General features: G+C 71.3%; 159 protein-coding genes, 3 tRNA genes and 1 pseudogene (1 of these 163 cut by a window edge). 79 read left to right on the top strand and 84 right to left on the bottom strand.

The features are described from left to right. Positions 1-48: 48 nt before the first annotated feature. A complete protein-coding gene (locus N1031_RS10660) occupies positions 49-369 on the bottom strand; it encodes an MmyB family transcriptional regulator (RefSeq protein WP_259479609.1) in 321 nt (106 codons plus the stop codon). Positions 370-532: 163 nt separating this feature from the next. Further along, on the bottom strand, positions 533-991 hold the full coding sequence (locus N1031_RS10655) for a hypothetical protein (protein WP_259479608.1): 459 nt from the start codon (positions 989-991) through the stop codon (positions 533-535). Between the two features lie 24 nt (positions 992-1,015). Between N1031_RS10655 and N1031_RS10650 the strand changes: the two genes are divergently transcribed. Then, positions 1,016-1,582 (top strand): helix-turn-helix domain-containing protein, encoded by a 567-nt coding sequence (locus tag N1031_RS10650; protein ID WP_259479607.1) that lies wholly within the window; start codon positions 1,016-1,018, stop codon positions 1,580-1,582. Between the two features lie 193 nt (positions 1,583-1,775). Further along, positions 1,776-2,759, top strand: a complete 984-nt coding sequence (locus tag N1031_RS10645) for a site-specific integrase (RefSeq protein WP_259479606.1) — start codon at positions 1,776-1,778, stop codon at positions 2,757-2,759. An 84-nt stretch (positions 2,760-2,843) separates the two neighbouring features. Here N1031_RS10645 and N1031_RS10640 read toward each other — a convergent pair. After that, a tRNA-Met gene (locus tag N1031_RS10640) sits at positions 2,844-2,917 on the bottom strand. Positions 2,918-2,973: 56 nt separating this feature from the next. Continuing rightward, positions 2,974-3,045, bottom strand: a tRNA-Thr gene (locus tag N1031_RS10635). A gap of 93 nt (positions 3,046-3,138) precedes the next feature. On the opposite strand from N1031_RS10635, the gene N1031_RS10630 reads away from it, so the two are divergent. Continuing rightward, on the top strand, positions 3,139-4,866 hold the full coding sequence (locus tag N1031_RS10630) for a glycoside hydrolase family 13 protein (RefSeq protein WP_259479605.1): 1,728 nt from the start codon (positions 3,139-3,141) through the stop codon (positions 4,864-4,866). A 60-nt stretch (positions 4,867-4,926) separates the two neighbouring features. On the opposite strand, the gene N1031_RS10625 is transcribed toward N1031_RS10630, so the two are convergent. Next, positions 4,927-6,426 carry a peptidoglycan DD-metalloendopeptidase family protein gene (locus N1031_RS10625; protein ID WP_259479604.1) on the bottom strand — a complete coding sequence of 500 codons (1,500 nt, stop codon included), beginning with the start codon at positions 6,424-6,426 and terminating at the stop codon, positions 4,927-4,929. A 240-nt stretch (positions 6,427-6,666) separates the two neighbouring features. Then, positions 6,667-7,494, bottom strand: coding sequence for an inositol monophosphatase family protein (locus N1031_RS10620; protein WP_259479603.1), 828 nt, complete (start codon positions 7,492-7,494; stop codon positions 6,667-6,669). A 103-nt stretch (positions 7,495-7,597) separates the two neighbouring features. On the opposite strand from N1031_RS10620, the gene N1031_RS10615 reads away from it, so the two are divergent. Next, the gene (locus N1031_RS10615) at positions 7,598-8,782 is read left to right on the top strand and encodes an IS481 family transposase (protein ID WP_259479602.1); all 1,185 of its coding nucleotides are present in this window, start codon (positions 7,598-7,600) and stop codon (positions 8,780-8,782) included. 50 nt (positions 8,783-8,832) lie between these two features. Here the strand turns inward: N1031_RS10615 and N1031_RS10610 are convergent. The 4 genes from N1031_RS10610 to N1031_RS10595 form a co-directional block, all read right to left on the bottom strand. Then, positions 8,833-8,917 (bottom strand) — tRNA-Tyr (locus N1031_RS10610). 85 nt (positions 8,918-9,002) lie between these two features. Further along, a complete protein-coding gene (locus N1031_RS10605) occupies positions 9,003-9,818 on the bottom strand; it encodes a lytic transglycosylase domain-containing protein (protein WP_310795681.1) in 816 nt (271 codons plus the stop codon). Positions 9,819-9,884: 66 nt separating this feature from the next. Beyond that, complete coding sequence (locus N1031_RS10600) at positions 9,885-10,268, bottom strand: type II toxin-antitoxin system VapC family toxin (RefSeq protein WP_259479601.1); 384 nt, start codon at positions 10,266-10,268, stop codon at positions 9,885-9,887. Further along, positions 10,265-10,531 (bottom strand): type II toxin-antitoxin system Phd/YefM family antitoxin, encoded by a 267-nt coding sequence (locus N1031_RS10595; protein ID WP_259479600.1) that lies wholly within the window; start codon positions 10,529-10,531, stop codon positions 10,265-10,267. Before N1031_RS10595 ends, N1031_RS10600 begins: the two co-directional genes overlap by 4 nt. A gap of 82 nt (positions 10,532-10,613) precedes the next feature. Between N1031_RS10595 and N1031_RS10590 the strand changes: the two genes are divergently transcribed. Together N1031_RS10590 and N1031_RS10585 are read left to right on the top strand one after the other, a co-directional pair. After that, positions 10,614-11,102 (top strand): YajQ family cyclic di-GMP-binding protein, encoded by a 489-nt coding sequence (locus tag N1031_RS10590; RefSeq protein WP_259479599.1) that lies wholly within the window; start codon positions 10,614-10,616, stop codon positions 11,100-11,102. After that, on the top strand, positions 11,099-11,770 hold the full coding sequence (locus tag N1031_RS10585; protein ID WP_259479598.1) for an NUDIX domain-containing protein: 672 nt from the start codon (positions 11,099-11,101) through the stop codon (positions 11,768-11,770). The genes N1031_RS10590 and N1031_RS10585 overlap by 4 nt, the downstream gene beginning before the upstream one ends. Before the next feature lie 41 nt (positions 11,771-11,811). On the opposite strand, the gene N1031_RS10580 is transcribed toward N1031_RS10585, so the two are convergent. Both N1031_RS10580 and N1031_RS10575 read right to left on the bottom strand, forming a co-directional pair. After that, positions 11,812-13,182 carry an FAD-binding oxidoreductase gene (locus N1031_RS10580; RefSeq protein ID WP_259479597.1) on the bottom strand — a complete coding sequence of 457 codons (1,371 nt, stop codon included), beginning with the start codon at positions 13,180-13,182 and terminating at the stop codon, positions 11,812-11,814. Between the two features lie 52 nt (positions 13,183-13,234). Next, the gene (locus N1031_RS10575) at positions 13,235-14,671 is read right to left on the bottom strand and encodes an aminotransferase-like domain-containing protein (RefSeq protein WP_259479596.1); all 1,437 of its coding nucleotides are present in this window, start codon (positions 14,669-14,671) and stop codon (positions 13,235-13,237) included. Between N1031_RS10575 and N1031_RS10570 the strand changes: the two genes are divergently transcribed. Beyond that, positions 14,670-15,620 carry a DMT family transporter gene (locus N1031_RS10570; protein ID WP_259479595.1) on the top strand — a complete coding sequence of 317 codons (951 nt, stop codon included), beginning with the start codon at positions 14,670-14,672 and terminating at the stop codon, positions 15,618-15,620. The two genes, N1031_RS10575 and N1031_RS10570, sit on opposite strands and share 2 nt — an antisense overlap. Before the next feature lie 105 nt (positions 15,621-15,725). Here N1031_RS10570 and N1031_RS10565 read toward each other — a convergent pair whose 3' ends face one another. The 3 genes from N1031_RS10565 to N1031_RS10555 form a co-directional block, all read right to left on the bottom strand. Then, positions 15,726-17,084 carry an FAD-dependent oxidoreductase gene (locus tag N1031_RS10565; protein WP_259479594.1) on the bottom strand — a complete coding sequence of 453 codons (1,359 nt, stop codon included), beginning with the start codon at positions 17,082-17,084 and terminating at the stop codon, positions 15,726-15,728. A gap of 120 nt (positions 17,085-17,204) precedes the next feature. Continuing rightward, positions 17,205-18,266: a polyprenyl synthetase family protein gene (locus tag N1031_RS10560; protein WP_259479593.1), complete on the bottom strand. Its 1,062-nt coding sequence runs from the start codon at positions 18,264-18,266 to the stop codon at positions 17,205-17,207. Between the two features lie 4 nt (positions 18,267-18,270). Then, the gene (locus N1031_RS10555; protein ID WP_259479592.1) at positions 18,271-19,035 is read right to left on the bottom strand and encodes a class I SAM-dependent methyltransferase; all 765 of its coding nucleotides are present in this window, start codon (positions 19,033-19,035) and stop codon (positions 18,271-18,273) included. Positions 19,036-19,131: 96 nt separating this feature from the next. On the opposite strand from N1031_RS10555, the gene N1031_RS10550 reads away from it, so the two are divergent. Genes N1031_RS10550 through N1031_RS10540 form a run of 3 tightly spaced genes read left to right on the top strand, consistent with a single transcriptional unit; the run spans position 19,132 to position 21,187 of the window. Continuing rightward, the gene (locus N1031_RS10550) at positions 19,132-20,424 is read left to right on the top strand and encodes an isochorismate synthase (protein WP_259479591.1); all 1,293 of its coding nucleotides are present in this window, start codon (positions 19,132-19,134) and stop codon (positions 20,422-20,424) included. Between the two features lie 47 nt (positions 20,425-20,471). Beyond that, positions 20,472-20,891, top strand: a complete 420-nt coding sequence (locus N1031_RS10545; RefSeq protein ID WP_259479590.1) for a YidH family protein — start codon at positions 20,472-20,474, stop codon at positions 20,889-20,891. Next, positions 20,888-21,187: a DUF202 domain-containing protein gene (locus tag N1031_RS10540; RefSeq protein WP_259479589.1), complete on the top strand. Its 300-nt coding sequence runs from the start codon at positions 20,888-20,890 to the stop codon at positions 21,185-21,187. The genes N1031_RS10545 and N1031_RS10540 overlap by 4 nt, the downstream gene beginning before the upstream one ends. Positions 21,188-21,221: 34 nt before the next feature. On the opposite strand, the gene N1031_RS10535 is transcribed toward N1031_RS10540, so the two are convergent. Next, on the bottom strand, positions 21,222-21,740 hold the full coding sequence (locus N1031_RS10535; protein WP_259479588.1) for a DUF6609 family protein: 519 nt from the start codon (positions 21,738-21,740) through the stop codon (positions 21,222-21,224). 75 nt (positions 21,741-21,815) lie between these two features. Between N1031_RS10535 and N1031_RS10530 the strand changes: the two genes are divergently transcribed. Continuing rightward, positions 21,816-22,358 carry an ECF transporter S component gene (locus N1031_RS10530; protein ID WP_259479587.1) on the top strand — a complete coding sequence of 181 codons (543 nt, stop codon included), beginning with the start codon at positions 21,816-21,818 and terminating at the stop codon, positions 22,356-22,358. Between the two features lie 28 nt (positions 22,359-22,386). Here N1031_RS10530 and N1031_RS10525 read toward each other — a convergent pair whose 3' ends face one another. Continuing rightward, a complete protein-coding gene (locus tag N1031_RS10525) occupies positions 22,387-24,168 on the bottom strand; it encodes a hypothetical protein (protein WP_259479586.1) in 1,782 nt (593 codons plus the stop codon). A 172-nt stretch (positions 24,169-24,340) separates the two neighbouring features. Here N1031_RS10525 and N1031_RS10520 point away from each other — a divergent pair, with 172 nt between their 5' ends. Further along, entirely contained in the window at positions 24,341-26,095 is a 1,755-nt protein-coding gene (locus tag N1031_RS10520) for an ABC transporter ATP-binding protein (protein WP_259479585.1), read from the top strand. After that, positions 26,092-26,919: an energy-coupling factor transporter transmembrane component T family protein gene (locus N1031_RS10515; protein WP_259479584.1), complete on the top strand. Its 828-nt coding sequence runs from the start codon at positions 26,092-26,094 to the stop codon at positions 26,917-26,919. The genes N1031_RS10520 and N1031_RS10515 overlap by 4 nt, the downstream gene beginning before the upstream one ends. Before the next feature lie 38 nt (positions 26,920-26,957). Here the strand turns inward: N1031_RS10515 and N1031_RS10510 are convergent, their stop codons facing one another. The 8 genes from N1031_RS10510 to N1031_RS10475 all read right to left on the bottom strand — a co-directional run bounded on the left by N1031_RS10510 (position 26,958) and on the right by N1031_RS10475 (position 39,023). Continuing rightward, positions 26,958-27,950 carry a DMT family transporter gene (locus N1031_RS10510; RefSeq protein ID WP_259479583.1) on the bottom strand — a complete coding sequence of 331 codons (993 nt, stop codon included), beginning with the start codon at positions 27,948-27,950 and terminating at the stop codon, positions 26,958-26,960. Between the two features lie 12 nt (positions 27,951-27,962). Beyond that, a complete protein-coding gene (locus tag N1031_RS10505; RefSeq protein WP_259479582.1) occupies positions 27,963-30,383 on the bottom strand; it encodes a DEAD/DEAH box helicase in 2,421 nt (806 codons plus the stop codon). Between the two features lie 145 nt (positions 30,384-30,528). Further along, entirely contained in the window at positions 30,529-30,840 is a 312-nt protein-coding gene (locus N1031_RS10500; protein WP_259479581.1) for a putative quinol monooxygenase, read from the bottom strand. A 5-nt stretch (positions 30,841-30,845) separates the two neighbouring features. After that, positions 30,846-31,772, bottom strand: a complete 927-nt coding sequence (locus tag N1031_RS10495; protein WP_259479580.1) for an LLM class F420-dependent oxidoreductase — start codon at positions 31,770-31,772, stop codon at positions 30,846-30,848. A 58-nt stretch (positions 31,773-31,830) separates the two neighbouring features. Beyond that, positions 31,831-33,069: an MFS transporter gene (locus N1031_RS10490; RefSeq protein ID WP_259479579.1), complete on the bottom strand. Its 1,239-nt coding sequence runs from the start codon at positions 33,067-33,069 to the stop codon at positions 31,831-31,833. Beyond that, on the bottom strand, positions 33,066-35,363 hold the full coding sequence (locus N1031_RS10485; protein ID WP_259479578.1) for a YhgE/Pip domain-containing protein: 2,298 nt from the start codon (positions 35,361-35,363) through the stop codon (positions 33,066-33,068). The genes N1031_RS10490 and N1031_RS10485 overlap by 4 nt, the downstream gene beginning before the upstream one ends. Further along, positions 35,360-38,410, bottom strand: coding sequence for an MMPL family transporter (locus N1031_RS10480; RefSeq protein ID WP_259479577.1), 3,051 nt, complete (start codon positions 38,408-38,410; stop codon positions 35,360-35,362). Before N1031_RS10480 ends, N1031_RS10485 begins: the two co-directional genes overlap by 4 nt. A gap of 34 nt (positions 38,411-38,444) precedes the next feature. After that, positions 38,445-39,023: a TetR/AcrR family transcriptional regulator gene (locus N1031_RS10475; protein WP_259479576.1), complete on the bottom strand. Its 579-nt coding sequence runs from the start codon at positions 39,021-39,023 to the stop codon at positions 38,445-38,447. A 127-nt stretch (positions 39,024-39,150) separates the two neighbouring features. Between N1031_RS10475 and N1031_RS10470 the strand changes: the two genes are divergently transcribed. Further along, positions 39,151-40,752, top strand: coding sequence for an amino acid permease (locus N1031_RS10470; protein ID WP_259479575.1), 1,602 nt, complete (start codon positions 39,151-39,153; stop codon positions 40,750-40,752). On the opposite strand, the gene N1031_RS10465 is transcribed toward N1031_RS10470, so the two are convergent. Continuing rightward, positions 40,743-41,600: an NAD-dependent epimerase/dehydratase family protein gene (locus tag N1031_RS10465; RefSeq protein WP_259479574.1), complete on the bottom strand. Its 858-nt coding sequence runs from the start codon at positions 41,598-41,600 to the stop codon at positions 40,743-40,745. The genes N1031_RS10470 and N1031_RS10465 overlap by 10 nt on opposite strands. A 103-nt stretch (positions 41,601-41,703) precedes the next feature. Between N1031_RS10465 and N1031_RS10460 the strand changes: the two genes are divergently transcribed. Then, positions 41,704-42,105, top strand: coding sequence for a DUF1304 domain-containing protein (locus tag N1031_RS10460; RefSeq protein ID WP_259479573.1), 402 nt, complete (start codon positions 41,704-41,706; stop codon positions 42,103-42,105). A gap of 435 nt (positions 42,106-42,540) precedes the next feature. On the opposite strand, the gene N1031_RS10455 is transcribed toward N1031_RS10460, so the two are convergent. After that, positions 42,541-45,963, bottom strand: a complete 3,423-nt coding sequence (locus N1031_RS10455) for a S8 family serine peptidase (protein WP_259479572.1) — start codon at positions 45,961-45,963, stop codon at positions 42,541-42,543. A gap of 108 nt (positions 45,964-46,071) precedes the next feature. Next, on the bottom strand, positions 46,072-49,404 hold the full coding sequence (locus tag N1031_RS10450; protein WP_259479571.1) for an efflux RND transporter permease subunit: 3,333 nt from the start codon (positions 49,402-49,404) through the stop codon (positions 46,072-46,074). A gap of 133 nt (positions 49,405-49,537) precedes the next feature. On the opposite strand from N1031_RS10450, the gene N1031_RS10445 reads away from it, so the two are divergent. Further along, the gene (locus tag N1031_RS10445) at positions 49,538-50,686 is read left to right on the top strand and encodes an AI-2E family transporter (RefSeq protein WP_259479570.1); all 1,149 of its coding nucleotides are present in this window, start codon (positions 49,538-49,540) and stop codon (positions 50,684-50,686) included. A 119-nt stretch (positions 50,687-50,805) separates the two neighbouring features. Beyond that, positions 50,806-51,291 carry a pyridoxamine 5'-phosphate oxidase family protein gene (locus N1031_RS10440; protein ID WP_259479569.1) on the top strand — a complete coding sequence of 162 codons (486 nt, stop codon included), beginning with the start codon at positions 50,806-50,808 and terminating at the stop codon, positions 51,289-51,291. Between the two features lie 19 nt (positions 51,292-51,310). On the opposite strand, the gene N1031_RS10435 is transcribed toward N1031_RS10440, so the two are convergent. Next, complete coding sequence (locus N1031_RS10435; RefSeq protein WP_259479568.1) at positions 51,311-52,333, bottom strand: LacI family DNA-binding transcriptional regulator; 1,023 nt, start codon at positions 52,331-52,333, stop codon at positions 51,311-51,313. A 176-nt stretch (positions 52,334-52,509) separates the two neighbouring features. On the opposite strand from N1031_RS10435, the gene N1031_RS10430 reads away from it, so the two are divergent. From N1031_RS10430 to N1031_RS10415, 4 genes are all read left to right on the top strand, one after another. Beyond that, on the top strand, positions 52,510-54,591 hold the full coding sequence (locus N1031_RS10430; protein WP_259479567.1) for a beta-galactosidase: 2,082 nt from the start codon (positions 52,510-52,512) through the stop codon (positions 54,589-54,591). 68 nt (positions 54,592-54,659) lie between these two features. Further along, complete coding sequence (locus tag N1031_RS10425) at positions 54,660-55,535, top strand: carbohydrate ABC transporter permease (RefSeq protein WP_259479618.1); 876 nt, start codon at positions 54,660-54,662, stop codon at positions 55,533-55,535. After that, positions 55,532-56,470 carry a carbohydrate ABC transporter permease gene (locus N1031_RS10420; RefSeq protein WP_259479566.1) on the top strand — a complete coding sequence of 313 codons (939 nt, stop codon included), beginning with the start codon at positions 55,532-55,534 and terminating at the stop codon, positions 56,468-56,470. The genes N1031_RS10425 and N1031_RS10420 overlap by 4 nt, the downstream gene beginning before the upstream one ends. Positions 56,471-56,550: 80 nt before the next feature. Then, on the top strand, positions 56,551-57,876 hold the full coding sequence (locus N1031_RS10415; RefSeq protein ID WP_259479565.1) for an ABC transporter substrate-binding protein: 1,326 nt from the start codon (positions 56,551-56,553) through the stop codon (positions 57,874-57,876). A gap of 99 nt (positions 57,877-57,975) precedes the next feature. Here N1031_RS10415 and N1031_RS10410 read toward each other — a convergent pair whose 3' ends face one another. Next, on the bottom strand, positions 57,976-58,506 hold the full coding sequence (locus N1031_RS10410) for a PaaI family thioesterase (RefSeq protein WP_259479564.1): 531 nt from the start codon (positions 58,504-58,506) through the stop codon (positions 57,976-57,978). A gap of 73 nt (positions 58,507-58,579) precedes the next feature. Between N1031_RS10410 and glsA the strand changes: the two genes are divergently transcribed. Both glsA and N1031_RS10400 read left to right on the top strand, forming a co-directional pair. Next, a complete protein-coding gene (gene glsA, locus N1031_RS10405) occupies positions 58,580-59,599 on the top strand; it encodes a glutaminase A (protein ID WP_375163630.1) in 1,020 nt (339 codons plus the stop codon). After that, positions 59,596-61,242, top strand: coding sequence for an MFS transporter (locus N1031_RS10400; RefSeq protein WP_259479563.1), 1,647 nt, complete (start codon positions 59,596-59,598; stop codon positions 61,240-61,242). The genes glsA and N1031_RS10400 overlap by 4 nt, the downstream gene beginning before the upstream one ends. Here the strand turns inward: N1031_RS10400 and yczR are convergent. Then, on the bottom strand, positions 61,224-62,693 hold the full coding sequence (gene yczR / locus N1031_RS10395; RefSeq protein ID WP_259479562.1) for a MocR-like transcription factor YczR: 1,470 nt from the start codon (positions 62,691-62,693) through the stop codon (positions 61,224-61,226). The genes N1031_RS10400 and yczR overlap by 19 nt on opposite strands. Positions 62,694-62,754: 61 nt before the next feature. Here yczR and yczE point away from each other — a divergent pair. Next, positions 62,755-63,351 (top strand): annotated as a pseudogene (yczE, locus tag N1031_RS20520) (membrane protein YczE); the annotation flags it as partial. A 29-nt stretch (positions 63,352-63,380) separates the two neighbouring features. Here yczE and N1031_RS10385 read toward each other — a convergent pair. Both N1031_RS10385 and N1031_RS10380 read right to left on the bottom strand, forming a co-directional pair. Continuing rightward, positions 63,381-63,968, bottom strand: a complete 588-nt coding sequence (locus N1031_RS10385; protein WP_259479561.1) for an HhH-GPD-type base excision DNA repair protein — start codon at positions 63,966-63,968, stop codon at positions 63,381-63,383. Continuing rightward, positions 63,965-64,792 carry an MBL fold metallo-hydrolase gene (locus N1031_RS10380; protein ID WP_259479560.1) on the bottom strand — a complete coding sequence of 276 codons (828 nt, stop codon included), beginning with the start codon at positions 64,790-64,792 and terminating at the stop codon, positions 63,965-63,967. The genes N1031_RS10385 and N1031_RS10380 overlap by 4 nt, the downstream gene beginning before the upstream one ends. A gap of 41 nt (positions 64,793-64,833) precedes the next feature. On the opposite strand from N1031_RS10380, the gene N1031_RS10375 reads away from it, so the two are divergent. Then, on the top strand, positions 64,834-65,463 hold the full coding sequence (locus N1031_RS10375) for a ribonuclease H family protein (RefSeq protein WP_259479559.1): 630 nt from the start codon (positions 64,834-64,836) through the stop codon (positions 65,461-65,463). 335 nt (positions 65,464-65,798) lie between these two features. Here the strand turns inward: N1031_RS10375 and N1031_RS10370 are convergent, their stop codons facing one another. The 3 genes from N1031_RS10370 to N1031_RS10360 all read right to left on the bottom strand — a co-directional run bounded on the left by N1031_RS10370 (position 65,799) and on the right by N1031_RS10360 (position 68,732). Continuing rightward, complete coding sequence (locus N1031_RS10370; protein ID WP_259479558.1) at positions 65,799-66,200, bottom strand: (R)-mandelonitrile lyase; 402 nt, start codon at positions 66,198-66,200, stop codon at positions 65,799-65,801. Beyond that, positions 66,197-66,523 (bottom strand): carboxymuconolactone decarboxylase family protein, encoded by a 327-nt coding sequence (locus N1031_RS10365; RefSeq protein WP_259479557.1) that lies wholly within the window; start codon positions 66,521-66,523, stop codon positions 66,197-66,199. The genes N1031_RS10370 and N1031_RS10365 overlap by 4 nt, the downstream gene beginning before the upstream one ends. Before the next feature lie 73 nt (positions 66,524-66,596). Further along, entirely contained in the window at positions 66,597-68,732 is a 2,136-nt protein-coding gene (locus N1031_RS10360) for a right-handed parallel beta-helix repeat-containing protein (RefSeq protein WP_259479556.1), read from the bottom strand. A gap of 159 nt (positions 68,733-68,891) precedes the next feature. On the opposite strand from N1031_RS10360, the gene N1031_RS10355 reads away from it, so the two are divergent. The 6 genes from N1031_RS10355 to N1031_RS10330 all read left to right on the top strand — a co-directional run bounded on the left by N1031_RS10355 (position 68,892) and on the right by N1031_RS10330 (position 75,646). Continuing rightward, positions 68,892-70,106: a LacI family DNA-binding transcriptional regulator gene (locus tag N1031_RS10355; protein WP_259479555.1), complete on the top strand. Its 1,215-nt coding sequence runs from the start codon at positions 68,892-68,894 to the stop codon at positions 70,104-70,106. 59 nt (positions 70,107-70,165) lie between these two features. Continuing rightward, positions 70,166-71,530 carry an ABC transporter substrate-binding protein gene (locus N1031_RS10350; protein ID WP_259479554.1) on the top strand — a complete coding sequence of 455 codons (1,365 nt, stop codon included), beginning with the start codon at positions 70,166-70,168 and terminating at the stop codon, positions 71,528-71,530. Between the two features lie 14 nt (positions 71,531-71,544). Beyond that, positions 71,545-72,528, top strand: coding sequence for a carbohydrate ABC transporter permease (locus N1031_RS10345; protein ID WP_259479553.1), 984 nt, complete (start codon positions 71,545-71,547; stop codon positions 72,526-72,528). Further along, positions 72,525-73,442 carry a carbohydrate ABC transporter permease gene (locus N1031_RS10340; protein ID WP_259479552.1) on the top strand — a complete coding sequence of 306 codons (918 nt, stop codon included), beginning with the start codon at positions 72,525-72,527 and terminating at the stop codon, positions 73,440-73,442. Before N1031_RS10345 ends, N1031_RS10340 begins: the two co-directional genes overlap by 4 nt. Before the next feature lie 106 nt (positions 73,443-73,548). Beyond that, positions 73,549-75,252, top strand: coding sequence for an FAD-dependent oxidoreductase (locus tag N1031_RS10335; RefSeq protein ID WP_259479551.1), 1,704 nt, complete (start codon positions 73,549-73,551; stop codon positions 75,250-75,252). A gap of 121 nt (positions 75,253-75,373) precedes the next feature. Continuing rightward, a complete protein-coding gene (locus tag N1031_RS10330) occupies positions 75,374-75,646 on the top strand; it encodes a hypothetical protein (RefSeq protein ID WP_259479550.1) in 273 nt (90 codons plus the stop codon). Between the two features lie 34 nt (positions 75,647-75,680). Here N1031_RS10330 and N1031_RS10325 read toward each other — a convergent pair whose 3' ends face one another. Next, positions 75,681-76,871 carry a Fic family protein gene (locus tag N1031_RS10325; RefSeq protein ID WP_259479549.1) on the bottom strand — a complete coding sequence of 397 codons (1,191 nt, stop codon included), beginning with the start codon at positions 76,869-76,871 and terminating at the stop codon, positions 75,681-75,683. A gap of 203 nt (positions 76,872-77,074) precedes the next feature. Here N1031_RS10325 and N1031_RS10320 point away from each other — a divergent pair, with 203 nt between their 5' ends. After that, positions 77,075-78,232 carry an NYN domain-containing protein gene (locus tag N1031_RS10320; protein ID WP_259479548.1) on the top strand — a complete coding sequence of 386 codons (1,158 nt, stop codon included), beginning with the start codon at positions 77,075-77,077 and terminating at the stop codon, positions 78,230-78,232. Between the two features lie 145 nt (positions 78,233-78,377). On the opposite strand, the gene N1031_RS10315 is transcribed toward N1031_RS10320, so the two are convergent. After that, entirely contained in the window at positions 78,378-79,019 is a 642-nt protein-coding gene (locus tag N1031_RS10315) for a TetR/AcrR family transcriptional regulator (protein WP_259479547.1), read from the bottom strand. Between the two features lie 87 nt (positions 79,020-79,106). Here N1031_RS10315 and N1031_RS10310 point away from each other — a divergent pair, with 87 nt between their 5' ends. From N1031_RS10310 to N1031_RS10270, 9 genes are all read left to right on the top strand, one after another. Continuing rightward, on the top strand, positions 79,107-79,808 hold the full coding sequence (locus N1031_RS10310) for a DUF998 domain-containing protein (RefSeq protein ID WP_259479546.1): 702 nt from the start codon (positions 79,107-79,109) through the stop codon (positions 79,806-79,808). Positions 79,809-79,871: 63 nt separating this feature from the next. Further along, positions 79,872-80,318, top strand: coding sequence for a nitroreductase family deazaflavin-dependent oxidoreductase (locus N1031_RS10305; RefSeq protein ID WP_259479545.1), 447 nt, complete (start codon positions 79,872-79,874; stop codon positions 80,316-80,318). An 11-nt stretch (positions 80,319-80,329) separates the two neighbouring features. Next, the gene (locus N1031_RS10300; RefSeq protein WP_259479544.1) at positions 80,330-80,683 is read left to right on the top strand and encodes a nuclear transport factor 2 family protein; all 354 of its coding nucleotides are present in this window, start codon (positions 80,330-80,332) and stop codon (positions 80,681-80,683) included. A gap of 24 nt (positions 80,684-80,707) precedes the next feature. Next, positions 80,708-80,959, top strand: a complete 252-nt coding sequence (locus N1031_RS10295; RefSeq protein WP_259479543.1) for a hypothetical protein — start codon at positions 80,708-80,710, stop codon at positions 80,957-80,959. 13 nt (positions 80,960-80,972) lie between these two features. Then, a complete protein-coding gene (locus N1031_RS10290) occupies positions 80,973-82,277 on the top strand; it encodes a wax ester/triacylglycerol synthase domain-containing protein (protein ID WP_259479542.1) in 1,305 nt (434 codons plus the stop codon). Between the two features lie 135 nt (positions 82,278-82,412). Then, the gene (locus N1031_RS10285; RefSeq protein ID WP_259479541.1) at positions 82,413-83,372 is read left to right on the top strand and encodes a CPBP family intramembrane glutamic endopeptidase; all 960 of its coding nucleotides are present in this window, start codon (positions 82,413-82,415) and stop codon (positions 83,370-83,372) included. Further along, positions 83,369-83,959 carry a hypothetical protein gene (locus N1031_RS10280; RefSeq protein WP_259479540.1) on the top strand — a complete coding sequence of 197 codons (591 nt, stop codon included), beginning with the start codon at positions 83,369-83,371 and terminating at the stop codon, positions 83,957-83,959. Before N1031_RS10285 ends, N1031_RS10280 begins: the two co-directional genes overlap by 4 nt. Then, a complete protein-coding gene (locus N1031_RS10275) occupies positions 83,956-84,897 on the top strand; it encodes a PrsW family glutamic-type intramembrane protease (RefSeq protein ID WP_259479539.1) in 942 nt (313 codons plus the stop codon). Before N1031_RS10280 ends, N1031_RS10275 begins: the two co-directional genes overlap by 4 nt. Before the next feature lie 49 nt (positions 84,898-84,946). Next, the gene (locus N1031_RS10270) at positions 84,947-85,867 is read left to right on the top strand and encodes an alpha/beta hydrolase fold domain-containing protein (RefSeq protein WP_259479538.1); all 921 of its coding nucleotides are present in this window, start codon (positions 84,947-84,949) and stop codon (positions 85,865-85,867) included. A 45-nt stretch (positions 85,868-85,912) separates the two neighbouring features. On the opposite strand, the gene N1031_RS10265 is transcribed toward N1031_RS10270, so the two are convergent. Further along, positions 85,913-86,527, bottom strand: a complete 615-nt coding sequence (locus N1031_RS10265) for a uracil-DNA glycosylase family protein (protein ID WP_259479537.1) — start codon at positions 86,525-86,527, stop codon at positions 85,913-85,915. Next, positions 86,524-87,378 (bottom strand): SDR family NAD(P)-dependent oxidoreductase, encoded by an 855-nt coding sequence (locus tag N1031_RS10260; RefSeq protein ID WP_259479536.1) that lies wholly within the window; start codon positions 87,376-87,378, stop codon positions 86,524-86,526. The genes N1031_RS10265 and N1031_RS10260 overlap by 4 nt, the downstream gene beginning before the upstream one ends. 67 nt (positions 87,379-87,445) lie before the next feature. Here N1031_RS10260 and N1031_RS10255 point away from each other — a divergent pair, with 67 nt between their 5' ends. Then, entirely contained in the window at positions 87,446-88,153 is a 708-nt protein-coding gene (locus N1031_RS10255) for a TIGR00266 family protein (protein ID WP_259479535.1), read from the top strand. Here N1031_RS10255 and N1031_RS10250 read toward each other — a convergent pair. Next, the gene (locus tag N1031_RS10250) at positions 88,120-88,986 is read right to left on the bottom strand and encodes an MBL fold metallo-hydrolase (RefSeq protein WP_259479534.1); all 867 of its coding nucleotides are present in this window, start codon (positions 88,984-88,986) and stop codon (positions 88,120-88,122) included. The two genes, N1031_RS10255 and N1031_RS10250, sit on opposite strands and share 34 nt — an antisense overlap. 54 nt (positions 88,987-89,040) lie before the next feature. Between N1031_RS10250 and N1031_RS10245 the strand changes: the two genes are divergently transcribed. Genes N1031_RS10245 through N1031_RS10230 form a run of 4 tightly spaced genes read left to right on the top strand, consistent with a single transcriptional unit; the run spans position 89,041 to position 91,943 of the window. Continuing rightward, positions 89,041-89,724: a Pr6Pr family membrane protein gene (locus N1031_RS10245; protein ID WP_259479533.1), complete on the top strand. Its 684-nt coding sequence runs from the start codon at positions 89,041-89,043 to the stop codon at positions 89,722-89,724. A 45-nt stretch (positions 89,725-89,769) separates the two neighbouring features. After that, positions 89,770-90,495, top strand: a complete 726-nt coding sequence (locus N1031_RS10240; protein WP_259479532.1) for a histidine phosphatase family protein — start codon at positions 89,770-89,772, stop codon at positions 90,493-90,495. Between the two features lie 9 nt (positions 90,496-90,504). Then, positions 90,505-91,158, top strand: a complete 654-nt coding sequence (locus N1031_RS10235) for an Rv2134c family protein (protein ID WP_259479531.1) — start codon at positions 90,505-90,507, stop codon at positions 91,156-91,158. Then, positions 91,155-91,943, top strand: a complete 789-nt coding sequence (locus N1031_RS10230; protein ID WP_259479530.1) for an Rv2133c family protein — start codon at positions 91,155-91,157, stop codon at positions 91,941-91,943. Before N1031_RS10235 ends, N1031_RS10230 begins: the two co-directional genes overlap by 4 nt. Before the next feature lie 27 nt (positions 91,944-91,970). On the opposite strand, the gene N1031_RS10225 is transcribed toward N1031_RS10230, so the two are convergent. Both N1031_RS10225 and N1031_RS10220 read right to left on the bottom strand, forming a co-directional pair. Next, the gene (locus N1031_RS10225) at positions 91,971-93,041 is read right to left on the bottom strand and encodes a 2,3-butanediol dehydrogenase (RefSeq protein ID WP_259479529.1); all 1,071 of its coding nucleotides are present in this window, start codon (positions 93,039-93,041) and stop codon (positions 91,971-91,973) included. Between the two features lie 47 nt (positions 93,042-93,088). Continuing rightward, positions 93,089-94,261 carry an ROK family transcriptional regulator gene (locus N1031_RS10220; protein WP_259479528.1) on the bottom strand — a complete coding sequence of 391 codons (1,173 nt, stop codon included), beginning with the start codon at positions 94,259-94,261 and terminating at the stop codon, positions 93,089-93,091. A 179-nt stretch (positions 94,262-94,440) separates the two neighbouring features. Between N1031_RS10220 and N1031_RS10215 the strand changes: the two genes are divergently transcribed. The 7 genes from N1031_RS10215 to N1031_RS10185 all read left to right on the top strand — a co-directional run bounded on the left by N1031_RS10215 (position 94,441) and on the right by N1031_RS10185 (position 101,750). Further along, positions 94,441-95,478: a substrate-binding domain-containing protein gene (locus tag N1031_RS10215; RefSeq protein WP_259479527.1), complete on the top strand. Its 1,038-nt coding sequence runs from the start codon at positions 94,441-94,443 to the stop codon at positions 95,476-95,478. A 95-nt stretch (positions 95,479-95,573) separates the two neighbouring features. Then, on the top strand, positions 95,574-96,554 hold the full coding sequence (locus N1031_RS10210; RefSeq protein WP_259479526.1) for an ABC transporter permease: 981 nt from the start codon (positions 95,574-95,576) through the stop codon (positions 96,552-96,554). Continuing rightward, positions 96,551-97,354, top strand: coding sequence for an ATP-binding cassette domain-containing protein (locus tag N1031_RS10205; protein WP_259479525.1), 804 nt, complete (start codon positions 96,551-96,553; stop codon positions 97,352-97,354). The genes N1031_RS10210 and N1031_RS10205 overlap by 4 nt, the downstream gene beginning before the upstream one ends. A 2-nt stretch (positions 97,355-97,356) precedes the next feature. Continuing rightward, the gene (locus tag N1031_RS10200; protein WP_259479524.1) at positions 97,357-98,307 is read left to right on the top strand and encodes a sugar phosphate isomerase/epimerase family protein; all 951 of its coding nucleotides are present in this window, start codon (positions 97,357-97,359) and stop codon (positions 98,305-98,307) included. Positions 98,308-98,350: 43 nt separating this feature from the next. Then, on the top strand, positions 98,351-99,220 hold the full coding sequence (locus N1031_RS10195; RefSeq protein ID WP_259479523.1) for a sugar phosphate isomerase/epimerase family protein: 870 nt from the start codon (positions 98,351-98,353) through the stop codon (positions 99,218-99,220). Between the two features lie 22 nt (positions 99,221-99,242). Next, positions 99,243-99,962: a nucleoside/nucleotide kinase family protein gene (locus N1031_RS10190; protein ID WP_259479522.1), complete on the top strand. Its 720-nt coding sequence runs from the start codon at positions 99,243-99,245 to the stop codon at positions 99,960-99,962. A 156-nt stretch (positions 99,963-100,118) separates the two neighbouring features. After that, positions 100,119-101,750 (top strand): amidohydrolase, encoded by a 1,632-nt coding sequence (locus N1031_RS10185; RefSeq protein WP_310795680.1) that lies wholly within the window; start codon positions 100,119-100,121, stop codon positions 101,748-101,750. A 299-nt stretch (positions 101,751-102,049) separates the two neighbouring features. On the opposite strand, the gene N1031_RS10180 is transcribed toward N1031_RS10185, so the two are convergent. Together N1031_RS10180 and N1031_RS10175 are read right to left on the bottom strand one after the other, a co-directional pair. Beyond that, on the bottom strand, positions 102,050-103,963 hold the full coding sequence (locus N1031_RS10180) for an alkaline phosphatase family protein (protein WP_259479521.1): 1,914 nt from the start codon (positions 103,961-103,963) through the stop codon (positions 102,050-102,052). Next, positions 103,960-104,916 (bottom strand): aldo/keto reductase, encoded by a 957-nt coding sequence (locus N1031_RS10175; protein WP_259479520.1) that lies wholly within the window; start codon positions 104,914-104,916, stop codon positions 103,960-103,962. The genes N1031_RS10180 and N1031_RS10175 overlap by 4 nt, the downstream gene beginning before the upstream one ends. 73 nt (positions 104,917-104,989) lie before the next feature. Here N1031_RS10175 and N1031_RS10170 point away from each other — a divergent pair, with 73 nt between their 5' ends. Further along, the gene (locus N1031_RS10170) at positions 104,990-105,766 is read left to right on the top strand and encodes a MerR family transcriptional regulator (RefSeq protein WP_259479519.1); all 777 of its coding nucleotides are present in this window, start codon (positions 104,990-104,992) and stop codon (positions 105,764-105,766) included. 21 nt (positions 105,767-105,787) lie between these two features. Here N1031_RS10170 and N1031_RS10165 read toward each other — a convergent pair whose 3' ends face one another. Next, positions 105,788-106,714: a DMT family transporter gene (locus N1031_RS10165; protein WP_259479518.1), complete on the bottom strand. Its 927-nt coding sequence runs from the start codon at positions 106,712-106,714 to the stop codon at positions 105,788-105,790. 16 nt (positions 106,715-106,730) lie between these two features. Then, positions 106,731-107,246, bottom strand: coding sequence for a GNAT family N-acetyltransferase (locus N1031_RS10160; protein ID WP_259479517.1), 516 nt, complete (start codon positions 107,244-107,246; stop codon positions 106,731-106,733). Positions 107,247-107,349: 103 nt separating this feature from the next. Here N1031_RS10160 and N1031_RS10155 point away from each other — a divergent pair, with 103 nt between their 5' ends. From N1031_RS10155 to N1031_RS10145, 3 genes are read left to right on the top strand one after another with little or no spacing between them, the layout of a single operon-like run. After that, a complete protein-coding gene (locus N1031_RS10155; RefSeq protein ID WP_259479516.1) occupies positions 107,350-108,417 on the top strand; it encodes a permuted SH3 domain-containing protein in 1,068 nt (355 codons plus the stop codon). Then, on the top strand, positions 108,414-109,277 hold the full coding sequence (locus tag N1031_RS10150) for an ABC transporter ATP-binding protein (protein WP_259479515.1): 864 nt from the start codon (positions 108,414-108,416) through the stop codon (positions 109,275-109,277). Before N1031_RS10155 ends, N1031_RS10150 begins: the two co-directional genes overlap by 4 nt. Further along, positions 109,274-110,515 carry an ABC transporter permease gene (locus N1031_RS10145; RefSeq protein WP_259479514.1) on the top strand — a complete coding sequence of 414 codons (1,242 nt, stop codon included), beginning with the start codon at positions 109,274-109,276 and terminating at the stop codon, positions 110,513-110,515. The genes N1031_RS10150 and N1031_RS10145 overlap by 4 nt, the downstream gene beginning before the upstream one ends. Positions 110,516-110,612: 97 nt before the next feature. Here N1031_RS10145 and N1031_RS10140 read toward each other — a convergent pair whose 3' ends face one another. Continuing rightward, positions 110,613-111,362 carry an SDR family oxidoreductase gene (locus N1031_RS10140; protein WP_259479513.1) on the bottom strand — a complete coding sequence of 250 codons (750 nt, stop codon included), beginning with the start codon at positions 111,360-111,362 and terminating at the stop codon, positions 110,613-110,615. A 101-nt stretch (positions 111,363-111,463) separates the two neighbouring features. On the opposite strand from N1031_RS10140, the gene N1031_RS10135 reads away from it, so the two are divergent. Further along, positions 111,464-112,336: a helix-turn-helix transcriptional regulator gene (locus tag N1031_RS10135; RefSeq protein WP_259479512.1), complete on the top strand. Its 873-nt coding sequence runs from the start codon at positions 111,464-111,466 to the stop codon at positions 112,334-112,336. Here N1031_RS10135 and N1031_RS10130 read toward each other — a convergent pair. Continuing rightward, the gene (locus N1031_RS10130) at positions 112,306-113,688 is read right to left on the bottom strand and encodes a glycine--tRNA ligase (RefSeq protein ID WP_259479511.1); all 1,383 of its coding nucleotides are present in this window, start codon (positions 113,686-113,688) and stop codon (positions 112,306-112,308) included. The genes N1031_RS10135 and N1031_RS10130 overlap by 31 nt on opposite strands. Positions 113,689-113,771: 83 nt before the next feature. Here N1031_RS10130 and N1031_RS10125 point away from each other — a divergent pair, with 83 nt between their 5' ends. The 5 genes from N1031_RS10125 (at position 113,772) to N1031_RS10105 (ending at position 119,625) form a co-directional block, all read left to right on the top strand. After that, positions 113,772-115,097 carry an alpha/beta hydrolase gene (locus tag N1031_RS10125; RefSeq protein ID WP_259479510.1) on the top strand — a complete coding sequence of 442 codons (1,326 nt, stop codon included), beginning with the start codon at positions 113,772-113,774 and terminating at the stop codon, positions 115,095-115,097. A gap of 76 nt (positions 115,098-115,173) precedes the next feature. Then, the gene (locus N1031_RS10120; RefSeq protein ID WP_259479509.1) at positions 115,174-116,556 is read left to right on the top strand and encodes a hypothetical protein; all 1,383 of its coding nucleotides are present in this window, start codon (positions 115,174-115,176) and stop codon (positions 116,554-116,556) included. 176 nt (positions 116,557-116,732) lie between these two features. Further along, a complete protein-coding gene (locus N1031_RS10115; RefSeq protein ID WP_259479508.1) occupies positions 116,733-118,565 on the top strand; it encodes a TIGR03767 family metallophosphoesterase in 1,833 nt (610 codons plus the stop codon). Positions 118,566-118,678: 113 nt separating this feature from the next. After that, positions 118,679-119,056, top strand: a complete 378-nt coding sequence (locus N1031_RS10110) for a hypothetical protein (RefSeq protein ID WP_259479507.1) — start codon at positions 118,679-118,681, stop codon at positions 119,054-119,056. Beyond that, on the top strand, positions 119,053-119,625 hold the full coding sequence (locus tag N1031_RS10105; protein WP_259479506.1) for a hypothetical protein: 573 nt from the start codon (positions 119,053-119,055) through the stop codon (positions 119,623-119,625). The genes N1031_RS10110 and N1031_RS10105 overlap by 4 nt, the downstream gene beginning before the upstream one ends. Positions 119,626-119,650: 25 nt before the next feature. On the opposite strand, the gene ku is transcribed toward N1031_RS10105, so the two are convergent. Then, positions 119,651-120,538 (bottom strand): non-homologous end joining protein Ku, encoded by an 888-nt coding sequence (gene ku / locus N1031_RS10100; protein WP_259479505.1) that lies wholly within the window; start codon positions 120,536-120,538, stop codon positions 119,651-119,653. Between the two features lie 37 nt (positions 120,539-120,575). On the opposite strand from ku, the gene N1031_RS10095 reads away from it, so the two are divergent. The 4 genes from N1031_RS10095 (at position 120,576) to N1031_RS10080 (ending at position 127,825) form a co-directional block, all read left to right on the top strand. After that, on the top strand, positions 120,576-123,161 hold the full coding sequence (locus N1031_RS10095; protein WP_259479504.1) for an ATP-dependent DNA ligase: 2,586 nt from the start codon (positions 120,576-120,578) through the stop codon (positions 123,159-123,161). Positions 123,162-123,426: 265 nt separating this feature from the next. After that, positions 123,427-125,439, top strand: a complete 2,013-nt coding sequence (locus N1031_RS10090) for a cell wall-binding repeat-containing protein (RefSeq protein WP_259479503.1) — start codon at positions 123,427-123,429, stop codon at positions 125,437-125,439. Positions 125,440-125,504: 65 nt separating this feature from the next. Further along, complete coding sequence (locus N1031_RS10085; protein WP_259479502.1) at positions 125,505-127,532, top strand: APC family permease; 2,028 nt, start codon at positions 125,505-125,507, stop codon at positions 127,530-127,532. Between the two features lie 95 nt (positions 127,533-127,627). Further along, positions 127,628-127,825 carry a DUF3073 domain-containing protein gene (locus N1031_RS10080; RefSeq protein ID WP_259479501.1) on the top strand — a complete coding sequence of 66 codons (198 nt, stop codon included), beginning with the start codon at positions 127,628-127,630 and terminating at the stop codon, positions 127,823-127,825. A gap of 58 nt (positions 127,826-127,883) precedes the next feature. Here the strand turns inward: N1031_RS10080 and N1031_RS10075 are convergent, their stop codons facing one another. Genes N1031_RS10075 through N1031_RS10060 form a run of 4 tightly spaced genes read right to left on the bottom strand, consistent with a single transcriptional unit; the run spans position 127,884 to position 130,698 of the window. After that, positions 127,884-128,231: a hypothetical protein gene (locus tag N1031_RS10075; RefSeq protein ID WP_259479500.1), complete on the bottom strand. Its 348-nt coding sequence runs from the start codon at positions 128,229-128,231 to the stop codon at positions 127,884-127,886. A gap of 39 nt (positions 128,232-128,270) precedes the next feature. Next, the gene (locus N1031_RS10070) at positions 128,271-129,341 is read right to left on the bottom strand and encodes a PucR family transcriptional regulator (RefSeq protein ID WP_259479499.1); all 1,071 of its coding nucleotides are present in this window, start codon (positions 129,339-129,341) and stop codon (positions 128,271-128,273) included. A gap of 4 nt (positions 129,342-129,345) precedes the next feature. Continuing rightward, positions 129,346-130,251 carry a helix-turn-helix domain-containing protein gene (locus tag N1031_RS10065; protein ID WP_259479498.1) on the bottom strand — a complete coding sequence of 302 codons (906 nt, stop codon included), beginning with the start codon at positions 130,249-130,251 and terminating at the stop codon, positions 129,346-129,348. Positions 130,252-130,311: 60 nt separating this feature from the next. Continuing rightward, positions 130,312-130,698 carry a sterol carrier family protein gene (locus tag N1031_RS10060; protein WP_259479497.1) on the bottom strand — a complete coding sequence of 129 codons (387 nt, stop codon included), beginning with the start codon at positions 130,696-130,698 and terminating at the stop codon, positions 130,312-130,314. 49 nt (positions 130,699-130,747) lie between these two features. Here N1031_RS10060 and purD point away from each other — a divergent pair, with 49 nt between their 5' ends. The 5 genes from purD to N1031_RS10035 all read left to right on the top strand — a co-directional run bounded on the left by purD (position 130,748) and on the right by N1031_RS10035 (position 136,329). Beyond that, positions 130,748-132,019, top strand: coding sequence for a phosphoribosylamine--glycine ligase (gene purD, locus N1031_RS10055; RefSeq protein ID WP_259479496.1), 1,272 nt, complete (start codon positions 130,748-130,750; stop codon positions 132,017-132,019). After that, on the top strand, positions 132,016-132,909 hold the full coding sequence (locus N1031_RS10050; protein WP_259479495.1) for a phosphoribosylaminoimidazolesuccinocarboxamide synthase: 894 nt from the start codon (positions 132,016-132,018) through the stop codon (positions 132,907-132,909). The genes purD and N1031_RS10050 overlap by 4 nt, the downstream gene beginning before the upstream one ends. A 55-nt stretch (positions 132,910-132,964) precedes the next feature. Further along, positions 132,965-133,693, top strand: a complete 729-nt coding sequence (locus N1031_RS10045) for an alpha/beta fold hydrolase (protein WP_259479494.1) — start codon at positions 132,965-132,967, stop codon at positions 133,691-133,693. 115 nt (positions 133,694-133,808) lie between these two features. After that, entirely contained in the window at positions 133,809-134,972 is a 1,164-nt protein-coding gene (locus N1031_RS10040) for a substrate-binding domain-containing protein (protein ID WP_259479493.1), read from the top strand. 55 nt (positions 134,973-135,027) lie between these two features. Beyond that, positions 135,028-136,329, top strand: coding sequence for an FAD-binding oxidoreductase (locus tag N1031_RS10035; RefSeq protein ID WP_259479492.1), 1,302 nt, complete (start codon positions 135,028-135,030; stop codon positions 136,327-136,329). Positions 136,330-136,354: 25 nt separating this feature from the next. Here N1031_RS10035 and N1031_RS10030 read toward each other — a convergent pair whose 3' ends face one another. The 15 genes from N1031_RS10030 to N1031_RS09960 all read right to left on the bottom strand — a co-directional run bounded on the left by N1031_RS10030 (position 136,355) and on the right by N1031_RS09960 (position 152,958). Beyond that, positions 136,355-137,371: a BMP family ABC transporter substrate-binding protein gene (locus N1031_RS10030; RefSeq protein ID WP_259479491.1), complete on the bottom strand. Its 1,017-nt coding sequence runs from the start codon at positions 137,369-137,371 to the stop codon at positions 136,355-136,357. An 8-nt stretch (positions 137,372-137,379) separates the two neighbouring features. After that, the gene (locus N1031_RS10025) at positions 137,380-138,213 is read right to left on the bottom strand and encodes an LLM class flavin-dependent oxidoreductase (protein ID WP_259479490.1); all 834 of its coding nucleotides are present in this window, start codon (positions 138,211-138,213) and stop codon (positions 137,380-137,382) included. Positions 138,214-138,217: 4 nt separating this feature from the next. Further along, the gene (locus N1031_RS10020; protein WP_259479489.1) at positions 138,218-138,715 is read right to left on the bottom strand and encodes an ureidoglycolate lyase; all 498 of its coding nucleotides are present in this window, start codon (positions 138,713-138,715) and stop codon (positions 138,218-138,220) included. Beyond that, entirely contained in the window at positions 138,715-139,746 is a 1,032-nt protein-coding gene (locus N1031_RS10015; RefSeq protein ID WP_259479488.1) for an LLM class flavin-dependent oxidoreductase, read from the bottom strand. Before N1031_RS10015 ends, N1031_RS10020 begins: the two co-directional genes overlap by 1 nt. A 69-nt stretch (positions 139,747-139,815) precedes the next feature. Next, positions 139,816-140,559 (bottom strand): GntR family transcriptional regulator, encoded by a 744-nt coding sequence (locus N1031_RS10010; protein ID WP_259479487.1) that lies wholly within the window; start codon positions 140,557-140,559, stop codon positions 139,816-139,818. A 10-nt stretch (positions 140,560-140,569) separates the two neighbouring features. Then, complete coding sequence (locus N1031_RS10005; RefSeq protein WP_259479486.1) at positions 140,570-141,619, bottom strand: tartrate dehydrogenase; 1,050 nt, start codon at positions 141,617-141,619, stop codon at positions 140,570-140,572. Between the two features lie 34 nt (positions 141,620-141,653). Further along, positions 141,654-143,252 (bottom strand): amidohydrolase family protein, encoded by a 1,599-nt coding sequence (locus tag N1031_RS10000; RefSeq protein WP_259479485.1) that lies wholly within the window; start codon positions 143,250-143,252, stop codon positions 141,654-141,656. A gap of 13 nt (positions 143,253-143,265) precedes the next feature. After that, positions 143,266-144,165, bottom strand: a complete 900-nt coding sequence (locus N1031_RS09995; RefSeq protein ID WP_259479484.1) for a polysaccharide deacetylase family protein — start codon at positions 144,163-144,165, stop codon at positions 143,266-143,268. Positions 144,166-144,205: 40 nt separating this feature from the next. After that, on the bottom strand, positions 144,206-145,714 hold the full coding sequence (locus tag N1031_RS09990) for an FAD/NAD(P)-binding protein (protein WP_259479483.1): 1,509 nt from the start codon (positions 145,712-145,714) through the stop codon (positions 144,206-144,208). Further along, positions 145,711-147,147: an MmgE/PrpD family protein gene (locus N1031_RS09985; RefSeq protein ID WP_259479482.1), complete on the bottom strand. Its 1,437-nt coding sequence runs from the start codon at positions 147,145-147,147 to the stop codon at positions 145,711-145,713. The genes N1031_RS09990 and N1031_RS09985 overlap by 4 nt, the downstream gene beginning before the upstream one ends. Beyond that, positions 147,144-148,577 carry an amidase gene (locus N1031_RS09980; protein ID WP_259479481.1) on the bottom strand — a complete coding sequence of 478 codons (1,434 nt, stop codon included), beginning with the start codon at positions 148,575-148,577 and terminating at the stop codon, positions 147,144-147,146. The genes N1031_RS09985 and N1031_RS09980 overlap by 4 nt, the downstream gene beginning before the upstream one ends. Then, positions 148,574-149,554: a polysaccharide deacetylase family protein gene (locus N1031_RS09975; protein WP_259479480.1), complete on the bottom strand. Its 981-nt coding sequence runs from the start codon at positions 149,552-149,554 to the stop codon at positions 148,574-148,576. Before N1031_RS09975 ends, N1031_RS09980 begins: the two co-directional genes overlap by 4 nt. After that, complete coding sequence (locus N1031_RS09970; RefSeq protein ID WP_259479479.1) at positions 149,551-150,777, bottom strand: amidase; 1,227 nt, start codon at positions 150,775-150,777, stop codon at positions 149,551-149,553. Before N1031_RS09970 ends, N1031_RS09975 begins: the two co-directional genes overlap by 4 nt. Continuing rightward, the gene (locus tag N1031_RS09965) at positions 150,774-151,460 is read right to left on the bottom strand and encodes a GntR family transcriptional regulator (RefSeq protein WP_259479478.1); all 687 of its coding nucleotides are present in this window, start codon (positions 151,458-151,460) and stop codon (positions 150,774-150,776) included. Before N1031_RS09965 ends, N1031_RS09970 begins: the two co-directional genes overlap by 4 nt. After that, positions 151,453-152,958 (bottom strand): 4-hydroxyphenylacetate 3-hydroxylase family protein, encoded by a 1,506-nt coding sequence (locus N1031_RS09960; protein ID WP_259479477.1) that lies wholly within the window; start codon positions 152,956-152,958, stop codon positions 151,453-151,455. The genes N1031_RS09965 and N1031_RS09960 overlap by 8 nt, the downstream gene beginning before the upstream one ends. Before the next feature lie 143 nt (positions 152,959-153,101). On the opposite strand from N1031_RS09960, the gene N1031_RS09955 reads away from it, so the two are divergent. The 4 genes from N1031_RS09955 to N1031_RS09940 all read left to right on the top strand — a co-directional run bounded on the left by N1031_RS09955 (position 153,102) and on the right by N1031_RS09940 (position 155,684). After that, positions 153,102-154,271 carry a histone deacetylase-like amidohydrolase gene (locus N1031_RS09955; RefSeq protein ID WP_259479476.1) on the top strand — a complete coding sequence of 390 codons (1,170 nt, stop codon included), beginning with the start codon at positions 153,102-153,104 and terminating at the stop codon, positions 154,269-154,271. 62 nt (positions 154,272-154,333) lie between these two features. After that, positions 154,334-154,633: an SHOCT domain-containing protein gene (locus tag N1031_RS09950; RefSeq protein ID WP_259479475.1), complete on the top strand. Its 300-nt coding sequence runs from the start codon at positions 154,334-154,336 to the stop codon at positions 154,631-154,633. Further along, complete coding sequence (locus N1031_RS09945) at positions 154,633-154,902, top strand: hypothetical protein (RefSeq protein WP_259479474.1); 270 nt, start codon at positions 154,633-154,635, stop codon at positions 154,900-154,902. Before N1031_RS09950 ends, N1031_RS09945 begins: the two co-directional genes overlap by 1 nt. Then, on the top strand, positions 154,899-155,684 hold the full coding sequence (locus N1031_RS09940) for a cyclodeaminase/cyclohydrolase family protein (RefSeq protein WP_259479473.1): 786 nt from the start codon (positions 154,899-154,901) through the stop codon (positions 155,682-155,684). Before N1031_RS09945 ends, N1031_RS09940 begins: the two co-directional genes overlap by 4 nt. A gap of 83 nt (positions 155,685-155,767) precedes the next feature. On the opposite strand, the gene xylA is transcribed toward N1031_RS09940, so the two are convergent. Further along, positions 155,768-156,958, bottom strand: coding sequence for a xylose isomerase (gene xylA / locus N1031_RS09935; RefSeq protein WP_259479472.1), 1,191 nt, complete (start codon positions 156,956-156,958; stop codon positions 155,768-155,770). A 140-nt stretch (positions 156,959-157,098) separates the two neighbouring features. Here xylA and N1031_RS09930 point away from each other — a divergent pair, with 140 nt between their 5' ends. Then, a complete protein-coding gene (locus tag N1031_RS09930) occupies positions 157,099-158,409 on the top strand; it encodes an ROK family transcriptional regulator (RefSeq protein ID WP_259479471.1) in 1,311 nt (436 codons plus the stop codon). On the opposite strand, the gene N1031_RS09925 is transcribed toward N1031_RS09930, so the two are convergent. From N1031_RS09925 to N1031_RS09860, 14 genes are all read right to left on the bottom strand, one after another. Beyond that, positions 158,319-159,326, bottom strand: coding sequence for a type 2 periplasmic-binding domain-containing protein (locus N1031_RS09925; RefSeq protein WP_259479470.1), 1,008 nt, complete (start codon positions 159,324-159,326; stop codon positions 158,319-158,321). The genes N1031_RS09930 and N1031_RS09925 overlap by 91 nt on opposite strands. Next, positions 159,323-160,303: a GntR family transcriptional regulator gene (locus tag N1031_RS09920; protein ID WP_259479469.1), complete on the bottom strand. Its 981-nt coding sequence runs from the start codon at positions 160,301-160,303 to the stop codon at positions 159,323-159,325. The genes N1031_RS09925 and N1031_RS09920 overlap by 4 nt, the downstream gene beginning before the upstream one ends. Beyond that, entirely contained in the window at positions 160,300-161,400 is a 1,101-nt protein-coding gene (locus tag N1031_RS09915) for a methyltransferase (RefSeq protein ID WP_259479468.1), read from the bottom strand. The genes N1031_RS09920 and N1031_RS09915 overlap by 4 nt, the downstream gene beginning before the upstream one ends. Next, positions 161,397-163,091 carry a phytoene desaturase family protein gene (locus N1031_RS09910; protein WP_259479467.1) on the bottom strand — a complete coding sequence of 565 codons (1,695 nt, stop codon included), beginning with the start codon at positions 163,089-163,091 and terminating at the stop codon, positions 161,397-161,399. The genes N1031_RS09915 and N1031_RS09910 overlap by 4 nt, the downstream gene beginning before the upstream one ends. Then, complete coding sequence (locus tag N1031_RS09905; protein WP_259479466.1) at positions 163,088-164,572, bottom strand: amidohydrolase family protein; 1,485 nt, start codon at positions 164,570-164,572, stop codon at positions 163,088-163,090. Before N1031_RS09905 ends, N1031_RS09910 begins: the two co-directional genes overlap by 4 nt. A 22-nt stretch (positions 164,573-164,594) precedes the next feature. Beyond that, positions 164,595-165,833, bottom strand: a complete 1,239-nt coding sequence (locus N1031_RS09900; RefSeq protein WP_259479465.1) for an aspartate aminotransferase family protein — start codon at positions 165,831-165,833, stop codon at positions 164,595-164,597. Beyond that, positions 165,830-167,278 (bottom strand): aldehyde dehydrogenase family protein, encoded by a 1,449-nt coding sequence (locus N1031_RS09895; RefSeq protein ID WP_259479464.1) that lies wholly within the window; start codon positions 167,276-167,278, stop codon positions 165,830-165,832. The genes N1031_RS09900 and N1031_RS09895 overlap by 4 nt, the downstream gene beginning before the upstream one ends. A gap of 52 nt (positions 167,279-167,330) precedes the next feature. Further along, on the bottom strand, positions 167,331-168,464 hold the full coding sequence (locus N1031_RS09890) for a hypothetical protein (protein WP_259479463.1): 1,134 nt from the start codon (positions 168,462-168,464) through the stop codon (positions 167,331-167,333). 112 nt (positions 168,465-168,576) lie between these two features. After that, positions 168,577-170,019, bottom strand: a complete 1,443-nt coding sequence (locus tag N1031_RS09885) for an amidohydrolase family protein (RefSeq protein ID WP_259479462.1) — start codon at positions 170,017-170,019, stop codon at positions 168,577-168,579. A 5-nt stretch (positions 170,020-170,024) separates the two neighbouring features. Then, entirely contained in the window at positions 170,025-170,873 is an 849-nt protein-coding gene (locus N1031_RS09880; protein WP_259479461.1) for a carbon-nitrogen hydrolase family protein, read from the bottom strand. Between the two features lie 280 nt (positions 170,874-171,153). Continuing rightward, positions 171,154-172,314, bottom strand: a complete 1,161-nt coding sequence (locus N1031_RS09875; RefSeq protein WP_259479460.1) for a hypothetical protein — start codon at positions 172,312-172,314, stop codon at positions 171,154-171,156. A gap of 137 nt (positions 172,315-172,451) precedes the next feature. Then, the gene (locus N1031_RS09870; protein ID WP_259479615.1) at positions 172,452-173,306 is read right to left on the bottom strand and encodes an ABC transporter permease; all 855 of its coding nucleotides are present in this window, start codon (positions 173,304-173,306) and stop codon (positions 172,452-172,454) included. After that, positions 173,306-174,055, bottom strand: a complete 750-nt coding sequence (locus N1031_RS09865; RefSeq protein WP_259479459.1) for an ABC transporter ATP-binding protein — start codon at positions 174,053-174,055, stop codon at positions 173,306-173,308. Before N1031_RS09865 ends, N1031_RS09870 begins: the two co-directional genes overlap by 1 nt. Before the next feature lie 247 nt (positions 174,056-174,302). Continuing rightward, positions 174,303-175,115: an alpha/beta fold hydrolase gene (locus tag N1031_RS09860; RefSeq protein WP_259479458.1), complete on the bottom strand. Its 813-nt coding sequence runs from the start codon at positions 175,113-175,115 to the stop codon at positions 174,303-174,305. A gap of 100 nt (positions 175,116-175,215) precedes the next feature. On the opposite strand from N1031_RS09860, the gene N1031_RS09855 reads away from it, so the two are divergent. Together N1031_RS09855 and N1031_RS09850 are read left to right on the top strand one after the other, a co-directional pair. Next, the gene (locus tag N1031_RS09855) at positions 175,216-176,349 is read left to right on the top strand and encodes an NAD(P)-dependent alcohol dehydrogenase (RefSeq protein WP_259479457.1); all 1,134 of its coding nucleotides are present in this window, start codon (positions 175,216-175,218) and stop codon (positions 176,347-176,349) included. A gap of 46 nt (positions 176,350-176,395) precedes the next feature. Then, a protein-coding gene (locus N1031_RS09850) for an AI-2E family transporter (RefSeq protein WP_259479456.1) crosses the window boundary here: on the top strand, positions 176,396-176,483 show its start. The gene runs 1,058 nt beyond the window's last position; the window shows 88 of its 1,146 coding nt (coding positions 1-88); the start codon lies at positions 176,396-176,398; its stop codon lies beyond the right edge, outside the window.

Genomic DNA, 176,483 nt, shown 5'->3' with positions numbered 1-176,483 from the left:
CGCGCTGCGGTCGTCCTCAACGCCGTCATCGCCTGGACTCGAACTTTGTCAGACACGCGCTAGCTCCCCAATAAGGTCTAGGTAGCGCCCGTCTTCAGCATTCCGCAGCAGTGACTTCCTCAGGAGCGCCACAAGCTGGGCGCGCCCGATCGCAAGATCTTCAGGGCTCGCATGGGCAGCAGCTGAGAAAAACGCAGTCCTCACGAGATTGCTGCCCGCCGTGAAGCCTGCTGCCACCTCCCTGGCCAACTGATTGGACTCAACCACATTCATGTGCTTGTCGTAGACAAAAGCGGGATGAGAAGTCAGGGACTCCACGAGCGATTTCAGCTCACTTCGTCGGCTCTCATCGTGCTGAAAGGTGCTCACTGTGCAGACGCTACGGTCACGCGCGAGAGGCGGCGTGCTCCTCACAGGACCACCCAACGCGGCAGGTGCTGGCTACTGTCGTAACGAGGCTGGCGGCAATGCTGGTCATAAGCGAGCTGAGCGGTGCCTGCGACGAACAACGGCGCTCTGCTTCTGGATCTGGTCATCGGGCGGAGAGTTGGCCGTCGGTGAATCCGACGTCGATGTGGAGGTGGTTGCAGGTGTCGTCGAATTGGGTGAAGTGGCTGGTGCTGATCGTGATTCCGGCTTCGGCACGACAGGCGACTTGGCCGACGCGGGCACCTGCGGGCATGACGGGGTCGAGGGCGGTGATGAGTCGGATGGAGTTTCCGTCGGCGCCGGTGACGCCTTGTCCGTTGAGGCGGTAGAAGTCGACGGCGAGCCCACCGCCGTTGAAGTAGTGGGAGGAGGCGGTGCCAGCGCCTTCGATCTGGCCGGTGCATTTCCTGTTGATGTCGGACACCCCGACTTGGTCGAAGACCTGCAGGGCGAGGACAAGCACCTGGAGGATGCGGACATCGACGCCGCAGTCGGGCACGGCCTGGCCTTGGGCGATCCACCGGATCTCAATGACAGTAACTATTAGCAGTCGTTTTGACAACCTCGAATGCGATAGTCTGTCGAAATGACAGACACTTCGCCGATGTCTTCGCTTGGAGAACGGATCAGGGCGCTTCGGCGAGAGCGTGGCTTTCGGACTCAGAGGGATCTCGCTGAAGCCATCCCGGGCGGCAACGTCTCATTGGCAACGATCGAGAACATCGAATCCGGCCGAAAGACGAACGTTGATGTCAGCCAGCTGCTCAATATCGCGAGGGCATTGCGGGTGCCCCCGATCTATCTACTAGCCCCCATCCGCACTCCAAGCGCGGAAATTGATCTGCCTAACCTCAGCGAGTCCTTCGAAGGCATGACCGCGGTCGAGTTTGATGCCTGGCTGAGTGGAATCGAAGCCGGCGCTTACCACTCTCTGTCGATCGAGGAACGCAACGCAACCGCCGAACTACAGGCGCTTCGTACCTTGCATGCACTGCGCTCCGAGATCACGAGGTATGAAGCAATGCTCGAACTGCAAGGTGATGATGATGAACGATTCGCGCGTTCTACTCATGCACGACTTGAGGAGGCTCGACGCGAGGCCAAGCGGATAGAGACCCTGCTTGGATCCGCCCAATGGACACTTGGGACGTGAGTCGAGCACAACGCGGAAGTTTGTTCGGATGGGAAGGTGAGTGATGGTTCGCCCGCGGATACCAATTGGCAGTAGCGGCGTATTTTCATACGCACAGGTTCGTCCGGGCCTGTGGCGTGCACGAACGCGATACCGATTCGAAGATGGGCAGCTGCGACAGATCGAGCGATTCGCGCCATCGAGGCCCAAGGCCATGACGGCCCTCAAGCTTGCACTGGTATCCGCGCAAGTCGCCACGACAACCTCTGTGAGCCGCGAGACGAGACTCAGCGAACTGGCAGACCGATTCCTTGCATCGAAGGCGAATCGAGCACCACGCACGATCGACACTTATCGTCAGACCATCGCGCACCACATCAAGCCGAAAATTGGGTCTCTGTCGGTCACCGATGCGACCACCGAGCGCCTCGACCAGTTCGTTCGATCGGTGTCTGTGAAGAACGGCCCGGGTGCAGCCAAGGCTTGCCGAGCAGTGCTTTCGGGCATGATGGGTATGGCCGCTCGGGCCGATGCAGTTCGGGTGAATCCAGTTCGCGAGATCGGGAACATCGAGCGTCACCGAAAGGGTGCCGAAGCGATTCCCATTGACGATCTTGCTGGCTTGCTCTCCGCGGTACGTGGCGACCAGCGTCTCGCGGAACTCGACGAGATCGACGTCATTGAGTTTCTCGCTGCGACCGGATGCCGACTAGGTGAGGTGCTCGCCGTAAAATGGTCGGCGATCGACTTCAGCGCAGGAACTGTAACGATCAGCGCCAACGTCGTCAGAGCGAATGGGCACGGCGTCCTGATTCAGGATCACGTTAAGACACGAGCGGGGATGCGAACCATCAGCATCCCAGAGTCGCTCGTCGACCGTCTTCGAGACCGGCGAGTCAATTTCAAGATCCATAACGAATTCGACTTGGTGTTCCCCACGATCCGAGGAAACATTCGCGACCCTCGGAACACATCAAGAGACTGGAGGGATGCCCGCGAACGACTTGGGTATCCGACGGTCACAACACACAGCTTCCGGAAGACGGTCGCAACTGCACTCGATAGCGCGGGCCTCTCCGCCCGCGAGATCGCTGAGTACCTCGGGCACGCCAATCCGTCCCTGACACAGGACGTTTATATGGCGAAGAACACAGGCGGAGTTCGTGCAGCGCGCGCCTTGGAATCGATCGTCAAGTGATTTCAAAGTGCGGGGTTAATGCGGGGTACGGCGAAATTGCCCCACGCAAAAACCCCCGAGATGGCGAGATCTCGGGGGTTTTCGTAGCGGGAGCGGGACTTGAACCCGCGACCCCACGATTATGAGCCGTGTGCTCTAACCAACTGAGCTATCCCGCCACGTGCCCCTGCTAGGGGCGCAGGCTCCGGGTGGAGCAGAGCTCCTCCGGAGTCGGAGCCCCCTGTGGGAATCGGACCCACTACCTCTTCCTTACCAAGGAAGTGCTCTACCAATGAGCTAAGGGGGCGCGTTCGGCCGCTGGGCGGCTTTTGGCACCAGTCGAGGATAGCACCCTCCGGGGGCGAGATTCGCCACCCCTGTGTTCGTTAGAGTTCTCGTCATGACTATCGAGACCCAGCCCGCCGAGACGCTCGTCGCCACCGGCGGCGAGTGGTGGCGTTCCGCCGTCATCTACCAGATCTACCCGCGCTCCTTCTCCGACTCGAACGGCGACGGCATCGGCGACCTGCCGGGCATCACCGCTCGCCTCGAGTCGCTGTCCGAACTCGGCGTCGACGCCATCTGGCTGTCGCCCTTCATGACGAGCCCGCAGCATGACGCCGGCTACGACGTGGCCGACTACTGCGACGTCGATCCGCTGTTCGGCACCCTCGCCGACTTCGACGCGATGCTCGACAAGTCCCACGCCCTCGGCATCCGCGTGATCGTCGACCTGGTTCCGAACCACACCAGCTGGGACCACGTCTGGTTCAAGGAGGCCCTCGCCGCCGCCCCCGGCAGCCCCGAGCGCGCCCGCTACATCTTCCGCGACGGCAAGGGCCCGAACGGTGACGAGGCGCCCAACAACTGGGAGTCGGTGTTCGGCGGCCCCGCCTGGGAGCGCGTCACGAACCCCGACGGCACCCCCGGCCAGTGGTACCTGCACCTTTTCGACCGCAGCCAGCCCGATCTCGATTGGGAGAACCCGTGGGTGCGCGAGCAGTTCATCGGCGTGCTGCGCTTCTGGCTCGACCGTGGCGTCGACGGGTTCCGCGTGGATGTGGCCCACGGCCTCATCAAGGAGGCCGGGCTACCCGACTACACGCCTCCGGAGGGCTCCGGCAGCATGGGCGGCGGCGTGGTGGGCCTCGAGCCCGAGATCGACGCCGACGCGAGCGCCGACCCGCCCACTCCTCCCTACTGGGCGCAGGACGGCGTGCACGAGATCTACCGCAGCTGGCACGAGGTGCTCGAGCAGTACGAGGGCGACCGCGTGCTCTGCGCCGAGGCCTGGGTGGAGCCGCTCACGAAGCTCGCCCGCTGGGTGCGCCCCGACGAGATGCAGCAGGCCTTCAACTTCACCTACCTCTCGGCGGGCTGGCACGCCGGCGAGCTGCGCACCGTGATCGACACCTCGATCGCCGCGTTCGCGACGGTCGGTGCGCCCTCCACCTGGGTGCTCTCCAACCACGACGTGGTGCGGCACGCCTCGCGCCTGGCGCTCACGGCCGAGAACCTGCAGGGCGACGGCATCGGCCCGAAGTCGCCCGGACTGCCCGACCCGGTGGTGGGGCTGCGGCGCGCCCGCGCGGCGACCGCCGTCATGCTCGCCCTTCCCGGCGGCGCCTACATCTACCAGGGCGAGGAGCTCGGCCTGCCCGAGGCCATCGACCTGCCCGACTCCGCCCGGCAAGACCCGACCTGGTTCCGCACCAACGGCGAGCGCTACGGGCGTGACGGCTGCCGCGTGCCCATCCCGTGGGAGCCCGGCGTGAGCACCTACGGGTTCGGCCCCGTCGGCTCGACCGCCTCGTGGCTGCCGCAGCCCGCCGATTGGGACGGCTACGCCCGCGCCTCGCAGGAGGGCGACGCCGACTCGACGCTCGAGCTCTACAAGCGCGCGCTCGCCCTGCGCGCCGGCCACTCGCTCGGCACCGGCGAGCTCGAGTGGCTGCCGGGATACGGCGACGACGTCATCGCGTTCCGCACCAACGGCGTCACCGTCATCGCGAACCTCGGTTCGACCCCCGTGGAACTGCCGGCCGAAGGCCCGGGCGAGGTGTTGCTCACCTCGGCGCCCCTGCACGAGGCCGCCCTCCCCGCCGACACCGCCATCTGGCTGGCGTGACGGCTGCGGGATGCGCGCGGTGCGCATCCCGCAGCCCCACCGCTGCCGTGTGAGCGGGTGTCAGACCGCGTTCGCCTGGAGCCAGGCGTAGGGGTCGACGGGGGTGCCGTCGAGGTGGATCTCGAGGTGCAGGTGCGCACCCGTCGAGGTTCCCGTGTTGCCGACCCGGCCGAGGGTCTGGGCGACCTTCACGACCTGACCGACCTCGACCTCGATCGAGCCCGTGAGCATGTGGCCGTAGACGCTCGTGACCGGCTGCCCGTTCACCACGTGGTCGACCGTCACGTAGACGCCGAGTCCGCCGTTGTCGGAGCGCTGCACGAGGCTCACGACGCCGTCGGCGACCGCCTGGATGGGCGTGCCCTGACCCGGGGTGAAGTCGACCCCCTTGTGGTCGGTGCTGCCGATGCCGCCGGGCGACTCGCGGGCGCCGAAGTAGTCGCTGATCGGCACACCCACCGGGAAGGGCCACTGGATGGCCCCGTTCGGGTTGTTGGTGAAGGTGTCGGCGATGCGGTAGCCGGCGGCGCGCAGTGCGGCCACGTCGCGCACGCCGTAGCCGTCGCGCACGACGCTCGAGGTCGCGGAGTCGGCGCTTGTGGTGAGCTCCTGGCCGGTGCCGGGGGCGTCGACGGTGGTGACCTCGGAGGCGAGGCTCACGCTCGAGGCGGCGCTCGCCGCGTGGAACGCCGTCGCCGGCATGGTGGTGGCGACCGCGATACCGGTGGCGAAGAGCATGGCCACGACGCTGAACGCGCCCTTGGCGATGTCGCCGCGGCGCGAACGGCGCCCCGACGAGGCGCTGCGGGTCGGCGCGTCGGCCGAGGCGGCGGGGTCACTGGTGCGGGTCGCGGCGGCGCGGGCGGATGCGCGAGTCGCGGCGCGAGTGGTGGCGGGCGCGGAGCTGTGAGCCGCGGACGACGTCGGCTCGGCAACGTCGACCATCGGATCGAGCGCGGCGCGGAGGGTGCGCCGGGAGACCGGCTTCTCGGGGGCGGTGGGGGGCACCGGTACGGAGGTGATCGCGACCGAGGCGATCTCGACCGGGGTCATCGCGACCGGGGACGTGCTTTCGGAGCGCGCCACACGCCCCGCCGACTCACGGGGCGTGTCGTCGTTGCCGGCAGCCGCACCGCGCCGCGGAGAACGCTGCGCGTGCGGGCGCGGTGCCACGACCGAGCTCGCGGCCACGACGGTGGCGGGGCGGCTCGGCGCAGACGCCTCCACGGCAGCGGCGGTCGCGCCCTCCACCACGGCAGACCTGCGCCCAGGACGCTTTGCGGGCGCCTCGGCCACCACGACGGTCTCCGGCTCGGCCGCACCCGCCCGGCGGCCGCTCCGCACCGGCTCGGGCGCGCCGGCACGCCTCCCCCGCTGAACGGGAGCGGGCTTGCCCTCGGCGATCGGGGCGCCCTCCGCGACAGGGGCTTCGGCGGATTCAGCGACCCCTGCACGACGACCGCGCTTCGGCGGCATGACCGCCTCAGGCGGCGTGACCGGCGCATCCGCGGCTGCACCCGCATCCGCACCCCGCACATCCGGGCTCGCCTGCGAGGTCACGCGCAGGCTGCGCCGGGAAGGCAGTGTGGAGGGATCGTGGTGCGTCGTCGAACCAGCGACCTCGCGGGGGGATGACTCGTCATCCGGGCGTGGGGTCGTTCGTGCCAAGTGTTCGGGTGTCTCCGTGCGTCGGGTTGACTCGGGGTAAGCGAGTCGGCGGCTCCGTCAAGGGTACCGACGGCCTCATCCAAAAGCCACCCGACGCAACAATCCTGCGCGAGCGCGGAGTGTCGCGAGAGATCAGAGCGGGAGGCCCGCCTCGCGGTGGAGGGCCCACACGAGCGGTGCGAGCTCGGCCGCGAGCGACGGATGCGCGGCGAAGGTGAGCGTAAGCCCCTCCGCGCCGCCGTCGAGACCGCCGACCTGCGCGCCCGCCTCCCTGGCGATGAGGGCGCCGGCCGCGTGGTCCCACGGGTTGAGGCCCCGCTCGGCGTAGGCGTCGAGCCGGCCCGCGGCGACGGAGCACAGGTCGAGCGCCGCAGAGCCCGCCCGCCGGATGTCGCGGACCTTCTCCACCAGACCGGTGACGAACCGGCCCTGCTTCACGCGCAGCTCGGCGCTGTAGGCGAAGCCGGTGCCGACCAGGGCCGAGGCCAGCGGCACGTCTGCATTCACGGCCAGCTTGCGCTCGCCGAGGAACGCGCCGCCGCCGAGGCTCGCCGTGAACACCTCGCCGAGCACGGGGTTGACCACGACGCCGGCGAGCGTGGTCCAGCGCTCGGGGTCGGGGTCGCCCTGCACGGCGGCGATGCTGACCGCATAAGCGGGGATGTTGTAGAGGTAGTTGACCGTGCCGTCGATGGGGTCGACAACCCAGGTGATGCCGGTGCTGCTCGGCGTTATGCCCGCGGACTCCTCGCCGAGGAAGCCGTCGCCGTGCCGCAACTCGGCCAGGCGGGCGCGGATGAAGTCCTCCGACTCGCGGTCGGCGAAGGTCACGACGTCTTCGGGCGAGGACTTCGACGCCGCGACGGTCACGCCCTCGGCGCGACGGCGGGCGATGAGCTCACCGGCTTCGACGGCGATCGTGCGGGCGATGGCGAGCAGGTCGGCCGGGGCGTCGGTCATGAGCGGGGATCCGTTCTCTGGTGGCGGGTGAGGTGTCTGGGTTCAGGACATAGGCGACAGGTGATAGGCGTCACCTGAGTCGGGTCATAGGCGACAGTGGTGCATGTCGTCGAAGCACAAAGTCGTGGTGTTGAAGATCGTAGCCGGGGAACTCTCCGTGACCGCGGCAGCAGCCGAGCACGGGATCAGCCGCCAATACCTCCACAAACTCCTCGCCCGCTACCGCGACGAGGGCCTCGACGCACTCGACCCCCGCTCCAGAGCCCCACACACCAGCCCCCACAAGGTCACCGACCGGATCCGCGACCGCATCGTGCACCTACGCCGCACCCTGACCGCCGCGGGCGCGGATGCCGGACCAGTCACCATCGCCTGGCACCTCCGTGACGAGGGACTCACCCCACCATCGACATCCACGATCCGCCGCATCCTCCACCACGCCGGGCTGATCACCCCCGAACCCCGGAAACGACCCCGGAGCTCCTACGTCCGGTTCGAAGCCGCTCAACCCAACGAGACCTGGCAGTCCGACTTCACCCACTGGCGACTCGCAGACGGCTCCGACGTCGAGATCCTGAACTGGCTCGACGATCACTCCCGATTCCTGTTGTCCTGCACCGCCCACCAACCGGTGACCGGCCGCCACGTCGTCACCACCTTCCTCGCCTGCATCGACACGTTCGGGGCGCCCGCGTCGACACTCACCGATAACGGCCGCGTCTATACCGCCCGCCACTCAGGCGCCCGGAACGAATTCGAATACGTCCTCGCCGCACGAGGCATCCACCAGAAGAACGGCGCCCCCAACCACCCCCAGACCCAAGGAAAAATCGAACGATTCCACCAAACCCTGAAACAGTGGCTCAACGCCCACCCCCGAGCAGAAACCCTCACCGAGCTGCAACACCAACTCGACACATTCCACGACTACTACAACACCCGCCGACCACACCGCGCCCGAGGAACCACACCCGCCACCGCCTACACCAAAACACCCAAAGCATCACCCGCCGGCACCGAACCCGACACCACCCACTACCGCATCCGCTACGACCACGTCGGCACCAACGGCAAGATCAGCTTCCGCCGCGCCGGCCGCATGCACCACCTCGGCGTCGGCGCCGCCCACCACGGCGCACCCGTCCTCCTGATCGCCGACAACACCACCATCACCGTCATCCACCAACACACCGGCGAGATCATCGCCACCAACCAGATCGACCCCCACAAGACCTACTGGCGCAACACACAAAAAGAGCCCGGCCGATGGCCGGGCTCCTTCTCCTGAAGTCGCCTATCACGCGACTCACATGTCGCCTATGACGCGACTCAAGACACTGGTGGCGGGTGAGGGATTCGAACCCCCGAATGCGAAGCAGTCTGATTTACAGTCAGATCCCTTTGGCCACTTGGGTAACCCGCCGAGGCGCACCCGACCACGTTCGACAACACAACCGAAGGCGCTGGACAAGGATACCCGCGCGAGCCCGCTCCGCGAAATCGCCTCGTCAGCCCGCCGCGGGCGTGGGATCGGCCGAGGCGGCGGCGGACTCCTCGGCGTAGCGGTTCGCATACTCGAGCACCTCGTCGAGGTAGGCGGGCGATTCGTTGTAGGCCGCGATCGCGGCCCGCCAGCCGGCCTCCGTGCCGAGTCCGCCGTCGTCGCGACCCGAGTAGCAGAGGTACTCGGCCGCCGACAGCGAGGCGTCGTCGATGTTGTGGATGTCGGGCACACCGTCGCCGTTGCCCTCCGTCGCCCACGCGGCCCAGGTGGCGGGCACGAACTGCATCGGACCCACGGCGCGGTCCCACTCGGTGTCGCCGTCGACGGCTCCCCCGTCGGTGTCGGCGATCTCCTGGAAGCCCTGGCCGTCGAGCGCCACCCCTATGATGAGGTCGCTGGTCCGGCCGTCGGGCTGGATGCTGCCGCCGAAGATCGTGCCGTGGTGCGACTCCACCCAGCCGATGCCGGCGAGCGTGTTCCAGCCCACGCGGCAGTCCGGCTGCTGCTCGGCGAGCACCAGGGCAGCCCCCGCGTAGCCCTGCAGCGCGCGGCGCGGGATGCCGGTGGCCTCGGCGGTGCGGTCGAGCCAGCCGGGGTCGGCGAGCGCCGCCAGGGGTGCGCTGCCCCCAGGTTCGTCGCCGTCGAAGGCGCCTTCCGCGACTCCGGATGCGCGGGGCGCCTCTGCGAAGACCGCGAACGTGGCGTCGGGCCCGCCGTCTTCACCACCCGGCCCCGTGCATCCGCTCAGCCCTGCCGCCAGAGCGACGACACCCGCCCCCGCGGCGAGCGCCGCACCCCGCCGGTGCCGCTTCCCGGCCATCGCTCCCATGCCCCCAGCCAACCACGCGCCCCTGACAGCCCGCCCGGCGGTGCCTCCCGCCGACCGTCAGAGCGTCTCGATCGCCATCCCCCCTGCGGCGGCGCGTAATCGGTCGTCATGCGTCCAGAACGCGTCGCACACGTGGTGCTGCGCGGTGGCGAGATGGATCGCGTCGAGGGTCGACAGCCGGTGATGCGCTCGCAGGCGGGTCGCTTGTTCGAAGGCCTCCGCCGGAATGTCGAGCATGTGGAGCCCTTCGATCAGCCGCTCGTAACGGCGCACGAGCAGGTCGTCGCCACGGCGGAGCGGCAGGATCTTGCACTCGAGCTCCACGAGCGGACTCACGGCCACGTCTGCCGACCACTCCGCGAAGCGGCGTCGCACCGCATCGCCCGTGGGCGTGAAGTTCTCGACGAGGTAGACGAGCGTGTTCGTGTCGGCGTAGATCACCGCTCCTCCTCGCGGAGGTCACGGAGATCGCGCAGCATGGCGTCGAATTCTTCGGGCGTCTTGCGCAGATGGGGCGGGATGGGATGGGCCTCGAGCCACTCGAGCGCCTCCTTCGCTGTCCACTTCTTCTCGGGTTCAGGAATGGGGCCGAGCCGCGCGATGGGCTTGCCCCGCCGCGTGATCTCGATGGTCTCGCCGGCCTCGGCCCGGGCGAGCAGCTTCGACAGGTGGTTGCGCGTGTACAGCACGTCGTATCTCTCCATAGCGTTTCTCCCCCGCGATCTAGCCAGCATGATAGCCATCATGAGCCCGCCTCACCAGTGGGTGAACGGGTACTGTGGAGGGATGGCAGATTCATCGTTTGACGTGGTCAGCAAGGTCGACAAGATGGAGGCCGACAACGCCCTCAACCAGGCCCAGAAAGAGGTCGCGCAGCGCTACGACTTCAAGAACGTCGGCGCCTCCATCGAGTGGAGCGGCGAGAAGGTCCTCATGAAGGCCTCCTCCGAGGAGCGCGTGAAGGCCATCCTCGAGGTGTTCGAGTCGAAGCTCATCAAGCGCGGCATCTCACTGCGGTCGCTGGATGCGGGCGAGCCGTTCCCGAGCGGCAAGGAGTTCCGCATCGAGGCGTCGATGAAGAACGGCATCGCGCAGGACGACGCGAAGAAGATCAACAAGCTCATCCGCGACGAGGCGCCCAAGAGCGTGAAGTCGCAGATCCAGGGCGACGAGCTGCGGGTGTCGTCGAAGAGCCGCGACGACCTGCAGTCCACCATGGCGCTGCTCAAGGGCGCCGACCTCGACGTGGCACTGCAGTTCATCAACTTCCGGTGAGCGACGCCCCCGAAGGCCGCCCGGGCGCGGAGGTGCCCGACCGCCGCGGCCGCACGGGCCTCCACCGCACCGGCCTCGACCTTGCCGGCAACCCCCGGGTGCTCATCACCGAGGTGCAGCTGCTGTCGTCGAGCTGGTACGTCAACCGGCGCACCGTGTTCGAGTTCCAGCACAGCGACGGCCACTGGTCGACCGAGGAGCGCGAGACCCACGACCGCGGCAACGGCGCCACCGTGCTGCTCTACGACCCGGCCCGGCGCACCGTGCTGCTCATCCGCCAGTTCCGCTACCCCGCCTACGTCAACGAGCATCCCGACGGCATGCTGCTCGAGGTGCCGGGCGGCCTGCTCGACGACGACGCCCCCGAGGCCGCCATCCGTCGCGAGGCCCACGAGGAGACCGGGTACGAGGTGGGTGAGGTGCAGCACCTCTTCGACGCCTACATGAGCCCCGGATCGGTCACCGAGAAGCTCTACTTCTATGCCGCGCCCTACGACGGAGGCACCGGCGTCTCCGCGCGCGCCGGTCTCGCTCACGAGGGTGAGGACACCGAGGTGGTGGAGCTCGGCATCGACGACGCGATCGCCCGCATCGGCGACGACATCATCGACGCGAAGACCATCATGCTGCTGCAGTGGGCGGTGCTGCGGGGCCCGTTCGCGCGATAGTCCACGGTGCTCGGGCCCCTCGCCGCACAGCCGCTCGCCGCTCAGCGGGCCGGCGGATACGGGAAGAGCACCGCCGGGTCGTACTGGCGACGGATGCGCGCCAGACGCTCGAACACCTCCGCTGGCCAGGCGGCTTCGAACGAGCCGGGCACGGAGAGGTCGCCTGCGAAGTTGATGGTGGTGGACGGCGAGACCCAGGGGGCCAGACGGGCGGTGATGCCGTCGGCCACGTGCGGGAGCACCGTGGTGAACAGCGAGGGGTCGGGGGCACCGATCATCACCAGGGTGAAGGCGCCGTCGCGCCCGCCGACGGCGCTGCCCTCGGGCACATCGCGGGAGGTGGCGCCGCCCAGGTGGCGGAGCTCCGCCGCCACGAACGGCACCTCGCGGTCGGCACCGAACACGTCGAGGAACGTGTCGACGAACGCGGAGTCGATCGACGAAAGCAGCATCCCTCGATCCCAGATGGGGCCGGGGCCGGTCGGGTCGCTGTGCACCAGGGCGATGTCGGCGGCCGGCATCACGCCGACCCGGCCGAGCAACGCGGGCGCAGCGGCGCGCAGAGGCGCGAACACCCGTTCGCCCTCCTCCGGGTCGCCGACGTAGGCGAAGCGCAGCGACACGACCGTCTTGCCGCGCAGGGGCTCGGGGATGAACTCGAACGGCGGAAACCGCAGCACGGCCACCGAGCTCGTGGCCTCCTCCGGCGCATCCGTCGTGAATGCCGCCCAGGCGCGCAGCACCGACTCGATGTGCTCGGCGTCGAAGAACAGCGAGCCCCCGAAGAAGGTCTCGAGCGGCACGAGCTCGAGCTCGACGGAGGTCACCACGCCGAACCCCGCCTTGCCCCCGCGCAGCGCCCAGAACAGCTCGGGATGCGATGACGCGCTCGCGGTCACGGCCTCGCCCGAGGCGGTCACCACCCGCAGCGAACGCACGAAGTCGGACGAGAACCCGAAGGTGCGCGCGAGCGGGCCCAGCCCACCGCCGGTGAGGTAGCCCACCACGCCCACGCTGTCGCTGGACCCCGTGATGGGCGCCAGGCCGTGCTCGGCAGCAGCCGCCACCACGGGCTTCCAGCGGAGGCCGGCGCCGACCCGGGCGACGCGGGCCGCCGGATCGAGCTCGAGGGTGTCGAGCCGCCGCGTCGTGACGAGCAGTCCGTCGGTCACCGGCGCGAAGGAGCCGTGGCCGGTGGCGAGCACCCGCACCGGCAGCCCGGCCGCGGCTGCGAAGCGCACCGCGGCCTCGACGTCGGCCTCGGAGGCGGCACCGACCGCGATCTCGGGGTCGTGGGCCACGGCGGTGTTGTGCGCCGCCACCTCGGCGACCAGTCCGGCGTCGCCGCGCACGAAGACGGGGCCCTCGACCGCGGCGGCGAGGGAGCGGAGGGTGTCATCGGAGAAGGTCATGCCTGGAACAGTAGCGAGGGCCTCCGACGGCCGGAAGAGAGCGGCGCGGCCGTCAATCTTCGCGCAATCCCGCCGTGCCGCGGGCGGCGAGCACGGCCGCCATCGTCGCGACCGCCTCGCCAAAGCGCGAGGGGTCGGGGCCCGAGTAGTTGAGGCGCACGTGCGGGGCGGGCGGCTCCGCCGGGAACCACTCCGCGCCGGGCGACACCATCACGCCGGCCCGGGCGCACGCGGCGGTGTACTCCTCCGCATCCGTCGCCGCGGGCAGCCGCAGCCACAGGTTCAAGCCACCGCGTGGCAGCGCCGTGAGGGTGCCGGGCGGCAGCAGCTCGTCGACGAACCCGGCCAGCGCGTCGCGTCGCGCGCGTAACTGCTCCTGCATGCGCCGCAGGTGCACCGTCCAGGCCGGCGCCGACACCACGTCGAGCGCGGCCGCCTGCAGCACCCCGCTCACGTAGAGGCCCTCCAGCACCCGATCGGTCGCGATGCGCTCCCGCGCGGGCCCTCGCGCAATCACGCCGGCGATGCGCACGGCCGGCGACACGCTCTTGGTGAGCGATCGCACCGAGACCACGTGGCCGTCCACGTCGCGGGCGACGACCGGATGCACGGGGGCGTCTAGCGCGAAGTCGTGCGCCCAGTCGTCCTCCACCAGGAAGGCCCCGTGGAGCCTCACCACCTCGAGCAATTCGGCGGCCACGGCCGGCGACCAGCTCGTGCCCGTGGGGTTGGCGAAGTGCGGCATGGCGTAGAACAGGCGCGCCCGCGAGCGCTCGAGGGCCTCGGAGAGCACGAGCGGGTCGACCGCACCGTCGACGCGGGGCACCGGCACCACGACGAGCCCCGCCTGGCGGGCGGCGGCGATCGCACCCCAGTAGCCGGGAGACTCCATCACGACGGCCTCGCCGGGCCAGGCCAGCGCGCGGAACACCGACGACAGGGCGCTCTGGCCACCCGGCATGATCGTGACGTCGGCGGCGGTGGGGGCGACTCCGCCGGCCGGGGCGAGACCCGCCGCCTCCTCGGCGAACCACGATCGCAGCTCGGGCAGCCCGGCGGCGGGCGGGCGATCGAGGGCGGCCCGGGTGCGGGCGGCCCTCGCGAGCGCCGACTGCACCTGGCGCACGGGCAGCAGGTCGTCGACGGGATAGCCGCTGTGCAACGCGATGGCGTCGGCCGGGGGCGTCTGCAGGGTCGATCCCACCTCGCCGCCGCCCGGCCGGCGAGGGCCGAGGGCCGCGGTCTGCCAGCCGTAGTCGACGCGTGGGGCCGGGCGGGCGGGGCGCACGAAGGTGCCCGCCCCGGGTCGTGACTCCACCAGGCCCTCGCGCACGAGCATCCGGAGCGCCTGCTGCACGGTGACGGGGCTCGCCGAGAAGCGTTCGACGAGGGCGCGCGTGGGCGCGAGGCGTGCTCCGCCACGCAGACCGGCGATGTCGGCGCGCAGGGCTTCCACGATGCGATGAGCCGAACTGCTACTATCGGTCATGAGAGACAACGATAGCGCTACTGCGATCTCCGTGCCTGCGCTACCCGGTTCGCAGCTTGGCGAGAGAGCAGCGTCGCCACGCAGACTCGACGGAGCTCTCTGGGGCTTTCTCGGGGTGCTGGCCTTCTCGTTCACCCTCCCCTTCACGCGTATCGCGGTCACCGGCATCGACCCGCTCGTGGTCGGCGCGGGCCGTGCCGTGGTCGCCGCCGCGCTGGGCGCCGTCGTTCTCGCGGTGACGCGCAGCCGCATCCCGTCACGGCGCCTCTGGCTGCGACTGCTCGTGGTGGCGGCCGGTGTGGTGGTCGGGTTCCCGTTCCTCACCTCGTTCGCGCTGCAGACCGCGCCAGCCTCGCACGGAGCCGTGGTCATCGGCCTGCTCCCCGCGGCCACCGCCGTCGTGGCGGTGCTGCGCGGGCGCGAGCGGCCGGGCCTGCTGTTCTGGGTGGCCTCGGCGGCGGGCGCCGCCGCGGTGATCGGCTTCACCGTCGTGACCTCGGGAGGGTTCGGCGGCGTGCACCTCTCCGACCTGCTGCTGCTCGGCGCCGTGGTCGCCGCCGCGGTCGGCTACGCGGAGGGCGCGCTGCTCGCTCGCGAGATCGGCTCCTGGCAGGTGATCTGCTGGGCGCTCGTGGCGGCCTCGCCGCTCATGCTGGCGCTCACCGCGGTGGGAGTCGCCGCGCATCCGCCGACCGCCGGGGTGGACGGCTGGCTCGCGTTCGCCTATCTCGCCGGCGTGAGCATGTTCCTCGGCTTCTTCGCCTGGTACCGGGGCCTCGCCATCGGGCCGATCGCCTCGATCAGCCAGATCCAGCTCGTGCAGCCCGTGCTGAGCATCCTGTGGGCCGCCCTGCTGCTCGGCGAGCAGCTCACCCCAGCCACCCTCGTGGGCGCCCTCGCCGTCGTCGCCTGCGCCACCCTCGCCGTGCGCGCCCGCGTGCGCCGCTGACCCTGCCCCCGTCTCGCACGAGTGGGCGCAATCAGTCGCTTCCAGCGCAGGAAGCGACTAATTGCGCCTACTCGACGCCCGGTGGTGAAGGGACGCGGCTCAGGGTCAGGCGCGGGAGATGGCGATCATCTCGTCGCGGGGCACGACCTTCACGCGGGTGCGGGGGTGCGCATCCGCCTCGCCGAGGGCGAGCTCGTGGGCGTCGAGCTTGTGCCAGCCCTCGATGTCGGTGAACTGCACGCCGCGCGAGTCGAGCAGCGCCGGCACCGACTCCTCGGCGGGCTCGGCGGGGCTCCACCAGCTCGCCTGGTCGCGCACCAGGTGCGAGATGGTCTCCATGGCGTCGGACTTGGTGTGCCCGATGAGGCCGACAGGGCCGCGCTTGATCCAGCCCGTGGCGTACACGCCGGGGATGACCTCGTTGTGGTCGTCGAGCGCCTGCCCCTCGTGGTTCGGGATGACGCCGTGCCGCTCGTCGAACGGAATGCCGTCCAGCGGCGACCCGAAGTACCCGATGGCGCGGTAGAGCGCCTGCACGGGAACCGAGCGGATCTCACCCGTGCCCACCACGCCGCCCGCGCCATCGGGCCGCGTGCGCTCCCAGCGGAACTCGGAGACGTGACCCGACTCATCCGCCACCAGCTCGAGCGGCTTGGCGTAGAAGTGCAGGTGCAACCTCCGCGACGCCGCCCCCACCTCCCGCTCGCGCCACTGGTTGAGCACCTTATTGATGACGAACACCTGCTTGTTCGACTCGATCGCGGACTTCGAGGCCTCGTCGAGCTCGAAGTCCTCGTCGTAGACGATCATGTCGACGTCGTTCATCTCGCCGAGCTCGCGCAGCTCGAGCGGGGTGAACTTCACCTGCGCGGGCCCGCGGCGGCCGAACACGTGCACGTCGGTGACCGGCGAGGCCTTGAGCCCCTCGTAGACGTTCTGTGGGATCTCGGTGACCAGCAGGTCGTCGGCGTGCTTGGCCAGGATGCGCGAGATGTCGAGCGCCACGTTGCCGTTGCCGATCACGGCCACCGACTCGGCCTCGAGCGGCCAGGTGCGCGGCACGTCGGGGTGGCCGTCGAACCAGCTCACGAAGTCGGCCGCGCCATACGAGCCCTCCGCGTCGATGCCGGGGATATCGAGCGAGGCGTCGCCGATGGCGCCGGTGGCGAAGATGACGGCGTTGTAGTGCTTCTTGAGGTCGTCGAGCGTGATGTCGACGCCGTAGCGCACGTTGCCGAAGAAGCGGATGACGCCCGAGTCGAGCACCTCGCGGAGCGCCGTGATGATGCCCTTGATGCGCGGGTGGTCGGGGGCCACGCCGTAGCGCACGAGTCCGTAGGGGGCGGGCAGCTGCTCGAACAGGTCGATCGACACGTCGAAGTGGCGTTCGGCCTTCACGAGCAGGTCTGCGGCGTAGATGCCGGCGGGGCCGGCTCCGACGATGGCCAGGCGGAGCTTGGTCACGGTGTGGTTCCTTCGGATGGGGGTGGCCGGTCGAGCGCGGCCGGGCGGTCAGGGGCGGGCGGGATGCAGGCGGTGGGAATGCGGGCGGTGGCAGGCGAGGATGCGGGTGGCAGCGCGCCGTCAGTTCGTGCGGTCGACCACCGTCTCGGCGAAGCGGACAAGGGTCTTCTTCACGGTGCCCGACGGCAGCGGGTCGAGAGCGGCGATCGCCTCACGCGCGTAGCGGCGGGCCTCGTCGTTCGTGCGCCGGGTCACGGCGTGCTCGCGGAGCAGCCGGATCGTCTCGTTCGACCCCTCCTCCCCCGCGGCGGCGAGCGCCTCGGGGGTGAGGCGGGCGAGCAGCGACGCGGCCTCCGCATCCGTCTCGGCCTCGGTGCGCAGGTAGAGCACGGGCAGCGTGGCCACGCCGGCGCGGATGTCGGTGCCGGGCGTCTTGCCCGAGTCGTCGTCGCTCGGCGCGATATCGATCACGTCGTCGACGAGCTGGAAGGCGATGCCCACCTTCTCGCCGAACTCGCGCACCGGCTGCTCGTAGCGGCTGTCGGCTCCCGAGAAGATTACTCCGAGCTGGGCCGAGGCGGCGATGAGCGAGCCGGTCTTGTCGGAGAGCACGCGCAGGTAGTGCTCCACCTGATCGTCGTCGGGGCCGGGGCCGATGGTCTCCTGCAGCTGGCCGAGGCAGAGGCGCTCGAAGGTGTCGGCCTGCAGGCGGATGGCCCGCTCCCCGAGCTGCGCGAGCAGGGCGCTGGCCCGCGCGAAGAGCAGGTCGCCGGTGAGGATGGCCACCGAGTTGCCCCATTTGTACTGGGCGCTCGGCACGCCGCGGCGCTGGTCGGCGTCGTCCATCACGTCGTCGTGGTAGAGCGAGGCGAGGTGGGTGAGCTCGATCGACGCGGCCGCGGTGACCACCTCGTCGGTGATGCCCTGGCCGAGCTGCGCGGTGAGGAAGGCGAGGATGGGGCGCACCCGCTTGCCGCCCGCGTCGAGCAGGTAGCGGGCGACGGCATCGACGAGTCCGGCGGAGAAGCGGGTCTCCACCACGAGCCGGGCCTCGAGTCCGTCGATGGCGTCTTCGATGAGCCGCGCGGTGCGGCGGTCGTCGCCGGTGGAGAACAGCCTGTCGGCGAGCGAGAGCGGCGCCTTGCGCACGGAGGCGCGGCGAACGGGGGTGGGCACGGTCATCAGACTACTTTTTCTCGGCCGTCGGAGTCACGGCGGGCTCGGCTGCGGCGGACTCGGCCACGGCCGGAGCGGCAGGCTTCGTGCCCCGGTGCAGCGCCACGATGCCGGCGGTCAGGTCGCGGTACCCCACGTTCACGAACCCGGCCTCACGCAGCCAGCCCGCGAGCGTGCGCTGATCGGGCCAGGAGTCGATCGACTCGAACAGGTAGTCGTAGGCCGCGTCGTTCGACGACACCGCCTTCGCGAGCGCGGGCATCACCGAGCGCAGGTACCAGCGGTAGGCGGCGCGCAGCGGCTTCACCGGGGTGGAGAACTCACAGATGACGATGCGGCCGCCCGGCTTCGTGACCCGCAGCAGCTCACGCAGGGCCACCTTGGGGTCGCTGATGTTGCGCAGGCCGAACGAGATGGTGACCGCGTCGAACGACTCGTCGTCGAAGGGCAGGTTCATGCCGTCGGCCACGACGAACTCGATGTTCGGCACGCCCGCGCGCTGGCGCCGCCCCACCTCGATCATGCCGGGCGAGAAGTCGGCCGCCACCACGTGGGCGCCGCTGGCCGCGAGCGAGGCGCTCGAGGTGCCGGTGCCGGCCGCGAGGTCGAGGATGCGCTGGCCGGGCCGCGGATCGACCGCGCGGGTGGTGGCCACCCGCCAGAGCGCGGCGTTGCCCACCGAGAGCACGGCGTTGGTGCGGTCGTATCCGGCCGCCACCTGGTCGAACATGGCAGACACCTGCTCGGGCCGTTTGGTGAGGTCTGCCTTAGTCACCCCGATAGTTTACGTTCAGATCCCTGTGATCGCGCGCTGAGAGCACTCTTCGAAGGACCAGGCCGAGGCCACCGGGCGGAGGCGTAGGCTTGCCGGGTGAACGCCGCACCGCATCCGGCCGCCCGGCTCCAGGTGGAGACGACGCCGGTCGACGATCTGAAGCTGCTGCTCCCGCTGCTCGACCCGCAGCATCCGCTGGTCTGGATCAGGAAGGGACAGGGCATCGCCGGCATCGGCGAGGCACTGCGACTGGAGTTCTCGGGCCCCACCCGCATCGCCGACGCGTGCGAGGCCTGGCGGGCCGTCGTGACCGGTGCGACCGTGACCGACCCGGTCGCCCTCCCCGGCTCGGGTCTGGTGGCGTTCGGCAGCTTCGCTTTCGCCGACGAGTCCGCCGCGAAGAGCGTGCTCATCGTTCCGCAGCTCGTCATCGGCAAGCGCGATGGCCGCTACTGGGTGACGCGGGTGACGGATGCGGCGGCCGCGTCGCCGGAGCAGGGACAGAGGCAGGGGCAGAGCCAGGCCACGGGCGCCGGCCCCGCGCTCCCGTCGCCGCGCCCTCTCGGCCCCGAGTTCCGCATCACCCTCTTCCCCGGTTCCCTCACGCCCGAGGCCTTCCGCGACGCCGTCGGCACCGCCGTCGAGCGCATCGCGGCGCAGCAGCTCAGCAAGGTCGTGCTCGCCCGCGACCTCGTGGGGCACCTCCCGGCCGGCTCCGACCTGCGCCGCCCCCTCATGGACCTCGCGCTCGGCTACCCCGACTGCTGGACCTACGCCGTCGACGGCTTCGTGGGCTCGAGCCCGGAGACCCTGGTGAGCGTCTCGCACGGCACGGTGCGCGCACGGGTGCTGGCCGGCACCGCCTCGAGGGGTCCGGATGCGGAGAGCGACCACGACCGCGCCGTCGCCCTCGCCACCTCGCCCAAAGACCTCGACGAACACGGTTACGCGGTCACCAGCGTCGTCACCGCGCTCGCCCCGCACAGCCGGAACCTCGTCGCGAGCGATCTGCCCTTCACCCTCAAGCTTCCGAACCTCTGGCACCTCGCCAGCGACGTGGTCGGCACCCTCTCCGACGGGTCGACGTCGCTCGACCTCATCGGAGCGCTGCATCCGACCGCCGCCGTCGCGGGCACACCCACCCCTGAGGCCCTCGCCCTCATCGCCGAACTCGAGCCGTTCGACCGCGGCCGCTACGCCGGGCCCGTGGGCTGGGTGGGCGCCGACGGCGACGGCGAGTGGGCCGTGGCGCTGCGCTCCGCCCAGGTCGACGACGAGGGCGACATCACCGCCTACGCCGGCTGCGGGATCGTGGCCGACTCGGATGCGGAGCGCGAGTACCTGGAGACGAAGATGAAGTTCCGGCCGATCGTCGAGGCCTTCGGCTGAGCCCCGCCCGCATCCGCCGGCCCTTCGCCTGCGGCTAGAGTGCGGGTATGACCGACTCGCGTGACGGCGGCGACGACCAGGCGGATGCCGACGCGCGGCGCCCGCGCTCGGTGTACGGCGTCGGCACCGATCCCGACGTGCGATTCAGCCTCGCCAACGAGCGCACCGCACTCGCGTGGGTGCGCACCGGGCTGTCGCTCGTGGCGGGCGGAGTCGCACTCACGACCCTCGCGGCGATCGCCGACCTGCCGTGGCTGCTCGACGTCATCGCGGTCGTCGCCTGCCTCTCCGGGGGCGCGCTCGCCGCATCCGCCCTGTACTCCTGGCGGCGTGCCGAGCGGGCGCTGAGGGAGAACCGCCCGCTGCCGGCCCCCGCCGCCCTGCCGTGGGTGGTGGGCGGAGTCGTGGTGCTGGGGCTCGTGCTGGCCTCGTACGCGGTGTTCGAGCTCGTGGGCGACCTGCGGTGAGGCGCGACCCGGGGCTGCAGCCCGAACGCACGGCGCTCGCCTGGCAGCGCACCGCACTCTCGACCGCGCTCATCGCACTGCTGCTCGCGTTCGCGTGCCTGCGCGGCGGGTTCCTCATCGGCACCGCGATCGCCGGGCTGGTCGCGGTCGGTGCGGGGGCATCGCTCTTCGCCGTGCGCCGCCGCGCGGCCCGCGGCCAGAAGGTGCCGCCGTGGACGCCGCTCACCCGCATGGCCGTGCTGCTCATCGTCACCGCGGTCGTGGGCGCCACCCTCGCCCTGCTCTTCCTGTTCTGAGCCGGGCACGCGCATCCCGCTCGCGCCGGGTCGCTCAGGCGTAACTGAGCACGATCATCCCGCTGCCCGCGGCCACCTTCAGGGCACCGTCGACGCCCCAGAACACCCGGAGATCTGCCCTCGACCGGAAGCCGATGACCGCGTTCACCATGCAGGCGACCGCCAGCACGCCGCACACGGGTCCATGCGACGGGGTGAGCAGGAGGAAGTGGGCGCCCACGATGAACAGGATGCCCATCCAGAATTGCCGCGACTCCACATCGGGGTACCGGCGCACCACCACGCTCACCAGCCAGAACTCCACGGCGAAGGCGATCCCGAGCACGACCCACTGCCACACCGGCGGGTAGGGCAGGCCCGCGAAGATGAGCTTCGTCGCCCCTCCCACCGCCATCGCCGCCACGCCGAGCCCGGCCCCCACGATCAGGCACACCGTGCGCCAGCGACGCCCGCCGAAGGCGCCCACCACGATGCCGAGCCCGATGAGCACGAGGAACGCCCCGCCACCACGCATGAGGGGGAACAGCACGTGGAGGTCGGTGAGCCAGGCCATGCCACCGACCCTACGGGGAACCCGCGACGATCCGTGACCCCCGATCGGCGCGCGTAGACTGGGGCCGGAGGGCTGATGAAGAACACGAGCACTCGGCTACTGCTCAGCTGCGCGGCGATCGGGGTGGCCGGAGGGCTGCTGTTCATCGTGAATTCCTACGTCGGGGGCACGGTGAACGCGGTGGTGCCGATGCTCTACGGGCTCACCCTCGGGGTGTACTTCGTGCCGGGGGTCATCGCGCAGGCGCTGTTCCGGCGCGGTGGGGTGGCGTTGCTCGTGGCGGTGCTGTCGGGGCTCGTGTCGGCGGCGTTCCAGCCGCTCGGGTTCGGGGCCGCCCTCATCGCGGCCGCGATCGGTGCGGTGCAGGAGATCCCGTTCCTCATCGCGCGCTACCGGGTGTGGCGCACGTGGTTGTTCCTCGTGGGGGCCGCGGTGTCGGGCGTGATCCTCGCCTTCGGCATGTACCGGCTCGTGGGGTCGCACGACCTCGACGTGATGGGGGCGGTGATCCTACTGGCGGGGTCGTTCGTGTCGCCGATCGTGTTCACGCTGCTCGGTCTCGCGCTCGCCCGGGCGCTGGCGGCCGCGGGGGTCGGGCGGGGGCTCGCGCGGCGCTGACGGGGGCCGGATGCGCGGGCTGCGGTGACTACTGCGAGCTGAGCAGTGACGAGTCGGCGAGCAGCAGGGGCGCATCCGTCACCGGCACGTCGACGTGCATGTGGGTGCAGCTATCGTCGAACTCGGTCCAGTTGGTGAGCTGCACCGAGACGCCGGCCGAGGCGCGGCAGCCCGCCTGACCCACTCGGGAGCCCACCGGCATGACCGGGTCGAGCAGGCTGATGAGCTTGAGCGTGCCGGAGTCGTAGCCGTTGAGGCTCTTGTTGTCGAGCAGGTAGAAGTCGACCGCGTGGCCGCCGCCGTCGATGTAGTGCGACGAGCTCGTGCCGGCACCCTCGAGCTGCCCGGTGCATTTGCGGTTGATGTCACTCACGCCCACCTGGTCGAAGTTGCGCACGGCGATCGCGATGATCTCGAGGATGCGGTAGTCGACACCGCAGTCGGGCACGGTGACGCCCTCGGCGATCCAGCGGATCTCCTTCATGTGGTCGGGCTGCGACCCGACCAGCTTGCCGGCGTCCATCGCGTTCACGAGCTCCTGGGCGAGCGAGCGGCCAACGAGCAGCTGGGCGGTGGAGTAGCCGGCCGCCTGCAGCTCGCCCACGTCGGCGACCGCGTAGCCGTCGCGGTCGATGGCGGTGCTGGCCGCGGCGTCGGAGGTGATGAGCTGCTGCGTGTCGCCGCCGGCGTTGGCCGTGAGGCTGAGGTTCACCAGGTTCGAGTCCATCGGGCTCGCCGAGACCGTGCTGGGCAGGGCCGTGACGGCGGTGATGCCGAGCACGAAGGCCATCGCCACGGCGCTCACGCCGGCCTTCGCCCAGCCGCGGCGGGTGCCGCCTTTGCCGCCGTTCTCGGCGGATCCCCGTGCGGAATCGGGACCGGTCGACGCGGGCCCGCGCGCCACGAGACCGCGCCAGCCCCGGCGTGCCGGCGAACGACGAACCGAGGTGCGGCTGCGGCGGCTGGGGACTGCGGTGGCGTCGCGCACGACGACGTCGGCGGCCGAGGCGCGGGAATCGACGACCACGTCGGTTGCAGAGGATGCGGGTGCGGAGGTGGACGCGATGGCTGCGGGTGCGGAGGGGGGCGCGATGGCCGCGGCCGCCTGGGTGGAGGGGGCGACGGCCGGCGAGAGGCCGATCGAGAAGCCCGCGGCAGCGGCGAGATCGGCGCGGATGACCTCGGCTTCGGCCTCGGCTCGGGGCGGCACCTCGTGCTCCGCGACCGTGCGCTCGGCGCCGGTCGGGGCTTGGGGGGCTCGCCGCGCGCGACGTCCACCTGCAGCAGCAGAGTCGGTACCGGCATCCCGGCGCGAGGCGACCGTCTCGGTCTCCGTCGCAAGTGACGGGGAGACGGTGGCACCGGCCTCGACCTCGACGACGGCCTCGCCCACAGTGTCAGGGGCGGGCGCCGCGCGGAGGGTGCGGCGCGAGGGGAGCACCTGGAGCGGAGGAGGCGGGGCGAGCGGGTCGGAGGCGGGCTCCGCCTCGATCAGCGGGAGCTCGAGCTGCGGTTCGAGGGCGGCTGAGTCGAGGGGCGCGATCTCGAGAGTCGCGATCTCCTCGGCGCGCAGCTCGAGTTCGCGGCGCAGCTGCTGTTCGCGGAGCTCGCGGCGGGTGAGCGGTCGCGCATCCGGAGCCGGCGACTGCGCCTGCGACACCGGTTCTCCACCCGCGGCTCCTGCCTGGGCCAGCAGTTCGGCGGCCGCGCGCTCGTCGCGGAGACGCCGGCGGGTGACGGGAGCCGGAGCGCCTTCGCGATTCGCCGGGGTCGACGACGAGGCGTCGGAGGGCGAGTCGGGGTGAGTCAAGCGTTCGGGCTTCCGGGTCGAGCTGGACGGCGGCCCCTAGGGTCGGGCGAACCGTTTCAATCACAAAACCATAACAAGCGGCACCTGGGAGATGCCAGTGCCGTGTCGACATCTCCATGAGAGTGCATGATCCGCGGAGCGATGCATGGCGAGCCTTACCTAAGCTGGTGCCATGACCGACTCGCCGCTGCTGCAGCTGGAGTCGGTGCGCATCCGCCACGAGGGCGCGACGGCGTTCACCCCGGATGAGGTGGGCTTCGCGGTGCACTCGGGCGAGGTCGTGCTCGTGCTCGGCCCGTCGGGCAGCGGCAAATCGACTCTCGCACTGGCACTGAACGGCCTGGTGCCGCACGCGGTGCCCGCCGAGCTGGAGGGCACCGTGAGGGTCGACGGCATCGCCACGACCGACACCACCGTGGCGCGACTCAGCGAGAGCGTGTCGATGGTGTTCCAAGACCCCGACGCGCAGATCGTGACGGGCACCGTCCTCGACGAGGTGTGCTTCGGCCCCGAGAACCTGGGGCTCCCCGTGGCCGAGGTGCTCGCCCGCGCCGAGGCGGCCCTCACGCAGGTCGGCCTGTGGCAGCGCCGCGACGAGAACCCCGATCGCCTCTCGGGCGGGGGCCGCCAGCGACTCGCGCTGGCCTGCGCGCTGGCCCTGCGCACTCCGCTCATCGTGCTCGACGAGCCCACCGCCAACCTCGACCCGCGCGGCATCGACGAGGTGTACACCACTCTCGCCGACCTGGTGGCACGCGGTGGGCACGCGCTCGTGCTGATCGAGCACAACCTCGACGCCGCGATGACCCTGGTCGACCGCGTCGTCGTGCTCGACCGCTCCGGGCGCCTCCGCTTCGACGGCCCCGCCCGCACCGTCCTGCGCGACCACGTGGGCGAGCTGCTCGCCCTCGGGGTGTGGCTGCCCGCCGCCACCCTGGCAGGGCTCCGGATGCGCGACGCCGGCCACCCCGTCGCCGAACTGCCGCTCACCCCGGTCGAGCTCACCGCCCTCGTCGACTCCCTCCCCGCGCCCACCGCCCCGGTGCCGGCGCCCGAGGGCACCGTCCGCTCCGGCGCATCGACCACCCCACCTCAGTTCGCACCGGGGCACGAGCTCGCCGTGCGCGTGCGCGACCTCACCGTGCACCGTGGGCGCACCGAGGTGCTCCACGGCGTCGACCTCGATGTTCCGCGCGGGGCGTTCGTCGCCCTGGTCGGCACTAACGGAGCGGGGAAGACGACGCTGCTGCAGTCGATCGCGGGAGTGATCGCACCGCCGCGCGGCCGCGTCGACCTCCTCGGTCTCGACCCCGCACGCGCCGACGTGGGCACCCTCGCCCGCGCAGTCGGGTTCGTCTTCCAGAACCCCGAGCACCAGTTCGTGCGGGGCACCGTCGCCGACGAGCTGGCGCAGAGTCTCGAGCGGCAGCGACTCTCCCCCGACGAGGTGGCCGACCGGGTCGACCGGATGCTCGAACGCTTCGGCCTCGAGGCCGCGCGCGACGTGCATCCGTTCCTCCTCTCGGGCGGACAGAAGCGGCGGCTCTCGGTGGGTACCGCACTCATCGCGGGCGCACCGGTGCTCGCCCTCGACGAACCCACCTTCGGGCAGGACAGGGAGCGTGCCGCCGAGCTGCTCGATATCCTCAGCGGCTTGCACTCCGAAGGCACGACGGTGCTCGTGGTGACGCACGACCTGCAGCTCGTGGCCGACCACGCGACCCACGTGGCCGTGCTCGACGGCGGCCGCATCGCGGCCTTCGGGGAGACGGCTGCGGTGCTCGCGTCTGACGCGCTCGTCGCCTCGGGGTTGCAGCCGCCGCCGCTCGCGCGCGCCTTCCGGGCCGCCGCGCACCCGGCCTGGCACGGCGTGACCCGCCTCGGCGACATCCCCACCGCACTACGCGCATCCGGAGCGGGATCGTGAGCCTCGCGGCGCGGGCGGCCCGAGTCGACCCGTATGCGGATCGTGTCGACCACGGGGCCCTCCGCTTCCTGCACCGCCTCAACCCGCTCGCGAAGATCGCCGCGCCGCTGCCCGCGATGATCGCGCTTGTCTTCACCCGCGATCTCGCGGTGCCGCTCGCGTTCATCGCGCTCGCCTATCTGCTGCTGCTCGTCGGTGCAAAGCTGAGCGGGCGGGCGGCGCTCGGCCTGTTCGTGGTGCTGCCGGCGCTCTCGGCAGTGCTCGCCTTCAGCATCGGTCTCTGGACCGCGCCCTCCCGAACAGAGGGCACGCCCGTGCTGTTCGCGATCGGCTCTTTCGACTACACGCTCGGGGCACTCACGGCCGGGGCGGCGACCGCTCTGCGGCTGGGGGGCATCCTCGTGCTCTCGCTGCTCGCGGGGCTCACGTCGACGGGCCCCGATCTCGTGCGGGCGATGGTGCAGCAGCTGCGGGTGCCCTACCGGCTCGGGTACACGGCGCTCGCCGCGTACCGTTTCGTGCCGCGGTTCGGGCACGAGCTCGATGTCATCCGGCAGGCGCACCGGGTGCGCGGCGTGTCGACGGGCCGCGGACCTGTCGCGGCCGTGCGACGCTGGCTGGGCTATGTGGTGCCGCTGCTCGCGGGCGCGCTCCGGCACGCCGAACGGGTGGCGCTCGCGATGGACTCCCGCGCCTTCGGGGCGCATCCGACGCGCACCGAGCGGCACCTCGTGCCGTTCCGGGCACGCGACTGGGTGTTCATGCTCGCGTTCTGGGCCGCGACGGCGGCGATCCTCGTCGCGGGGGCCGTCCTCCCCCGCTGAGCGTCATCCCGCCGGGAGCGCCTCGGTTCGACGCGGGCTCAGCGCCGCCGGCGCGCGGGGAGCGACACCACGAGCACCGCGATCACGACGAGCGCGGCGGCGATCGGGGTCGTCCAGTCGACGGTGTGGCCCGAGCCCGGCGCCACGAGGTCGATCGCGATCGAGCCGAGCAGCTGCCCCGTGATGGAGCACAGCCCGAGCAGCAGCACCCCCGTCACCCGCACGGCGGTCGCGAGCCCGAAGATGAACGCCACCCCGAGCGGCCCGCCGAGATACAACCACCACTCCCCTGTGAGCGACGGCAGCGACGCCGGGAATCCGCCCGTGACGCCCGCGTGCACGAGCGCCACCACCACGAGCGCCGCCGATCCCGCGATGAAGTTGAAGAACGTCGAACTGACCGCCGACCCGGCCGCTGCGGCCACCCGCCCGTTGGCGGCCTGCTGCACCGCCTGAGCGACGCCCGCGATCACGGGGAGCAGCAGCAACCACAGCGGGATGCCCGGGTCGAGGTGCGACGACACCGACCACACCACGGTGCCGAACGCGATCAGCGCCCCCAGCACCCGCCGCGGCGTGAGGTACCGCCGCCCGCCCGGACCGATCCCGATGCGGTCGACCACGAGCCCCGACACCGTCTGCCCGCCGATGAACGCCACCGTGAACAGCGACACCCCCACGAGCGCCGAGGCGAGCCCCTGCGAGAGCACGAAGATCGCGCCGCCGAACCCGGCGAACAGCATCCACGCCGGCAGGCCGCCCGCGCGCACCGCCCGCAGCGCCGTGCGCGCCCCGTGCCGCGCGGTCGGCATGATCGCCACGATCACGCTCACGATCGCGAGCCCCACCACGAAGCTGATCGCCGCCGCGGTGAACCCGTCGTCGATGCGCCGCCCGAACTCCCCGTTCACGCGCGACTGCGTGGCCATGAGCACGCCGCAGCCCACCGCGATCACAATCCCCGCCCACAGCGGCAACCGAGCGGATGCGCTGGTCACGTGCGGCGGATGCGCGGGAGGGAGGACGGTCACCGGTGGCTGCACCTACTCCGCAGCGGAAGCGTCGGAAGCGGAAGCGTCGGAGCCGGCGGAAGCGTCGACGGAGACGGAAGCGTCGGAAGCAGCAGCATCCGCGGCGCCCACGCCCGCCGCCGCGGCCGCCGCCAGCTCGCTCACGAACGGGTCGCCCGGCACCACCTGCACGAACTCCGCCTCGATCTCGGCCCGGTCGAGCAGCTCCTCCATGCGCCGACGCCGCGAGCGCGGCACGATCGTCACCACGGTGCCCTGCTTGCCCGCGCGCCCTGTGCGGCCGGCCCGGTGCAGGTACGTCTTGTACTCATCCGGAGCGTCGGCCTGGATGACGAGGTCGATGTCGTCGACGTGGATGCCGCGCGCCGCCACGTCGGTCGCCACCAGGATGTCGACCCGCCCGCTCGTGAGCTGCTGCAGGTTGCGCGTGCGCCGCGCCTGATTGAGGTCGCCGTGGAGACTCGTGGAGGCGAGACCGGCCTCGTCGAGCTGGTCGGCGAGGCGCTCGGCGTAGGCGCGAGTGCGGGTGAACACGAGGGTCTTGCCGTGGCGGTCGGCGAGCTGCTCGATGACGGCGTCCTTGTCGCGGTGGTCGACGACGAGCACGTGGTGGTCGATGGTCGACGACGCCTGGTCTTCGCCCGCCACTTCGTGCACGACGGGGTCGACGAGGAACTCGTCGACGAGTGTCGCCACACCCTTGTCGAGGGTGGCCGAGAACAGCAGCTTCTGCCCCTTCGGCGCGGTGCGACGCAGGATGCGCTGCACCGGCTCGAGGAACCCGAGGTCGCACATGTGGTCGGCCTCGTCGAGCACGGTGACGGTGACCTCGGAGAGGTCGAGCCTGCGCTGCTCGATGAGGTCTTCGATGCGGCCCGGCGTGCCGATCACGATGTCGACACCGCGCTGCAGGGCGCCCACCTGACGGTGCTGCGAGACACCGCCGTAGATCTGCGTGGTGAACAGCCCCACCGAGCGCGCGATCGGCTGCACCGTGCGGTCGATCTGCAGGGCGAGCTCTCGGGTCGGGGCAAGGATGAGGGCACGGGGCTTGCGGCCCGGCTTGCGGTTCTTGCCGCCGCCGTTCTCCATGAGGCGCTCCACGAGGGGGGCGCCGAAGGCGATCGTCTTGCCCGAACCTGTGCGGCCGCGGCCGAGCACGTCCTTCGCGGCGAGCACCTCGGGGATCGTCGCGGCCTGGATGGGGAACGGCTGCTCCGCACCCAGTTCGGCGAGCGCCTTCACGATGTTGCCGCCGAGCCCGAGGTCGGCGAAGGTCACGCCCTCCACGTCGGCCGCGAGCGTGGCCGTGGCCTCGAGACGCTCGAGCACCACGTCGTCGACCTCGTAGCCGCGTGGCTTCTCACGCCCCTCCGGGCGCCCGCGGTCGAACCCGCCCCGCTCGAACCCGCGGTCGCCCCGGCGGTCGTCGCGCTGGCCACGGGCGGCGGCGCGGTCGTCGCGACCGTACCCGCCGGATGCGCGCCCGCCGTCGCGGTCCCAGCCGCTGCGGCTCCCGCGATCTGCGCGCTCGGCGTACCCACCGCGGTCGGCGCGGTCGCCGTAGTCGCCGCGACCGGCCGATCCGGCACGTCCACCACGGTCGTCGTCCGACCGACCCCCGAAGCCGCCACGGCTCGCGCGGTCGCCGCGGTCACCGTAGCCACCGCGGTCGGTGCGATCGGCCGATCCGGCACGCCCACCACGATCGTCGCGGCCACCACGGGTGTCGCGGTCGCCGTAGCCGCCGCGCCCGACACCGCCGCGATCGTAGCCACTGCGGTCGCCCGCGCCGCGATCGTCACGTGCAGGACGATCGTCGCGATCGAAGCCGTCGCGGTCACGGGTGCGTCCCGCTCCGGGGCCGCTGCGGTTGAAGCCGTTCTCGCGGCTCGGCCGCTCGTAACCCCCACGCGAGCCGCGGTCATCGCGACCATACCCGCCGGTCGAGCCGCCCTGCGATCCACGGTCATCACGACCGTAACCACCGGCAGAGCCCCCACGCGATCCACGGTCATCACGACCGTAACCACCGGCAGAGCCCCCACGCGATCCACGGGCATCGCGACCGTACCCACCGGCAGAGCCGCCACGCGCATCACGCTCACCCGAGCCGGAACCGTAGCGGCCACCGCCGCCCGCGCGCTCACCTCGCGCATCCCGCTCGCCGCCCCTGCGCGAGTCACCTCGCGCGTCGTCGTCGCGGCGAGCGCCGCCCCGGCGCACAGGGTCGCCCCCGCGGGCGGCGCGGTCGTCGGCGTTCCAGCGCTGCTTGCGCGGAGCCTCCTGCTCCTCCTCGGGGCGGAACCCGCGGTGCTTCGGGCTGCGGCTGCCGGGCTTGGCGGCGCCACCCTTCGCTCCGCCCTTGCCGGGGGTGCGGGGTTCGTAGTTCTTGACGGGCTTGTACCCGCCCGACTTGGGCGATTTGGGCATGACTGTCTCCAAGACGGTGAGGTTAGCGACGTTCGCCAGTGACCAGCGCTTCTGCGCACTGACTGGGAAACCGGCCCACCAGACCTACGAGTTCAGCCGCGCAGAATGCCGCGGTGTCCAGAGCCGACCGACCAACGTTACACGATCAGAGCTGCTCGCGCACCCACGCCCGGGTGAGCGACGGCGGCCCGGCGAGGATCGGGCGCAGCGGCGACACCCCCTCGGGCGACTGCCGCCAGGCGCGGTACGCGTCGTCGGCGGCCAGCGACTCCCAGCGCTCGGCGACCACGTAGTGCGCGGGGTCGTCGACGTCGACCGTCACCTCCACGCCCAGGCACCCCGGACGCGACCGCGTGGCCTTGAGGGTCTCCCGCACGATCGCCGGGGCCGACTCGACCGCATCCGCCGACACCCGGAACTCGAACACCGACAGCACCTCGTCGCCCACGGTCGCCACCGCGCTCACTCCCCCAGCTGCGGCACGACCTCGCGCGCCACCAGGTCGAGGTGATCGAGGTCGTGCAGATCGAGCACCTGCAGGTACACCCGCTCCACACCCTGCTCGCGCAGCGCCCCCAGCTTGTCGACCACCTCGGACACCGTGCCCGCCAGCCCGTTGACCCGCAGCTCGGCGGGCTCGCGCCCGATGGCCGCCGCCCGCTTCACGAACGACGCCTCGTCACTGCCCACCGCCAGCACCTGCGCCGCCGAGTACACGATCTCGTCGGGGTCGCGCCCGAACTCCACACAGGCCCGCCGCACGTTCTCGAACAGCCCGGGGATGGTGCCCGGGTCGGGGAACGGGGCGTTGAACTCGGTCGCGAACCGCGCCGCGAGAGCTGGCGTGCGCGAGGCGCCCTTGCCGCCGACGAGCACGGGGATGGGCGACTGCACGGGCTTCGGCAGCGCCGGCGAGTTCTCGAGCGTGTAGTGCTCGCCCGAGAACGAGTAGGTCTCCCCACGCTCCGTGCTCCACAGCCCGGTGACGATCTCGAGCTGCTCCTCGAGCAGCCCGAACCGCTTCGGCGGGAACGGGATGCCGTACGCCTTGTGCTCGGCCTCGAACCAGCCGGTGCCGAGCCCGAGCTCCACACGTCCGCCCGACATCGCGTCGACCTGCGCCACCTGGATCGCCAGGATGCCCGGGTACCGGTACGTGACCGACGACACGAGGGTGCCCAGCCGGATGCGCGAGGTGTCGCGAGCGAGCCCGGCCAGCGTCGTCCACGCATCCGTCGGCCCGTAACCCGGGTCGCCGTCGCCCATGCGCAGGTAGTGGTCGGAGCGGAAGAACGCGTCGAACCCCAGGTCTTCGGTGGCCTTCGCCACGGCCAACAACTCGTCGTAACTGGCGCCCTGCTGGGGCTCGGTGAAGATCCTGAAGTCCATGCTCCGAGCCTATCCCCGGCCACCGACAGCACGCGCGCCGTGCGAGGGTGAAGCAGGGTCAGAAGGTTCTCCGCGTGGCGCGGAGCGCGCCCGCGAGGCCGGCGACGGCGAACACGAGCGTGGCGATGAGCACCACGCCGATGGAGAGGGTCCAGGATGCGGTGGCGTCGTGCACGGCGCCGACCAGCGTGGGAGCGGTCGCCCCGAGCGCGTACCCGACGCCCTGCACCATCGCCGAGAGCCGCCTGGCGTGGGTTCCGGTGAGCGAGAGCTGCACCACCAGCATGAACACCACGGTGATGCCGCCGCCCTGGGCGACCCCGCCGAGGAATCCCCAGGCCAGCCAGCCGCCGGGGGCGAGCATCATGCCGAGCGGGAACGTGATCCAGAGCAGGGCCACGATGAGGAAGGTGCGCGGGATGCCGATGCGCTGCGACAGAAGCGGCACCCCCAGTGCCCCCACCACCGCGGCGATCTGGAAGATCGACGAGCTCGTGCCCGCATCCGTCGCCGAGTAGCCCAGCTCGTCTTCGAGCACCGTCGGGAACCAGGCGGTGAGCCCGTAGTACGAGAAGGCCTGACCCGCGAACGCGAAGGCGAGCAGCACCGCGGAGAGGTTGCGCCAGGTGCGCGGCTCGGGGGCGGCGAGCGGGATGCCGCGGGTGTCGATGGCGATGGTGTCGACGGCGCCGGTCTCGAGCGCGGGCCGCACGGGACCCCAGTGGAACGCGCGCCGCCCCACCGCCACGAACCACGCGACGATCGCGAGCAGCACGAACCCGAGCCACGCCGCGAGCGCGCCGCGCCAGCCGAACACCGCCGCGAGCGGCACGGTGGCGAGCGAGGTGATCATGGAGCTCACGTTCATGGCCGCCGTGTAGGCGCCCGTGACGATGCCCACCCGCTGCTCGGGCACGTCGCGCCGGATGATGACCGGGATCACCACGTTTCCGATGGTGATGAAGGCGCCCATGATGATGGTGCCGACGAAGGTGGCCTCCACGCCGCCGGCCGACCGCACGATGGAGCCGATGCCCACGCCCACGATCGCGATCGTGGTGGCGAGGTTGGCCCCGGCCTTGCCGATGAACAGCGACGCGAACGGCGTCATGACGGCGAAGCAGAGCACCGGCAGGCTCGTGAGGAGGCCCGCCTGAGCGGCCGTCAGCCCCAGGTCACCGCTGATCTCGCCGGTGACCGGGGCGACGGCCACGATGGGGCCGCGCAGGATGAAGCCGATGAAGACGATGCCCACGACGAGGGTCCACGGGAACCCGGATCGCAGGCTCCGACTCATGCCTCCATCGTACGCGCCGGCACGAGCCACCCGATCTCGGCGGGTCGCCGTCGGCGTGCTAGCGCGACACCCGAGAGCACGAGGCTCACCAGGAGGATGCCGACCATGACGAGCGACGCCTGCACCACCACGGCCGCGTCACCGCCGGTGAGGATGGTCTGGATGCCGTTCACCGCGTAGCTCAGCGGACTGATCGTGTTGATCACCTGGAACGGCCCCGACAGCAGTTCCACCGGGTAGAGCCCGCCGGTGGCGGCGAGCTGCAGGGCGAGCAGCACGAGGGAGATCACCGATCCCAGGCGCCCGAACGCGGTGCGCAGCAGTTGCTGCAGCGCCGTGAAGGCGAGCGCCACGAGGAGGGAGAACCCGAGCGTGGCCGGCAGGCTGCTCCAGGATGCGCCGAGCACGATGTGCAGGAACGCCACGAGCAGCGCCACCTGCACCGCCACGATGGCGGCGGCCCGCACGAACACGCGCGCCGTGAGGCGGCCGGTGGAGGCCGCCGAAGCGAGCACGGCCCGCGATAGCGGCCGCAGCCACAGGAACACGGCGAGGGCGCCCAGCCACAGGGCGACGGGCAGCATGATGGTCGACACCACCTGGCCCACGTTCGACACCTGGTTCGTGGTGACCGAGTCGACCGCCACCGGCTGCGCCACCACGTCGGCGGCCTGCTCGGTGTCGGTGGGCGTGTTGGCGGTGAGCTGCTCGGCCCCGCTGGTCAGCCCGTCGGAGAGCTCACGCGCCCCGTCTCCGAGCTGCGTCGCGCCGTCGGCGAGCTGCTGCGCCCCGGGCACGGTCTGCGCCACCCCGGTCGCGAGCTGACTCACCCCGTCGGCCAGCGTCGCGGCCCCCGGCGCACTCTGCGCGAGCCCACCTGCAATCTGGTTCACCCCGTCCGCCAGCTGCGACGCCCCGGGCGCCGTTTCCGCCAGCCCACCCGCGAGCTGCCCCACGCCGCCCGCGAGCTGGTCGGCTCCGGTCGCCGTCTGCGCAACCCCGCTTGCGAGAGCGGAGGCGCCGGTAGCGAGCTGATCGGCTCCGTCGGCGATCTGCGAGCCTCCGTCGGCGAGCTGATCGGCACCAGACGCCGTCTGGGCAATCCCCTGCTCGAGCAACGGCAGCCCTGACGCGCCTTCAGCGAGCTGCGCACTTCCCGCGTCGAGCTGGGTGAGACCTCCCGAAAGCTGCGCCAGCCCGTCCACCAGGTAGGCCGGCACCGTCGGGTCGGCGGCTGCGGCGGCGGCAAGCTGCTGCGCCCCCTGCGCCGAGGCCGTGACACCCGTCGTGTAGGCCGCGACGCCCGCCGACAGGTCACCGAGCCCGGTCGTCTGCTCGGCGAGCGCGTCGAGACCGCCTGCGAGCTGGGAGACCCCGTCGGTGTACGCACGCACTCCGACCCTGAACTCATCGAGCCCGCCGGCCAGGTCGGAGGCCCCGGTCGAGAGCTGCCCGACGCCTCCGGCGAGCGCCGTCGCACCCGACGCGGCCGAAGCGGCACCGCCGGAGAGCTGGCCTAGGCCGTCGGCGAGCTGAGTGGCGCCGGTGCCGGCGGAGGCCGCACCGGTGGAGAGCTGGCCGAGGCCGTCGGCGAGGGTCGCACCGCCGCTCGCGGCCTCGGCGGCACCGGAGCTGAGCTGCCCGAGGCCGTCGGCGAGCTGTGCGTTCCCCGAGGCGATCCCGTCGGCACCGTCGGCGAGCTGCGCGGCGCCGTCGGCCGCGTCGGTGAGGCTCGTGCCCACCGTGCCGAAGCTCGTGTAGATGCCGTTCACCACCTGCGCGGTGACGAACTGCCCGAACTCGGCCTGCACGGCGCTGCCGACGGTCGACGCGACGATGCCCGAGAGGTAGCCGTGCGCGGCGTCGGTGCGGATGTCGATCGGCGCCTGCACGGGCTCGGTGCTGCCGAGCGTGTCTATCGAGGCGGAGAAGTTCTCGGGGATCGTCATGACCGCGTAGTACCGCCCCTCGGCCAGCCCGGCGGCGGCGTCTTCGGAGTTCGTGACGGTCCAGTCGAACCCGGAGTCGCCGCCGGTGAGCTCGGTCACCACGGCGCGGCCCGCGAAGTTCGTGCTCTCGGTGCCGTCGGCCGCGGTCGTCGTGGTCATCTCGTCGTTGTTCACGATCGCCGCCGGGATGGTGGTGATGTTCGTGTCGACGTTCGCGAGCGCTCCCGCGAACAGCCCGTTCACGGCGAGCGGTGTGAGCACCACCGCGAGGGTGGCGAGCACGAACAGCGCGATCTTGGTGCGGCGCCGGATGCGCGGGGCCGGTGCGGATGACGAGGCGCTCATCGGAGCACTCCCTTCGCGTCGTGGCGGGAATCAGAGTCGGTGGCGCCGGTGGACGGCGGCGAAGCCGGCGACAAGGGCGGTAGCGAAGCCGACGATGAAGGCGGTGAAGAGGATGAAGACGGTACCGACGACACGGCCGACGGATGCGCGACCCCGGCGAGATCGATCCGCGCGACGGGCCTCCCCCCGACGCTCGATCCGTCACCGAGCGACGCGGGCGCCGTCGCGAGCCCGAGCACGAGCGTCGCGTCCGACCCGACGACGCCCGCCACCGCATCCGCGAACCCGAGCGTGCCGGGCCGCGAGAACTCGCCGTCGCCGGTGTCGACCACCACGACGCGCGCCCCGTCCGCCACGCCGAGCGTCACGGCGAGCAGCGCCGAGGCCGTGGGCGAGAGCTCGCCGAGCGTGGTGTGCAGGTCGACCCGCTCCTCGCCCTCGAGCCCGTCGAGCGCCCGGTCGAGCCGGTCGACGAGGGCTTCGACCGTTCCGCGCGGCACCCGCTTGAACCACGGCCGGTCGAGCCGCAGCCGCTCGGCGAGCGCGTCGCCCACGGCGGTGTACTCGTCGAGCCGCCGCGACTCCAGGTCGACGAGGCTGACGCGGGTGACCACCGAGGCCGACTCCGAGGGCAGCGCGCGGTCGAGCACCTGCAGGTGCCCGGCGGCCGGCGCGATGCGCCCGGCGATCGCCGCGCCGAGGAGGCGCCGCGAGACGGTCTCGCCCGTCATCACCGCCACCGATCCGCGCGGCACCGTGAAGCCGACCGACGCCGCGAGCCCGTCGAGCTCGAGCTCCTCGGCCGCGACCACGTGCCCGGCCTGCACGGCCGCCCATTCGCGCTCCTCGATGTGCCCGCGCAGGCTTTCGCCCTCCACGTCGACGTTCGGCAGCACCCGGTCGAGCCAGCGCGGCAGGTACCAGGCTCGCCGGCCGAGCAGCGCCATCACCGCGGGCACGAGCGTCATGCGCACGAGGAAGGCGTCGACGGCCACACCCACGGCGAGCGCCAGCGCGATCGCCTTGATCGGGCCCTCGCCCTCGGGCACGAAGGCGAAGAACACGAAGAACATGATGAGCGCCGCCGCCGTCACCACCCGGGCGCCGTGCTGGAAGCCGATGCGCACGGCGCGGCCGGCATCCTTCGTCTTGACGTACTCCTCCCTCATGCCCGACACGAGGAACACCTCGTAGTCCATGGCCAGCCCGAACAGGATGGCCATGAGCAGGATGGGGAGGAAGCTGATGATGGGCCCGGTCGCGTGCACGTTGAGCAGGTCGGCCGCCCAGCCCCACTGGAACACGGCCACGGTCACGCCGAACGAGGCCCCGATGGTGAGCACGAAGCCGAGCGCCGCCTTGATCGGCACCGCGAGGGAGCGGAACACCATCGCCAGCAGCACGATCGAGAGCCCCACGACGAGGATGCCGAAGGGCAGCAGCGCCGCGGTGAGCTGGTTCGAGACGTCGATGGCCACGGCGGTCTGACCGCTCACGGTGTAGGGCGTGCCGTACTCGTCGTCGATCTCGGCGCTCATCTCGCGCAGCCGCTCCACGAGGGCCTTGGTCTCGGGCGAGTCGGGGGCGGTGGTGGGGATGACCTGGAAGATGGCGGTGTCGAGCGTCTCGTCGGGCAGGCCCGGGCCGACCGTCGCCACACCGGGCACGGTCTCGAGCTCGGTGCGCACCTCGTCGAGCACGTTCAGGATGTCGGTCGTCTGCGTGATGTCGGCCACCACGACGACGGTGCCGTTGTAGCCAGGCCCGAACTTCTCGGCCACGGTGTCGTAGGCCGTGCGGGTGGTGCTGCCCTCGGGCTGCGAGGCGGCGGTGGGCAGGTTGAGGTCGAGGCTGAAGGCCGGGATGCTCGCCACACCGAGCAGGCCGATGACGGCGATGAGGAAGACGACGGGCGCCTTCATCACGAGCGCCACCCAGCGGCCGCCGAGCGAGGGCTTGTGGGTGCCGCCCTCCGCATCCGTCTCACCGTGCGACGCGGCGGCGAGCGCGCGGCGAGCCGCCCTCGACCCGGGCTTGGCGCGCAACCGCCCCTTCGCCAGGCCCATGATCGCCGGGAGCAGCGTGACCGCGATGAGCACAGCGACGAGCACCGCGAACGCAGCCCCGACGCCCATGACCGAGAGGAAGGGGATGCCCACCACGAGCAGGCCCAGCAGCGCGATGATGACCGTGATGCCCGCGAAGAGCACCGCTGCGCCGGCCGTGGCCACCGATTGCGCGGCCGATTCTTCGGGGTCGAGCCCCTGGGCGAGCTGGCTTCGATGGCGGGAGAGGATGAACAGGGCGTAGTCGATGCCGACCGCGAGCCCGATCATCACCGCGAGCATCGGCGCGGTGCTCGACACCGGGGTGAAGAACGCCACGGCCATGATGCCGCCGGTGGAGAGGCCGACGCCGATGAGCGCGGTGAGCAGCGGCAGGCCCGCCGCGAGCAGCGAGCCGAAGGTGATGAAGAGCACCACGCCGGCGAACAGCACGCCGATGGCCTCGGTGATGGTGAGCCCGAACTCCTGGCTCTGGAACGCCTCGCCGCCGTAAGAGACCTGCATGCCCTCCTCGGTGAGGGTGTTCCCGGTCTCCTGCAGGGCGTCGAGCGTCGCCTCGGTGATGTCGGTGGCGGGGCCGTCGAACTGCACCTTGATGAGGGCGGTGGTGCCGTCTTCGGAGATCTGGTTCGTGGCGTACTCCGAGTAGGGCGAGATGACGCTGGCCACCTGCCCCAGGTCGGCGATCTCGTCGGAGACGTCGGTGATCTCCTGCGTGACGTCGTCGTCGTTCACCGAGCTGCCATCCGGAGCGACCACCACCACGGTCGCCCCCGCGCCGGCGGCGGCCGGGAAGAGGTTCTCGAGCTTGTCGATGGTCTGCTGCGACTCGGTGCCCGGGATGGTGAAGCTCTCCTGGAACTGCCCGCCGAGGGCCAGCCCGCCCCCGAGCAGCGCCGCGAGGGCGAGCACCCAGCCGATGATGACGTACCAGGCGCGGCGGTAGGCGAACCGGCCGATGCGGTAGAGCAGAGTTGCCACGGGGAAGCTCCTCGAGAGGTGGGGGGGGTGGGTACTACAGTCCGGTGACGAGTTCGCCGACGACCTCGATGAGGGCTTCCCTGACCTCGTCGATGTTGTCGATCTCGGGCGCGCTCGGCCGCGAGGCCACGAGCACGTAGGCCGCGCCCGCGAGCGCGACACCCAGGCGGATGCGCTGGGTGGTGGTGGGGAGGCCGGTCATGAACGACTCGCCGATGCGGTCGATGTAGCTGCGGGCCTCGGCCATGGTGGGGATGTCGATGAGGGTCTGGCCCTGGTTGATGATGATGTGCGCGGCCAGACGGTAGGTGAGCAGCAGGTCGACGAACTCCTCGACGAAGGCGGCCCGGTGCTCGTCGGACTTCGCCCGCGGCACCGTCGTGTCGAGGAAGTCGCCCAGCATGCCCACCGCGGGGGCCAGTGCCTCTTCGAGCAGGGCCTCTTTCGACCGGAAGTGGTAGAGCACGCTCGACTTCGAGTAGCCCGCCGCGTCGGCGATCTGCTGGAGGCTCGTGCCCGCGTAGCCGTGCTCGGCGAACATGGTGAGCGCGATCTGCCGCAGCTCGGCGGCGACGTCGTGCTGCTCGCGGCTGATGGGCTGGATGACGGGCACGGATCGACCGTAGCCTGACCGATCGTTCAGGCGCTGACCGATCGGTCAGATTCGCGGCGGTCTGCCAGCTTCGACTCTGTGCCTGCCGGGAAACGCCGATGAAACACGTGTGCATTAGCGTCGTGCCATGGGGAAAGAAGACATCGCCGACGCCGAAGAGAACCCCCGCGAGACCGTGGGCGACCGGCTCGAGGCCGTGGAGGACTTCTCCGACGAGCAGGCCGGCTATCACAAGTCGCTGAAGCCGCGGCAGCTGCAGATGATCGCCATCGGCGGCGCCATCGGCACAGGCCTCTTCCTCGGCGCGGGCGGGCGCCTGCACGAGGCCGGGCCGCTGCTGGTGTTCGACTACGCCATCTGCGGGTTCTTCGCCTTCCTCATCCTGCGCGCGCTCGGCGAGCTCGTGCTGCACCGGCCCTCATCCGGATCGTTCGTCTCCTACGCGCGCGAGTTCTACGGCGAGAAGGCCGCCTACGTCTCGGGCTGGCTCTACTTTCTCAACTGGGCCATGACGGCCATCGTCGACTCCACCGCGGTGGCCGTCTACGTGCAGTACTGGAGCCTGTTCACCGACGTGCCACAGTGGCTGCTGGCGCTCATCGCACTCGCGGTGGTGCTCGGCGCGAACATGATCTCGGTGAAGGTGTTCGGCGAGATGGAGTTCTGGTTCGCCCTCATCAAGGTGGTGGCGCTGGTCTCGTTCCTCCTCATCGGTGTGGTGTTCCTCGCCTTCGCGTTCCCGACGGATGCGGGCGTCACCGGCATCCCGATGATCGTGGCCGAGGGCGGGCTCTTCCCCGACGGCATCAACACCCTCGTGGTGGCGGTCGTCATGATCCAGGGCGTCGTGTTCGCCTACGCGGGCGTGGAGCTCGTCGGCACCGCCGCGGGCGAGACCGCGAATCCCGAGAAGATCATGCCGAAGGCCATCAACAGCGTGGTGTTCCGCATCGCGGTGTTCTACTGCGGCTCGATCGCGCTGCTCGCGCTGCTGCTGCCGGCCTCCACCTACTCGGCCACGGAGAGCCCGTTCGTCACCTTCTTCTCGCACATCGGCAACCCCACGGTCGCCGCCATCGCGGGCTCGGCCATGAACTTCGTGGTGCTCACCGCCGCCCTCTCGAGCCTCAACGCGGGGCTCTACTCCACCGGCCGCATCCTGCACTCGCTCTCGGCGGCCGGGGCGGCGCCGAGGTTCACGGGCAAGATCAACAAGCGCGGTGTGCCGTTCGGCGGCATCCTGCTCACCTCGGCGGTGGCGCTGCTGGGCGTCGGCCTCAACTTCGTGGTGCCGGCGCAGGCATTCGAGATCGTGCTCAACGTGTCGGCGCTCGGCATCATCTCGAGCTGGGCCACGATCGTGCTCTGCCAGCTGAAGTTCAAGAAGCTCGCCGATCAGGGGCTCTACACGCGGCCGAAGTTCAGGCTGTTCGGGGCGCCGTTCACCTCGTACCTCACGCTGGTGTTCCTCGTGACGGTGCTGGTGCTGATGGCGTTCGACTACCCGGCGGGCACCTTCACGATCGCGTCGCTGGTCATCATCATCCCGCTGCTCATCGTGGGGTGGTACGTGTACCGCGACCGTATCGCGGAGGTCGCGGCGCGGCGGTCGGGGTTCACCGGGGCGTACCCGACGGTGGCGAACCCGTCGCCGATCGAGGGGGCCGCCGAGGGCGCTCCTGAGGGCGCCGACGGGTCGAGCGGGATGAACGGCTCGCCTCAGGCGTGATCGCGCCAGCTGTGGCGGGGTGAGAACCAGAGCATCCGCTTGGCCTTCTCGATGTCGAGCAGGGTGTCGGTGCCCTCGACGGGGTGGCGGAACGGCACGGCCGGAAAGTGGCGCGCGGCCAGCTCGGCCGACGGGGTCGACATGACCGTGTCGGCCGCGGCGATGATGAAGGCCTCGAAGCCGGTGAGGGTGCTCTCGAGCGCCAGCCGCACGGCCTGGGCGCCGTCGCGGGCGTCGATGTAGCCCCAGGCGTTCCAGGCGCGGCTCGTGGGGTCGCTCTCGAAACCGGGGAAGGCGGCGTAGTCGGCGGGCTCCATGACGTTGGAGAAGCGCAGGCCGATGAGCTTGAGGTCGGGGTTCCACCGGGTGAAGTGGCGTCCCATCTCCTCCTCGACGGCCTTGCCGAGCGAGTAGGTGCTGTTCGGGCGCACCGGGTAGAGCTCGTCGACCGGGAACGAAGGCGGCGGGGTGTCGAGGAAGGGCAGGCCGAGCACGGTCTCGCTCGACGCCCAGACGATGTTGTCGATGCCGGCCGCCTGGGCCGCCGCGAACACGTTGTAGCTCGAGGGGACGTTGTTGGCGAAGGTGGCCGAGTTGGTGACGATGCCGGGGGCCGGGACGGCGGCGAGGTGCACCACGGCGTCGATGCGCGAGTAGCGGTCGTCGACGGCGGTGAGGGCCTCGGCCACCTGGCCGTAGTCGGTGAGGTCGATGCGCAGGAAGGCGGCGCGCGCATCCGGGCCCGCGACGCGGTCGAGGTTCACGACGTCGTAGCCGTTGTCGAGAAGCTCGGCGACGACGGCGCGTCCGAGCTTGCCGCTGCCTCCGGTGACGGCGACACGGGTCATGGGGGTGCTCCTTCGCTGGGTGGGGGTGTCCGGGTCGGTACCCGGGTCCACTGTAGGCACTGCCGGGGCCCTGAGGACACCGCCGGGGCCCTATGCTCACGGCATGGGCATCATCGCATCCGTTCTCGTCGCGCTGGCCGGGCTGCTGCACGTGTACATCTTCGTGCTGGAGAGCGTGCGCTGGCGCGCGCCCGCCACCTGGCGCATCTTCGGTCTCACCTCACAGGAGGACGCCGACACCACCGCGCCGCTGGCCTATAACCAGGGCTTCTACAACCTCTTCCTCGCGATCGGCGCCGTGCTGGGCGCGGTGCTCCTCTTCGTGTCCCCGTTCGGCACCACCGTGCACACGGTCGGCTTCACCCTGGCGCTGTTCTCGGCCGCCTCGATGCTGCTCGCCGCCCTCGTCCTCCTCAGCACCGGCATCAGCCGCCTCCGCTCCGCCGCCATCCAGGGCACCCTCCCCCTCCTCGGCGTCGCGTTCCTCCTCCTCTCCCTCCTCTGACCCCGCGTCCCACGCTTACGCGCGGGTGGGGCGGGATGAGCGCGCCCCCGTTCGCCACGCGACCCACGAATCGCGCCCCCCGCGGAGTCAATGGGTAGCTCGCGTGGCGAAGCACACAGTGCGGGCGGGGTGCGCGGGTGCGGGATGCGCGACTCCCTCCCCTGGTCCCGCCCACTTCGCCACTCGAGACACGAACCGCACCCCATACGGGGTCGATGTACAGCTCACGTGGCGAAGCATGCCGTGCGGGTGGGGTGCGCGGGGCGCGGGTGCGGGGGGATCCGAGGGGCGCCGGTGGGCGGAGTGGCGGCGGGCGGAGCGGCCGCGGGAGTGCCGTGACGCAGGAATCGCCGCATCCGGGGGCCTGAGCGGGGCGGATGCGGCGATTCTTGCGGGAGCGGACCGGGGAGCGAACCGGGGGCGGTTCGCGGAGGGTCAGCCCTTCGAGGTGCGGCGTCTGAGCACGAGCACCACGGCGATTCCGGCGGCTAGCACGAGCACGGCGATGATGCCGAGGCCGAGGCCGGTGAAACCGGTCGAGGCGAGCGAGGGCGTGTTGCTACCCGCACCGGGCGTGGCTGTGCTGCCGGGGTCGGTCGGCGTCGCCGAACCCGTGGGCGACGGCGTGGGGCTGTCGGTCGGGGTCGGCGAGTCGGTCGGCGTCGGCGTGGGAGTCGGCGCCGCCTGCGTCGTGGTGACGCTCACGAGCGTGGAGAGGCCCGAGTCGCCGTAGGCGACGGCGCCGAGGAACCGCGCCGGCCCGTCGAGCTCGGCCCACGACGCCTCGTAGCTGGTGGCCTGACCCGAGACCGCGCTGAGCGCATCCGGAGCCACGGTCAGCGCGCTCGTCGCACCCACGCCGAGCGCATACTCCACGAGGTCGAAGGTGGCCTCCGACTCGCCGGAGCCCGCCGCGTAGATGTCGACCGTCACGACGTAGGTGCCGGGAGTCGGATCGAGGAGGTCCACCCGCTCGTCGGCGGAACCGGTGGCCGACAGGTACTCCTCCACCGTGTCGCCCGCCTCGTCGACGAGGTCGACATAGAGGTCGAGGTCGGCGGTGTCGTCGAGCGAGTCGAGGTCGAAGCGGGCGAAGCTCGTGCCCTCGGCGATCGTGGTGGTCGACACGAACTGCTCCCCGGTCGGCAGGGTTCCTGAGTGGCCGTCGGAGGCGCTGTCGTCCTCCACCAGCTCACCCTCGGCCAGATCGGTCACCGTGAGCGGCACCTCGCCGTCGACACCGGGCGTGACCGGAACCGCGACGCTGCCCGTGTTGCCCGTGCCCGACACCTCGTACGGAGCGGCGATGGCGACGGGGCGCACGGCCACGGGGCTGCGCACCTCGTCGCCGCCGTCGCTGGTCCAGGTGAGGTAGCCGGAGGCGAACTCGTCGAGCGGCGCATCCGTCACCGCGAAGGTCACCGTGTAGCTCGCGGTCTCCCCGGCACCGCCGAACGACAGGGTCGACGGGGTGACCGTGGCGTCGACGCCGTCGATCGCGATGTCGGCGGTGTAGCTGCCTGCGGCGGTCGAGGTGACCGTGCGGGTGATCGTCTGCACGCCGGCGAGAGAGCCGATGGCGATCGACGCCTGGTTGAGGTCGGACGGGTCGATGGGGTCGATGCCGGTCGGCTCGGCGAACACGTAGCCCTCGCCCTGCAGGAAGGCGATCCAGTCGGAGACCCCGCTGTCGTACACCAGGCCCGGCTCGAGCATCCGGTTGGGGTCGACATGGCCGGCGCCCTGCGCGAACACGTCCTGCGAGGCGCTGCCGTCTTGCAGCACCGAGTCGTAGGCCGTGGTCATCATCGACGACCGGATGGTCGACACGGATGCGGTGGGGTACTTCGTGAGGTACAGCGCCGCGAGGCCGGCCACGTGCGGCGCCGACATCGAGGTGCCCGACTCGAACTGGTAGGTGGGATCGGCCCCCTCGTCGTTCGGGCCGTCGGCGAGGATGGAGACGCCGGGGGCCGTGATGTCGGGCTTCAGCACGTCGGCGCCGTCGGCCTCGGCCGGACCGCGCGACGAGAAGCCGGCGACCTGGGGCGTCGGCCGCTCCACGCCCGAGGTATTGCCCTGCACGAGCGTGACCGTGGCGCCGTCGGTGGCGGCGTACTCCTCGATCGCGTCGAAGGCGTCGGAGTCGATCTGGATCGACGGCACGGAGTGGTCGTCGGCGTGGATCGCATTGGGGAACGGGTTGAGCAGCAGCATGCCCACACCGCCGGCGCGCGCCACCTCGGCCGACTTGTCGACCCGGGCCGTGACGCCCGCCTCGCACACGACGACCTTGCCGGTCGTCTTCGAGGGCGAGAGGCTGCCCTCGGCGCAGACGGTGGCGTCGTCGGCATCGGCGTCGTCGCTCGCCACATCGGCGGAAAGCACCAGGGGCGCGGTCACGTCGTCGTGCACGGTGATCGACGAACCCGCGAAGCTCTGCCCGTCGCCGAGCTCGGCCGTGGCCATGTAGGTCGGGATGGACGACGCGGCCACCGTGGCGTACCAGGGCGAGGCGTGGTCGAGCGTCGAGACGCCGGGGCCCGAGTTGCCCGCCGAGGCGGCGACGAACACACCGGCCGCCGCCGCGCCGAAGAACGCCTGGTCTTCGAGCGCGAAGGTGGAGGTGGCCGAGCCGCCGCCGATCGAGAAGTTGATGACGTCGACGCCGTCGGCGACCGCCTGGTCGATGGCGGCGAGGATCGACTCCGTGTAGCAGCCGTCGTCGGTCTCGACGCCGTTGCCGTTCCAGCACACCTTGTACTGGGCCACCTTGGCCGCGGGCGCGACGCCCGAGATGTCGCCGAAGTCGTAGTCGCCGATGGTCGCGTCGACGTCGGCATTGCCCGCGGCGGTCGAGGTGGTGTGCGAGCCGTGCCCGTCGCCGTCGCGCGGCGAGAGGTACTCGGGATGCTCGGCCGAGCCGACGAGGTCGTAGAGCGCGGTGGGCAGGAACCAGCTCGCGCCGACCAGCTTGGTGTTGCACTCGTCGCCGGTCCACTGCTGGTCGGCGTCGAGGCCGGCCTGGCAGACGCCCGAGTAGGTCTGGCCGTCGGACTTCTCGAACACGATCCTGCCGTCGGAGAGGTAGGGGTCGGCCCCGGCGGCGGTTCCGAGCGGGTCGCCCGCGAAGGACGGGTTCTCGGGGGCGATGCCGGTGTCGAGGTCGCCCACGACGATGCCGGCACCCGCCGCCTCGACGCCGCCGAGGTCGGCCCAGAGGCCGTCGGCACCGGAGAGGCCGAGGAAGTCGGTCGACGAGACCTGCCCGGTGTCGGGGAAGGGGGTGAGGTCGGCGGCAGCCGCCGGCTCCTCGGCGGCCGGCTCCTCGGTCGTGGCCGCCACACGGTCGAGGTGCAGCACCTCCGACTTCGTCACCGCCGCCACGTCTTTGCGCGCCGCGAGCTCGGCGGCCTGCGCCGCCGTGAGGTTCGCCGAGAACCCGTTGAGGGTGAGCGTGTAGCTGTAGCCGACGGAGGCGCCGACCGACGCGGCCACCGCATCCTGGCTGCTCTCGAGCCGCGCCGAGTACGACTCGACGGCCGGGGCGGAGGCGTCGAGCTGCCGGCCGCTCTCGGGGGCCGTGGAGGCGTGGGCGGAGTCACCGGTGAAGGTGGCGGCAGGCGCATCGACCAGGGTGACGATGTAGGTGCCGTCGGAGTAGGCGACCGGTGTCGAGGGGCCCGCGGGTGGCTTGGTCACCGAACCGCCGGGCGCAGCTGAGGCGGGCAGGAACGCGAAGGTTCCTGCGGCGACGACACCCGCCGCCACGGCGAGCGCGGCGGCGGCTCTGCCTCTGCGACCGTGTGACGCTCCGAAGGGCTGGATGGACGACGGTCTCGCAGGGGTACGGCGCACGTAGGGCTGCTTTCTCGCGGTGAACCAGACCCAGGTAGGAATCCGGTGAGAGTGTCCTCCGATTATGCGGAGAATCCGACCGTTCCGACAGTCTTCCGAAATTCGTTCCTAGCTGTTAACATCCACCCCTGTTCGGGGGGTCATCCGCTCGATCGCCCGCTGCTCGCGCCGGTCGCGTGCCCGCTCGCGAGCGCCCTCGACGAGGTTGTAGAGCACCGGCAGCACGATGAGCGTGAGCAGCGTCGACGACACCAGCCCGCCGATCACGATGATGGCTAGCGGCTGCGAGATGAACCCGCCGTGCCCGGTGAGCCCCACCGCCATCGGCAGCAGCGCGAAGATGGTGGCGAGCGCCGTCATGAGAATAGGCCTGAGCCTGCGCGAGGCCCCCTCCACGAGCGCCTCCCCCACCTTCAGCCCGCGCTCGCGGTACTGGTTCACGAGGTCGACGAGCACGATCGCGTTCGTCACCACGATGCCGATGAGCATGAGCACGCCGATGATCGACGGCACCCCGAGCGGGATGCCCGAGATCACCTGCAGCGCGATCGCCCCGGTGGCCGCGAACGGGATGGAGACCAGCAGCAGGACGGGCTGCAGCAGGCTCTTGAAGGTGGCGACCATCACCACGTAGACGATGAGGATGGCGACGAGCAAGGCGATGCCGAGCTGCGAGAACGCGTCGGACTGGTCGGTGACGACACCGCCGATCTCGGCCTGCGCGCCCGCCGGCAGTGAGACGTCGGCGAGCGCCGCCTGCACCTCGGCGCTGGCCGTGGTGAGGTCGTCGCTGTTCGGGGTGACCGACACCGTCGCCGTGCGCACGCCCTGCACGGTGGTGATGGCGGCGGGGCCGTCGACCACGCTCACGGTGGCGAGCGAGTCGAGCCGCACGGGCCCGGTGGCGGTCGGGATGCTCAGGGCCGCGAGTTCCTCCTGGGTCGTCGGCGGGTCTTCCGCCGCCAGGTAGATGGTGTAGTTCGTGTCGTCGATGACGATGCTTCCGATCGAGGTGGGCTGCATCGCCTGCGACACGATTCCGCCCACGACCACCTCACTGAGCCCCGCCTCGGCGGCGGCGGCACGGTCGACCGCGACCTGCACGTAGGGGCGCGACTCGCTGAGGTTGCTGCTCACCTGCGACACAGCGTCGAGGCCCTGCATCGCGGTGACCACCGCATCCGCCGCCGTCGCGAGGTCGGTCTGGTTCGGGGCGGTGACGTCGATGGCGATGTCGGAGGAGGCTCCGAAGCCCGACGACGCCGAGATCGAGATCTCACCCGCGTCGGGGAGCGCCTCGAGCTGGGTGCGCACCTCGTCTTGCAGGGCCTCCTGGTCGACGTCGGGGTCGGTGGTGATGTTGTAGGTGATGGCGCTGTCGCCGCCGCCCACGAATGCGTCGCGCAGGCTCGATCCGCTCGATCCGATGGTGAGCTGCACGGTGTCGACGCCGTCGATGCCGGTGAGCACGCCCTCGGCGTCGGCGGCGATGGCCGACTGCGCGTCGAGGCTCGAGCCCACGGGCACGGTCTGCGTGACGGTGAGGGTGTTCTGCCCGCTCGAACCGAGGAAGTTCGTCTTCATCAGCCCGAGGAGGGGCACCGTGCCGAGCAGCACGACGATCGCGATGGAGATGGTGACGACGGAGTGGCGGAGGGTCCAGCGGATGATCGGCAGGTAGCCGCGCTGCAGCACGGTGGGCGGCTCCTCCTCGAGATCGGCGCGGTGCGCGTGCGGACGGGCCCGCCGCGACGGGAGCGGAGCGGAGCCCGCCGGCGTCAGCGCAGCAGCCTCCGCCTCCGCCTCGGCCGGAGCACCGGCCACGGCGGGGAGCGCGTGCGCGTGGGGCGTGACCAGCGCACCGTCGGCGCCCCGTGCATCCGGAGCACCCTCAGCCGAAGAGCTGTCGGTCGTCGGCTTCTTCGGCTTGGCCGGGCGCACGAACCAGTAGGCGAGCACCGGCACGATGGTGAGCGCCACGAGCAGCGAGGCGAGCAGGGCGATGGTGACGGTGAGCGCGAATGGACGAAACAGTTCGCCCGTCGTGTCGCCCACGAAGGCGAGGGGCAGGAAGACCGCCACCGTCGTGATGGTCGAGGCCGTGATGGCGCCGCCCACCTCGCGCACCGCGTCGACGATGAGCGACGCCCGGGCCGCCGCCGCCTCTTTCGGCGACAGGGTGGTGCCGGTGAGGGCGCCGAGGTGCCGCTTGATGTTCTCGATCACGACGATCGAGTCGTCGACCACGCGCCCGATGGCGATGGTGAGAGCGCCGAGCGTGATGATGTTGAGCGTGTACCCGGCGGTCTGCAGACCGATGAAGGTGATGAGCACCGAGGTCGGGATGCTGATGGCCGTCACGATCGTCGACCGGATCGAGAGCAGGAAGACGAACACCACGATCACGGCGAACAGCAGGCCGAGCAGGCCCTCCGTCGCGAGCGACTCGATGGACTGCTGGATGAACGGGGCCTGGTCGAACACGACGGTGAAGGTGGCGCCCGGCAGGGCGTCTTCGAGGTCGGGCAGCAGCGCCTGCACGCCCTCCGAGACCTCGACCGTGTTCGCGGCCGGGAGCTTGGTGATCGACAGGGTGAGCGCATCCTGCCCGTTCACCCGGGAGATGGAGGTGACCGGGTCGTCGGTGAGGGCCACGGTGGCGACCTCGCCGACGGTGACGGGAGTGCCGTCGGCCTTGACCGCCGGCAGGGGCAGGGCGGCGAGGTCGTCGACCGAGGCGAGGCGCTGACCGGCCTGCACCGCGTAGCTCTGCCCGTTCTCGACGAGGGTGCCGGCCGGGATGAGCAGGCCGCTGTTCTCGACCACGTCGGTGATGTCGGAGGCCGTGACGCCGGCGAAGGCCAGGTCGGCGGGCCGGGGCGTGATGGTGACCCGCTGGCCGATCTGGCCGAGCACCTCGGCGGCGCGCACGCCGTCGACGTCTTCGATCTCGGGCACCGCGATGGTCTCGAGCTGCTGCGCGAGCGCCTTGGTGTCGACGTCGGGGTTGGAGACGGCGATCGAGATGATGGGCAGGTCGTTGAGGCTGCCGCTCAGCACCTGCGGGTCGAGGTCGTCGGGCAGGGTCGACGAGATGCGGTTGATCGCCTGCGTCATCTTCTGCTCGGCCGTGGCGAGGTTGGTGCCGTAGGTGAAGGTGGCGCTGATGATGGAGAGGTTCGTGCTGCTGGTGGCGCTCGTGGTCTCGATGCCCTCGACGCCCTGGATGGCGGCCTCGATGGGCGTGGAGACGTCTTCGTTCACCACCTCGGGGCTCGCACCGGGGTAGGTGGTGAGCACCGCGAGCTGGGGGAACTCGATCGAGGGGATGAGCTCCTGCTTGAGGTTCGTGAGCGCCAGCCCGCCGAACACCGCCACCACGATCGTGACGAGGGCGATCAACGCCCGGTTCTTCATGCTCACTACGGCGAGAAAATGCACGCGATCGTCTCCTGGGCCGGGCGGTGGCTGTGTGGGTGCATCATATCCGGCTCACATGATCGTCTGCCCGGGCTCCGGGGCGGCGTCGGCCGGGAGGACTATGGTGGGCGCAGAACGAGAGGGAGGTGGCCGGATGTTCCGGAAGAAGCCGAGCAGAGCATCTGGCGACACGGCCTCGACCGCGGTCGAGAAGCCGGGGTCTGACGTGCAGGTGGCCGGAGCCCCCAGCCTTCCGGCCGTGCGCATCAACGCCTTCCGCATCGGCCTCGTGGGCGGGCTCGGCGTGCTGCTGTCGCTGCTCATCGGCGGTCTGGTGTCGCAGCTGAGCACGGTGCTCATCTACATCGGCGTGGCGCTCTTCCTCGCGCTCGGGCTCGACCCGCTGGTGTCGTGGCTCGAACGCCGCATGGCCCGGGCGCTGGCCATCGTGATCGTGTTCGCCGCTGTCATCCTCGTGTTCGCGGGGCTGCTGTTCGCGGTCATCCCGCTCATCGTCGACCAGGCCACGAACTTCATCAACCAGTTCCCGCAGATCGTCGACGATTTCACCAAGAGCGACTTCGTGACCGGACTGCAGAGCCAGATCGGCAACTTCGTCGACATCGACAAGGCGGTGCAGGATGCGACCGCCTACTTCCAAGACCCGAACAACCTGCTGGCGCTCGGCGGCGGGCTGCTCGCGGTCGGCACCGGAATCGCGAGCGGGGCGACGGGTGCGGTCATCGTGCTCATCCTCACCCTCTACTTCCTCGCGTCGCTGCGCAGCATGAAGAAGATCACCTACCGTTTCGTGCCCGCCAACAAGCGCGCCTCCTTCGCTTCGCTCACCGACGATGTGACCGGGGCCGTCGGCCGCTACGTGGTGGGGCAGATCTCGCTCGCGGCCATCAACGGCATCCTGAGCCTCATCTTCCTCAGCATCATCGGGGCGCCGCTGCCGGCGCTGTTCGCGTTCATCGCGTTCCTGGCGTCACTCATCCCGCTCGTCGGCACGCTGAGCGGCGCGATCATCATCACGGTGGTGTGCCTGTTCGCGTCGCCGCTCACGGCGCTGGTGGCGGGCATCTACTACATCGTGTACATGCAGGTGGAGGCATACTTCCTGAGCCCGCGCATCATGAACCGGGCCGTGGCGGTGCCGGGCGCGATCGTGGTGATCGCGGCGGTGGCCGGCGGCACGCTCGGGTCGGTGCTCGGGGCGCTCGTCGCGATCCCGATCGCGGCGTCGGCGATCATCATCGTGCAGAAGGTCGTCTTCCCGAAGCAGGACGCGAAGGTCTGACGCGCCGTCGCGTCGTCACAGCCTGACGCCGGGGATCTGGGACGGCGTGCGGATACGCCCCCGTAGTGCGTTTGGCAAGGCCCACGCCCGCCTGCGCCGGCGGGCGTAGCGTCGCGCAGATGACCGAACACGACGACGACCTGTCCACCATCGCCAAGCTCATCTCCGCCTCGAAGATCGCGCTCGTCACCACCCGGAGCGCCGGCGGGGCGCTGCACAGCCGGCCGCTCGGGGTGCAGGAGGCGGAGTTCGACGGCGAGCTCTGGTTCTTCACCCAGCATCCGAGCCCCAAGACCGACGACATCGCCTCCGATCCGCACGTGAACGCGGCGTTCGAGTCGGGCAAGGGATACCTGTCGATCGCGGGCACCGCGACGGTGGTACAGGATGCCGAGAAGATCGACGAGCTGTGGTCGACCAGCGCGGAAGCCTGGTTCCCCGAGGGCCGCGACGACCCGAGCGTGGCCCTGCTGCGGGTGACGGCGGATTCGGCCGAGTACTGGTCGACCGACGAGCCCGGGGTGGTGACGCTGTTCAAGGTCGCGAAGGCCGCGGTCACGGGCGGCCAGCCCGACGTGGGCGAGAACCGCGTCGTCGACCTCTGACGACCGTGCGCGGCCCGGCTCAGGCGGAGGTGCGCCAGACGATCGAGGTGTCGAGGAAGCTGCCGCCGAGCCCTACGTCTTCGCCCCGGAGCTGGGCCAGCACGAGCTCGGCGGCCCGGCGGCCGAGCTCGCCGGCCGGCTGGTGCACGGTGGAGAGCGGGGGCTGGGTGCGCAGCGCCCAGGCGCTGTCGTCGAAGCCGACGACGCCCACGTCGCCCGGCACCGAGCGCCCCGCCTCGCGCAGCACGTCGAGTGCGCCCGCGGCGATGGCGTCGGACGACGCGAACACCCCGTCGATCTCGGGGTCGGTGTCGAGCAGCAGCCGCATGCCGTCGAGGCCGCACCCGTGTGAGTACAGCGGCACCTCGACGACGAGCTCTTTTCGGAACGACGGCCCGAGCGCCTCGGTGAAGCCGGCCAGCCGGTCCTGACCCGAGTCTCGGTCGAGTCCGGCCGCGATCATGCCGATGCGCCGCCGCCCCGTGGCCACGAGCCGCCGGGTGATGGCGAGCGCGGCGGAGTAGTTGTCGATGCCCGCGTAGGGCACGCCCTCGACGTCGATCGGATGACCGACGTAGGCGGCGGGGATGCCCGCGGCCGCGACGGCCCGCCCGATGGGGTCGTGCGCCCGCGCCGAGATGATGACGACGCCGTCGACGAAGCCGCCCGTGATGTAGCCGGCCACCCGGTCGCTGTCGCGGTCGGAGTCGACGACGAGCGACACCAGCTGGTAGTCGGCCTCGGAGAGCGCCGAGTTGATGCCGAGAAGGATGCTGCCGATGTTCGGGTCTTCGAGAAAGAGCGAGTGCGGCTCGTGCACGATCAGCCCCACCGCCTGCGACCGGCGGGTCACGAGCCCCCGCGCCGCCTCGTTGCGCACGTAGCCCACCTCGAGGATGGCCGCCTCGACGGCGGCCCTCGCCGAGTCGGAGACGTAGGCCTCGGCGTTGAGCACCCGCGACACGGTGCCGCGTGACACGCCGGCCCGGGCGGCGACGTCGTTGATCGTCGCCCGTGAATTCGACGGGCGTGCAGCAGGCATGTCCCCACCCTAGCGACCGGATGCGCGTGGCCGCGCGAGCCCGCGGACGGCGGTCGCCGACCAGCCCGAGTTGACACCCCGACGCCGCCGTGCATAATCTGGGAGCGTTCACAGAATCTCGGCGTGGAGTTGTCATCGCCGACTCTGGGAGCGTTCACAGAAGAGGACTCCCGCCCGTGCCCCGCACCCCCGTCTCCCGGCTGCTCGACGCAGACGCGCCCCGCATCACCTTCGGCGCCGACTACAACCCCGAGCAGTGGACCCCCGAGACCTGGGCCGACGACGTGCGCCTCATGCGCGAAGCCCGCGTGAACCTCGTCGCGATCAACATCTTCGGCTGGGCCCAGCTCGAGCCGCTCCCCGGGCAGTACGACTTCAGCCGCCTAGACGCCGTCATCGAGCTCCTGCACGAGAACGGCATCGCCGTCGACCTCGGCACCGGCACCGCCTCCCCTCCCCCGTGGCTGACGGCCGAGCATCCCGAGGCCCTGCCCGTGACCGCCGACGGCACCCGCCGCGCGTTCGGCGGCCGTCAGGGCTTCTGTCCCAGCTCCCCCGTCTACCGCGAGCACGCCCTGGCCCTCGTGGAGCAGGTCGCCCGCCGCTACGGCACCCACCCCGCCGTGAAGCTCTGGCACGTGTCGAACGAGATCGGCTGCCACAACGCCCACTGCTACTGCGAGGTCTCCGCCGCCGCCTTCCGCCGCTGGCTCGAGAAACGCTACGGAACCCTCGACGCCCTCAACGAGGCCTGGGGCACCGCTTTCTGGAGCCAGCGCTACGCGGCGTGGGAGCACATCCAGACCCCCGCCCTCACCCTCGCCACCGGCAACCCGGCGCAGGCCATCGACTTCCGCCGCTTCTCCAGTGCCGAGCTGCTCGAGCACTACGTCGCCGAGCGCGACCTCATCCGCACCCACAGCAGCGTGCCGGTGACGACCAACTTCATGGTGACCGCCCACATCCAGGCCCTCGACTACTGGACCTGGGCCCCCGAGATGGACCTGGTGGCCAACGACCACTACCTCGACCACCGCCTGCCGCACCCCACCGCCGAGCTCGCCTTCGCCGCCGACGCCACCCGCGGCCTCGCCCAGGGCGAGCCCTACCTGCTCATGGAGCAGGCCTCGAGCGCCGTCAACTGGCAGCCCCGCAACATCGCCAAGGGTCCCGGCGAGATGCTGCGCAACACCCTCACCCACGTGGCGCGCGGTGCCGACGGCATCAGCTTCTTCCAGTGGCGCGCCTCGGTGCAGGGCAGCGAGCGCTTCCACTCGGCGATGCTGCCGCACGGCGGCACCGACACCCGGGTGTGGCGCGACGTGGTCGACCTGGGCGGGATGCTCGAACGCCTCGCCGAGGTCACCGGTACCCGCGTGGTGGCCGAGGTCGCGCTCGTCTTCGGCTGGGAGGCCTGGTGGATCACCGACCTCGACTCCCACCCGACGGCCGAGCTGCGGTACCTCGAGCAGGTGCACCGCGCCTACGAGGCGCTCCGCGCATCCGGTGTCACGGTCGACGTCGTCGCCCCCGGCGCGCCGCTCGACGACTACCGTCTCGTGGTGGTGCCCGCCCTGCACAGCGTCTCCGATACCGTCGCCGAGCGCCTCGAGCGCTTCGTGGCGGAGGGCGGCCACGCCGTGATCACCTTCTTCTCCGGCGTCACCGACGAGGTCGACCGGGTGCGCACGGGCGGCTACCCCGGCGCCTTCCGCGAGCTGCTCGGCGTGAGCACCGAGGAGTTCTTCCCGCTGCACGCCGGCGAGACCGTGCGCCTCGACGACGGCTCCACCGCGGACATCTGGACCGAGCGCCTGCACCCCCGCGGCGCCGAGGTGCTCGCGAGCTACCTCGACGGCCCCCTCCCCGGCACCCCCGCCGTCACGCGCAACGCCTTCGGCGACGGCACCGCCTGGTACCTGGCCACCAACCTCGACTCCGCCGCGCTCACGCGCACCCTCCGCGAGGCGACGGCGCGGGCAGGCGTGGCGCTGAACCCGGCCCTGTTCGACACCGAGCTCGAAGTGGTGCGCCGCAGCGGCCCGCAGGGCGACTACCTCTTCGTCATCAACCACGGGGCGACGGATGCTCGCCACGCGGCCCGCGGGTACGACCTGATCGAGCAGGCCGAGGTCGACGGCGTGCTCGAGATCGCGGCGGGCGGCGTGCGCGTCGTTCGCCTGGAGCCCGAAGCCGCCCACACATCCGCATCCGCACCCCGACCCGACGAGACGAACGAGACGAAGGTGACCTCGTGACCACGACAGAACTGACCGCAGTGCCCGCAGGCCCCGCACCCGCAGGCCCCGCGTCGGCACCCGCCCGCGTGCGCCGCGCCGTGGTGAAGCACAAGCGCGCCATCCTGTTCTTCCTGCTGCCGTTCGGCGTGCTCTTCGCCTTATTCTACCTGCTGCCCATCGGCTACGCGATCTACCAGTCGCTGCTCGTGGTGGAGCGCGACGGCACCTTCGGGCCGCCGGTGGAGGTGTTCGGCGGGCTCACCCAGTACGTGCAGGTGTTCCAGAACGAGACCTTCTGGGCCTCGGTCGGCCGCGTGCTGCTGTTCGGCGTGGTGCAGGTGCCCGTGATGCTCGGCGTCGCACTGGTGCTCGCGCTGCTGCTCGACTCGCCGCTGGTGAAGGGCAAGAAGTTCTTCCGCCTCGCCTTCTTCGTGCCCTACGCCGTGCCCGGCGTGATCGCGGCCATCATGTGGGGCTACCTCTACTCGCCCAATCTGTCGCCGTTCACGGCGCTCACCTCGAACGTCGACTTCCTCTCGCCGCAGTTCGTGCTGTGGTCGATCGCGAACGTCGTGACCTGGGTCTACGTGGGCTACAACATGCTCATCATCTACTCCTCGCTGCTGTCGATCCCCGCCGAGATCTACGAGGCCGCGAAGCTCGACGGCGCCAGCCAGCTGCAGATCGCCCTGCGCATCAAGATCCCCCTCGTGGTGCCGGCGATCGTGCTCACGGCGATCTTCTCGATCATCGGCACGCTGCAGCTGATCGCCGAGCCGCAGGTGTTCCGCAGCTTCACCGCCTCGGTGTCGAGCTCGTTCACCCCGAACATGGCGGTCTACGCCACCTCGGCGGTGCCCAACGTCAACCTCGCCGCGGCGATGTCGGTGGTGCTCGCCCTGGCCACCTTCGTCATGTCGTTCGCGTTCCTCAAGTTCACCCAGCGGAAGGCCAACGCATGAGCGCCGTCACCAGCACGCCGGCCGCCGAGGCCACCGCCGCATCCGGCGCTGCCGCACCCGCATCCACCCCCTCCTCCCCGCGCCGCGGCCGCGCACCCCGCGAGCGCGTCATGTCGCGCACCGCCGCGATGATCGTGATGCTCGTCTCGACGGTCTACTTCCTCCTGCCCGTGTGGTGGCTGTTCACCTCGGCCACGAAGAGCCGCGAGGACTTCGGCAGCAGCAACGGCCTCGTCTTCGCCGACTTCGACCTCGTCACGAACCTCGGCAACCTCTTCACCTACAACGACGGCATCTACCTGCGCTGGATGCTCAACAGCGTGCTCTACGCCGGCGCCGGAGCACTGGTGGGCACCCTCATCTCGGCGATGTGCGGGTATGCGCTGGCCAAGTACGTCTTCCCCGGCCGCGAGGTGGTGTTCAACGTGGTGCTCGGCGGCGTTCTCGTGCCGGCCACCGCGCTCGCCCTGCCGCTGTTCCTCATCTTCAGCCAGGTGGGGGCCACCAACACCTTCTGGTCGGTGTTCCTGCCGAGCCTCGTGAACCCGTTCGGCGTCTACCTCGCCCGCATCTACGCCACGGCGAGCGTGCCCGACGAACTTCTCGAGGCCGCCCGCCTCGACGGCGCGAGCGAGGTGCGCACCTTCTTCACGGTGGCGCGCAAGCTCATGACTCCGGCGCTCGTGACCATCTTCCTGTTCCAGTTCGTGGCCATCTGGAACAACTTCTTCCTGCCGCTCATCATGCTGCGCGACGAGTCGCTCTTCCCTGTCACGCTCGGTCTCTACACCTGGAACTCGCAGGTGAACCAGATCCCCGAGATCCGCACCTACGTGATCGTCGGCGCGTTCGTGTCGATCATCCCGCTCATCATCGCCTTCCTCAGCCTGCAGCGTTTCTGGCAGTCGGGCCTCGGCAACGGAAGCCTCAAGTAGCCCGCCGGCCCCGCATCCGGCCCCTCGACCGCACCACCCGCATCACACCCACCACCCCTCACCGAAGAGAACGGAACACCATGAACACCAGACGCAGCCTGAGCATCCTGGCCCTGGGGATGGCCTCGGCCATCGCCCTCACCGGATGCGCGTCCTCCGGCAGCGGAAGCGACGCCGCCGCCGACTGCACCCCCGCCGACGGCCCGGTGGAGCTCACCTTCACCTCGTGGATCCCCGGCATCGACGGTGTCGTCGACCTCTGGAACGCCGAGAACCCCGACATCCAGGTGACCGTGCAGACCGGCCCGAACGGCAACGGCGGCACCTACAAGAACTTCTTCAACCAGATCACCGCGGGCAACGCGCCCGACCTCGGCCAGATCGAGTACGACGCGCTGCCGAACTTCCGCGTGCAGGACGGCCTCGAAAACATCGCGGGCTGCGCCAACGTGCTCGAGAGCCAGGACCAGTTCATCGACTGGACCTGGAACCAGGTGACCTTCGGCGAAGAGGACGCGGTCTACGGCATCCCCCAGGACACCGGCCCCATGGCCATGTTCTACCGCAAGGACCTGTTCGAGCAGGCCGGCATCGCCGTGCCCACCACCTGGGAGGAGTACCAGGCGGCGGCCGTGCAGATCCGTGCGCTCGGCGGTTACATCACGAACTTCCCGCAGAACGACGTGAACTGGTTCGCGGGCCTGGTGTGGCAGAACGACGGCCAGTGGTTCGACAGCTCCACCGGCGCGTGGGACGTCACCCTCACCTCCGACGCCTCACTGCAGGTGGCCGACTACTGGCAGGGCCTCATCGCCGACGACCTCGTGTCGAAGGTGCCGGCCTGGACCGACGAGTGGAACAACGCCTACAACACCGGCAGCGACTGGACCTGGATCTCGGCCGTCTGGGGCGCGAACTCCATCTCGTCGGGCGCCCCCGACACCGCGGGTGACTGGGCCGTGGCGCCGATGCCGCAGTGGACCGAGGGTGGCACCGCCGCGGGCAACTGGGGCGGCTCCTCCACCGCCGTGCTGAAGGGCTCGGAGCACCCCTACGAGGCCGCGCAGTTCGCCCTCTGGCTGAACACCTCCGACGAGGCGCTCACCGCCCTCGCCGAGGCCGCCAACCTCTACCCGGCCACCACCGCGGGCCTCTCGCTGCCGGTGTTCGCCGACGGGGTCGAGTTCTACGGCGACCAGCCCATCTACGACGTGTTCGCCGCCGCCTCCGGTGAGGTGAACGCCGACTTCACCTGGGGTCCGACCATGACGCAGACCTACGCCGACGTGGCCGACGGCTTCGGCCAGGTGCTGGGCGGCACCGGCACCCTGGGCGACGCGCTCACCACCGGGCAGGAGAAGACGATCGCGGCGCTGAAGGCGCAGAGCATCCCCGTCGTCGAGTAGCTTCTCTCGCCCGAAGAGCCGTTTCGGCGCCCTCACCTCGTGTGATGGGCGTCGGAGCGGCTCTTCGTCTTAGGGGGTGCGGGATGCGCGGGGCGCGGCTCAGAGGGGGAAGACGAGCAGCGACGACGTCGCCGTCGCGATCGTCTTGCCCTGCGCATCCGTCACCACGCCCTCGGCGAAGGCGACCCGGCGGCCCGGCTTCACGACCGTGCCGACGCAGGTGATCTCGCCCGAGTCGTGGTGCAGCGGGCGCAGGTAGCTCACCTTCAGCTCGATGGAGGTGTAGCCGACGCCCGCGGGCAGGGTGGACTGCACCGCGCATCCGACCGCCGAGTCGAGCAGGGTGCACACGAGCCCGCCGTGCACGATGCCGATGGTGTTGTAGTGCGACTCGTCGGGGGTGCACACGAAGGTGGCCGTGCCGTCGCCGACGGCCGTGAGCCGCATGCCCATGAGGGCGCCCATCGGCGGGCGCGGGATGCTGCCGTCGACGAGCCCTTCGAGGTAGTCGCGGCCCGGCATGGTGGCGGCCTGGCGGGCGTTCAGGTGCGGGTCGTTCCACTCCACCAGCCGCGAGCGGTCGGGATGCGCGGGCGGGTTCGCGGCGAGGTCGTCAGCTTCGAGGGCCATCCGCTCAGGCTACGCCCGTCCCTGCCATGATGGAGGCACACCGGAGACTCCGTGAACGGGAAGCGAGAACCGCGTGGAACTGGATTTCGAGGGCGTTGCACAGCGAGTGTCGACGGGGCTGCTCCCGGGCTGGGATGCGGTCGAGGAGCACGTCGCCGCGGCTCATTCCCGCAATCGGTCGGCCGGGTCGGGAGAGGTCGCCGACTACATCCCGATCCTCGCCGAGGCCGACCCCGAGCTGTTCGGGGTGTGCGTCGCCGAGGTCGACGGAGCCGTGCACTCCGCCGGCGACGCCGACGTCGAGTTCTCCATCCAGTCGATCTCGAAGGCGTTCGTCTACGCGCTGGTCTGCGAGGAGTTCGGCCACGAGGTCGTGCGCGACCGGGTCGGCGTGAACAACACCGGGCTCGCCTTCAACTCCGTCGTCGCCCTCGAGCTGAACGAAGGGCATCCGATGAACCCGATGGTGAACGCGGGCGCCATCGCCACGACCGCGCTGATGCCCGGGCGCACCGCCGACGACCGGTGGGCCGCCGTCATCACCGGCCTGTCCCGCTTCGCCGGCCGCCCGCTCGAGCTCGACGACGTCGTCTACCGCTCCGAGACCGCCACCAACCACCGCAACCGTGCCATCGCCGGCCTGCTCGAGAGCTACGGCCGCATCGACGTCGATCCGCTCGAGATCGTCGACGTCTACACGCGGCAGTGCGCCCTGCTCGTCACGGCTCGGGACCTCGCCGTGATGGGCGCCACCCTCGCCGACGGCGGCGTCAACCCGGTCACCGGCGAGCAGGTCGTCTCTGCGGAGGTGTGCCGCGACACCCTGGCCGTGATGGCCTCGACCGGCCTGTACGAGCGATCCGGCGAGTGGCTGTTCGAGATCGGGCTGCCGGGCAAGAGCGGGGTCGCGGGTGGCATCGTCACCATCGCGCCGGGCAAGGCGGGAATCGGTGTCTTCTCCCCCCGCCTCGATTCGGCCGGCAACAGCGTGCGCGGGCAGCGCGCGACCGCCTACCTGTCCCGAGCGCTGGGCCTGAACGTCTTCGCGTCGGGCCCGCACCCACGTCGGAGTACGTCCGAGGAGGCACGATGAGCACCACAGATACCGGCGCGACCGCGTCGAACGCCGAGGTCCGCACCTCCTGGGTCCCGCTGGTCGGGCTGTTCCTGGCCCAGATCCTGATGTCGTTCAACGTCTCGTCCCTCCCGGTCTCGCTCGGCGGGATGGTGAGCGACTTCGGCGTGCCGCCGACGGCGGTCAGCACCGCGATCGTCACCTACGGCCTCGTCGTCGCCGCCCTGGTGATGGTGGGCGCCAAGCTCGGCCAGCGTGTGGGCTGGATCATCATGTTCCGCATCGTGGTGGCCCTGTTCGCGGTCTCCGCGCTGATGATGATCCTCTCCCCCACCGTCACCTGGGTGATCGTCGCGCAGGCCTTCGCCGGGGCATCCGCCGCCATCATCGTCCCCTCCCTGGTGGCCCTCATCGCCGAGAACTACCGCGGTGCGCAGCAGGCCACGGCGATCGGATCGCTCGGATCGGCCCGCGCGCTCGCCGGCGTGAGCGCGTTCCTGATCGGCGGCACCCTGGCCACCTTCGTGGGCTGGCGGCCCGTCTTCGGCATCGTGCTGGCCCTCGCGGTCGCGGTGTTCGTGTTCAGCTTCCGGCTGCGCTCGGACAAGGGCGACAGCGCCGTGAAGATCGACCTCGTCGCCGCGGTGCTCATCGGCACCGGCATCGTGGCGCTCACCCTCGGGTTCAACAACCTCAACGCGTGGGGTGTGCTCGAAGCCACCTCCTCGGCGCCGTTCAGTGTCGTGGGGCTCTCTCCCGCCCCGATCCTGATCGTGCTCGGCGTCATTCTCGGCCAGGCCTTCTTCGTCTGGACCAGGCGTCGCACGAAGGCCGGCAAGGTACCGCTGGTCAGCCTCGCGGTGCTGGGCTCGGGGCGCGAGCGCGCCGCCGTGTACGCGATGTTCATCGTGGTCTCGCTCGAGGCGGCGCTCAACTTCACCGTTCCGCTGTACATCCAGATCGTGCAGGGCCGCACCCCGTTCGACACCTCGCTGGCGATGATGCCGTTCAACCTCACCGTGTTCGTCACGGCCACCTTGGTGGTGCGGCTCTACAAGCGGTTCCCGCCGCGCACCATCGGCATGGTCGGATTCGTCCTCACCACGGTCGCGCTGGCCTGGCTGTCGCTGGTCGTCACGAACAACTGGGAGACCCTGCCGACGATCCTCGGCCTGTTCGTGTTCGGGGTGGGCCAGGGCGCGCTCGTGACGCTGGTGTTCAACGTGCTCGTGACGGCGTCACCGAAGGAGCTGGCCGGCGACGTGGGATCGGTGCGCGGAACCACGCAAAACCTCGCCTCGGCAGTCGGCACCGCCGTCTCCGGTGCCCTGCTGGTGACGATCCTCGGGTTCAACGTGGGCCAGGCCGTGGTGAACGACATCGAATTGCCGCCGGCGCTGGTGTCGCAGGTCGATCTCGACAGCGTCAACTTCGTCAGCAACGACCACCTGCGCGAGGTGCTGAGCACCACCACCGACGCCACCGACGCGCAGATCGACGCGGCCGTGGCGGTCAACACGGAGGCCCGGCTGTCGGCCCTGAAACTGGGGCTGCTGATCATGGCCGCCGTGAGCGCGCTGGCCATCCTGCCCGCCAGTCGTCTGCCGAAGTACCGGCCCCACGAGATCCCCGATCCCGCGGATCAGACGACGTCGGCGTAGAGCTCGGAGTGCGGCACCGGGCCGGCCGAGACCGTGCGCCAGGCGGCGGCGAGCGCCTGCACGCCGCGCACCAGGTCGGGGTTCTCGTAGCCGATGGGCACGCGCAGGGAACGCTCGAACGCGCCGTCGATGCCGAAGCGCGGCCCCGCGGTGATGAGCAGGCCGTGGCTGCGGGCCGCGAGCGCGAGCTGCGAGCTCACCGGCGCACCGATGTTCGCCCACACCGCGAGCCCGCCGTCGACCGCCGGCACCTGCCACTCCGGGAACGCCTCCGCGAGCAAACCCCGCAGCTCGTCGCGCCCGGCCCGCAGCTGAGCCGACCGCAGCCGGAGCACAGGGTCGAAGTCGCGCAGCAGCTCCGCCACCACGAGCTGCTCGAGCACGGGCGTGCCGAGATCGCCGGCGAACCGGGCGGCCGCGAGCTTGCGGATGATCGCGGGCGTCGCCCGGATCCACCCCACCCGCAGGCCCGCCCACACCGTCTTGCCCACCGAACCGATGAGCACCGCGGAGTCGGCCGTGGCCGCGTCGCCGTAGGCGGCGAGCGGCAGGAACGAGCCCGCGCGGTCGATGTCGAGCTCGGCGGTGGTCTCGTCGGCCACCACGAGAGAGCCCTGCCGTGCGGCGTCGTGCAGCAGGCGCGCACGCAGCTCTTCGGGCATCGACTCGCCGGTGGGGTTGTGGAAGTCGGGCATGAGGTAGGCCAGCGCCGGGCTCGTGCGGGCGAAGGCCTGCGCGAGACCCGCGGCGTCCCAGCCGTGCAGGCCCTCGGGAGCCGCCCCGCTGCCGCGCGCCGAGACCGTGACGGGCACGAGACGGGCGCCCGCCATGCGCAGCGCCTCGTAGGCGTGCGGGTAGCTCGGCAGCTCGACGACGGCGCGGTCGCCGCGCGACATGAGCGTGCGCGCCAGCAAGAAGATCGCGTGCTGGGCGCCGATGGTGATCATCACCTGGTCGACGCTCGTCGGCAACCCTCGGGCGGTGTATCGCTCGGCGACGGCTTCGCGCAGGATGCGGGAGCCGAAGGGGTCGATGCCGGTACCGCCGAGCTCGACCGCGTAGCCCGCCATCGCCGCCTGGGTGGCGTCGAACAGACCCGGGTAGGCGGGCATGGTGGCCTTCGAGAAGTCGATGAAGTCGCCTGGCGCCTCCTGGCCGGTCACGGGGGCGCGCCCCGGGAGCCGCGCCACGCTCCCCGAGCCCCGGATGCTGCGCGTGTATCCCGCATCCCTCAGCTCACGATAGGCGGCGGAGACCATCGTGCGGCTCACCCCGAGCGCCTGCGCGAGGTCACGTTCGGCGGGCAACCGCGTGTCGGTGGGGATGCGCCCGTCGAGCACGAGCAGCCGGATGCGGTCGAACAGCGCGAGATAGGAGGGGCCGGATGCGCGCCCGCGCCAGTCTCCGAGAAGTGCCACAAAGGCTCTGGTTCCGATCTTCGCGTCGCTCATGACGCCACTCTAGCGATATTGGCCGCTTGAGAGAAAGCCAATCATGCTCTGAAATAGCCACATGTCTCGATCGCTCGCATTCCGCATCCCGCAGCTCGTGGTGGGCCTGGCGCTCTACGGACTCGCCGAGGCGCTCATCATCCGCGCGGCGATCGGTGTCGACCCGTGGACGGTGTTCGCGCAGGGGATGTCGCACGCGACCGGACTCGGCATCGGGGTGCTCACCAACGTGATCGGGCTCGGGGTGCTGGCGCTGTGGATCCCGCTGCGGCAGCGTCCGGGGCTCGGCACGGTGCTCAACGTGCTGCTGCTCGGGCCGTTCATCGAACTGGGGCTGTGGTTGCTGCCGGTGCCCGGAGCGGTGTGGCAGCAGGCGCTGCTGTTCGCGGGTGGGCTGCTGCTGCTCGCGGTGGCGAGCGGCGTCTACATCGGCGCGCGACTCGGGCCGGGGCCACGAGACGGGCTCATGACGGGCATTCACACGCGGCTCGGCTGGCCGATCTGGCTCGGGCGAGGGCTCGTGGAGGGCACCGTGCTCGCGGTGGGGTGGCTGCTCGGGGGGAACGTGGGGGTGGGCACGGTGCTGTTCGCGGTGCTCATCGGCCCGCTCTGCGGTGTGACGCTGCGGCTCTTCGGCGTGACCGCCCGCCGACGCCCCGCGCATCCGGAGCGTGGCGGAGCCGGGCGCTACTTCGCGGTGCCGGCTTTCGCGGCGGCCTTGGCGGCGCGCTTGGTCTCGCGCACGAGGGCGAGCGAGCCGGCGTCGACGATGTCGGCCACCGAGCGGTGGGACCCCTCCTCGCCGTAGGCACCCGCGGCCGCGCGCCAGCCCTCGGGCTGCACGCCGTACTGCTTGCCGAGCAGCGCCACGAAGATGCGGGCCTTCTGGTCGCCGAATCCGGGCAGAGCCTTGAGCCGCTTGAGCAGGGTCGCGCCGTCGGGGTCGCCCACCGTCCACAGCGCGGAGGCGCTCCCGCCCCAGTCGTCGACGAGGGCTGCGCACAGCGCCTGCACCCGGCCGGCCATCGACCCGGGGTACCGGTGCACCGCGGGCGTCTGCCGGAACACCTCGACCAGCGCCTCGGGGTCGTACCCCGCGAGGTTCGAGGCGTCGAACGGCCCATCGATGCGGGCGGCGATCTTCGCCGGGCCCTCGAACGCTGTCTCCATCGCCACCTGCTGATCGAGCAGCATGCCGATCAGCAGCGCGAGCGGGTCGGTCGAGAGCAGCTCGTCGGCGGCGGTGTCTCCGGTGATGTGAAGGCTCGGGGTCATGTGTCCATTGTGACGGCCGGATCGTCTTCGGCCCAGCGCGCGGAGCGGAGGAGGCTCCGGTCGACGATGCCGTGGGCACCGTCGGGGATGCAGTGGAACAGGCTGTAGAGCCGATCGAACTCCAGCGGCAGCAGGGTGTCGCGGATACGGCGCACCACGCGCCCCGGCATCGGGATGTAGTTCGGGTAGCTCCGCATCACGGCGACCGACGCGCGGTCGGCGCCGATCGTGACGGTGTCGCCCGTGAGCAGCACGCCCTTCCCCTCGGCCCCCGCCGCCCAGTGCGCGACGGCACTCCCGGGAAAGTGCCCGCCGCATCCGATCAGCCGCACCCCCGGCAGCACCTGCTGCTCATCGCTCCACAGCGCGATGGCCGGGTCGGGTCGGCGGATCCAGCGCGCATCCGCCTCGGCCACCCACACCGTCGCCCCGCCGAACGCCTGACTCCACTGGATCGACGAGCCCGTGAGGTGCGGGTGGCTCGACGCCACGGCCGCCACCCCGCCGAGCGCGGCGACGGAGGCGACACCCACCTCGTCGAGGAAGCCGGGCGGCTCCCAGAGCAGGTTGCCCGCCTCCGTCTGCAGCAGCAGGCCCCGCTGCCCGATGCCGACGGAGCGCACGGCCTCGACCGCGTGCAGACCCGGCTCGAGCTCGGTGACGACGATGCGGTGGCCCTCGGCGGCGAGCTCGTCGCGGGTGGTCCAGCGCTGGCCCGTGGCGGGCACGTACTGGCGTTCGTCGGTGCAGATCTCGCAGATGTCGGGCGGGGCGGGGGTGTCGGGATGCTCGATGGCGCAGGTGGCGCAGGTCCAGACGGTCATGGTTCCGTTCTAGCAGGATGCGGCGGGTACCCTGGGAGGTGATGACGATCACCGCTTCCGCCGACGGCTCCGCACTCGGCAACCCCGGCCCGGCCGGCTGGGCCTGGTACATCGACGACGACACCTGGGCCGCCGGCGGCTGGCCGCACGGCACGAACAACATGGGCGAGTTGCGCGCGGTGCTCGAGCTGTTCCGGGCGACGGCGCACGTCGACGATGACCTGCACATCCTCTGCGACAGCCAGTACGTCATCAACACGGTGACGAAGTGGATGCCCGGCTGGAAGCGCAAGGGCTGGCGCAAGGGCGACGGCAAGCCGGTGATGAACCTCGAGCTCATCCAGGAGATCGACGCCGCGATCGTCGGGCGCCGCTACCGCTTCGAGTGGGTGAAGGGTCACGTGGGCCACGAGCTCAACGAGGCCGCCGACGCCCGCGCCCGCGCCGCCGCCACCGCCTACCAGCGCGGCACCACCCCGGATGCGGGCCCCGGCTTCCCGGGCGCGCCTGCGGCGCCTCCGGCGACGCCCGCCACCCCGGCCCCGGCCGCCGCGGCGCCGGCCGCCACGGCGCCCGCTTCCCCGATCGCACCTCCCGCCGCATCGTCGAGCGCCCCCCTCGCGGCGAACCCCCCGGCCTCCACCCCCGACACCAGCGCCACCCTCTTCTGACGCACCCCGCGCATCCGCACAAGCCTGCGCATCCGTCACCCACCGTTCGCTGCCGCAAGATTCACGGCAGCCGGGCGGAATGCGAGGTTGGATGGCGCGATTCTTGCGGCTGCGAGCGGCAACATCCGCACACCGCACCCTGTGCGCATCCAAGCCCACATCCGCACACCCGGCCGCCACGCACCCCACCACCCCGCGCATCCGCCCCACCCCGCGCACCCCACCGCCCGGCCCCGTCGGCGTTCGCTGCCGCGGGCGCGGGGAGCGGGTGGCCTCCGGGGCGGAGGGCGGGATTCTTGCGGATGTGGACGAGTGGGGGTGGGCGGGAGGGCAGGTCAGGGGCGGTGGTAGTCGGCGTCGGTGACGTGTTCGAGCCAGGTCGTGGTGGTGGCGGGGTCGGAGGCGCTGTCGAGCATGGCGAGGTGCTCCATGTAGTCGCCGGGGGTGGCGCCGTGCCAGTGTTCCTCGCCGGGTGGGGTGTAGACGGTCTGGCCGGCGGTCACCTCCACGATGCGGCCGTCGCGGGTGCCGACGAGGCCGACGCCCTCGGTGATGTGGAGAGTCTGCCCGAGGGCGTGCGAGTGCCACGCCGTGCGCGCACCCGGCAGGAAGCGCACCTTCGCCACCACCATGGTCTGCCCTGACTCGCGGGGAGCGGCGATGGCGTCGAGGTACACGTCTCCCGTGAACTGCTCGGGCGGGTTCTTCACGGTCGGCTTCTTCGGGTCGACGATCACGCGAGCACCTCCTTCGCGACGGCGATGGCGGTCATGGCCTTGGGCCAGCCCGCGTAGAAGGCGAGGTGGGTGATCGCCTCGATGAGCTCGGTCTTCGTGACGCCGTTCTCGACGGCGCGACCGAGGTGGAAACGCAGCTGTGCGGCGTCGCCGCCCGCCACCAGGGCGGCGACGGTGATGAGGCTACGGTCGCGCGCGGCGAGGCCCGGGCGGTTCCAGACGTCGGCGAAGAGCACGTCGTCGGTGAGTTCGGCGAGCTTCGGGGCGACGTCTCCGATGGAGGCGCGGCCGCCGCCGACCTGGAGGGGTTGTGGTGTGTCCATGCGCCGAGGCTACGTCGCACGGCCGGGCGGCGGGAGGCACTGCGAGTACACCCCCACCGCCCGGCGGCACACCTCACCCCCGCACGATGACCTCGTCGACGACGGCGGCCGACGCCGCCGAGCGGACGCCCACCTTGCCGGCCATCAGTTGCGTCACCGGGTTCGTCCAGCTGATGAGCCGCACCCCGTCGACCCAGCCGTCCACGGTGCTGCCGCGCACGTCGGCGCGCAGCGACACGAGCTGGCCCGGTGCCACCGTCACGGGCTGCGACGCCACCAGCGTCAGCGTGCCCGCCACCCGCTTGTAGAGCTCCAGTGCCGAGGTGTCGAGGTTCAGTCGCAGCATGAGGAAGTTCGACGCGTCGGCGTACCGCATCAGCACCCCGGCGTTCCCGTCGGGCGTCGCCACCGCGAGCCGGGCCGACACCGAGTAGTCCGTCCACGACGCCGACCCGGCCGACGCGATCGCCTCGCCCGAGAGCGAGCTCTGCCGCAAGGCTCCGGGCGCTCCGCCGACGGTCCACGAACCGCTCACCGCGGCCCAGCCGCCGAACCCGCCCGCCTCGAAGGTCTCGCTCGCGAGCACCGAAGCCGCACCGGCACCGGCCCCCGCACCCGCAGCCTCCACAGCCCCCCGGTCGGCCCCCGACCCCTGGTACAGCAGCCGCCCCGCGAAGTCGACACCCCCGTTCGACGACGACGCGACCGCCGCGCCCGACGCCCCCAGAGCCGTCCCCGAGTCCCTCGACGGCGACCCCGCCCCCAGCGCGTACGCCGCCGCCGCATCGGCGATCGACGTCGCCCCGCCCGGCGCCTCCAGCAGCGGATCGCTCGTGAGCTTGCCCGTGTGCGGCGCCGCCGACGAGTTCGTGCCGTAGAACGTGTTGTTCGAATACACCGCCCCGCCCCCGATCGCGTACGCGCCCGACGCCGCGTTGTGGAACACGTTGTTCGTGTACGTCACCACCCCCGCCGAGTTCGACGTGGTGAGCAGCCCGGTCTGACCGGCCGATCGGTAGAACGTGTTGTTGTAGACGGCGAGAGCGCCACCGCCGAACGGGATGCTGAACGCGGCCCCCGAGCGGTCGAGGTCGTTCTGCGAGATGTTGTAGCGGAACACGTTGTTCGCCGTGTCGTCCATCATGAGCAGCGTGCCGCCCTCGTTGTCGTGGCTGTAGTTGTACTGGTAGACGCTGTCGGTCACCTCCACGTCGAAGTCCCACGGCTGCCCGTCGCCGTCGATGCGCTTGGTGCGCGAGGCCTCGTTGTACTGGAACACCGCACCCGAGGTGTAGTACGCCCACTGCGCGGCGACCACGCTCACGGCCGGCAGGTACGTCACGACCGCGGTGTTCGCATCCGTGTACTTCCCGATGCGGTCGGTCACGTTGTACTCCACGAGCGGCCCGACACCGGCTCGCACGAGGATGCCGTCGCGGTGGATGCGCGTGACGGTGTTGCGCCGGATGACCACGTTCGTGAAGGCGTCGTGCATGTGGGTCCAGCTCGATCCGGCGAGGAAGGCGTCGGTCATGGTCTGGATGCCCGTGTCGGCGACGTTGTCGACCGTGTTGCCCTGGATGAGCACGTCGTCCCAGGTGCTCTCCGGGTCGGTGGCGGAGGCCTGCCGCGCGTGGAGGTTGATGCCCCCGGTGCGCCGGTCGCGCCCGAACACGTCGTGGATGTCGTTGTTGAGGATGCGGATGCCCGTGAACGCGCCGCCCCCGGCGCCCGCCCCGAGGATGAGGATGCCGTTGCGCCGCATCGAGGTGGCGTGCTGGCCGCTCGTGATCTCGAGGTCGGAGATGGTCCAGTGCGAGCCGTTGGTCACCCGCACCCCGAAGCCCTCGCCGCCGACCGCGGTGTTGCCGAAGTCGATCTTCGGCTTCGCCCCGGTTCCGTAGCGGCCGATGACGATGGGGTCGGATGCTGTACCCGACCCGGTGAGGTCGAGGTACTGGTTGGTGAAGGTCGAGCCGGCCTTGAGCAGGATGCGCGTGCCGGGGCCCGGGGTGAGCGTGTTCACCTTGCCGAGGGTCTTCCACGGCGCGCTCTCGCTGGTGCCGCTGTTGGTATCGGCACCCGCGGCGGCGTCGACGTAGTAGGTGGTGCCGACGGCCTGGGCCGGCGCGGCGGGGGCCGCGGCGAGCAGTCCGCCCAGCAGGGCGACGGCCGCGGTGGCGGCGATGACGAGCCTCTTCATTCTCACGAGTTCCTCCTTGAACCGGTTGGGGCTTTCTCGTTCCTAGCTGCTTATTCGTATAACTACAAGCGGCTGACGACGATTGGGTCGCCGGAACCGGGACTTGCAGGTATTACGTATAAGCGCCTATGCTCGGCGCAGTACCCGTCGAAGGAGACCCGTTCCGTGAACCGCCCCCGCATCCCCCGCCAGAGCGACATCGCCCGCCTCGCCGGCGTGTCGCAGGCGACGGTGTCGATGGTGCTCAACGACCGCGCCGGGGCCAACCGCATCCCCGAGGCCACACAGAAGCGCATCCGCGAGGCGATGGCCGAGCTCGGCTACGTGCCCAACATCGCCGCCCAGTCGCTCCGCGGCGGCCGCAGCGGCCTCATCGGCGTGCACACCTTCGAGCGCGTGTTCCCCACCGCGCCCGACGACTACTACCGCGAGTTCCTCAACGGCATCGAGGAGCAGGCGGTCGCCGCCGGCCTCGACCTGGTGCTCTTCGCCTCCACCCAGAAGCCCGACGGCACGCGCAGCATCTACGGCAGCGGCAGCAACCGGATGCGCCTGGCCGACGGCGCCGTCATCCTCGGTTTCGAGAAGAACGACGACGAGATCCGCCGCCTGGCCGACGAGGGCTTCCCCTTCGTGTTCATCGGCCACCGCGAAGTGGAGGGGGTCGACGTGCCGTTCGTCACCGCCGATTACTCCTCCGCGATGGCACCGGTGGTGCGGATGCTCGCCGACGCCGAGCACCGCAAGGTCGCCTACCTGGCGGCCCCACTGCGCGGCTTCGCCCAGCAGGAGCGCCTCGAGGGGTTCACCGCGGCCGCGGCACCCGCCCAGGCCGGCTCCGCCGGCGCGGCCGGACTCGCGTTCGAGGTCGACGTGCGGGAGCCCGCCGAGGTGACCGCCGCCTGGGTTCGGGCCACCCTCGCCGGCGGAGCGACGGCGATCGTGGTGGAGACCTACGACCTCGCGCGGGCGCTCGCCGATGCCCTCGCCTCCGCCGGCCTCTCCGCACCCGCCGACGTCTCCGTGATCGGCCTCGACTCCGACCCCCGCAGCGAGGGCGCCTTCAGCCACGTGCGCGTGCCCCGCCGCGCCATGGGCCGACGCGCCGTCGAGCTGCTGCTCGCCGTCATCGACGGCTCCGCGCCCGCGCCGCTCACGCTCCCCGTGCACTGCGACCCGCCCACCCACGACACCGTCGGCACCCCCTCGCTCGGCACCTCCATCGTCGCGACCGCCGCGGCCACGGCGTCGGCCACCCCGGCCACCACCACCACGCCCGCGCCCGCGCCCGCGCCCGCGGCGACCATCGCGGCACCCGCGACCGCCGCGCCACCCGCCTCGGCCACCACCGCACCCACACCCGCACCCTCCGCGGTGTGACCCCCGAACCTTTTCCACTTCCCTGCACCACACCCTGCTAATACGAATAAGGAGACAACATGGACGTTCACTCCACTCACGCATGCACCCCACGCACCCCACGCGGGCGGCGGCACGCCCGCCGCGCCACCGCGCTGCTCGCCCTCGGCGCCGCCACGGCCCTCGCCATCAGCGGCTGCGCCGCCGGCGGCGGCTCCGGCGACAGCGACGACGGCGGAGACAAGACCCTCAGCGTCTGGCTGCCCGGCACCAACCAGGCCGAGATCGACCTGGTCACCGACACCATCGTCCCCGCCTTCGAGGAAGAGACCGGCGCCGAAGTCGAGGTCACCTACGTCGACTGGGGCGACATCTCCACCAAGCTCAACTCGGCCTTCGCCGCGGGCACCGCCCCCGACATCTTCGGCCACGGCCCCGCCGCCACCGCCGACTTCGTGGCCAACGACCGCATCCTCGACCTCGACGACCGCGTCGCCGAGCTCAGCCAGGCCGACCGCGACGACCTCGCCACCGCCCTCCCCGGCGGCCAGGTCGACGGGGTGCAGTACCTCATGCCGCTCTCGCTGCAGGGCTACCTCGTCATGTACGACGCCGACGCCTTCACCGCGGCCGGCCTCGACCCCGACTCGCCGCCCACCACCTGGGAGGAGCTGAAGGACGCCGCCGAGACGCTCACCGAGCGCAACGGTTCGACCATCACCCGCTCCGGTTTCCTGGCCCCCAGCCAGGCGATCGCCCGCCAGCAGACCTTCGCCACCTTCCTCTTCGGCGAGGGCGGCACCCTGGTGAACGAGGCGGGCACCGAGGCCGAGTTCGCCTCGGCCGAGGGCGCCGACGCGCTCGACTTCTTCACCAGCCTCTACACCGGCGACGACGCGGTCTCGGCCAACCTCGGCGAGGACTACCTCAACGCCCCCGCCGCGCAGCAGCCGCTCGTGCAGCAGACCGCGGCCATGACCATCCAGGCCCCGTCGATGATGCAGCAGATCGTCGACGCCGCCCCCGACCGCGACCTGCGCGTGATGCCCCCGCTCTCCTTCGAGGGCGGCGACCCCGCAGCCTTCGGCGGTGCGGGCCCCGGCCTCATGATCAACGCGGACTCGAAAGACCCCGACCTGGCCTGGAGCTTCATCGAGTACATGCTCTCGCCCGAGGTGAGCACCGAGTACACCCAGGGCACCGGCACCATCCCGGTGCGCGCCTCCGCCGCCGAGAGCGACTACGCGAAGAACAGCCCCATCATCACGGCCTTCCTCGCCGCCTCGCCCGACTTCCAGACCAACCCCAACGTGGTGGGCTGGGTGCAGGTGCGCGACGCGCTCGACAAGCAGCTCGAACGCGCGCTCAACGGCGTCGCCACCTCGCAGGAGGCTCTCGACGAGGCCGCCGCGGAAGCCGACAAGATCCTCGGCGCGAACGGCTGAGAGCGGCAGAACGCATGACCTCCCCCACCCTCGCCCCGGCAGACGCCCTCGCCGCGTCTGCCGGGGCGACCCCACCACCGGCCGGCGACGACGCGACGCAGCCCACCGCATCCGCCCCCCGCCGCCGCCGGCGCTGGAGCCGCACCGCGATCTTCGGACTCGTGTTCGTGCTGCCGGCGGCGCTCTACATCGTCATCTTCCAGCTCGTGCCCGTGCTCTACGGGCTCGTGCTCTCGTTCACCACCTACAGCCCGCTCAGCCGCTCGGGCCCCGAGTTCACGGGCGTCGACAACTACGCCGAACTGCTGGGCGACGCCGACTTCGGCAACGCCCTGCTCGTGACCGGGCGCTACGTGCTGCAGGTGCTGCCCATCACGGTGGTGCTCGCGCTCGCGCTGGCGCTGCTCGTGAACCGGCCGTTCAAGGGCGTGGGCCTGTTCCGCTCCGCCCTCTACGTGCCGCACATCGTCTCGCTCACCGCGGTGAGCATGGTCTGGCTCTGGATGTACTCGCAGACCGGCCTGTTCAACGAGGTGCTCGGCTTCTTCGGCGCTGCACCGCAGAACTGGCTGCTCGACTCCGACTCCGCGCTCAACGCCGTCTCGGCCATGCGCATCTGGAAGGCGCTCGGCAGCAACATGGTGCTGCTGCTCGCGGGCCTGCAGTCCATCCCGCGCGACCTCTACGAAGCGGCCAGGGTCGACGGCGCCGGCCGCTGGGCGAGCTTCCGTTACGTCACGCTGCCCGGCCTTCGCCCCATGCTCGTCTACGTGGTGGCGATGGACATCATCTACCTCGCTCAGGGCTTCGCCGAGATCTACGTGCTCACGCAGGGCGGCCCGCTCGGCAGCACCACCACCGTGAACTACCTCATCTACACCGAGGCGTTCCAGTACAACCAGATGGGGTCGGCGTCGGCCATGGCCTTCGTGCTCTTCGCCCTCATCATCGGCTTCTCCGTGCTCGCGGTGCGAGGAGTCATGGGGAGGCAGAAATGACCGCGTCCGTCGACACCCGCCGGGCCAGCGCCCTGAGGCGGATGCGCCGGGGCCACGCCCCCGGCGAGGGCCGCGTCGGCTCGATCGTCGTGCTCGTCATCGTGACCGTGCTCGTGATGGTGCCGTTCGCCTGGGTGGTGTCGCTGTCGTTCACCCCGCAGTCGGAGGCCTTCGGCTCGGTGTCACTCTTCCCCGCGCATCCGACGCTCGAGAACTACGCCACGGCGTTCTTCGACGCCGACCTCGCGCGGGCGCTGCTCAACTCCGCCGTCGTGGGGGTGGTGACCGTCGCGACCAACTGCATCCTGGCCGTGCTCGCGGGCTACGCCTTCGCGATGCTGCCGTTCCCCGGCAACAAGGCGCTGTTCTACACGCTCATCTCCACGGCCGCGATCCCCATCTCGGTCACGCTCATCCCGCTCTTCCTCATGGCGCGGGGCATCCCGCTCGTGGGCGGCAACGACATCCTGGGCCAGGGCGGCAGCGGCCTGCTCGACACGCTCGCGGGCGTCATCCTGCCCTACATCGTCATGCCGATGAACATCTTCCTCGCCCGGCAGTTCTTCACCTCGGCGCCGCTCGAACTCGGCGAGGCAGCCCGGATGGACGGGGCCGGCGAGCTGCGCATCTTCTTCAGCGTCTACCTGCCGCTGGCGAAGCCGCTCATCGCGGTGGTGGCGATCTTCTCGTTCACCGGGGTGTGGGACGACTTCCTCTGGCCCCTCGTCGTGACCAGCTCGCAGGAGGTGCAGACCGTGCAGTTGGCGCTCGCCCGGTTCCTCGGCAGCGGCAACGTGCAGTACGGGCCGCTCATGGCGGGCACGGTCATCGCGACGGTGCCGGTGCTGATCGTATTCCTGTTCAACCAGCGCAGCTTCATCTCGGGGCTCTCCGACGGCGGCGTGAAGGGGTGACGGATGCGCGGCCCGGCGTCGCGCATCCGTCAGCCCCTTGATCCGCTCGCTCTGCCTTCCCTTCGTCATTCCCTTCGTCGTCTCCTTCTCAGAAAGGCCTCCATCCATGGCCACACGCCACCTGCACGTCCCGTTCGCCGTCATCGGCGGGGGGCTCGGCGGAACAGCCGCCGCCGTCACGGCCGCCCGGCTCGGGATGCGCGTCGTGCTCACCGAGGAGACCGACTGGCTGGGCGGCCAGCTCACCAGCCAGGGCGTGCCTCCCGACGAGCACGAGTGGATCGACCGGCAGCCGATCTCACCGAGCTACAGCGAGCTGCGGGAGCGCATCCGCGACCACTACCGGCGCGAGTACCCGCTCGTGGAGAGCGCGCGGACGGCCGTGGCGCTGAACCCCGGGGCCGGGTTCGTGTCGAGGCTGTGCATGGAGCCGCGGGTGGCGCACCTCGCCGTGCGCGAGATGACGTCGCCGCTCGAGGCGTCGGGGCTGCTGACGGTGCTCACCGAGCACGAGCCCGTCGGGGTGGAGCGCTCGGGAGACCGCATCACGGCCGTGCGGCTGCTCGATCGCCGCACCGGAGACGAGGTGGTCGTGCACGCCGGGATGGTCGCCGACGCGACCGAGCTCGGCGACCTGCTCGCGCTCGGAGGGGTCGCGCACGTGGTCGGTGCGGAGAGTGCGGCCGAGACGGGCGAGCTGCACGCGCCCGAGGTGGCCGACCCGCTCGACCAGCAGGCGGTCACCTGGTGCGCGGCGCTGGAGCTGCGACCCGGGGAGTCGCACGTGATCGACCGGCCCGCCGGGTACGCCCGGTGGCGCGACACGGTGCCGTCGTTCTGGCCGGGGCCGCAGCTGTCGTGGGTCGACATCGAGCCGATCTCGCTCGAACGGCGCGAACGGCCGATGTTCACGGGTCGGCCCGAAGACGCCGTCGAGAACGACGACCTCGATCTGTGGCACTACCGGCGCATCCTGGCCCGGCGGATGATGCGGGACGGGTGGGCGGGACATGACGTGACGCTCGTGAACTGGCCGCAGGTGGACTACTGGGACCGGCCGCTGGTGGGGGTGGGTGACCCGGATGCTGCTGGTGCCGGCGCCGGTGCTGCCGATGCCGGCGCCGCTCGCTCGCTGGCGCTGCGGGAGGCGCGGGAGCTGACGCTGTCGTTCATCCACTGGATCCAGACCGAGGCGCCGCGCAGCGACGGCGGCACCGGCTACCCCGAGCTCGCGCCGCGCGGAGACGTGCTGGGCACCGCCGACGGACTGGCGAAGGCGGTCTACGTGCGGGAGTCCCGGCGCATCCGGGCGCTGTTCACGGTGACGGAGGGGCACATCGGGCGTGAGATGCGGGGCGAGGGGGCCGGGTCGGCGTTGTTCGACGACAGCGTCGGCATCGGCTTCTACCGCATCGATCTGCACCCGTCGACGGCGGGGCGGAGCTATGTCGACATCGACTGCTTCCCGTTCCAGATTCCGCTCGGGGCGCTCATCCCGGCCGACACGGCCAACCTGCTCGCGGCGAACAAGAACATCGGCAGCACGCACATCACCAACGGGGCGTACCGGCTGCACCCGGTGGAGTGGTCGATCGGGGAGGCGGCGGGGGCGCTCGCGGCGTTCTGCGGTGCGGGCGCGGGTGCAGGTGCGGACGTCGGCACCCGCACGCCGGCGGAGGTGCACGGCGACCCCGCCCTGCGCGCCGACTTCCAGCGCCTGCTGAGCGACCGCCTCGGCATCGCCCTGGCCTGGAGCGACACCATCCGCACCGGCGGCTCCCGCAGCGAGGCAGTCGTCACCGCCCGTTGACCGCTGTAGCGTGCCGTCAAGGTAGTCTTGACACCCGCACGCGTCAAGACTACCTTGACATTTGAGGGATCGCCGCGGGCGCATTCGAGCCATGCGAACCTCAGAAAGGACGGTGCTCCACATGAACGCACGACAGGCCGCAGCGGCTGAGGCCGAGACCGCGGTCGAGGCGCTGCTCGGCAACCTCGACCTCGACTCGGTCGAGATCGACAACCCTCGAGAACTCCGACGCATCGGCCTCGCTCTCCGCGAGATCGACGCCGCCGAAACCGAACTCCGCACCGCGGTTCACGCCGCGCGCGCGGCGGGCTACAGCTGGACCGACATCGGCATGACCCTCGGCACCACCCGCCAGGCGGCTCAGGCCCGCTTCCGCATCGCACCCACGGCATGAGGCGGGCCGGCGAGCCCGTCGGGTTCGCGCGCGCTCAGCGCCGCCGTGGCGCGCGGCGCACCTCGGCCGCATAGGTGTCGAGCACGTCGAGAATTCCCGGATGCCGCCACACCCGGCGGCGCGCTGCCCCGGTGCCCTCTCGCACTACCCCGCGTTCGACCAGCGTGTCGAGCGCTCGTCCTACCGTCATCGCACTCAGCCCGAGTGAGTTCATCAGATATGACGTGTTCACGACGGGCTGCTGAATCAGCACGGGCAGAATCCGCCAAGCCGCCGCCTGCGGCCGCACCCCCTCCAGTCGACCGCGAGACGCATCCAACTGCTGCGCGAGCTGGTCGACGAGAGATCGCCCCGTCACCGCGGCATACCTGGAGGCCTGACAGAAGCGTTGGATGATCGGAGCAGCATCGCCACGGCGGTACTGCTCCAAGGCGTCGAAGTACTGCTCCGTGCCGGTCAGCAACCCCGCCGAGAGCGGCACGGTGGTGTGCGTTGCGAGTCCCTTGCCCCGGAGAAGTGCCTGGGCGAGCGCACGACCGGTGCGCCCGTTCCCATCGACGAAGGGGTGGATCGTCTCGAACTGGGCATGCGCGACGGCGATCTGCACCAGCACCGGCAGATCGTCACGACGCATGAAACCGACGAGGTCGTCGAGCGCGCCCTGCACCAGCTCGTGCTGCGGTGCGATGAACGTCGCCCCGCGCGGGCCTGCAGTATCCCGGTTCCCGATCCAGACGAGCTCGCCTCGCAGCCGACCCGCCTCGCGCTCGAGCCCTGGCTGACGGGTCAGGAGCTCCCGATGCATCGCGAGGATGCTGACGAGGTCGAGATCTGCCGAGAGCCTCAGCGCCGCCTCCATCGCACGCACATTGCCCACGACGGTCGCGGCGTTCGCTCGCGACTCCTCTCCCAATTCGGCGAGCGCGAGCTGCTTCGCCGAGGCCGTCAGCTGTTCGATCTGGGAGCTCGACGAGCTCTCCGTGCGCAGGAGGATCGCTGACATCGGGCCGAGCGCGGGGTTCTGTTTACCCAACTGGGCCACGGCGTGGAAGTCGAATTCGATGAGGAACCGGGTGGCGTCGGCGACCTCGGCGGCGAGAGCACCTGACAGATGAGCACTCCATGCGGCAATCGGCGGAGCGACGGCGGACTGGTACTCACCCGTCTGGCGTGCCACCTCGGCGTTGGAGTAGTGCTCCACAGAACGCGGGCGCCAGGTGCGCACCTCGAATCCGAGGGGTGCGATCGGCACCCGATCGATCTCGACATGTGTTACCACGCTCTCATTTTACTAACACTTCTAACCGAAAGTGTTAGTAATCGAGCACGGTACTAACGCTTCGGGGCGACCCAAGTCGGAGAGCCACCAGGCAGGCGGGCGGGAGCACCCGCTCTGCAGCGCCATGGCGAGGCGCGTAGGGTGAGGGGATGACCGAAACCGACGACGCTCGCGTCGGCCTCTACATCGACTTCGACAACATCGTCATCTCGCGCTACCAGCAGCTGCACGGCCGCCAGGCGTTCCAGCGCGACGGCATCCGCGACTTCGACCGCACCGCCCCCGGCGCCGACACCGAGATCGCCGCCCGCCTCACCGCCGCTACCGTCGACTTCGACGCGATCGTCGACTTCGCCGCCAGCTTCGGCACCATCGTGGTCAACCGCGCCTACGCCGACTGGTCGGTGCCCGTCAACGCGAGCTACCAGCGCCAGCTCATGTCGCGCGCGGTCGACCTCACCCAGCTGTTCACCACCACCACGCGCGGCACCAAGAACGGGGCCGACATCCGCCTCGCCGTCGACGTGGTCGAAGACCTCTTCCGCCTGGCCGACCTCACCCACGTCATCATCGTGGCCGGCGACTCCGACTACATCGCGCTCGCCCAGAAGTCGAAGCGCCTCGGCCGCTTCGTGGTGGGTATCGGCGTGGCCGGCTCGTCGAGCACGTCGCTCGCCGCGGCCTGCGACGAGTTCGAGCACTACGACTCCCTGCCCGGGGTAGAGCGGGTTCCGGATGCGCGTGCCACCCGCACAGAGACGGATGCGTCCGCGAGCCAGACGAAGCAGGGCGGCGGTCGCAAGAAGGCGGCCGCCACGTCCACAGACTCGGCGTCGAGTACGTCCGCAGCCGACCCCGCCGCACCCTCCGGAACGGCCGGCACCGCCGCTCCGGCACCCACCCGCGGTCGCCGCGCCAAGCCGCAGGATGCGCCCGCAGCCGACCCCGCCGAGGCCGGCAGCGGCACTCCCGCATCCACCTCCCGACGCGTGACGGTGCCCGTGTTCTCGCACGCCCCCGAACCCTCCTTCGACGACACCGACGACGACACGGTCGAGCTCCCCGACCCGCAAGCGGTCGCCACCGAACTGCTCCGCCGCGCGCTTCAGATCGGTCACGCCAAGGGCGACGGCGACGAGTGGCTCAACACCGGCAACGTGAAGAACCAGATGCGCCGCATGGACCCCTCGTTCAACGAGAAGCCCCTGGGCTTCCGCTCCTTCTCCGACTTCCTGGCCTCCCGCGCCGACATCGCCGACCTCCAAGAAGACGGCTCCCAACGCCTCATCCGCCTCCACCGCGCCTGACGACGACACGTGGCATCATGGATTCGTGAATCCGATGATTGATCACCTTTCCCTCGCCTACGAGGAGACGTTCGCCGAGTTCGACGACACCGAGGTACGACTCTGGGACAGCACGTCCTCCGACGGATTGGGGCTCTGAGGCGCCTCAGTGTGGGGCGGAGAGGGCGAGAAAGGCGCGGGCGCCTGATCGGGCACGGGAGGCGATGAGGTCGGTGTCGTCGAGGATGCCGGGTGCGAAGAGGGCCTGGTCGAGAGTCGCGCCCAACACCAGGTAGGAGAAGTGCTGCGCCGCCGCCTCGGGATCGTCGACCCGCAGCATGCCGCTGGAGGCATATCTCCCGAGGCGCTGAGCCAGGGCGCGCATCACCCGGGCCGGGACGCGCTCGTAGTAGTCGGCAGCGAGTTCGGGAAAGCGGGCGACCTCGCCGATGAGAAGCCGCCGGGTGGCCAGCACGCGGGGCTGCAGCACCGCACGCGCGTGGGCGAGGGCGAACGTGGTGAATTCGTCGTCGAGCGCCGTCGCCGAGACCTCGCCGTCCGGCCGATCGACCCATTCGGCGATGAACGCCTCGGCGGTCTCCGTGGCGTGCTCGATCGCTGCCCGGAACAGCACAGCCTTGCTCTCGAACAGGTTGTAGACCGTGCGTTTGGCCACACCGGCCTCCGAGGCGAGCGCGTCGACGTTGCCGCCGAGGTACCCGTGCTCGAGAAAATGCCCGACGGCGGCGTCGAGGATGAGCGCCCGTGAGCGGATCTGGCGGGGATCGGTTGCGGTGACGTTCGGCACCCTGCCATCATGCACTCATCAGTGCACTAATGCACGCACTGGTGCAGAACATGCATCCTGAAACCCCGAAAGCCGAGGGAGCCCGCCATGCCGACCGCCGACACCCCCACGAAGAACGAATTCGACGGCGCCGCCGCCGTCACGCGGTCGATGCTCGGCTGGGGCGTCGTGGCCGGGCCCTTCTACCTGGTTTTCGGTCTCGTGCTCGCCCTCACCCGCCCCGGCTTCGACCTCTCCCGCGACGCGCTCAGCCTCCTTCTGCTCGGCGACCTCGGCTGGCTGCAGCTGCTCAACCTGGGTCTCGCCGGCGTCATGACCCTGGTGGCCGCGATCGGCCTCGCCCGCACCCCGGCATGGTCACGGGTAGCCGCCGTCCTCGTCGGTGTCTACGGGGTCTGCCTCGTGCTGAGCGCGTTCTTCCCGCCCGATGCCACGGGCGCCTTCCCTCCCGGCACCTCCGGCGGAGTCTTCACCACGAGCGGCATGCTGCACCTCGTGTTCGGCGGACTCGGCTTCGTGTGCCTAGGCGCCGCCGCGATCGTGGCGGGCTCGTGGGCGAAGCGGCATGTCTCGCCCACCGCCGGCATCCTCTCCCGGATCGCCGGCATCGTCGTGATCGTCGCGTTCGCCGCCGGTGGCGCACTCTCCGGCGGCCCCGCCGGCGTGGCCCTCCTCTGGCTGGCGGTGCTGGCCGGATGGGCGTGGCTGGCCCTCATCAGCGTCGCCGCCTACCGCGCGGTGCCGCATCCGCTGCTCGCCCGCCGCCCGGTCGAGGCGAAGGCCGCCTGAACGATCGGCGACCGATTCCGACACATCGGCCCCGCTGTCGGCGGCAGGGCCTAGCATCGAGCCATGCCATTGATCGGTGAGTACGAACCAGGAACGAGCGACTGGGCACGCAAGCAGCTCGACGTCTACGAGGCCTCCGGCGGCACGGAGGCCACCGAACTCCACGGGATGGGTGTCATCATCCTCACCAGCGTCGGCGCGAAGACCGGCAAGATCCGCAAGACGCCCCTGATGCGGGTCGAGCACGACGGCGACTACGCCGTGGTCGCCTCGCTCGGCGGCGCCCCGAAGCACCCCGTGTGGTACTACAACATCGTCAAAGAGCCGCACGTCGAGCTGCAAGACCGCACCGAGAAGCACGACTACACCGCCCGCGAGGTGTTCGGCGACGAGAAGGCCCTCTGGTGGGAGCGCGCGGTCGCGGCCTACCCGCCCTACGCCGACTACCAGAAGAAGACCGACCGCGAGATCCCGGTCTTCGTGCTCACCCGCCGTCCCGACGAAAACTGAACGGAGCGATCATGCCCACCATCCCCGAGCTCCTCGCCACCAATCTGCACGACGTCTTCGGCAACCGCGACGCCGCGTCGCGCCGCGCCGCCATCGAGGCGAGCTTCTCACCCGAGGTCGTGTTCATCGACCCCGAAGAGACCGTCACCGGATGGGACGCCCTCGAAGCGAAAGCCGCCGGTCTTCTGGCCACGGCCCCCGACAGCTTCGAATTCCGTGAGGACGGCGTGCTCTACACCGGCGACGGCGTCGGCGCGCTGGCCTGGACCTTCGGGCCCGAGGGCACTCCCGTGGCGCGGGGCATCGACATCGTGACGGTGGCCGACAGCCGCATCGTCGAGCTGCGCACCCTCCTGCACGAGTAGGGCAGCACGAATAGGCTCGGGAGCATGACCGAACCCACCGAGGAGCAGCTCGAAGCCTCACAGCACACCGACAAGCGCACCGTGGGCGGCGAGCTCCGCTACTACCTCAAAGACGTCGGGGCGCACCTGGCGAAGCTCAACCAGCCGTTCAACCCCGACGGTCTCGAGGCCTGGTTCACTCCCGACGGCACGTTCCACGCCGAGGGTGTCGGCGCGAACGCCGCACTGCCCGGAATGCTCGGCGCCGCGGCCGTCACGGCCATCAACGCCGGCTGAGAACGGAGCGCCGATGGGCGATCAGCTGTCCGCCGACGACGCCCGCATCCTCTCCCTCGAATCGGAGTCGCTGCTCGGCCACACCCTCAAGCTGATCGTGGTCGAGCCGGGCGCTCCGCTCTCCGTCGACCAGCTGCGCCGCTCCGTGGCGGAGCGCCTGCCACGGGTGCCCAGGGCGCAGGAGCGGATCGACACCACCTCCGGCCCACCCCGCTGGGTACGGGCCGACACGGTCGACCTCGACTACCACGTGCGCGCGCGTGCGGGAGAGTGCGCCGACGACGACCAGGTGCGCCTCCTCGTGAGCGAGCTCATGTCGGAGCACCTCGACCGCTCCCACCCGCTCTGGACGTTCGACGTGATCGGTCCCCTTCCCGACGGCCGGCAGGCGATCGCGGCGCGCATCCACCACGCCATGGCCGACGGCATCGCCGCGGTCCGCTTTCTCGAAGCGGTGCTGCTCGACCCGCACGATGCGCCGGTGCACGAGAGCGGGATGCGGCCGGCACGTCCCGCGAGCGCAGCGGCCGCGCATCCGCTCACCCCGCTCGACGAGGTGCGGAGACTCCCCGCCGTCGTCGCACGCGAGCTCGGCCACCCTGGTGGGCGTTCTCCCTTCGACCGGCCGGTGACGAGCGCACGGGAGCTCGCCTTCTGCGCCCTGCCCTTGGCGGGCATGCGGGCGATCGGTGCGTCGAGGCCGAGTCACGCCACGGTCAACGACGTGCTGCTGGCCAGCGTGGCAGGCGGACTCGCGACGTGGCCGACGACGACGGCGAGCGGCGTGGGGCGAACGCCGGGACGGCTGCGCGCGCAGGTGCCGGTGAGTCTGCACCATCGCGCCGAGGAGGGCGGGTCGCTCGGCAACCACGATTCGTTCCTCGACGTCGACCTGCCACTGGGCCCGATGCATCCGGCAGAGCGGCTCGACGCGATCAGCGCCCAGACGCGCACGGCGAAGCAGAGCGACGACGCCGCCGTGCTCTACGACCTCATGCACGCGCTCGGGCGGCTCGGCAGCGTGGGGGCCACCACGGCCGATCTGCTCACCGGCAGCGCGCGGGAGTTCGCCGTCGCGGTCTCGAACGTGCCCGGTCCCCGCGTGGCCGTGTCGGTGGCGGGCCGGCGGGTGACGCAGCTGTACTCGTCGTCGGAGCCGGGTGCCCACCACGCTCTTCGCATCGCCGCGATCTCCGACGCCGACACGCTGGGCATCGGATTCAGCACCGACCCCACGGCCCTGCCCGGCATCGCCGACCTCGCCACCGCCACCCTCGCCGCATTCACCCGGCTGCAGAGCGCCACGCTGTCGCCCTGACGGGTCGGGAACGATCGCCGCCCACCACGCCGCGCATCCCTGCCCACTCGGCCCCGCACATCCGCCACCCCGCCGATGGCACAGGGCGCGAGCCGTCGGCGACCGAGCCGTCACGACCCGGGTAGGCTCATCACGATGGGGATCAGTGGTGGCGGGACGCGGTCGGCAGGCGGCCGATTCCCGCTGGCGATGGCCGAATCCGGACGACCGAGCGGACTTGTCGTCGGGACTCTCGTCGCGGTGCTCATCACGGTGGCCCTCTTCCAGACGGGTCCGGTGCTGCGGGCGCTGCTCCCGGCCGAGCTGTTCGAGCAGGGCGGCGTCGCGGCCATCACGCCCGCGTTCCTCGTGGTGTGGCTGCTGCTCTGGCTGTGGCTGCGATTCAAGGAGCGCCGGCCGTTCGCGAGCATCGGCTTCCGCGAGCCGTCGCGAGCGGGATTCCGGGTGGCCCGCGGTGCCGGCATCGCCCTGGCCCAGCTCGCCGTCTACCTCGTGGTCGGGCTCGCGACGGGGTCTCTCGTGTTCGCGACCACCGCATCCGGCGAGCTGGTGCACACGCAGGCGCTCGGCTGGGTGTTCGTCGCCCTCGTCGCCTTCGCCGTGCAGAGCGGGGCCGAGGAGATCGTCGCGCGCGGTTACCTGGTGCAGGTGTGGTACCCGAAGACCGGCGTGCTGGGGGCCCTGATCGTCTCGGCGGTCTACTTCACCGTGGGTCACTCCTTCTCCGAGGAGTTCAGCCTGCTGCCGATCATCGACATGACGCTGTACTCGGTGGTGGCCGTGTTCTGGGTGCTGGCCGAGGGAGGGCTGTGGGGCCTCATCGCGTACCACGCCACCTGGAACTGGGCGCAGGGCAGCCTCTTCGGCATCTCGGTGTCGGGCCAGGAGCCGCCGAACTCGCTCTTCGTGGTGAACGTCACCTCGGGCGCCGATCCGGTGCTGAGCGGCGGCGACTACGGGGCGGAGGGGTCGCTGGTCGACATCGTCGTGCTGCTGGTGCTGGCGGCCTGCGCCGCCTGGGCGTGGCGGCGTGCGACTGCGGCACGCTCGCTGTCGCCGCACTCGGCCTCTCCCCATCCGGCGGAAGCCCCGTGACCCGCCGCCTCGAACGCCCCGGGCCCCTGCTCGCGCTCGTCTTCGCGCTGGGTTTCGCGCTCACGGTCGCGATCCCGTTCGCCGTGAACGCTGCCATCGTCGATCCCCGGGTGCACGACCTCCCGGCCACCGGCGCCTCCATCAGCTACCAGCCCGTCGACGGCAGTGCGGGCGTGGCCTATCGAGCCCCCGGCGGCTGGTTCTACCGCGAGTCGGAGGTGGGCAGCGACAGCCAGCGCTTCAGCGCGCCCGGCGAGTCGGCGAGCATCGAGGTGCGGTTCGTGCCGGCGCGCACGACGGCACGGGCGACGCTCGAGGATGCACGGGGTCAGGATGCGGGCGGGCTCGACCTGCAGACGGTGGCGGCCGGGCCGTCGGCGTCGCGCGGCGAGCGGCTGTGGGCGATGCTGCCCGACGGCGGTGCCGTGGGCGTCGCGCAGATCGACGTCTCCGGCTGGGCGGTCGTCGTGACCGCGAGTGGCACCGCCCCCGGCGGAGCCTGGACGATCGTCCCCGATCTCCTCGCCTCGGTCACCACCACCGAGGCCGAGTCCCACACGACAGACACCACGGACGGCGCCTCGTGAGCGTTCCCCACATCCCGCAGCCGCCTTCGCCGCCCCTCGCGCATCCGCGGTGGTCACCCGTGTGGAGGCTCGCCCAGCCGATGAGCTGGCTGCTCGTGCCGCTGACGCTCGCGGGAGCCGTGGCGGTGGTGTGGTACCGGCTGCCGACGGTCGTCGCCGACCCCGTGGTGGCCGTCGTGGCCGTGGGCGCGCAGGCGGTGCTCGGGGCGCTGCTGCTTCTGCTGCTGTGGGCGATCGACCCGCTTCGACCGCTCGGCCGTCCGTGGATCATCGTCGCCACGGCGGTCGTGTGGGGTGGGGGCATGTGCGTCTTCCTGTCGGGCTTCCTCAACGAGCAGATCGACGCGGTCGCGGCGAAGCTCAGTCTCGACCCCGACCTCGTGCTGTCGGCGCCTGTGATCGAGGAGGCCGTGAAGCTCCTCGGCGTGCTGGCGCTCATCGGCGTCGGCCGCCGCTGGGTGCGTGACCCGCTCGATGGATTCGTGCTGGGCGCCGCAGTGGGCATCGGGTTCCTCACCGTCGAGAACGTGACCTACGCCCTGTCGGCCGCAGCCGAGGCGCGCGACGCCGCGGTGCCGGTGACCGAGGCCGTGACGCAGTCGCTGCTCGTGCGCAGTGCCCTCGCGGTGGGGTCGCACTCGCTCTACGCGGGCATCGCCGGTTTCGGCCTGGCGGCGCTCATCGTGCTGCACGGTCGCGGTCGCACCGGTCGTGGCATCGCTGTGTTCGCTGCGGCCCTCACGACCACCCTCGCCGCGCACCTGCTGTGGGACGCCGAGTGGGGCCTCACCTCACCGGCCAATGTCATCCCGCCCGCCGTCATCGCGGTGGCACTCGTCGTCATCGCCGCCGTCCTCCTGCGCCGCGGCCGCCTCCGCCTGCGCACCCCCACCCCGGCCCCGGCCGACGCCCCCGGCACCCCCGCGTCAGCGCCCTGATTCGCGCCTCATCCCGCCGCGCGGCGGCCGGGCGCGGCAGGATGAGGGGATGGAGATTCCGGAGTGGGCGGTGGTGCCGCTGCTGCGGGCGCTGCGGGCGAATCGGGTGTTCGTGACCGAGGAGGGTGCACGGCGGCGGGTGCGCGAGCGTGAGTTGCGCCCCGTGAGCTACGGGCCGCCCACGCGACTCGCGGGCGACCTCGAGGTGTCGGTGTCGCATCGGCCCTGGCCGGTCTACACGATCGCGCCGCGCGCCGGCGAGGCGGCACCGGATGCGTGGGGCGCCGTGGTGTACGTGCACGGCGGCGGCTGGGTGGGCGAGGTGGCGCGGCAGCACTGGCGGCTGGTGGCGCAGCTCGCCGTGGAGGCCCGCACCGCGGTGGTGCTGCCGATCTACCCGCTCGTGCCGTTCGGCACGGCCGCCGAAGTGGTGGCCGGGGTGGTGCAGCTGGTGCGCGAATGCGGCGAGCGCTTCGGGCCCACGGTGCTCGCGGGCGACTCGGCGGGCGGGCAGATCGCGCTATCCGCAGCGATGGCGCTCCGCGACGGCACGAAGCCGGAGCCGCTCGTGCTGCCGCGCACCGTGCTCATCTCGCCCGCCCTCGACCTCACCTGGAGCAACCCGCGCATCCCGCTCGTGCAGCCCTCCGACCCCTGGCTCGCCACTCCCGGCGGCCGGGTTCTGGCCGAGCACTGGCGGGGCGACCTCGACCTGCGAGACCCGGTGGTGAGCCCCCTCGCCGGACGCCTCGAGGGCCTCGGCCCGCTCACGCTCTTCACCGGCACGCGCGACGTGCTGAACCCCGACGCCCACCTGCTCGCCCGCCGTGCCGCGGAGGCCGGCGTGCCGCTCGAGCTGCACGAGGGCGTGGGCAAGGTGCACGTCTATCCGCTGCTGCCGACGGCGTCGGGGCGGGCGGCGCGGGCCGAGATCGTCCGCAGCATCGCCGGAGCCCTCAGTTCTGCATAAGAATCCGGGGTGGCATCGACACTATGCACACGCCACCCCGGATTCTTATGCAGAACCGTGCGCGCCTTCGAGCGCGTCGCGCACCAACCCCCTCAACCGCGGCACCGTCTCCCCCTCGAACCACGGATTGCGCACCCGCCACCCCCGCGTGAGCGGCGAGGGATGCACGATCGGGAACAGCGGCAGCCGCGTGCCCGCCTCCCGCACGGTGTCGGTGAGCGTGCGCCCGCGCTCCGCTCCCAGGTACCGCCGCTGGGCGTACGCGCCGACGAGCACCGTGAGCCGCACGTCGCCGAGCAACTCGAGCACCTGCGGGTGCCACAGCTCGGCGAACCCCGGCCGCGGCGGTGCATCGCCGCTGGCCGCCTTGCCCGGGTAGTAGAAGTCCATGGGCACGATGGCCACGCGATCGGCATCGTAGAACTCCTCGTCGCTGACGCCCAGCCACTGCCGCAGCAGCGCTCCGCTCGCGTCGTCGAACGGAACACCGCTCGCCTGAGCCCGCCGTCCAGGCGCCTGGCTCACGATGAGCATCCGCGACCGCTCCGAGCCCACCACCAGCGGCTCCCACCCGAGCTCGGTCGCCCACGCGTTCGACCGGTGCGCGGCCACCTCGGCCCGAAGGCGCCCGAACGCGGTGCCCTCCGCGGTCTCGGTCATCGCGATGCGGCCCGGGCGGTCCGCGCCTCGGGGTCGGGCCCGTTCGCGGCCCGGCCGCCGTCGACCGGCAGCACGGCACCCGACACGAACGACGACGCGGGCGAGAGCAGGAAGGCCACGACCTCGGCGACCTCCGCCGCCTCGCCGACCCGCCCGAGCGGGTGCAGCTGCGCCATCTGCGCGTCGGCATCCGGATGCGCCAGCCGGTACTCGTCGTACCGGTCGGTGCGCACCGAGCCCAGCGCGACCGCGTTGACCCGGATGCCGTCCGGCCCGTGGTCGACCGCCGCCGCCCTGGTCATCCCCTCCACGGCGGCCTTCGCCGTCGCGTACGGCAGGGCTCCTCGCACCGGGCGTTGCGCCTGGTGCGAGGACACGTTGACGATCGAGCCGCCACGCCCGTGGGCGAGCAGGTGGGTCACCGCGGTGTGGGTGCCCGTCACCGCGAGGCGCAGGTTCGCCGTGACGAGCTCGAGGATGCGCGCGGCCGTGTCGTCCGCGATCCCCGCGGTCTCGAGCGTGGCCGCGTTGTTCACCCAGCCCCGCAAGGGAGCGAGCTCCTCGGCCAGCGTCGCCGCCCGGGCGGCGACGGCCGGATCCCCGGCATCACCGATCACGAACACCGGTCCGGGCCGGGCGACCGCGGGCGCAGGCGGCACCCGGGCCTCCGGCACCCGGGCTCCCGGCACCAAGGCTCCCGGCACCCGCACCTCCGGTGCCGCCTCCGCCCCGTCGTGCCGATCGATCACCACCACCCGCGCCTCGGCCGACAACCGCTCGGCGATCGCCCGCCCGACCCCCTGCGCACCGCCCGTCACCACGTACGACACCCGCTCCCGCGCCTCAGCCATACCTCCAGCCAACCACGCCGTGCCCCCGCGCGAGCGCCTCCCCCTCGACCGCGCTACGGTGACGCTCATGAACCCCGTCATCACCGGAACCACCATGCCCATCCTCGAGATCACCCTCGACGCCGGCGAGGCCGTCGTCGCCGAGGGTGGCGACGTGGCCTGGCTCACGCCCGGCATGCACCTCGACACCTCGACCGCGCACGGCAGCGGCGGCCAGGGCGGGTTCATGAGCGGCCTCAAGCGCGTGCTCGGCGGCGCGCAGCTCTTCCTCACGCAGTACACGGCACCGCCGCAGGGCGGACTGGTGGCGTTCGCCGCCCAGCTGCCGGGCACCATCCGCGAGATGCGCATTGACCCCAGCGACACGTTCATGATCCAGCAGGGCTCCTACACCGCGAGCACTCCGGGCGTCGAGGTGTCGGTGGGCCTGCAGAAGAAGCTCGGCGCGGGCGTCTTCGGCGGCGCGGGAGTGGTGTTCCAGAAGCTGGCAGGCTCCGGCACCGCGTGGGTGCAACTGGCGGGCGAGCTCACCGAGTACGAGTTGAAGGCGGGCGAGTCGCTCCTCATCCACCCCGGGCACCTCGCCATGTTCCGGGCCGAGATGCCGCTGGAGTTCGCGACGGTCAAGGGCATCAAGAACAAGTTCTTCGGCGACTCCCTCTTCCTCGCGGAGCTGCACGGTCCGGGCCACGTGTGGCTGCAGTCGATGACCCCGGCGAAGCTGGCCGCCGCGATCGAGCCCTACCTGCCCGATCGTTCCGGCGACAAGAGCTGAGCGAACCCCGCCCGGAGCGCGGAGCGCAGCATCCAGTCGGGCCAGACCTCCAGCAGTCCTCCCGGCAGCTGCACCTCGTCGACCGCGGTGCGGGTCTCCCACGCCCGCACAATCATCCGCGCCACCTCGTCGAACCGCTCGGCCTGCCGCATCAGGAACCCGAGATCGACCGGCTCTCCGTGCCCGGGCACGATCACCTCATCGCTCCGGATGCGCGGTGCGAGCGCCCGCAACGCCCCGCCCCAGCCGAGCGGGTACGATCCGGAGCCGAACATCGGCGGCCCGGACTGCTCGATCACGTCTCCGAGCGCCCACACGCCGGCGTCGGGCACGTGCACGGCGAGGTCGGTGTCGGTGTGCCCCGGCGGGAGCGGAACCAGATCGATCGGCCGCCCGCCGGGCGCGATGCGCATCGCGCCGCCCGCCACCCCCGGCACCACCACCGTCGGCACCGTGAGCACCACCTCGCCCCAGTCCTTGTCGGGCTCACGCTGCGCATCCGCCTGCACGGCCGCCAGTCGCGGCCCCTCGAACCGCTCGAAGTGCGCGGCGATCCCCGCGTGGCCGTAGACGGGCACCCCGAGCCCGACGAACACCTGGTTGCCGAAGGTGTGGTCGTAGTGCGCGTGGGTGTTGACCGCGGCGACGACCGGCAGGCCGAAGGCAGCGTCCACGTCGTCGACGATCTCGCGCGCCTCCGCCGGATTTTTGCGCGTGTCCACCACGGTGACGCCCGAGGGCCCGACCACGGCCACCACCGACACGTCGACCGGCTGATAGCGCCGATGGAACACGCCGGCACCGACCTCGTCCCAGTCCCGTGCCGCAATCATCCGATCACGCTACTCTGGTGCCGCGGTCACGGTGGCCGCGGCACGGGGGTGGGGATGCACGGGGCACGGGTGACGGCGGCGCGGTTCTGGTTCGGGGGCATCGCGGTGATCGTGGGCGCGGCCCTGGTCATCCAACTGGTTCTCGTGTTCACCGGCGGGCAGGACGTCAACTCGTTCCAGCCGACCACGAACCAGAGCCTCGGCGAGAAGCTGATCAACCTGTTCAGCTACTTCACCATCCAGAGCAACCTGTTCGTGCTCGGCACCTCGATCGCGCTGGCCGCGAGCATCCATCGCGACGGCCGCCTGTGGCGGGTGCTGCGGATGGACGCGATGCTCGGCATCATCATCACCGGCATCGTTTACGACTTCGTGCTGGCCTCCCTGGTGCACCCCACCGGATGGGCGCTGGCCGCCACGATCGGCTTCCACTACATCTCCCCGTGGGCCACGCTGCTCGGCTGGCTGCTGTTCGGCCCGCGGCCCCGGATGGGCTGGCGCACCATGGCGTTCGCGTTCATCTGGCCGCTGCTCTGGCTCGTCTACACCTTCGTGCGGGGCGCGATCACCGGCTGGTACCCCTACCCCTTCCTCGACGTCGATCTCATCGGGTTCGCCGACTCGATCCGCAACTCGGCGGTCATCCTGCTCGTGGCCATCGCGATCGCGGCACTGCTGACCCTGCTCGACAAGCACCTCCCGGCACTCGTGCGCGAGCCCGCGGCGCCTCGCGACTGACCGGCTCGCGACCGTCGGCGCTCGCACCCCACGTAGGCTGGTGGCATGGCCACTCTGCTGCTCATCAGGCACGGGCGCACCACCGCGAACGCCGGCGGTCTGCTCGCGGGCCGCACGCCCGGCGTGGAGCTCGACGAGATCGGCCGTCGTCAGGTGCGCGCCACCGGTGAGCGGCTCGCGGGAGTGCGGCTCGCGGGAATCGTGACCAGTCCGCTCGAACGGTGCGTGCAGACCGCGCAGGCGATCCTCGCCCAGCAGCCCGTCGACGGCGCCGACGGACTCGAGCTCGGCCTCGAGTTCGACGACCGCCTCCTCGAGTGCGACTACGGAGACTGGCAGGGCAACGCGCTGAAGACCCTCTCCGCCGATCCGCTCTGGGCCACGGTGCAGGCCCAGCCCTCCGCCGTCGTGTTCCCCGGCGGCGAGTCGATGGCGGGCATGCAGGCCAGGGCCGTCGCCGCCGTGCGCGAGCACGACGCGGCGGTCGAGGCCGCTCACGGCCACGAGGCGGTCTGGGCGGCGGTGAGTCACGGTGACATCATCAAGGCGGTGCTGGCGGATGCGCTCGGCATGCATCTCGATCTCTTCCAGCGCATCTCGGTGGGACCCGCATCCGTCTCCGTCGTGCGCTACGGGCCGAAGCGCCCCGATGTGGTGGCGATGAACACCGAGGCCGGTCCCCTCGACTGGCTCACCGCATCCTCGCCCGGGCCCGAAGAGGTCGTCGGCGGCGGCGACATCGCCCGCCCGCAGACGGCCGCACGCCCCTAGGCTGGAGTCATGCCTACGATCGTGCACGAGTTCGACTGGCCCGACCGTGTCGTCATCGGCACGATCGGCCGGCCGGGTGAGCGCACCTTCTATCTGCAGGCCCGCACCGGCTCCCGCATCGTGAGCGCGTCGCTCGAGAAGGAGCAGTCGGCGCTGCTGGCGGAGAAGATCGACGAGATCCTCGACCAGCTCATGGCCGGCGAGGGCAACCCGTTCAGCGTTCCGGCGGTCACCCCCGTCGAGCTCGTCGACAACGAGCCGCTCGACCAGCCCGTGCAAGAGGAGTTCCGCACCGGGACGATGAGCCTGGGCTGGGATCCGTCGACCGCGCAGATCGTGCTCGAGGCCTTCCCGCTGGTCGTCCCCGACGACGACGAGGACGATGACGACGGCCCGGGCATCCCCGCCGGCGTCTACAGCCTCGACGAGGCCGAGCAGGCGCTCGAGGCGGCCCTCGCCGACGCCGCCGGCATCGACGAGCTCATCGAGCGCGAGACGATCGAGCCCGAGGAGGTGCTCCTCGTGCGCATGCCCGTGGGCACGGCCCGCGCTTTCGCCAAGCGCACCCGCGAGATCGTGGGTGCGGGCCGCGATCTGTGCCCGCTGTGCGGCCTGCCGATCGACCCCGACGGCCACGACTGCGTCTTCCCGGGCGGCCTGTGACCGGCGACGGCCTCGCCGCATCCGGGGGCGACGGCTCGACCGGGCTCGAGCTCGAGGGTCGCATCACGACCGCCTCCAACGCCACCTTCCTCGCCCGGCTCGACGACGCGCGCGTGGTCTACAAGCCGATCGAGGGCGAGAAGCCGCTCTGGGATTTCCCCTCCGGCCTGCTCGCGCACCGCGAGGTGGCGGCCTACCTCGTCTCGGAGCAGCTGGGCTGGAACGTGGTGCCCCGCACCTGGCTCGGCGACGGCCCGTTCGGCCCGGGGATGCTGCAGCTGTGGCAGCAGTCCGACCCCGAGCAGGAGGCGGTCGACCTCCTCCCGCTCGAGGCGGTTCCGGATGCGGGGTGGTGCGTCGTGTTCGAGGGCAGCGATCCCGACGACCGACCCGTGGCGCTCGTGCACGAGGACTCGGCGGCGCTGCGGCGTATGGCGGTGTTCGACGTGCTCACCAACAACGCCGACCGCAAGGGCGGGCATGTGCTCGGCATGCCCGACGGGCACCGTTTCGGCGTCGACCACGGACTCACCTTCCACGCCGAGCACAAGCTCCGCACGGTGCTGTGGGGGTGGATCGGCGAGCCGTTGAACGACGGCGAGCTCGACGGTGTGATGCGGGTGCAGGAGTCGCTCGAGCGCGGGGCTCTCGCCTCCGCACTCGAACCCCTGCTCACCGCCGAAGAGCTCGACGCCTTCGCGCTCCGCTGCGAGAGCCTGATCGCCGATGCGGTCTTCCCGGCCCCGGCGGGTGACATGCCGCCCGTGCCGTGGCCGCTGTTCTGAGCGGCCACGCCGCCGCGGCGCTGCGTTTCAGGCCCGGTCTGGGTCTCCACCCGGCAGGTCGACCAGGATCTTCAGCCCCCTTCCCTCGCGCAAGGTGCGGATGCCGTCGTCGAGCAGACCGTCGAGCGGGATGTGCGCCACCCAGCCCGTGATGTCGTAGCCGCCGGCCGCCATGATGGCGATCGTGTCGTCGAAGTCGGGGCCCGAGTAGGCCAGGCAGCCGAGGATCTCCACCTCTCCGAGGAGCACGGTGTTGCCCGGGAACGGCGGCTCCTTCTCGTAGGTCGCCACCACCACGACCTGCCCGCGCGCCCGCACCGACTCGCAGGCGCTGCGGAAGCTGGCCGCTACCCCCGCGCAGTCGAAGGCCACGTCGGCACCCGCTCCGCCGGTGAACCCGCTCACCGCCGAGGCCAGGTCGACCGCGGTGGGGTCGACCACATCCGTCGCCCCCAGCGCTTGGATGCCGGCCCGGCGTTCAGCCGAGGGTTCGACCACGAGCACCGAGGTCACGCCGCGCGCCCGCAGCCCGAGGAAGGTGCCGATGCCGATGGGCCCGGCGCCGAACACGAGCACCTTCGATTCGGGGCTGAGCCGCGCGCGGTTGATGGCGTGCGTGGTCACCGCCATCGGCTCCACCAGGGCCCCGAGTTCGAGCGACACCGTGTCAGGCAGCCGGTGCACCATGAAGTCCTTCACCACCGTGAACTGCGAGAGCCCGCCACCGGTGCCCGAGAGCCCGTGCAGGGCGAAGCTGGTGCAGAGGTTGGGCATGCCCTCCAGGCAGCGCGGGCACTCGTCGCACGGGTAGAGACCTTCGACGCACACGCGGTCGCCGGGCGCTACGGTGGCCACTCCGGCGCCTGTGGCGACGACGGTGCCCGAGAACTCGTGACCGATGACGATCGGCCGGGATGCCCCCGTGCGCGGGTGCGTGCCCTGCGGGATCCAGGCGGGGCCGGAGTAGTACTCGTGCACGTCGGTGCCGCAGATGCCGTTGTACGCCACGCGGATCTTTACCTCGCCCGGTCCCGGTTCGGGTTCGGGGATCTCGTCGATCCGCACGTCCTGCGTGTCGTGGTACCGCGCTGCCAGCACTGTGAACTCCTTCGTCCTCGTGTCGTCGCCGTGTTATGGCAGCGCTATCATACCGTGTCGATGCGCTCCAGCAGCTCGTCGATCTGGTCGGTGCCCAGGATGCGGTCGGCGGTGATGAGGGCGAGGCCGGTGACGCCCGCCACCTCGCCGAGCTCGGAGACGCCGATCACGAGGTTGCGGGTGGCCAGGGGCTGCGAGCGCTGGTACACCCGCTCGCGCACGCCGCTCAGCAGCACCTCGCCGCACTCCGCGAGCTGGCCGGAGAGCACGATGGTCTCGGGGTTGAGGATGCTCACGAGGTCGGCGACCGCGTCACCGAGCACCCGACCGGCCTGCCTGACCAGACGCACCGCATCGAGGTCACCCTGCCGCACCAGGCCGACGACCGCGGCCACGTCGCCCGCGTGCGCGCCCAGCGCATCCAGATCGCGGATGATCGCCCAGCCACTGGCGTAGGCCTCGACACAGCCGACGTTGCCGCAGCGGCACGGCAGCCCCTCCGCCCCGTCGGCCACCGCGGCGCGGGTGTGGCCGATGTCGCCGGCCGCACCCTCGCCGCCGCGGATGATGGCGCTGTTGAACACGAGCCCTGAGCCGATGCCGGTGCCCACCTTGAGGCTGATGAGGTTGTCGTGGCGACGGAGGCGCGCCTCGGCGACGGCGCGGGAATTGGCGTCGTTCTCCACCACCACCGGTGCCCGGCGGGCGGCGAACCAGCCCGCGATGTCGAAGCGGTCCCAGCCGGTCATGATGGGCGGGTTCACCACACGGCCCGCCGCGAACTCCACCGGGCCGGGCACGCCGATGCCGATGCCCCAGACCTCGTCGGCGCCGGTGGCCCCGCCGCCCGCGAGGAGCTCGTCGAAGGCGGCGTCCACCGCGGTCAGCACGGGATGCGGGCCGTCCCACACGTTCACCGACACCGAGGTGTGCCGCAGCGGCGTGCCCGCGAGGTCGCACACGGCGGCCACGAAGCCCGTGGCGCCGATGTCGGCGGTGAGGATGACGGCACGGGAGCGGTTGAGGGCGAAGCGGCTCGAGGGGCGGCCCCCGGTCGACTCGCCGCCGCCGATCTCCTCGATCAGCCCCGCGGAGTGCAGAGCGGCGAGGCGCTGGTTGACCGTGGAGCGCGAGAGACCGGAGAGGTCGATCACGTCGGTGCGCGAGAGCTCGCCGTGCTCACGGAAGAGCGCGAGCACTTCGCCGACGTGGGTTCGCACATCCTTCACTTTACGCAGAGCTCCATCGCTGTCCCGAATCGACCCCGTGGCCGACGTGAGCCCATTGTATACATACGTCGATTCAAAGTAGCCACACTTTTGAGTTGCAATAAACCAAAAGTGCGCGTAGTTTCTGTTTCGCAGGCACGTAGTGGTGCCCCAACCCGCCAAGGATCAGTATGTTCAGCAAAGACGCAACATGGATGCGCACCGTGCGCATCGCGCTCCCCCTCGGAGTCGCAGCCTTCGCCCTCGCCGGCTGCGCCGGCGGCAGCGGCACCGACGGTGGCTCGTCGAGCAAGGTCGCGGCCGTCATCAAAGGCCTCGACAACCCCTTCTTCCAGGCGATGGAGTCCGGCATCCAGGACACCGCGGACACCGACGGCGTCGACGTCACCATCCAGGCCGCCGCCGACATCGGCGACACCACGGGCCAGGCCGACAAGCTCACCACCCTCGCCGGGCAGGACTTCGGCTGCTTCATCGTGAACCCCATCTCGGGCACCAACCTCGTGCAAGCGCTCAGCCAGGTCGCCACCGCGGGCAAGCCGATCGTCAACATCGACCAGCCCATCGACGCCGACGCGGCGAAGACGGCCAACATCGACGTGGCCACCTACATCGGCACCGACAACGAGGCCGCGGGCGGCAAGGCCGGCGACTTCGTGCTCTCGCAGGTCGACGCGGGCTCGGAGGTCGCGATCATCGGCGGCATCGCCGGAGACGTCACGAGCGCCGCACGCATCGACGGCTTCAAGGCGGCGGTGGGCAGCGACCTGGACATCATCCAGGAGTCGGCCGCCGACTGGAAGCGCGAGGTCGCCCTCACGACGGCCACCGACATCCTCGCCGCGAACCCGAACGTGAAGGCCTTCTTCGCCGCGAACGACGACATGGGTCTCGGCATCGTCAAGGCGGTCGAGAACGCCGGTCTCACGGGACAGATCACCGTGGTGAGCGTCGATGGCAACAAGGACGCCCTGGAGTCGGTCGAGGCCGGCGGCCTCTCCGCCACCGTCGCGCAGTACCCCTACGCGATCGGCTCGCTCGGCCTGCAGGCCTGCGAGGTCGCCACCTCGGGCGGCGAGCTCCCCGCGAACATCGAGTCGCCCACCGCCCTCGTCACGAGCGCTGAGGCCCCCGACGCCATCGCTGCCTTCCCCCAGCCCTTCGCCCCCTTCGACAACCCCCTCGAAGACCTCCTCCCCACCGAGTAGAGCCGCAGGCGTCCCATTCCTGGTGCCGCTCGGCTGAGAAAGTCGGGCGGCACCGGAACCCACCACACTCCCTCTAGGCAGAAAACGTGACCTCCATGACATCCACTGAGCAACTCCGACCGGGGAGGATGCAGGCGATCGGCCAGAACGTGCGCCAGATCTCGTTCTGGGCCGAGAACGCCGCCCCGATCGGCCTCGTCGCCCTCGTGATCGTGTTCGCGATCCTCTCCCCCACGTTCCTCACGCTGGGCAACATCCGGGCCATGCTCGTCGCGGCCGCGATCCTGGTCATCCTCGCCATCGGCCAGTCCTTCGTCATCACCACGGGCGGCATCGACCTGTCGATCTCGGCCACGATGACCTTCGGGGCCATCGGCTTCGGCCTCGCCTTCCAGGCGGGCGCCGGGTTCTGGCTCTCGGCGCTGGTGGCGATCGTGGCGGGCCTGCTCATCGGCCTCATCAACGGGTTGCTCATCGCCAAGGGCAAGGTCACCGACTTCATCGCGACGCTCGGCACGCTCTCGGTGGCCACCGGTCTCGCCCTGATCGTCTCGAACGGCAAGCCCATCACGGTCACCAGCGACGAGCTGCTCATCCTCACCTCGGGCTCGCTCGGCATCTTCGGCTACCCCATCATCCTCGCCGCGGTGATCGCGGTGCTGGCGTGGTTCTTCATGTTCCGCACCCGGTTCGGTCTGCACGTGCAGGCGGTCGGTGGCAACGAGGAGAGCGCCGTGGCGAACGGCATCTCGGCCACGCGCATCCGGATGGCGGTCTACCTCATCTCGGGCGGTCTCGCCGGGGTGGCCGCGTTGCTGCTGGTCGCCCGCGTCGGCGCGGCCGAGCCGGCCATCAACACCCAGTTCCTGCTCAACTCGATCGCGGCGGTCGTGCTCGGCGGTGTGAGCCTCACGGGTGGCAAAGCCAAGATCGTCGGTCCGGTCATCGGCGCTCTGCTGCTCACCGCTCTCACCAACGGCCTCACCCTCCTCGGGGTCTCGCAGTTCTACCAGCCCCTCGCAGTCGGACTCGTCGTGGTCCTGGCCGCCCTACTCACGAGGTTCCAGAAGAAATGACCGACAAGTACAACTCCGTGCCCGACGTCTCGCCGCACACCGGCACCACCCAGGCCCGCGACTTCATCCTCAGGGCCACCGACATCAAGAAGTCCTTCGGCGGGGTGCACGCGCTCAAGGGCGCCTCCATGACCATGCGCCGCGGCGAGATCACCGCACTGATCGGCGACAACGGCGCCGGCAAGTCGACCATGGTGCGATGCCTCTCCGGCATCCACCGCCCCGACTCCGGCAGCATCGTGCTCGACGGCGAAGACGTCACCTTCGAGTCGCCGAACGCCGCCCGCGAGCGCGGCATCGAGACGGTGCACCAGACGCTGGCGCTGGTCGAAGACCTGTCGGTGTGGCAGAACTTCTTCCTCGGCCGGGAGAAGACCCACGGCTTCGGCCCGTTCCGCACCCTCGACCGCAAGGTCATGAAGGCCACCGCGGGTGAGCTGCTGAAGAACCTTGCCGTGAACGTTCCTCCTGTCACGAGTAAAGTGCGCCGCCTCTCGGGCGGCCAGCGCCAGGCCGTGGCCATCGCCCGCGCCGCCGGCTGGGGTTCGAAGATCGTCATCATGGACGAGCCGACCGCGGCGCTCGGCGTGCAGGAGACCGCCCGTGTCGAGGGCGTCATCAACACCCTGCGCGACTCGGGCGTGGCGGTGCTGCTCATCAGCCACAACTTCGACCAGGTGATGCGGCTCTCCGACCACGTGTGGGTGATGCGGGCCGGCATGGCCGTCGCCGAGCGCCGCACCGAGGAGACCTCGGGCGACGAGCTCGTCGCGCTCATCACCGGCGCCAAGGCGGCGTGATCGTGCCCGCCTCCACCCGCATCCCGTTCCACCGGGCCGCTGCGGGCACGGTGAACCCCCTCGGGGTGCACGCCGGGCTCTGGACCGCGGGCTGGTCGCACGACGAGGCGCGCTTCGCGATCGAGGGGAGCGCCGCTGCCGGGTTCGACCTCATCGAGATCCCCCTGATCGACCCGCGCAGCTCCGACCTGCTGCTCACCGAGGCGCTGCTCGAGGCCAACGGCCTCGACGCGGTGGTCTCGCTCGCCCTCGGCGTCGACAGCGACATCAACACCGACGTGTCGACGCCGCAGGGAGCAGCGAGCTCGGCCCGGGGTGAGCAGCTGCTGCTCGACGCCGTCGAATTCGCCCGCTCGATCGGGGCCGGCTACGTCGGCGGGGTCACCTTTTCGGCCATGACCAGGTACGGGCATCCGGCCACCGAGGCCGGGCGGGCCAACTCGCTCGCCGTGCTGAGCCGGGTGGCCGCGGTCGCGGCCGAGGCAGGCATCCTGATCGGTCTCGAGTACGTCAACCGCTACGAGAGCAACCTCCTCAACACCGCCGCCCAGACCCGGGAGTTCATCGGCGAGCTGGAGGCACGCGGTGCGCAGAACGTGCTGCTGCACATCGACACCTTCCACGTCAATGGCGAAGAGCTCTCCCAGGCGGCCGCCGTGCACGATGCGGGTTCGGCGCTCGGTTACATCCACGCGAGCGAGAACCACCGTGGCCAGCTGGGCACGGGGTCGAACGACTGGCCGGGACTCTTCTCCGCCCTCGCCGACACGGGGTACATCGGACCCATCACCTTCGAGTCGTTCTCGCCCGCCGTGGTCTCTGCGGCCTCGCGCGACGACATCGGGCTGTGGCGAACCCTCTGGCACGACCCCACCGCCGTCGCCGCGGCCGGCGCCCGCTTCCTCAGACGCCAGCTGGCCGCATCCGACCGGCTCCTCTCCACCACCCACTGACCCTCGCGACCTCGCATCCCTCACGACCTCAAAGGATCCACTCATGACCAACAAGCTCGGCGTGCACGCCCTCGTCTTCTCCGGCGGAACCACCCCCTCCGAGGTGGAGTACATCGTCGCCCAGACCAAGGCGGCCGGCTACGACATCCTCGAGATGTCGCTGCACGACGCGAAGAACCTCGACGTCGCCGCCGCCCGTGCCGCGCTCGATGCCGCCGGCCTCGGCATCGTCACCTCACGAGGGCTCGCCTTCGAGGCCGACGTCTCCAGCGACGACCCCGAGGTGGTGGCCCGTGGCGCGAAGCTGCTGCACGACTCCCTCCACATCACCCACCAGCTCGGCGGCACCCACTTCACGGGCGCGCTCTACAGCGCCCTCGGCAAGTACGGGCACGCCCTCACCGCCGCCGGCCGCGCCAACGTGGTGTCGACCCTCACCGACCTCGCGGTCGAGGCGCAGGGCCTCGGCATGACCCTCGGTCTCGAGATCTGCAACCGCTACGAGACCAACGTCATCAACACGGCGGCGGATGCGCTGCGGCTGGCCGACGACATCGGTCACGACAACGTGCTCATCCACCTCGACACGTACCACATGAACATCGAGGAGGACGACCTCGTGCGCCCGGTGCACCTCGTCGGCGACCGTCTCGGCTACGTGCACATCGGCGAGAACCACCGCGGCTACCTCGGTTCGGGCCATCTCGACTTCGGCGCGTTCTTCCACGCGCTCGCCGACGTCTCCTACGACGGCCCCATCACCTTCGAGTCGTTCTCGTCGGCGGTGGTCTCGCCCACCCTCTCCAACGATCTCGCGATCTGGCGCAACCTGTGGAACGATGGTCCGGCCCTGGCGGCGCACTCGCACCGCTACCTCACGAACATCATCGAGGGAACCCGTGCCGCACTCTGAGGTCTCGTCCGACGCGTCTGCCGTGAGCACCTCCGCGCCCGCGGACAGCACCTCGGCACCCGTCGTCGCCGGCCTCGACGAGCTCGCGCGGCGCGCGCTCGCGCTCGTGCAGCCCGGCTCGCGGGCCGTGCTGGGCATCGCGGGCAGCCCGGGGGCGGGCAAGACCACGCTCGCGGGCCTCCTCGCCGCCCGGGTGAACGAGCTGAGCCTCGAGTCGGGCGGCCCCGGTGCTCCGTTCGCCGCCCACGTGCCGATGGACGGCTACCACCTGGCCGAGTCCACGCTGGCCCGCCTGGGCCGCTCCGACCGCAAGGGCGCCCTCGACACCTTCGACGGCTGGGGGTTCCTCGCCCTGGTGCGCCGCCTCACCTCGGAGACCGACCACACGGTGTACGCCCCGAGCTTCGACCGCTCCATCGAGGAGCCGATCGCGGGTGAGCACGCGATCGAGCCCGAGACCCGCCTCGTCGTGCTGGAGGGCAACTACCTCCTGGTCGACGACGGCGACGGTCCGTGGGCTCAGGTGAAACCGCTGCTCACCGAGTCGTGGTTCTGCGAGACGCCCGACGAGGTGCGGGTCTCCCGCCTCGTCGTGCGCCACGGGATCGGCGGCCGCACCCCCGAGGCGGCCCTGGCCTGGGCCGAGACCGTCGACGGCCGCAACGCCCTCCTCATCGAGTCGACCGCTCCCCGCGCCGACCTCGTGGTCTCCGGCATCACGGGCGCCATCCTCTCGGCCTGATCCACCGACCCCGGCTCCGCCCCGCTCCTCCTCCCCCCGGCTCAGGCGGGGCGGCGCCGGCCTCCTCACCTCTGAATCCCTCCGATCGGCCCGCCCCACCCACCACGGGGCGGGCCGATCACTCTCGTCACGACGGAGCCAGGAGAGAATGGTGGCGTGAGCGACGAGATCCTCTTCAGCGGCGGCGGGTACTTCACAGCGGGCATGACCGAGAGCCGCACCGGCGGCGCGGTGCTGGTGCGCGACGGGAGGATCGCGGCGGTCGGCTCCCTCGACGAGGTGAGCGCCGCATCCGTCGACCCGCGCGCCGCGACGCAGGTCGACCTCGCGGGTGGGCTGCTCCTCCCCGGCTTCCAAGACGCCCACGTGCATCCCGCCCCGGCCGGCGTCGAGATGCTGCAGTGCGACCTCTCCGGCGCCGACTCCGCCGAAGAGACCCTCGCGCTGATCGCCCGCTACGCCGCCGCGTCGGACGACGACTGGCTGCAGGGCGGCGGCTGGACCATGGATCACTTCGCCGGCGGATCCCCCCACCGCACTGGGCTCGACGGGGTCACGGGCGACCGGCCCGCGTTCCTCGTCAGCCGCGACCACCACAGCGCCTGGGTCAACTCCGTCGCGCTCGCCCGCGCCGGCATCACCGCGTCCACGCCCGATCCGGCCGACGGCGTGATCGAGCGCGACGCCGACGGCACACCCTCGGGCACCCTGCACGAGGGCGCTCTCTCACTGCTCGACGGCGTGAAGCCGGTCGCGGACGAGGAGCTCGCCTACCGCGGACTGCTCGCCGCCCAGAGCCACCTGATCGCGCTCGGCATCACCGGCTGGCAGGACGCCCTGGTCGGCGAGGGACTGGGCTTCGGCGACTCCCTCCCGCTCTACCTCCGGGCCGTTCAGGAGGAGACGCTGGTGGCGCGGGTCACCGGGGCACTCTGGTGGCACCGCGAACGCGGCATCGAGCAGCTGCCCGAACTCCTCGACCGCCGGTCCAGGGCCGCGGCCCTCGCCCGCCCCGACCTCTTCATGGCCGACACCGTCAAGATGATGCTCGACGGCATCGTCGAGAACCACACGGCCTCGATCCACGGGCACTACCGCCTGCCCGGAGGCGACGCCGGCTCGGGCCTCGACTTCATCGACCCCGAGCGGCTCGGCGCACACTTGGCCGCGCTCGACTCCGACGGATTCTCGGTGCACTTCCACGCCCTGGGCGATCGCGCGGTCACCCAGGCCCTCGACGCCGTCGAGGCACTCGGCGGGAGCGCACGGCGGCACCAGCTCGCCCACCTGCAGATGGTGGCGGATGCGGACCTGCCGCGTTTCGCATCCGTCGGCGCCATCGCCAACCTGCAGGCATTCTGGGCCCGCACCGACGACCAGCTCCGTGACCTGTGTCTGCCGATCCTGCCTCCCGGCGCGAGGGAGCGCACCTACCCGTTCGGCCGGCTCGCGCGGGCGGGTGCCGCACTCGCGTTCGGCAGCGACTGGCCGGTGTCGACGGCCGATCCACTGGCCGCGGTGCACGTGGCCGTCAACCGCACGGGCTACGGGGCGGAACCGGAACCCCTCGGCGGCGACCGCGACAAGCTCGACCTCGCCACCGCACTCGGCGGCTACACCGCCGGCAGCGCCCACGCCAACGGGCGCGGCAGCACCACGGGCCGGCTCAGGGCGGGCTACCTGGCCGACATCGTGGTGCTCGACCGCGACCCCTTCCGCGGCGCCCCCGACGAGATCGGCGACACCCGCGTCACCCAGACCTGGATCGCAGGCACCCGCCACCACTGACGCGAAGCCCCACGCCTCGCCCCACGACCCCGCCCCTCGCGACCCGCCAAAAATCCTCCTGACTTGCGCGAGATGCACGACTTCTTGGCGGATCGCGAGGGTGGGGTGCGGACGCGCGGGGGGGGGGGTGAGGACGCGCTCGGTCCCGCCGCCGAGGCTCCCCACCGCGTGGCACCGGCACCGCCGACGCCCCACACACGACGATCGACCGGTCCCGAAGTGCCCCTTGACGCGTTCCAGACGGCACTTTGCGACGGCTCGATCGACAGGAAGTGACGCCGGCCGGCGGAGCGCGAGCGTCAGCGCGGCGTGGGGCTCGGCGCGGCGCTGGCCCGCGGGGTGGGGGTGCCGTCGACGGAGTCGAGGGTGCCGAAGAGCTGGCCGGTCTGCTGCTGCGTCTCCATGAGGGTGGCGTAGGCCTCGCCGTAGGTGGTGGGGTCGGTCTCACCCTTCACGCCGTACTTCGCGATGAGCAGCCCCAGCAGACCCTTGGCGGGGTTGCTGATGGGCTTCGCCCGCTGCGACTCCGAGGTGGCGTCGAAGCTCACCTCCGGGTTCGGCGGTGTGTACTGCGGCAGGGTCTGCGGCCACTCGCTCGCCGGCCGGGGCTTGGTGAGGTTCACCGCGTTGAACATGTCGTTCGAGTTCTTGTCGCGTCTCGTGAGCGGCTTCAGCCCGTGCCGCCGGCTGAGGGTCGCGATCACCGAACCGTGGTCCATCTGCTCGGTGATCACGGTGTTCTTGGCCGTGTATGCCGAGATCGCGATGGCGGGCACCCGGCAGCCGAGCCGGTCGAAGGTGAACCCCATCTCGCCCGGGTCTCCCACGCGCGGCGGCACCGCCGACGGTGGCGGCACGTGGTCGTAGGTGCCTCCGTGCTCGTCGAAGGTGACCAGCAGCATCGTGTTGAGGGCGTTCGACCCGGTGGGAGAGTCCGAAGCGCGCACCGCCGAGTAGATCGCGTGCAGCAGCGCGTCGGCCGCCCGCGCATCCGACACCGCCCCATCGACCACCACACCCGGCCCGGCCGTGCCGTCGGTGCCGGTGTCGTCGGTCTCGCGCAGCACACCGTGCGGCGGGTGCATGTCGTTGTGGTTGTAGATCATGCGCGGCTCGATGAAGGTGTAGTCGGGCAGGTCGCCGTTCGCCACGTCGTCGTAGAACTGCTCCATCACGCGGAAGTTCGTCTTCCAGTACGGCTCGAGCGCCGGCGAGTGCAGCACGCCGGTCATCGACACCAGCTGCGCGGCGTCGTAGTAGACGCGCCAGCTGAGGCCGGCCTCCTCGAGCCGGTTGAACACGGTCGTCGACTCGTCGGCAGGCACGTCGAGCCACTTCTTGTAGCCGCCGTCGCCCTGGTTGGTGACGAAGCCGTGCGAGGTGCTGGCGTGGAAGAACACGCGGTTGCAGAACGTCTGTGAGGGCACCGCGCTGAACCAGTGGTCGTAGACCGCGAAGTTCTTGGCCAGGGTGGAGAACACCGGCAGCATCTCGGGCGTGAACGAGCCCATCGCGAGCTCCTGCTCGGCGCGGCCGGCCTCCTTCTTGCCCTTCGTGATGTGGCGGTAGTTGATGACGTAGTCCTCGATGAATCCCTTCATCGTGGGCTGCTCGTTCGGCCCCGGCGCGTTGTAGGGGTACTTGAGGCCGTGTTCGTGCAGATTCGCGTTCTCGGGCGGATCGACCTTCTGGAACAGCTGCGTGTTCACGTGTGAGTACTCCTCGCCCGGATCGGGGTCGGGGCTCGACATGATCTCGTCGGTGGTGCCCGTGTACGGATGCGCCTTGATGACCTCGTCGCTGCCCGGCACCGGATTGGAGTGGTCACCCTGGTGCAGGCCCTCGAAGCTCTGCCCGTCTTTCAGCTCGTCGTTGCGGTAGAGCCAGCCGAGCACGTTGTCGAAGGAGCGGTTCTCGTACATGACCACGACGAGGTGATCGAACCCGGGCTCCTTCTCCACCGGTTCGGCGCCGAAGTCGAGCGAGGTCTCCTGCAGGTAGACGCCCGCGCCGACGGCCGCGCCCACCCCGCCGCCGACGGCCGCGCCCGCGGCACCCACGGCCGCCGCTTTCAGGAACGCGCGACGAGAGGCGACCGCACCCTGCGCATCCGGTGCCGCGGGGGTCGGATGCACGGGGGTGGTCGCGGGGCCGGTGGACTCGTCGGGCTCCCCGGCGCCCTTGCGCCCGCGTCGGCCGAAAGGCGGCGTCACGCAGCGGCCCCCGGGCTCCACGCCGACACGGCGTCGAGCGCCGACTCCTCCTCGGGAGTGAGCGCCACGTTCCCGACGGCCAGCAGGTCGGGCAGCTGGGAGAGCTTGCTCGCACTCGCGATCGGAGCGGCGACGAACGGCTTGGCCACCAGCCACGCGAGCGCCACGGTCGTGGCCGACACCCCGCGCGCGTCCCCGATCTCGACCAGCGTGTCGACGATGGCGAGCCCCTGCTCGGTCGCGTACCGCGAGGCCGCGCCCGCCCGTGTCGTGCCGGCCAGCGCATCCTTCGACCGGTACTTGCCGGTGAGGAAGCCGCTCGCGAGTGCGAAGTAGGGCATGACCGAGAGGTTCTCGCGCAGCGCCAGCGGGGCGAGGTGGTCTTCGACGTCGTTGCGGTGCACGAGGTTGTAGTGCGGCTGGAGCGCGACGGGGCGGGCGAAGCCGCCCGCGTCGGCCACGTCGAGGTACTGCTGCACCCGCTCGGGCGACCAGTTCGAAAGCCCGAGGTAGCGCACCTTGCCGACCCGCACGAGCTCGTCGAAGGCACTCACGATCTCGGTGAGGGGAGTCTCGGGGTCGTCTTCGTGGGCGTAGTAGAGGTCGATGCGGTCGGTCTGCAGGCGCGTCAGCGAGGCGTCGGCGGCGGCCCGGATGTTCGCGGGCGCGAGGCCCCGGAACTCGGGATGCTTGGCCACCTTGGTGGCGACGACCGTCTCGTCGCGCCGGCCGGAGGTGGTGAACCACTCGCCGATGAGGGTCTCCGACTCGCCGCCCGAGTTGCCGGGCGCCGCCGCCATGTACACGTCGGCGGTGTCGACGAAGTCGCCTCCGCCGGCCGCGAAGCCGTCGAGGATGGCCAGCGACGCGGCCCGATCGGCCGTCCACCCGAACACATTGCCACCGAGGCAGAGGGGGAAGACGTCGAGTTCGCTCGTACCGATTCTGACCATGCTCCCGACGTTACTACGCGGCACCGACTTCGCCCTTGACCTTGACGCAGCGTCAAGTTCTACGCTGACTCTCATGACGAACGCCACCCCCGGAGAGTGGTCGATCCAGGAGGTCGCCCGCCTCGCCGGAACGACCAGCCGCACCCTTCGGCACTACGACTCCCTCGGGCTCGTGCGCCCCGCGCGCGTGGGCGCCAACGGCTACCGCTACTACGACGAGGCGGCCCTGCTGCGGCTGCAGCGCGTGCTGCTGCTGCGCGAACTCGGGCTCGGCCTGCCCGCCGTGGCCGAGGTGCTGGGTCACGCGACGACCGAGACGGATGCACTGCGCAGCCACCTGGGGTGGCTCGACTCGGAGCGCTCGCGGCTCGACCGGCAGATCGCGTCGGTGCGTTCGACACTCACATCCCTCGAGAGAAAGGAAGCACTCATGGCCGAGACGATGTTCGACGGCTTCGACCACACGCGGCACCGCGAGGAGGTGGAACAGCGCTGGGGCGCCGACGCCTACGCCGCGGGCGACGCCTGGTGGTCGTCGCAGTCCGACGAACAGAAGGCGCAGTGGCAGGGCGCGCTCTCCGCGCTCAACGCCGACTGGCAGGATGCGGCCGAACGCGGTCTCGACCCCGCCGGCGCCGAGGCACAGGCCCTCGCGGCGCGCCACCACGACTGGCTCGCCGGCATTCCCGGGGTGCCGCGTTCCGCATCCGGTGCCCTCGCGGCCGACTACCTCACCGGCCTCGGCGAGCTCTACCTGACCGACGAGCGCTTCGCCGCGAACTACGGCGGCCTGGACGGCGCACGCTTCGTGCGCGACGCGCTCGCCCACTTCGCGCTGTCGCTCGAGTGACTCCCGACCGGGTCGGCAGGCTCAGCCGGCTCCGCCGCCGGCGGCGGGCCCGCGGGCGCGGCGCGACGGGGAGAGGTTGGTGAGCACGATGCCCGCGATCACCACCACCCCGCCGATGATCTGCGCCGCACCCAGCGGGTGGCCGGTGAGCAGGGTGAGCAGCGCCGTGAACACGGTGATGAGGTTGAGGAACACGCCCGCACGGGCCGGCGGAACGACCTCGAGCGCCCGGTTCCAGAGCAGGTACGACAGCACCGACGGGAACACCACGATGAACGCCAGCGCGCCCCAGACGGAGGCGTCGGGCGGCATCGCCGGGCCACCGAGGGCGAGCGAGACCGGCGCGATGGCGATGACCGCGACGACCGCCTGAAGCGCGGTCGAGGTGATCGGCGGCACGGCGGGAGCGCGACGACCGACGATCGTGTAGGCGGTCCAGGCCACTCCCGCACCCACCATGAGCAGGTCGCCGAGACCGAATCCGCCCTCGAGCAGCACCTCGACCGACCCGCGACTGAGCACGATCAAGACGCCGACGAGCGCGATGACGATCCCCGCGATCGCACGCAGACCCAGTCGCTGGCGCAAGAAGAGCACGGCGGCGATGCTGATCATCGCCGGGTTGAAGGCGTTGATGACCGACGCACTGAACGCATCCGTGAACCGCAGCGCCTCGTAGAGGATGAGGGTGTAGCCGAGCACGCCGAGCAGGCCCAGCACCACGATCCACCGCCACGCCCGCAGTACCTCGCGCCAGCGCGGGCGCTCCACGAGCTGCGCGATCACGAGCAGGGGCACGGCGGCGAACGCCCAGCGCAGCAGCACCAGGCTCACCGGGTCGAGCGCGGTCACCGCGGTCTCGCCCACCACGTAATTGCCGGCCCAGAACAGCGTGGCCGCGACGAGGGAGACCGTCGCCGTCACCGCCCTCCGGCGCCCTGCTCCCACAGGCTCAGCCTACGGCTCAGGTCGAGAGGCGCTTGACCATCACAACCTCGAGCCCGCCGGCGGCCAGCGGGTACGGCGTGGTGGCGCCGGTCTCCACGAATCCACGGGAGGTGTACGCCGCCCGGGCGCGCAGGTTACGCTCGTGCACCTCGAGCGTGAGGGTGTCGCCGCGCTCCGACGCCCAGCTCTCCACCCGCTCCAGCAGCGCATCCGTCACCCCCGCGGCCCTTCCGCGCGCGTCGGGCGCCACGTAGACGCCATAGAGGAAGGCTCCGGATGCGCCACGCGGCACCTTCGACATCATGGTGCCCACCCAGCGGCCGGAGGCGGTGACCGCTACGACCGTGATCGACCCCTCCGAGGATCCGTCGCGGGCCCAGCCCCTCCAGTGGCTCTCCGGCCTCCGCCCAGCCTGCTCGAGGGTCTCCAGGTACGCCAAGGGGGTGTCGGCGAGCATCTCCAGGCGCAGGTCGCGCACCCTCTCCCAGTCCTCCTCCACCGTGCGGCGCACCTCGAAGTCTTCCACGAACATTGCTCATCTCCCTGGCTTGCCGGTCACCCCGCATGGTTAGGATGGGGGCTCGTGCGCCCGGGGGCAACCCGGGTGACGGCGCCGACCGACCGAGGAGCACTGTTTGGGCATCGCACGCCGATGGGTCTTCCCCATCATCCGGATCGTCCTCATCGCGGTGATCGCCGTGGCGCTCGGCAGGCTCGCGTTCTTCCCCGATCAGGCCGAGGAGGCCGATCCTGCGGTTCCGACGGGCGAGATCGTCGAGCCGCGCATCCCGGTCGCCCTCGGCAGCATCACGAACGACGTGGTGGTGAAGGCGACCGTCTCGGCCGACGCCGCCGTGCCGGTGAAGTCCACGGCGGCGGGCACGGTCGACGAGCTGTTCGCGGCGCAGGGCGCGGCGGTCGCGGCCGGCGACGTGATCTTCGACGTGAAGGTCACCATCGAGCGCGACCCGTCGGAGTCGGTGGATGCGGAGGGGAAGCCACTGCCGCCCCTCTTCCGTTACGAGCAGGTGACGGCGCCCGCCTCCGGAACCCTCAGCTCGCTCGGCGTCATCCCGGGCCAAGACGTGACGGTCGGCATGGTGGCCGGCCAGATCGCCCCGCCCACCTTCTCGGTGTCGGGCTCGCTCGAGCCGGCGCAGCAGTACCGGCTCCTCACCCAGCCCACCGAGGCGTCGATCGCCATCACCGGGGGGCCCGAGCCGTTCACGTGCACGGGGTTGCGCATCGTCACGCCCCTGCCGGGCAGCACCGGCGACGAGGGTGGCGACGTGGGCGCGGGCGGTGGCGGGGGCGTCTCGGGCGGGAGCGGTTCGGGAACGACTGTGAGCTGTCCGGTGCCCGACGGCGTGACGGTGTTCTCGGGGCTGGCGGCCGACATGACGATCGCGGGCGGCAAGGCCGAGAACGTGCTCGTGGTGCCCACCACCGCGGTGCGGGGTGCCGCGCAGAGCGGAACGGTGTGGGTGTCGGCCGCCGATGGGTCGACCGAGGAGCGCCCGGTGGGGCTCGGGCTCAGCGACGGCAGCATGGTCGAGATCACCGGCGGGCTCACCGAGGGCGAGGAGATCCTGCAGTTCGCGCCGGGAGCGATGGCCGTGCCCGGCGGCGGCATGGTCGACGGCTTCGGCGGAGACTGCACCGCCATGCCCGACGGCAGCATGATGTGCGGTTCGGTGTCGTGACCCTGCTGCGGCTCGAAGACGTCACGCGCACGGTGCTGCCGCCCGATCAGCCGGCGCTCACCATCCTGAACGGCGTCAGCCTGACGGTGTCGCCCGGCGACCGGGTGTCGATCGTGGGGCGGTCGGGCTCGGGCAAGTCGACGCTGCTCAACCTCATGGGGCTGCTCGACCTGCCCACCAGCGGCGTGCTCGAGTTCGACGGCCGGCCGGCGAAGTCGATCTCGGGGGCGGCACGCGACCGGATGCGCGGGGCCAGGATCGGCTTCGTGTTCCAGCAGTTCAACCTGCTGCCCGGGCGCACGGCGCTCGAGAACGTCACCATGCCGCTGCACTACGCCGAGGGGCGCCAGTTCTGGCGACGGCGCACGCTGGCCGCCGAGATGCTGGAGCAGGTGGGGCTCGGCCACCGCCTCGACAGCATGCCCGACCGACTGTCGGGCGGGGAGCAGCAGCGGGTGGCCATCGCGCGGTCGCTCGTGCGCGGACCCGAGCTCATCCTCGCCGACGAGCCCACCGGCGCTCTCGACCTCGACACCGGGCAGAGCGTGATGGAGCTGATCGACGAGGTGGCCACCCGCACCGGCGCCGCGCTCGTCACCATCACCCACGACCCGGCGATCGCCCGCCGCGCCCACGACCACTACCGCCTCGACCGCGGCGTGCTCACCCGCGTCGACGACCCCGCCGACCTCCACGGCGACGCCCCGCCGGCTGCCGCCACGATCGCCGGCGACGCCCCGCCCGCTTGCGACACCACTTCGCCATACCGAACCGGCGAGATCCTCGCTGGCAAGATCCCCGCCGGCGGCTCCACCGGTCCTGGCCCCTCCACCTCCCCCACCCCCGGGGCCGACTCGTGAGGCGGGCGCTCACCGGCTTCGTGGGTGCGGTGCTCGAGGCCTGGCAGGAGCTGCGGGTGCACCGCACCCGGGTGCTGCTCTCGCTCATCGGGGTCGCGGTGGCGGTGTGCTCGCTCACGACGGTGGTCGCGCTCGGCGCGATCGTGCAGCAGGCCAACGAAGAGCTCAGCGAGCGCTCCAGCGGGCGGCCCGCCACGCTGTACGTCTCGGCCTACACCAATGACGGCGGCACGCTCGACGCCGAGGCCATGGACGCGGCGTGGCAGGAGACCCTCGACCGCTACCACGTCGACTACGCCAGCCGCGTGGCGCAGACCATGCTGCTCGTGCCCTTCGTCACCGGAGGCTTGCAGGTGGGTGCGCAGGCCGTCGACCTGCCCTACGGCGAGATGCACCGCCTCCGCATCACGGAGGGGTCGTGGTTCACCGAGGCCGATGCCGCACGCCTCGCTCCGGCGCTCGTGGTGAACGAGGTGTTCTGGGACAGGATCGGGCGCCCCGACCTCGCCACCCACCCCACGGTGAGGCTCGGTGGCGATCACGGCGCCACCGCGATCGTGGTGGGCGTCTACCCGGCGGCGTCGTGGGAGACCGAACCGTCGATGTACCTCCTCGCCGACCAGCTCGCCGCGGTGCGTGCGGCCGACCCGTCGGGCGGCACGGAGTCCGACCCCTACGGCGGCGGCACTCAGTACGAGATGTGGGTGCCGCCGGCCATCTCCACCGAACTCACCGAGCTGGTGCGGCGCGACATCGGCGCCGCGCTCGGCGACGGCGTGCAGGTCGACGTGAACCGGCAGGACTACGCGCAGTACGGCGACGACCCGTTCCTCGTCACCAAGCTCGTGGTGGGAGGGATCGCGGTGCTCGTGCTGCTGCTCGGCGCGCTCGGGCTGGTGAACATCGCCCTCGTCACGGTGAAGCAGCGGGTGCGCGAGATCGGCATCCGCCGCAGCTTCGGGGCGACGGCGGGGCGGGTGTTCTTCGCCGTGATGATGGAGAGCGTGGTGGCCACCGTCGCCGCGGGCGCGGTGGGCGTGATGGCGGCGGTGCTGCTGGTGCAGTCGCCGATGGTGCAGGAGTTCGTGGGCCAGGGCATGGTGAGCGACTTCCCGCCCTTCCCGGTCGACGCCGCCCTCCTCGGCCTGGCCTCCGCCACCCTCGTCGGCGCCCTCGCCGGCCTCCTCCCCGCCCTCGTCGCCGTGCGCGTCAAGGTCATCGACGCCATCCGCTACTGACCCGCCTCAGCACATCGCGGCTCATCCTCCCGAACGCGCCCAGACCGGGCGCAGGCGCACGCCGCCCCCGCGACACGAGCGTGCGCCCGCACCGACGCTAGTTGGCCCGGCCCGACTGGGCGGCGAGCACGCTGGCGTACCGGCCCTCGGCCTCGGCGAAGCGCTGGTTCTTCACCCGCTCAACGAGGATCTGCTCGGCGTCGGGCTGGCTGGCGAGCAGCTGCATCACCTCGTCGAGAAAGTCGTCAAGGGGCAGCGCGTGCGGGTTCTGGTCGAGGTTCATGAGCGTGGTCTGCGTGGCGGGCGGCGCGAGCTCGATCACCTGCACCGAGGTGTCGGCGAGCTGCACCCGCATCGCGTCGCTGAACGAGTGGATGGCGGCCTTCGTCGCACTGTAGGTGGGCGTGGCCGGCAGCGGCACATAAGCCAGCCCCGACGTCACCGTGATGATGGCCGCCGAAGGCTGCCGCTCGAGCGCAGGCTCGAACGCCGCCACGAGCCTGATCGGCCCCAGCAGGTTCGTGACGACGGTGCGCTCGGCGACCTCGAGGAAGGCGGGGTCGCGCAGGTTCTCGGGCAGCATGATGCCCGCCATCGCCACGAGCACGTTGAGCGAGGGATGCGAAGCGAGCACGCTCGACGCCGCCGAAGCGATCGACGAGGGGTCGGTGGTGTCGATCACCACGGTGTGGATGCCCGGATGCTCGGCGGCGATCGACTCGAGCAGCTCGGCCCGACGGCCGCCGATGATGACCGTGTTGCCGGCCGCGTGCAGGCGGAGGGCGAGCCCCAGGCCGATGCCCGAGGTCGCGCCGGGGATGAAGACGGTGTTCCCTGTGATGTCCATGGTGACCATTCCAGACCCGAATCCCGCCCGCATCCAGGACAGCCGCATCCGCTGACCGCCGATCAGTGGATAACTTCGCGAAGACGCGCGACAGTGGAGGAATGGACGTGACGGCATTCGGCGAATTCGTGCGAGCGCGACGCGAGGCGCTCCAACCCGAAGACGTGGGATTGCGGCGCGGAACCCGGCGCCGCACCAGCGGCCTCCGGCGCGAAGAGGTCGCCGAACTCGCCGGCATGTCCACCGACTACCTCGCGCGGCTCGAACGCGGCGACGGCATCCAGCCCTCCGAGCAGATCACCGCGGCCCTCGCACGCGCCCTGCGCCTCAGCCTCGCCGAGCGCGACCACCTCTTCCTGCTCGCCGGCCACCGCCCGCCCGCCCGCACCTCGTCGAGCGAGCAGCACGTCAGCCCCGGCCTCATGCGCATCCTCGACCGCCTCGCCGACACCCCCGCCCAGATCATCGGCTCGATGCACGAGGTGCTCGTGCAGAACGCCGGAGCCATCGCACTCCTGGGCGACCAGACGAGCGCAAGCGGCGGAACCTCAGACCACCGCCGCAGCGCCGTCTACCGCTGGTTCCTCGATCCCGACCACGCCCGTCGCATCTACCCCGCCGAGCACCACCCCCACCACAGCGAGGTGCGCGTCGCCCAGCTCCGCGCCTCCGCCGCCGCGGCCGGCCCCGGATCGGACGCCGCCGCCCTCGTGGAGCGCCTCAAGACCGAGAGCCCCGAGTTCGCCGAGATCTGGAACCGCGGCGAGGTCGCCCTCCGCTACTCCGACGAGAAGCGCTTCGTCAACGAGCACGTCGGCGAACTCGACCTGTTCTGCCAGGTCGTGATGGACCCCGACCAGCTGCAGTCGCTGCTCGTGTTCACCGCCACCCCCGGCACCGAGAGCGCCGAGAAACTGGAGCTCCTGATGGTGGTGGGCAGCTCCTACGCGCCGACGAGCCTCTCGGCCAGGTAGCCGGTGAGCCGGTCGAGCGAGATGCGCTCCTGGCCCATGGTGTCGCGCTCGCGCACGGTCACCGCGTTGTCGTCCAGCGAGTCGAAGTCGACCGTGATGCAGAACGGCGTGCCCACCTCGTCTTGACGGCGGTAGCGGCGGCCGATGGCCCCGGCGTCGTCGAAGTCGACGTTCCAGTTCTTGCGCAGGTCGGCCGCGAGGGTGCGCGCGAGCGGCGACAGGGCCTCGTTGCGCGAGAGCGGCAGCACGGCCGCCTTCACGGGCGCGAGGCGCGGGTCGAGCTTCAGCACGGTGCGCTTGTCGACCCCGCCCTTGGTGTTGGGCGCCTCGTCTTCGTGGAAGGCGTCGACCAGGAAGGCCATGAGCGAGCGGGTGAGGCCCGCTGCGGGCTCGATGACGTAGGGGGTCCAGCGCTCGCCGGTGGTCTGGTCGAAGTACGACAGGTCGGTGCCGGAGGCCTTCGAGTGCGTCGACAGGTCGAAGTCGGTGCGGTTGGCCACACCCTCGAGCTCGCCGAACGCCGAGCCCACGAAGCCGAACTTGTACTCGATGTCGACCGTGCGCTTGGAGTAGTGCGACAGCTTCTCGGCGGGGTGCTCGAACAGACGGAGATTCGACGGGTCGATGCCGAGGTCGACGTACCACTGGAACCGCTGGTCGATCCAGTACTGGTGCCACTCTTCGTCTTCTCCGGGCTTGACGAAGAACTCCATCTCCATCTGCTCGAACTCGCGGGTGCGGAAGATGAAGTTGCCGGGGGTGATCTCGTTGCGGAAGCTCTTGCCGATCTGGCCGATTCCGAACGGCGGCTTCTGGCGCGAGGAGTTCAGCACCGCGTTGAAGTCGACGAAGATGCCCTGCGCCGTCTCGGGGCGCAGATAGTGCAGGCCCGACTCGTCGTCGACGGCGCCGAGGTAGGTCTTCATGAGGCCCGAGAAGTTCTTCGGCTCGGTCCACGAGCCGGGCTGCCCGGTGTCGGGGTCGCGGATGTCGGCGAGCCCGTTCACGGGCGGATGGCCGTGCTTCTCCTCGTAGGCCTCGAGCAGGTGGTCGGCGCGGTAGCGCTTGTGCGTGTGCAGCGACTCCACCAGGGGGTCGGTGAACACCTCCACGTGGCCGGAGGCCTCCCACACGGCCTTCGGCAGGATGACGGCGGAGTCGAGGCCCACGACGTTGTCGCGGCCCTGCACCATGAACTTCCACCACTGGCGCTTGATGTTCTCCTTGAGCTCCACACCGAGGGGCCCGTAGTCCCACGCGGAGCGCGTGCCGCCGTAGATCTCACCCGTCGGGAACACGAAGCCCCGGCGCTTGGCGAGGGCGATGACAGAATCGAGACGGGATGCAGGCATGGGTGAGGCTCCGGTTATCTCCGCGCGGCCGGCTGCTCGCGCTGGATCAGCGACAATTCTAGTGTGAGGCGACAGGAGGCCCGATGACGGAGGAGGGCCCGGTGGAGCTGATCCTCGAGATCCGCATCGTGGACGGCCCGTTCCTCTGGGGCACCTACGCCCTCGCCGCCGCGGTGTTCCTCTTCCTCCTGCTGCGCCGCCCCACCCGGCGCTGGGTCGTGACCGCGGCGAGCGCTCTCGTCGGCGGAACCCTCGCCGCGCTCCTGGCCACCTTCGTGGTGCAAGACGTGCTGAACGTCTTCAACTCGCCCATGACCATCACGGCGCGCGCCTGGATCGTGCTGGCCGGCGCATCCGTGGCCCTCGCCGTCGTGAACCTCTGGCGCTCGCGCTGGTGGCGCAAGCTCGTGGCGGTGTGGGCGATCGCGCTCTTCGCCTGGACCGCCACGCTCGGCATCTCGGCCGACTTCGGCATCCTCAAGAACCTCGGCGACCTGCTCGACGTCTCCACCGAGAAGCCGCTCGACCTCGCCTCCCTCGCCCCGCATTCGGTGAACCCCGAAGGCCCGCTCGCCGACTCGTGGCAGGCCCCGGTCGACATGCCCACCACGAGCATCCACGGCACCGTCACCATCCCCGCGAGCGATCCCTCGTTCACCCCACGTGACGCGGTCGTCTACCTGCCGCCCGCCGCGCAGCTGCCGGATGCGCCCGCTCTGCCCGTGGTCGTCTTCCTGAGCGGGCAGCCGGGTGCTCCCGACGTCGCCGACATCGGCACCGTGCTCGACGGGTACGCCGCCGCGCACGACGGGCTCGCCCCCATCGTCGTGTCGATCGACCACCTCGGCGGCTCGTCGGCCAACAACCCGCTCTGCGTCGACGGCTACCAGGGCGACGCCTTCCGCTACGTGAACACGGATGCGCCCGCCTTCATCGCCGACACCTTCAACGTGCTGCCCGGTCGCGAGTACTGGACCATCGCCGGCTTCTCCAACGGCGGCGAGTGCGCCATCGCCTCGGGCGCCGCGAACCCCGAGCGCTGGGGGTCGATCATCGACATCTCGGGCGAGCTCGAACCCGACCTCGGCACCGACGAGGAGACCCTCGACATAGGCTTCGGCGGCGACCAGGCAGCCTACGACGCGGCGAAACCGCTCAACCTGCTGCGGGCGGGCGCCGCCGACCCCGCCACGGCGGCGCTCTACGCCGAGACCACGGCCGTGTTCGCCGACGGCTCCGACGACGAGCCCTACCTCACCGCCACGAGGACCCTGTTCGCCGCGGCGACCGAGGCCGGCATGCGCACCCACCTCGTCATCTCGCCGGGCACCGGGCACGAGTCGGCCACCATCGAGTACGGCTTCGAGCGGGCGTTCGCGGTGCTCTACCCCGAGTGGGGCCTGGGCTGAGCGCCCCTGCTGAGCGACCATGCCACGATGGAGAGATGGGCGGGATGAACGGGGCCGGGATGCGCGGGGCGGCCGGATGAACGGGGTCGGTGAGACCGAGCCGGGCGCGAGCGGTGCCGGCGTGAGCGTGCCGCCTCCTGCAGGCGACGACCGCGAGGTCGAGCGCTGGCTGCGCGGCGTCGGCCTTCCGTCGTTCGTGCGGGCGGGCGCGGCGGGCGAGCAGCTCGTCTCGCGCGTGACCCCCTTCGTGGTCTATCTCGTCGCCGCCGCGGTGCTGGCCCTCCTCACCCCGCTGATCGACCTCGACTTCGACACCGACTCCGACGCACTGGCCCTGCTCTTCCTCGCCGCCCTCGTGCTCGGCGCGGCCGCGACCATCGCGCTGCCGATCCTGCTCGCGGTGGCCTCCGCGCGCATCCTGCGCCGCCGCCCGCCCGCCGCGCTGCCGACCGGCATCGTCGCCCTGGCCCTCTACCTCGTCGTGCTGCCAGTGGTGGGCGCGATCGTCGACGACTCGGCCACCGCGCTCTGGCGGGCAGCGCTCCACCTGGCGATCGTGCTCGTGGCCGTCGCCCTCACCTGGCTCGGCGTCGGCTCGCTGCTCGCCTGGACGGGCCGGGCCGCCGTGCAGCAGCTCTCCGCCGTGGGCGCCCTCGTCACCCGTGCCCTCCCCATCCTCATGCTCGTCATCGTGTTCGCGTTCTTCTCCCGGCCGGTGTGGGAGGTGACGAGCACCATGTCCGTGGCGCGCCTGTTCGCCGTGGCGGTGTTCTTCGCGGTGCTCGGGCTGCTGTTCGTGCTGCCGATCGGCCGCACCGAGATGCGCGAGCTCGACGAGACCATCGCGCCGGGCGACCGCATCCGTTCGGTGCGCAGCGCGGGACTCGAGGCGCTGAGCGCCTACGCCACCGAGCCCGGCCCGCCGCTGCGGCGGCTCGAGCGCGCCAACCTCTGGGCGGTGCTCGTGGTGTCGCTGGCCCTGCAGACGCTCGTGTTCGCCGTGATCGTGTGGGTGGTGCTCATGCTGCTCGGCGGCCTGGCGTTCTCACGCGAGGTGCTCGAGGAGTGGGTGGGCGGACGGCTCACCGAGATCGAGCTGTTCGGCGTGGAGGTGCCGTTCACCTGGGCGCTGGTGAAGACGGCCGTGTTCCTCAGCTGCGTGTCGTCGCTCAACTTCCTCGTGTCGGTGGTGACGAACGCGGGGTACCGCACGGCGTTCTTCCACCCGCTGATCGACGGGGCGCGCTCGGCGCTCGCGGTGCGCGGGGCGTACCGCCGCCGCCGCGCGGGCGCGGCTCCGGCGTCCGAGGGAGCGGTGGCGGATGCGCTGGCGCGCGCAGACGCAGACGCTGCGGCCCGCTCGCACCCGGCGGCGTCCTCGGCTGCGCGCCACGACCACGACTCCGACACCGACTCCGAGCTGCCCATGATCGAACCCGGGCCGGGCTCCGCCGGCTGACCCGTCCGCACCGGCCGTCCCCCGGCGCGACCTACCTCGGCCGGTCCCTCCCGCCACGCCCCACCCGCGACGCCGCCCAGCCCCACCTGACCCCCATTCCGGGTGTGGCCGCGCGCATCCGGCGACCGCTACTGTCGGAAGCACCCGACCCGCTTCCCCATCACCACCGAGGTACCGTGCCCGGACTCTCGCGCCGCCAGTTCATCGCGGCCGTCACCGCCCTCGCGGCCGCGCACGCCGTCCCCGTCGAGACCCTCGGCCCGGCACTCGCGGCCGAGCCCGCCCTGCCCGGCGGTGGCGCATCCGGAACCCAGGGCCGCGCGGCCGCCGCAGCCGCAGGCCCCGCCCCCAGCACCCTCGAGCAGACCGTGCTGCAGGGCGCCGTGCAGAAGGGCTCCTACCGCACCCTCGTGACGGGCCCCGGCGAGCCCTACCTGCCCCGTCTCGACGTGCTCGGCCACGCCGCGAACCCCGACCGCGCCGCCGCCCGGCGCTCACTGCTCTACCTCGGCCACCTCTCCGACATGCACGTGATCGACGCCCAGTCGCCCGGACGCATCGAGCCCATGATCGAGCAGAACCACTCCGCCTGGGGTTCGGCCTTCCACCCGCAAGACCCGCTCAGCCCGCACGTGATCGCCTCGATGGTGAAATCGATGTCCGACCTGCGCTACAGCCCGCTCACGGGCGCGCCGATGAGCGCCGCGGTGGTCACGGGCGACCGCGCCGACATGCACTCGATGCGCGAGCTGCGCTGGTACATCGACCTGCTCGACGGCCTCGAAGTCGACCCGAAGACGAGCGACACCTTCGAGGGCGTGCAAGCCTGGGCCGAGGCCGTGTGGGCCTACCGCCCGGGCGACCCCGCGGGAGGATCCTTCGGCGACTACGGGTTCCCCACCCTGCCCGAGCTGCTCGACCAGGCCATCGCGCAGCCCGTGCCCTCGGTGGGCCTGCCCGCACCCTGGTACACGGTGTACGGCAACCACGAGACCCTGCTGCTCGGCACCTTCGGGCTCGACTCGCAGCTGCGCGCCCTCGCGGTCGGCGGACAGAAGTCGTACACGCTCGAGGGCACCGCGTCGCTGGCGCTCGGCGGCTACGCGTCGAGCACGGGCGTGCTGCAACAGGGGCTGGATGCGCTGGGTCTCGCCCTGGGGCTCCGGCCCGGTTTCCGGTCGGTGCCGGCCGATCCCGCCCGCGCCCTCTTCGACCAGGCCGACTTCATGGCCCAGCACTTCGAGACGACGCAGTCCCCTGGGCCCGTGGGCCACGGCTTCACCCGCGACAACCTCGAGACCGGCCGCACCTGGTGGAGCGCCGACCTCACCCCCTGGGTGCGCGTGTTCGGCCTCGACACCTGCAACCAGGTGGCGGGGCCCGACGGCGCCGTGCCCGAGTCGCAGTTCGTGTGGCTGCGGGCACAGCTCGAGCAGGCCACCGCCGACGGGGTGCTCGCGCTGGTGCTCAGCCACCACAACAGCGTCACGCTCGAGAACCGCGCACAGCGACCCGGGCAGAACGAGAAGCTCTACGGGGCCGAGGAGTTCGTGGCGATGCTGCTGCACTACCCGGTGATGGTGGGGTGGCTCAACCGGCACACGCATCTCAACCAGATCCTGGCGCACCAGCGGCCCGGCGGGGGTGGCGGGTTCTGGGAGATCACGACCGCCTCGTGCATCGACTTTCCGCAGCAGCAGCAGATGGTGGAGCTCGTCGACAACCGCGACGGCACCCTCTCGATCTTCACCACCGTGGTCGACCACGCGGCGGATGCGCAGCCCGGCTCGGGCGGCGACTACCTCACCCTGGCCTCCCGCAGCCGCGAACTCGCCTCCAACGACTGGGCCGAGACCCCGCTCATGCGCCGCGGCTCGGCGCTCGACCGCAACACCGAGCTGCTGCTGCCCGCGCCGTTCGACCTCTCGCGGGTGACGGATGCGGCGCTCGAAGCCCAGCACCTCGTCGAGCGCGCCCGCCTGCTGCAGCACGAGGCGGGGCTCTCGTGATCGGGGCGGGTGGCGTGAGCGGGGTTGGTCGCGGGCGCGGAACGGGTGGCTCGCGCGCAACGGGTCGCGGGCGTGGCGCTCGCCGCGGGCGCGGCCCTCGCCTCGGGGTCGCCGTGGTCGTCGCCGCGGGCGCCGCGGTCGCGCTCGCCGGGTGCACCCAGGTGGCGGCCCTCGCGCCGGTGGGCGGCAACGCCGTGGCCGAGGTGCGCTACGGCGCGATCGACGTGCTGCTCGCCCACGGCGTCGACCTGCTCGAGGTCCCCACCTGCGCCGCGGCTGACGACGACACGTCATCCCCTGCCGCCACCCCGGCCACACCGGCCGGCACCGGCGGCACGATCGTGACGTGCACAGGCAGCACCACCTCGGGCCAAGCGATCGAGGTGGTGTCCAGCACCGCCGCCGACGCCGTGCTCACCGTCACCGTCGACGGCGACACCCTCTTCACCGGCGACCTCCAGCAGGTGCTCGACGAGGCGGCCCGCCCGTGAGCCACGAACCGTCGCTGCCCCTTCGCCGCAGCGGCCTGCGTACCGCCGCGTGGCTCGCCGTCGTCGTCGTGCTCGGCGCCCTCGTGCAGGGCCTCCTGGTGTGGATCGCACCGCCCCTGCCCCTCAGCACGGCAGCCCTCGCGCTCGCCGCCGCATCCGGTGTCGCCCTCTTCGCCGCCACCACCGCCGCGTGGCTCATCGCCGCACCAGCCGCCACCGCAGCGGCCTCCCCGCGCCGGATCCTGGCGCTCACCGCCGCGACCGGCGTCGCAGCGGCGGCCGTGGCAGTGGCCTCCCCCTACCTCGTCCTGCTCGTGGTGCCGATCGGGTGCCTCCTGATCGCCGGTGCCGGTCCTCGCGGTGCCGGGTCACTCGTGCGGCGCCATCCCTGGAGGGTCGTAGCCCTCGCGCTCGCCACCGCGCTCGCCGTCGTGCTGGGCTGGGTCGCCGCGCTGCTGTTCGGCCTCTTCGTGACCGGCGCACCCGCCTCGATCGTCACCTGGCTCGTCGCCGGCACCCTCGGCACCGTGGTCATCGACCGCTGGTCAGCCCTCGCCGCCCGAGCCTGACCACCCGAACCGTCAGTGCACCCGGTCAGGAGGCCTTGGTCGACTTCTTCGACGCCGCCTTCTTCGCGGGTGCAGCGCCGGACGTCTTCTTCGCAGGGGCCTTCTCCGCCGGCGCGTCGCCGCCGCCGCGGCTCTTCTCCACCGACCGTCGCAGCGCCTCCATGAGGTCGAGCACCTCGCCCCCGCCGTCGCCCGAGGAGGCATCGCGGCCGAACGTCGCATCCGTGTCGACCGAGTCTCCCGCCTCGAGCTTCGCCTCGATGAGCGTGCGCAACTGCTGCTGATAGTCGTCGGAGAACTTCTCGGGCGCGAAGTCCGACGAGAACTGGTCCACCAGCGACATCGCCATCTCGAGCTCCTGCGACGACACCCGCGTGGGCTCGTCGAGCGCGGGGAACGCTGCCTCGCGCACCTCGTCGCCCCACAGCAGCCCCTGCAGCACGAGCACGTCACCCCGCACCCGCAGGGCTCCGAGCCTGGTCTTCTGCCGCAGGGCGAAGTGCACGATCGCCGTGCGGTCGGTGGTCTCGAGCGTCTTGCGCAGCAGCGCGTAGGCCTTCGGCGACTTCGAGTCGGGCTCGAGGTAGTAGCTCTTGTCGAGCATGATCGGGTCGATCTGTTCGCTCGGCACGAACTCCACCACCTCGATCTCGCGGCTGCGCTCCTCGGGCAGCGAGGCGAGGTCGTCCTTGGTGAGGATGACGGTGCGCTCGCCGTCGTCGTAGGCCCGCGCGATGTCGGCGTAGTCGATGACCTTGCCGTCGATCTCGCACCGGCGCTGGTACCGGATGCGGCCGCCGTCGGCCTCGTGCACCTGGTGCAGGGAGATGTCGTGGTCTTCGGTGGCGCCGTAGACCTTGACCGGCACGTTCACCAGGCCGAAGGTGATCGCGCCCTTCCAGATGGATCGCATATGCCATTCAACCGCGATCAGGCACCAGGATGAAAGCATGGCCGCGAAAGCGAGAGGATCGAACGACGCCGGGCAGACCGTGAGCGTCGGCGGTCACCGCCTGCGCATCACCAATCTCGACAAGGTGCTCTATCCCGCCACGGGTACCACCAAGGGCGAGGTGATGCACTACTACGCGGAGATCGCGTCCGTCCTCATCCCGCACGCCCGCAACCGCCCGGCCACGCGCAAGCGCTGGGTGCACGGCGTAGGCACCGACGAACAGCCGGGCGAGGTGTTCTTTCAGAAGAACCTCGCCGACGGCACCCCCGAGTGGGTGCGGCGGGTGAGCATCGAACACTCCGACCACGTGAACGTCTATCCCCTGGTCAACAACCAGGCCACGCTCGCCTGGCTGGCGCAGATCGCGGCGCTCGAGATCCACGTGCCGCAGTGGCGGGTGGATGCGCACGGCCGCCCCAAGAACCCCGACCGGCTGGTGATCGACCTCGACCCGGGCGAGGGCGCGGGCCTCGCCGAGTGCGCCGAGGTGGCGAAGCTGGCGCGCACGCTCCTGATCGGCATGGGGCTGGAGCCGGTGCCGGTGACCAGCGGCTCGAAGGGCATCCACCTCTACGCGGCGCTCGACGGGCGGCAGAGCTCCGACGAGGTGTCGGCGGTAGCGCACGAGCTCGCCCGGGTGCTGGAGGCCGACCACCCCGACCTCGTGGTCTCCGACATGAAGAAGTCACTGCGCGGCGGCAAGGTGCTCGTCGACTGGAGTCAGAACAACCGCAACAAGACCACCATCTGCCCGTACTCGTTGCGCGGCCGCGCGCATCCGACCGTCGCCGTGCCGCGGAGCTGGCGCGAGATCTCGTCGCCCGGCCTGCGGCAGCTCGAACTCGGCGAGGTGCTCGAGCGGATGCGGCACCGTGCCGACCCGCTGGCCGAGGCGGCGGACGCGCCAGGGTCGGTGGAGGTGCCCGGGGGCGAGTGGCACTCCGACCGGCCGCCGAAGTCCGCCCGCGGTCGCGAGGCGGCTGGCGGGAAGGATGCGCACGGCACCGCGCGCGACCGCCTCACCGTCTACCGCTCGAAGCGCGACGGCTCGAAGACGCCCGAGCCCGTGCCGGCGGCGCCGCCCCGCGCATCCGATGGCCGTTCCTTCGTGATCCAGGAGCACCATGCCTCCCGGCTGCACTGGGACTTCCGACTCGAGCACGACGGCGTGCTCGTGTCGTGGGCGCTGCCGAAGGGTGTCCCCACCGACCCCGGCCAGAACCATCTCGCCGTGCAGACCGAGGACCACCCGCTGGAGTACGGCACCTTCGAGGGGTCCATTCCGAAAGGGGAATATGGTGCCGGCACGGTCACCATCTGGGACTTCGGCACCTACGAGCTCGAGAAGTGGCGCGAGGGGGAAGAGGTGATCGCGACGCTGCACGGGCAGCCCAGCGGCGGCTTGGGCGAGGCGCGGCGGCTGGCACTCATCCACACGGGCGGTGCGGGGCGGGGCGCCGATCAGTGGCTGATCCACCTGATGAACGGTGAGCGACGTTCGGGAGAAGGAGCCGGCAACCGACGCCCAGGCCGGCCGGCGGTTGCCGCATCGTCCTCCCGAACTCCCCGAGGCGGTCCGACGCCGGCAGGACTGACGCCGATGCTCGCCACCGCGGCGAGCGCCGCCGACATCTCCGACGACTCGGAGTACGCCTTCGAGATGAAGTGGGACGGCATCCGCGCGATCGCCCGCGCCGACCACGGTACCGTCACCCTCCGCACCCGCAACGGCAACGACGTGACCGCCGGCTACCCGGAGGTGGTCGACGCCCTGGCCGCGCTGCACCCCGACCGGTCGCTCGTGCTCGACGGGGAGCTCGTCGCCCTCGACTCTTCGGGCCGCCCGAGCTTCGGTCGGCTGCAGCAGCGCATGGGGCTCACGAAGCCCGCCGAGGTGGAGGCCGCCCGGCGCAAGGTGACGGTGGACTACTTCGTGTTCGACCTGCTCGAGCTCGACGGCCGCCCGCTCACCGACGAATCGTACGAGGCCCGCCGCGAGGCCCTCACCGGGCAGGTACCCGCCGATGACGGCCCGCTGCACCTGCCACCCGCGTTCGACGGTGACCTCGCACACGCCGTCGCGGCGAGCCGCCAGCTCGGCCTCGAGGGCGTGATGGCCAAGCGCCGCGACAGTCCCTACCGCTCCACCCGCACCCGTGACTGGCTGAAGATCAAGCACCGGCTGACCCAGGAGGTGGTGATCGTGGGCTGGCGGCCTGGTCAGGGCACACGGTCGTCGCGCGTGGGCTCGCTGCTCATGGGGGTTCCGGATGCGCGGGTTCCGGATGCGCGCGGCCGGCTGGTCTACGCGGGCCGGGTCGGCAGCGGGTTCACCGAGCGGCAGCTCGACGAGATCACCGCCCGCCTGGCGCCCCTGGAGCTGACGTCGGGGACAGCGCGCCCCCTCCCTCCGGTCGACGACGTACCCGCTCTCGACGCCCGCGACGCCCGATGGGTGGAGCCGCTGCTCGTGGCCGAGGTCGAGTTCGCGGAGTGGACCTCGTCGGGGCGCATCCGGCACGCCGTGTGGCGCGGCTGGCGCCCCGACAAGTCGCCCTCCGAGGTGGTGCGGGAGAGCTGATCGGGCGCGCCCGCTGCACATCCGTGCGAACTCTGTCGGCGGATGGCGGCGAGTGGTAGCTTCGCGACAGAGGCCGTTCGGCATCACGACATCGAGGAGGATCTCATGACCGAGAAGCGCGGCGAACGCGACGGCGAGTACACCGACACCGAAGACGAAGACGTCTTCACCCCCGAGCCCGACGAGGGCGAGTACACCGACAGCGACATCCCCGGCGAGGAGTAGCAGGGTTTCAGATAGAGTCATCCTCACTTAGTATGTGAGGATGGCTCGATCATCATTGCGGTGGATTCTGGCGTCGACGGCCGCCGTCGGAGTGGTCGTCGGGCTCATCACCGTGGGCCAGCCGGCATCAGCGACCAACTTCGTGCTCGCGAAGATCCGCATCGTCTCGGAGACGCGACCCGACCCGGCACCCGTCGATGTGGCCGTCGATCCGCGCTCGCACCAGGCTTACGTCGCGAACACCTTCGAGGGAACGGTGTCCGTGATCGACACCGTGTCGCGCGAGGTCACGGCCACCATCCCCCACGGTGCCACCAGCATCGGCGACGGCCCGTCGTCCGTCGCGATCGATGAGGCCGGCCGCAAGGCCTACGTCGTCAACTACAACTCCGATACCGTGTCCGTGATCGACATCCCCACCAATCGAGTGCTGAAGGTACTGCCGCACGACTCGACCAGAGGCATCGGAGCGCACCCCAGCGCGATCGAGATCGACACCACTCTGCGCCGGGCGTACGTGACGAACCTCGTCGACGGCACGGTCTCGGTCATCGACACCGTCAGCGACACGGTGATCGACGTGATCGCGCACGATCCGGTCGCGGGGATCGGCACCTTCCTGATCGGGATCGCGATCGATCAGGAGTTGCACCGCGCGTACGTCACCAACAACAGCGACGACACCGTCTCCGTCATCGACACGCGGCGCAACAACGTGATCGCGGTCATCCCGCACGATGCAGGCCGCGGTATCGGAGACGCGCCCCGTGAGATCGCGGTCGACACAGGTACTCATCGAGCGTTCGTCACGAACAGCGGCGACAACACGATCTCGGTCATCGACACACGGTCGAACTCCGTTGTGGCCGTGCTCCCCCACGACGAATCGGCCGGCATCCCGTCAGGAGCCTGGTGGGTCACCGCAGATTCCGTCGGAGGCCAGGTCTTGGTCGCGTCAAAAGACCGGATCGTTGCCATCGATACCTCGTCGCTGAAGATCACACGCACGATCGAACGAAGCACCTCGGCCGACTTCGGCTATGGCGCAGGTGGCATGGTTGTCGATCCTGGTCGTCGCGAGCTGCTCGTCACGGCGTCGGTGACGAACACCGTCGCCGTGATCGATATAGATACCACTGCTGCGTTGTCGCGACTGAGCGGTGTCGATCGATTCGACGGTTCGGCCGCGGTGTCGCGGAGGGAGTTCGCGAGCGGGGGCGACGTCGTCTACGTGGCGTCGGGCGCGACCTTCCCCGACGCCCTGTCAGGGTCGGCCGCCGCGGCGGCGAAGAAGGCACCCGTGCTCCTCGTCGCGCGCGACACTGTCCCGACCGCCGTGGGCGCCGAGCTGGCACGGCTCCGGCCGAAGCGGATAGTGGTGCTGGGCGGAACCGCGTCGGTGGGCGACGCCGTCGAACGCGCTCTGCGCTCTTACGCCCCCGTCACGAGACTCGGTGGCGCCGACCGCTACGAAGTCTCCGCACGCATCTCGCAAGACGCCTTCCCCGCCGCAACGCCCGTGGCCTACGTGGCGTCGGGGGAGGTGTTCCCCGACGCCCTCGCGGGAGGAGCGGCGAGCGCCGCCGGAGGCGGTGGGGCGTCACTCCTGCTCGTCACCCGCGACAGCGTCCCCGCCGTCGTCGCGGCCGAGTTGAGGCGCCTCGCCCCTGGAAAGATCGTCGTGCTGGGCGGCGAGAGCACCGTGAGCGCCCGGGTGGCCACGGAACTCGGCGCGATCGCACCCACCAGCCGCATCGCGGGCCCGGACCGCTACGCGGGCTCAGCGGCCGTCTCCCGGGCGGCGTATCCCTCGGGCGCCCCGGCGGTGTTCGTGGCCTCGGGAGCGGTCTTCCCCGATGCGCTCGCCGGGGGTAGTGCCGCCGCGGCCAACGGAGCGCCGATCCTCCTCGTCGCGCCCGACTCGGTGCCCACCTCGGTCGCTGACGAGATCACCCGACTCGGGGCCAGGCGCATCGTCGTGCTCGGCGGCACGAACACCGTCTCACCGGCGGTTCTCACCCGCCTGAGGGCGCTGCTCGGCCAGGCGGGGTGAGATCGGGAATACACGACCGCCGGGCCGACTTGACTTTGGGTTGGGCGCGAGTAGTGTTCTCGCTCGTGGTCAACGAAACCCGTTCGCCGAAGCGCTGGCTGATCGGCGATCCGCTGCCGAGCGACAAGCTCGAAGGGCAGCTCCTCCCGAAGCGTCTGGCCCTCCCGATCTTCGCGAGCGATCCGCTCTCCTCGGTGGCCTACGCGCCACAGGAGCTGCTCATGATCCTGCTCATCGGCGGGCTCTCCTTCCTCACCTTCGCCCCCTGGGTGGCGGCCGCCGTGGTGCTGCTGCTCGTGGTGGTGGTGGCCAGCTACCGGCAGCTGGTGAAGGCCTACCCCTCGGGCGGCGGCGACTACGAGGTCGCCCACAAGAACCTGGGCGAGAAGGCGGGTCTCGTCGTCGCATCCGCTCTTCTCGTCGACTACGTGCTCACCGTCGCCGTGTCGGTGGCCTCGGGCGTCGACAACATCATCTCGGCCATCCCCGAGCTGAATCCGTGGCGGGTCGAGATCGCGGTGGGCTTCGTCGTCATCCTCATGGCGGTCAACCTCCGGGGCGTGCGTGAGTCGAGCAAGGCCTTCGCCATCCCCACCTACCTGTTCGTGGTGAGCGTGGCCGTCATGATCGTGGTGGGCCTCGTGCGCACCGCTCTCGGCGACGCCCCGGTGGCCGAGTCCGCCGGCTTCGACGTGGAGGCCGAGCAGCTCACCCAGGCGGCCATGATCCTGCTCCTGCTGCGCGCGTTCTCGAGCGGGTGTTCGGCGCTCACCGGCGTCGAGGCCATCTCGAACGGCGTGCCCGCGTTCCGCACCCCGAAGATCCGCAACGCGCAGCGCACCCTCGTGCTCATGGGCGGCATCGCCATCTGCCTGTTCGCCGGGCTCACGGCGGTCGCGCTGATCTCGAACGTGCACTACGCCGAGAACGCCTGCCACCTCGTGGGCTTCGCGAACTGCGAGACCACCCCGCAGCGCAGTCTCATGGCCCAGGTGGCCGCCGCCACCTTCGGCAACAACTCGATCATGTTCTTCGTCATCCAGGCCGCCACGGCCGCGGTGCTGCTGCTCGCGGCCAACACCGCGTTCAACGGCTTCCCTCTGCTCGGCTCGGTGCTGGCGAAGGACTCCTACGCCCCCAAGGCCATGCTCACCCGCGGCGACCGCCTCGTGTTCTCCAACGGCATGATCGTGCTGGCCCTCGCCGCCACGGCCATCCTCATCGTCTACCAGGCCAACCTCACCCAGCTCATCCAGCTCTACATCATCGGGGTGTTCGTCTCCTTCACCCTCGGCCAGACGGGCATGGTGAAGCACTGGCTCACGATGCTGAAGAACGGATGCGCGGAGCGCCCCGCAGTCATCCGCTCCCTCGCCATCAACGCGGTGGGCGCTGTGTTCACGGCCGTCGTGCTCATCGTGGTGACCATCACGAAGTTCACCCACGGCGCCTGGCTCGTGTTCGCCATCATGCCCGTGCTGTTCCTGCTCATGATGGGCGTGAACCGCTACTACCGCGACGTGAACAAGGAGGTCGAGGTCGACCCCCACACCACCTTCGGCGCCACGGGCGACCACGCCATCGTGCTGGTGGGCCGCATGCAGAAGCCGGTGCTGAAGGCCCTCGACTACGCGATCGCGGCGCGCCACGACTCCATCGAGGCGGTGCACCTCTCCATCGACGACGAGCAGACCGCTCAGCTCGAGAGCGACTGGCAGGCGATGAACATCGAGGTGCCGCTCAACATCATCGAGTCGCCTTACCGCGACGTGGCGGAGCCGCTCTGCCAGTACATCCTGAAACACCGGGCGGAGCACGGCTCCGAGGTGGTCACCGTGTACACCCCGATCTACATCGTGGGGCACTGGTGGGAGACCATCCTGCACAACCACAAGGCGCGGCGCATCCGCAAGAAGCTCATGCTCGTGCACGGCGTCACGATCGCGCTCGTGCCGTGGCTCCTGGACTCCTCGGAGATCCTCTACGGCAAGCGATCCCGCCCGCTCCCGGGCCAGGAGCGCCGCGGCGAGCCGGTGCGCCCGATCGCGAGGAAGCCGCATCAGACAGGCGCGTCCGGTCACCGGCGACGCTGAAGACCCGCGTGCTAAACTGACCCTCGTTTTCGTCGTTTGTTCGTCTTCATCCGGGTGGTCTTCATCCCCCGGCCAGATTCGTGAGGGGGTCTCGCATGGGGCGTGGCCGTCAGAAAGCCAAGCACACGAAGGTCGCTCGCGAGCTGAAGTACTTCAGCCCCGACACGAACTACTCCGCGCTCGAACGCGAGCTCGGCGGCAAGTCGGGCGAGCCCGACTACTCGAAGTGGATCGAAGACGACGACGACTCCGACGACGCGTACGAGCCGAGCGACGAGCAGAAGCGCGCCTGACGCACGAACCACTCGGCTGATCTGAGCTGCTGCGCCAAGCCGTGCCGCGCTTGACCGGTCAGCCCTGAGCGTCGTCCTCCGGCGCGGGCACCGCATCGACGTGCTCCACGTCCATCACCACGGTGCGCGCACGCCGACGGCTCACCCGGTCGAGGATGATCGCGACCAGTGCTCCGAGCGCCGCGCAGATCGCCACGATGAACAGACCGGTGAAGCCGAACACCTGCAGGCGGCTGAAGTCGTCCTGCTCGGGGAAGGCGAAGGTGAGCACCAGCGTGACCACGAGCCCCACCGCCACACCGAGCGCCATGAAGCGGTAGTACCGCGGCGCCCGCCTCACGGTCACCGTGCTCTGCGACTCGGTGACCTTCGCCTCGGGTTCGACGGGGTCGTGCTGCTCACTCACCCCTCTATTGTCGCGCACCAGCCTGGGTGCCCCGTGCCGTCAGCGACGGCCGCCGGCTTCCCACAGGCGCGCGAGCTTGAGCGCGAGGTGCAGGGTGCTGCGCGCGAGGCCGTCGTCGAGCGCCTCGCGCACCACCGGGGGGAGGTTCTCGAGCCGGTAGTAGAGCGTGGTGCGGTGGATGTGCAGGGCTTCGCACGCGAGCCTCACACTCGCACCCGCATCGAGGTAGTGCTCGACCGTCACCCGCTCGACGTCGTCGGCTGCCGTGACCAGGGCTTCGGCGGCCGGTGAGAACCGTGCGAGGCTCGTCGGGTCGCGCCTGATCTCGGCGAGCATCAGCCAGGGACCGAGCTCGCTGGCATCCGCCGCCTCTCCGGTCTCCGGCAGCTGCGAGACGATCCGGGCAGCGGAGACGGCCGCCCGGGCGGCGGAGCGGAGCTCGTTCGCCTCGGGATCGACGGCGGCCATCCCGATGCCGTCGACCGTCACACGGTGACGAAGGGCCTCGGCCCGGGTGAGCGAGATCGCCTGCTCGCGCACCCCGCGACCCACCAGCAGCACGGTGCCGGCGGACTCGGCGAGGTACATCAGCCCCGAACCCTTCGTGGCGGCGACGTGTCGCCCGAAGGCCACCCGATCGATGCCCGGCCCGGGACCGTCGAACGCGACGGAGTAGACGGTGGTGCCACCGGTGCGGTCGATCCAGCGTTCGGCGACGGCCTCGGTGAACGCGTGGCGCCGCACCTCGAGGTCGGTGTCGAGCAGCCGTCGAACGAGCGGCTCACCCGGGGCCGGTTCCCCCGACAAGGGACCGGCCAGAAGCGTCTCCCGCACCAGCTCGACCGACGAGTCGATCGCCGCCCTGTCGAGCGCCGTGAGCGGAGGAAGGCCGCCGGTCGACACCCAGAGCAGGGCGAGCGGTACGCGGTCGTCGCGAACCGCGACGGCGATCCGCTCCTGTCCGGCGAACGGTGCCGAGCGGGGCGCCCGGGGCGACGGAACCGGCGCGGCGGGATCGGAGGCCGCGAGCTGACGGCGATCGAGGTCGTCGAGCACCACGGGACGGCAGAGTGCGACGGCCAGCTGGTCGACGACCTCTTGGAGCCCCATGCCCTCAGACGATAGAGCCGGCCTCGTCGAGGTCGCGTGCCCCCGGTGCTACCCCCGTGAGCCCGCTCTCCACGACGGCGTCGTCGCGCGCGATCGCCACTCGGAGGGCGAGCGTGTCGAACACCACCCTGGCCGGCGAGCCGGCGTCGCCCCAGAACACCAGCAGCAGCTGCCCCGGGCTCCGCGGAACGTTGAGGATCCGCCACGGGATCTCCGTCCAGCCGATGGCGGGCACGTCGATGTGCACGACGCCCGACACGAGCGCCTTCACGTCGTGCAGCTCCCAGATCACGGCGAAGCGCGCATCCCGCTCGCACAGTCGGGAGACGATCTCGATGTAGCGCGGGTCGTCGGGGTTGCCGTGGAAGCGGAGCGCCGCGGCGATGAGCGCCGCCTGGTCGTACCACAGCGACTCGAGGTCTCCGGCGTGCGGAGCCCCCTCGACCACGCTCACCAGGAGGTTGGCGCCCTGCCTGAACATGCCGGGCACCAGCGCCGACGCCAGGGCGTTGGCCGCGAGCACGTCGAGACACGCGTCGAGCACCACGGCTGGAGTGTTCTCCCACTGCTCCAGCAGGGCGAGCACCGAGTCGTCGACCTCCTGCGGCGCGGACGGGCGCTGCTGACCGCGCACCGGGGTGCCGCGGCGCACCAGGCGGGTGAGGTGGTGCACGCCGTCGTCGTCGAGCCTGAGCGCGCGGCCCAGGGCGATCATCACCTGGTCGGAGGGCTGATGCTCGCGGCCCTGCTCGAGCCGCAGATAGTACTCGGTGCTGATGCCCGCGAGCGCGGCCACCTCGGAGCGGCGGAGACCGGGAACCCTCCGCCGCGCATCGAACGGAAGGCCTACGTCTTCAGCCCGAAGACGCGCCCGCCTGGCTCGCAGGAAGTCGCCGAGTTTGGTTGGCATTCAGCTCCAGGGTCGGTGGGCACGCTCTCGATCCGGCTCCATCGTCAGGTCGGGTGGGCCTCATTTTCCTCTGATCGTCGGAATCCTGTCCAGTACCGGGAGGTGCGTCGTGAGATCGGCGCGACTGCCCGAGGCCCGGATGCGCGCCGCTGCCACCCCGTCGGCCCACGAGAGGGCGCCCGTGGCGAGCTCGACCCAGGTGTGCGCATCCGTCTCCACCACATTGGGGGGTGTGCCCCGGGTGTGCCCCGGCCCCTCGATGCACTGCACCGCCCCGAACGGCGGAACCCTCACCTCGACGGAGTTGCCGGGGGCGGCATCCGCCAGCAGCTGCAGGAGGTACCGCACGGCGGTCGCCCTCGCGTCGCGGCTCGCGGAGTCGAAATCCGCCGTCGCCGCGTGCACCGCCGCGATGCCGGAGGTGTCGTCGATCCTCGCCTTTGCCATGACCCCACGGTACCGTCGCGCGACCGGGGCTCTCGGTAGGCTGGGCTCCGTGAAGATCCTGGTTCTCGGCTCCGGCGCGCGTGAGCACGCCATCATCACCGCTCTGCTCCGTGAGGGCGACGCGCACGAGATCGTGGCCGCCCCGGGCAACGCCGGCATCGCCGCCGACGTGCCGGTGATCGATCTCGACGCCGACGACCCGCAGGCCGTGACCAACTACGCCCTCTCCGAAGACGTGCAGTTCGTCGTGATCGGCCCTGAGGCGCCGCTCGTGGCCGGGGTCGCCGACGCCCTCCGCACCCGCGGCATACCGGTGTTCGGCCCGGGCAAGGAGGCGGCCGCCCTCGAGGGCAGCAAGGCCTTCGCGAAGCGCATCATGGACGAGTCCGGAGTGCCCACGGGTCGTGCCGTCAACGCCGGCACGCTCGCCGAGGCCGAGGCCGCGCTTGCCGAGTTCGGAGCCCCCTACGTGGTGAAGGCCGACGGCCTCGCCGCCGGCAAGGGGGTGCTCGTCACCTCCGACCTGGCCGAGGCCACCGCACACGCGACGCACTGGCTGCAGCACGGCGACGTGCTCGTCGAGGAGTTCCTCGACGGTGAGGAGGTCTCGCTGTTCCTGCTCTCCGACGGGCACTCCGTGGCGCCGCTCTCGCCGGCGCAGGACTACAAGCGGCTGCTCGACGGCGACCTCGGCCCCAACACCGGCGGCATGGGCGCCTACTCGCCCCTCCCCTGGCTCGACGAGCGCTTCGGCAGCGAGAAGGTCTTCGTCGACGAGGTGATCGAGACCATCGCACTGCCCACCGTGCGCCGGCTCGCCGCTGAGGACACCCCGTTCATCGGGCTGCTCTACTGCGGACTCATCCTCACCCCGAAGGGCATCAGGGTGATCGAGTTCAACGCCCGCTTCGGCGACCCGGAGACCCAGGTGGTGCTGCCGCGGCTGCGCACTCCGCTGTCGGGACTGCTGCTGGCCGCGGCCACCGGCACCCTGTCGCAGGTGACGCGGCCGGAGTTCGGCGACGAGGTGGCCGTGACCGTGGTGCTGGCCAGCGAGAACTACCCGGGTTCGCCGGTGATCGGGCGCGTGATCGAGGGGCTCGACTCCGCCGAGGGCGTGGAGGGGGTGTCGGTCATGCACGCCGCGACCGATCGCGACGGAGACGTGGTGCGCGCCACCGGCGGGCGGGTGCTCAACGTGGTGGCCACGGCTCCCAACTTCGCGCTCGCTCGCGACCGCGCCTACGGGGCGCTGGCAGGCATCCGGTTGGAGGGTGCGCAGCACCGCGGCGACATCGCCGCGAAGGTGGTGACGGCATGAGCGCCCAGCCCGCCGCCGTGGCCGGGTGGACGCACGTCTACAGCGGCAAGGTGCGCGACCTCTACCGTCCGGCCGGTGACGCCACGGGCGACGGCGACGCCCTGCTCGTGGTGGCGAGCGATCGCGTGAGCGCTTTCGACCACGTGCTGGAGCCGGGCATCCCGGGCAAGGGCGAGCTGCTCACCACGCTCAGCCGGTGGTGGTTCGAGCGACTCGGCGAGGTGCCGAACCATCTGGTGACCGGGGCGGAAGCGGGAAGCATCCCGCCCGTTCCCGACGCGATTGCTGCGCGGTCGATGGTGGTGAAGTCGCTGGACATGTTCCCGATCGAGTGCGTCGTGCGCGGCTACCTCTCGGGGAGCGGATGGAAGGAGTACCAGGCCACGCAGAGCGTGTGCGGCGTGCCCCTGCCCGCCGGCCTGGCCGACGGCGACCGCCTGCCCGAGCCCATCTACACCCCCGCCTACAAGGCGCCGATGGGCGAGCACGACGAGAACATCAGCTTCGAGCGCACCGTGGAGCTGGTGGGATTCTCGGATGCGACCGAGCTGCGGGAGCTCTCGCTCGCGGTCTACGCGCGGGCGGCGGCCATCGCCGAGTCGCGCGGCGTCATTCTCGCCGACACCAAGTTCGAGTTCGGGCGCGACGCGGCCTCCGGTGCCATCACGCTCGCCGACGAGGTGCTCACGAGCGACTCGAGCCGGTACTGGGATGCGGCGGCCTACGATTCAGGCGAGCGTACGGCCAGCTTCGACAAGCAGATCGTGCGCAACTGGCTCGCCGCGAACTGGGACGGCGAGGGCGTGCCGCCCACGCTGCCGGCCGAGATCGTGGAGCAGACGGCACTGCGGTACCGCGAGCTGCTGGAGCGGCTGACCGCCGAGGGGTGACCCCGGGGCCCGAGGGATCGTGGCGCCCGTCGCGGCTGCGCCGTAGGGTCGCAGCATGGACGTCGTGATGATTCCCGGGTTCTGGCTGCAAGACTCGTCGTGGGAGGAGGCGGTGGGCCCGCTGCGTGCCGCGGGGCACACCGTGCACACGCCGACGCTCGGCGGGCTGCACGCGGTGGAGGAGGACCGCTCGCAGGTGACACTGGCGTCGCAGGTGGCGGAAGTCGTGTCGCTGGTGGACGATCTCGTCGTGGGCGACGAGTCCGGCTCCCAGGTCGTGCTCGTGGGGCACTCCGGCGGCGGCGCGATCATCCATGCCGTCGTCGATCAGCGGCCCGAGGCGATCGCCCGCGCCGTCTACGTCGACACCTGGCCGACGGCGGACGGGCAGTCCATCAACGAGGACATCCCCGCCGTGGGTGACGACATCCCGCTCCCCGCCTGGGACGCCTTCGGGGAGGCCGACCTGCTGCATCTGTCCGACGAGCTGCGCGAACGGCTGCGCACCGAGTCGGTCCCCCAGCCGGTGCGCGTCGCGCGCGACCCGCAGGTGCTGGGCGACCAGGCCCGCTTCGAGGTGCCCGTCACGGTGGTGGCGACCACCTTCACCGGCGAAGAGCTCGACGGGTACATCGCGTCGGGTCATCCGCTGTTCGCGGAGTTCCCGCCGATGCGGTCGGTGACGGTGGTCGAGCTGCCCACCAGCCACTGGCCGCAGCTCACCCGGCCGGCCGAGCTCGGCCGCATCCTGGTCGACGCCGTCGGGGCATCGGGAGCCGCCTGAGGCCGGCTCGAAGGATCGATTTCGCACGCCGTGGAGATATCTGTATGCTTACCTGTCATACATCTCCACCAGCAAGTGTCATATATCTGTCGATCCTTCCCGTCTGGAGCTCCTCATGCGTCACGCTCGTCTCCTCGCCCTCGCCCCTGTCACCGTCGCCGCGATCGCTCTCTCCGGCTGCAGCAGCTCCGGCACGGCGTCGCAGCCCTCTGCCACCGCGGCCGTCGGCGCGGTCGACCTCTCCGGGGTCTGCCCCTCGACCGTCATCGTGCAGACCGACTGGAATCCCGAGGCCGAGCACGGCCACCTCTACCAGCTGCTCGGCCCGAACCCCGCGATCGACGCCTCGAAGAAGGCGGTGTCGGGCCCGCTCTACTCCGGGGGTGAGTTCACCGGCGTCGACATCGAGATCAGGGCGGGCGGCCCGGCGATCGGATTCCAGTCGGTCTCGAGTCAGCTCTACACCGACCCCGACATCATGCTGGGGTACGTCTCGACCGACGAGTCGATCCAGCAGTCCACCGAGATGCCGACCGTCGCCGTCTTCGCCCCGCTCGACATCAGCCCTCAGATGATCATGTGGGATCCGGAGAGCTACCCCGGAGCCGAGACGATCGCCGACATCGTCGCCGACGGCGCGACCATCCGCTACTTCGAGGGTTCTGCCTACATGGAGTACCTCAAGGCCGCGGGCATCGTGCCGGAGAACCAGGCCGACGGCTCCTACGACGGAACGCCGGCGAGCTTCGTCGCGGCCCAGGGGGCGAGCGCCCAACAGGGCTTCGCCTCCGCCGAGCCCTACATCTACGAGCACGAGATCGCCGACTGGATGAAGCCCGTCGCGTACTCGCTCGTGAACGACAGCGGGTACACGAACTACATGCAGACCGTGTCGGTGCGGGCCGACGCGCTCGAGGAGGACAGCGCCTGCCTCTCGGCGCTCGTGCCGGTTCTGCAACAGGCCTCGGTCGACTACTACGCCGACCCGGATGCGACGAACGCGCTCATCATCGACCTCGTGGAGCAGTACGACACCGGCTGGGTCTACAGCCACGACGTCGCCGACTACTCGGTGGCCACCCAGCTCGAGCTCGGTCTCGCGGGCAACGGCGACGACGAGACCCTGGGCGACTTCGACCTCGACCGCGTGAACGACCTGCTCGAGAAGGTGACGCCCGTGTTCGCGACCCTGGGAACGGCACCCGCGGACGGCCTGACCGCCGACGACCTCGTCACCAACGAGTTCATCGACCCCTCGATCGGCCTGCCGGTCGACTGACCGCGCCGACCCTCCCAGCTCCCTCCCCTCCCCGCACCGAGCGAAGGAATGCCGCATGCCGTTCGAGTCCACCCGTCTCCGCGCCCTCGAGCTCGAGCTGCGCGCACTCCTCGGCGACCGGGCCGTGTCGACCGAGCCCGCGGCTCTCGCCAAGGCCTCGGTCGACGGCGCGCGACTGTCGCCGATCCTCTCCGACAAGCTCCCCCTCGGTGCCGCCGACGTGGTGGTCACCCCGGCAACGGCCGATGACGCCGCCGCCGTGGTGACCGCCTGCGTGCGGCACGGGGTCGCCGTGACACCGCGGGGGAAGGGCACCGGCAACTACGGCCAGGCCATCCCCACGCACGGCGGCCTCGTGCTCGACCTCTCGCGCTGCCGTCGCATCCTCGAGGTGGGCGAGGGCCGGATGACGGTGGAGGCGGGCGTGACGATGATCACCCTCGAGCAGGCTGCCCGAGCCGCAGGGCAGCAGGTGCTGATGTACCCCTCCACGGCGCAGTCGACCGTCGGGGGCTTCCTCTCCGGCGGCTCGGGGGGCACCGGGTCGATCGCCCACGGTCTCACGACCTCGGGGCACTTCGTGCTCGCGCTCGACGTGGTGCACGCGAGCGGTGAGGGCGTGCACCACGTGGAGGGTGAAGCCGCCCAGGCGTATCTCCACAACTACGGCACGGCCGGAGTCATCCTGCGCGCCACGATCGCCCTCGAGCCGCTGCAGCCGTGGTGCGCGCTCTACGCCTCCTTCGACGACCTCCCCCGGGCGGCCGCAGCGCTGCGACCCCTGGCGGCGCTGCACCCCACACCGCGTCTCGTGTCGGCCGACCCCGCCGAGATCGCCGGCGCGCTGCCCTCCGACCCCGCGATCCCGTCCGACCGCGCCTCCTTCAGGGCGATCGTCGACGCCGCCGCCCTCGCCGAGGCCGAGGAGCTCATCCGCGAGCACGGCGGCACGGTCGAGGCGGTGCGCGACAGCCCGCAGGACACGGTGCGCCTCAGCATGATCTCCTACAACCACCCGATCGAGTGGTTGCAGAAGTCGTCGCCCTCGCGGCTGTTCCATGTCGAGGTCAACGGTCACGCGATCGTCGACCGCCTCGACGAGGTGCTCGCGGTCTACCCGGGCGCATCGCTGCACCTCGAGGCCATGAACCCCGCGCCGCTCGGGATGCTCGTGGCCCCGTACCGCGATGAACGGACAGTGCTCGAGGGCTATGACCGCCTGGCCGCCCTGGGGGTGCGCTCGCACAGCCCCCACCAGTCGAAAGTCGACTTCGAGGTGCGGCGCACGATCGACCTCGCACTCCGCACCGACCCCGCGGGACTGCTGAACCCCGGCAAGCTCGATCGCGTGGCGTGAGCCGAACGACGACGGAGCCGGCGACTCAGTCGGTGACGGAGCCGGCGATCCAGTCGAGGCGGTCGGAGTCGAGATATTCCTCGGTGAGCCTCGATCCGGCAGGTACCACGAGTTCACCCGCCTGATCACGGATCGGCCCCGCCCAGATGTCGAAACGGCCGGCACGGATCGCGGAAGCGACGTCGTTCGCCCGCGTCCGCGCCCGCTCAGGCAGCCACGGCGCGGGCGGCGTGTTGAGCACCACACCGTCGGAGGCCCGCAGATAGTCGTCACGCGCGCTCCACGTGCCGTCGAGCACCGCCGCGATCGAGCGGATCACGTACGGGCTCCACTCGAGATACGAGGCGTCGAGCACCTGCGGAAGGTGACTGAGGCGATCGTCGTGCGCGGTCACCAACGCCCCACCCTCACCCGCCGCTGCGACGACCGCCGGATTCTCGGCCAGGTTCCCCCCGATCACGTCCACGCCGGCGGCGATCAACTCCGCCACCGCAGCACGCTCCCTCTCCGCCTGGTCGGGCGCATGGTAGGTGCCGAGCCACCGCAGCTCGATCCGTGCATCCGGTGCGCTGCGCAGCGCCCCCAGGATCCACGCGTTCGTATAGAGCAGATCGTGCGCCGAACGCGCACCTTCCACGAGGCCCAGCCGACCTGTGCGGGTGGCGGCGCCGGCGAGCATCCCCGAGACGAAAGCGTGCTCGTCGCGCGCTGCCCGATATGTCGCCACGTTGGCCGAGGGACGACGGCCCTGACAGTGCACGAATCGGGTGGTCGGGTGAGAGGCCGCCACTCGCTCCAGGCGATCGGTGACGGTGACGTCGCAGACGAAGACCAGGGATGCGCGCGACGCCAGGGAGTCGGCGGCCGCGCTCCAGCCGTCGCCGTCGCCCAGCTCGTCGAGCACCTCGGTGCGGATGCGGGCGCCGAACCGGCGTTCGGCCGCCCGCCGGGCGCGATCGTGACCGTGGCCCCACCAGTCGCGCACGGAGTTGGCGTGCATCCAGCCGACCCGGAGCGGCGAGGCGGGGGCGGAAGCGGTCACGGTCGCGGTCACGGTAGCAGCGAGCGTTCGGGCAGCACGACTTCGTCGAGGCCGGTGTCGCGCGCGAGGGCCTCGGCCCGGGCGACCACCTCGTTGCGCGGTCCGTCGAGGCAGAACTCGGCGATCACCCGTTCCGGCACCAGGGCGGCCGCAGCGACAGGCCCCGCCTCGGCGACCGCGGCGGACACCTCGCTCACGAGCGCTCCCGGCACCCCGGCCGCCTCGCGATACTCGGGCCTCATGTTCAGCAGCTCGTAGACCACCCTCTCGCGAGAGGCCAGATCGCTCGCCTCGTCGAATCGATGGTGCAGCGTCAGCGCCACGGTGAGGGCGGGTGCCTGCTCGCGCAGCGCCAGCACGAGCCCACCGAGCAACGAGAACGGGATGCCCGACAGCAGCACGCCATCGGCTCGCGCGGCGGCCAGCTCGAGTGTCTTCGGTCCCTTCGTGGCCAGCCACAGCCGGCCGGCGGGGTGACGGTCGCGTACGATCGCGATCGACTCGGCCAGCGCGTCGAGCGGTTGCGAGCGCTGCGCCCCCATGCTCGCCAGCTGGTAGGCGCCACCGGCGGAGAGTATCAGCAGCCCTCGGCCACCGCTGACCTCGTCGAGCGTGGCCAGTGCCCCCGCGGTGACCTCGGGCCGGCGCGTGAACGGGTTCGTGATGAGGCCCAGCCGCATCCGGTCGGTGCACATCGCCGCCGCACCGAGTGCCACCCACCCGTCGCGCGTGCGCGCGCCGTTGTCGGGCAGCACGAGGGTGGGCACGCCGGCCGCCTCGGCGCTCTGCGCCGCGCGCACGACCTGGAGCGCGTCGACCGGCATGACGTTCACGGCGATCATGCGTTCACGACGCCTCGATCGTGCAGATCCCGTCACCGGCCACCGGATGGGACTGGTGGTCGACCACGTTGGTGTCGGCGAGCTCGAGGTTGAAGAACGACATCCGTTCGCCGTCGAAGTAGGGGCCCGCGTGCCAGGTGCCGCGGTGCAGCAGCACGGCCACGTCGCCCGGGATGCGGAACGCCGCGACGTCGGCGAGCCCCGGTCGCGGGTCGTCGTCTCCCTCTCCCGTGGGAGCGGCCACGGCGAGGAGCCACTCGCCCCCACCCACCGACGCGAGAACCTGCGTCACACGACGGTGCCTGGTGAGCGACCGGAATCGCGCCGGCTTGTCCTCGAGCTCCATGAGATAGAAGCGAGGAGCCCCCTGCGACAGGTCGAGCGCGCTCTCGGCGGCGCTCGGCGGCGCTCCATCCTCCCCCGGGGCGAGCAGTTCGCCGAACCGCGCGAAGCCCTCGGCGGTCACCGGGCGGGCGATGAAGGGATGCGTGGTACCGGACATCAGGGGATCCTTTCGAGAGCGGGCCGCAGGGCCGGGGCGACCTCGCGGGCGAACAGACGCAGGGACTCGTGGCGCTGGGCGGTGCTCAGCCCGGGGATGTCGACGAGTATGTCTATGCGCGACGCACCCGAGGCCCGACCCTCCTCGGCGAGGCGGCGCGCCACCCGCTCGGGGCCGCCGACGACGAAGCACATCCGGTCGAGTCCGTCGGCGAGGTCGACCGGCATCGGGGTGGGGTACAGCCGCGCCACCGCCTCCTGGTAGTAGCGGAGGCCGAGGAAGTACGAGGAGTAGAGCCGGTACGCCGGGGTGACCGACTCGAGCGCGAGCGCGTCGGTCGCGGCGACGTGCACGATGCGCACCAGCCGCACCTCGCCGGTTCCGCCGTGGGCGCGATAGCGGTCGGCGTACTGCAGCGAGGTGGCGGCGGGTTCGGCCTGACCCATCACGAAGCCGAGCTGCTCGCGGGCGGCCAGCGCGATCGTCTCGTCGTCGCGGGCCGCCACCAGGATGCGCGACACGAGCGAAGCGGCGTCTCCGACCGGGGAGAGCTCACGCGAGAAGGCCGACCGCCCGTCACTGCGCAGCAGCTCGAGGAGCTCGCCGAGGCGGTCGCGGAAGAGCCACCGCCGCGCATCCGCCCCCACCGCCGCGTCGCGGAAGATCTCGGGCTCGTCGCCGCCCGCACCGAGACCGAAGAGAGCTCGGCCTCCTGTCACCAGGTCGAGCGTGAGCATCATCTCCGCCGTGCGCCAGGCGGCGTCGAGCGAGAGCACCTTCACCCCGGTGCCGATGCGCAGCGAGTCGGTGAGGGCGGCCAGGTGCGACACCACCAGCTCGGGCCACGGGATGCGCGAGGAGAACGCCTCGGCGGGCTTCGCCAGGTGGTGCTCCCCGAGGAGGTAGGAGTCGTAGCCCAGCTCCTCGGCGAGCAGGGCGTCGTCGAGTGTCTTACGCAGTTGTTCTGCGTCGCTCTGGCCGCGCACGCCCCACTGCTGGTCGAGGATGCCGTGGTCGATCCTGTCGCTCATCGCGCTCCCCTCATGTCTTACAAAGAGAGTATCACATGTAAGACAGGTTGCACACGGAAGTGCAGCCGGTCAGCGCTCGCCGCGGTCGACCTTCACCGAGCGCACCATGGCGTAGCGCAGGGCGCCCTTCACGTGCAGTTCCGACGACCAGTAGCCCGTGCGACCGGAGCGGCCCACCCCCGTGAGCTCGACCGTGAGCACCGCCTCGCCTTCGGGACGGCCGAGCGCCCGGGCATCGGCCTCGCTCAGCACGTCGGCGCCCGGCCAGACCACCTCCCACTCGATGTGCTCGTGACCGAGCGACAGGGCGAGGCTGAAGATCGACTCGGAGGGGTCGTAGCCGACGGCTCGCCGACCGGCGAGCGGCACGCAGTCCCGGGCCAGCATGACGGGCCTCCCGTCGGCCGTCCAGAGCTTGGTGAGGCGGAGCACCGGGGTGCCGGGTGCGACCTCGAACTCGACGGCCTCATCGACGGTGATCGGCGTGATCTCGTGAGAGAGCACCTCCACCCCCGGATCGCGCCCGGTCGACCGGATCAGCTCGAGCTTGTCCACCTGGCGGTCGAACCGTGCCGGGATGTTCAGGAGCGACGTGTTCACCACCGTGTCGGCGCCCTTGCGGCGCCGGATGTAGCCGCGCTCCTCCAGCCGCACGAGCGCCTCCCGCACGGCGGGCCGGCTCATCTCGAGGTCGAGGGCGAGGGTCGACTCCCCCGGCATCGAGGTGCCCTCCTCGGCCGCGCGCCGCCACACGTCGCGGAGCCGGTCATCCAGCGACACCTTGTCAGACACGTGCGAGGAATCTCTCTGCATGCGCCCCAGGCTACAGCCGCGCGAGCACGGCCCCGGCGAACTCGGTGGTGCCGGCGGTGCCGCCGATGTCGCCCGTGGCGACGCCAGCGGCGAGAGTGTCGGCGAGCGCCTGCTCGAGCGCGGCGGCGGCCTCGGTCTCTCCGAGGTGCTCGAGCATCATCGCCGCGGCCCAGATGGTGGCCAGCGGGTTGGCGATGCCCTGCCCCGCGATGTCGGGTGCCGAGCCGTGCACCGGCTCGAACAGCGAGGGGTGGCGGCGCTCCGGGTTGAGGTTGCCGCTCGGTGCGATTCCGATCGAGCCGCCCGTGGCCGCGGCGATGTCGGAGAGGATGTCGCCGAACAGGTTCGATGCCACGATCACGTCGTTGCGGGCCGGCTTCAGCACCAGTTCGGCGGCGAGCGCGTCGATGAGCACGCTGCGCAGCTGCACCTCGGGGAACTCGGCGGCGACGGTCTCGGCCACCACCTGGTCCCAGAACGGCATCGTGTGGATGATGCCGTTCGACTTCGTCGCCGAGGTCAGCCTCCCTTTGCGACGGCGGGCGAGGTCGGCCGCGAAGCGGGTGACCCGCTCGATGCCGGCCCGGGTGAACACCGCCTCCTGCACGGCGAGCTCGCCTTCGAGGCCACGGTTGAAGCGGCCGCCCACCTCCGAGTACTCGCCCTCCACGTTCTCGCGCACGATCACGAGGTCGAGACCCTCGGGATGCGCGAGCGGGCTGCGCACCCCGTCGAACAGCCGGGTGGGCCGCAGGTTGACGTACTGCTCGAAGCGGCGGCGGATGGGGATGAGCAGGCCCCACAGGGTGACGTCGTCGGGGATGTCGGGCGCCCCGACGGCTCCGAGCAGGATGGCGTCGGCGGTGGCCATGAGGTCGAGCGCGTCGGCCGGCATCATGGCGCCGGTGGAGCGGTAGAGCTCGGAGCCCCAGTCGCGGTGCCGCCACTCCACCGCGAAGCCGAAGCGGTCGGCGAGGGCGTCGACGCAGGCGAGCGCCGGCGGCACCACCTCCTGGCCGATGCCGTCGCCGGGGATGACGTCGATGATGTGGGTGCGCATGGGTGTCCTCGGATGGGGTGAGCGGGTGGTGCGGCTAGGGGAGAAGTCGTCGCGTGTGCCACGGGGCCCGGCGGGCGGCGGCGAGCGAGTCGGCGGAGGCCTCGAGGAGCGTCGTGCTCTCGGCGCGGGCGGGGGCGGCCCGCTCGAGGTACTCGGCGGCGAGCTCCGTGGCCCGCGCGCGAAGCGCGGGCACGTCGAGCCCGGGCCACGCGCCGCGGTCGTAGACGACGCGCCCCGCCACGAGCACCGTGCGCACGTCGACGGCACGCCCGGCGGTCACGAGCTGGTTGAGCACATCGGTGCGCGGAACGTAGGTGACCGCCGAGAGATCGTGCAGCACCAGGTCGGCCGCGAAACCCGGCGCGATCACCCCGAGGTCGTCTGCGCGCCCGAGCGCCGCCGCGCCACCGGCCGTCGCCGCGCGCAGCACCTCCTGCACCGTCAGCCACTCCCCTGCCGGTCGCTCCGACACCCGCGAGAGCAGAGCGGTGAGCCGGATGCCGTCCACCATGTCGAGCGCGTCCGAGGAGTTCGCCCCGTCGGTGCCGATCGCGAGCCCCACACCGGCGTCGAGCAGCCCCCGTGAGTCCTGCACCCCCGAACCCAGGCGCAGGTTGCTCGCCGGAACCGTCACCGCGGTCACCCCGGCAGAGCCCAGCAGCTCGTTGTCGGCCGGGCTCGTCCAGATGGAATGCGCGGCCGTGAGCCACGGGCCGAGCACGCCGAGACGGTCGAGCTCGGCCGTGATGGAGCGACCGAAGTAGTGTTCGCCGGCCAGGGCCTGGGGCTTGGACTCGGCCAGGTGGGTGTGGAGGCGGAGGTCGTGGGAGCGGGCCAGGGTCGCGAGGCCTTGGGTGAGGGTGGGGGTGCAGTGGGCGGGGATCGTGGGGGCTAGGGCGGGGGTGAGGAAGGTCGGGTCGTAGGGCCAGGATTCGATGAGGGCGGTGCAGGTTTCGAGGATGTGTGCCGTGTTTGGTTGTTCGGGGGGGCGCTGGGGAGTTGGGGGTTGGGGGTCCTGCCCGAGGACGCCCGCCACACCGGGACCCCCAACCCCCAACTCCCCAGCTTGGTCGGAATCAACCGGCTGCGAGGGGGACGAGGGGATGCCCGGATCGCCGCAGCCTTGGTGGAGGAAGGGGAGGGAGGCGGGGAGGGGGCGGTCGGAGACCATGGGGGCGAGGGTGGCGCGGATGCCGGTGGTGGCGTAGGCGGTGGCGGTGAGGTGGATGGCTTCGAGGGTGGGGGTGGGGGTGCGGGAGTGGAGGTCGAAGAGGGCGGTGCAGCCGGAGGAGAGGAGTTCGGTGGCGGTGAGGAGGGCGGAGAGGCGGGTGAGCTCGTCGGAGCGGGCGGAGGCCATCCAGGCGCCGTGGGTGAGGGAGTGTTCGAGGGTCCACTCACGGGCGATGCCCTTGAGTATGCCGGAGTGGCTATGGGTGTGGCCGTTGACGAAGCCGGGAGTCACGAGACATCCGGATGCGTCGATCACCTCGGCCTGCACCGAGCCGTCGGCCGCGGCGAACGAACCCCAGGGGCCCGTCGCCACGATGACGCCGTCGTCGACGAGCAGGTCGAGCTCGGCGGTCGACCCGTGGTCGGCCGTGAGCACGAGCCCGCCCGCGACGACGACTCTCACAGCGCCGGCCCCCTCATCGTGCGATCTCCGGCGGAAAGTTCTCGTACCAGTGCCGCGCGATGTCGGCCCGGCGCGCCCACCACACCGACTCGTGCCCCTGCACGTAGTCGAGAAAGCGCGCCACCCCGGCCGCGCGGGCGGCATGCCCGCTCACCCGCGGGTGCAGGCTCACCATCATCATGCCGGGCGAGCGCGCGCCCTCGGCATACATCACGTCGAAGGCGTCTTTGAGGTAGGTGAACATGTCGTCGCTCGTCGACCACCAGCCCTTCGCGAACTTGTTGTCGTTGTTCGAGAAGGTGTGCGGAATCACGAGGTGCTTGCGGCCTCCCACCGGCGTCCAGTACGGCAGCTCGTCGTCGTACGCATCCGAGTCGTAGAGAAAGCCGTTCTCCACCAGCAGCGAGCGTGTCGACTCGCTCGGCCCGTAGCGGCAGTACCAGCCGTCGGGCACGCTGCCCCAGATGCTCTTGAAGCTGGCGAGGGCGAGCTTCAGGTGAGCGCGCTCCTCCTCCTCGTCGAGCAGGTAGTGCTTGGTGTAGCGGTAGCCGTGGCCGAGCAGGTCGTAGCCGGCGAAGCGGGAGTGCACCGCGATCTGCGGGTTGTACTCCAGCGCCACCGCGCAGGCCGAGATGGTGGCGGGCAGGCCCCGCTCCTCGAGCAGACGCTGCAGCCGCCAGAACCCCACGCGCGAGCCGTAGGCCATCATCGACTCCCCCGCCAGGTCGCGGCCGGGCACGTCGGCACCCGCGGTGCCCCCGTCCGTCAGTGGCGACTCGCTGTGGTCGAAGCCGTCCTCGACGTTGTCCTCGGCGCCCTCCTCCACGTTGATGGTGATGTTGACGGCGATGCGGGCATCACCCGGCCAGTGCGGATCGGGGCGGTTGCGGCCGTAGCCCACCAGGTCGCGCATCGGAACTCCTCGGTACTCGGGTCGGTCGACCGACGGGTGATCAGTCGACCTCGGGAAGGGCGGCGTCGGCGGGCCGGCCGAGATCGACCAGCTCGCGCACGTCGAAAGCACGGTAGCTGTCGAAGAACGCCTCTCTATCTTCGAGGAAGAGCGAGCGGCTGAGCGCGTCGGCGAGCCGTCTGCCGCCGGCTCCGAGCCCCGAGTTCATGTTGCCGTTCAGGCCCATCGAGAGCCGGGCGCCGTAGGTGAAGTCGCTCACCCGGGTGACCCAGGATGCCCGACCCGGCTCACGGGCCACGAACTCGAAGCCCGAACCGAGGTAGGGGTAGTCGAGCAACGACGCATCCTGCCACTCGGCCGGCGGGGTGAAGCGGTGCCGCCAGAGGGCCACCCGGGGTGCGAGCTCGGCCAGCTCGGGGCGCGCGGCGAGGTCGACGGTGGGGCCGGTCGCGGCGATCACGTGGTCGAACTCGAACGAGGCCTCGGGGGTGGTGACCCGGATGCGGTCGTCGGCCCCCAGCCCGATCGAGGTCCACGGGGAGCCCGTGTGCGGCGTGAACGTCTCATGCCGCATGCAGCGGTACCAGGTGGGCTGGGGCGGCGGCTGGTTGGTCTGGTTGAAGCGCACCGTGTAGCGCCACTTGTCGGCGTCGGGCAGGTCGGGGAAGTGCGCGCCGAAGGCGTAGAACTCCATCCAGCGGAACGGGTTCACGCGCGGGATCTCGGCGCGGCGGTAGAACAGGTCGACGGAGGCGGCTCCCGCCTCCAGCGCGGAGGCCGCGTAGTCGAAGGCCGAGGCGCCGCCGCCGAGCACGCCCAGCCGCTTGCCGGCGAAGGCGCTGAAGTCGAGCTCCTCGCCGGTGTGGTTGTAGCGCCCCTCGGGGAGCGCCTCGCGGATGAAGGCGGGTGCCGTCCAGGCGCCGTTGCCGGCGAGGCCGGTGGCGAGCACCACACGGCGGGCGAACACCGTCTCGGGGCCGTCGGGGGTGTCGAGCTGCACCGCGAGCGGGGCTCCGGGCTCGAGCGCCGCGGGCGTGATCGAGGTGACCGTGGTCTCGTTGCGCACCCGCGCATCCGTCACCCGTCGATACCAGCCGAGGTACTCCTGCCAGTGGTGCCGGTCGATGTGCACGAGGTCGTTCCAGGCCGTGTCGCCGAAGCGGGCGCGGTACCAGCTCTCGGGGGTGAGGCTCGGCAGGCCCTGGTCGGGGCCGGTGAGGCCCTTCGGGGTGCGGAGGGTGTGCATGCGGGCGTAGGTGACCCAGGGGCCCTCCTTGCCGGCGGGCGCGGTGTCGACGATCTCGACGTTGGTGATGGCGCGGCGGCGCAGGGCGAAGGCGGCGGTGAGGCCGCCCTGGCCGCCGCCCACGATGAGCACGTCGCGCACCGGTCGGCCGGCGAACTCCTGGGCGGTGAGCCACTCGGGGCGGGGGTAGGCGGTGATGTCGAGCTCGCGCCGCACCGCGTCCTCGAGCGCCGTGAGGGCGGCCTCGGAGTCGTGAGCCGGGTCGCGCGCCGTGTCGCGGGCGGGGTCGTGCACGGCGCTCACCTGCTCACGAGCGCGGTGAGGGCCGCGACGTCGGTGAGCGACTCGAGCTCGGCGACGACCGCCACGATCTCGTCGGCCTTGCCCGCATCCCACCCCGCGAACTCGGCGCAGCCGCGGAACTTCTCGGCCACCTCGCCGTAGCTCATCGGGTCGGCCGGGCTGCCCTTGCCGAAGGCGCTGCGGCCCGAGATGACGGTGCCGTCGTTCAGCTCGATGTCGATGATCGACGTCATCTTCGCGTAACCGTCGGCCTCGGCCTCGGGGTGCACCCAGAACTCGACCTTCTCGATGGCGGCCTTCACGTCGGGCCGGTTCACCACCTCGTCGGTGAACTCGTTCAGGCCCGCGCGGCGCTCGAGCAGCAGGATCGCCATGCAGAACTCCATCGAGAACTTGGCCTGCAGCTCGTTCACGGGCCGGTGGTGGATGAGGGCGTTCGGCATGTTGTGGTTGGTGCCCACCTTGACGTGCTTCACGTCGTCGATGTGGAGGTCGTTCGCTTTGATGAGACGCAGCATCTCGGTCATGGCGGGGTGGGTGAGCGAGCCGGAGGGGTGCGGCTTGATGGAGACGCCGGGGTCGGCGAAGGTCCACGGGTGGCCGAGCTGACCGCGGATGGCGGCCTCGTCATAGCCGCCGCCCGCCGCCTGGAAGAAGCCGCGCGGTGCCTCGAGGATCTCGGGGCTCGCGCTCCAGCCGGCCCGCGCGAAGTCGGTGGCCACCACGCCGGCCTCGGCGGCGCGGCCGGCGTGGAACGGCTTCGTCATGGTGCCGAAGTTCTCGCGCAGACCCGCCGACTGGCTGCCCGCGATGGAGAGGGCGCGCTGCGTGGTCTCGAGGTCGGAGCCGCGCAGGCGGCTCGCCGCGCTGGCGCTGGCGAAGGGGCCGCAGGTGGCCGTGGCGTGGAAGCCGTGCTGGTAGTGGCGGGGCGAGATGGCCTCGGCGATCTTGCACTCCACGTCGACGCCCACGAGGTAGGCCATGAGCAGCTCGGTGCCGCCTGCGCCGAGCTGCTCCGAGACGGCGAGCGCCGCCGGCAGGGCCGGGGCGGTGGGGTGGGTGAGCAGACCGTAGACGCGGTCCTCGGCCACGGCGAGCTGGGTGTCGTCGTAGTCGTCGGCGTGGATGGCGACGCCGTTGGCGAAGGCGGCGAAGCGGGGCGAGACCTTGAGGTCGGTGCCGATGACGGTGGTGGTGCCCGAGCCGACGACCCCGGTGGCCTCGAGGTAGCCCTTCACGATCTGGCCCGACTCGGCGACCGAACCGGAGAGCGCGAGGCCCAGACCGTCGAGGATGGACGACTTCGCGAGCGCCACGACGTTCTCGGGCACGGCCTCGCGCGGGGTGTCGAGCACGAAGGAGGCGACCTCGCGGGTGAGGTCGCGGCCCTTCTCGGGGTCGATGGTGGGGGTGAAGTTGACGGGGGTGCTCATGGGGTTCCGTTCGGTCGGTGCGGGTGGTGCTGCGGTTCGGGCTGAGGGGTGGTGGCTGAGGGGGCGGGCGCCGACGGTGCGGGCGCGAGCGGGGCGGGCGCGGGCGGGATACGCGGGGCGGCGGCCGGAGGGGCAGTGAGGATTCGGGCCAGGGCGATCAGCTCGTCGTCGCGGTCGGGGAAGCCGAGCAGCTGCAGGCCGAGGGGCAGGCCGTCCACCTCGAGCAGGGGGAGGCTGAGGGCCGGGGCGCCGAGGAAGCTCCAGGTGGCCGGCATGGTGCGGCTGCCGGTGGTGGTGTGACCGAGAGGTGCGACGTTCGCCGTCGAGAGAGTGACGAGCGCGTCGTACCGTTCGGAGAGTGCCTGCAGCCGGTGTCGCAGCCGGGCTCGCAACGCATGGATCGTGGCCAGGTGTTTCGCACTCTGCTCCGGCCCGCGCTCGACGAGGTCCCGGATGCGCGGGTCGGGCTCCGGATCGGGACGGGCGGCGTCGACGTAGGGGGCGAGGATCGGTGCCGCCTCGGCCGCGAACAGGTCGAACACGAGCGGGGTCGAGCCGGCGACCTCGGCGTCGAAGGCGGCGAGGCCGGGGTCGTGTTCGGAACGGGTCACCGTCGCCGTGCCCGTCTCATCCAGGCGGGCCAGCAGCACTTCCAAGGCCGCCCAGCTCTCGGGGTCGGGCTCGTCGCCCGAATCGAGTCGCACGAGCCCGAGGCGTGGGCGCACCCGTCGTTCGGGAGGAGCATCGGGGGTGCCGGCCGCGAGCACCGCCGCCACGAGCGCCAGGTCGTCGACCGAGGCGGCGATGACGCCCACGTCGTCGAGCGACGGCGCCACTGGGTGCACTCCGCCCATCGGCAGGCGGCGGTGGCTCGGCTTGTAGCCGACCGCGCCGCAGTACGAGGCCGGGCGGATGGTGGACGCCCCGGTCTGCGACGCCAACGCCGCCGGCACGATGCCCGCGCCGACGGCGGCGCCCGATCCCGCCGAGCTGCCGCCCGGAGTGCGCGCGAGATCGTGCGGGTTCGCGGTGACCGTCGTGGTGCCGCAGGCGAACGGGGTGCTCGTCGTCATGCCGATCACGATCGCGCCCGCCGCCCGCAACCGCGCCACGGCCTCGGCGTCGGCCTCCGGCCGGCGGCCCGCGAACAGCGACGAGCCCAGCTCGGTCGGGAACTCCGCGCTGTCGATGATCTCCTTCACCGCCACGGGCATCCCGTCGATCGGGCTGAGCGGGGTGCCCGCTGCCCACCGGGCATCCGCCTCGGCCGCGGCGACGGCCGCCCGGTCGAGGTCGACGTGCGTGAACGCCCGGAGCTCCGGCTCCCACCGCGCGAGGCGGGCGGCGACCCCGGCCAGGAACTCCGACGGCGTGCCCGGGCGCTCGCTCCAGGCCACGGGATGCGCGCCGCTCGCGCCGTTCGCCGTCACTCCGCCCCTTGGCGAGGGGCTACGGCGGGAGCGGTCACGGCGGGAGCGGTCACGGCGGGAGCGGTCACGGCGGGCGCGGGAACCTGCGCCGCGAACCAGTCGTGCACCTGCGACGACGTGACGGCCGCGCATCCGGCTGCCCCCTGCACCAGGTCGACCATCGCCTCCAGCTCGGCGATGCGGTGCGGCACCCCCATGATGTGCGGGTGCAGGCCGATCGGCATCACCACGGGGCTCAGCTCGGCCTCGCGAGTGAGCACCGGCAGGGTGGCCGCGGTGCGCGCGAGCAGCGATCCCGCGGGCTGGGTCTGCACCTGGTAGGTGGTGACGTCGTTGAGTTCGACCGTGTAGGGCAGGCCCAGGATGCTCCTGCCGGCTCCGGCGTCGAGCCACACGGGGCGGTCGTCGATCATCCAGTCGTGGTCGAACTCGAGGCCGGTCTCGCGCAGGATGCGGAGGGTCTCGTCGGTCTGGTTCATGCCGGGCCCGAGCCAGCCGCGCGGGGCCGCACCGAAGCGGCGCGTGATGACCTCGATCGCCTCCTCCACCACCGCGCGCTCGTCGTCGAAACCCTGGATGCTCTGCTGGCGGATGCCGTGACCCACCACCTCCCAGCCCCGCTCGGCGATGAGGTCGGCGACCTGGGGATAGTGCTCCACGACGTCGGAGTTGAGCGCCACCGTCACCGAGGCGCCGATCGGCGCGAGCGCGGCGGCGACGCGCGGGAGGCCGGCGCGTAGTCCGTAGAGCACCCAGGAGTGGTTCGCCACGTCGGGCACCACGCTGAGTCCGTGCGGGGCGGGCAGGATGGCACGGGGCATGGGGCGGTCGAGCGTCCAGTGCTCGAGGTTGAGCACGAACTGCACGAGCACGCGGGCGCCGCCGCCGTCGCCTCCGTCGCCGCCGAACGGCTGGAGCGGCGGGGCGTCGGGCGCGAAGGCGAACGGTGCCGGGGCGCGGCGGCCGGTGCCGCTCACGACTGCTCCCCCGGCACATCCTGACCCGCCCGCTCGGCGAGCTCGACCAGCAGCTCGTCGTCGCCCGGCAGGCCCAGGATCGACACGCCGATCGGGGCCCCGTCGACGAGGCCCGACGGGATGCTCAACTGCGGGCTCCCCGCGAGCGAGGCGGGCACCACCAGGGCGAGGTTGGCGTCGCGGAAGGCCATCAGTTCGTCGTGCGTCGACGAACGCAGGGGCGCGGGCCCGATCGCGGTGGGCAGCACGGCGATCGCGTCGACCAGCAGCTCGGCGAGCCCGTCGACGAACTCCTGCCGCTCGGCCTCGGCGGCGGCGACCTGATCGTCGGTCACCTCGCCCGCGGCCAGGATGCGGTCGCGGATGCCCGCGCCGAGCTCCGGGTCGTCGGCGAGCACCCAGGCGCCGTTGCTCTCCCAGAGCTGGCGGCTCATGAGCGGCCAGAACACCGAGGTGAGGGGCGCGGCTCCCGCCGCGTCGGCGAGCGCGGCGCTCGAGAGCTCGAGCCCCCACTGCGAGGCCCAGCGCGCCGCCGTGCGCTCGGTCAGCGCGCGGGTCGCGGGGTCGGCGAGGGCCACGAGGTCGTCGAGCAGCACGAGGCGCCGGATGGGGCGACGGCGAGCGGGGGTGGCCGCCAGCACCGCGAGGGCAGCGTCGAGGACGGCGGGGCGGCGTGCCAGCAGCGACACGGTGTCGAACCGCGGCGCCATCGGGCGCACGCCGCCGCGGTCGATGCGGTCGTGGGTGGTGCGCAAGCCGAAGAGGCCGCAGAAGGACGCGGGGGTGCGGATGGAGCCGCCGGTGTCGGTGCCGAGACCGAGCAGGGCGTCGCCCGCGGCGACCGCCGAGGCGCTCCCGCTCGACGAGCCGCCGGGCACGCGATCCAGCGCGGCCGGGTTCCACGGGGTGCCGTAGTGCGAGTTGACGCCGAACATGCCGGCGGCGAGCTCGTCGGTGGCCGTCTTGCCGATCACCGTCGCGCCCGCGCCGAGCAACAGCCCGACGGCGGTGCTGTGCCGCGCGGCGGGGGCCGAGGTGCGCGCCAAGGACGGGTTGCCGGCGCCGGTCACGTGGCCGGCCACGTCGTAGAGGTCTTTCACCGCCACGGTCACGCCGCGGAGCGGGCCGTCGTCGTGCTCCGTGAGCGTGAACTGACCGCCGGGGGCGAAGTAGCTCGTCGACTCACTCGTGCCCGGCTCCTTCGCCGTCGTCGGGCCGGTCATCGTGCGCCCCCGCTCTCTTTCAGGTGCCTCTCGAATCCGTTGGCGACGTGCCTCGTGGCCAGGTCGCGCGCATCCGACGCCCGTCCCTCCACTACGGCGGCCGCGATCTCCTCGTGCTCGCCGAGCGACGACTCGATGTTCTCGTGGATGCTGAGCGCCCTCGCCCGGAACAGGTTGATCTCGCGCGAGATGCTCTCGTACTCCTCGCCCAGGCGTGGGTTGCCGGATGCGGTGAGCAGCGCCCGGTGGAACTCGCGGTTGAGCTCGTAGTAGGCCGCGGCGTCGTCGCGCTCGGCGACGGTGCGCATGGAGGCGAGCAGGGCGCGGAACTCGATGGCCGCGGCCCCTCCGGAGCGACGGGCCGCGAGCTCGCAGGCGAGGCCGAACAGGGCGGAGCGGATCTCGTAGAGACCACGCGCCTCGACCTCGCTCACGACGCGCACGAAGGCGCCGCGATTGGGGATCTGCTCGATCAGCCCGTCGCGTTCGAGCGCCGTGATGGCCTCGCGGATCGGGCCGCGGCTCACCCCGAGCCGCGCCGAGAGCTGCACCTCGGCGAGCCGGTCGCCCGGTGCGAGCTCGCCCGAGGTGATGAGGCGCTCGATCTGACGCCTCGCCGCCATCGAGCGGTTCTCGGCGACGGGCGGGAGTGCGACGAGCTCTTCGAACCCGATCTCAGGCATCGACCGGCTCCGTCTCGGTGGGCCCGGCTGTTCCGGCCGCGGCCGCTCCGGTCATGCTCCCCCGGTCATAGCCGGAGAGGAATTCGTCGACAAGGCGATCGGCGCGGGCGAACGGGTAGTTGCGGTGGGCGTAACCCTTCACCACGTGCTGGGCGCCCGAGTAGAAGCGCTCGTACTGCACGTGCCGGCCGGCGTACTCGGAGCCCACCACATCCCACACCAGCTTGAAGAGCTTCACCCGCTCGTCGAGGGTGACCAGCTCTGAGCCCATGAGCAGGGCCATCGAGGCGCGCTCCTCGGGGTCGGCGAGGTCGGCCTCCGAGGCCGGCAGCTGGATCACTCCGCCACCGCAGAGCTCGGCCAGGATGCGCACGGCGTTCGGGTAGAGCTCGGTCTGCATGCCGAGAGCGGCATACAAGAACTGGCCGTCCGGCCGCACCACTCCGAACTCGTCGACCGAGGCGCGGCTGTAGGCCGACTCCACGAACGACTCCACCGTGGTGGCGATGAGCGAGACGTCGGTGACCATGTGCTTCACCGCAAGGTCGTTCTCGCGGCCGTTCGCCGAGGCCACCCGCGCGGCGAGCCCGGCGATGAAGCGCAGCTTGGCGGCGAGGCGGATGACCGACTGGATGTTGCCCAGCTGGTGCGCGGCGGTGGCGAAGAACTGCTGCTGCAGCTTGGCGCGGTCGCGGAGGATGAAGAGCCTGTCCCACGGCACGAGCACGTCGTCGAAGGTGACCATCGAGTCGGACTCGTCGAAGCGGGTGCTGAGCGGGTAGTCGAACACCGAACCCGACTGGGCGTAGGGGCGGCGGCTGATCATGCGGAGTCCCGGTGCGTTCACCGGGATGATGAACGAGAGCGCGCGGTCTTCTTCGCCCTCGCGGAGGGGGCGCACGCACGTGACGAAGATCTCGTCGGCCACCGCGCCGCCGGAGGCGAGCATCTGGGCACCCGACACGATCACGCCCTCGGCCGTCTCACCCACCACCTCGAGCTGGCGGGCGGTGGAGGTGGGGTCGGCCGGGTTGGACTGCGGGGGCACGATCGAGTTGGTGATCCAGAGCCCGCGAGAGGCGGCGTACTCGTAGTAGTCGAGCACGGTGCGGCTGCGTTGCGCTCCCGGTGCGCCGGTGACGGGATCGGCGGGCTCGTCGAACAGGGCCGCGTTGCTCACGAAACCGGCCAGCAGACCGGCCACGTGGTCGGGGCCACGGCCGATGAAACCGTTGGCGAGTTCCGACCACTCCTCGAGGGCTGCCCGGCGGGCGTCGCTCTCCGCGGTGGTGCGCGGGATGCTGTAGATGAGGTGGCGTCCGGTCTCGGGATCGAGCATGCGGCTACCCGCCGTGTTGGCGTGATCGTAGATGCCGGCCACGCTCGCCACGATGCCCGCGAACGCCGGGTGCGTGGCCACGTTCTGCACCCGCTCGCCGTCGACGCGCACGTCGCGTCCGTCGTCGAGCGCCTCGATGTACTGCCGGCCGGTGCGCATGCTGCTCCCTCGAATTGTTGACAATCTCATTGAAGGGCCGTCGTGTTACGGGGGTGTTTCCTGACGGGAAATTCCGGGTTTCCGGGAGCCGAGATCTCGCAGAACCGGGATGGACTCATCCGTTTTGTTGACAATCTGGTGTCATGAGCACGGCATGGATCTGGGATGAGAAGTACATGTGGCACGACACCGGCACCGGGGCGGGGCCGCTGCCGGCCGGCGGGTGGATCGAGCCGATGGAGCACATCGAGGGGCCCTCGGCCAAGCGGCGCTTCGCGAACCTGGTCGCCGCATCCGGATTGCTCGCCCAGCTCGTGCCGGTGCCGGCGCGACGGGCGACGGAGACGGACATCGAGCGCGTGCACACGCGGGCCCATCGAGAGCGGATCGCCGCCGACGCCGCCACCGGGCGCGGTGACGCGGGCGACGACTCGAGCCCGTTCGGGCGGGAGTCGTACGACATCGCGCTGCTCGCTGCGGGCGGGGTGATCGCGGGGGTCGATGCCGTGTTCGACGGGGTGGCCGACAACGCCTACGCGCTCGTGCGTCCCCCGGGCCACCACGCCTCGCCCGAGACCGGGTGGGGGTTCTGCATCTTCAACAACGTGGCCGTCGCCGCGCGCTATGCGCGGGAGGTGCGCGGGGCGGAACGGGTGGCGATCGTGGACTGGGACGTGCACCACGGCAACGGCACGCAGGACGCGTTCTGGAACGACCCGTCGGTGCTCACGCTGTCGATCCACCAGGATGGTGCCTACCCACCCGGTTCGGGTGCGCTCGGCGAGCTGGGCGCATCCGGGGCCGAGGGCACCAACCTCAACGTGCCGCTGCCGCCCGGGTCGGGTCACGGAGCGTACGACGCCGTCTTCACCGAGGTGGTCGAGCCGGCGCTGCGGCGGTTCGCGCCGTCGCTCATCCTGGTGGCGAGCGGGCTCGACGGCAACGGGATGGACCCGCTGGCGCGGCAGATGCTGCACTCGGAGTCGTTCCGCATGATGGCGGGGCGCATCAAGGCGCTGGCCGAGGAGCTCTGCGACGGGCGGCTCGTGATGGCGCACGAGGGCGGATACTCGCCGTTCGTGGTGCCGTTCTGCGGGCTCGCGATCGTGGAGGCGCTGAGCGGGGTGCGCACGCCGGTGGTCGACCCGTTCCTGCCGGCGATCGAGGGGTACGGGCAAGAGCTGTGGCCGCACCAGGCGGAGGCGGTGGCGCGGGCGGCGGCGCAGGTGGAGGCGGTGCCGGTCGCGGGCTCGGGGCCGGGCGCGGGTTCGGGTTCGGGCCCGGGTTCGGGGTCGACCCTCCGAGGTTCCTGAGCGTCGGGCACCTCGGCGACGAGGCGTTGAAGGCTGGAACGAACGACAGGAAGGGGGCAGTCATGCCCGAGCTCTACGATCTCTTTCCGATTCTGTTCGTGATCGCCCTGGCGGTCATCGCCGTCGTGGCCGTGGTCATCGTCGTGCAGATCGTCGCCAATGTGAGGCGGGTCAGGCAGGCGGGGCACAACCCGCTGACGCTGCAGGCCGACCTCACGACGAAGCTGCTCGACAGCGAGATGCTGAGCAAGGACCGGTCGACCGAGGAGCGGCTGGGTGAACTCGACCGGTTGCACGATCGCCAGGCGATCTCGGAGGACGAGTACCGCACGGCCCGCGCCCGCGTGCTGGCGGGGCGCTGATGCAGACCGTGGGGATTCTCATCACCGTCGTGATCTACGCGGTGGGTGTGCTCGTCGTGGCGTTCGTGCTCGGGGCCGTGGTGCGGTGGTCGGTGCGCAAGGGCATCGAGGATGCGCTGTACTCGAAGGGCAAGGACGGGCTGTGGGGAGTGAATCCGTGGGTGATGTCGGCGGCCCGGGAGCTGGTGGCGACGGTGGACCGGGAGCGGACGCAGGCGCGGGCGGCGGATCCGGAGGGTCCCACCAAGGAGGACCCGCCGCGAGCGTGAGCACTGCGGCGCGGGTGGAGACCGCGAGCGTGGCGGCGTGGGTTCGGACGCTGTCGGAGCCTCACGGGGATCCCGGAGGAGGTGCGGCGTCCGCCGTGATGCTGGCGTTCGCGGCATCGCTCGCGGGAATGGTGGCGGGATACAGTGCGCCCGCGAAGTTCGAGGGCGCACCCGTCGGCGGGGACGACGGTGCAGCCACCGACGGGGACGAAGGTGCCTCCAGCGGCTGCGGCGACGGCGCGATCAGCGGCGGCGAGCAGAGCACGACCATCGGCGCCGACCAGGGGGCGGGCGGCCGACACGGCGGATGGGAGGCCGCTAGGCGGGCAGTCGCTGAGCGGGTCGCGGCGTTGCGTGAGAAGGCGTTGCAGTTGGCCGACTCCGACGCGGAGGCATCGGGGGCGTTCAGCTCGGCGTTCGCGCTTCCGCCCGGAACCGACCACCACCACGCCGCCGTGAGGGTGGCGGCCCTGGGTGGCGCACGCTCGTCGGCCGCGCTTGGAGGGGCGGCACTCGCGCTCCTGCCTGATCTCGACTGGCTCTCCCGCGAGGGCAATCCCGCCGTGGCCGCCGACGTCGCCGTCGCACACGCCGCCCTGCGGGCCGCCCTGACGGGCGCCCGCACCAACCTCTCCGCCGACCTCGCCCTCTACGAGGCCGCCCCGCCCGCCACCGCGGCCACCGCGGCCGACGCAGACCTTTCCGCGCTCCGCGACACCCTGGCCGCGATGGACGCCGCCCTGACGACGGACGCCTCCGGGGGCGGCCACACTTCTGCATAAGAATCCGGGGGTGCAACCTCTCTCAGCGCTTGCACCCCCGGATTCTTATGCAGAACTGCGCGGGGCGGCGGGGCGGCTGACGCCTACCGGGCGCCGAGGAGGTGCTCGAGGGCGAGCTGCTGCAGGCGCACGAAGCCGAAGCCCTTGCCGTCGAAGTAGGCGCCGGCGTCGAACTCCTCGAACGCGGTCGGGTCGGCGAGCAGCTCGGCGTAGCCCTCTCCGGAGCCGAGCGTCGGCACCGACAGCTCGGGCACGCGCGACGCCGCCAGCGCCTCTTGCACCTCGGGGTCGGCGCGGAACGCCGCCGCCCGCTCCTTGAGCAGCAGGTAGGTGCGCATGTTCGCCGCCGCCGACTCCCACACGCCCTCCGGGCCCTCGGTGCGCGACGGCTTGTAGTCGAAGTGCCGCGGCCCGTCGTAGGCGGGCCCGCCGGCCGGGCCGCCGTTCTCGAGCAGGTCGACCAGCGCGAAGGCGTTCTGCAGGTCGCCGTGCCCGAACACGAGGTCTTGGTCGTACTTGATGCCCCGCTGCCCGTTGAGATCGATGTGGTAGAGCTTGCCCTGGTAGAGCGCCTGAGCGATGCCCGCGGCGAAGTTGAGCCCGGCCATCTGCTCGTGCCCGACCTCGGGGTTCACGCCCACGAGCTCCGGCCGCTCGAGCGACTCGATGAAGGCCAGCGCGTGCCCGACGGTCGGCAGCAGGATGTCGCCCCGTGGCTCGTTCGGCTTCGGCTCGATCGCGAAGCGGATGTCGTAGCCCTTGTCGGTCACGTAGTCCCCGAGCAGGTTCACCGCCTCGCGGTACCGCTCGAGCGCCGCCCGGATGTCTTTCGCCGCGTCGTACTCGGCCCCCTCGCGCCCGCCCCACATCACGAAGGTCTTCGCGCCGAGCTCGGCGGCGAGATCGATGTTGCGCAGCACCTTCCGCAGCGCGAACCGCCGCACCGCGCGGTCGTTCGAGGTGAACCCGCCGTCTTTGAACACGGGGGCCGAGAACAGGTTCGTCGTGACCATCGGCACGATGATGCCGGTGTCGGCGAGTGCGCCCTTGAGTCGGTCGATCTGGGTCTGCCGCTCGGCGTCGCTGGAGCCGAAGGCGAACAGGTCGTCGTCGTGGAAGGTGAGGCCGTAGGCGCCGAGCTCGGCGAGCTTCTCGACCGCGTGCACCACGTCGAGCGGCGCACGGGTGGGGCCACCGAAGGGGTCGGCCCCGTTGTAGCCGATGGTCCAGAGGCCGAACGAGAACTTGTCGGCTCGGGTGGGGATGGGCGCCATGGTCGTGCTCCAGTCAACGTCGTCGGTGAGAGTCCGGGTGAAAAAGGTGTCGGCTACAACATATTCGCCGCGACCCGGGGCGTCAACGGATGCGCCCACATTTGTTCGTAGAATGGACAAATGGCGCGAGAGGAGCGGCGATGACCCCCGGCCCCGCTCCGCGAGCCCCGCACGGCCTCGGCACCGGCAACGACCAGACGCGCCGCCACAACCTCTCCGCCGTGCTCACCACGCTCCACCACGACGGCGACCACACCCGCGCCCACCTCACCCGCCGACTCGGCCTCAACCGCTCCACCATCTCGGCCCTGGTCGGCGAACTCGTCGACCTCGGCCTGGCCTACGAGACCGCCGCCACCGCCCACGCGGGCGTCGGCCGCCCCAGCCCACACGTGCACCCCGACCCCTCGGTCGGCGTGATCGCCGTCAACCCCGACACCGACGCCGTCACCATCGGCCTGGTCGGTCTCGGCGGCACCGTGCACCGACGGATGCGCGTGGAGACCGCGACCGTCCCCACGGTCGCGGAGACGGTCGCCCTCGTCGAACGTGTGATCGCCGACTGGACCGCGACCGCCATCGCAACCACCCCGGTGCGCATCGTCGGCGTCGGCGTCGCGGTGCCCGGCCTCGTGCGCACCGAGAGCGGCGTCGTGACCATGGCCCCCCACCTCGGCTGGCGCGACGCGCCCGTGGCCGCGCCCCTAGGAGCAGCGCTCGGCCTCCCCGTCGCGGTCACCAACGACGCCCACGCCGGCGCGATCGCCGAGAGCCTCTACGGCGCCGCCCGCGGCGTGCGCGACCTCGTCTATCTCAACGGCTCCAGCGGCGGCATCGGCGGCGGCGTGCTCGTGGGCGGCCTCCCCCTCCGCGGCGCCCGCGGCTTCGGCGCCGAACTCGGCCACACCCGGGCTCCCGGCGCCACGATCGTGTGCCACTGCGGCCGCACCGGATGCCTCGAGACCGAGGTGTCGCTCGACCGCCTGCTCGCCGTGCTCGGCCGCACCTCGATCGACCTCGACGAGCTCGACGCCGCACTGACTGGCCACGCCACCGACCCGTCCGTCCGCCACGAGGTCGAGCGCCAGCTCGACGTGTTGAGCTCGGTACTCTCCGACTACGTGAGCGTGTTCGAGCCCGAACGCATCGTGCTCGGCGGCTTTCTCGGCTCCCTCATCGCGGGCGGCGCCGATACCCTGCTCGACCGCGTGCGCGCCGGGGCCTTCGCCCCGCTGGCCGACGACCTCACCATCACCCGCGCGCAACTGCGTTCGAGGCTGCTCCTCGTCGGAGCCGCCGAGCTCGCCTTCGCCCCGCTCCTGGCCGACCCCGCCGGGGTGGCGAAGAGCGGGCCCACCCTTCAGGTCCCGAGCACGAACTCCGACCCGGGCCCCGCGAACAGCGACTCCGCCGTGTGGGCGTCCGACACCAGCCCGTCGTCGGCCAGGTAGCGCAGCAGCACCTCGAGCATCCCCCGGTTCGCCGCGAACCCCGAGGCCCAGTAGTCGTCACCCAGCTGGCGCTCGGCCTCGAGCAGCGACTCCAGCTGCCACGGCAGCAGCGTCGACAGCGCCGTCGAGTCGTAGAGCGCGGCCCGTGCCGCATCCTGAGCCGCGGTGAACGCCCGGTACACGGCGGGCACGAGCTCCGGATGCGCGTCGGCCAGCGACCGCTTGATGGCCACCAGGTGCATGGGCGGAAAGATGCCGGTCTCCTTGAAGTAGGAGAGCTCCTCCGCCTGTGCTGACGAGTACGCGTCGCCGTCGAACAGCCGCACCACCCGCGACGACGGCCAGGTGCTGGGCGCCCGGGCCGTGTAGAGCGCGTCGATCTCGCCCTCGGCGAGCAGCTGCGCGAGGCTCTTGTCGCTGCGGTGCTCCACCGTGAAGCGCGGCGGGTAGAACTGCGGATGCTCGTCGCCCGACCGCGCGGCCTCCAGCCCGCCCGACACGTAGGTGGGCGCGGTGCGCGGCAGTCCGTAGTGCTCCTCGAGGATGCCGCGCAGCCACACCGCGGCCGCCATGTCGAACACCGGGATGCCCACACGGCGGCCGGCGAGATCGGCCGGCGTGCGGATGCCCGCGTCGGCGTTCACGAAGATGCACGAGAGCCTGAAATGCCGCGAGGGGAAGACGGGCAGCGCGAGGTAGGGCTGCCCCTCCTGCTCGAGGGTGCGCACGTAGGTGCCGACGGGGAACTCGCACACGTCGAAGGTGTGCTCCACGAGCTGCTTGTTGAACAGGGCCTGCGTGGGCATGAGCGTGACCTCGGTCTCGAGCACGAGGCCGTCGGCGGCGAGCGCGACCGAGCCGTCGGCGAGCGGGCGGGCGCGGTCGGTGTCGGAGAGGCCGAGGGTGAGTCTCATCATGGTGCTCCAGGGTCGAGGGTGGTGAGGGAAGCGGATGCGGGTACAGGCCCGGATGATGCGCCGGCGGCAGCCGTCGCGCGGGCGGCGAGCACCTCGTCGATGCGCCCGCGGAAGGTGCCGGCGAAGCGGGGGTCGAGCTCCCACTCCACCGAGACGATCTCGGGAACCCGGGTCTCCCATCCGTCGGGCAGCCGGGCGGCGTTGTTCATCACGACCACGTCGGCGCCCACCAGCCGCGAGGGGTCGTCGACCCCGATGTGGAACGGCTCGATCGCGCCGGCGTAGTACTGGCCCACCAGCGCGGTCATCCACGAGACCCCGCGCGCGGTCGGAGCTGCAGCCACCATCCGCGGGGCCGACCGCAGGGCGACGAGTCGGCGCATGACCGACTGCGAGGCCACGAAGTTCACCTCGACCACGCGGTCGAAGCCGGTGACGATGTCGCCGAGGTCGTCGAGGTGGAAGATCGGCGTGGTCACCACGTCGAACTCCTCGTCGAGCCGTCGCCCCCAGGCGTCGTCGATGAGCACGGGCTGCACCTCGATGCCGGTGGCTTCGCGCACGAGCGCGTGCATGTGGTCGAGGTCGCGGCGGTTGCACTCCACGAAGGCCACCTTCGGCGACTCCTCGAGCTGGCCGACGGCCTGGGCCACCAGCTGCCGGATGTCGTCGAGCACGATGCCCGAGCGCCAGGCCTTCGCCAGCACCCGCCCGAGCTCGTCGGCGATCTCGTCGCGGGAGTGCACCGCGGCGGTGCCCGCCTGCACCACGAAGCTGCCGCGGCGCGGCACGGTGCGCACCAGCCCCACCTCGACGAGACGTTTGAGAGCGCGGTCGACCGTCGACGGGTTCGAACCGAGTTCCTCGGCGAGGGCCCGGCACGACGGCAGCTTCGTGCCCGGGGCATAGCGGCCGGCGCTCAGCCGCTCGAGCAGGCTGCGGTAGACGTCGGAGACGGTGAGCACCTCGTCGATCACGGCGCCTCCCCGACGAGCACGAGGTTCGGGGCGGGCACCCCGGCCGACCGCACGGCGACGAAGCCGGCGGCCTCGAGCATCCGGATGAGCTCGGGGGCCAGGCGGGCACGGCCGGGGGTCTCGATCTGCATCATGAGGTCGAACAGCGGACCGAAGGCGCCGGGCAGGCCCGCGGCGTCGCCCGGGATCTCGAGCACCACGAGCGCTCCGCTCGGGGCGAGCGCGGCCCGGGCCCGCGCGAGCAGCAGTGCCGCTGCGGCGTCGTCGAGGTCGTGCAGCAGGTGCGAGACCAGCACGGCGTCGGCGGTGCCGGCGGGCACCCCGAGCGAGGGTTCGCCGTCGGCCAGCACGTCGGCCGCGAGCACCGTCACGCCCGGCGTGGCCGCGGTGTCCTCCGCGGCCCAGGCGGCGACGGCGGGCAGCTCGACGAGTGTGACGGAGGCGCCGGCCCCTGCGAGCGGGACGGCGTACGAGCCGAGGCCGCCCCCCACGTCGACCACGTGCCGAGGCCGAGCGCCGGGCGGCATCGTGGCCGTGAGTTCAGGCAGCGCCGCGAGGTCGGGGCCGGTGAGGCGGGCGAGCGTCACGAGCGCGCGAAGGAAGCTGCGGGCGGTCTCCGGGTCGTCGGCCACGCGGGCCCGCCACGGCGCGATCGTGGGGGTTCCGCTCTGCACTGCGCGGTGGAGCTGCTGCCACTCCCCCGCCAGGTAGGACTCCTTGCCCACGAGATCGACGAGGTCGCCACCCCGCGACAGTCGCGCGGCGATGGGCGTGGGGAGGTAGCTGCGCTCGTCGGGCGGCCCGTCGGCCGCGGCCAGGAGCCGGAGCCCCACCAGCGCGTCGAGCAGCGCGCGCGTCGCCGCAGGCGCGCTGCCGCAGCGCTCCGCGACCTCGTTCGCGCTCACCCCGGCACCGGAATCCACGCCCGCGACTGCACTCGCGGCACCCGCACGCCCGTCTGGATCGGCGTCCGCCACACCCGCACCCGCGAGCACCGCATCGAAGACACCGAGCCGCACCGCAGTGGCCAGCGCCGCCGCCGGTTGATACCCGGTCAGGATGTCGAGCACGTCGTACTCGCCGAGTTCCTCGGTCATCGCTTCGACCCCTTCCTCATGGCGCGGTAGCTGCGCGCCGCCGCCACCAGTCCCGCCGCTTCGTCGGCCGCCCCGGAGACCGTCGAGCGCACCCGGCCGGCCGCGCCGGCGAGAACGCCCCGCACCCCGCCCGCACCGTTCCCGCGCGCGCCGCCCCGCGCATCCGCGATCACGGCCTCGGCCGCAGCCCGGCCCGACGCCCCCGACAGTCCGCCGCCCGGATGCACGCCCGCCCCCGCAAGATAGAGCCACGGCGCCTCGGTGCGGGCGCCGCGCCCGCTCGCCGGACGCCAGCCGAAGAGCTGGTCGAGCGTGAGGTCGACGTGGTTCGGGTTGCCGATGCCGCCGATGCGCTCGGCCCAGCCGAGCGGCCCGGTCACCACCACCTCGGAGCCCTCGGGCGCGACATCGCGATCGAGCTGGCGCGACACCGCCTCGATCACAGCGGCGCCCGCCTGCTGCTCGCGCTCGCTCGTCCACGGCCCGTCGGCCCGCTCGATCGGCACCACCGACGACAGCCAGACCGCCGAACCGGTGACCCCCTCGTCTTGCGGAACGTCGGCCACCATCGCCCACGGCGACGCGGGCAGACGGCCCGCGATGAGGTCGCCGAACCCGCGGTGGAGGTCGCCGAGACCGCTCTGCACGAAGTGGATCGCGTCGTCGTCGAGCAACGGCGCCGACGACGCTCGCGTGATCGACACGGTGAGCTCAGAGACGTTGAACTGCCCCGATCGCTGGCTGGCGGCGTCGAGCCGCAGCGCGGCGGGGGCGGACCCCGCCCGTTCGAGCAGCGCCGCGGTGCGCGGCACCCCGATGGTCGACACCACCCGGCCGGCCTCGAGGCTCTCGCCCGAGTCGAGCACGACGATCGGATGCGCGCCGGTCCCGCCGCCCGCGCCCGCCATCCGCACCTCACGCACGGCGGCGCCCGTGCGCACCGTGCCGCCCGCCGCCTCGAAGGCGCGGCGCAACGACCCGGTCAGCGCCGCCGAACCGCCTTCGGGACGCACGGCCGCGTGCCCGTGCCCGGAGGGCAGCATCATCGCCATCGCTCCGGAGCCCGGCGCCCACGACGGGATCTGGCTGTGCGAGGCGTAGAGCTCGAGCGCCGCGCGCGTGCGCGGATCGGTGACCGCCTGCTCGATCACGGCGCGGGCGGGCGCGAGCAGCGAACGGAAGAGCTCGTCGCCCCCGCGCAGGCGCGCGAGCACCGTCGCGAGCTGTGTGAGGGTGGGCGGCTCGGGGAAGCGGTCGATCATGCCGAACAGGCTCGCCGCGCGCTCGGCGAGGTCGAGGTAGGCGGGTCCGTCGGAGCCGAGCGCCGACGCGGTCTCCTCGGCGGAGACGGCGAAGCGGCGGTCCTCGCCCGCCACGCGGAACACCGCCAGGGTGTCGCGCTCGCGAAAGCGGAGGCCGTGCTCGGCGAGGCCGAGATCCTCCGCCAGGGCGTGCACCCCGCCGTGGTCGATCGCGCCGCGTTCGCGGCGGAGGCCGCGCGAGTCGGTGTCGGTCCACACGCAACCACCCACCTCGTCTGCCGCCTCGAGGAGCGTCACGGCGAAGCCGGCGCGCGCGAGCAGCAGCGCGCACACGAGACCGTTGTGGCCGGCGCCGATCACCGCGACCGACTCGGCCGCCCGCGGCTGCGGTCCGGTTCGCGCGTCCGCACCTGCACCCGCCCCGCTCACGCCCGCGACCACCCCTCCGCGGCGAGCGCCGACGCCCGCGCGATGCGCCGCACCAGCGGCCGGCACCGCTCGATCTGCGCCGCCTCGTCCACCGACACGCACCGGTGGTCGCTCACGAGCATCCGCCCGTCGACGAACACCGCCGCCACCGAGCGCGGAGACGCCCCGTACACGAGCTGCCCCTCGGGGTCGTGCAGCACCGACACGTCGACGGTGTCCTGGTAGAGCACCACGTCGGCGCGCTTGCCGGGCTCGAGGCTGCCCACCAGGTGGTCGAGCCCGAGGGCGCGGGCACCGTCGATCGTGGCCATGCGCAGCACGGTGGAGGCGTCGATCACCGACGGGTCGATGTGGTGCACCTTCTGCAGCAGGGCGGCCATCTTCACGGCCTGCAACATGTCCTGCGAGTCGTTCGAGGCGGCGCCGTCGGTGGCCACGCCCACGAGCACGCCGGCCCGCCGCAGCACGGGCACGGGGCAGACGCCCGAGCCGAGGATCATGTTCGCCACGGGGTTGTGCGCGACCGCGGTGCCGCGCTCGGCGAGCAGCTGCACGTCGCGATCCGTCGCCCACACCGCATGGCCGGCGATGAGCGGTCCGTCGAGCAATCCGATCGTGTCGGCGTGGTCGATGGTGCGCTCCCGCCAGCGCTGGCTGGCCACCACGAGCTCTTCGCGTGTCTCGGCGAGGTGCGTGTGCACCGCCCAGCCGTGCTCGCGGGTGGCGGCGACCCCGGCCGCGAGCAGCGCGTCGCTCTGCCCGAGCAGGGTGCCGACGCCGTAGCGGAACGACACCAGCCCGGTGCCCGCCGCATCCGGCGCACCCGCATCCGGCGCACCCGCATCCGGAGCCCCCGTCGCCGCGGCCTCGACCGCGGCCTGCACCTGGCGGGCGGATGCCTCGGCCGCCGCCCGCTCGAGCGCGAACTGCTCGGCCAGCACCTCGTCGACCCCGGCCCACGGCGGCAGCGCCGGATCGGCCACGTCCTCCGCCCCGAACGACACCACGGCGCGCAACCCGGATCGCTCGATGCCGTCGACCACGCCCACGCTCGCGTGCGAGCCCGGGTTGCAGTGCACGAACATGTCGTTCACGGTCGTGACGCCCGAGAGCAGCAGCTCCACGGCGCGGAGGGCGGTGCCCTCGGCGGCGTCCTCCTGGGTGAGCACCGCCCCGAGCGGGCCCACAATGCGCTCGCCCCACTCGAACAGCGTGAGCTCGGAGCCCATGCCGGTGGCGAGCGCCTCGGAGAGGTGCGTGTGGGTGTTGACGAACCCGGGCGCGACGATTCCGGTGCCGTCGCCCACCACGTCGAGCTCCGGATGCGCGGCCCGCAGCGCGGTCCAGTCGCCCACCTCGACGATCGCCCCGCCGCGCAGGTGCACCGCCGCGTCGGCGATCGTGCCGAGCGGCCCCTGGGTGATCACCCACGCCCCGCGCACCAGAACCTCCCGGCGCGCGATGTCCCGCGCATCCGTCATACCGCCACCCCCGTCAGCCCGGTCACGAGGCGACTCCGATGCCGTCGGCGAGCACGGTGCGGAGCACCTCGACGAAGCGGTCGATCTCGGCCTCGGTCACCACGAGCGGCGGTGTGACGCGCACGGTACCGCTGGAGTTGAGCACCGAGCCCACGAGCACACCCCGCTCCTGCATGGCCCGTGCCACCACGTTGGCGTCGCCCGCCACCTCGAACGCGCACCACAGGCCCTTGCCGCGGATGTCGACCATCGCCTCCGGGAACTCGGCCCGCAGCTCGCCGAGCCGTCCCCGCAGGTATTCGCCCTTGGTGGCCGACGCCTCGACCAGGTTCTCGCGCACCATCACGTCGAAGGCGGCGATGCCCGCGGCGCAGGAGAGCGGGTTGCCGCCCATGGTGGTGAGGTGCGAGAGCGGCGGGTCGATGAAGGTGGCGAAGATCTCGGGGGTCGAGATGACGGCGCCGAGCGGCAGCCCGCCGCCGACGGCCTTCGCCATGGTGATGATGTCTGGCTCGACGTCCCAGTTCTGGTGCGCGAACCAGCGGCCCGAGCGGCCCATGCCGCCCTGCACCTCGTCGACGATGAGCAGCGCGCCCTTCTCGCGGGTGAGGCGGCGGAGGCCGGGCAGGTAGTCGTCGGAGGGCACCCGGATGCCGCCCTCGCCCTGGATGGGCTCCACGATCACGGCAGCGGTGCGCTCGTCGATGGCGGCGGCCGCGGCCTCGAGGTCGTCGAAGGGCACGAACACCACCTCGGGCAGCAGCGGCTCGAAGGGCTTGCGCCACTCCTCGCGCCAGCTCACCGAGAGGGCGCCCAGGGTGCGGCCGTGGTACGCCCGCTCCATCGCCACGAACTTGGGGCGGCCGGTGTATTTGCGGGCGAGCTTGAGCGCGCACTCGGTCGACTCGGCGCCGGACGAGGTGAGATACGCCACGTCCATCCCGGGCCCGGTCACCCCCGTGATGCGCTCCACGATCTCCACCTGCTCGGGCACCACGAAGCGGCCGTACACGTTCACGTGGGTGTAGCGGGCGGCCTGGCGCTGGATGGCGGCCACGACCTCCGGATGCGAGTGGCCCACGTTGGCCACGGCGATGCCGGAGGTCATGTCGAGGTAGTCGCGGCCGCCCGCATCCGTGAGGGTGCATCCGCTCGCCGAGCCCACCACGAACTCCTTGCGGCCGGGCACGGTCTGCGAGAGGTGCGCGGCGAAGCGGTCGCGGTAGCTGTCGAGCTCGGTCTCGTCGAGCAGGTCGGTCATGGCTGTGCCCTTCTGGTGCGGAGGCCCTTGAGGGCGATGAAACGGGAGCGGGTGAGCTCTTCGATGGTGTACCCGATGCCCTCGCGGCCGGCTCCGGCGAGCGCCACCCCGCCGAAGGGCACCACGGGCGGGCGGTAGTTGTTGGTGCCGTTCACGACGACGCCGCCGAAGTCGAGCTCCTGCGCGATGCCCATCGCCTGCGGCAGGTCGGCCGAGAACACCGCCGCCGTGAGCCGGAGGCTCGAGGCGTTGGCCACGTCGATCGCCTGGTCGGCGTCGTCGACCGGCACCACGGTGAACACCGGGCCGAAGATCTCGTCGTCGATCGCGACGGCGGCGGATGCGGGCACGCCGGCGAGCAGGGTCGGCACGAACCACGGGGAGCCGGGTCGCGCATCCGGGCCGGCGGGTGTCTCGCGGGACTCCCCCAGCACCCGCGTGGCGCCCTCGGAGACGGCGCGCTCCACCTGCGTGTGCACCCGGGCGGCTGCGCCGGCGTCGATGAGCGGGCCCAGGCGCGCGTCCTCGAGCACCGGATCGACCGCTGCGATGGGGCGGAGGGCGGCTTCGAGCCGCGCGGTGAGTTCGGCGGCGACGGAGCGGTGGGCGAGCACGCGTTTGGTGCCGGCGCAGGCCTGGCCGTTCATGAGCAGGCGACCGCGGAGCGTCTCCGACACCACGAGGTCGAGGTCGGCGTCGGGCAGCACGATCGCCGCGCCGTTGCCGCCGAGTTCGAGGTGCAGCGGGCGCAGGAGTGCGGCGGTGCTCGTGGCCACCGCGACACCGGCTCCCACCGACCCGGTGAGCGACACGGCGTCGACCCCCGGCACGGAGCAGAGCGCGGCAGCCATCGCGGTGTCGCCCGCGACGGCCTGCAACACGCCCTCCGGCACACCTGCCGCATGCAGGATGCGCACGGTCTCGAGCGTGGCGAGCGGGTTCTGCGGCGGCAGCTTCACGATCACGACGTTGCCGGTGGCGAGCGCGGCGGCTGCCTTCTCGAGCATGAGCTCGACCGGGAAGTTGAACGGGATGACCGTCACGACCACCCCGAGCGGCACCTGTTCGACGAGGGTGAGGTCGTTCTCTCCGCCGGGCAGGGCGCCGGTGGGGGCGATGGTGCCGGTCCACATGCGGCCGAGCTCGGCGTTGGCCTCGAGCAGGCGCGCTGCGCCGCGGATCTCGTGTCGCGCCTGCGCGATGACCTTGCCCGACTCGCGCGCGTGCAGCGCGGCGAGGCGCTCCACGGTCTCGGGGGTGCCGAGCGCGGCCGATCCGGCCCGCAGCAGGTCGGCCCGCTCGTGCGGCGCGGCCCGCCGCCAGCCCCGCAATGCCTCCCGGGCGCGCGCGACCACCGCCGCGACTTCGTCGGCACCGGTCAGCGGCACCGCCCCGAGCACCTCGCCCGTCGCGACCGCCCGCACCTCCTGCATCGCGCCGCTCATGCCGGAACCCCCGCGCGGGCGCGGCTGCCGGTCCCGGTGCCGCTCGGGGTGCTCACGATTCCCCTCCCGAAGCACCGGCCGCGGCCGCGGCCTCGTCGAGCCAGGCGGTGAGGTGCACGAGTGCCTCGGGCAGGCCGAGCGGGGTGTCGTGTCCGTCGCCGCGCGCGAACACGGCGCGCATGGCGCCGGGGGTGGCCGCGCGGCCGGTGGCAGCGAGCCGGGCCGTCAGCGCCTCCTTCGCGGCGGCGATCTGCGTCTGCGTCGGCATCATGGTGATCGACTCCCCCACCTCCGCCGGCACCAGGTCGCCCACGCCCACGAGCGGCAGCTCCACCCCGTCGACCCCGCGCCGCGAGTAGGCCAGCCCGTCCTCGGCCCGCCGCGCGGTGCCCGCGAGGAACGAGCGGTGCGTCAGCCCCGGGCTCAGCCACGCCGCGGTCGACGCGTAGTACGGCGCGAGCCGCACCAGCGACGCCGCGATCACCTCGGCCATCCGGTTGTGCATCGCCACGTAGGCCTGCCGCTCGCCCGGCCCCCAGCTGTACTTGCCGCCCGCCACCGGCGTGGCGGTGAACAGCGGATGCTCGGGCGACACCGAGGTGCCGCGCGCCTCGAACAGCCCCGGGTCGTCGTACGAGGTGGCCGGGCTCTGCTCGCCGTTCCAGTGGTACACGTTCTCGTAGGGCACCATGCCGAGCGGCTCCGACACCACGAAGCGGTCGAGCACCACCCCGTCGCGCACGAGCGGCGACGCGTCGAACAGCGCAGGGTCGGCCTCGCGGTCGACGGCCTCGGCGAGCCCCTCGGGCACCGGCACGGTGCCGGTCGACACCCAGCCCGCATCGAGCAGCGCCTGGTTGATGGCCCGGTGCTCACGGCTCACGAGGTAGGGCTTCATCTTGCAGCACGGCACCAGCAGGGCGATGCGCGGGGCGCCCGCAGGGCCGGCCGCCGCATCCGGAGCCCAGGTGTTCTCGATGAAGTCGAGCCAGGCGGCGACCCGCGGATGCGCGAGCGAGTCGACGTTCTCCTGCGGCGAGTAGAACCGCATGCTGTCGTCGAGCCGGAACGGCAGGCGGATCTTGCGCTGCGACGACACCAGCCGCGCCTCACGCGAGAGCGGATGCCCGGTCAAGGCGGGGTCGGGGGTCGGCGCCGAGGTGGGCGCGGGTGCTGTGGTGCTCATCGGCTGCTTTCGGTGGCGGTGGTGGACGGGGCGGTGGCCGACGCATGCGCGGCGGACGGGATGCGCGACGCGCCGAGTGCGGCACGGGCGGTGACGGATGCGCGGGACCGGCTCATCGCGCCAGCTCCGAGAGGTGCCCGAGCCCGGCGGCGCGCACGAGCCGGCGGGCCAGGGGGCGGGAGCGCTCGACGGTGTCGCGGGCGTCGACGGTGACGACCTCGCCGGCCATCACGCTCGGCCGGCCGTCGACCCACACGCTCGCGATGTCGCGGGCGCCCGCGGCGAACACGATCGCCTGGAACGGGTCGTGCACGTTGGCCAGAGCGGGCGCGTCGCCGTCGAACACGATGAGGTCGGCGGCCTTGCCGGGCTCGAGCGACCCGATGGTGTCCTGCATCCGGAGCGCCCGGGCGCCGCCGATGGTGGCCAGCTCGAACGCCTCCTCCGCGCTCATCGCGGTGGCCTGCTGGTGATGCACGCGGGCGAGCAGCGCGGCCGACTTCACGGCCTGCATCATGTCCTGCGAGTCGTTCGAGGCCGGCCCGTCGACGCCGATGCCCACGTCGACCCCGAGCTGCCGCAGCTCGGCGACGGGGGCCACACCCGAGGCGAGGATCATGTTCGACACCGGGTTGTGCGCCACGCCCACGCGGTTGCGGGCGAGGATGTCGCGGTCGGCCCGGTCGAGCCACACGCAGTGCGCAGCGAGCGTGGGGGCCTCGAAGAGCCCCGCCTTCTCGCTGTAGCCGATGGCGGTGAGGCCCTTGCGCTGCATGGTGGCGGTGACCTCCTCGCGGATCTCCTGCAGGTGGATGTGCACCCCGAAGCCCGCGGGGCCCGCATCCGTGCCGTGCCCGCCGCCGCCCACCCCGTTCACGGCCAGCTCGATCGACCGCTCGAACATCGCATCCGACTGCCCGCCCACCGCACCGATGCCCACCCGGAAGGTGCTCAGCCGGCTCGCCGCCGCGGCCTCGCGCAACGCCTCGTGCTCGTCGAACTCGGCGTCGATGCCCCGGGTCGACCCCATGTCACCTGCACCGAACGACACCACGCCGCGCAGGTTGAGCTCGTCGAGCGCCTCCACCACGCCCGGCGTGATCGGCTCACGGATGCCCGGGTCGGTGACGAACATATCGTTGGCGGTGGTGATGCCCGACTGCAGCATCTGCATGCCCGCGAGCAGCGTGCCCGTGTAGGCCATCTCGCGGTCGAGGTGGGGGGAGACCGGGTTGATGAGCGCCGAGATCCACTCCCACAGCGTGTACTGCGAGGCGATGCCGGTGATGAGGCCCTCGGAGAAGTGACCGTGGGTGTTGACGAAGCCGGGTGTGACGATGTCGTTCGGCCCGCCGTGCACGCGGGCCTCGGGATGCGCGGCGGAGAGCTCGGCGAACGTGCCGACCGCCTGCACCACACCGTCCGCGATCAGCACCGCGCCGTGGCGGACGACGGCGGGGGTGGCGGCGCCGTCGGCGGTACCGGCACCGGACGCGGCCGGGCGCGGTGTCGCGGCGGTGAGCACCCACCCACCGCGGATGAGGGTTGCGGTCATCGCGGTCACCGCCCCGTCTCGTAGTCGAACAGGTCGTCGCGCGGAGCCGCCAGCTCGGCGTAGAGCTCGGGCCGCCGGGCGCGCAGCAGCCCCGGGATGGAGTCGAACGGCTTCGGCTCCGCCAGCGAGTCGTCCTGGTCACGGAGCCAGCGCGCCCGGGCGAGGTCGAGCGTCGCCACCGCGAGCTCGGCCCGACCGGCCTCCACGAGCACATGCTCGGGTCCCGTGATCATCGCCGCGCCCTGCTCGGCGCCGTAGAGATTGTTCGTGAGGGCGAGGTAGCAGTGGTTCTCGATGGCACGGGCCCTCGCGAGCAGCTGCCAGTTCGAGGTGAGCGCCGTGAAGTGGCCGCCCGCGGGCGAGAGGATGACCTCGGCGCCGCGGAGCGCGAGCACCCGGGTGGTCTCGGGGATCCAGAGCTCCGAGCACACCGCGATGCCCATCGGCACCCCGTCGAGTTCGAACGAGCCGAGCACGGGACCCGGGGCCACGTGTCCCCCGGTGTCGCCCGCGGGCACTGTGGCGGGGTGGCTGCGCTCGTAGCGGAACACGGTCGCGCCGTCGGAGCCGGTGACGTACACCACGAGGCGCCAGCGGTCGTCGGCGCACAGCTCCATGCGGCTCCAGCACACCGCGATGCCGTGGGCGGCCGCCGCCTCGGCGATCGGGCCCGCCGCGTCGTAATCCTGCCCGGCCCGGAACGGCCCTGGGCTGTGCTCGGGGAAGAGCACGAGGCGCGCGCCGGCCGCGGCCGCCTCGGCCACGAGCTCGACGGCACGGCCGACGTTGGCCGAGTGGTCGGGCTCGGTGAGGGCGCGCGGCTGCGCCACGGCGATCCGGTAGCTGTCGGGCATTCTGCTGCCTCGCGCAACCCTGGTCTCGGTATCCACCGATCGGTCCTCGCTGTCTCTCGTGTGCCCGGTCTGTCTCCCGCGCACTGCTATCCCATCGCATCGACGAGGCCCCAGGACCTCGTTGAGCGCTTGTTTTACATGCTGTTCACGCTGTCCCACCATCTGTCACACAGAGAGAGACAGAGAGACAACCAGAAGCGATCCGCCCCGCCGGGGGTTGGTGGCGGGGCGGATCGGGCGGGCCGCGAGGAGGAGCGCGACCCTGGTCTGCTGCGCCGCCTTACGGCAGCGCGATGCTCGGGTCGATGAACTCGTTCGTCACGAGGTCGGCCGGGGTGAGCGAGGAGGTGTCGTAGTCGGTGTACTCACCCACGAGGTCGATGAGCGTCTGCACGCGCTCTTCGTCGTAGCTGCCGAGTGCGCCGTCGGCGCCGTTACCCACGAGGCCGAGCTCCTTCTGCTCCTCGATCGACCAGTTCGCGTTGTCGAGGGTGTAGATCCAGCCGGTGGCGTACTCGTCGACCAGGCCGACCATGAGCTCGTTCGTGGCGGTCGGGTCGGTGATGTAGTCGACCTCGGCCTGCTGCAGGATCGGCACCAGGGCGCTCAGGCACTCCGACTGCGCCGTCACGTCGTCGGCACGCACGATCATCGACTGGAAGTACTCGGGGAACCCGGTGTCGTGGATGAGCTGCAGCTTCACCGGCTTGCCCCACTCCGGCGTCTCCACCTCGTAGAGGTAGGGCTCGGCGCTGGCGAAGCCTGCCTCGGCCACGGCACCGCCGGCGGCCACGAAGGTCGCGGGCTTGGGCGCATCCGAGGGGTCGATCTGGCTGGCGTCGATGACGCCCGTGCCCACCAGGAAGTCCTGCCAGACGGTGGCCTCCGAGCCCATGAAGATCTTCACGTCGTCGGCCTTGAGGTCGGCGATGGTCTCGGCGTCAGGGTAGGTGGCCGGGTCCCAGTAGATGGCGTAGGGGCTCTTCTCGAGGGTCGAGAACACCGACACGACGGGGGTCTCCTCGAGCGAGGGGATGGTCTCGGAGACGCGACCGTAACCCATGAGGATGTCGGGGTCCTGGTAGAGCAGCGACTGCACCGGCTGGTAGCCGACCGACGAGCCGCCGATGCGGATCTCGACGTTCACGCCGGTGGGCTCGCCGCCGGACACGAGCGAGCCGGTCACCGACTTGTTGTCGACGTCGACCGTGTAGTCGTCGCCGAGCAGCTCGTAGATGCCGCCGTGCTCCGACTCGGGCTCCCAGTCGGCCTGGATGACGACGGTCGAGGGGCAGATGCCCGAGAGCACGCCCTCGGCGGCTGGGGTGGCGCTCGTCTCGGCGCCGGAGGAACCGGAGGAGCAGGCGGCCACGAGGGCCATCGAGCCGGCGACGCCGAGGGCGCCGGCGACCCGGAGGGTGCGGAGGGGGGCGGAGGCCATGGTGCGGATCCTTTCGCTGTGCGGGAGGTGATGCGGGAGTGGTGGTGCGGGAGTGATGCGGATGTGTGGTGCGGGAGTGGTGCGGATGGACGTGGTGCGGCGGATGCGGGTGGTGCGGAGGGGGGCGGTGGCCGGGTTCAGGCCCACGCATCCGACCAGCGGCCGACGATCCTGCGGCCGAGGAGGCCGAAGATCCAGAACATGACGAGGCCGAGCGCGCACGCGACCAGCACCGTCGCGAGCATCTCGGCCGCCTGCAGCCGGGCGCTGTAGCGGGAGATGAGCAGCCCCAGACCGATCGCGCCGCGGCCGAAGAAGTAGTCGCCCACGACCGCGCCGACCACGGCCAACCCCGCGGCGGACTGCAGGCCGGTGAACACGTCGGGCATGGCCGAGGGGATCTGCAGCTGCGTGAGCCGCTTCCACCGGCTCGCCTTCTTCAGCGTCATGAGGTCGTGCAGTCCCCGGTCGGCTCCGAGCAGTCCCTTCAGCGGGTTGATGATGAGCGGGAAGATCGCGATGATGACGCACACGATCACGCGGGGCGCCAGCTCGTAGCCGAACCAGAAGCCGATCACCGGCACGATCGCGAGCGTGGGGATGGTCTGCAGAAAGACCGCGTAGGGGTAGAGCATGTTCTCGATCCATTTCGCCTGGCTCATCAGCACGGCCTGCACCGAGCCGAGCACGAAGGCGATCGCGAGACCGATCACGGCGACCTTGAGCGACTCCCACGCCGCCGAGAAGATGTCGGCCCTGGCCTCCTCGGCGAGGAAGCCCTCGATGATGACGTCTTGCGGGGGCGGCAGCAGGAACTGGCGCGCCGGGTCGAGCACCACGTAGGAGATGAGGTACCAGACCCCGATGATCGCCACGAAGAACAGCACGGGCGGCAGGATGCGGATGGTCCACGGCTGCGTCTTCTTGCGCGCCCGGCGGGCCGCGGCGGCGGCCGCGCCGGCGGAAGCGCGCTTCTCGGCGACGGTCTGCATCACGACACCTCCCCGAGAGCGGTGGCGACCTGGCGCTCGAGCTCGGCGAACTCGGGCGTGAACTTCAGCGACGCCGGGCGGGGGTACTCGAACGGCACCTCGAACTCCGCCACCACGTGACCGGGGCGCGGCGACATGACGAGCACCCGGGTCGACAGGAACACCGACTCGTCGACCGAGTGCGTGATGAACAGGGCGGCGAAGCGGCGCTCGGCGAAGAGCGACATGAGCTCCTGGTTCAGCCGCATGCGGGTGATCTCGTCGAGCGCCCCGAACGGTTCGTCGAAGAAGAAGAGGTCGGGTTCGAGCACGAGCGAGCGGGCGAGGCTCGTGCGCATGCGCATGCCGCCCGAGAGCTGCTTCGGCAGCAGGTGCGCGTAATCGGTGAGCCCGACCGTGGCGAGCGCCCGGTCGACCCGGTCGCGCAACTCGGCCTTCGGCAGGCCGTCGAGCGCGCCGAGAAACTCGACGTTGCGGCGCACCGTCCGCCACGGCATGAGAGTGGCGTCTTGGAACACGTAGCCGACGTTGTCGCTCGAGCGCTCCACGTCGCCGCTGGAGGGGGCGTCGAGATCGGAGCCGAGCCGGAGCATCGTCGACTTGCCGCATCCGGAGGGGCCGATGATCGACACGAACTCACCCGGGCGGATGTCGAGATCGACCGGAGCCAGCGCGGGCACGCCGTCGAACTCCTTCGTCACCTGCCGGAAGGAGACGGCCGGGGCGGCTACCTGGGTGTCGAGGGTCACGGGGGCTCCACGGGGAGGTCGGAACGTGCGCACCTACGCCCGATGGGCGCGGACCGAGCGGAGACACAGCCGCCGCTCTGTCTCTGCAGACGGTGGGGCGTGTCGCTCGCCGTGGTTCGACGCTAGGGGCCGGATGCGCGGCCGATCAAGCGGATCGGCGCGCCTCGACGCTGCTGTTACACGGTTTTTACCCACGGCCTCCTGCTGCCATGACGGCGTTACAGAGGGCGAGACACGGAGACAGAAGCTATGCTCCGATGGCCGCCGCGACCACCCGCGCCATCGGCTTGCGGATCATGTGATCGCTCGCGTTCACCACGTGCGTGGTGACCCCGCGCATCCGTTCGATGATGGCGAGGTTGCCCGGCACGAGGAACTCGTCGAACCGGCCGTAGACCACTTCGATGGGGCTCTCGACCCGCGCGAGGTCGCTGATGACCGTCTGCGACTCGATGCAATGCTCGAGCGACTTTACGAACGCCGTCCAGTTCTGCTCGGTGATCTCCATCACGTGCTTCACCGGGAGCAGCTTCGACACCACGGCCGCGTGGGCGATGGTGAAGTCTTTGTTCGCGCGGAAGAAGCGGTAGGCCTGCAGGTAGCCGCCGACGGCGCCCCGCACCCGCGGGTCGCCGATCTCGTCGGGCGAGAGGTACACCGGCGGACTGACGAGCACGAGTTTCGACACCCGGTCGCCGTGGGTGGCGGCGTAACGGGCGGCGATGAGGGTGCCGAGCGAGTGGCCCACGAGCACGAACGGGCGGTCGAGCTCGAGTTCGCGGATGGTGCGGGCGATGGCCGCCACGTGCTCTTCGAGCGTGTACTCGGCGTTCTCGGGCGCCGGCGAGCCACCGAACCCCAGCAGCTCGATGGCGATCACCCGGTGCCCGGGCTCCACCAGCGGCCGCACGAACACGAAGGTGGCGGCCGACGAGGCGATGCCGTGGATCATGACCACCACCGGGCCGGGCTGCCCGTGATCGCCGGTGTCGAACGCCACGTGCAGCAGCGGCGCCCGGGGATCGTGCGCCGCCTCGAACAGGTCGCTCAGTCTGGACATGCGCCCACTCTGCCCGCCCGTCCTCTCCCCGGGCAATGGGTGAGGCGCGGATGGGGAAGGATGGCCCCATGACGGAGCGCTGTGCAGGAGGAGTCGGAGAGTGACGGTCGCGGCGGTGACGGAGGCGGCGGGAGAGCCGTTCCGGTTCGAGGAGGTGCGGCTCGACGCCGTGCGGCCCGACGAGGTGCGCGTGCGGCTCGTGGCCACCGGCGTGTGCCACACCGACCTCTCAGCCGCGAGCGGTGCGCTGCCGTTCCCGCTGCCGGGGGTGCTGGGGCACGAGGGCGCCGGGGTCGTGGAGGAGGTGGGCGACGACGTCACCGACGTGCGGCCGGGCGACCGCGTGCTGCTCTCCTTCGCGTCGTGCGGGCGGTGCCGCGGTTGCGCATCCGGACACCCCTCGGCCTGCGAGTCGCACCAGAGCCTCAACCTGTTCGGCGGGCGGCGGGCCGACGGTTCCGCCACCGTGCACCGCGCATCCGGAGCACTGAACGCCCACTTCTTCGGGCAGTCGTCGTTCGCCACCGAGGCGATCGTGCCGGCCCGCTCGGTGGTGGTGCTGCCGGCAGACACCACTGACGACGAGCTCGCCGTGCTCGCACCGCTGGGCTGCGGCATGCAGACCGGGGCGGGCGCGGTGCTGCGCGTGCTGCGCCCCACGCCAGGGTCGACTCTCGCCGTCACCGGCGCCGGCGCCGTGGGACTCGCGGCCGTCATGGCGTGCGCGCTGCTGCCCGGCGCGCAGGACGGCCGGGTCGCCGGCGTGCGGATCGTCGTGGTCGACAGGGTGCCCGCCCGGCTCGAGCTCGCGCGCGAGCTGGGCGCGCACGTCACGGTGGTCCCGGATGCGGACGGCGACTTCGCGCGGGCGCTCCTCGAGGCGACGGACGGCCGCGGGGTCGACGCCGCGATCGAGGCCACCGGCAGCAGCGCGGTGCTGGAGCAGCTCGTCACCACGCTCGCCCCGCGCGGTGAATGCGCCGTGGTCGGGTCGCCGCCCGAGGGCACCCGGGCCTCGTTCGACATCAACCGGCTGCTGCCCGGCAGGGTCATCCGCGGAGTCGCGCAGGGCGACAGCGATCCGCGGAGCTTCCTGCCCGAGCTCGTGGCGGCCTGGCGCGACGGGCGGTTCCCGCTCGAGCGGCTGCAACGGCGGTTCCCCTTCCGCTCCCTTCCCGACGCGGCGGCAGCCGCCGCCTCGGGCGAGGTCGTGAAACCCGTGCTCGTGTTCTGACGACGTCGGGAGAGCGCCGCGACCCTCCGCGTGGGAGGGTGGTCGCATGAGCACCGAGCCGACACCACCCACCGCGCATCCCCGCCGCCCGCGTCCCACGCTCGCGTCCCTCCTCACCGACCGGCTCGGCGAGG

This window comes from Herbiconiux moechotypicola (assembly GCF_024979255.1).
In the GTDB taxonomy this organism is placed as follows: Bacteria; Actinomycetota; Actinomycetes; order Actinomycetales; family Microbacteriaceae; genus Herbiconiux; species Herbiconiux moechotypicola.
The sequence above is the reverse complement of the archived record's forward strand: the minus strand, read 5'-3'. Positions and strand labels throughout refer to the sequence as shown.

Bases quoted from the DNA above. Each gene is read 5' to 3' on its own strand.
- N1031_RS10650 (WP_259479607.1), top strand. From the start codon at position 1,016: ATGACAGACACTTCGCCGATGTCTTCGCTTGGAGAACGGATCAGGGCG.
- N1031_RS10645 (WP_259479606.1), top strand. From the start codon at position 1,776: ATGACGGCCCTCAAGCTTGCACTGGTATCCGCGCAAGTCGCCACGACA.
- N1031_RS10630 (WP_259479605.1), top strand. From the start codon at position 3,139: ATGACTATCGAGACCCAGCCCGCCGAGACGCTCGTCGCCACCGGCGGC.
- N1031_RS10620 (WP_259479603.1), bottom strand. From the start codon at position 7,494: ATGACCGACGCCCCGGCCGACCTGCTCGCCATCGCCCGCACGATCGCC.
- N1031_RS10615 (WP_259479602.1), top strand. From the start codon at position 7,598: ATGTCGTCGAAGCACAAAGTCGTGGTGTTGAAGATCGTAGCCGGGGAA.
- N1031_RS10605 (WP_310795681.1), bottom strand. From the start codon at position 9,818: ATGGCCGGGAAGCGGCACCGGCGGGGTGCGGCGCTCGCCGCGGGGGCG.
- N1031_RS10595 (WP_259479600.1), bottom strand. From the start codon at position 10,531: ATGGAGAGATACGACGTGCTGTACACGCGCAACCACCTGTCGAAGCTG.
- N1031_RS10590 (WP_259479599.1), top strand. From the start codon at position 10,614: ATGGCAGATTCATCGTTTGACGTGGTCAGCAAGGTCGACAAGATGGAG.
- N1031_RS10580 (WP_259479597.1), bottom strand. From the start codon at position 13,182: ATGACCTTCTCCGATGACACCCTCCGCTCCCTCGCCGCCGCGGTCGAG.
- N1031_RS10570 (WP_259479595.1), top strand. From the start codon at position 14,670: ATGAGAGACAACGATAGCGCTACTGCGATCTCCGTGCCTGCGCTACCC.
- N1031_RS10575 (WP_259479596.1), bottom strand. From the start codon at position 14,671: ATGACCGATAGTAGCAGTTCGGCTCATCGCATCGTGGAAGCCCTGCGC.
- N1031_RS10560 (WP_259479593.1), bottom strand. From the start codon at position 18,266: ATGACCGTGCCCACCCCCGTTCGCCGCGCCTCCGTGCGCAAGGCGCCG.
- N1031_RS10545 (WP_259479590.1), top strand. From the start codon at position 20,472: ATGACCGACTCGCGTGACGGCGGCGACGACCAGGCGGATGCCGACGCG.
- N1031_RS10535 (WP_259479588.1), bottom strand. From the start codon at position 21,740: ATGGCCTGGCTCACCGACCTCCACGTGCTGTTCCCCCTCATGCGTGGT.
- N1031_RS10530 (WP_259479587.1), top strand. From the start codon at position 21,816: ATGAAGAACACGAGCACTCGGCTACTGCTCAGCTGCGCGGCGATCGGG.
- N1031_RS10520 (WP_259479585.1), top strand. From the start codon at position 24,341: ATGACCGACTCGCCGCTGCTGCAGCTGGAGTCGGTGCGCATCCGCCAC.
- N1031_RS10505 (WP_259479582.1), bottom strand. From the start codon at position 30,383: ATGCCCAAATCGCCCAAGTCGGGCGGGTACAAGCCCGTCAAGAACTAC.
- N1031_RS10495 (WP_259479580.1), bottom strand. From the start codon at position 31,772: ATGGACTTCAGGATCTTCACCGAGCCCCAGCAGGGCGCCAGTTACGAC.
- N1031_RS10490 (WP_259479579.1), bottom strand. From the start codon at position 33,069: ATGAGTCGGAGCCTGCGATCCGGGTTCCCGTGGACCCTCGTCGTGGGC.
- N1031_RS10485 (WP_259479578.1), bottom strand. From the start codon at position 35,363: ATGAGCGCCTCGTCATCCGCACCGGCCCCGCGCATCCGGCGCCGCACC.
- N1031_RS10470 (WP_259479575.1), top strand. From the start codon at position 39,151: ATGGGGAAAGAAGACATCGCCGACGCCGAAGAGAACCCCCGCGAGACC.
- N1031_RS10465 (WP_259479574.1), bottom strand. From the start codon at position 41,600: ATGACCCGTGTCGCCGTCACCGGAGGCAGCGGCAAGCTCGGACGCGCC.
- N1031_RS10460 (WP_259479573.1), top strand. From the start codon at position 41,704: ATGGGCATCATCGCATCCGTTCTCGTCGCGCTGGCCGGGCTGCTGCAC.
- N1031_RS10445 (WP_259479570.1), top strand. From the start codon at position 49,538: ATGTTCCGGAAGAAGCCGAGCAGAGCATCTGGCGACACGGCCTCGACC.
- N1031_RS10440 (WP_259479569.1), top strand. From the start codon at position 50,806: ATGACCGAACACGACGACGACCTGTCCACCATCGCCAAGCTCATCTCC.
- N1031_RS10435 (WP_259479568.1), bottom strand. From the start codon at position 52,333: ATGCCTGCTGCACGCCCGTCGAATTCACGGGCGACGATCAACGACGTC.
- N1031_RS10420 (WP_259479566.1), top strand. From the start codon at position 55,532: ATGAGCGCCGTCACCAGCACGCCGGCCGCCGAGGCCACCGCCGCATCC.
- N1031_RS10415 (WP_259479565.1), top strand. From the start codon at position 56,551: ATGAACACCAGACGCAGCCTGAGCATCCTGGCCCTGGGGATGGCCTCG.
- N1031_RS10410 (WP_259479564.1), bottom strand. From the start codon at position 58,506: ATGGCCCTCGAAGCTGACGACCTCGCCGCGAACCCGCCCGCGCATCCC.
- N1031_RS10400 (WP_259479563.1), top strand. From the start codon at position 59,596: ATGAGCACCACAGATACCGGCGCGACCGCGTCGAACGCCGAGGTCCGC.
- yczR (WP_259479562.1), bottom strand. From the start codon at position 62,693: ATGAGCGACGCGAAGATCGGAACCAGAGCCTTTGTGGCACTTCTCGGA.
- N1031_RS10385 (WP_259479561.1), bottom strand. From the start codon at position 63,968: ATGACCCCGAGCCTTCACATCACCGGAGACACCGCCGCCGACGAGCTG.
- N1031_RS10380 (WP_259479560.1), bottom strand. From the start codon at position 64,792: ATGACCGTCTGGACCTGCGCCACCTGCGCCATCGAGCATCCCGACACC.
- N1031_RS10375 (WP_259479559.1), top strand. From the start codon at position 64,834: ATGACGATCACCGCTTCCGCCGACGGCTCCGCACTCGGCAACCCCGGC.
- N1031_RS10365 (WP_259479557.1), bottom strand. From the start codon at position 66,523: ATGGACACACCACAACCCCTCCAGGTCGGCGGCGGCCGCGCCTCCATC.
- N1031_RS10350 (WP_259479554.1), top strand. From the start codon at position 70,166: ATGGACGTTCACTCCACTCACGCATGCACCCCACGCACCCCACGCGGG.
- N1031_RS10345 (WP_259479553.1), top strand. From the start codon at position 71,545: ATGACCTCCCCCACCCTCGCCCCGGCAGACGCCCTCGCCGCGTCTGCC.
- N1031_RS10340 (WP_259479552.1), top strand. From the start codon at position 72,525: ATGACCGCGTCCGTCGACACCCGCCGGGCCAGCGCCCTGAGGCGGATG.
- N1031_RS10335 (WP_259479551.1), top strand. From the start codon at position 73,549: ATGGCCACACGCCACCTGCACGTCCCGTTCGCCGTCATCGGCGGGGGG.
- N1031_RS10330 (WP_259479550.1), top strand. From the start codon at position 75,374: ATGAACGCACGACAGGCCGCAGCGGCTGAGGCCGAGACCGCGGTCGAG.
- N1031_RS10320 (WP_259479548.1), top strand. From the start codon at position 77,075: ATGACCGAAACCGACGACGCTCGCGTCGGCCTCTACATCGACTTCGAC.
- N1031_RS10310 (WP_259479546.1), top strand. From the start codon at position 79,107: ATGCCGACCGCCGACACCCCCACGAAGAACGAATTCGACGGCGCCGCC.
- N1031_RS10305 (WP_259479545.1), top strand. From the start codon at position 79,872: ATGCCATTGATCGGTGAGTACGAACCAGGAACGAGCGACTGGGCACGC.
- N1031_RS10300 (WP_259479544.1), top strand. From the start codon at position 80,330: ATGCCCACCATCCCCGAGCTCCTCGCCACCAATCTGCACGACGTCTTC.
- N1031_RS10295 (WP_259479543.1), top strand. From the start codon at position 80,708: ATGACCGAACCCACCGAGGAGCAGCTCGAAGCCTCACAGCACACCGAC.
- N1031_RS10290 (WP_259479542.1), top strand. From the start codon at position 80,973: ATGGGCGATCAGCTGTCCGCCGACGACGCCCGCATCCTCTCCCTCGAA.
- N1031_RS10285 (WP_259479541.1), top strand. From the start codon at position 82,413: ATGGGGATCAGTGGTGGCGGGACGCGGTCGGCAGGCGGCCGATTCCCG.
- N1031_RS10270 (WP_259479538.1), top strand. From the start codon at position 84,947: ATGGAGATTCCGGAGTGGGCGGTGGTGCCGCTGCTGCGGGCGCTGCGG.
- N1031_RS10265 (WP_259479537.1), bottom strand. From the start codon at position 86,527: ATGACCGAGACCGCGGAGGGCACCGCGTTCGGGCGCCTTCGGGCCGAG.
- N1031_RS10260 (WP_259479536.1), bottom strand. From the start codon at position 87,378: ATGGCTGAGGCGCGGGAGCGGGTGTCGTACGTGGTGACGGGCGGTGCG.
- N1031_RS10255 (WP_259479535.1), top strand. From the start codon at position 87,446: ATGAACCCCGTCATCACCGGAACCACCATGCCCATCCTCGAGATCACC.
- N1031_RS10250 (WP_259479534.1), bottom strand. From the start codon at position 88,986: ATGATTGCGGCACGGGACTGGGACGAGGTCGGTGCCGGCGTGTTCCAT.
- N1031_RS10245 (WP_259479533.1), top strand. From the start codon at position 89,041: ATGCACGGGGCACGGGTGACGGCGGCGCGGTTCTGGTTCGGGGGCATC.
- N1031_RS10240 (WP_259479532.1), top strand. From the start codon at position 89,770: ATGGCCACTCTGCTGCTCATCAGGCACGGGCGCACCACCGCGAACGCC.
- N1031_RS10235 (WP_259479531.1), top strand. From the start codon at position 90,505: ATGCCTACGATCGTGCACGAGTTCGACTGGCCCGACCGTGTCGTCATC.
- N1031_RS10215 (WP_259479527.1), top strand. From the start codon at position 94,441: ATGTTCAGCAAAGACGCAACATGGATGCGCACCGTGCGCATCGCGCTC.
- N1031_RS10210 (WP_259479526.1), top strand. From the start codon at position 95,574: ATGACATCCACTGAGCAACTCCGACCGGGGAGGATGCAGGCGATCGGC.
- N1031_RS10205 (WP_259479525.1), top strand. From the start codon at position 96,551: ATGACCGACAAGTACAACTCCGTGCCCGACGTCTCGCCGCACACCGGC.
- N1031_RS10195 (WP_259479523.1), top strand. From the start codon at position 98,351: ATGACCAACAAGCTCGGCGTGCACGCCCTCGTCTTCTCCGGCGGAACC.
- N1031_RS10175 (WP_259479520.1), bottom strand. From the start codon at position 104,916: ATGGTCAGAATCGGTACGAGCGAACTCGACGTCTTCCCCCTCTGCCTC.
- N1031_RS10170 (WP_259479519.1), top strand. From the start codon at position 104,990: ATGACGAACGCCACCCCCGGAGAGTGGTCGATCCAGGAGGTCGCCCGC.
- N1031_RS10160 (WP_259479517.1), bottom strand. From the start codon at position 107,246: ATGTTCGTGGAAGACTTCGAGGTGCGCCGCACGGTGGAGGAGGACTGG.
- N1031_RS10140 (WP_259479513.1), bottom strand. From the start codon at position 111,362: ATGGACATCACAGGGAACACCGTCTTCATCCCCGGCGCGACCTCGGGC.
- N1031_RS10135 (WP_259479512.1), top strand. From the start codon at position 111,464: ATGGACGTGACGGCATTCGGCGAATTCGTGCGAGCGCGACGCGAGGCG.
- N1031_RS10130 (WP_259479511.1), bottom strand. From the start codon at position 113,688: ATGCCTGCATCCCGTCTCGATTCTGTCATCGCCCTCGCCAAGCGCCGG.
- N1031_RS10125 (WP_259479510.1), top strand. From the start codon at position 113,772: ATGACGGAGGAGGGCCCGGTGGAGCTGATCCTCGAGATCCGCATCGTG.
- N1031_RS10120 (WP_259479509.1), top strand. From the start codon at position 115,174: ATGAACGGGGTCGGTGAGACCGAGCCGGGCGCGAGCGGTGCCGGCGTG.
- ku (WP_259479505.1), bottom strand. From the start codon at position 120,538: ATGCGATCCATCTGGAAGGGCGCGATCACCTTCGGCCTGGTGAACGTG.
- N1031_RS10095 (WP_259479504.1), top strand. From the start codon at position 120,576: ATGGCCGCGAAAGCGAGAGGATCGAACGACGCCGGGCAGACCGTGAGC.
- N1031_RS10090 (WP_259479503.1), top strand. From the start codon at position 123,427: ATGGCTCGATCATCATTGCGGTGGATTCTGGCGTCGACGGCCGCCGTC.
- N1031_RS10080 (WP_259479501.1), top strand. From the start codon at position 127,628: ATGGGGCGTGGCCGTCAGAAAGCCAAGCACACGAAGGTCGCTCGCGAG.
- N1031_RS10070 (WP_259479499.1), bottom strand. From the start codon at position 129,341: ATGGGGCTCCAAGAGGTCGTCGACCAGCTGGCCGTCGCACTCTGCCGT.
- N1031_RS10065 (WP_259479498.1), bottom strand. From the start codon at position 130,251: ATGCCAACCAAACTCGGCGACTTCCTGCGAGCCAGGCGGGCGCGTCTT.
- N1031_RS10060 (WP_259479497.1), bottom strand. From the start codon at position 130,698: ATGGCAAAGGCGAGGATCGACGACACCTCCGGCATCGCGGCGGTGCAC.
- N1031_RS10050 (WP_259479495.1), top strand. From the start codon at position 132,016: ATGAGCGCCCAGCCCGCCGCCGTGGCCGGGTGGACGCACGTCTACAGC.
- N1031_RS10045 (WP_259479494.1), top strand. From the start codon at position 132,965: ATGGACGTCGTGATGATTCCCGGGTTCTGGCTGCAAGACTCGTCGTGG.
- N1031_RS10040 (WP_259479493.1), top strand. From the start codon at position 133,809: ATGCGTCACGCTCGTCTCCTCGCCCTCGCCCCTGTCACCGTCGCCGCG.
- N1031_RS10035 (WP_259479492.1), top strand. From the start codon at position 135,028: ATGCCGTTCGAGTCCACCCGTCTCCGCGCCCTCGAGCTCGAGCTGCGC.
- N1031_RS10025 (WP_259479490.1), bottom strand. From the start codon at position 138,213: ATGATCGCCGTGAACGTCATGCCGGTCGACGCGCTCCAGGTCGTGCGC.
- N1031_RS10020 (WP_259479489.1), bottom strand. From the start codon at position 138,715: ATGTCCGGTACCACGCATCCCTTCATCGCCCGCCCGGTGACCGCCGAG.
- N1031_RS10015 (WP_259479488.1), bottom strand. From the start codon at position 139,746: ATGAGCGACAGGATCGACCACGGCATCCTCGACCAGCAGTGGGGCGTG.
- N1031_RS10010 (WP_259479487.1), bottom strand. From the start codon at position 140,559: ATGCAGAGAGATTCCTCGCACGTGTCTGACAAGGTGTCGCTGGATGAC.
- N1031_RS10005 (WP_259479486.1), bottom strand. From the start codon at position 141,619: ATGCGCACCCACATCATCGACGTCATCCCCGGCGACGGCATCGGCCAG.
- N1031_RS09995 (WP_259479484.1), bottom strand. From the start codon at position 144,165: ATGCGCGACCTGGTGGGCTACGGCCGCAACCGCCCCGATCCGCACTGG.
- N1031_RS09985 (WP_259479482.1), bottom strand. From the start codon at position 147,147: ATGAGCACCCCCGTCAACTTCACCCCCACCATCGACCCCGAGAAGGGC.
- N1031_RS09970 (WP_259479479.1), bottom strand. From the start codon at position 150,777: ATGACCGGCCCGACGACGGCGAAGGAGCCGGGCACGAGTGAGTCGACG.
- N1031_RS09965 (WP_259479478.1), bottom strand. From the start codon at position 151,460: ATGCCTGAGATCGGGTTCGAAGAGCTCGTCGCACTCCCGCCCGTCGCC.
- N1031_RS09960 (WP_259479477.1), bottom strand. From the start codon at position 152,958: ATGCGCACCGGCCGGCAGTACATCGAGGCGCTCGACGACGGACGCGAC.
- N1031_RS09955 (WP_259479476.1), top strand. From the start codon at position 153,102: ATGAGCACGGCATGGATCTGGGATGAGAAGTACATGTGGCACGACACC.
- N1031_RS09950 (WP_259479475.1), top strand. From the start codon at position 154,334: ATGCCCGAGCTCTACGATCTCTTTCCGATTCTGTTCGTGATCGCCCTG.
- N1031_RS09945 (WP_259479474.1), top strand. From the start codon at position 154,633: ATGCAGACCGTGGGGATTCTCATCACCGTCGTGATCTACGCGGTGGGT.
- xylA (WP_259479472.1), bottom strand. From the start codon at position 156,958: ATGGCGCCCATCCCCACCCGAGCCGACAAGTTCTCGTTCGGCCTCTGG.
- N1031_RS09930 (WP_259479471.1), top strand. From the start codon at position 157,099: ATGACCCCCGGCCCCGCTCCGCGAGCCCCGCACGGCCTCGGCACCGGC.
- N1031_RS09925 (WP_259479470.1), bottom strand. From the start codon at position 159,326: ATGATGAGACTCACCCTCGGCCTCTCCGACACCGACCGCGCCCGCCCG.
- N1031_RS09915 (WP_259479468.1), bottom strand. From the start codon at position 161,400: ATGACCGAGGAACTCGGCGAGTACGACGTGCTCGACATCCTGACCGGG.
- N1031_RS09905 (WP_259479466.1), bottom strand. From the start codon at position 164,572: ATGACGGATGCGCGGGACATCGCGCGCCGGGAGGTTCTGGTGCGCGGG.
- N1031_RS09900 (WP_259479465.1), bottom strand. From the start codon at position 165,833: ATGACCGACCTGCTCGACGAGACCGAGCTCGACAGCTACCGCGACCGC.
- N1031_RS09895 (WP_259479464.1), bottom strand. From the start codon at position 167,278: ATGAGCGGCGCGATGCAGGAGGTGCGGGCGGTCGCGACGGGCGAGGTG.
- N1031_RS09890 (WP_259479463.1), bottom strand. From the start codon at position 168,464: ATGAGCACCACAGCACCCGCGCCCACCTCGGCGCCGACCCCCGACCCC.
- N1031_RS09885 (WP_259479462.1), bottom strand. From the start codon at position 170,019: ATGACCGCAACCCTCATCCGCGGTGGGTGGGTGCTCACCGCCGCGACA.
- N1031_RS09880 (WP_259479461.1), bottom strand. From the start codon at position 170,873: ATGCCCGACAGCTACCGGATCGCCGTGGCGCAGCCGCGCGCCCTCACC.
- N1031_RS09875 (WP_259479460.1), bottom strand. From the start codon at position 172,314: ATGGCCTCCGCCCCCCTCCGCACCCTCCGGGTCGCCGGCGCCCTCGGC.
- N1031_RS09870 (WP_259479615.1), bottom strand. From the start codon at position 173,306: ATGCAGACCGTCGCCGAGAAGCGCGCTTCCGCCGGCGCGGCCGCCGCC.
- N1031_RS09860 (WP_259479458.1), bottom strand. From the start codon at position 175,115: ATGTCCAGACTGAGCGACCTGTTCGAGGCGGCGCACGATCCCCGGGCG.